At 46.4% G+C, this 165245-nt stretch carries 150 protein-coding genes, 1 other RNA gene and 1 pseudogene; 98 read left to right on the plus strand and 54 right to left on the minus strand.

Features of this window, described 5'->3' with window-relative positions; all coding sequences use genetic code 11:
- Positions 1-865: 865 nt before the first annotated feature.
- Positions 866-2089: a site-specific integrase gene (locus DXA74_RS01890; RefSeq protein WP_022459668.1), complete on the minus strand. Its 1224-nt coding sequence runs from the start codon at positions 2087-2089 to the stop codon at positions 866-868.
- Positions 2090-2554: 465 nt separating this feature from the next.
- On the opposite strand from DXA74_RS01890, the gene DXA74_RS01895 reads away from it, so the two are divergent.
- Genes DXA74_RS01895 through DXA74_RS01925 form a run of 7 tightly spaced genes read left to right on the plus strand, consistent with a single transcriptional unit; the run spans position 2555 to position 15251 of the window.
- A complete protein-coding gene (locus DXA74_RS01895) occupies positions 2555-6058 on the plus strand; it encodes a SusC/RagA family TonB-linked outer membrane protein (protein ID WP_118525140.1) in 3504 nt (1167 codons plus the stop codon).
- Positions 6059-6081: 23 nt separating this feature from the next.
- Complete coding sequence (locus DXA74_RS01900) at positions 6082-7602, plus strand: RagB/SusD family nutrient uptake outer membrane protein (protein WP_118525141.1); 1521 nt, start codon at positions 6082-6084, stop codon at positions 7600-7602.
- 37 nt (positions 7603-7639) lie between these two features.
- Entirely contained in the window at positions 7640-8488 is an 849-nt protein-coding gene (locus DXA74_RS01905) for a putative zinc-binding metallopeptidase (protein ID WP_118525142.1), read from the plus strand.
- 29 nt (positions 8489-8517) lie between these two features.
- Positions 8518-9870: a DUF4302 domain-containing protein gene (locus DXA74_RS01910; protein ID WP_118525143.1), complete on the plus strand. Its 1353-nt coding sequence runs from the start codon at positions 8518-8520 to the stop codon at positions 9868-9870.
- Between the two features lie 11 nt (positions 9871-9881).
- Positions 9882-11294, plus strand: a complete 1413-nt coding sequence (locus tag DXA74_RS01915) for a T9SS type A sorting domain-containing protein (RefSeq protein ID WP_118525144.1) — start codon at positions 9882-9884, stop codon at positions 11292-11294.
- 31 nt (positions 11295-11325) lie between these two features.
- A complete protein-coding gene (locus DXA74_RS01920; protein ID WP_118525145.1) occupies positions 11326-12801 on the plus strand; it encodes a T9SS type A sorting domain-containing protein in 1476 nt (491 codons plus the stop codon).
- Between the two features lie 32 nt (positions 12802-12833).
- Complete coding sequence (locus tag DXA74_RS01925) at positions 12834-15251, plus strand: leucine-rich repeat domain-containing protein (protein ID WP_118525146.1); 2418 nt, start codon at positions 12834-12836, stop codon at positions 15249-15251.
- Between the two features lie 407 nt (positions 15252-15658).
- On the opposite strand, the gene DXA74_RS01930 is transcribed toward DXA74_RS01925, so the two are convergent.
- A complete protein-coding gene (locus DXA74_RS01930) occupies positions 15659-16906 on the minus strand; it encodes a hypothetical protein (protein WP_118525147.1) in 1248 nt (415 codons plus the stop codon).
- 174 nt (positions 16907-17080) lie between these two features.
- Between DXA74_RS01930 and DXA74_RS01935 the strand changes: the two genes are divergently transcribed.
- The gene (locus tag DXA74_RS01935) at positions 17081-17917 is read left to right on the plus strand and encodes a hypothetical protein (protein ID WP_233550415.1); all 837 of its coding nucleotides are present in this window, start codon (positions 17081-17083) and stop codon (positions 17915-17917) included.
- On the opposite strand, the gene DXA74_RS01940 is transcribed toward DXA74_RS01935, so the two are convergent.
- The 6 genes from DXA74_RS01940 to DXA74_RS01965 are packed head-to-tail and all read right to left on the minus strand — an operon-like array spanning position 17914 to position 24321.
- Positions 17914-18723 (minus strand): MBL fold metallo-hydrolase, encoded by an 810-nt coding sequence (locus DXA74_RS01940; RefSeq protein WP_118525148.1) that lies wholly within the window; start codon positions 18721-18723, stop codon positions 17914-17916. The two genes, DXA74_RS01935 and DXA74_RS01940, sit on opposite strands and share 4 nt — an antisense overlap.
- Positions 18724-18734: 11 nt before the next feature.
- On the minus strand, positions 18735-20111 hold the full coding sequence (locus DXA74_RS01945; RefSeq protein WP_118525149.1) for a dipeptidase: 1377 nt from the start codon (positions 20109-20111) through the stop codon (positions 18735-18737).
- Positions 20112-20165: 54 nt separating this feature from the next.
- The gene (locus tag DXA74_RS01950; protein WP_118525150.1) at positions 20166-20768 is read right to left on the minus strand and encodes an aminotransferase class IV family protein; all 603 of its coding nucleotides are present in this window, start codon (positions 20766-20768) and stop codon (positions 20166-20168) included.
- Complete coding sequence (locus DXA74_RS01955) at positions 20752-21744, minus strand: aminodeoxychorismate synthase component I (RefSeq protein WP_118525151.1); 993 nt, start codon at positions 21742-21744, stop codon at positions 20752-20754. The genes DXA74_RS01950 and DXA74_RS01955 overlap by 17 nt, the downstream gene beginning before the upstream one ends.
- A 15-nt stretch (positions 21745-21759) precedes the next feature.
- Positions 21760-23889 (minus strand): DNA primase, encoded by a 2130-nt coding sequence (gene dnaG / locus DXA74_RS01960; RefSeq protein ID WP_118525152.1) that lies wholly within the window; start codon positions 23887-23889, stop codon positions 21760-21762.
- Positions 23890-23910: 21 nt separating this feature from the next.
- Positions 23911-24321 (minus strand): secondary thiamine-phosphate synthase enzyme YjbQ, encoded by a 411-nt coding sequence (locus tag DXA74_RS01965; RefSeq protein WP_118525153.1) that lies wholly within the window; start codon positions 24319-24321, stop codon positions 23911-23913.
- Between the two features lie 406 nt (positions 24322-24727).
- On the opposite strand from DXA74_RS01965, the gene DXA74_RS01970 reads away from it, so the two are divergent.
- On the plus strand, positions 24728-26737 hold the full coding sequence (locus DXA74_RS01970; RefSeq protein ID WP_118525154.1) for a hypothetical protein: 2010 nt from the start codon (positions 24728-24730) through the stop codon (positions 26735-26737).
- Here DXA74_RS01970 and DXA74_RS01975 read toward each other — a convergent pair.
- From DXA74_RS01975 to DXA74_RS01990, 3 genes are all read right to left on the minus strand, one after another.
- Complete coding sequence (locus tag DXA74_RS01975; protein ID WP_233550429.1) at positions 26730-27707, minus strand: M28 family metallopeptidase; 978 nt, start codon at positions 27705-27707, stop codon at positions 26730-26732. The genes DXA74_RS01970 and DXA74_RS01975 overlap by 8 nt on opposite strands.
- 662 nt (positions 27708-28369) lie before the next feature.
- Complete coding sequence (locus DXA74_RS01985; protein ID WP_118525157.1) at positions 28370-29407, minus strand: acyltransferase; 1038 nt, start codon at positions 29405-29407, stop codon at positions 28370-28372.
- A gap of 86 nt (positions 29408-29493) precedes the next feature.
- Complete coding sequence (locus tag DXA74_RS01990; protein ID WP_233550430.1) at positions 29494-30312, minus strand: mechanosensitive ion channel family protein; 819 nt, start codon at positions 30310-30312, stop codon at positions 29494-29496.
- Between the two features lie 227 nt (positions 30313-30539).
- Between DXA74_RS01990 and DXA74_RS01995 the strand changes: the two genes are divergently transcribed.
- Positions 30540-31808 carry a dicarboxylate/amino acid:cation symporter gene (locus tag DXA74_RS01995; RefSeq protein ID WP_118525273.1) on the plus strand — a complete coding sequence of 423 codons (1269 nt, stop codon included), beginning with the start codon at positions 30540-30542 and terminating at the stop codon, positions 31806-31808.
- Between the two features lie 49 nt (positions 31809-31857).
- On the opposite strand, the gene DXA74_RS02000 is transcribed toward DXA74_RS01995, so the two are convergent.
- The 3 genes from DXA74_RS02000 to DXA74_RS02010 are packed head-to-tail and all read right to left on the minus strand — an operon-like array spanning position 31858 to position 35663.
- On the minus strand, positions 31858-33888 hold the full coding sequence (locus DXA74_RS02000) for a glycoside hydrolase family 2 TIM barrel-domain containing protein (RefSeq protein ID WP_118525274.1): 2031 nt from the start codon (positions 33886-33888) through the stop codon (positions 31858-31860).
- A gap of 55 nt (positions 33889-33943) precedes the next feature.
- Positions 33944-35215 carry a Y-family DNA polymerase gene (locus DXA74_RS02005; protein ID WP_118525159.1) on the minus strand — a complete coding sequence of 424 codons (1272 nt, stop codon included), beginning with the start codon at positions 35213-35215 and terminating at the stop codon, positions 33944-33946.
- A complete protein-coding gene (locus DXA74_RS02010; protein WP_118525160.1) occupies positions 35193-35663 on the minus strand; it encodes a LexA family transcriptional regulator in 471 nt (156 codons plus the stop codon). Before DXA74_RS02010 ends, DXA74_RS02005 begins: the two co-directional genes overlap by 23 nt.
- Before the next feature lie 210 nt (positions 35664-35873).
- On the opposite strand from DXA74_RS02010, the gene DXA74_RS02015 reads away from it, so the two are divergent.
- From DXA74_RS02015 to DXA74_RS02060, 10 genes are all read left to right on the plus strand, one after another.
- Positions 35874-36485, plus strand: coding sequence for a lipopolysaccharide assembly protein LapB (locus tag DXA74_RS02015; protein WP_118525161.1), 612 nt, complete (start codon positions 35874-35876; stop codon positions 36483-36485).
- A 39-nt stretch (positions 36486-36524) separates the two neighbouring features.
- The gene (locus DXA74_RS02020; RefSeq protein ID WP_118525162.1) at positions 36525-38522 is read left to right on the plus strand and encodes an alpha-N-acetylglucosaminidase TIM-barrel domain-containing protein; all 1998 of its coding nucleotides are present in this window, start codon (positions 36525-36527) and stop codon (positions 38520-38522) included.
- Positions 38523-38826: 304 nt separating this feature from the next.
- A complete protein-coding gene (locus DXA74_RS02025; RefSeq protein WP_118525163.1) occupies positions 38827-39669 on the plus strand; it encodes a prephenate dehydratase in 843 nt (280 codons plus the stop codon).
- Positions 39650-40837 (plus strand): pyridoxal phosphate-dependent aminotransferase, encoded by a 1188-nt coding sequence (locus tag DXA74_RS02030; RefSeq protein ID WP_118525164.1) that lies wholly within the window; start codon positions 39650-39652, stop codon positions 40835-40837. The genes DXA74_RS02025 and DXA74_RS02030 overlap by 20 nt, the downstream gene beginning before the upstream one ends.
- Before the next feature lie 26 nt (positions 40838-40863).
- Positions 40864-41931: a bifunctional 3-deoxy-7-phosphoheptulonate synthase/chorismate mutase type II gene (locus tag DXA74_RS02035; RefSeq protein ID WP_118525165.1), complete on the plus strand. Its 1068-nt coding sequence runs from the start codon at positions 40864-40866 to the stop codon at positions 41929-41931.
- Between the two features lie 26 nt (positions 41932-41957).
- On the plus strand, positions 41958-42731 hold the full coding sequence (locus DXA74_RS02040; RefSeq protein ID WP_118525166.1) for a prephenate dehydrogenase/arogenate dehydrogenase family protein: 774 nt from the start codon (positions 41958-41960) through the stop codon (positions 42729-42731).
- Between the two features lie 357 nt (positions 42732-43088).
- Positions 43089-43655, plus strand: coding sequence for a bifunctional adenosylcobinamide kinase/adenosylcobinamide-phosphate guanylyltransferase (gene cobU, locus DXA74_RS02045; RefSeq protein ID WP_118525167.1), 567 nt, complete (start codon positions 43089-43091; stop codon positions 43653-43655).
- A gap of 2 nt (positions 43656-43657) precedes the next feature.
- Positions 43658-44704 carry a nicotinate-nucleotide--dimethylbenzimidazole phosphoribosyltransferase gene (gene cobT, locus DXA74_RS02050; protein WP_199666058.1) on the plus strand — a complete coding sequence of 349 codons (1047 nt, stop codon included), beginning with the start codon at positions 43658-43660 and terminating at the stop codon, positions 44702-44704.
- On the plus strand, positions 44704-45513 hold the full coding sequence (locus DXA74_RS02055) for an adenosylcobinamide-GDP ribazoletransferase (protein ID WP_370448480.1): 810 nt from the start codon (positions 44704-44706) through the stop codon (positions 45511-45513). Before cobT ends, DXA74_RS02055 begins: the two co-directional genes overlap by 1 nt.
- 13 nt (positions 45514-45526) lie before the next feature.
- A complete protein-coding gene (locus DXA74_RS02060; RefSeq protein ID WP_233550416.1) occupies positions 45527-46627 on the plus strand; it encodes a tetratricopeptide repeat protein in 1101 nt (366 codons plus the stop codon).
- A 16-nt stretch (positions 46628-46643) separates the two neighbouring features.
- Here DXA74_RS02060 and DXA74_RS02065 read toward each other — a convergent pair whose 3' ends face one another.
- From DXA74_RS02065 to DXA74_RS02080, 5 genes are all read right to left on the minus strand, one after another.
- On the minus strand, positions 46644-48524 hold the full coding sequence (locus tag DXA74_RS02065; RefSeq protein WP_118525169.1) for a DUF262 domain-containing protein: 1881 nt from the start codon (positions 48522-48524) through the stop codon (positions 46644-46646).
- A gap of 1 nt (position 48525) precedes the next feature.
- Positions 48526-49023 carry a hypothetical protein gene (locus DXA74_RS16520; protein ID WP_233550417.1) on the minus strand — a complete coding sequence of 166 codons (498 nt, stop codon included), beginning with the start codon at positions 49021-49023 and terminating at the stop codon, positions 48526-48528.
- A complete protein-coding gene (locus DXA74_RS16525) occupies positions 49017-49844 on the minus strand; it encodes a DUF262 domain-containing protein (RefSeq protein ID WP_233550418.1) in 828 nt (275 codons plus the stop codon). The genes DXA74_RS16520 and DXA74_RS16525 overlap by 7 nt, the downstream gene beginning before the upstream one ends.
- Positions 49845-50028: 184 nt before the next feature.
- The gene (locus tag DXA74_RS02075; RefSeq protein ID WP_118525170.1) at positions 50029-50559 is read right to left on the minus strand and encodes a nitroreductase family protein; all 531 of its coding nucleotides are present in this window, start codon (positions 50557-50559) and stop codon (positions 50029-50031) included.
- Between the two features lie 21 nt (positions 50560-50580).
- Positions 50581-52071 (minus strand): DUF3843 family protein, encoded by a 1491-nt coding sequence (locus tag DXA74_RS02080; RefSeq protein ID WP_118525171.1) that lies wholly within the window; start codon positions 52069-52071, stop codon positions 50581-50583.
- Between the two features lie 177 nt (positions 52072-52248).
- Between DXA74_RS02080 and DXA74_RS02085 the strand changes: the two genes are divergently transcribed.
- Both DXA74_RS02085 and DXA74_RS02090 read left to right on the plus strand, forming a co-directional pair.
- Entirely contained in the window at positions 52249-52644 is a 396-nt protein-coding gene (locus DXA74_RS02085; protein WP_118525172.1) for a DUF2721 domain-containing protein, read from the plus strand.
- Positions 52641-54836, plus strand: coding sequence for a DUF5686 family protein (locus DXA74_RS02090; RefSeq protein WP_233550419.1), 2196 nt, complete (start codon positions 52641-52643; stop codon positions 54834-54836). Before DXA74_RS02085 ends, DXA74_RS02090 begins: the two co-directional genes overlap by 4 nt.
- A gap of 220 nt (positions 54837-55056) precedes the next feature.
- Here the strand turns inward: DXA74_RS02090 and cydB are convergent, their stop codons facing one another.
- From cydB to DXA74_RS16255, 4 genes are read right to left on the minus strand one after another with little or no spacing between them, the layout of a single operon-like run.
- The gene (gene cydB / locus DXA74_RS02095) at positions 55057-56205 is read right to left on the minus strand and encodes a cytochrome d ubiquinol oxidase subunit II (RefSeq protein ID WP_118525278.1); all 1149 of its coding nucleotides are present in this window, start codon (positions 56203-56205) and stop codon (positions 55057-55059) included.
- Between the two features lie 10 nt (positions 56206-56215).
- Positions 56216-57778 carry a cytochrome ubiquinol oxidase subunit I gene (locus DXA74_RS02100; protein ID WP_118525173.1) on the minus strand — a complete coding sequence of 521 codons (1563 nt, stop codon included), beginning with the start codon at positions 57776-57778 and terminating at the stop codon, positions 56216-56218.
- Between the two features lie 37 nt (positions 57779-57815).
- The gene (locus DXA74_RS02105; protein ID WP_118525279.1) at positions 57816-58034 is read right to left on the minus strand and encodes a DUF4492 domain-containing protein; all 219 of its coding nucleotides are present in this window, start codon (positions 58032-58034) and stop codon (positions 57816-57818) included.
- Between the two features lie 59 nt (positions 58035-58093).
- Positions 58094-59287, minus strand: coding sequence for a DUF6359 domain-containing protein (locus tag DXA74_RS16255; RefSeq protein ID WP_158576002.1), 1194 nt, complete (start codon positions 59285-59287; stop codon positions 58094-58096).
- A gap of 385 nt (positions 59288-59672) precedes the next feature.
- Between DXA74_RS16255 and DXA74_RS02115 the strand changes: the two genes are divergently transcribed.
- The 17 genes from DXA74_RS02115 (at position 59673) to DXA74_RS02195 (ending at position 77204) form a co-directional block, all read left to right on the plus strand.
- A complete protein-coding gene (locus DXA74_RS02115) occupies positions 59673-60176 on the plus strand; it encodes a UpxY family transcription antiterminator (protein WP_118525175.1) in 504 nt (167 codons plus the stop codon).
- 81 nt (positions 60177-60257) lie between these two features.
- A complete protein-coding gene (rfbC, locus tag DXA74_RS02120; protein ID WP_118525176.1) occupies positions 60258-60830 on the plus strand; it encodes a dTDP-4-dehydrorhamnose 3,5-epimerase in 573 nt (190 codons plus the stop codon).
- 34 nt (positions 60831-60864) lie between these two features.
- Entirely contained in the window at positions 60865-61293 is a 429-nt protein-coding gene (locus tag DXA74_RS02125; protein WP_118525177.1) for a BT0820 family HAD-type phosphatase, read from the plus strand.
- A 36-nt stretch (positions 61294-61329) separates the two neighbouring features.
- Positions 61330-62127 carry a polysaccharide biosynthesis/export family protein gene (locus tag DXA74_RS02130; RefSeq protein WP_118525178.1) on the plus strand — a complete coding sequence of 266 codons (798 nt, stop codon included), beginning with the start codon at positions 61330-61332 and terminating at the stop codon, positions 62125-62127.
- Between the two features lie 26 nt (positions 62128-62153).
- Positions 62154-64628: a polysaccharide biosynthesis tyrosine autokinase gene (locus tag DXA74_RS02135; RefSeq protein ID WP_118525179.1), complete on the plus strand. Its 2475-nt coding sequence runs from the start codon at positions 62154-62156 to the stop codon at positions 64626-64628.
- Positions 64570-64878 carry a hypothetical protein gene (locus tag DXA74_RS02140; RefSeq protein ID WP_147400999.1) on the plus strand — a complete coding sequence of 103 codons (309 nt, stop codon included), beginning with the start codon at positions 64570-64572 and terminating at the stop codon, positions 64876-64878. The genes DXA74_RS02135 and DXA74_RS02140 overlap by 59 nt, the downstream gene beginning before the upstream one ends.
- Positions 64879-65312: 434 nt before the next feature.
- Positions 65313-66179: a polysaccharide pyruvyl transferase family protein gene (locus DXA74_RS02145; RefSeq protein WP_118525181.1), complete on the plus strand. Its 867-nt coding sequence runs from the start codon at positions 65313-65315 to the stop codon at positions 66177-66179.
- Positions 66169-67149, plus strand: coding sequence for a glycosyltransferase family 2 protein (locus DXA74_RS02150; RefSeq protein WP_118525182.1), 981 nt, complete (start codon positions 66169-66171; stop codon positions 67147-67149). Before DXA74_RS02145 ends, DXA74_RS02150 begins: the two co-directional genes overlap by 11 nt.
- A complete protein-coding gene (locus DXA74_RS02155; RefSeq protein WP_118525183.1) occupies positions 67137-68318 on the plus strand; it encodes an EpsG family protein in 1182 nt (393 codons plus the stop codon). Before DXA74_RS02150 ends, DXA74_RS02155 begins: the two co-directional genes overlap by 13 nt.
- 37 nt (positions 68319-68355) lie before the next feature.
- On the plus strand, positions 68356-69432 hold the full coding sequence (locus DXA74_RS02160; protein WP_118525184.1) for a glycosyltransferase family 4 protein: 1077 nt from the start codon (positions 68356-68358) through the stop codon (positions 69430-69432).
- Entirely contained in the window at positions 69413-70597 is a 1185-nt protein-coding gene (locus DXA74_RS02165) for a Coenzyme F420 hydrogenase/dehydrogenase, beta subunit C-terminal domain (protein WP_118525185.1), read from the plus strand. The genes DXA74_RS02160 and DXA74_RS02165 overlap by 20 nt, the downstream gene beginning before the upstream one ends.
- A gap of 3 nt (positions 70598-70600) precedes the next feature.
- Entirely contained in the window at positions 70601-71731 is a 1131-nt protein-coding gene (locus tag DXA74_RS02170; protein ID WP_118525186.1) for a polysaccharide pyruvyl transferase family protein, read from the plus strand.
- Positions 71728-72963: a glycosyltransferase family 4 protein gene (locus DXA74_RS02175; protein ID WP_118525187.1), complete on the plus strand. Its 1236-nt coding sequence runs from the start codon at positions 71728-71730 to the stop codon at positions 72961-72963. The genes DXA74_RS02170 and DXA74_RS02175 overlap by 4 nt, the downstream gene beginning before the upstream one ends.
- 2 nt (positions 72964-72965) lie before the next feature.
- Positions 72966-74042 (plus strand): glycosyltransferase family 4 protein, encoded by a 1077-nt coding sequence (locus DXA74_RS02180; RefSeq protein WP_118525188.1) that lies wholly within the window; start codon positions 72966-72968, stop codon positions 74040-74042.
- Positions 74043-74162: 120 nt separating this feature from the next.
- Positions 74163-75248, plus strand: coding sequence for a nucleotidyltransferase family protein (locus DXA74_RS02185; protein WP_118525189.1), 1086 nt, complete (start codon positions 74163-74165; stop codon positions 75246-75248).
- Between the two features lie 28 nt (positions 75249-75276).
- Positions 75277-76761, plus strand: coding sequence for a capsule assembly Wzi family protein (locus tag DXA74_RS02190; RefSeq protein ID WP_118525190.1), 1485 nt, complete (start codon positions 75277-75279; stop codon positions 76759-76761).
- Complete coding sequence (locus DXA74_RS02195; RefSeq protein WP_233550420.1) at positions 76749-77204, plus strand: lipocalin-like domain-containing protein; 456 nt, start codon at positions 76749-76751, stop codon at positions 77202-77204. The genes DXA74_RS02190 and DXA74_RS02195 overlap by 13 nt, the downstream gene beginning before the upstream one ends.
- A 132-nt stretch (positions 77205-77336) precedes the next feature.
- On the opposite strand, the gene DXA74_RS02200 is transcribed toward DXA74_RS02195, so the two are convergent.
- Complete coding sequence (locus DXA74_RS02200) at positions 77337-79031, minus strand: putative transporter (protein ID WP_118525191.1); 1695 nt, start codon at positions 79029-79031, stop codon at positions 77337-77339.
- Between the two features lie 231 nt (positions 79032-79262).
- Here DXA74_RS02200 and DXA74_RS02205 point away from each other — a divergent pair, with 231 nt between their 5' ends.
- Positions 79263-81353 carry a DNA topoisomerase 3 gene (locus DXA74_RS02205; RefSeq protein WP_118525192.1) on the plus strand — a complete coding sequence of 697 codons (2091 nt, stop codon included), beginning with the start codon at positions 79263-79265 and terminating at the stop codon, positions 81351-81353.
- Between the two features lie 26 nt (positions 81354-81379).
- Positions 81380-83422: an OmpA family protein gene (locus DXA74_RS02210; RefSeq protein ID WP_118525193.1), complete on the plus strand. Its 2043-nt coding sequence runs from the start codon at positions 81380-81382 to the stop codon at positions 83420-83422.
- Positions 83423-83646: 224 nt separating this feature from the next.
- Here DXA74_RS02210 and DXA74_RS02215 read toward each other — a convergent pair whose 3' ends face one another.
- Positions 83647-84612 (minus strand): type I phosphomannose isomerase catalytic subunit, encoded by a 966-nt coding sequence (locus DXA74_RS02215; RefSeq protein WP_118525194.1) that lies wholly within the window; start codon positions 84610-84612, stop codon positions 83647-83649.
- A gap of 222 nt (positions 84613-84834) precedes the next feature.
- On the opposite strand from DXA74_RS02215, the gene DXA74_RS02220 reads away from it, so the two are divergent.
- The 10 genes and pseudogenes from DXA74_RS02220 (at position 84835) to DXA74_RS02265 (ending at position 93480) form a co-directional block, all read left to right on the plus strand.
- A complete protein-coding gene (locus tag DXA74_RS02220) occupies positions 84835-86247 on the plus strand; it encodes an undecaprenyl-phosphate glucose phosphotransferase (protein WP_118525195.1) in 1413 nt (470 codons plus the stop codon).
- Between the two features lie 16 nt (positions 86248-86263).
- Entirely contained in the window at positions 86264-87148 is an 885-nt protein-coding gene (rfbA, locus tag DXA74_RS02225) for a glucose-1-phosphate thymidylyltransferase RfbA (RefSeq protein ID WP_118525196.1), read from the plus strand.
- 108 nt (positions 87149-87256) lie between these two features.
- Complete coding sequence (locus DXA74_RS02230; protein ID WP_118525197.1) at positions 87257-87886, plus strand: hypothetical protein; 630 nt, start codon at positions 87257-87259, stop codon at positions 87884-87886.
- Positions 87887-87922: 36 nt separating this feature from the next.
- Positions 87923-88195 (plus strand): hypothetical protein, encoded by a 273-nt coding sequence (locus tag DXA74_RS02235; RefSeq protein ID WP_118525198.1) that lies wholly within the window; start codon positions 87923-87925, stop codon positions 88193-88195.
- 5 nt (positions 88196-88200) lie between these two features.
- Positions 88201-88500 (plus strand): cell division protein ZapA, encoded by a 300-nt coding sequence (locus tag DXA74_RS02240; protein ID WP_118525199.1) that lies wholly within the window; start codon positions 88201-88203, stop codon positions 88498-88500.
- An 84-nt stretch (positions 88501-88584) separates the two neighbouring features.
- The gene (gene rny, locus DXA74_RS02245) at positions 88585-90120 is read left to right on the plus strand and encodes a ribonuclease Y (RefSeq protein ID WP_118525200.1); all 1536 of its coding nucleotides are present in this window, start codon (positions 88585-88587) and stop codon (positions 90118-90120) included.
- A gap of 85 nt (positions 90121-90205) precedes the next feature.
- Positions 90206-91324 carry a polysaccharide pyruvyl transferase family protein gene (locus tag DXA74_RS02250; protein WP_118525201.1) on the plus strand — a complete coding sequence of 373 codons (1119 nt, stop codon included), beginning with the start codon at positions 90206-90208 and terminating at the stop codon, positions 91322-91324.
- 19 nt (positions 91325-91343) lie between these two features.
- A complete protein-coding gene (locus DXA74_RS02255) occupies positions 91344-92258 on the plus strand; it encodes a glycosyltransferase family 2 protein (RefSeq protein WP_118525202.1) in 915 nt (304 codons plus the stop codon).
- 554 nt (positions 92259-92812) lie between these two features.
- Positions 92813-92893: pseudogene (locus DXA74_RS02260) on the plus strand.
- A gap of 83 nt (positions 92894-92976) precedes the next feature.
- The gene (locus DXA74_RS02265) at positions 92977-93480 is read left to right on the plus strand and encodes a hypothetical protein (RefSeq protein WP_147401000.1); all 504 of its coding nucleotides are present in this window, start codon (positions 92977-92979) and stop codon (positions 93478-93480) included.
- A gap of 60 nt (positions 93481-93540) precedes the next feature.
- Here DXA74_RS02265 and DXA74_RS02270 read toward each other — a convergent pair whose 3' ends face one another.
- Positions 93541-94203, minus strand: a complete 663-nt coding sequence (locus tag DXA74_RS02270; RefSeq protein WP_118525204.1) for a S24 family peptidase — start codon at positions 94201-94203, stop codon at positions 93541-93543.
- A 195-nt stretch (positions 94204-94398) separates the two neighbouring features.
- Positions 94399-94731: a hypothetical protein gene (locus tag DXA74_RS02275; RefSeq protein WP_147401001.1), complete on the minus strand. Its 333-nt coding sequence runs from the start codon at positions 94729-94731 to the stop codon at positions 94399-94401.
- An 86-nt stretch (positions 94732-94817) separates the two neighbouring features.
- On the opposite strand from DXA74_RS02275, the gene DXA74_RS02280 reads away from it, so the two are divergent.
- Genes DXA74_RS02280 through DXA74_RS02360 form a run of 17 tightly spaced genes read left to right on the plus strand, consistent with a single transcriptional unit; the run spans position 94818 to position 103330 of the window.
- Positions 94818-95036: a hypothetical protein gene (locus DXA74_RS02280; protein ID WP_147401002.1), complete on the plus strand. Its 219-nt coding sequence runs from the start codon at positions 94818-94820 to the stop codon at positions 95034-95036.
- A gap of 1 nt (position 95037) precedes the next feature.
- Positions 95038-95256 (plus strand): hypothetical protein, encoded by a 219-nt coding sequence (locus DXA74_RS02285; protein ID WP_147401003.1) that lies wholly within the window; start codon positions 95038-95040, stop codon positions 95254-95256.
- Positions 95257-95306: 50 nt separating this feature from the next.
- Positions 95307-97460 carry a hypothetical protein gene (locus DXA74_RS02290; protein WP_118525208.1) on the plus strand — a complete coding sequence of 718 codons (2154 nt, stop codon included), beginning with the start codon at positions 95307-95309 and terminating at the stop codon, positions 97458-97460.
- A gap of 29 nt (positions 97461-97489) precedes the next feature.
- Positions 97490-98413: an ATP-binding protein gene (locus tag DXA74_RS02295; RefSeq protein WP_118525209.1), complete on the plus strand. Its 924-nt coding sequence runs from the start codon at positions 97490-97492 to the stop codon at positions 98411-98413.
- Positions 98410-99099, plus strand: a complete 690-nt coding sequence (locus tag DXA74_RS02300; RefSeq protein WP_118525210.1) for a hypothetical protein — start codon at positions 98410-98412, stop codon at positions 99097-99099. The genes DXA74_RS02295 and DXA74_RS02300 overlap by 4 nt, the downstream gene beginning before the upstream one ends.
- The gene (locus DXA74_RS02305) at positions 99065-99508 is read left to right on the plus strand and encodes a hypothetical protein (protein WP_118525211.1); all 444 of its coding nucleotides are present in this window, start codon (positions 99065-99067) and stop codon (positions 99506-99508) included. Before DXA74_RS02300 ends, DXA74_RS02305 begins: the two co-directional genes overlap by 35 nt.
- A gap of 27 nt (positions 99509-99535) precedes the next feature.
- A complete protein-coding gene (locus DXA74_RS02310; protein WP_118525212.1) occupies positions 99536-99718 on the plus strand; it encodes a hypothetical protein in 183 nt (60 codons plus the stop codon).
- Complete coding sequence (locus tag DXA74_RS02315) at positions 99715-99945, plus strand: hypothetical protein (RefSeq protein WP_118525213.1); 231 nt, start codon at positions 99715-99717, stop codon at positions 99943-99945. The genes DXA74_RS02310 and DXA74_RS02315 overlap by 4 nt, the downstream gene beginning before the upstream one ends.
- Complete coding sequence (locus DXA74_RS02320) at positions 99935-100222, plus strand: hypothetical protein (RefSeq protein WP_118525214.1); 288 nt, start codon at positions 99935-99937, stop codon at positions 100220-100222. The genes DXA74_RS02315 and DXA74_RS02320 overlap by 11 nt, the downstream gene beginning before the upstream one ends.
- Positions 100223-100240: 18 nt before the next feature.
- Positions 100241-100900: a DUF3164 family protein gene (locus tag DXA74_RS02325; RefSeq protein WP_233550421.1), complete on the plus strand. Its 660-nt coding sequence runs from the start codon at positions 100241-100243 to the stop codon at positions 100898-100900.
- A 60-nt stretch (positions 100901-100960) separates the two neighbouring features.
- Positions 100961-101545, plus strand: coding sequence for a hypothetical protein (locus DXA74_RS02330; RefSeq protein ID WP_118525215.1), 585 nt, complete (start codon positions 100961-100963; stop codon positions 101543-101545).
- Position 101546: 1 nt separating this feature from the next.
- Positions 101547-101756, plus strand: a complete 210-nt coding sequence (locus tag DXA74_RS02335) for a hypothetical protein (protein ID WP_118525216.1) — start codon at positions 101547-101549, stop codon at positions 101754-101756.
- Positions 101757-101759: 3 nt separating this feature from the next.
- The gene (locus tag DXA74_RS02340; protein ID WP_118525217.1) at positions 101760-102221 is read left to right on the plus strand and encodes a DUF4494 domain-containing protein; all 462 of its coding nucleotides are present in this window, start codon (positions 101760-101762) and stop codon (positions 102219-102221) included.
- Position 102222: 1 nt separating this feature from the next.
- Positions 102223-102441: a hypothetical protein gene (locus DXA74_RS02345; protein ID WP_118525218.1), complete on the plus strand. Its 219-nt coding sequence runs from the start codon at positions 102223-102225 to the stop codon at positions 102439-102441.
- Complete coding sequence (locus tag DXA74_RS02350) at positions 102432-102902, plus strand: DUF4406 domain-containing protein (RefSeq protein ID WP_118525219.1); 471 nt, start codon at positions 102432-102434, stop codon at positions 102900-102902. The genes DXA74_RS02345 and DXA74_RS02350 overlap by 10 nt, the downstream gene beginning before the upstream one ends.
- On the plus strand, positions 102886-103122 hold the full coding sequence (locus tag DXA74_RS02355) for a hypothetical protein (RefSeq protein ID WP_118525220.1): 237 nt from the start codon (positions 102886-102888) through the stop codon (positions 103120-103122). The genes DXA74_RS02350 and DXA74_RS02355 overlap by 17 nt, the downstream gene beginning before the upstream one ends.
- A 1-nt stretch (position 103123) precedes the next feature.
- Positions 103124-103330, plus strand: a complete 207-nt coding sequence (locus DXA74_RS02360) for a hypothetical protein (RefSeq protein ID WP_118525221.1) — start codon at positions 103124-103126, stop codon at positions 103328-103330.
- A 70-nt stretch (positions 103331-103400) separates the two neighbouring features.
- Here the strand turns inward: DXA74_RS02360 and DXA74_RS02365 are convergent, their stop codons facing one another.
- Positions 103401-103604 carry a DUF4248 domain-containing protein gene (locus DXA74_RS02365; protein ID WP_118525222.1) on the minus strand — a complete coding sequence of 68 codons (204 nt, stop codon included), beginning with the start codon at positions 103602-103604 and terminating at the stop codon, positions 103401-103403.
- A 157-nt stretch (positions 103605-103761) separates the two neighbouring features.
- The gene (locus tag DXA74_RS02370; RefSeq protein WP_118525223.1) at positions 103762-104187 is read right to left on the minus strand and encodes an HU family DNA-binding protein; all 426 of its coding nucleotides are present in this window, start codon (positions 104185-104187) and stop codon (positions 103762-103764) included.
- 171 nt (positions 104188-104358) lie between these two features.
- Between DXA74_RS02370 and DXA74_RS02375 the strand changes: the two genes are divergently transcribed.
- The gene (locus DXA74_RS02375) at positions 104359-104580 is read left to right on the plus strand and encodes a hypothetical protein (RefSeq protein WP_118525224.1); all 222 of its coding nucleotides are present in this window, start codon (positions 104359-104361) and stop codon (positions 104578-104580) included.
- On the opposite strand, the gene DXA74_RS02380 is transcribed toward DXA74_RS02375, so the two are convergent.
- The 7 genes from DXA74_RS02380 to DXA74_RS02410 all read right to left on the minus strand — a co-directional run bounded on the left by DXA74_RS02380 (position 104543) and on the right by DXA74_RS02410 (position 110957).
- Complete coding sequence (locus tag DXA74_RS02380; RefSeq protein ID WP_118525225.1) at positions 104543-105010, minus strand: hypothetical protein; 468 nt, start codon at positions 105008-105010, stop codon at positions 104543-104545. The genes DXA74_RS02375 and DXA74_RS02380 overlap by 38 nt on opposite strands.
- Before the next feature lie 69 nt (positions 105011-105079).
- Positions 105080-105706 carry a phage virion morphogenesis protein gene (locus DXA74_RS02385; protein ID WP_118525226.1) on the minus strand — a complete coding sequence of 209 codons (627 nt, stop codon included), beginning with the start codon at positions 105704-105706 and terminating at the stop codon, positions 105080-105082.
- A 120-nt stretch (positions 105707-105826) separates the two neighbouring features.
- Positions 105827-107134, minus strand: coding sequence for a phage minor head protein (locus DXA74_RS02390; protein ID WP_233550422.1), 1308 nt, complete (start codon positions 107132-107134; stop codon positions 105827-105829).
- Positions 107135-107238: 104 nt separating this feature from the next.
- Positions 107239-108522 (minus strand): DUF935 family protein, encoded by a 1284-nt coding sequence (locus DXA74_RS02395; RefSeq protein ID WP_233550423.1) that lies wholly within the window; start codon positions 108520-108522, stop codon positions 107239-107241.
- A gap of 7 nt (positions 108523-108529) precedes the next feature.
- Positions 108530-108955, minus strand: coding sequence for a phage protein Gp36 family protein (locus tag DXA74_RS02400; protein ID WP_233550424.1), 426 nt, complete (start codon positions 108953-108955; stop codon positions 108530-108532).
- Positions 108949-110481 (minus strand): hypothetical protein, encoded by a 1533-nt coding sequence (locus DXA74_RS02405; protein ID WP_118525228.1) that lies wholly within the window; start codon positions 110479-110481, stop codon positions 108949-108951. The genes DXA74_RS02400 and DXA74_RS02405 overlap by 7 nt, the downstream gene beginning before the upstream one ends.
- Positions 110478-110957 carry a hypothetical protein gene (locus DXA74_RS02410; RefSeq protein ID WP_118525229.1) on the minus strand — a complete coding sequence of 160 codons (480 nt, stop codon included), beginning with the start codon at positions 110955-110957 and terminating at the stop codon, positions 110478-110480. Before DXA74_RS02410 ends, DXA74_RS02405 begins: the two co-directional genes overlap by 4 nt.
- Before the next feature lie 187 nt (positions 110958-111144).
- On the opposite strand from DXA74_RS02410, the gene DXA74_RS02415 reads away from it, so the two are divergent.
- From DXA74_RS02415 to DXA74_RS02485, 16 genes are all read left to right on the plus strand, one after another.
- Positions 111145-112110 carry a hypothetical protein gene (locus tag DXA74_RS02415; protein ID WP_118525230.1) on the plus strand — a complete coding sequence of 322 codons (966 nt, stop codon included), beginning with the start codon at positions 111145-111147 and terminating at the stop codon, positions 112108-112110.
- A gap of 38 nt (positions 112111-112148) precedes the next feature.
- A complete protein-coding gene (locus DXA74_RS02420; RefSeq protein WP_233550425.1) occupies positions 112149-113366 on the plus strand; it encodes a hypothetical protein in 1218 nt (405 codons plus the stop codon).
- A 21-nt stretch (positions 113367-113387) separates the two neighbouring features.
- Entirely contained in the window at positions 113388-113810 is a 423-nt protein-coding gene (locus tag DXA74_RS02425; protein WP_233550426.1) for a structural protein P5, read from the plus strand.
- 4 nt (positions 113811-113814) lie between these two features.
- Positions 113815-114261 carry a hypothetical protein gene (locus DXA74_RS02430; protein ID WP_147401004.1) on the plus strand — a complete coding sequence of 149 codons (447 nt, stop codon included), beginning with the start codon at positions 113815-113817 and terminating at the stop codon, positions 114259-114261.
- Positions 114239-114565 (plus strand): hypothetical protein, encoded by a 327-nt coding sequence (locus DXA74_RS02435; protein ID WP_118525232.1) that lies wholly within the window; start codon positions 114239-114241, stop codon positions 114563-114565. The genes DXA74_RS02430 and DXA74_RS02435 overlap by 23 nt, the downstream gene beginning before the upstream one ends.
- An 8-nt stretch (positions 114566-114573) precedes the next feature.
- The gene (locus DXA74_RS02440; protein ID WP_118525233.1) at positions 114574-115068 is read left to right on the plus strand and encodes a hypothetical protein; all 495 of its coding nucleotides are present in this window, start codon (positions 114574-114576) and stop codon (positions 115066-115068) included.
- 135 nt (positions 115069-115203) lie between these two features.
- Positions 115204-115605: a hypothetical protein gene (locus DXA74_RS02445; protein WP_147401005.1), complete on the plus strand. Its 402-nt coding sequence runs from the start codon at positions 115204-115206 to the stop codon at positions 115603-115605.
- Between the two features lie 131 nt (positions 115606-115736).
- Positions 115737-115883 (plus strand): hypothetical protein, encoded by a 147-nt coding sequence (locus DXA74_RS16260; RefSeq protein WP_158576004.1) that lies wholly within the window; start codon positions 115737-115739, stop codon positions 115881-115883.
- 39 nt (positions 115884-115922) lie between these two features.
- Positions 115923-119501 carry a hypothetical protein gene (locus tag DXA74_RS02450; RefSeq protein WP_118525235.1) on the plus strand — a complete coding sequence of 1193 codons (3579 nt, stop codon included), beginning with the start codon at positions 115923-115925 and terminating at the stop codon, positions 119499-119501.
- A 24-nt stretch (positions 119502-119525) separates the two neighbouring features.
- Complete coding sequence (locus DXA74_RS02455) at positions 119526-119969, plus strand: hypothetical protein (protein ID WP_118525236.1); 444 nt, start codon at positions 119526-119528, stop codon at positions 119967-119969.
- Between the two features lie 104 nt (positions 119970-120073).
- Complete coding sequence (locus DXA74_RS02460) at positions 120074-123103, plus strand: hypothetical protein (RefSeq protein ID WP_118525237.1); 3030 nt, start codon at positions 120074-120076, stop codon at positions 123101-123103.
- Positions 123104-123170: 67 nt separating this feature from the next.
- A complete protein-coding gene (locus tag DXA74_RS02465) occupies positions 123171-124238 on the plus strand; it encodes a hypothetical protein (RefSeq protein ID WP_147401006.1) in 1068 nt (355 codons plus the stop codon).
- Between the two features lie 6 nt (positions 124239-124244).
- Complete coding sequence (locus DXA74_RS02470) at positions 124245-127301, plus strand: carbohydrate binding domain-containing protein (RefSeq protein WP_118525239.1); 3057 nt, start codon at positions 124245-124247, stop codon at positions 127299-127301.
- 14 nt (positions 127302-127315) lie between these two features.
- On the plus strand, positions 127316-127609 hold the full coding sequence (locus DXA74_RS02475) for a hypothetical protein (RefSeq protein ID WP_118525240.1): 294 nt from the start codon (positions 127316-127318) through the stop codon (positions 127607-127609).
- A gap of 32 nt (positions 127610-127641) precedes the next feature.
- Positions 127642-127926 carry a hypothetical protein gene (locus DXA74_RS02480; protein WP_118525241.1) on the plus strand — a complete coding sequence of 95 codons (285 nt, stop codon included), beginning with the start codon at positions 127642-127644 and terminating at the stop codon, positions 127924-127926.
- On the plus strand, positions 127923-128162 hold the full coding sequence (locus DXA74_RS02485) for a hypothetical protein (RefSeq protein WP_118525242.1): 240 nt from the start codon (positions 127923-127925) through the stop codon (positions 128160-128162). The genes DXA74_RS02480 and DXA74_RS02485 overlap by 4 nt, the downstream gene beginning before the upstream one ends.
- Positions 128163-128507: 345 nt before the next feature.
- Here DXA74_RS02485 and DXA74_RS02490 read toward each other — a convergent pair whose 3' ends face one another.
- The 6 genes from DXA74_RS02490 to DXA74_RS02515 all read right to left on the minus strand — a co-directional run bounded on the left by DXA74_RS02490 (position 128508) and on the right by DXA74_RS02515 (position 136115).
- Positions 128508-129314, minus strand: coding sequence for a glycosyltransferase (locus DXA74_RS02490; RefSeq protein WP_118525243.1), 807 nt, complete (start codon positions 129312-129314; stop codon positions 128508-128510).
- Positions 129315-129326: 12 nt separating this feature from the next.
- Positions 129327-130412, minus strand: a complete 1086-nt coding sequence (locus DXA74_RS02495; RefSeq protein ID WP_118525244.1) for a glycosyltransferase family 4 protein — start codon at positions 130410-130412, stop codon at positions 129327-129329.
- Positions 130413-130519: 107 nt separating this feature from the next.
- The gene (locus tag DXA74_RS02500; RefSeq protein WP_118525245.1) at positions 130520-131446 is read right to left on the minus strand and encodes a glycosyltransferase; all 927 of its coding nucleotides are present in this window, start codon (positions 131444-131446) and stop codon (positions 130520-130522) included.
- A gap of 7 nt (positions 131447-131453) precedes the next feature.
- Positions 131454-132458, minus strand: coding sequence for an EpsG family protein (locus tag DXA74_RS02505; RefSeq protein ID WP_158576005.1), 1005 nt, complete (start codon positions 132456-132458; stop codon positions 131454-131456).
- 54 nt (positions 132459-132512) lie between these two features.
- Positions 132513-133562, minus strand: coding sequence for a chain-length determining protein (locus DXA74_RS02510; protein WP_158576006.1), 1050 nt, complete (start codon positions 133560-133562; stop codon positions 132513-132515).
- A 45-nt stretch (positions 133563-133607) separates the two neighbouring features.
- On the minus strand, positions 133608-136115 hold the full coding sequence (locus DXA74_RS02515) for an SLBB domain-containing protein (RefSeq protein WP_233550427.1): 2508 nt from the start codon (positions 136113-136115) through the stop codon (positions 133608-133610).
- 590 nt (positions 136116-136705) lie between these two features.
- On the opposite strand from DXA74_RS02515, the gene ssrA reads away from it, so the two are divergent.
- Positions 136706-137104, plus strand: a transfer-messenger RNA (tmRNA) gene (ssrA, locus tag DXA74_RS02520).
- 52 nt (positions 137105-137156) lie between these two features.
- Positions 137157-137762, plus strand: coding sequence for a DUF1349 domain-containing protein (locus DXA74_RS02525; protein WP_118525248.1), 606 nt, complete (start codon positions 137157-137159; stop codon positions 137760-137762).
- Positions 137763-137776: 14 nt separating this feature from the next.
- Here DXA74_RS02525 and DXA74_RS02530 read toward each other — a convergent pair whose 3' ends face one another.
- Positions 137777-138475 (minus strand): hypothetical protein, encoded by a 699-nt coding sequence (locus DXA74_RS02530; protein WP_118525249.1) that lies wholly within the window; start codon positions 138473-138475, stop codon positions 137777-137779.
- Between the two features lie 336 nt (positions 138476-138811).
- Between DXA74_RS02530 and DXA74_RS02535 the strand changes: the two genes are divergently transcribed.
- From DXA74_RS02535 to DXA74_RS02550, 4 genes are all read left to right on the plus strand, one after another.
- Positions 138812-141520: a TonB-dependent receptor gene (locus tag DXA74_RS02535; protein ID WP_118525250.1), complete on the plus strand. Its 2709-nt coding sequence runs from the start codon at positions 138812-138814 to the stop codon at positions 141518-141520.
- A 39-nt stretch (positions 141521-141559) separates the two neighbouring features.
- Complete coding sequence (locus DXA74_RS02540; RefSeq protein WP_118525251.1) at positions 141560-142774, plus strand: hypothetical protein; 1215 nt, start codon at positions 141560-141562, stop codon at positions 142772-142774.
- Positions 142775-142942: 168 nt separating this feature from the next.
- The gene (locus tag DXA74_RS02545) at positions 142943-144124 is read left to right on the plus strand and encodes a phosphoribosylaminoimidazolecarboxamide formyltransferase (protein WP_118525252.1); all 1182 of its coding nucleotides are present in this window, start codon (positions 142943-142945) and stop codon (positions 144122-144124) included.
- Positions 144125-144141: 17 nt separating this feature from the next.
- On the plus strand, positions 144142-144354 hold the full coding sequence (locus DXA74_RS02550; RefSeq protein ID WP_118525253.1) for a hypothetical protein: 213 nt from the start codon (positions 144142-144144) through the stop codon (positions 144352-144354).
- A 124-nt stretch (positions 144355-144478) separates the two neighbouring features.
- Here the strand turns inward: DXA74_RS02550 and pgeF are convergent, their stop codons facing one another.
- Genes pgeF through hpt form a run of 4 tightly spaced genes read right to left on the minus strand, consistent with a single transcriptional unit; the run spans position 144479 to position 147663 of the window.
- Positions 144479-145312, minus strand: coding sequence for a peptidoglycan editing factor PgeF (pgeF, locus tag DXA74_RS02555; RefSeq protein WP_233550428.1), 834 nt, complete (start codon positions 145310-145312; stop codon positions 144479-144481).
- Positions 145299-146474: a GTPase ObgE gene (gene obgE, locus DXA74_RS02560; RefSeq protein WP_118525254.1), complete on the minus strand. Its 1176-nt coding sequence runs from the start codon at positions 146472-146474 to the stop codon at positions 145299-145301. The genes pgeF and obgE overlap by 14 nt, the downstream gene beginning before the upstream one ends.
- A 46-nt stretch (positions 146475-146520) precedes the next feature.
- Complete coding sequence (locus tag DXA74_RS02565; protein ID WP_118525255.1) at positions 146521-147090, minus strand: adenylate kinase; 570 nt, start codon at positions 147088-147090, stop codon at positions 146521-146523.
- A 36-nt stretch (positions 147091-147126) separates the two neighbouring features.
- Positions 147127-147663, minus strand: coding sequence for a hypoxanthine phosphoribosyltransferase (gene hpt / locus DXA74_RS02570; protein WP_118525256.1), 537 nt, complete (start codon positions 147661-147663; stop codon positions 147127-147129).
- Positions 147664-147749: 86 nt separating this feature from the next.
- Between hpt and DXA74_RS02575 the strand changes: the two genes are divergently transcribed.
- Both DXA74_RS02575 and DXA74_RS02580 read left to right on the plus strand, forming a co-directional pair.
- Positions 147750-149273 (plus strand): NAD(P)H-hydrate dehydratase, encoded by a 1524-nt coding sequence (locus DXA74_RS02575; RefSeq protein ID WP_118525257.1) that lies wholly within the window; start codon positions 147750-147752, stop codon positions 149271-149273.
- 9 nt (positions 149274-149282) lie between these two features.
- Positions 149283-150359: a DUF4831 family protein gene (locus tag DXA74_RS02580; protein ID WP_118525258.1), complete on the plus strand. Its 1077-nt coding sequence runs from the start codon at positions 149283-149285 to the stop codon at positions 150357-150359.
- Between the two features lie 139 nt (positions 150360-150498).
- Here the strand turns inward: DXA74_RS02580 and DXA74_RS02585 are convergent, their stop codons facing one another.
- From DXA74_RS02585 to DXA74_RS02595, 3 genes are all read right to left on the minus strand, one after another.
- On the minus strand, positions 150499-151593 hold the full coding sequence (locus tag DXA74_RS02585; protein WP_147401007.1) for a hypothetical protein: 1095 nt from the start codon (positions 151591-151593) through the stop codon (positions 150499-150501).
- Between the two features lie 237 nt (positions 151594-151830).
- Positions 151831-152829, minus strand: a complete 999-nt coding sequence (locus DXA74_RS02590) for a class II fructose-bisphosphate aldolase (RefSeq protein ID WP_118525260.1) — start codon at positions 152827-152829, stop codon at positions 151831-151833.
- Between the two features lie 88 nt (positions 152830-152917).
- A complete protein-coding gene (locus DXA74_RS02595; protein WP_118525261.1) occupies positions 152918-153961 on the minus strand; it encodes an endonuclease/exonuclease/phosphatase family protein in 1044 nt (347 codons plus the stop codon).
- A 275-nt stretch (positions 153962-154236) separates the two neighbouring features.
- On the opposite strand from DXA74_RS02595, the gene DXA74_RS02600 reads away from it, so the two are divergent.
- The 5 genes from DXA74_RS02600 (at position 154237) to DXA74_RS02620 (ending at position 160924) form a co-directional block, all read left to right on the plus strand.
- Positions 154237-156792 carry a TonB-dependent receptor gene (locus tag DXA74_RS02600; RefSeq protein ID WP_118525262.1) on the plus strand — a complete coding sequence of 852 codons (2556 nt, stop codon included), beginning with the start codon at positions 154237-154239 and terminating at the stop codon, positions 156790-156792.
- 25 nt (positions 156793-156817) lie between these two features.
- Positions 156818-157630 carry a DUF5689 domain-containing protein gene (locus tag DXA74_RS02605; RefSeq protein ID WP_118525263.1) on the plus strand — a complete coding sequence of 271 codons (813 nt, stop codon included), beginning with the start codon at positions 156818-156820 and terminating at the stop codon, positions 157628-157630.
- A gap of 20 nt (positions 157631-157650) precedes the next feature.
- Positions 157651-159576, plus strand: a complete 1926-nt coding sequence (locus DXA74_RS02610) for a DUF6359 domain-containing protein (protein ID WP_118525264.1) — start codon at positions 157651-157653, stop codon at positions 159574-159576.
- Between the two features lie 88 nt (positions 159577-159664).
- Positions 159665-160546: a DNA/RNA non-specific endonuclease gene (locus DXA74_RS02615; RefSeq protein WP_118525265.1), complete on the plus strand. Its 882-nt coding sequence runs from the start codon at positions 159665-159667 to the stop codon at positions 160544-160546.
- A gap of 126 nt (positions 160547-160672) precedes the next feature.
- On the plus strand, positions 160673-160924 hold the full coding sequence (locus DXA74_RS02620) for a type B 50S ribosomal protein L31 (protein ID WP_118525266.1): 252 nt from the start codon (positions 160673-160675) through the stop codon (positions 160922-160924).
- 378 nt (positions 160925-161302) lie between these two features.
- Here DXA74_RS02620 and DXA74_RS02630 read toward each other — a convergent pair whose 3' ends face one another.
- The 4 genes from DXA74_RS02630 to truA all read right to left on the minus strand — a co-directional run bounded on the left by DXA74_RS02630 (position 161303) and on the right by truA (position 165168).
- Positions 161303-162472 carry a MalY/PatB family protein gene (locus DXA74_RS02630; protein ID WP_118525268.1) on the minus strand — a complete coding sequence of 390 codons (1170 nt, stop codon included), beginning with the start codon at positions 162470-162472 and terminating at the stop codon, positions 161303-161305.
- Between the two features lie 228 nt (positions 162473-162700).
- Complete coding sequence (locus DXA74_RS02635) at positions 162701-163351, minus strand: DUF3256 family protein (RefSeq protein ID WP_118525269.1); 651 nt, start codon at positions 163349-163351, stop codon at positions 162701-162703.
- A 115-nt stretch (positions 163352-163466) separates the two neighbouring features.
- Positions 163467-164399 (minus strand): EamA family transporter, encoded by a 933-nt coding sequence (locus DXA74_RS02640; protein WP_118525270.1) that lies wholly within the window; start codon positions 164397-164399, stop codon positions 163467-163469.
- The gene (truA, locus tag DXA74_RS02645) at positions 164389-165168 is read right to left on the minus strand and encodes a tRNA pseudouridine(38-40) synthase TruA (RefSeq protein WP_118525271.1); all 780 of its coding nucleotides are present in this window, start codon (positions 165166-165168) and stop codon (positions 164389-164391) included. The genes DXA74_RS02640 and truA overlap by 11 nt, the downstream gene beginning before the upstream one ends.
- Between the last annotated feature and the right edge of the window lie 77 nt (positions 165169-165245).

Consider the following 165245-nt stretch of genomic DNA (forward strand, 5'->3'; position numbering starts at 1 on the left):
CCCAAGTGGCTGGAGGCGCAAAGCCTCCAAGGAACGTTGCTGCAACCATTTCGGAGAATAGAGCGGTTGCCAATTAATCCACAAGCACATTTTACAGCGTACCAAGTGAGGGCATGTAAAACGTTGAATTGTTGAAGATAGGTGTTATCTTTATGAGAACCAACCACTTATACCCTCAACAAACTCTCAACAAATAGCTCTACACAACAAATTACTGGGCAAAAAAGAAAGAAAGGAATGGTGTTCATGGTTTTCTCTTTTCAACATTATCTTTCTTTTGTTGAGAGATTTGTTGAGAATATGTTGAGCCGTAAATGCCTGATGTTCAATACTTCTTTCATCATATTCAACAATTCAACAAAAATAAGGGGTGTTTTGTCCGTCATTTTTATGAACAGAACTCATCCCCCTACAAGTAAGAATGTCATGCTTATGCTTCAGTACTTATTCACGACAGTACGACAGCGCCAAGCCAACAAACAAGCAAGAGGACATTCAACTAAAGGCGGTTGTTCTTCTATTGAGTTGTAGGATAATGACACTACTTTTCTCTTTTGCCCCGTACAATCTCTTGAAGATGGTGGCACGAAACCGAGCGGCCCGTATGAGTTTATACGGAAGCAAAGGGCAACAATCATCGGAAAGCCATACAACGTTTGCCAAATGCCATTGGAAGTTTCCTGTTTCTGTTGGACTTCCGACACCGTCAATAAACCATCCTTGTATATTGACCTTATCACAGCATGGAGTTTCATGGCGGTGACATGAAGCATATCAACCAATTCACCCTCACTCATCCACAAGTCTTGCAAGTTGGACGGAATGGATAACATTCCATTTCCGTCCATGGTGATTACAGTCCTTTTCATGCCATTCCCCCCATTGTCGGCATATGCCCCTTGATTCGACTTTCAAAAGCTGATATGTCATGCTCCAATTTAGTACTTGTCACCTTTGCGTAAATTTGTGTTGTGGCGATGTCCGTATGTCCCAGTATCTTGCTTACACTCTCTATCGGCATACCGTAGTTTAAAGCCAAAACTGCGAACGAATGCCGGCTTACATGAAATGAAATTCGCTTCTTGATGCCACACATTTTTGCCACTTTCTTTATACGCTTGTTTACCATGTCAAGTGAGCCAATATTAAACAAGTGCATATCTTTTCTCAATGGCTTGTAACGTTCAATTATCTGTATGGCTGCATCTATCAGTTTAATTTTGAATGGTACGCCTGTCTTTTGACGCTGAGAAACTATCCATGGAGACCCACTTATAATGGCAACATTGTCCTCTGTAAGATTCTTGATGTCAACGAAAGAGATACCTGTCCAACAACCAAACATAAACAAGTCTCTCGCAAAAGCAAAGTTGGGATTTTCCAACTCTATTCCTGCAAATATGTCCAATTCTTCCTCTGTCAAGAACTCACGCTCCTTGTGGTCTGGGTCAACGTGGTACATGGCAAACGGATTTCTCTGTATCTTGCCGTTGTAGTGTGCTGCCGTGACGATATGCTTCAATGGTATGGAGTATATCCAAATGGTAGATTGCGTGAGTCCAATGACATTCTTCAAATACAGACAAAAATCACGGATGAACTCCTCGGTAAGCTCATTCATGGACATATCGCTGCGCTTGTACTGAAATTTGATGAACTCGGCAACGTACTTTCTTACCGTCAGATACTTGCGGTAGGTTCGGACAGCTCGGTCTTTTCCCACGCGTTGGGCAAAGGCTGCGTTCTCCTTGTCAAAAGCTCTGAGTAATGTCTCGTACTCCGTACCTATGCCTTGATATGCGTTTCTCACCATTTCAGCGGTAACGAACGCCTCACGGTCGGAAAGCCGTTGGTAATGCTTAGCGATTTGAGCCTTGATGTTATCAAGCGCAAAGTTCACCTCATTGGCTTCCTTGCTTCTGCCTTTGGCTCTGTTGCCCTTGGCATCCCATATCGCCTTGGTAACGCTCAGCTTGCAACTGAACTGTGCGATAGTTCCGTTGATTGTCACACGTCCCATGATAGGGACAATTCCGTTTCTCTCCTTGCTTCCGTTTACATAGAAGACTGTCTTGAATGTACTTCTCATAATTCCTTGCTTTTTGTTTTGTGCAAAATTAAATCATGAGAGTTGCATGGCAAATTCACAACCTGTGCAGAATTGAGAAGTAAAAACCGAAGCCGTTAAAAATGCTTATTAGAGCGTTTCTTTGAGGTAATGACTTGAAAGCGTTTCTACTTCTCAAATCCGCCATTTTCGCATTTCCTCACGAACGTCACTTAAAGCCAACAACTGCCACAACCACTTGAAACTCAAAACAAAAGCCCAAATCTGCTATATTTTGCTTTTTTAGTCATTCTTTTCTATAAAAACAAAGAAGTATTAAAAAAACATCTGCATTGGCATGTATTTATTACAATAAGCAAAAACTAGTAGATATAACTCGGTTTTACAGGCTCAACAAACCAACTGACATTTTAAAAATATTTACTCTTTAAGAATGCAGAAAACGATTTGGATTTAGTATTTTATTAATTATTACACAACAATAAGATGTTCAATAAAAGACTGAAAAAACTTCAAGAAGGATTTCTGGTCCTCTTCCTGCTGTCAAACAGCGGAACGCTATGGGCCAATGCCCTCAAAGCAGGCCCTTCCTCGCACAAGAACAGCGAGCATGCTATTCAGAGAAACAACGCAGTACAAACAGCTGGAGAAAATTCACAAACTACTGTTGAAGACAAAAACACATTGCCGGAAAGCGGCATGAGCTATGCAAATACCAATGCATCTAATACCATACAGAAGAATGCTTCTCAAAAAGATAACGACAAGAAGAATGTAACCGGAGTTGTTCTGGATGATTTCGGAGAACCGCTTCCCGGAGTTTCCATCCGCTGCAAGGAATTTCCGGATGTCATGACCATTACAGACATAAACGGTAAATTCAACCTGCAGATAACCAAGAAAGCCAAGACTCTTATTTTCAGTTTCATCGGTATGGAAACTCAGGAAAAAGCCATCACCAATGAGGCTATGAAAATCACCATGTCCGACAAGAAAGAACAGATGCAGGAGGTGGTTGTGACCGGATATCAGAAAATTGACCGCAAACTGTTTACCGGTTCTGCCAGCCGTGTATCCGGCGAAGATGCCAAGATAGACGGTGTGGGTGACGTAAGCCAGATGCTTCAGGGAAAAGCTGCCGGTGTGGCCGTACAGTCTGTATCCGGAACCTTTGGTGCCGCACCGAAAATCCGTGTCCGCGGAGCTTCGTCTATCTACGGTAACCAAAGCCCGCTCTGGGTAGTCGACGGTGTGGTTCTTGAAGATGTGGTAGAGGTTTCTGCCGACGATCTCTCTTCGGGAAATGCCGCCACCCTGATCAGCTCGGCTGTTGCCGGCCTGAACCCGGACGATATTGACAATTTCCAGATTCTGAAGGACGCATCAGCTACCGCCCTGTATGGTGCACGTGCCATGAACGGTGTGATTGTCGTCAATACCAAGAAGGGAAGAAAAGGACATTCGAGCCTGAGTTACACCGGTGAATTCACGGTGCGCACCCGCCCTTCATACAATCAGTTCAACATTATGAACTCCAAGGACCAGATGTCTGTCCTCCTCGAACTAGAAGACAAGGGCTGGTTCAACCACTCCAAGATGGCACGCACCAGCAATGGCGGTGTGTTCTATCTGATGAATGATTTGATTTATAAAGGAGAACTGGCCAATACACAGGCTGCCAAAATGGCTTACCTGCAACAGGCCGAAATGCGAAACACCAACTGGTTTAAGGTTCTTTTCCGTCCGACTATACAGAGCAACAACTCACTGAGCCTGTCATCAGGAACGGATAAAGGAAACTACTATGCTTCGCTCAGCTTTTTGGACGATCCGGGATGGACGGTATCCGATCGCGTACGCCGCTTCACTGCCAACATGAATGCCTCATATCAGATCAGCAAGTGGCTTACCCTAAATGTCAACACCAGCGGTTCGGTACGTAACCAGACTGCTCCGGGAACTCTGGACCGCACGGTGGATCCGGTAAACGGAGAATATTCACGCGACTTTGACATCAACCCGTTCAGCTACGCGCTCAATACAAGCCGTACCATGAGTCCGGACGAAACCTACATCATGAACTATGCTCCGTTCAATATTCTGGACGAATCGGCCAATAATTACATCGATCTGGACATGACGGATATGAAATATCAGATGGAACTGAACTACAAGCCGGTGAAAGGACTGGAGCTGAGCGCTATCGGAGCCTTCCGTTATGTAAAATCCACTCAGGAACACAAAATCATGGGTGAATCCAATCTGGCCATGGCCTACCGCGCTGCCGGAGATGCGACGATCCGCGAAAACAACAAGTTCCTGTACCGCGACCCGAACAATCCGGATGCCGTGCCGGAAGTTGTCATGCCTAAGGGTGGTTTCTACAATACCACAAACAATATTCTGAAAAGCTATTATGCCCGTTTCTCCGGAAACTATAACCGTCTGCTCTTTGAGGAGCATCCGTTCAACCTGATGGCCGGTTCTGAAATCAAGTATGCCGACCGCCAGTCTGGCTTTAACAACGGATACGGATATCAGTGGGACCGCGGAGGTACTCCGTTCGTTGACTACCGCATCATCCAGCAGCTGCTCCTCGGCGGAAACCAGTATTATGGCCTTTCTGAATACTACGACCGTTTTGTGGCCTTCTTTGCAACCGGTAGTTTCTCTTTCAAAGGACGCTACACCCTGAACCTGACCGGACGTATGGACGGTTCCAACCGTCTGGGAAGATCACGCGACGCCCGCTGGTTGCCTACCTGGAACATTTCCGGTTCCTGGAACATTCTGGAAGAGGAATTCCTGAGATACCAGAATACGCTGACTACCCTCTCCGTGCGCGCCACTTATGGTCTGACCGCCACTATGGGACCAGCCGACAACGCTTTAGCCGTATTCCGCAACAACACATCCTTCCGTGGTGATGACGGTTATCAGGAATCACAAATCTATATCGAGTCCTTGCAGAACTCGGAACTGACCTGGGAAAAGCAGTATGAAACAAACGTAGGTTTCGACATCGGCTTCCTCAGAAACCGAATCAGTCTGAGCTCCGATATCTACAGCCGAAAGGGATTCGACCTGATCGGTCTGATCAAGACCAGCGGTATGGGCGGACAGAAATGGAAATATGCCAACTATGCGAACATGAAGTCATGGGGTATCGAATTTACCTTGAATACCAAAAATATCGAGAGAAAGGATTTCTCATGGACCACTAATGTGACCTTTGCGTTCAACCGCAATGAAGTGACAAACCTGACTTCAACAAACAGCATCTTCTACCTGATGGCTGCCGAGGGTGCTCCTCTGCAGGGTTATCCGGTACGAAGCCTGTTCTCCTTGCAGTTCCAGGGACTGAACGAAGAGGGTATCCCGACATTCATCAACGAAAAGGGACAACTCACCAGCACGGAAATCAATTTCCAAAGCACAGACCATACGTATCTGAAATATGAAGGCTCTGTTGACCCGACCGTAACCGGAGGTATCGACAACCAGTTCAAATACAAGAGATGGGCCTTCAGCTTCTTCCTGACTTATCAGGGAGGAAATAAGGTGAGACTCGATCCGGACTTCTCAGCAACTTACGGAGACTATACAACCATGCCGAAGGAACTGAAGAACCGATGGATGAAACCGGGTGACGAGCAATATACCAATGTACCGGTAATCCCGTCATCCTATCAGTATGCCACCATCGACAATCTGGATATTGCCTATAATGCCTACAACTATTCGGATATCCGAGTGGCAAACGGCGGCTTCCTGAAACTGAAAGAAGTCAGTCTGAGCTATGACTTTGCTGGAAACTGGATGAAAAAGATTGGAATCAACAACCTCCAGCTCAAGATGGTTGCCTCTAACCTGTGGCTCATCTATGCCGACAAGAAGCTGAACGGACAGGATCCGGAATTCTTCCAAAGCGGTGGTGTGGCTCTGCCAATTCCAAGACAGGTTACCTTCTCTATCAGAACTAGTTTCTAAGAACAAAATTATTCAAGAACAAAATGAGAAAAATATATAAGTTTCAATATCTGTTAGCCCTTGCGGCAGGAGCACTGTTCAGTGCGTGTAACGACTTCCTGGATGTAGTACCCGACAACCGTACGACTTTGGACTCTCCGGAAGCCATTTCCGAACTGCTGGTTTCGGCTTACCCCAGCGGCAATTGCATCTTCTTTGCAGAATCCATGTCGGACAACGTGACCGACCGCGGCAATACTCTGGACCCTTATGTACAACCGGATTGGAACAGAGCCAATCAGCAGGCCTTCTTCTGGCAAGATATCGACATGACCTATCAGGACAGTCCGAACTACTTCTGGATGGCCAGCTATGAAGCTATTGCCGCTGCCAATCATGCTCTGGAAGCTATCGAGAAACTCGAGGCCGAAGGAACCGACTGCTCGGTTCAAAAGGGTGAAGCACTGGTGTGCCGTGCCTACAATCACTTCATGCTGGTCAATATATTCGCGCAGCACTACAATCCGACTACCGCTGCCACCGATTTGGGTGTTCCTTATGTCACCGAACCGGAAAAAGAAGTGTTCGGCCACTACGAGCGTATCTCTGTAAAGGAGACTTACGAAAAGATTCGCAAGGATCTGGAAGAAGGACTTCCGCTCATTTCCAACAAAGCCTATGGCGAAACTCCTAAATATCACTTTACCTACGAGGCAGCACAGGCTTTTGCCTGCCGCTTCTATCTGTATATCGGTGAATGGGAGAAAGCAATCAACGCAGCCAACGAGGCTTTGGGCGACAGTCCTTCGCTGAGAAACTGGAACACCTACAGCGCCATGACCTCGGCAAACAGAGAAAAAAACTATACATCGGTGCAGGAGAGTGCCAACATTCTGCTTTCATCCACCGTATCCCTCTTTGCAAGAGACCAGTCTTTCTATCGTTACGGTTTCTCTTCTGCGGTGAAAAGCGAGCTGTTCGGAAACACCAAGAATCTGGCCAAACAGGCTTGGGCCTACCGTACGGAAACTTACACCGTTTCCAGCGAAGCCATCACCATGATGAAGTGGAAAGCTTATCCGAAGTCTGACGGTGTCAACTCCAACTCGGCCGTGTACTATCTGATGGTACCTCTTTTCACAAACGACGAAGTGGTCTGCGACCGTATTGAAGCCTTGGCCATGGCCAACCGCTATGACGAAGCCTGCAAGGATATCGAACTGTTCCTGAGCAATAAGATCAAAGACTACAATGCTTCCCTGAACCCGATTACCAGAACCTCTGTAGAGGATTTCTATAAAAACTTTGCTCCTCTTCATCCGTTCTATGAAAGCGAGATGAGCGCCGCACAGATGGCCTTTGTAAACTGTGCCGTCGATCTCAGAAGAAGAGAACAGGTAATGGAAGGCGGAAGATGGTTCGACATCAAGAGATTCGACATCGAAGTAACCCATAAAGCTTATCAGACAGGTGCCGAGGATGTACTTGTCCGCCGCGATCTGCGACGCGCCGTACAGATTCCGGAAGAAGTTATTTCTTATGGAATAGAAGCTAATCCAAGATAATAATCCGTCATCATCTCATATTAAAGATTGAAAGACAATGAAAAATATTATAGCATTCATTTTGTGCCTGTCGTTTCTGACAGCCTGCGACAGTGAAGATCTGGGCACTTCGAACATCACAATCCCGGAATTTGACTATGATGCACTGAGCGAAACCGATAAGTATATCTATGACGAATACACCGTGCCGTTCAACGTAGAAGTTATCTACCGCTGGAATCAGGGAGATGCCTCACAAGGCGACATGATCAAGAATCTGGTGCCACCTAAAGAAAGTCAGGTGGTTCCATTCCTGAGTATGATCAAAAAGGTTTGGATTGATACTTACACCGCCGAGGTGGGTGCAAAGACACTCCGCTCCTACATTCCCAAGCAGATTCTGTTGGTGGGAAGCCCCAGTTATAACGACGACGGCAGCACCACTGAGGGTACAGCCGAAGGAGGACGCCAGATTGTGCTCTACTCTATTAATGAGTTTAATTTCCAGAAGGCACAGATCCAGTCCTACGCTCACGTGATGCATCATGAGTTTGCCCATATTCTGCATCAGAACATCGAGTTCGATCCGGAGTTCAAGAAGATCACTCCTGACTATACTTCTTCATGGGGAAATATGAACGACGAGATGGCACGCAACAAGGGATTCATTACAGCCTACGCCTCTTCCAAGGCTGAAGAAGATTTTGTGGAAATGGTTTCCATCATGCTGACCAATACTCCTGAAGACTGGAACGCGATGATTGAGAACGTCGACAACACAGAGGCCAAAGAAGCATTGCGCAAGAAGGAAAGCATCGTCAAGAGCTATATGAAGACCAATTGGGGCATTGATATGGTGAAATTCCAGAAATCAGTCGTTGCCGCCATTGACGCGGCAGCCCAGTAAATAATCCAAAGATCAAGAAGAACAGTAATATGAAGCATATTTTAAAAGTTGCTCTTCCGGTAACAGCTCTGGCTTTGCTTACCGGAAGCTGCAAGAACGAAATAGAAGATGTGTTTGATCTGAACGCAACCCAACGCATCGAAAAAATGATGGCCGAATGCGACCAGAAATTACAGGACTCCGATTTCGGATGGCGCTTTGATTATACTCCGTCAAACGGCTCAACCGTAAACTACGTCATGAAGTTCAAAGACGGATATGTATCCATGGAAAATGCCGAAGGAGCCACCTCCACTTCGACCTACAAAATCGTAAATGCCGAAGGACCGGTACTGTCTTTTGACACTTACTCCATTTTGCACGATCTGGCCGATCCTTCACAGGCTCCTCAGGGAACCGGCAAGGGAGGTGAATTTGAATTTATCATCTCTAAGGTCGGCGAAGACACCTTATATCTGAAAGGCCGCAAATCCGGTTCGATGTTTAAGATGGCACGTGCCCCGCAAGGTGAAATCCAGCACATCCGTCTGCAAAGCAATCTAGATGTCGATGCCGGAAAAGACATTTCGTTTTTCCATGCTCTGTGCGGAAGCAACAACAGTCAGGTAGGAATCTTCCTGGGAGCAGAAGGCAAGAGTCTGGAAGTGTTGAGCAGTGATGAGAAATTCCAGAACATTCCGGTAAGCTTCTCCGAAAACGGATTCACCTTTAGCACTCCGGTACAGGTAGGCGGACAGAGTGTCAGCAAAATGATCTGGGACAACAACAAGCAGGTGTTTACAACCGAAGACGGCCAGATAACCCTGAACGAGGTGGCAACCAGCCCGTTCAATGTGGGACAGACTGTGCAGAAACTGCTAAGCACTCCTTATCTGACCATGCAGGGCGCCAGTGCTTCAGCCACGCTGCAACTGGTTGAGTTTGCAAAGGACTTTCCGGAATGGAAGCGTATGGAGTTCTTTATGAATACCCAAGGTCAGGTAGAGACTCTGAAATATAAGGTAAACACCGACAACCAGGTTACAGAAATCAGTCGCGAACAGGAGACTCAGACACTGAACTCAATGAGCTGTATCGTGAACAATGAATACGGTCTGGCTGAATGGGGAAACTTCACCATCAAACGCAACGAACCGATTGACGCCGACCAGGTCATCTTCGTGGAAGGCATCCGAAACGGAACTCCGGCCAATACACTGAACAGAAATATCTTCTTCAAGAAGATCAAGGGAATCTTCTTTGATTCTGAAGGCGTATCCGTGGTTTACAGAAACGGAATGTATTACATTGTTTCTGCCTCAGACTCCAAGATGTGGCTGATTCTGAAAGAAGCTGCATTACCTGTTCCTGCCATTACAATTCCGAAATTAGTTACTCAATAAATAATCAAGAAATGAAAAAACAAATCTTTACCTTATGTGCTTTTTCCGGCCTATTGGCGGTATCAGCACAGGCACAGTGGAAAGCAGATGTAAAGGCGGTCGTTTCCGAACCGGCCAAAGTGGTTTCATCTGCCAAAGTTGCAACCCGCAACACTTCCGGCGTATCATACGCCTATCCTATTGGTCTGAAAAATATGGGTATGATCAGCAAGGACGACAATGCATGTTGCAATTTCCTTTCGTTCAACAAGAATATCAATGGTGACGCTTACATGTGGGCTCCGATTGGAGAGATTGTTTCTTACATCGACGCCTCTACCACAACAGCAACCGACTATCATTGGTTTATTCCGGGAAGCGAAACAACCGAAATGGAAACCCAGGACGCCGATGCTACTTACAGCACTCCGGGTATCTATGACTTCCCGACCATGACCATCAAGGATGAGAGCGGCGCAGAGCACACATACACTGCCGAAGGAAAAATCAAGGTGGGCGGTGTCGGAGAAATCTGTACTTCCAACATGCTGAATTTGGGTACGGACCCGGAAGATCCTTCAACCACATCCGTACTTGCAGCCCTGATGCTGAACGGAGGTGCAGGCGGTTATCTCGGCGGAACCAACAACATGAAACTGAAGGGTTACGGTAACCTGTTTATGATTGCCCATCCGGATGCCAGCCTGAACGCTGTGCGTGTTTATCTTCCGGACGTGCCCAGCAAGTTTGCCGAAGATGCCAAGCTGCTGATGCAGGTATGGTATCCGATGGACTTCGGAGACGGAGAAATGGTTCTCAACGGTCTGCCTCTGGAAGCAGTAAACCTGCCGATGAAAGACATCAAGCTGACTACCGACACCAAACTGAAGAAAGCTGCCGTTGCTGAATTCAAACTGACCACTCCGCTGACCATAAGCGACAAGCCGTTCTTCTTTGTAACCATTTCCGGTTTCAGTGAAGATCCGAATACAGAAGATTTCAGAATGCTGATTGACATCAAGCCTACCGAGATGGACGAGGCATCAGCCGGAAACCTGCTTGCCCACAACTCATTCTGTTACTTTGACTCAGGTACAGAAAGTACCAGTGGTTACAAGTGGCCGATCAATTACTTTGGAGGTCCAATCGGTGCGTCTTTCATGATCTGTCCGGTTATTGACACCAAAACCGGAGGTGCTTCCGGCATTGCCGACACAGAACTGAAGCCAAGCAAGGCTGCCTACAATCAGGGCGTATTGACCATGAGCTGCGCAGATGCCGACGAGGCTACTGTATATAATGTAGCCGGTAACATCATCTACCGCACTTCACTCAACGGAGCAGAGCAGACCGCCCAACTCCAGCTCTCAGAAGGAGTTTATCTGGTGCGCTATCTGAAAGCCGGAAAAGTTATTGGAGCCTCAAAGTTCCTGGCCAACAAATAAGTATTATTTAAACCTTTAAATATTGAAGCGTATGAAAAAGTTTACAAAAATCATGTCATTGGCTTGCTGTGCCTTGTTTGCCGGAGCCAGCTTGGCAAACGCAGAAGACTATGTTTGGAAGTATGTCAACACCGGTGATGCCACAACCTATGCCGTACGTAATGACGGTTCTCTGTGGGCCTGGGGATGGAACGAACTCGGACAGGCTGGAAACGGTATTAAGGAGCGCAGTGCCATGCCAACTCTGACCAACGGAGATTTGAAGTGGAAAAAGGTAGCCGGCGGTAAGGCTTATGCTTTCTTCCTGGCAGAGGACGGCTCTCTGTGGGCTGCCGGTAGCGCAGAAAGCGGTATCCAGGGAACCGGTGACGGAATCGGTCATAAAGTACTGACCCGCATCGGCACCGACAACAACTGGGTAGACGTTGCCTGCACCCGTTTCTGGGGATACACTGCTTTTGCCATCAAGTCAGACGGCACTCTGTGGGGATGGGGACAGAACACTTCTGCTCAATTGGGTATCGGTAATATCCAGACCCAGATTGTTCCCGTACAGATCGGTACCGACACAGACTGGAAGCAGGTTGCCGTTGGTTCTTCTTCTGTAATCGCCATCAAGAATGACGGCAGTCTTTGGGGCTGGGGCGGCAACATGAGAGGCGAAGTATTCGGTTACAAGGGTCGCCAGGCTACTCCGGTACGTTTGGGCAATGCCAACGACTGGAGCTATGTATGCATGATCGACTACCGCGCATACGGTGTCAAGAACGACGGTACCATGTGGGCATGGGGTGACAACAGCGCCAACCTGCTCGGTTTGAATACCGAAACAGACGAAGAAGGTGTGGTAACTGTTTCTCAGGTTACTGAGCCTACTCAGGTAACTGCCATCACCGGCAATGTCATCTCTATTTCAGGATGCGAAAACACCATGAGCGTATCAACCGGTACCGACGGTGTTATTGACAAGGTTTGGATGTTCGGTTCCAATACCGACGGCGCCCTGGGTGACGGCAAAGGTTTAGGAAACGGAAACACAGGAATTCCATTCATGACCACTCCGGTAAGCCCGTCTTTGAAATCAAGCCTGAAAATGGATTATGTAGCCAGCGGTCAGAACTACACCATGGTGGTTACTACCGATGGAGATATCTGGGGCTGGGGATGTAACCGCGGCGGACAGCTGGGTGACGAAACACTGTACGACCAGCTTCAGACTGCCTATAAACTGAAACCGACTCTGATTAACTGTCCGCAGGATGAAATCACTACTTCAATCAGTGACGCCGTTGCTCAGGACACTGAAATCAGCATCAACGGTTCTGTAGTATCTCTGCAGACTGAAGGCCGACTGACATCTGCCACTATCTACAACCTGCAAGGTGCTGCCGTGATGATTCTTTCAGCTTCTGAATCAAGCTGGAACATCTCTTCACTGCCTCAGGGCACTTACATTGCCAAATTTGTTGTTGACGGCAAGGTCTTCACCAGCAAGTTTGCCAAATAATCCGCAAACAGAACCTTTTAATACGGAATATTATGAAAGAAATATTCAAAGGGATCTTTTCTTTCGTACTCCTTACTTCTTGTGCACAGCTCGTCTGTGCACAAGATGCTTTGGAAGTATCCAGCGAAAACATCCCGTCATCACTGAAAACAGAGACCTCGCTCAAGCTAACCGGCGAATGGGATACCTATGCTTTCAGCCAACTAAAAAATGCTCTGGGCACGAACGTTTTTGGAGGAAGTAATACCAGTCTGACCAAACTGGACCTGAGCAGTACACAAATTGCCGAAAACACGTCGCTCTATGTTAGTGCCGGCTTCACAAGCAACGGAGCTTTTATGAACTGCAAGGCGCTGACAGAAGTTGTCATGCCAACCGCGGAAGAAGCCGCACAGTTTACTTCTTTTCAGGGAGCATTCCAGAACTGTGACAAACTGACTACGATTGATTTAAGCGGATGTACCAACGTCACCACTTTCAACAATGCTTTTTACGGCTGTGCTTCACTGACTCAGGCCGACTTGAAGAATAACGTTGCAGCAACCAAGACCAGTTCATGGAGTTCCGCCTTCGAAGGATGCAGCTCACTGGCTCAGGTCAGCCTACCGGCTGGATTCGCACCGACCAACAAGGTCTTTGCCAACTGTACGGCTCTGACCGAGATTGACTGGAGTGCCTGCAATGCAACAGAAACCGTTCCGACCTATTATGCCGGACTTTTTGAAGGCGTAGACGTTTCGGGCATCACCCTGAAACTGAATCACGCCCAGTACTTGCTGTTTCAGGGAGACGAGAACTGGAATCAGCTGAATCTGGTGGATCTCGCTCCGGAACCTTCTACAGAATATACCGTAGACGCTTCGGATATTCCATCCTCTCTGAAAAAAGCTACTGCCCTGATCCTGACCGGAGCATGGGACAGCGACAAATTCAATCTGCTTTCACTGGCATTGGGTAACAACGGCGGCATTCTGGCCACTCCGAACACCACCCTGCAAACTCTGGACATGAGCCAGATTACCGTGGCCGAAGACACTCCTCTCTATCGCAAGGGTCTCAAGGAATACGGAATCTTCAACAACTGCACGGCACTGACTCAAGTCATCATGCCGGCTGCTGCAGAAGCTGCGAAATTTACCGACCTGACACTGGCATTCAGCGGTTGCACCGCTCTGAAGAGCATTGACCTGAGCCAGTGCAGCGGCATCACCAGCCTATCAAAGGCCTTCTACAACTGCAGCGCCCTGACTTCCGTAAATCTGTCTTCATGCACGGCACTGACCACCAGCGACAATGCGTTTGAGAATTGTGAAGCCCTGACCTCTGTGGTTCTTCCGGCTTCCTTCCCGGTTGGAAAAAATACCTTTGCCTACTGCAATGCTCTGAAGGAAATAGACTGGACCAGCTTCAGCGCTACCGAAGTTCCGGCACTCAGCAAAACCTTCTTTATGGGTATTGATGACCTGAGCCTCATCAAGCTCTCTTTGAAATACGAAGCCTACAAGCTGTTCTCGGCCGATGAAGACTGGAGCGAATTGAATCTGTATAATACCGAGCCGGACAAGGTGACTGACTTTACTGTCGATGCTTCCGACATTCCTAGCAGCCTTTCCAAAGCGGTTACCCTGACCCTGACCGGTGAATGGGACAGCGACAAACTGAACCTGCTCTCTCTGGCACTGGGAAACAACGGCGGACTGTTTGAGGTATACAACAAGACACTGACCAAACTGGACATGAGCCAGATTACCGTGGCCGAAGGTACTCCTCTTTCCCGCCAAGGCATCAACAAAGAGTATGGTATCTTTAATAACTGTACTGCACTGACCGATGTCATTCTGCCGGCTGCCGAAGAATGTGCCCAATTCACTTCACTGAAAAAGGCATTCAAGGGATGCACCGCTTTGGCCAACATTGACCTGAGCCTGTTTACCGGAGCAACCGACATCGACGAGGCCTTCAAGAACACCGCCATCACCACTGCCGATCTGAGCGGATATGCCGCTGTGGGAACAACAGTCAGCGCCTTTGAAGGATGCAGCGCTCTCGAAAGCGTTATTCTTCCGGAGAACTTCAAGGCCGGAAATTATACTTTCGCCGACTGCACTGCTCTCAAAACCATCGACTTTACAGCCTACACAAATGCGGAAGAGGCTCCGGCATGCAGCAACAACACTTTCAGCGGAATTGACGATCTGAGCCTCATCACCCTGAAAGTGGGCCAGAATGCCTCTGTTTTCGAACAGCACAAAATCTGGTCACAGTTCTATCTGGACAGCGAAACCGCTACCGGTATCTCACAGACCGAAAGCCATGCGGCTCCTGTGAAGGTCTATACGGTTGACGGACAATATGTGGGAACTTATGTCATGAATGAACGCCTGATGTCAGAATTACCGAGACCGGGCATTTACATCATCCAGGGTAAGAAATACATCAAGACCCGTTAATATTTAAAGGTGTGCCAAAGATTCGGCACACCTTTTTTGTTTCCTTTTTTTACTCCGGGAAGAGTATCCGAAATTTCTTCGCAAACACCTTAAAAAATCATGCTGATGTTTTTCGAAAGACATCGGGACGAACGATTCGTTTCATCAGAATGATTTTTCCAAAGAACGCCGATATCAAGCCTGCATCATCTAAGGCATTGAAAACAAGCATTAAAACAGAATCTTTTCAAGGTCAGAAAGAAAACGGATTGCATGTATATCATTTTCAAAACACGAAAATCAGGAAAAACAAAAAGAATCCCATCCTGATGATCGCCCTTATATCAAGGTTTCACCAGATGGGATTCTTTTCATTATTTGAATTTACAAACTGTCTGCAAAAAGCATCGCAGAGACTTTTCTCAGTATCAGAACTGGAACAAGGCCACAGCCACGATGCGATGATTATCCACACGATGTGTATCTACCACCTTTCCCTTTTCATCGTTGCTGCCATACCATGCATTGCAATAAGAATATTCCAGACCGAACTTCCAGTTAGGCAGATTATAGGAAACCTCCGCAGTAGCCGTAGCCAACTGATCCAGGTTCAGTCCCGTACCGATCAGACCGCTCACCTTTTCTGTTGCTCCCAGATTCTTCAGATAACCGCCGAAGAGACCGCCGCGCCATTTCTTGCCGTACATCACATTTACCCAAGTGTGTGAAGTCTTCAGAGGAGTATATTCCTGCTCTCCGGTTACGGGATCGGTTGCCGTGATACCATAACCACCCACGGTGCTGGTCTGGGTGAGATTAGAGCCCAACACGGATTTGGCGGCCAGCAGGAAGCTTTCTTTCTGATATTTCACATGGGCCTCGTAAGAAAGTGACGTGATGCGTTCATGCACCCGATAGGTCTGCGCCCCTACCTTAGAGGTTGTACGCGGAGTCATGGACATCATCTCCATACCCACTCCAGCCTGCAACTGCGGAGTCTTGTAATCCAGTCCCAGATAGAACTCCGGAGTCAGACTGTTTTTCAGGAAGTCCTGACTCTTCGCGGTTGTCACGGTGCCCACCTCATTGTTGGCCGGTCCTACAGCCAGATACTGCGACTGCCAGATAGCGGCTGCGGTGAGCTGGAACTTCTTCTGATGGAGACGGTAGCGCGCCTGAGGAGCACGGCTGAACGGCTGATAAGGGGCTCCCATATTCAGGTTCATAATGTCCGGAGCCACATCACCGTAGAGCGGATGCCAGGTCTGACCGACCAACAAAGAAGAGTGTTTCTTGAAATCCAGATTGAAGTAAGCATGACGAACACGGATCATCGAATAGCTGGTACCCGAACCACGGAAGTCCACCTCCACTTTTGCCGACGGACGGATGCCGTGACCCAGTTCGGGTCCTTTTACGTCCACACCCAAACGGGTATATAAGGTATAGAAATTACCGTTCGGAGCGCCATTCAAGTCCTCGCCGTTCGGATCTTTTACCTCATCTTTCGGATACATATAAAAGAGTCCGTCCACGGTTTCGGAATTGGAGCGGGTGTTGTAAAACAAATCGGTGCGGATCTGTCCGTAAAACTTATAATCGAAATGCTTTTTCTGAGCACTGGCTGTGCCGGCTGCCAACAAAGCAAAAGCTAAAAATAAACCTGTCTTTTTCATACTCTCATTATTTAATATTGCGCAAATTTAAAGAAAAGAATGGAATAATCGAAAAAGAGCCCCGTTTATCCTGCCCGAATGACGGCGGAAAAGAGAAAAAGAGAAGAAAATTTGCTTTTTCCGTGATTTTAAACTATTTTCGTTATCAACCCCAATAGAAGAAAGGAGGACGATATGGCTACCGTGAATCTATATGAAAGGATTGCACCCGAAACCATCCGGCAACTTCAGGAGCAGGTGGCGCGCTTCAACGAGAACAGGAATGCGCGCAACGGTTATTATGCCATCAGCATTGCCACACCCTACCGCAAATACTACGGTTTGTGGCGCGTCTTTCCCGAAGGGCATCCGCCCGTATTTCTCCGCACCCTGTCCAACCAGTTTACCGAAGCCGTACAAAAAGCCATCGACCTGCTGGAATACAGCAAGGTGGCTCTCACGTGGCTGGACAATTCTTTCTTTATGCCTTATTACGGCAACACGTATGATATTCTTTCGTTCGGCAAGTATCACGGAAAGCATCTTGCCGAGGTGTATTATGTAGATCCCAACTATGTGCTCTGGCTGGCCAACAAGTTTGATCCCGAAAAGAAGCAGCTGAAACAGCTCGTGGAGCTGGCCAAGGACTTTGCCCTGATTCACAGTGAACTCACCCCGCCCCGCAAACGGGTCTATTCTTCTTCCAGCCGCTTTGTGGCCAAGGTGGGAGAAAAGCTGGAGCATCTCAGCGTAAAGATCGTTACCGCCCGCCTTCAGGTCAATACCTTTAAACCGGATTTCTATATCGACCAGTTCGTAACGGCCATAGATCAGGCCAATTGCCGATACAGTTTTGTGGTGAAAGCAACCCACCGGAGCCAGACTCCAAAAGCACTGAGCTGTTACAGTCTGAAGATGACTCCGGGTAAAACGGTTACTATCTTGTCTTGCAAGGTGCTGGAGCACTATGAAAGTCACGGCATCCAATACACCCGGCTGGGCTATCTGAAGTTTGATCCCAAGGAGTTTTAATCCAAGGAAACAGTCTCCAAATCATCGGGCACACAGACTTCTCCGTCGAAAACCTGTGCGGCCTCACGGGTATAGGCCTGTTTTCGTTCATCGAGCGTATGGTCTTCGGTGTGATAAAGCAGCAGGTGCTTCACATTCAGTGTCTGCGCCAGACAACCGGCATCGCGCGCCGTGCTGTGGTGCTTTTCATAAGGAGAAAATTCTTCGCGGTCGCGATACAGACAGAAGGCCTCGCAGAGCAACCAATCCACTCCTTCTACCGATGACCGGTTCAGTTCGTTGAAAGGCTCGTCACCCAGGCAGGCCAATGTAGTTCCGTCTGCAAATGTTGCCCGGAAACCGAACTGTTTTTCCTTGCGTGAATGGATATCAAAGCTCTGGAAACGAATGCCGCATTCGGTAAACCCGTCGCCGTCGGTCAGTTCGTGAAAGACAATGCCGCAGTCCAACTGTGCCTGAATCTTAGGCGGAAGGGTCAGCGAACAGATGGTTCTCAGTGTATGAATCACTTTGTCGTGCGTATAGATGCGCAGCGTTCCCGTATAGCGTTTCTGATTGATCATCTGAGCGATGGTACGGATAATCCACACCACGCCAAACAGATGGTCGGTATGGGTGTGCGTCACAAACAGCGCGTGAATGTCTTTACAACTCACGTTTACGGCATCCAGTTGGTTAAGTACCGTATTTCCACCCCCGCCGTCCACCAGAAAATACTCCGCTTCGTTGCGAATCAGAAAACAGGTGTTATAGCAATGCCGGGCAGCGGCATTTCCCGTGCCCAGCATAATCAGTTCCTTACTCATGGTCGTTCCGCTTATTTGCTTTCGTTGCGACATTCCTCAAAATGCAGATGGAAGCCCACCACGGCTTCGATACCCTTGCGGATCATATCCACCGACATGCTTTCATTCGGGGAGTGGATGGCATTGGTTTCCAGTCCGAAGCCCATCAGCACGGTCTTGATGCCCAGAATACGTTCAAAGTCGCTGATAATTGGAATACTTCCTCCACGACGCACCGCCAGCGGTTTCTTGCCGAAAGCTTCCTCAAAACCAAGTGCCGCAGCTTTATAAGCCGGCAGACTTACCGGACATACATAGCCTTCTCCTCCGTGCATCGGAGTTACCTTTACCTGCACGCATTCGGGAGCCAGACTCTCGAAATATTCTGTAAACAGGCGGCTGATCTCGTCATGCTGCTGATGGGGCACCAGACGGCAGGAGATCTTGGCATAGGCTTTCGACGGCAATACGGTTTTTGAACCCGTACCGGTATATCCGCCCCAGATGCCGCATACATCAAACGACGGGCGACAACTGTTGCGCTCCAGAGTGACATATCCTTCTTCACCGCGCAGGGCCTTCACGCCAATCGCATTCTTATAGACTTCTTCATCAAACGGAATGTGTGAAATCATATCTCGTTCTTCAGCAGAGAGTTCCTCCACCTTATCGTAGAAATGAGGAATGGTGATGCGTCCGTGCTCATCGGTCATCTTGCTGATCATTTCACAAAGCACGTTTATCGGGTTGGCCACCGCACCGCCAAAGTGTCCGGAGTGCAAATCGCGGTTGGGTCCGGTAACTTCCACTTCCCAATAAGCCAGTCCGCGAAGACCGGTAGTGAGCGAAGGCAAGTCCTCGCGCAGCATACTGGTATCCGACACCAGAATCACATCGGCCTGAAGCAGTTCCTTATGATCCTGCAAGAACTGGTTCAGACTGGGCGAGCCGATTTCCTCCTCACCCTCGAAAATGAATTTCATGTTGTGGCGCAACAGACCGTGGCGCACCAGATATTCAAAAGCCTTGACCTGAATCATGGCCTGTCCCTTATCGTCATCCGCTCCACGGGCCCAGATGCGTCCGTCACGGATTTCAGGTTCAAAAGGATTGCTCTTCCACAGTTCCAGAGGCTCGGCAGGCATCACGTCGTAATGGGCATAGACCAACACCGTGGGCAGTCCCTCACCTACTTTCTTTTCGGCATACACCATCGGATTACCGGCTGACGGCATCACACGGGCCTCATCGACACCAGCCTCCAGCAGCAAGGTTTTCCAACGCTCGGCACAAGCCCACATGTCGTCCTTGTGTTCGGGCAGGGCGCTGATACTCGGTATGCGGATCAGACTGAACAACTCCTCCAAAAAGCGGTTCTCATTCTCCTGGATATATTCTTTGATACTCATAGCTAAAATATTTATGGGTTTATGTTTTCTTTTTCTATCATGGGCTCCGGATGATTATTTCACCGGTTCCGTATGAATGGCCGACACAGGCAATTGTACTTCGCCGAAATCGAGCATGGCATTAAACAGGGTGATGGACTGATAGCCCGGCAAATCTTCCAGACGGATGGTGCGGGGCTTCAGCAAACCATTGCGCAACAAACGGCTGCGATGTGTGCCTTCCAGCAAAGGAATCTCGGGGGTGTGCCATTCACTTCCGTTCCATAAAGCCACATTGGCAATGGAAGTATCCGTCAAAACTCCGTCGTTGAACAGCAACACGTCATCGGCATCTCCCCGCCGGGCAAACAGAGCATCCAACACACTCCGGTCGGCATACTTATAATGATAATCCACTCCGGAAGTCTCCACGCACTGCAAGGAACGCACCATTCGCGGGTGATACGCAAAATACTCCACGCACTGAATCTCCCGGCCATAAGTCACCCGGCAACGCACACGCCCGGACATCTGTTCCGGATGCATATAATCAGCCAAGCGCAACGGCGGTTCCCCGGGCCAGAAATGCTCCCGAGTGGCATTCATCCGTTTTTCATGATCTTCCGGAAAACGGACCTCGCCATTCTCCAGACGAATCGTTTCAATGAATCGGCACATATATTTTCTGAATTACTTCCTGATATTCTTTATCGGGTTCGCTTTGGAAAGTGATTCCCCCTCCACTCTTATAGCAGAACGAACCGTCGGGCATCTGCTCCACAAAACGGATCATCACCGCACTGTCCAGATGCTCCCCATCGAAAATGCCCATCACACCCGTATAGAATCCGCGTTCGTAATGTTCGGCCGTACGGATAATCTCCACAGTCTTCTTTTTCGGCGCTCCGGTAATGGAACCTGCCGGAAGGAGTTCAAACAGCATGCTGCCCAACCGGTTTCGGTATTCCGGTGTCAGAGTGCCGACAATCTCACTGCTCATCTGCAACAACGGACCGCGATGGGTCGGGATTTCGTCGATATAGGCATATCGTTCCACCGTTACCTGCTCGGCCACACGACTCAGATCGTTACGGATCAGGTCGGTAATCGTGGCATGCTCGGCCCGCTCTTTCGGGTCGTTGCGTAAAAGTTCCCGGGCATTCGGCAAACGGGCGTCGAGTGTTCCTTTCATCGGAAAAGAACGGATCTTTCCTTCAGCCACCTGCACGAAGATCTCCGGCGAGAACACCACAAAACAGTCTTTCAGCCACAGGCGGTAAGGAGCACGTGCCGCACGGAAAATCTGTCGGAGCGACCAGTTTGTCCGCACCGGAGTGGCCACGGTCAGATTCGTCAGAAATGAGTTTCCGGCATGCAGTTGTTCAAAGACATAGTCAAAGGACTGCCGGTAAGTTTCGTATGTTTCGGGCTGCAGGTTCCATTCCAAAGGCGGCAGCGGAGCGGTATCCTTCTCCCTCCAGTTCGTCATGCCCCGGAAATCATATCCCAGCTCTTCCGGATCAATCTCATCGAGCGACAGTACCAGACATTCTGTTCCTTCAAAATCAATCAGAAACAGGAAGGGCTTTTTCTGCGCGCCCCACTCGTCCATCCGGCGCATGGCCTCACGACCGTCTATATATTGGTTTGTCATAAAAATAATCTTTGGTTACAGACTCGTAATCACCCGGTCACCGCGTTCCTTGGCCAACGTGCTTTCCACCTCTTTCACCTCCATATAGTGTTTCATCACTTTCATATACGCCTCCTTGTCTTTCAGAATCAGCGGATCGCGCAGGCGGTTCAGAATTCCTTTCAGTTCCTCGTCGATGATCGCTAACTTGAAATCGGTCATCAGATGACGAACCAGGTCAAAAAGACGGTCTTCGTCGGTGACCAGCTTCTGGTTCTTGGTATGATATTTGCTCAGCTGATACTTGTCACTCGTCAGCTGGAAAGCCAAGGTGCTCACCGCCTGATCGGGATGATTCAGGAAATAACGCTGCGCCGAGAAATCCGGTTCACGGAAATGTTCCAACGCCTCATCCAGAATGCGCTGATGCAAAGCCACCTGAAAATTCAGTTTGTCTTCCTGAAGGGCGTAGTAGATGAATTCCACCACGGTGAAGGGCACTTCCTGCCCCTGCTCGTCTTCCACATAGCAGACAATATACTCTCCATAGCGGATCAGCACCTGAACCAGCAGCAGTTCTTTCTGATAGAAGGCCATGTTATGACCGTTCTGTCCCTTCTGGATATAGGAAAGAAACTGAGTACTTTCCTCAGCCGATTGCTCCTCGGCTTTTGCTTCGGGCTGTGTCTCGACCGGAGTATCGGGTTGCGGGTTCTGAGGCATTGCCCCCTCAGCCGGTTCCACGGGTGCTCCCGCAGCAGATGCAGGCTCATCAGATGCTGTGCTATTCGAAACAACAGGTGCAGTCTGTTCGCGCCGTTCCTCATTCTGACGGCGTTTCTTCTGCTCGGTGCGGTACACGGACATCTGTTTGTTGATGGCCGAAACCAACACTTTTTCCTCCATTCCCAGCATGGCCGCCGTTTCGCGGGTGTAGAGTGTACGCATAATCTCGTCGGGAACCACGGCAATACTGCACACAATGCTGTGCACCAGTCGGGAGAGTTTTATCGGATCGCCCTGAGCTTCCTGCAAAAGCAAGTCGGTCTTGAATTTGATAAAGTCCACCTGATGCTCCTTCAGATAAGCCTGATATTCGGTAGCCGTACGATTACGCGCAAAGCTGTCCGGATCATCCCCATCGGGCAAAAGCAACACTTTCACGTTCATACCCTCGGCCAGCAGCATGTCGATACCTCGCTCGGAAGCCTTGATACCGGCCGCGTCACCGTCGTAGAGCACCGTGATGTTCTCCGTAAAACGGTGAATCATCTGAATCTGCTGCTGTGTCAGTGCCGTACCCGAAGAAGAAACCACATGCTCCACGCCCATCTGATGCATCGAAATCACATCGGTATATCCCTCAACCAGAAAGCAAAGGTCGTTCTTCACGATGGCCTGCTTGGCCTGAAAAAGACCGTAAAGCTCCTTTTTCTTGGAATAGATGGACGACTCGGGAGAGTTCTGATACTTCATGTTCACGCCCTTGGTGGCCTGATCGAGTACACGACCGCCAAAGCCCACCACCTTACCGCTCACCGTGTGAATCGGGAAGATGACGCGCCCCCAGAAACGGTCCTTCAGTCCGCCGTGTTCCTGTTTGATGCACAAACCGGTTTTGACCAGATATTCCTCCCGGAATCCCTTGGCCAAAGCTTCACGCGCCAACGCGTCTTTCTGCATCGGACTGAAGCCCAACTGAAAGCGTTTGATGATGTCGTCCCGGAAACCGCGCGAGCGGAAATATGCCATTCCAATGGCACGGCCGTCCACCGTGTCATACAACTGTTGCTCAAAATAGTCGCGGGCCCACTCATTCACCACAAACATACTCTCACGCTCGCTCTGGGCCAGTTTCTCCTGATCGGTCAGTTCGCGTTCCTGAATCTCGATGTGATATTTCCGGGCCAGATAGCGCAAGGCATCGGGATAGGACAACTGTTCGTGCTCCATGATGAAGTGCACGGCATTACCTCCCTTTCCGCAAGCAAAACACTTGCAGAGACCTTTTGCCGGCGACACCACAAACGAAGGGGTACGGTCGTCGTGAAACGGACACAACCCCTTATAGTTCACTCCGGCACGCCGCAGCGTCACAAAGTCGGAAACCACATCAACGATTTGAGCCGCATCCATGATGCGCTCCACCGTAGCTCTGTCAATCATATTTCTTTATCTCCGTTTGTTTTAAGACCAAATTGTAGCCACAATCTTCCGCGCTCCGCCGTGATTGCGGAACTCACACAGATAAATACCCTGCCAGGTGCCCAGATTCAGGCGGCCGTTGGTGATGGGTATGGAAAGCGATACCCCGGTCAGGCTCGATTTGGCATGACTGGGCATATCGTCCGGCCCTTCGTCCGTATGGATGTAATAAGGAGCATTCTCGGGCACCATCCGGTCGTAGATTCCGGCCAGATCGGTCCGCACACTCGGATCAAAGTTTTCATTGATAGTCAGCGCGCAGCTGGTGTGCTTGACAAACAGGTGCAACACACCCTGCCGGGGCAGAGCAGGCAAATGACTGAGCACTTCTTCCGTAACCAAATGAAAGCCACGGCGCTGAGGTCTTAAAGCAAATTCTATTTGTTCAATCATATTGAGTCTTGAAAATACTAGGTACAAACTTACGGATTTTCTGTGGAATTTCCTTGGAAAACAGTGATTAGAAACAGACAAAACAGAAACAAATCCGGATTTCAAGATACAATACAGCAAAAGGTCACTTCACGCAAACCGGTTATTTTGTCTATGATTCATAAAATTCCAGCCCGGTGACATTCTGGTGTACCGACCAGACTAAAGCAATATACAGTCACCTGAATCATGCAGGCTTTGCCAACCCGAATTTATCCCGGTGGGCAAAGCCTGTTTGCATATCTATAAGCGGAAAAAACTTACCACGACGCATACATCACACAAAAAAACAGAAAATCTGAAGGTTTTATCAAGAATGCTTTTAAATTTGCACCTTGTAAACCCTAAAATCATAAAATCAAACACTATGAAACTTTTCAATGTCCTATTGTTCTCCAGTCTGTTGCTCTCCGGAACAGAACTGGCTGCCGAAGAGAACACACGCTGGCAAATAGCCCCCGACAGCAGTATTGTATGGCAAGGAAACCAAGGTATTCCTCATCAGGATCATCTGGAAATGAGCGGAAAGACCGTTTCCGTCGTCCTGCGCTATGGAATAGACAGTCAGGGACAGTTCCAAATCAACAAAAGCATGGTATGGCCTTTGCTCCGCACCATCCCCAACAACACTCATGCCAGCCTGATGCGACGCTATGACTGGAACACGCTGGACTGCATCACCGTAAACGGACAAAGCCTTCTTTCGGGCGAGAAAGTGCAGGAAATCAAAATCAAAGGTAACCTGTCCGTCAAGAGCCAGGCACAAGGAAGAGGCGGACAGTGGGAAATCATCCGCGAATATTTCCCCTCGACCGAACACCCGGCTTTCATGGAGTCCTACAAAATCGTCAATCATGGAAAAGGGAATCTGACCATTGAGATTCCCCAAAACGAATTTACTGCAAAGACCAACCCGAAACAGGGAGTAAAGGGTGCCTATACCATTACGGGAAAGACGTATAACACAGGATGCCACACACTCTCTCCGGGAGATACCCTTTCTTTCGGAGCCTCGCTCTCGGCTTATGCAGGAACCGTGCCGGCACAACTTCTGCCTGTGGCCGAAGAAAAATCCAAGCGTGACTCTCTGGTGCGCCTTTGGATGAGCCGACAGCTCATTCTGGACACTCCCGACCCGGTGATCAACCAGATGTTTGCCTTCTCCAAAATCCGTGCCTGCGAAAGCATTTACGAAACCCAAGGCGGACCGATGCACGGTCCCGGTGGGGAATCCTACTATGCGGCCATCTGGGCCAACGACCAGGCCGAATATGTCAATCCTTATTTCCCGTTCGTGGGATATGACTACGGAAACGAGTCGGCCAGAAACGCTTTCCGGCACTTTGCCCGTTTCATGAACGAAGCCTGGAAACCGATTCCCAGCTCCATCATTGCCGAAGGACTGGACATCTGGAACGGTGCCGGCGACCGGGGAGATGCAGCCATGATTGCCTATGGAGCAGCCCGCTATGCGCTGGCTTTGGGCGACAGAAAAACAGCCGAAGAATTGTGGCCGCTCATCACCTGGTGCCTGGAATACTGCCAAAGGAATCTGAATGAAAAGGGCGTGGTGGCTTCGGACACGGACGAACTGGAAAACCGTTTCCCGTCGGGAGACGCCAACCTGTGCACTTCATCTTTATATTATGATGCCCTGCTCTCGGCATCTTATCTGGCCGAAGAACTCCAGAAAGGCAAGAAAACTGCTGCCACCTATCAAAAGCAGGCCAAAGAGCTGAGACAGCATATCGAGGAATATTTTGGGGCGACCGTAGAAGGCTTCAACACGTATGCCTATTATCAGGGCAACGATGTGCTCCGTTCCTGGATCTGCATCCCGCTGACGGTGGGCATCTATGAACGCGCTCAGGCCACCATCGACGCGCTGTTCTCTCCGCGCCTGTGGACCGAAAACGGACTGCTGACTCAGGCCGGAAGCAAGACTTTCTGGGACCGCTCCACCCTATATGCCTTGCGCGGCGTATACGCAGCCGGCGAAACCGAAAAGGCTACGGACTATCTGCACCGCTACTCTGCCGTGCGTCTTTTGGGAGAACATGTCCCCTATGCCATTGAGGCCTGGCCTGAAGGCGAACAAAGACATCTGTCTGCCGAAAGTGGACTGTATGGCCGCATCATCACCGAAGGTATTTTCGGCATCCGGCCCTGCGGTTTCAAGTCATTCAATCTGACTCCCCGCTTGCCTCAAAACTGGCAAAAGATGTCTCTGCGCCGTATCGGTGCTTTCCAGAGTACTTTCGATCTGGAAATCTCCCGACTTCCGAAAAACAAACTGAAAGTCAGAGTCATTCAAGAAGGAAAGGTCAAGGAATACACCATCAAGGAATCGGAAACCGTCAGAATCCGACTTACTTAAAAGGTACCTTTTCATTGGCCATTTTCCACATGTTCAGGAAAGAGGCCTTGGTAATGTTCACCACTTTGTCCCAATTGATTTTATCCGTGTGGTCGCCCGGCTGATGATAGTCCGGGTGACCGCCGGTATGATACCAGATGATGGGAATGTTGCGCAAAGCGAAAGAAGCATTGTCACTGCCACCCACCGGTTTGTCCCACGGACGGTAATCAGGAGCCAGTTTCAGGTCATATTTCCGCACATCTTCCTTAAGCCACTGACCGAATGCCGGACAGGCCTCCGTGTAAAAATAAGTCACCTGCTCCGGATGCGCCTCATCACTGTTACGGCCGATCATGTCAAAATTCAGATAACCCTTTACACAATCCATCTTCGGAAAACGGTCGGCAAAGGCCCGGGAACCCAGCAATCCTTTTTCCTCACCGTCCCAAAAGGCAAAAATCACGGTGCGCTCCGGCTTTTTTCCGGTAGCCAGAAAGGCACGGGCTATCTGCAACACAGCCGAAACACCGGAAGCATTGTCGTCCGCTCCATTGTAAATCCGGTCACCGGCCAGAAACGGATCGGTTCCCAGATGGTCGTAATGCGCGCCGACAATCACGATTTCATTGGGATTCTTGCCCTCAATCATGCCCAGCACATTGTTTAAAGACAAAAGCTGAAAGGCCGCTCCCGAACGGCGCATCGCAGCCACGGAATCGGGATGCACCTGCCAGCGCCCTCCTTTCTGCTGACGCTCCGGATGACAGGCCTCAAAAGGATGCAGATAGCTTCCGTCCAAAGGACGGATTCCCAAGGTCTGCAATTGCGCCACCAGATATTGTCCGGCAATGTGCCCTCCGGCCGTTCCGGCCTCGCGGCCCTGCAAATCATCACTGGCCAGAAAACCGACATGCGCCTGCGCCGTAGTCTGGTTTATGGTTTTCAATCCTTTCTCTTCGGGAGTTTCTGCATGCACGGCGGTTGCCATAGAAAGAAAGGCGCATGCCACAGCCCATCCGTATTTTTTTCCAATCATAGTATTTGTTTTTCTATATTTATGAAAAGTAATCATTTACCGTGCAAAGATAGCTGACAAATTGATATATCCGGACCGTGAGAATGCTTTTTTTCGGACAGGAATACAGAAACATTTCATTTTTGCAAGTCTCAGCGCGTGACCCAAACACAAAAAGAAAGAGGCAAAAAGGGAACCCAATCAAAAATCATTTTTTCGAAACATCTCAAGAGATAAATGCATCAAAAACAGCGGAAAACACAGCTATTTATCAGAAAGAAAAATCACCGATTTTTTCTCTAATAAGAGTGATTCCGGCAGTTCGGAAGCCACCATCCCTCCAATTACGGCCAGTAATCCCTGCCTCCACCCCCGATTTTCTTAAAAATCATCCCATCATTCCGGTTTTTCTTGTGTCCGGAACTCATTAAATTCATCAGCATCAAATCTGCAAAACATCGAAAACAAATAAAAAATCGGTCCGCTTCTTTTTTAAAAAGCAGACCGATTTCTCTAATATCGCTCTTTTAGAATCTTTTTTGCTCCCCAAAGGGAAAGGATGCAGTTACCGAAAATGAGGTTTTAAAAACAATATGATTCCCATATCCCCTTAAAGACTATTCTTTTGTCAGCTCCTAGTAAGCATATTTCAGCCATCCCCAACCTTTCTTTTCAGACAGGAACAAAAGCAGTCGGGAGAAAAGCAGACAGCAGCACAGCACCAAGGCATACTTCAGCAAAGGATGCACCGGCACAACATGTTTGTTGACCAGAACCAGCACAAAAACGAAAACAAAGTGTGAGAAATAAAACAGGGTGCTGTAGACGCGCAACCGGCGATAAGGCAACGGCCAGGTGCACTTTTTCTGAAGCAACCACACAAACAAAAGCAGAACCATAGGCTGCAACAGGAAATAAACATCCGTCTTGTCCAGTTGCAACTGTACGGAAGCATAAGCCGCCTGCACTCCGAACACCTCACAACAAACCAATAAAAACGCTACGGGCAGCAGGACACGCAACCGATCCGGCGTGAAAATCTCAAGCACTGTCTGCCGGGAACGGGCCACCCAGAAGCCGAGCACGCACGGCAGCAGGGCCGACATCCACGACAGTTCCATACTGCCTATCCAGCGGCAATAACCGTCCACTCCATGCTGCACGACCGATGGCAGAAAGGCGTAATAGTAGGAGGAGCCTACCGCCAGCAAATAAAAGAAAGCACCCAAAACCAACAAAACAGCGAAGCGCATCCGCCGGGCCAGCAACCAGGTCAGCAAGATGCACTGCATCAAGGCCATCAGAAACCAGGAGCCGCCGAAGGTGGAGCCAAACAGAAAGTTGCGCAACAGCATCAGCAGATTGTGGCCAAAAGGCGTTTCGGGCTCTATGAAGGCATGCAGACAAGTAATCGGAAACTCCACCACAAACCAAAAAAGATACAGAATCCCCATGCGCCGCAGATAGTGACTCAGTTCCTTCTTCCCCGGATTCTTGCTGAAAAAGAAGAACGAACTAGTGATAAAGAAAAAAGGAACGGCCATACGGGCAAACACATCAATGACTACCGTTTGTGTCAAGCCGCTGAAAGGCTGTGCATGAATGGCCACCACAAATATCGCCGCAACGAACTTGGCCAAATCAATGGAAGAATAATTTTGAGTACTTGTCATATCATCACACGTATTGTTTCAAAAACTCCCGTCTTTTGTGTCAGAGCGACAAAAGACGGGAGTCACAAATTCCGGATTCTCTGCCCTTATGCCTTGTGAAGCGTAAGCTGCGGGAACGGGAAATTAATATTCTGCTTGTTAAACTCGTTATAGATATTCTTTCTTACTTCGAAATTGACATCCCAATAATCGGCTGCGGCTACCCATACTCGGATGGTCACATCCACGCTGCTGGCCGACAGGGCATTCAGAGCCACCACCGGAGCCGGATCTTTCAGAATACGGGAATCGGCATCCAACAGACCGCGCACCACGCGCTCTACTTTGGCCAGATCCTCACCGTAATCCACACCGACTACCCACTCGATGCGGCGGGTTTCCTTACGGCTGTAATTGATAACCACTCCACTGCTCAAATTGCCATTCGGAATGTAAACGACCTTATTGTCTGCCATCGTCAGGATGGTGTGGAATATCTGAATTTCTGATACTGTGCCCGATACGCCCTGAGCTTCAATCCAATCGCCCACCTTATAAGGCTTGAACAGCAGTACAATCAGTCCACCGGCAAAGTTCTGCAAGTTTCCGGAAAGCGCCATACCGATAGCCACACCGGCTGATGCCAGCAAGGCGGCAAACGAAGTGGTATTTACTCCCAAAGCACCCACAACCGATACAATCAGCAACAGGGTGAGCAGAATGTTGACCAGACTCTTCAGGAAAGTCTTGATCGTCACGTCAATCTTGCGCTTTTCCAAAATCTGGGCAAAGAACTTGTTAAGCATCGAAATGAGGAAGCGCCCCACGATGAATACAATAATTGCCACCAGAATGTTTTTACCCGCTGATATGGACATATCGATCAACTTGTCCAAAATCATGTCGAATCTTCCCGATGAAACCATCTTTTCGGTTTCCTTCACTGCCTCGGCAGCCGCCGTAGCAGTCTCCAATAAATTAATCATAGTTTTTGTTTGAATTAGTTTAGATTGCAAATATAAAAAGAAAATTTGATAGTATTCCAAACATTTTTATAATGCACAAGACAAAAACCGAATATTTTTTTAAAGGTTTATCATTATCTTTGCACTCCGAATTCAGAATTGGAATCACTAAAAAGAATAAGAAACGCATGAAAAAAAGAAGATTTCCGCTTTATGTGCAGATTTTGTTAGGAATGTTACTGGGTATTCTGGCCGGCTTCGTAGCCGTAAGAACCGGGCACGGACAGTTCATTGACCATTGGGTACGCCCCTGGGGACAGATATTCATCAAGCTGCTGCAGGTGATTGCCATTCCGCTGGTGTTCTGTTCTCTGGTGAAGGGAGTGATCAGTCTGAAAGACATTGCGCATCTGTCACGTCTGGGAGGACGGGTGCTGCTGATTTATATCGGAACAACGGTTTTCGCCATCGTATTCGGTCTGTTCATGGCTTTGGTGGTCAGTCCGGGCAAGCTGTGCGACGCCAGTCATCTGTCGGGCATGGAGGGTTTTGTCCAGACAGCCGTAGAGTCGGCCCAGAAAGCTACAGAAGGTAAGGAGCGCGGCCCGCTGGCCTTTTTCGAAGATCTGGTTCCGGAAAACATCATCTCGGCAGCTTCCAGCAACCAGAACATGCTTCAGATTATCTTTTTTGCCATCCTCTTCGGAACGGCCCTGCTTGCCGTCCCTGCCGAAAAGACGCGCGCGGTGCGCTCCTTTATCGACGGACTGAATGAGGTGATGCTGAAGATGGTGGACTTTATCATTCTGGCCGCGCCGGTCGGTGTATTTGCCCTGATGGCCTCCATGGTGGTGAGCAATGCAGGCAATGCGTCGGTGTTCAGCGCTCTGGCCGTATATACGCTCACCGTGGCTGTGGCACTTCTCTGTATGATTTTCCTGTTCTATCCGGCTCTGATCTTTTTCTTCAGCAAGATGTCGCCCAAACGTTTTATCCGTGCCATGTATCCGGTACAGCTGTTGGGCTTCACCACCAGCTCCAGCTCGGCCACACTTCCTTTCAATATGGAAACTCTGGAAAAGAAACTGGGCATTTCGGAAAAGACCGTGTCCTTTGTGCTTCCCGTTGGCGCAACCATCAATATGGACGGAACGAGCTGTTATCAGGCCATTGCCGTGGTATTCATCGCTCAGGTGATGGGCATCCATCTGGACTGGGGCGATTTGCTTTCCATCGTGGCCCTGACTACCATCTCTTCCATCGGTACTCCGGGCATCCCGGGCGGAAGCTATGTCATCCTTACTATGGTGCTCAGCTCGGTAGGTATTCCTTCGGAAGGACTGGCGCTGATTTTAGGAGTGGACCGTCCGCTGGACATGCTCCGTACCTCGGTCAATGTAACCGGCGATGCCACAGTGTCTGTTTTGGTCGATACGCCCGATACGGACAAGGCCTGAAAACATTTCCCCCTATTTTTCATAGAAAAGTGAATGTGCCGCGGCACATTCACTTTTTCTGTATCACAACCATACTGTCTGTCAGCCGGTTTCTTTTCGATGTACTTTGCACCAGAATCCTGTTTTCTCCGGGTTGCAGTTTCACGGCTTTCCAGACAACGGTGGCATAAGCATCGGGCGAAGCCTTTCCCTGTGACTGACCGTTGACAAACAGTTCCACTTCCTTTTGATTGGTGAATACCAGGATATCCCGCTGCGATGCTGTACTCACACGGTTTCTTTTTCCGGCCAGATAAAGCATCGGCTCCGGATTCCAATTGGCTTTATAGAAATAATAGGCATCTTTTTTGGTCTTGCGGTCGAAGGTGACCAGGCCCTTGTCGTTAATACCGTCCCGATCTCCTTCATGACGGTGCGCCGCCCCGAAGTCAAACAGATTCCAAATAAAGCTACCCCAAACAAAAGGACGCTCCTGAATGATCTTCCAGTTGGCCATGTGATAATAGGTCTGCCAGTTCTCCGGATGCCAGTAACTGTTGGGCACGGTCTTCTTCAGACTGTCCTGCTGATGATATATGCTTGCTCCGGCTCCGTATTCGCTGATGGCAATGCGGCACTCGGGATGCTCACGATGTGTGCGGTCCAGAAAAGAAGCCAGGTTATCGGGACTGCCGCCATACCACCCGTCATAACGGTTCCAGGCAATACAATCGGTAATGAAATTCAGATCACCGCTTTGGTTGCTGGCCGCCGTAGTGGGGCGCGACGGGTCTTCCTGATGCGCCAGCCGGTTCAGACTCCGCACATAATCCACCGGATTATCACCGGACTCTTTCAGTTCATTGAACAATCCCCAAAAACAGATGGAAGGATGATTATAGTTCTGACGGATCAATTCCTTGAGTTGCTGTTCGCCATTTTCCCGAAAATCGGCCAGATCCACAAATCCTTTGTCCAGATATCCGCCGGGACCGACAAAAGGAATCTCGGCCCAGGTAACCAGTCCCCACCGGTCTGTCAGTTCATACATCAGTTCGGCCTGCTGATAATGGGCCAGACGCACGGCATTTGCTCCCATGTCCACCATAATCTCAACATCTTCTTCATGATGCTCGGCACGCAGGGCATTGCCTATTTCCGCCCGGTCCTGATGACGGCATACGCCCCGCAGTTTCAAAGGTGCTCCATTCAGAAAGAATCCTTTGTCCGGATCTACATGGAAAAAGCGCAGTCCCAAAGGCTGGATGACGCGGTCGAGCAAACAGTCTCCATCCCATAAGGTAATCTCGGCCTGATAAAGAAACGGATCTTTCCTTCCGTCCCACAGTCTGGGATTCTTCATCGAAAAGTCCAGTTGCGCCCGGCTATCCCGATCGGCTTCCAGCTGCAATTGCTGCTCTTTCCGGCAAACGGTCTTTCCTTCGGCCCTGATCTCGGCACGCACGGTCAACCGACGTGCTTCCCCACGATTGGACAGGCAGACTGCCGCCGACACCTCCGCCTGCTCCCGGCTTACCGCCTTTTGCGTGAGATACACTCCGGGAGATGCGTAATCCGTCAACGAAATGCAGGTCGACCCCGTAACCACAAGATGCACATCCCGATAAATCCCTCCATACATATTGAAATCCCCCACCAGAGGCATGACATCCAGACGCTCGGCATTGCTCACCCGCACCCACAACGTATTCTCTTTGCCGTAAGTAACGCAGTCGGTAATTTCAAACACAAAAGCACTGTAACCGCCTTTATGTTCTCCGAGGCATTTGCCATTCATAAATACGGTTGCCACACTGTTTACCCCCTCAAAGCGCAGAAAGAGGCGCTTGCCTTTCCATTCCGAAGCAATATACAGTTTGCGTTCATAGTTTCCGAGCCCTCTTTTATAATCCAACTTACCGGAAAGAGCATCGGGAGCATTCCAGGTGTGAGGCAAAGAAACCTGAATTTCCGTTCCCCGCTCTACCTGATGCGAAAAGCGGAATTTCCAACCGGAGTCCAACAGATAATCTTGACGCTGCCCGTGCAAGAGCACAGCCATACAGCACGAAAGTAAAAAAAGAAAAAATCTGGATTTCATATTCATTTCTGTTTTTATGGTATTAATTGTTTTCATCATAAGGTTTTATCAAGGCTCAAACATGTACTTCAATCACATCATCCAAACGGGTGGTATAGTTGCGCGAACGGTGTTGTGACTTCATAAAATGACGGTAACCGTCTCCCTGAACGGCAATCTTTATCTTGTCTTCTCCGTTCTTTTTCTTGATTTCTTCCACCGCACGGGCCAAAGCAGCCTGCCGCGCGCGGTCCACGGGATCGAACAATACAGGCTGCACCACCCCGTCATAACGCAAATCCCACACGGTCATTCCGGCTTTCTTATAATAATAGGTACGGTCGTCCGCCCATCCGGCACGCAGCAGTTCCAAGGCCACAGAAATCAATTCCTGCTGGTCGTTCGTCACTACCATCAGTCCCCGGCTCTGACAAATGGTGTGCTGCACGCCCTCATTCTGAAAGCGGCTTGTCGCGGCAAATACGGTAAGCCCTCCGCAACGGCCGCCTGCCTGCCGTAACTTCAGGCTGCATTCAGCAGCGAAATTGGCCACCGCCTCTTCCAGTTCTTCCAAACGGCACAATCCCCGGTCGGAAAAGCTCCGGCTGGTGCAGATACTTTTTTTGTGGTCCATGCTTTTTTCTTCGATACAGGAAAAGCCTTTCAGCTCTTTCCAGGTACGCACTCCCGTCGCCGTCATGACATGCTGCACCCAGGCTTCACTCTTTTGCGTCAGATCCCATGCCGTGCGCACTCCGGCCCGATGCAGTTTTTCCCGATGGCGCCGCCCTACTCCCCACACTTCCTCCACAGGAAGGAGATGCAGGGCACGTACCCGTTTCTCTTCGGTGTCTATCACACAGACATTATGATAAGCCGGATATTTCTTTCCGAAATGGCAGGCCACTTTTGCCAAAGTCTTGGTCGGAGCAACGCCCACCGTCACCGGAATGCCAGTACCACGCAAAAGGGTCATCCGAATCCGGCTGGCATATCCCGCCAGTTCCTCATCGGAAACAAGCCCGTCCAGATTCAGAAAAGCCTCATCGATGGAATATATCAACAAGTCCGATGAAAAGTCTGACAACAGAGTCATCACCCTGCGGCTCATATCGCCATACAAAGTGTAGTTGCTGCTGTAAACAGCCACCCGCTGCAGCTCCAGAAAGTTTTTGACTTGGAACAAAGGGGCGCCCATAGCAATGCCCAACTGTTTGGCCTCGTTACTGCGGGCAATGACACAACCGTCGTTATTGCTCAGCACCACTACCGGTCTGCCCTGCAAGGCCGGATTGAACACCCGCTCGCAGGAAACAAAGAAATTATTACAATCCACCAGTGCGAACATGCGTTCCTCCCTTCCGCCGCAACTGGCATTTTATATTATAACACACCACGCCCCAGATCATAAACGAGGTAGATTCATCGACATGAATGGGAGGATAGTTTTCATTCTCGGGCAGAAGCCAGGCTCCCTGCCCCTGTTCGTCTCTGCGAAAACGCTTCAAGGTAAACTCCCCATCCACAAAAGCCACGACAATATCCCCATCCGTAGCTTCCAGACTCTTGTCGATGACCAACAGATCGCCGTGATCAATGCCGGCATCGCGCATAGAATCGCCATGCACTCGGGCATAAAAAGTTGTAGCCGGATGCGGCACCAGCTCCTTGTTCAAGTCAATGGACTCGGTAAAAGTACCATGCACACTGCTCGGAAAACCGGCGTGCACCTGCTCTCCGGCACAGTCTACGGGCTGCTGGGTCGACACATCGGCCTGATATAATTTCAAAGACATATCTGCTTCTGAATTTATAAAGTTTCTTACACAACAAAGATAAAGCGATTCCGTCACACGGCAAAACCCGATAACACCTTTTAGCGTAGGCCACAGGATATTAAATCGCCGTTTTCCGCTTGTTTTTACGTAATCTTTCGTAAATTTGTGGAAGTATTTACCGATATCGGAAACCGGATATGTTCCGATAATTTCATTTAAATATAATATATGGAAAAAGATAATAAAACCGACAAGATGAGTGCTCCGGAAAACGGAATGTCTCTGGACTACAGTGAAGAACTGATTCAAAAGGATCTGGAAATGGCAGACCGCTACTGCCAGCAACAGGATTTTATGGCGGCCATAGCCTTGTTGACCCAGCTGCTGAAACAGCATCCCACAGCCGATGCCCTGCTTCGCAAAAGAGCCTCGATCTTTTTAGGTCTGGGACTGACGCAGGAAGCGGCCCAGGACCTGGATTCCCTGCAGGAAATGACTCTGGACGACCTGATCACCCGCATCAATCTTTATATCCAGAATCAGGAAACCTCCCAGGCATTTGAGGTGTTGCGGAAGCGCAATGAGGAGAATCCGAACAGTAAGGCGGAATATCTGCTCATCAGTCAGTTACACGCTTCACAAAAAGATTACAAGTCTGCTCTGGATATCCTGCAGAAAGGTATGGACCAGATACCGACATTCCCCGAAGCCTACAAGGAAAGAGGACGAATCCGCATGCTGCTCCATGATTCACAAGGGGCCATGGACGACCTGAAGAAGGCATTGGAACAAGACCCGGGTCTGCTGGATAATCTGAACGGCACACTGAGCAACCAATAAAACTTGCTTATCGAAATAACAAACATAAAACAAACACTCATGAAAAAAATATTGTCGCTGATATTATGGACCACCGCTCCGGGAATGTGCCTGGCCGGTCCGCTAGACCTTTTGGTGAAACGTATTGCCCCGGGAAAAGAGAAACATTTTCAGTTTGTTCTGGAACCCGGAAAAAACAAACGGAATTATTTTGAGGTTTCCACCTACAAGGAACGTATCCGCATCAAGGGAAACTCCTACATCAGTATGGCAAGCGGACTGGACTGGTATCTCAAGAACTACTGCGGTGTGTCTTATGCCAACTGCGACAGTATTCTACCCCTGCCGGATGTGCTGCCCAAGCCTCAAGAGCGCACTTACAAGGAAACCTATATGCAGATTGGCTATACCGGTTATGATGCCGGGCAACGCCTGTTCTGGAACTGGCAGGACTGGGAGAAAGAGATAGACCGCATGGCCCTCAGCGGCATCAATGTATGCCCCGTCTGGACCGGTACGGAAAGCGTGTGGAAGGAGTTTCTCTCCGACTGTAGCCTCGATGAGAAAGCGATATGCCAGTATCTGTTCGGTACGGATCAAGTGCCCGAGGGATGGCTCAAGGGGCAGGAAAACCTGCAAAAGAAGATTATCAGACGCATGCAGAATCTGGGCATCTCGCCTGTTTATCGGGCCTTTACGGGTACGGTTCCCCAGAGCATGACCGAAGGCAAGCCCAACATCATCACCGTGTCGGCCTATACGGCAGAGAATATCAGCCGGAAAGAAACCACAATCAGTGCCGATGATCCGCTGTTTGCCCAGTTGGCAAAAAAATGGTATGGCAGTTATGAAAAGGTCTACGGCACCGCACCGTTTTATTGGGGAAGCACCAGCGGACAGGATTTTCCGTCGGACATCCAGAAATGCCTGCAGAAAAGCAATCCTGAAGCCAACTGGATCATACCGGCCGACAGCTATGTGCAAAAGGGAATCAGCACACAAGGACTGGACCGCCCGAAAGCTCTTTTGCTGTATCCGGAAAGCCATGCGCTCTGGAAAACTCTGGGAGCCACCAAAGAAATTTCCTGGGTATGGGTCTGGAACGAAACGTCTGATGCTCCGGAAACAGCCCTCACCCTGCGTGAAGCCTTGAGCCAGCCGGAACAGGCCAGCAACAATCCGGAAACCGCTTCACAGATTCAGGGTGTCGGAACGCAGACCTCGTGCAGCCAGAACGCCCCGTTGTCTTATTTTCTGATAAGCAACAGAAGATGGCAACCGGAACTCATTTCCATTCGCGAAGAAACCGAACAATACCTGAAGTTACGCTATGCATACAGCGATTCCACAGCCGTAAGCGCTTGGATCCGCCTGTCAGAAGTGGAAAGAGGATATGACCCGGCTCAAAGTTTCCTGTGCCAAAAACCGGCCATGAATCTGCTGGAAGCATCTGCCGAAGACTCTTTGACAGAAGCTGGATACTGTAAGCAAATTTCAGAATCCCTGACCGATTTGCTGACCCTCAAAGAACACTGTGCCGAAAACGCTAACTATCACCGGGATCTGGTGCGCATCACCGCCCTGCTTCTGGAGAAGAAAAGCCAGCAGCTTTACCGGCAGATAGAGAACGATTTCCAGACACGGAATGCCGAGCAGATGGCGACGCACCAGCAGGAATTCCTGAATCTGATTCACCGGGCCGACTCGCTCCGCGCTTTCGTTCCCGATCTATGCTGGGAACACTGGATGGCACACGCCGACCAAAACCAAAAAGGCAAGGAAACGGGAGATATCCTGTGGTACAAATCCCTGCTCCGGAAACAAGAACAAGTCAGTGGAAAAGTGCCTGCCCTGAACGGAATCCTATCTGCATATTGCACCCCGCGCTGGGAACTGTTCTTCAATTGGATGAGCCGGAAACTGCAAGGCAGACAGATTGCCCCCCCGCAATATCAGGGTATGGACGATGCCTGGTATCAGCAGTCCGAGCGCCGTAAGCAGACCAGCGAAACGCCTCAGACATTATATCAAATTATCAGCAGTTGCCTCAATTTATAACTAAAAAGACATCGTTTCTATATAATAATGTAACAACTGACAGGAAACTAAAAAATTCGCAAAAAAAAAGTTCATTTTATTGGCGGTGTATGATTTTTTATATACTTTTGCGTTAAACAAAAACGAACGACTAAATGAAAGAGTTATTTAATACATATTTTTATTTCTTCTTTTACTTTTACTTTAGCAATAAAGTGAAGCGGGAGTTCGTATGTATAAGCCAATAAGAGAACAACAGAATATAAACACATGAATCCCGCTTGCGTGCAAGCGGGATTTTTTTTTAAAACAGAAAACAGGAGATATGAAACGAATAGCGATACAAGGTATCAAAGGATCTTATCACGACATTGCAGCACACAAATTCTTCGAAGGAGAAGACATTGAACTGATATGCTGTGCCACCTTCGAACAGGTTTTCGAAGAACTGCGTCACGACAGTTCTGTCATTGGCATGGCAGCCATCGAGAACACCATTGCGGGCAGCCTGCTGCACAATTACGAACTGCTGCGCGAAAGCGGTGCCACCATCGTGGGTGAACACAAGCAGCGCATCTCACACAGCATCATGTGTCTGCCCGAAGACAACTGGGAAGACATTCAGGAAGTGAACTCGCATCCGGTAGCCCTGATGCAGTGCCGCGATTTCCTGAACCACCATCCCAACATCAAGGTGGTCGAGGTGGAAGACACCGCCGGTGCCGCTGCTGCCATCAGCCAACAGCACAAACGCGGTCACGCCGCCATCTGTTCCAAATTCGCCGCTCCTCTCTACGGCATGAAGATTCTGGAGGAAGGCATCGAAACCAACAAACACAATTTTACTCGTTTCCTTGTATTCTGCAATCCGCAGCGGGCCAATCTGCTCCGCGACATCCGCAAAACCAACAAAGCCAGCATCGTCTTTACCCTGGCCCATGAGGAAGGTTCCCTCTCACAGGTTTTGTCCATTTTCTCTTTCTACAAACTGAACCTTACCAAAATACAGTCTCTGCCCATTATCGGCAAGGAATGGCAGTATATGTTCTACGTGGATCTGGCCTTTACCGACTATACCCGCTATTCACAAAGCATTGATGCCATAACCCCATTAACCCAAGAACTTAAAATATTAGGAGAATATATCGATGGAAAAGAATGTCTATAACACAAATATAAAACCGGCCGACCGTCTGGCCTCTGTCAACGAATATTATTTCTCTAGAAAGGGAAAAGAAGTAGCCCGCATGAATGCCGAGGGCATGAACATCATCAGCCTGGCGATAGGCAGCCCTGATATGCCGCCCTCACCGCAGACCATCGAAACCCTGTGCGAGCAGGCCCGCCGGGATGACGTACACGGATATCAGCCCACAGTGGGTATTCCGGAACTGCGCCGCGCCATGGCCAATTTCTATAAGAAATGGTATGATGTGGAACTGGACCCGCAAACCGAAATCCAGCCGCTCATCGGCTCCAAGGAAGGCATCCTGCATGTCACACTGGCTTTTGTCAATCCGGGCGATCAGGTGCTGGTTCCCAATCCGGGTTATCCCACCTATACTTCTCTGAGCCGCATTCTGGGTGCGGAGATTGTCAACTACGATCTGACTCCCGAGAACGGATGGCAACCGGATTTCGACGCTCTGGAGCGCATGGATCTGAGCCGTGTGAAACTGATGTGGACCAACTATCCCAACATGCCGACCGGCGCCAACGCCCAGATGGAAACCTATCAGAAACTGGTGGACTTTGCCCAGCGCCACAACATCATCGTGGTGAACGACAACCCCTACAGCTTCATTCTGAACCGCGAACACCGGAGTATCCTCCAGATACCGGGCGCCAAGAGCTGCTGCATCGAGTTCAACTCCATGAGCAAGAGCCACAACATGCCAGGCTGGCGCGTGGGTATGCTCTCCACCAACGCCGAGTTCATCCGCTGGATTCTGAAGGTAAAGAGCAATATCGACTCCGGAACTTTCCGTCCGTTGCAGCTGGCAGCCGCCAAGGCTTTGGAGAATGATGCCGAATGGCACGACGAAGCCAACGTGCAGGTATATGCCCGTCGCCGGGCACTGGCCGAAGAGATCATGCGCACGCTGAACTGCTCTTTCGATCCGAACCAGGTGGGCATGTTCCTCTGGGGACGCATTCCGGACAGTTATCAGGACGTGGAAGAACTCACCGAGAAGGTGCTTCACGAAGCGCGTGTCTTCATCACTCCGGGATTCATCTTCGGATCAAACGGAAAGCGCTACATCCGCATTTCTCTCTGTGCCAAGGAAGACAAGATTGCCGAAGCACTGGAGCGTATCAAAAAAGTATTCAAATAATCACAACAACATAAATATAAAATAGTATGGAACTGAACTTAAAACCATTGAATTTACCGGGCTCTGACAACAGACCCTTAGTGATAGCCGGACCTTGCAGTGCCGAAACCGAAGAGCAAGTCATGGAAACTGCCAAAGCATTGGCCAATAAAGGTATCAAGATATTCCGCGCGGGTGTATGGAAACCGCGTACCAAACCGGGAGGCTTCGAAGGTATGGGCGAAGAGGCTCTGCCTTGGTTGCAGCGCGTAAAACAGGAAACCGGTATGCTGATCGGTACCGAGGTGGCCACTCCCAAGCACGTGGAAGCTGCCCTGAATGCCGGACTGGATATGCTGTGGGTAGGCGCACGCACCTCAGCCAACCCGTTTGCCGTGCAGGAGCTGGCAGATTCTCTGAAAGGCGTGGACATTCCTGTGTTCGTGAAGAACCCGGTCAATCCGGACATTGAATTGTGGATCGGTGCTTTGGAGCGTATCAACGGAGCAGGAATCACCCGTCTGGCCGCCATCCACCGAGGCTTCTCCAGCATCGACCAGAAGCTGTACCGCAACGCCCCGATGTGGCACATTCCTATTGAGTTGCACCGTCGCTGCCCGAACCTGCCGATTATCTGCGATCCGAGCCATATCGGCGGTCGCCGCGATCTGATTGCTCCGTTGTCACAGCAGGCTATGGATATGGGATTCGAGGGCCTCATCGTAGAGAGCCACTGCAACCCGGACTGCGCCTGGAGCGATGCCAACCAGCAGGTAATGCCCGACGTGCTGAATTTCATTCTGGACCGTCTGGTGGTGCGTAACACCAAGGAAAGCACCGAAAGCCTGAACATCCTGCGCCAGCAGATTGACGAACTGGACAACCGTCTGATGGAGCTGCTCACCAAGCGTATGCGCATCAGCCGCGAGATTGCCGCCTACAAGAAAGAACACAGCATGGCGGTAGTGCAGACTGCCCGCTACAGCGAGATTCTGGACAAGCGTGCCGCTCAAGGTGTACTCTGCGGCATGGATGCCGACTTCATCAAGAGCATCTACGAGCATATCCACGAAGAGAGTGTACGTCAGCAGATGGAATTTATGAACAAACAGTAAAACAACACAAATAACTTGATCATACGATGAGAATTTTGGTTTTAGGTGCCGGTAAGATGGGCTCGTTTTTTGTAGATTTATTGAGTTTTGAGCATGAAACAGCGGTATATGAAGTAGACCCGAAACGATTGCGCTTCATGTATAACACCCAGCGTTTCACCTCGCTCGATGAGATCGATGCCTTCGATCCGGAACTGGTCATCAATGCCGTAACGTTGAAATACACGCTCGACGTGTTCCGTCAGGTGATTCCACACCTGTCCAAGGACTGCATCATCAGCGACATCTCTTCCGTGAAGACCGGATTCAAGAAATTCTATGAAGAAACCGGTATGCGCTATGTCAGCACCCACCCCATGTTCGGCCCCACATTTGCCAATCTGGGCGCTCTGAGTCAGGAAAATGCCATCATCATCAACGAAGGTGATTATATGGGACGAATTTTCTTCCGCGACTTATATAACCGTCTGGGACTGAACATCTGTGAGTATTCCTTCGAAGGGCACGATGAAACCATGGCCTACTCCCTGAGTATCCCTTTTGTTTCGACTTTTGTGTTTGCGGCAGTCATGAAGCATCAGGATGCTCCGGGTACCACCTTCAAGCGCCACCTGCAGATTGCCCGCGGCGTTTTGGGCGAAGACGACTGTCTGCTGCGCGAAATCCTGTATAATCCGCGCACCAAAGATCAGGTGGAGCAGATCCGTGAGGAACTCAAGGAGCTGATTGACATCATCACTTCGCACGACGAAGAGGCCATGAAGAACTACCTCACCAAGATTCGGGAAAACATCAAATAAAGAATATTTCTTTATGATTGTCCACTCCAAGGGCTGCATCCTTTTATCCGGGGATGCAGCCCTGTTTTTATGGCCTTACCTTCCCTAAGACTGCACATAACGGGAAAGACGGAAAAAAATCATCAGCATCATTTTGCAAAATCATCAAAATGATTTTTTCTTTTTATCAGAATGATTTTTTGCCTTCATTTAGTTTTTGGTTATTTTTGTATGAAGTTATTTTTTCGTCTGATACAAAAACATTATGTTACCGGCTCAAAACTAATGTGACTGGCTCAGGAACTAATGTGACTTCAAAACAGAAATTGCAATCAGCAATATATTAAAGGAAAAATCATCCTAGCAATATAATCCAACATGGCCAAAAGAATCATTCTGATTACCGGAGGCGAACGCTCCGGAAAAAGCTCCTACGCCGAACAGATGGCCCAGCAATACGACCCGAATCCGGTGTATCTGGCCACCGCACGTATCTGGGACGAGGAGTTCCGTCTGCGGGTCCGGATGCACCAGCAGCGACGGGGCGCACACTGGATAAACATAGAAGAACCGATGGAACTGTCGCGCCACCATCTTGCCGGTCATACGGTGCTGGTGGACTGTCTGACCCTATGGGCCACCAATTTTTTCTTTCGGGCTTCGACTGATGAAATAGATGAAGAAGTGGAAGATGCCCAGAAAGCCAGACAGGGACAGGAAACCGTAAAACAGGTTTTACAGGAACTGAAGGAAGAGTTCGACCGCCTGACTCAACAGGACGCCACCTTTCTGTTCGTCACCAACGAAATCGGCAGCGGAGGCATCTCCCCGAACCCGATACAGCGCCGGTTTACCGACCTATTGGGCTGGCTGAACCAATATGTGGCCCAAAAGGCCGACGAAGTGATCCTGATGGTCAGCGGCATCCCCGTTAAAATAAAATGAACATGAACACCTATTCTATTATTCCACCGGATTCCCGTTTGAAAGAACGGATACAGCAACAGATTGACAACCTGAACAAACCGTTAGGCGCTTTGGGGCGACTGGAAGAAATCGCCCTGCAAATCTGTCTGATCCAACAGACTTGTCACCCCACACTGCAACACCCTTGCCACGTGCTGTTTGCAGCCGACCACGGTATTGAACGCGAAGGCGTGAGTGCCTCTCCGCGGGAAATCACCTGGCAGCAGATGATTAACTTTACCCGAGGAGGCGGAGGAGTCAATATGTTCTGCCGTCAGCATGGTTTTGAACTGCATCTGGTGGACGTGGGCGTAGATTACGACCTGAGCGATTTTCCAAAAATCATCGACCGGAAAATAGCACGGGGCACACGCAACTTCCTGCACGAAGCGGCCATGAGTGAAGAAGAAATGGAACGCGCCTTGCAAACGGGCACAGAAATGACGGACCGCTGCCGGAAAAACGGCTGCAACATCATCTGCTTTGGCGAGATGGGTATCGGAAACACTTCTCCCTCAGCCATCTGGCTGCATCTGTTGGGAGAGCATCCGCTGGAGGAGTGTATCGGATGCGGCTCCGGCCTGAATCCGGAAGGAGTGTCTCATAAATATAAGGTATTAAGTGCTGCCGTAGACCGTTTCCGGCAAAAATATCCCGCTCCTACCCCGGAAGAAATCATCCGATATTTCGGAGGTTTTGAAATGGTTGCCACAGTAGGAGCCATGCTTCGTGCAGCAGAACTGGGTATGATCATTCTGGTGGACGGCTTTATCATGTCGGCCTGTATGCTGGCAGCCTGCCGCCTTTATCCGGCCACACGGGAATATGCCCTTTTCGGTCACGAAGGAGAAGAGCGCGGTCATCGTCTGCTGCTGGCCGACCTGCATGCCCACGGACTGCTGCAGCTGGGTTTCCGGCTTGGCGAAGGAACCGGCGCCCTTTGTGCCTATCCGATTATCGAGTCGGCAGTACGCATGATGAATGAAATGAATACATTTGACGAATCACACATCACCAAATATTTTTAATGATGACACAGCCGCAATCTACCGTTTCCGACCGGATATGGGCCGCCCTGATGTTCTTCACCCGACTGCCGTTTTGGAAGATCCGGAAAGACGTGCCTCAGGAGGCTTTTCGCCATGTCGTAGAATACTGGACGCTGAGCGGATGGCTCACGGGCGGCACTCTGGCTGCCTCCTACTGGTTAAGTGCCCGGATTTTTCCCACCGCCATAGCCCTGCTGATAGCCCTTGCCGCACGACTGCTGCTCACCGGAGCGCTTCATGAAGACGGACTGGCCGACTTCATGGACGGGTTTGGCGGCGGACACAGCCGGGAGCGCATTCTTGCCATTATGAAGGATTCGCACATCGGTACCTTCGGAGTGCTGGGACTTCTCCTCTATCTGGCCCTTCTCTATACCACCTGGCTGCATCTGCCGCCCCAATATCTGCCGTTTTATCTGTTTGCGGGCGATTTGTATGCCAAAGCATGCAGTTCCTTCATCATCTGCCGACTGCCATACGCACGGCGTTCGGAAGAGGCAAAAATCGGAACGACCTATGTCCGTCCGCACGGCCGGGGCATCCTGTCCTATCTGTTACGGCCTCTGGTTCAGCTCTTTCCGGTCTACCTGTGGAGCACTTTCTGTCCGCAGCAGTTACTGACAATATGGCCCTGGCTGACACCTCTGCTCTGTGTAGGGCTCCTGATCCGATACCTTCGCCAGCGGATTCAGGGATATACGGGCGACTGTTGCGGTGCGGTTTTTCTGCTCACCGAGCTGTCGTTTCATCTAACTCTTTTAGCATTTATTCATTCCACAGTCCTTTAACTTTTCACGCCACATGCATCATTCACTGACAATCAACAATAACGCTCCTTTTTCCTTTGAGGCCTTTCATCAGGCTTTGGGTATGGAACTGCAACTGGTCTTCACTTCCGATTTCAATCAGGCCACCTATTATTATTTCACGCAAAAAGATTCCGTAACCCTGTTCTGCCTGATCGACAACCGGCAGGGAGCGCTGGAGCTGTGCATGGATGCGTTGGCTTCATACAGTGACTACAGACTGTTTCCCTATCTGGCCGACACACTTCATCATTTCGTAAACGGCGGCCGACTGATGCTTTCCTCGGAAAACGGGGACTCTCAAACTGTATATGAACGCTACAATGAAGATTGGATGGAAGAAAGCATCGGCGAAGAAATTGCCCTGCTGAAATCGGTTCTTTCAGTTGCCCCACGCTATTACCTCACCATGCCCTGCCAGGAATATGAGTGCGTGACGCTGCCTCTCCTGCAATCGGTAGGCGTAACCCTCTACTCTTCCACCCCGCGCATCTATGGTTATGTGCAATATCTGTTACAACGCAGCCGGCTCCCTCAAGCCACGGAAGAGGAAATCCGTCAGGATCAGGCTCTCAATGAACAGGAACTGGAAGCTGACGTGCCGCAGCATCGCTCCATCGGGCGGGTAAAATCCTGGCAGACTGACGGTAGCGAAACCTGGGAAAGTTATGCCCAGGAGGATGTTGCTCTGTTGCTGCAAATCGGAAAAGAATACCAAAACGGAAAGTCTATCGACGGAGTGGTACTGAATGATCTGGGCACTCTCTATCAGGAGGGTATCGGTGTAGAAGCCGACGGCCCCACAGCCGCGTATTGGTTTCGCGAAGCCATCCGGCAGGGCGACCGTCTCTATGCCCCGAGTAATTTGGGCGATCTCTATCGCAAGGGGGCGCCCCACCTGCCCGCCTCGCTCCCTATGGCCTTCGATGCCTACCACCTTTCCATCGATCCTTATGCAGCCTATCGCATCGGTCAGGCTTACGAAGAAGGCTGGACCGGAAGTCCGGACTTGGAAAAGGCTATGGAATGGTATGAAAAAGCAGCTGCGCAGAAACATCATCTGGCGCTGAAAAGGCTGAACCGAAGAGAAAGATAAAAACAAAACTTGTATATTAATCCTGCATAGCACATGCATCTTTCAACAAGTTTATCATCTCGTCCTCATGCTCTTCACATTGATTCATGATCCAACTCTCATTAGAGTTATTTCGGATAATATCACCCATAATACGAAGTTTTAAGCTTCCTTTCTTGATCATCTTCTCATAAGATTGCATCTTTGACTTAGGTGAAAGATTGGAAAACTTTGAATTTACACTTCTGGAAATAATGCACAAGTTTCCAAACGTATCCTTATTATCCCAAGAATCAAATGAACCATCTGATGGATTTTGCGGATACCAATGCTCTACAGAATTACGGAATTCAAAATCAAAATCGCCATACTTGTTCTTATCACTTTTCCATAACAAATAATCCAAGAAGTTAAATACGATATGAGGGGTTTGAACACCTAGTTTATAATTGCCTCCATTCAAGAAATTCTCTAGTGTTGCTTGTGCTGCTATAGATACTGCTACATCTATCAGTTTAGGATTTTGATTATCATCATTATTAAACAGCCACAAAATGAGTTCCGTTATCCAGTGCATGACTTTAGGTGAAGTATATGACACACGGAGCGCGGATTGAATCATTAGGCATTCTTTATTTCGAGGAGCATATGTTCTCTCCCACTCATTACTATAATTTAATTTTGTATTAGAATAATATGCTTTCTTTTTGGAACCTTGACCTGAAGTAAACAATTCTTTCAGACTCCATTCGCCCTCATTATCTTCGCCAGTATACTCACGCTTAATAATGAATCTATCGAAAAGATATCGAGTTTGGAGTAAATGAATAATAAACATTTGAGCAAAAACCTCCTTATCGATAGAATTTCCGTTTATTTTTCCCTGATCGACTACGTTCTTAAAATCTGAAATCAGTTTTTTATCATCCAGCAGATCACCCAAAGGCTTTTCCAAAGAAACTTCATTTAATTCTACAAACACTCTGAGAGTATGAAGCAAAAAATAAGGAAAATCTATGATGCTGTCAAAACGAACGTGTATGTTATTGTCAAGCATGCCATCAATGTCATCTATCTTAAATTTACTACTTACAATTTCCGCAATAGTAGCACCTTTGTCTGATTCTTCTGTCACACAGAAACATTGCTGATAGTCTGCCCATTCGTCGGCAGGCCAATCATTCCACTCATTTCCAAAAATTTTCTCTCGATAAAAAGGTGAGAAATGCATCTGGACATAACCGGTCATATCACTACAGGCATTCCATATTTTTGAAAAGAACTCTTGTTCACCCCTATCGTTAAGACACCCCATAAGTTGAGCTTTCAGTATATCATGCTGTTCCAATTGCTCTCCACGGGTATTCATGATTTCAAAATAACGATTCAGGTCTGTATGTTCAGGTACTTCTATTCTATAGAGAATAACATGTCCTAAACAGGAAACAAAATTATCAATATTCAGTGTAGTATCTTTTTCGAACTTTTGACGGATTACCTTAATACCATTCAAAATAGACAATTCGATAGAATTTTCATCTTCAATCTGACCTGCCAATATTTTCTGGATATGAGAAAGTGTATAGTTTGAATTTGAACGACAGTCAAAAGAAAGAGTCTGCCCAACTTCTTCTTTCAAAGCTCCCACATAAACTAAATACTGCAACAGAAGAAATAAAGTAGTAAGACGTTGTTGCCCATCGACAACTTCATAAGTTTCAAACTTACCTTTTACTTTGGAAACAACAAGTGATCCGATATAATAATTCTCTGATGCATTAATATCATTAATATCATCTATCAACTGCTCAATTTCCTTATCTTCCCAAGCATAAGCACGTTGGTAGCGCGGAATAACGTAATGAGCATCCGTATTAAAGATGACTTGCTCGCCTAAAATTTTTAACTCTTCTACCATATTAAATATTGTATCCGTTTAATATACAAAGTTCATTATATAAATATTCCCAATTATCATTTGCAGCATGATTATCTGCTCTTAAATTAAGCCTCATACCTGAAATTTCAGTATGCCTACGAGCATAGGCTATCATGGATATTACAGGTTTAGCATTGCTGTATTTGCCATTGTCCCCTAAACCAATAGCATATCGGTTTATCGTATCAAAACCTAAATGAACCATGTCTATTCTAATCATCATTGCCCAAGTAAACAACTTTTTTACTGCCATTACATCAAAATTATGGAAACGATCATAATAGCATAATAAAGCGCAAAAAAACAAATTACGAGCATAATTAAGTCCTGTGGATGATGACTTACAAGCTTTATCAAATTCTACCACAGAATTAAAATCCTTACCATCGGTCAATATCTGCCTTATACTACTAAAATTCGGATTTGTTATAATTTCCTCTTTAATATTATGCAACATTTGCATATAATGATCTACCATTTCAAAAAATCACCTCCCGAGATGAAAGGCTCTGTAAGTAAAAAATAAGGCATAGCTTTGTTTGCCCGATGAGCGTATGTGTACCCAGTTTTCTCTTCAATACCCTTATAAATATCTATATCTGCTGTAGTAAAATTACCACTTTTCCGACATTTTGCCCAATTCCACAATGGAAACAAATAAAGATCAAACAATTCTCGAATAGCTTTTGGATTCTTTGATTCCCATTTTACTACCGCATGCTGCATCTCATATTTATCATGAATTTCTCTCAGATGGTAAGCTTTAAGTAAATCATGTGGATATAAAGCACGACCACGTGTATTTTGAGAATCAAACAATTGAAACGCTTCGCTGATTTTGTTTACAGTAATAACAACCACTTCCAAAATATTCTTCAAAGCATATTCAAAAAGTCTCTTTACCTCTTCATCAACAGAAGAAAACCATTCGCTTATTGTTTGATAATTATCATGAATATTCCTTTGGGTAACTTTGCTTGAAAATTTTGTATTCAACAATGTACAGGTAAAACCTGATTGCAAATACAGAGTCAATAAGAGCAACGATAGAATACGTTGTTGTCCATCCACAACTTCATATTCATCATTTTCATTCTTGTGAAGTATAATTGTGCCAATACGATATTTAAAATTTACATATCTTCTGCTTTCTTCTATACTCTTTTGTATATCAAGAATAAGATCAGTTATATTTTTGTCTGTCCATTTATACGGACGCTGATAATCTGGTATTATTAAGTTCGCAGCTAATAACCTATCAATAGACCATATCTGTGGAACGTTATTTTTCAAACTCATAGTAGTAAAAATTAAAATCAGAAATTCCCCTATCAATACATCAAATTTATCAACCCATTCCTTTGTACGAAAGAATAGTTTAATCTAAATCACAATACTCTGTCTAAATTATTGTAACCACATAGCCAAAAGAAAATCCCCAAACAATCAGACTTCTACCAGACTGTCGTTTGGGAATTTCTTTTTAGTATTTGTTCCATGAGCTCATTTCATCCAGTCTCTTTCGGGCTTTCGGACGTATTTCTCCGGCAGGATAGCCCAAGAGAATCAACAAGGGGATACGCCGATTGCCCACGTGCAGCAATTTATTCACTTCCTTTTCGTTGAACCAACCCAGAATGCAGGTTCCCAATCCCATAGAGGCAGCTTGCAGGCAAAAATGCTCGGTAGCGATGCCTACATCCAGCAAAGAATACTCCTTGTCCTTGATAACGCTTCCTATACGGGCCGTAAAGTTCATTTTTTCCATAACAACAGCCACAATGACCGGAGCCTCATCGGCAAACTTATTCATTCCCATACTGGCGGCAGCCCGTGCCACCTTGCCTTTCAGTTCGGGCTCGTCAATGACCACAAACTTCCACGGCTGTGAATTGCAAGCCGAAGGAGCCATCCGTGCGGCCTCCAGACAGCCTACAACCAGCTCCTTACTCACCGGAGTAGGCTCAAAGCGCCGGTCGCTTTGTCTTCTTTTTACTAAATCTAAAAAATCCATAGTATTTTGCTTTATATAAAGTTAGAAATCGGATCTGATTGTGCGCAACAGGAAATCCAGATTATCCTGCAAAAGCTGCTTGCCACGCTCTTCGCTGATTTCGGAATACAAGGCAGCGTCGGGCAACAGATTCTCCTGAACCAGGCAACGTACCATCTCGGGAGATGAGAAATGAGGGTCGAACAAAACCCTTACCGCATAGGCTCCCGCCTCGGCCGGCAGATAATAAGGATTATCCTTATGCTTGATGCAGCAGGCTCCTCCCGGCAACACCAAAAGACCGGTCTCGGGAGAAACAAATACCACAATATTCTTCTCCTCGTCGTGCTTCTCTCCGTCGTTCAGGATAGAGCTGGCCTGAGTTTCTTCTTTCAGATGTTCATCCATCCAGAGCTTCATCGTATTATAGTCTTCGAAGAACAGGAACGGACTCTGACCGTTCAGTTCCATCACTTTTTGGGTGATCTGTTCATTCTGTGTCCGGATTCTGAGTTTCTGCTCCTTGAATTTTGTAAATTTAGCATCTCCCGGAAGCCAGCTCACACCGCCATTCGGATACCACTTGCCCTTGTACTGAACAATCGATCCAAGCATCACCTTCTGACGGGATACCATCTTCGGATCTACCTGAAGCATGTCTGCCAGTTCCAGTTCAAAACGCTGTTGCTGCCAGTCTTCCAAAAGAAGTTTCTGCTCGTCACACTCCACAATCAGATAAGGCTGCAACTCCTTGGCTTCCATTTTCGAAACGGCCTCTTCCTCTTCCTTCATGCCCCACTGCTCCAACATACGGCTGATCCATACCTGAGGCTTCAAGGACAGAGGACCGGTCTTTTCATAGACACCCAGAAAAGATTCCACCATATATTCGATGACAGACAGAGGCTGCCCCTCGCCAACGATATGTTTTACAAAATTCAGCACCCGGCTGCGATGCTGGGCCGTGAAATAATAAAACAGATAAGACATGCAGCAGACCTGAACCATCAGGGTTTTCAGATTATAGAAATCCTTATACAGTACCGGCTTCTGCATGGCCTCAAGCAATTCGGAATTTATGGGCAGCTGCTCGAAATCTTCATCAAAGGTCAGAAAAAGCTCGTGGGCCAGTTTCTGCATGTAAGAGTTCTCGGGATTGACAATCATTCCGTTGTTTCTCTTTTGGAAAGTCATCCAAATCAGAAAGCATACATCGGCTTCGTTGACTTCATCAATATAGTAGTTGTCTTCACGGGTTTCGTAGAACGGCAGAAAACGGCCATACATACGCTGATGCTCCAGAACAAACGAACGCCATACTCCCAAACCGCTCACCACATCTTCCAGATAATAAGTCAGAGTGAGGGCAATCTCGGTCATGTCGTCGGGAGAAAGCTTGCGCTCAAAATCAGCCTTCCGGATTTTATCTCTTATCTTTCGGGCATACTTTACATAAAAGGCATCGGTTGGACAAAGCAGCGGAAGCAGATGCGCTTCGCGCCAGTATTCCATATTGATCAAATCTTTTCTCATCTTTCTGTTCTTTCCAAAATATCTAAATATATTATTTTCATTTTCAAAGATACAAAAAGAAACAGAACCTATATCTACCCGCTGAAAAAAATAATCAAAATCCTTCCCTCGGGATAGAACAGATATGCGGCTTTTTCCTAACTTTGCATAGAACACAAAATTTATTAGGAACACTCTATGGAAGAACTGAATCTGGCCACTCCGGCATTACTTTTCTCGGCCATCTCGCTGATTATGCTGGCCTATACCAACCGTTTCCTGTCGTACGCCCAACTGATACGTACTCTCAAGGAACAGTATATGAAGCAACATTCTGACGTGACTGCCGCACAGATCAGCAATCTGCGCAAACGTCTTTATCTGACCCGCAGCATGCAGATAACCGGTATCAGCAGCCTGTTGCTCTGTGTGGTGAGCATGTTTCTCATCTATGTGGGAATGCACCTGCTCTCCATTTATGTATTCGGAATGGCTCTTTTACTGCTTATCATTTCGCTGGGTCTTTCAGTATGGGAAATCCACATTTCGGTTCAGGCTCTTGACATTCACCTGAAGGATATGGAGAATTCATGAAATTCTTCTGGCTTCATATCACCGGAAAGAACATGATCAGACTGCTGCTTCTGGTTTTTCTGATCGTGTGCCCCTTCGTGTGCTATAGCCAGACACCCACCACCTCGATAGACTCGCTGCTCAAACAGCTTTACAGAGTGGCTCCCGTCTACAAGGACACCATTCAGGAATATAAAGCCAATATGTATGTACGCGCCCTTCTGAATATTGACAAGAAGAATCTGCTGTTCCGCTATCTACCTCAGGTGCTGCGCAGCGAAAAAGGCATCACGCAGTATATGCTGGAAACATACCGGGACATTCATTATACATATCCGTCCATCTATGACCAGAAGATCCGTTATATCAACGGCACACTGCGCGACCACAAAAACATACCGGGAGTGATCAACTACTTCAACATAAACATATACGAGCCTTATCTGGTCGGAGACGCGCTTCTGTCTCCGCTCGCTCCCAAAAGCACACGGCATTACAATTACCGCCTGGACTCTATCACGACGGACACTCTGAGCCGTTTCCTATATCACGTGTCTTTTATCCCCAAAAACAAAAGTTATCAACTGGTAAAGGGACAGATGGTCATCAACGACAGTTCATGGAGCGTGCGCCGCATTGTCTTTGAAGGACGCTCGGATCTGTTGCAGTTCAAATGCCACATAGACATGGGAAAACCGGGAACAAAAACAGAATATCTCCCGGAGAGCTATGACATAGAGGCATCGTATGCACTGGCCTGGAACAAACTGAGAGGAAGGTATCGAGCTCACCTGAACTATCGGGACATCACCACCGAAAAGAAAAAGAAACCGGACTACAACCTTTCGGCAAACTTTACACTCACCTGCGATCCTTCGGCCTACGAACGGAGCGAGCAGGCATTTGACAGCCTGCGTTCCATCCCCCTGGAATCTTACGAACAGGTAATCTACAAAGACTATCAGGAACGGCAGGCCAAAAAGGATACTGTCAAACAGAAAGAAAAAAGAAGCGACAAGGTATGGAAGTATCTGGGGAATATCTTCATTGAGGACTACCAATGGAATGCGGAACAATTCGGCTCCTTCCGTTGTACACCTTTTATGAACCCTCTGCTGTTCAGCTACAGCAAAGGCAACGGACTGGCCTACCGCCAGGATCTGCGTTACAGAAACCAGTTCCGGAACGCTCAGTCCATAGACTTCCGCGCCCGTCTGGGTTACAACTTCACCCGCAAGGAGTTCTACTGGCAACTGACTTCCAATTATAATTATGCCCCGATGCGCAATGGAAATCTGGAGTTCAGCGTAGGTAACGGAAACCGTATCTACAGCAGTGATGTGCTGGAAGACATTCAGAATATGGCGGATACGACCATCAATTTTGATTTTCTGAACCTGAATTACTTTACGGACCTGAACATTCAGGTAAAAAACAAAATAGAACTGTTCAATGGCTTTGACCTGATTACCGGTGTGACCATGCACCGGCGTACCCCGATCAAACCTCCTGTGTTTACTCCCGAAGGTGTTTTCCACATTCAGGGACAAAACAATGCCAGTAATGAGATTATCGGCATCATCCGTAAACAATATGTCAGCTTTGCCCCGAACATACGCATCGAATGGACACCGGGAATGTATTATTACATCAGTAACCGCAAAAAGATACGGTTGTCTTCACGCTACCCGACCTTCATTCTCGATTATGAACGCGGACTGAACAAGGTATTCGGAAGCACCGGTGTGTATGAACGAATAGAAGCGGAGATACAGCACACCGTACGTCTTGGAGTGCGTAGCAAACTGAGCTACCGGATTGGCGGCGGCGGATTTACCAACCAACGCGAAACTTATTTCGTGGATTTTGCCAACTTGCGTGACAACACGCTGCCCGAGGGGTGGACCGACGACATTGGAGGAAGATTTCAGAATCTGGACAGCCGGTGGTACAATGCTTCGAGCTATTACTTCCGGTTTAATACCGCTTTCGAGGCTCCTTTTATGCTGGTGAGCCATATCGGAAAATACACCGGACACATCCGTAACGAACGCATCTATCTGAATTTCCTGACCATGCGTAACCTGCCAGCCCATATAGAACTGGGTTATGGCATCAGCACCTTTATCTTCGACACCGGACTGTTCTTGTCCTATAATCAGTCGTCGGGATTCGGATTCGGATATAAATTTACCTTTGAACTTTTCAACTGATCCAATCAATCTGTATCTACAAAAACTAAGAAGTAACAATATGGGAAGAGGGTTTGTCAAAATGAAATTTGAGCACCCTAAAAGACTAAAGAAAGGGCCGCATCATTCTCAATACAGAGTTTGATACAGCCCTTTTTAATATTATAGTTATAATCTGCAACCTTGAGGAGTAGTCATTCTAGTTTTGCCCCACCCGTTTCAGTATCAAGTCATCAAATAATCAATAGGTATGCTCATCTTCCTGCATCTCCTGAGCATCAATCTTCTTGCGGTCGATACTTCTCCAGGCATAGAAAATATAAGCCAAGACAAACGGAATCAACAAAGATACCACAGACATGGTCTTCAAAGTAAATTCACTGGAGCAACTGTTTGACAAAGTCAAGGAACTCTGCAGATCCGTTACCGAAGGATAATAGGCCGTATGATTATATCCGGCCAGCAGAAGCAAGGCCAAGACGGCCAAGACCGTACCGGTACCGGTCCACCAGATACCTTTGCGGAAATCCGGCTTCAGCACACATCCGACAATACCTCCAAGCACTCCCGCTACTCCCAGCAGGAAAAGGACAGCCACCGCCGGAAGTGCCAGCAGATTATGCCAGTACTTGAACGGTTCCACGAAGACGACACCGCTCTGCGGATTGACAGCAAAACCTTCAGTCAGGAAAAGGCGGATGACAAAAGTCAGAAACAAAACCAAAAAGGGAACAGTATTGAAAAGCACCGCACGCCGTGCCTTACGGTTAATCCCCTCGTCAAGGATATTATTAATAAGGTATAAGGCACCCAGAACTCGGGAGAGGAAGACTACAGCCAGACCGAGAACAATATTCCACCCATTAGCCAGCGCATCCAGTCCGTGCCAGTTATTTCCCCAGACACTGATGACCGGCATACCTTGTGTCAGCAACTGCTCTTTATTAACCACAAAATCTGATCCGGTAAAGAAGGTCGCAACCGCACATCCCAAGAAGAAAGGACCGACAAAACCATTCAGTACCAAAAAGGCCCGGTAGGTGTTTCGTCCCAAAAGATTTCCATTCTTGCTCTGGTACTCATAACTGACAGCCTGCAAGACAAAACTGAACAGAATAATCATCCAAAGCCAATAAGCTCCTCCGAAACTAGTGCTGTAGAACAACGGAAACGAAGCAAAGAATGCTCCTCCGAAAGTAACCAGAGTGGTAAAGGTAAACTCCCATTTCCGCCCCGTAGAATTCACAATCATCTTGCGTTCCAGCTCATTCTGCCCCAAAGAAAAAATCAGAGCGTTTCCTCCCTGCACAAACAGCAGAAACACAAGTAATCCTCCCAGTAAAGAAACCAGGAACCACCAATATTCTTGATAAAATGCATAGTCCATCATATTCCATCCATTAAACAGATTCAACATCCTTTTCCGGTCCGGCTGCAATAGCTTTGATCATAATTCTGATTTCTGCAATCAGCAACACCGTAAACAATACTAAAAATATAAAGAAAGTGGTCTGGACAGAAGACGTTTCCAGACTGGAAATAGCCGCGTTCACAGGAAGCAGATCCTGAATGGCCCACGGCTGCCGGCCACATTCGGCCACCACCCAACCGGCTTGTGAAGCGAGATAAGCCAAAGGCACGGTGAGCATAGCGCCCCACTGTACCCAGCGCAAATCAGCCAAACGCTTGCGATACACCAAAAACAGAATACCGGCAAAGAACAGAATCAGATATACGCCCAATCCGACCATAACTCGGAAAGCATAAAAATTCAAAGTCACATTAGGAACCAAATCCTGCGGTTCATGAATGTAACCATATCCGAAATAAGGCATATTCTCCTTCAGCGTTGCCAACTCAAGCTCAGCACGCTGCATATCCTTATCAGCCTTAGCCTGACGATAGGCACCTAAAGCAGCAATCGCACGCTTTCCACGCTCCATCTTTTCCTGCGCAGACAATGCAATGCTGCCATCCGGAAGAGCATATCCTCCCTGCAACAGGTTATTGATTCCAGGCACATAAGAATCTTTATCCCGATAAGCCAATACAGACAACATATTCGGGATTTCAATTCCTGCCACCAAAGGCTTTTCCGGATTGATTTCACCGGACTCCGTACGGTTCAGGATACCAATGGCTACAAGTGATGCTCCTTTCTGGCCTTCATACAAAGCTTCCATGGCAGCCAGTTTCATGGGCTGATGCTGCGCCACGTGATAACCGGACTTGTCGCCGGTCCATGCAGTAAGCACTGTAGCCGCCAGTCCTACACAAGCTGCAATCTTCATACTTTCCAGAGCAAACCGCTTCTCCCGACGCTTCCAAAGATACCAGGCACTCACACCAACCACAAAGGCTGCGCCCAATACCCAACTCGAAATCACGGTATGGAAAAATTTGTTTACGGCTACCGGTGAAGTCGCTACGGCCCAGAAATCCACCATTTCATTGCGTACGGTATCCGGATTGAACTCCATACCCACCGGATACTGCATCCAGGCGTTGGCCACCAGAATCCACCAGGCCGAAATCGTTGCTCCCAGTCCGGTAAGCCAGGTTGAAGCCAAATGGAATCCCCGACTCACCTTATTCCAGCCAAAGAACATGACCGCAATGAAAGTCGCCTCCATAAAGAAGGCCAAAATTCCTTCTATAGCCAACGGTGCCCCAAAGATATCGCCCACAAACCACGAATAATTACTCCAGTTTGTGCCAAACTCAAATTCGAGAATCAATCCAGTGGCCACACCGATGGCAAAATTAATACCGAATAATTTCATCCAGAAGCGTGCTGTGCGCTTCCAGAAAACATCCCCCGATTTGTAATAGAGGGTTTCCATCACTCCCATAATCACCGCCAGTCCCAAAGTAAGCGGAACAAAAAGCCAGTGATAGATAGCGGTCAGAGCAAACTGCGCTCGAGACCAGTCAATCAAAGACAGTTCAATAGGTTCAGTCATATACACAAAATTTGCAGTTAGATAAATCAAGATTCTACTAAGGCGCCCTGCGTTCCATCAGTTCCTCGCCCACAAACCGGGCCTCATCGCCTTCTGTTGCATGTGTAGCCACAAAATCGGGAAAGAAAAACACGCGGAGCACCACAAACATAATAAATAGCTTTATCAGAATGATGGCCCATAAGACGCGTCCCAAAGTCATTTCCCGGAAACCGTCATAATAAAAAGACCACACTTTTAAAAAACATTTTTTTATATACATTACAATTCATGGTTGGTTCCAACTGCAAATATATACTTTTTTTCGAGAAACAACTATTTCAGCAGATATAAACAAACACTGCCTCCATTTTCCGCATAGTTGAGTTTAAAATTCATCCCTCCGGAATTATAACGTAACAAACCGTTACGGCTATCGACTGCCGAAAATTTTATTTTTACAGAGGTTTCCAGTTGTTTTTCGGTTTCATTGGCATGAATCAGGAAATCTGCGCAAAAGTGCTCATCCAAATCTTCTGACAATAAAGTGTACAAAGGTATCCAGGATATGGAATTTGCATCTCCCCGGACATCATAAGCCAGATAGCCTCCGGTCAGTTCATCACGCAACCGAAATCCATTTTCGCTCTGTTCCAACAAGAATATGGCGGGCATCTGTCTTTCTTGCGTATAAAAACAGTCATGCTCTCCCTCTGCGGGCAATACAGGCCTGTACTTCACAGTCTTACCATACTTCAAGGACAAACCGACAAAAGCCATACGTCCATATTCCGGCACTGTGCCCAGCATATAACGTGCTCCTACTGCAACAACGGATTTCTGATTTACCTGTTGTAAAGACACGTCATTTACGGAAATAAAATAAGTCTCTATGGGAGTCTCGGGATTCTCTGGCTCTTCCGGTTCATCGGGAAGATCGGGGTCTTCGGGGTCCTCCGGCTGCTGGGGCTCTTCTGGCTCTTCCGGTATCTGAGGTTCATCCGGTTCATCAGGAAAAGACTCGCTTTCCAACCATTTTGCACCATCAATACTCCGAACTCCGGTTACACTAAAATACGTCTTGACCAGACCATGCACTGCAATCCGTTTCCCTAGATTCTCCGGGCGATGAGCCAGGCTGATGCTCTGTTTCCATTTGTCTGTCTTCAGCTCAACCGGAACACAGCACTCATAATCCTGTTCCCACGGGTATTGGGCCAAAAGAATATTACTCTGCACTGCTCCCTCCGTCGTAAAGGCAGCATTCTTCATGGTCCGTTCCGTATAACCAACAATATAACCGGCCACCCAGCAAGAAAATCCCAGATATTCATCAGGCTTATTCAGAATATCAGCCACAGTTGCGGGAGCATACAAAGTACCTGCGCCGGTGGTATCCACCACCAGCGTATCCTCTAAAGCGGGCTCATCTTCCCCTGTTCCCTGTTCCGGGAAACTGACCCTCTCACAGGAGCCCAAAGTCAGTCCCACAAAAATGTAAAGAAAAATCGGTAAAATAATCTGTTTCATGCACACAAGGTATTCATATCTGCCCTTCTTTTGTCACCACAAAACGAAAAACAGACTCCCCGTGCACTTATTTACACAAATTGCAGATTATGCTTATTCTTCTGTAAAAGCACGGATTATTTTCCGGATATTCTTCGGCAAATTACTGTAGTAATACAAGCAATCAAATATCAAATGCAGAAATACCAGCAGAACAAAACAAGTCCAGCCGATCAGGAAATACTCCCACATAATTCCACTATTTTATAAACAATTCTACTTTAAAACATCAAAAATCCTATTTGCAAAAATACTTATTTTTAGCAAAAAGTTGCATCAAACATCGCATTAAATAGCCAAAAAGCCTATATTTGTAGTCGATATGTAAAACAAAGAGTTCTCTAACATGAAAAAATGGTATGCTCTCTATGTCAAAATGCACCATGAGAAGAAGCTGGCAAAACGCCTGAGCGAATGGGGCACCGAGCATTTTCTTCCGGTTCAAACCGTTATACGCCAATGGTCCGATCGTAAGAAAAAGCTCGAACAAGTGGTCATTCCCATGATGATTTTTGTACATGTAGAAGAAGCTGAGCGCATTGCATTACTACAGGACCCCTCCGCATTGAGTTATCTGACTCTACGCGGCACACGACATCCCGCAGTAATTCCGGACAAAGAGATGGAACGCTTCATTTTCATGTTCGACTTTTCGGATACGGCTATCAGTTTTTGTAAAGATTTACTTACACCAGGCGACCGGGTTCGCGTGGTCAAGGGACCATTGCAGGGCCTCGAAGGTGAACTGTTCCAGCAAAGCGGAAAACATGAGGTAGGAATCCGCATTCCTCAGCTGGGTTATGCCACTGTAGAAATTCCGATAGGCTACCTTTCGAAGATTGAGGAATAGGAATTCTTTTTAATTCTTTTTAATTGCCTTGCTCTGTTTTTTTGTCTACCTTTGCGACATTAATATAAAAACGAAAACGTGATGCAAATAATCAAGACCGAACTGGATGGCGTTTTTATTATTGAGCCAAAGATTTTTACGGACCCCAGAGGGTATTTCTTTGAATCTTTTTCCGAACGTGTATTCTGCGAAAATGTAAGAAAAGTTTCATTTGTTCAGGATAATGAAAGTAAAAGCAGTTATGGAGTATTGCGTGGTCTTCATTTCCAGAAGCCTCCTTTTACCCAAAGCAAACTTGTGCGCTGCATCAAAGGCTGTGTACTCGATGTAGCTGTTGATATCCGGAAGGGTTCTCCTACTTTCGGCAAGCATGTAGCCGTAGAACTTTCTGAAGAAAATCACCGGCAGCTCTTTGTACCTCGCGGATTTGCACATGGCTTCAGTGTATTAAGCCCCGAAGCCATTTTCCAATACAAATGCGACAATTACTATGCTCCCCAAAGCGAAGGAGCCATAGCATGGAACGACCCGGCGCTGGGCATTGACTGGAAACTGGATCCAGCCTCTATCATCCTGTCCGAGAAAGACAAGAAACATCCTACACTGGCAGAAGCGGAATGGCTTTTTGACTATCAGGAAGACCTTTATCAATAAACGAAAATCCAATCATTGATTTTAAGTGTAAAATATGATTATAGCAGTAGATTTTGACGGAACAATCGTAGAACACAAATACCCGGCTATCGGGCGCGAGATTCCGTTTGCCATCGAGACTTTAAAAAAATTACGTGACGACCGCCACAAGCTGATTCTGTGGAGTGTACGCGAAGGCAAACTCCTTCAGGAAGCGGTAGACTTTTGCCGGGAACGCGGTCTGGAGTTCTATGCCGTCAATAAAGATTATCCGGAAGAAGAACAGGAGCATAAGCACTATTCCCGCAAGCTCAAAGCCGACTTGTTTATAGACGACCGTAACTTAGGCGGACTTCCCGATTGGGGAACCATTTACGAAATGGTCAGCAAACGACTGTCTTATGAAGATCTGATGGACCGTTACGAAAACGAAGAGCCACAGGAAAAAAAGAAAGGACTGTTCGGTCGTCTGTTCGGCAAATAAGCTATCCAAAAATCAAAAATCCCACATCCCTATTTTATGAAAATCAAGAGATTTCTTTATGCTCTACTCGGCATTCTGATGTTTGCGTCCTGCACTTCCTACAAACAGGTACCTTACTTTCAGAATGCGGAGCAGATAAGCAATGCGGCACAGCATCTGCCCTTATATGATGCAAAAATTATGCCAAAAGACCTTTTGGCCATTACCGTAAACACTACAGATCCGCAGGTTTCAGCTCCCTTTAATCTGGCCATGCAGACTCCTATCAATGTAGCAAACAAGAATACCTATACAACAACCCAACCGACCATCCAACAATATCTGGTCAGCAACACCGGAGAAATCGATTTCCCGATTCTTGGCCGTTTGAAGGTGGGAGGACTGACCAAAGGAGAAGCAGAAGATTTGATTCGAGAAAAACTCTCCACATATCTGAAAGAAACTCCTATTGTCAATGTACGTATGAGCAACTATAAGATTTCCGTATTGGGAGAGGTTGCCCGGCCGGGAACCTTTACGGTCAGCAACGAGAAAGTCAATGTACTCGAGGCGTTGGCCATGGCGGGCGACATGACGGTTTACGGTATTCGAAACAACGTCAAGCTCATTCGCGAAGACTCCATCGGCCGCAAGGAAATTGTGGAGCTTAACCTGAATGATGCCAACCTGATTCTTTCGCCCTATTATTATTTGCGTCAGAATGACATCCTTTATGTCACTCCGAACAGTACAAAAGCCAAAAACTCAGAAATAGGAAGCAGCACTTCATTGTGGATTTCCGTAACTTCGACCATGGTATCCGTTGTCAGCTTGCTTTTCAATATCCTAAAATAAACAACTTCTAAATCCCCTGTATTTTTATGGCAGACGATTTTTTGATTGATGACAACCAGGACAAAAAAGAAGAAAAAGTAAATCTCTATGCCCTGGTATTTAAATATTTAATCTACTGGCCCTGGTTCCTGACCAGTATTATTCTGTTTTTGGTTTTGGGCTATTTATACATTCGTAAATCAACTCCCGTCTATCAGGTTAATGCTTCCGTATTAATCAAGGAAGACAATAAGCGTGGATTTTCTTCACAGAACCCACTGGCTTCCTTAAGCGGTATGGGTATGATTTCCATGACCAACAATTTTGACAACGAAATAGAGATACTCAATTCACGCACCCTCATGAAGAAGGTGGTGATTGCTCAAAACCTCTATATCAGCTATTTCGAACCACGCACTCTGTCCTATACCCGGGAGCTTTACAAAACAGCCCCGTTCAATATTTATATGACTCCCGAAGAAGCTGACAAACTGTCCGGAGGAATCACACTTAAATTCCAGCAAAAAGAAGCCGGAAAGTGGAAGGCAGACATAAAATATTGGAAAAACGAGGAAGAATGCAAGCAGGAAGCCACCATCAACAGCTTCCCACAAGTAATCAACACTCCGGTAGGTGTTATCACAGTAACCGAGAACCCCAACCTCAAGGACGCTTCCAAAGAGATGCTGGAGGAAATGCCCACAAGTTTTGTCAGCACCATTCAGTCGCCTACAGCTGTTGCCATCGGCTATCGCAAAAGTATTGCCATTGAAGCGACCTCAAAGACCACAACTATTGCGCAGCTGACCATGAAATCTACCAGTCGTGCCCGAGCCGTGGACTTCATCAACACTCTGGTAGCCATGTACAACAAGGATGCCAATGACGAAAAGAATGAGATTGCGGAAAAAACCGGTGAGTTTATTGACAAGCGCATCCAACTGATTGGCGAAGAGCTGGGCAATACAGAAAACGAGCTGGCTGATTTCAAGCAACGTTCCGGCCTGACCAACCTGTCCAGTGACGCTGAACTTGCCTTGAAGGAAAATTCAGAATACAACAAAGCGCGCGTCAACAATTCAACCCAGATCCGTCTGGTTGAGTTCCTGCGCGACTACATCGACAATCCACAGTTTGGCGAAGATGTCATCCCCAGCAACGTAGGTCTGGAAGACAAGACATTGACCAATGTCATCAACACCTATAATGCTCAGATTATTGAAAGAAAGCGACTGTTGCGCACTTCATCTGAAGAAAACCCGACGATTGCCAATCTGGATGTAAGCATCGAAGCCACCCGACGCAATGTGCGCACCACTGTGGCCAGTGTTCTCGAGGGCTTGATGATTACCAAAAACCAGTTAGACCTTCAGGCACGAAAGTTCGAGAACCGAATCAGCGATGCTCCTCAACAGGAAAAAGAACTGATCAGCATTTCGCGCCAACGGGAAATCAAGGCAACGCTTTACACCATTCTGTTACAGAAGCGTGAGGAAAACGCCATTACTCTGGCTTCTACAGCCAATAACAGCCGTATCGTTGAAGAAGCTCTGGCTGCAAACAGACCGGTCTCTCCCCGAAAAAAGATAATCATGCTTATTTCACTGATTGTCGGAATGGGACTTCCATTCGGTGTGATTTATCTGGTAGATTTACTGCAATATAAGATCGAAAACACAGATGACATCCGTAAGATTACTGATGTGCCGATCTTGGCAGAACTGCCAATCGGAGAAAAACCTGGCAGTGGTGGTGCTATTGTGGTACATGAAAATGCCAACGGTATTATGGAGGAAGCATTCCGTTCTCTGAGAACAAATCTGCTGTTCTTGCTCAAAAAAGATCAGAAAGTCATTATGTTCTCTTCTACCCAACCGGGAGAAGGAAAGTCTTTTGTTGCCGGAAATACAGCTGTCAGTCTGGCTCTCATGGGCAAAAAGGTCATTATTATCGGTATGGACATCCGTAAACCCGGTTTGAACAAGGTGTTCCACCTGTCACGCCGTGCTGATGGTATTACTTCTTATCTGAGCAATCCGGAAGAAGTAAACCTGTTCGACATGATCCAGCAATCAGATGTCACCCCAAATCTGGACATTCTGCCTGGCGGTCCAATCCCTCCGAACCCTACTGAGCTAGTGTCTGGTAATGTTTTGCCTCAGGCCATTGCCATGCTGAAAGACAAGTATGACTATATCATCATGGATACAGCTCCTATCGGCATGGTAACCGATAGTGCTCTAGTCGCTCAAAACGCTGATATCTGCGTCTATGTATGCCGTGCCGATGTTACTCCTAAAGCAGGATTTGAATTCATCAATACTCTTCGTGACTATGAACAATTCCCTCAGGTAGCCACAGTACTCAACGGTATCGATCTAAACCGTCGTAAGCATAGCTACGCCTACGGATACGGAAAGAAGTACGGATATGGATACGGAAAATCCGGATATGGATACGGGTATGGATATGAAGATGTCAATACCTCAAAAAAGAGAAAAAATCCGTTTAAGAAGAAATAAAAACGCTTTAATGGGACTGTCTCAGAAAGATGCAGTCCCATTTCTGTTGTATTCAATGAGTTTGCAAGCGGTGACGGCTCAAAAAATTCATCAGGAACATTTTGCAATTTCATCAGGAACATTTTGCAAAATCATTGAGAAGATTTTTTCGTCTATTAAAAATATTTCCCCGAAAGCATCAGCAGAAGATGTTTTTAAGATATTGACTATAGCTAATCATCAATATCGAAGAAGCATCATGAAATCTTAAAAAACGACTAAAAAATTCCATTTATCCTGATTTATACGTATCTTTGTAGTATAATGTTTATACTGAACTAAAATTCAACATTATTTCTATTTAAACAAGCAGCCTCACTTAATTGATTTCAAAAAAGCTAATAGGAATTTATTGCTTATCAATTATTTGAGGTATTTTTATTTATTAGCATTTATCTCATCCTATCTGTCATAAGAACTGTGACAGGTAGCGGCGAAGCCGTAATAAGATGAATATACCTCACATTCCCAAATTACTCATAATTTAATTGTTAGATAAGACAAGTTTTCATAATATTAAAATGCGCTATATTCTTGAGTGATAATCAAATCTCAGTCGTATACACAGTGATATACACTATGAAAATAAATAAGAAATTTTCTCAAAAAAATATATGCATTCAATTTTGCTAAGAAAAATTTAAAATGAAAAAAATCAAACTTTTATATTATAACGGAAAAAACTTTGGCGATGCCCTAAGCCCCTTTATTGTTTCTCAAATCACGCACAACAAGCATATTATACAAAAAAGCCGAAAGATTATATTCAAAAAGTATTATATCAAACACATCATCATCAATCTATTACAAGGAAATTTTAAATCAATAAAATCAATTCTTTTACCCAATGAAAAAAATCTAATAGCTATCGGTTCTGTACTTTCGTTAGGAAATAAATACTCAGACATTTGGGGAGCCGGATTCATGAATGAAAACGAACAATTTCATGGAGGAAATGTATATGCACTAAGAGGTAAATTTTCATACAATAAGATTAAAAAATTTGGTACCTTCCACTGTGAAGCATTTGGAGATCCGGGTATGCTTTTACCTCTATATATTAAACCTATCTCTCAAAAAAAATACAAACTAGGGATTATACCACATTTTAAAGAGACACAAGTGTTTCAAAAAGAATATCCCAATTATAAAATTATTGATCTGAACACGACGAATATAAAAGAAACTGTTGAAGAAATTACGCAATGTCATTACATCCTTTCTACATCACTCCACGGAATTATTGTAGCACATTCGTATGGAATTCCAGCTCTATGGATTAAAAAGGGAGAAATTGATACAGACGGTTTTAAGTTTAAAGATTATTTTTCATCTGTAGATATTGAAACCTATGAGGGAATTAAGGATTTTAATGACTACATAGTTAATGACAAATGGATGGAACTGTTTGAAAGACATAATCTGCAATCACTCCCGCAAAAAGACATTTCAATAATCCAAAAAGAATTACTAGAATGTTTTCCTAAAAAATATATTCAGAATGAAAAGTAAGTTTTCAATCATTGTACCAATATATAATAGCGAAAAATACTTAGAGAATTGTATCAAAAGTATATTAGTCCAAACTTATAGCAATTTCGAATTACTGCTTATCAATGATGGAAGTACTGACAATTCTAAAAAAATCTGTGAGACCTATAAAGAACTGGATTCCAGAATCAAAGTGTTTCATATAAACAATCAGGGCGTTTCTCATGCTAGAAATTATGGCATCCAATATGCTAATGGTGAATATATATGCTTTATTGATTCTGATGATACTATAAACAGAAGATGGTTGGAAAATTTCCATCAAGCCCCATCTGCCGATATGGTTATTCAAGGATGCAGAATTATTGAAAAAGACGTCTCAAAAAACATTATCTTAGAACCAAGCTACACAATCGGAAATGAAAGATTTGACGTTCTCTGCAAAATAGGTACATATTTAAACAACCCTTGGAGTAAATGCTACTCAACTGAAATTATAAAGAAAAATACCCTCAGATTTCCTGAGAAATGCAGTTTAAATGAGGACCTGATTTTCGTTCTTAATTTTCTAGAAAAATCAGAATCCTTATGTACCATAAAAGAATATGACTATAATTATAGAATTGACAACAGCCATCTAACCAAAAAATTTTATAATCCAACAGATATATTAGACTGGAAAAAGCAAGTGCAAAACAGTCTACTTAAACTTTGTCAAAATAACAAAGAGTGTGAATTATACCGCACTATGACCAGTAACGAATTTGCCATCTTCACATGGTATGTTATTCAATTTTATCATCAAACCCGATATTGCGATAGAAAGGAAATATATTCCTTTTTAAAAAGTGTATATCAATACATCAACCTTTGCAAATTAGAAAAAAACAGGTTTGTTTTTTTCTTGTTGCCATTTAGTTTTAGAGTTCTAGATATAGCCGTTTTTATTCTTAATAAATTTTACTTATTAAAAAAGTCATGTCGGAAATAAATTTAATCTATACAAGTTTAAAACTTCTTGAATTCGCTATATTCCTATTATTTGGTTATATAATATCTAAGTCACCCAAACATTACTGGAAATATGCGATTTTTCCTATTGCAGTTTTTGCTATAGTAGAAGGACTACGATTTGGTAGAGAAATTGATTATAATGAATATTACTTCAGATATATAAATATTGGTCAGAATTTTAATTCTGAAGATTACGAATTTATTTTTAAACTTATCTGTTATACCTGCTATAATATAGGCATTCCATACTACCTTTTTATTTTTTTCCAATCCGCATTTCTCATATTCTGTACGTTTCTGTTTATAAAACGCTACAAGCAAGCTATACAATATGTTTTACCACTGGTTCTTTTTGAATTATATGGTAATAACATGTTTATCCGTTGGTATCTGGCATTCAGCTTCTTTCTTTTGTTTCTCCATTATTACCTGGAAAGAAAAACATATAAAAGTCTATTTTTTATTGTAATAACCTGTCTCACTCATATAGGTTTTACTACCCTACTTCCGTTTATTGCATTGCACAAACTCCTATCTAAAAAAGGCATCCCGCCCAAAATATCAGTTCCATTATTTTTAGTAACACTATTTGTATCTAATTTATCATATCTAAATTTCATTGTAACCTTTAGTAATATTCTATTAAAATTAGGTTTAGGAAGTATTGATCCTCGACTCAATTTATATCTAAACTCTACCGAAGACATTATTTCTGGAAACTTTGGAAACATTGGTGTTATAAACTTGACAATAAGTAATAGTATCAGACTGGCAATAGCATATATCCCTGCCATGCTCTGGGGATTAAAATGTATGAAAAAATATCATGAAGGGATTTTTATTTATAATTTATTTGTGATCGGGGCAATAGTCAGTCCATTATTCCTTAAAGTAGAAATATTAAACCGACTATCAGGAGTATTAGTTTTCTTCTATTCAATCTGTGGAGGTATTCTATTCTTTCACGCATTCAAAAATATACAAAGATTACGTACTCCGATAAAAGCAATCATGTTAATAAGTTATTTATGCGCACTATGGCCAAATGTATCTATTGCTATCAGAGATAATCTACGAGACAATCAAATGCTGTTTATTTGGGATGCTCATGGAAGAAACTATCTGAACACATTTAGAAAAGAATAAAAATAACTCTTTTACAAAAGATTTGCCTTAATTAAATATGAAAATATTGCATATAACATATAGCATGGGATACGGTGGTATTGAAACCATGCTAATCAATATAGTCAATGAACAAATCAAAGAAAATCACGAAATCCATGTATTAACTATTAATGATATTGTTGATACAAAACTCGTAAAAAGACTCGATCCAAGAGTAAAATTCCACTGTATTAAGAGAAAAGTCAAATCGAAGAATATATTGGACATTCTCAAATTAAATAATTATATCCGAAAATATAATCCCGACATAATCCACACACATACTTCTACTATTATAAAATATATATTTCCTCCGTTCAGAAAGAAAGTATGTACCACACAACATGCAATGTGCCGCAATACAGACGCAAAGTATCTGGCAAAATCAACACATGTATTTGCAATCTCCAATGTTGTTAAAGAAAGTATCACTACCCAAATTAATAAACATGTTGATGTCGTATATAACGGCATACCAATAAATCAAATAGAGAGTAAAAAACACAAAGAGAAACCATCAACATTTAATATAGTACAAGTAAGCAGACTTTTTCATGATGTAAAAGGACAAGATATTATTATAATGGCAGCCCGGCATCTCAAAGAAAATGGATATACAAACTTTCATATTGATTTTATTGGTGACGGAGATTCAAAAGAGTATTTAGTTCAACTCGTTGAGAAATACCAATTATCTGACCTTATTAGCTTCCTCGGTTCAAAAAGCCAAGAATTTATTTTCAAAAATCTGTCTCAATACGATTTAGCCATACAAGCATCTAGAAGAGAGGGATTTGGCTTAACAGTAGCAGAAGCTATGTCAGCAAGAACTCCTGTACTTGTATCAGAACACCCTAGTTTGCTAGAAGTTATTGATCAAGGGCGGTATGGCTATTATTTTAAAAACTATGATCCTATCAACTGTGCACAACGCATCGAACATATCATAAACAATCCCAAAGAACGACTTGATATTGCAGAAGAAGGCTATCAGAGAGTTTGCCAACTATTTAATATTGAAACTACAGCTCAGAAGTATATCGAATACTATAATAAAATCATAGAGAAAACAGATGCTTCATATAAAAAATAATAGAGTCGTATTTGAATATTCCTATTGCCAACAATGTGGCTTATGCAAAGCAATATGTCCGAAACAAGCTATTTCTTTTGAGCGGAATAAAGAAGGCCTTAACATTGTTGAGATAAATCAGGATACATGTATAAAATGTAAATTATGCATCCGCCTCTGTCCAGCCAATTCTGATTCTGTTTCTCCAAATTATAAGGAAACAATAAAAAACAGAATATTTTATCTTGGATATCATAACAATAAACAAATAAGATATCATAGTTCATCCGGCGGAGTTACAAGAGCTATAGCTATAGAATGCTTACAAAAAAAACTTGTAGATGGCGTCTATACGTTAAGGAAAACAAGCGAATTCCCCTTTGCAGAAGGATATCTTTACACTCCTAATAATATACCTGAATACAATGAAATACCAAATTCAATATACCATTCTGTTCCTTTGAATGAAAATATAAAAAAAATTCAAGGAAAAAAAATACTCATTATTGGAACTAGCTGCCAAATAAAAAGCGCTTACAACTATTTAAAACGTAGAACAAAAGAATTATATTGCATCTGCATATTCTGTAAACAGCAGAAAACCATTAGATCCACTCAATTCATAGCCAAAATGCTTCGGACCTCTATTAGCATTGACTCTCAATTTTCTTTTCAATACAGAGGAAATGGATGGCCAGGTTCTGTCTTTATAAATCAAAAAAGTATTAACTATTCTACAGCATCTTCACTACCCTTCGGAAAAAGATTATGGTCTGTACCCGGATGTCATATTTGTGGAGACCCGTATGCCATAGACTACGCAGACTTAACATTAATGGATCCATGGAATATTCTCAAAGACGAAAAGGACGGATGTAATTTAATTGTTTGCCATTCTGAGAAAGGAAAAGAACTTTTAAAAGCAACCAGTTGCATTCATTTAAAAGAACAAACATTTAGCTCTGTAGAAAAAGGATTAAGTTTAAAAGATATAGAAAGGAAACAACTATTAATCCCTTTTTACCTCCACAAGCCATGCTCTATGCGAATAAAACTTGCCGGATATTTGGATTTAATGCAAAGATTCCTATTTACTTTTCTTCTTGAGAAGCTTCCAAGCATGCCAATTGTCTTTTATAAAATCATAAATAAAATACCAGATATTAGAAACCTAATACTTAAATGATTTATGAAAATATCCATTATAACCCGACATGCACCGTCAAACTATGGCTCCTTATTACAAGCCATTGCTACACAAAAGATTATCCAATCATTAGGGCATAAAGCCTCTATAATCAATTATATAAGAAAAGATGAATGCGGTCTGAAAGGAGTAACGACTCTATTAAAGTATAAAAAAGAGTGGGAGAATAATATATTCAAAAAAATACTTTATATACTGTTACGTTACCCAAGCGACAAATATGCAGAGATTAAATTTTCAAGAATGAGAAAAAGAAATCTTGATCTCACTCCCCGATTTTCTTCACATATAGAACTCAAAGAAGCATCTTTTATAAAAGAAACAGACGTTTTTTTGACGGGAAGCGATCAAGTTTGGGGACCTGTTGCCGATGGCAAGCCAGACTCCGCTTATTTTCTCAGTTTTACCCCTCATAATAGCTATAAGGTTTCGTATGCTGGAAGCTTTGGTAAGACCGAATTCAATGAATCAACATTAGCCCTATATAAAGAATGGCTAAAAGATTATAATCATATCACGATTCGGGAAGACAGCGCAGTAGATATTCTGAAAAAACTTGAATTACCCTGTTTCGGACAGGTATTAGATCCAACTTTACTAATAACAGCTGAAGAGTGGTCTCAGTTTATAACGCAACCAACCACACAAAAACCATATGTATTGGTTTATCAAATCCATAATAACCCAATCCTGGATCAATATGCCATAGCCTTTGCGAAAAAAGCAAATCTTCCTTTATACAGGATTTCTCCGTCATTACACCAAATCAAAAGAGGAGGAAAGTTTATATACTTACCTGAAATAGGAGATTTCATATCATACATCAAAAATGCCACTTATATTATCACCGATTCATTCCACGGAACTGCATTCTCAATAAATTTCAATAAAAACTTTATTGAAATACTACCTAATACAAAAACAGGAACGAGAAATCAAAGTATACTCAAGCTAACAAAGTTGGAAAAGCGAATCATCACTAATTACAATGATTTTTCTTTAATGAATCAGCCTATTGATTATTCCGAAGTCAATAAAATAATAAAACAAGAACGAGCTAAATCAACCAATATCCTAGAGCGTATAATCAACAACTATAAAAAAGAACAATGAGAATTCTTCTAATTGATGTTTATCATTACAATAAAGGAGGAGCAGAAACCGTCTGCTTTAATACTGGAGCCATGCTAGAGGAGCAAGGACACCAAGTTGTATATTTTACATTAAAATGGGATAATAATCTTCCATCAAAATATGAAAAATATTTTCCTGAGTCCAAAGAAACTCGCAAGGGAATTTTTCGTCAATTCATCAATTTAAGAAACTATTTTTATTATCCAGAAGCTGCAAAGAACATAGAAAAGCTAATTCAGGAAACGCATCCTGATATAGCACATATTCATTTAATGTGGGGACAAATTTCTCCATCTATATTCCCAGTGCTCAAAAAATATAATATTCCTATTGTTTTTACAATACATGATTATAGAATTGTATGTCCTGCATATTGCTTTAAAAATGGTTTTGGCAAGATTTGTGAAGCTTGCAATGGCAAAGATTTCTATAAATGTTTCACTCACAAATGTACCAAAGGAAGTTATTTTCTTAGTTTCTTCATGGCTGCAGAACAATATTTTAGAAATAAATTTTTCAATCCGTGCCAATATCTGAATGGCTTAATTTATGTCAGCCAATTTTCACAAGAAAAACATGAAAAATATATGCCAGGCTTAATGAATATTCCACATATTGTAATGCATAATTTTTCTTTAACACAGACAAAGAAAGTAGAAAACAAAAAGGAAAAATATCTACTATTCTTAGGAAGGCTGTCAGAAGAAAAAGGAATTATGACTCTCATAAAATCTTTTAAATACGGAATTTCTCTTCCAATTAAGATTGCAGGTACTGGTCCGCTGGAAAAAAATATCAAAGAATATATTTCAGAAAACCATATAAACAATATTGAGTTACTAGGCTACAAACAAGGAGAAGAATTAACAAAGCTAATCAAAGAGGCCTATTTTATAATCGTACCATCTGAATGTTATGAAAACAATCCTATGTCTATCATAGAAGCTTATTCATACGGTATTCCGGTTATTGGCAGTAAAATCGGTGGCATTCCCGAAATTATTAAAGAAAAAGAAACTGGATATACATTCCCAATGGGGAATTCAAAAGAATTGGCAAAACTTATTAAACAAATAGAAAGTCTATCAGATGAAGAATATCTTCATTTGTGTAAAAATTGTATTGCCTACGCAAAAGAAGATATGAGTAAAGAAAGTTATTATAAAAGACTTATCTCTTTTTATAAGAGAATCTTATCTCAAAAGAAGTAAGCATGAAAATTTGTGTTATAGGAACAAGAGGGTTTCCTAATATCCAAGGCGGAGTAGAAAAGCATTGCGAATTATTATACTCTCATATAGCAAAGATATCTACAGAGAATACAATCATTGTATTTAGAAGGAAAGCATATATTAATAGTAAGAACAAGACTCTAAATAAAAGAATAACATTTATTGATTTACCATCAACTAAAATAAAGGGCATCGAAGCTGTAATACATTCTTTTCTTGCAACGATTTATAGTTTATTTCTCAAACCTGAAATTGTTCATATCCATAATATTGGTCCTTCATTATTTGCTCCGATATTAAAAATCAGAAATATAAAAATAGTATTAACATATCATAGTGCAAACTATGAACACAACAAATGGGGATATCTTGCAAAAGCACTTTTACGCATAAGTGAAAAAATTGCTTTTGCCTGTGCTGACCATATTATTTTTGTAAATAAGGCACAAATGGAAAAATGTAAAAAACATATTAAACATAAATGTTATTACATACCCAACGGTGTAGTCAAGCCAATAAAAACAAATCAAAAAAATATTTTAGAGAGATTTGAGTTAGCAGAAAAAGAATATATTCTTTCTGTTGGAAGAATAACTCCAGAGAAAGGATTTGATATTCTTATCAAAGCTTATAAAGCATCAAAGACAAGATTTAAATTAGTCATTGTTGGAGACGTTGAAACCGAACAAGAATACAAAAATGAACTTTTAAAGTTAGCCCAAGACTCCAGTATCATTTTTACGGGCACAATGCTAAACAATGATTTGGCCCAACTATATCAAAATGCAGGATTTTATGTACTTCCATCCAGAAATGAAGGTTTTCCAATTGTATTATTAGAAGCAATGAGTTATGGATTAGATTTAATCGTAAGCGATATTCCAGCTACTCGCCAACTCTCATTAGATGAAGATTCTTATTATCCTACTAATAGTATCAACAAATTAACAGCATTAATTGAAGCAAAATCATTAGCTTGCAAACGAAAGGTATATGATCTAAAACTTTTTGACTGGCAAAATATTGCAAAACAGATATATCAAATATACAATAAATAAAAATCAGACTATTGCAATAAACGACAAAGTATCCCTTTTTTAAAGAACAACCATCGGAGAATTATTGTCACATAACAAACGATTTATATTCTAAATTTGTCAAAAATATATTACTCTATTATGAAAGAAAACTATTTTCTAGAACTTCTAAGATGTTCTGTAACTAATGAAGAATTTGCCTTTGTTCTTTCAACAGAAGAATGGAGTAAAATATATGATCTTGCAAAGCAACAAACACTCACTGGCATACTTCTGGAAGGTATAAAAAAATGTCCTAAAGAAAAATGTCCTCCTAAAACCATATTATTACAATGGTTTACCAAAGTTGAAAAGATAAAAAAAAGAAATCAGGAATTAAATCAGCTGGCATCTAAAATAACTATAAAGTTCCGCAATGACGGATTCAATACTGTAATACTCAAAGGACAAGGAAATGCATTATTCTATCCTAATCCATTATTACGTACTCCGGGAGACATTGATATCTGGCTTGATAAAAGTAGAAATGAAATTACGCAATATGTACGCAAATATTGTCCTAATGAAGAAATAGTTTACCACCATGCAGAATTCCCAGTAATGAAAGCATGTAATATTGAAGTACACTTCACTCCTTCATGGATGAACAATTATTTCAAAAACAAGAAACTTCAAAAACTTTTTCAAGAGTTTAAAGAAAAACAGTTCACACACGAAGTTTCTTTGCCTGATAGCAAAGAAAAAATCTGCATACCAACTATTGAATTCAACAGAATATATATACTTTTGCACATCTACAGGCATCTTTTTGACGAAGGGATTGGGCTCAGACAAATTTTGGATTATTACTATATCCTAAAACAAGAATGTTCAGAAGAAGAGAAAAAAAACAGTTATAAGTGGATCCAGAAACTTGGAATGCAACGTTTTTGCAGCGCCGTTATGTATATTATGCAGGAGGTATTCGGATTAGAAAACAAATATCTAATATGTCCCCCTTCGGTCAAAGAAGGTAAATTTCTGTTAGATGAAATCATGAGAGCTGGAAATTTTGGCAAATACGACGAACGAATTGTCCGAAAACAAAACGAATCTCATCTGCATAAATACATCAGAAAAATAAAACGTAATTTGAGATTTATAAAAAGCTATCCGGATGAAGTTCTTTGGAATCCCATGTTTCGTTTATGGCAATACTGCTGGAGAAAGAAAAACGGATATATGTAACGCAATTATCTTTACACTCTATTATTATATGAGATTTATAAAACTAATTCTATTAAGTTGCTGTATTGCGCAAGGTGTTACAGCAGAAACCCGCGACTCCCTCTCCTATCACATAGAGGCCACGGCCACAGCGGGAGGAGGTGATTATGCTCCCCTATGGTTCACAGCCAACCGCTATGGACTCTCCAGTGTAAACCCAAACAGTGCATGGTTGAGAGCCGGAGTGGAATATAATAAAAAGATGAACCACCACTGGAAAATGAAAGCAGGAGCCGATCTCGCCGGAGGATATAACCTGACTCAGAATATCATCGTACAGCAGGCTTATGTGGATATAGCCTGGAGATGCCTGCAACTGAGCATGGGAAGCAAGGAACGTAATCCGCTCGGCAAAGATCTCTACCTGAGCAGTGGTGCCATGGTGGAAGAAGGAAATGCACGTCCCGTCCCTCAGGTGCGGGCCGAAATAGAGGATTATGTTCCGGTTCCGGGTACAAAAAAATGGCTATCCTTCAAAGGACACTTTGCATACGGTGCCTTTACTGATGGCAATTGGCAGGAAGACTTTGCCCGCCCCCACTATAAGACTTACGTTAAGAACACATTGTATCACACCAAGTCGGCCATGTTCCGCATCGGAAATACAGAAAAACGCCCCTGGGAATTTGAAATCGGTCTGCTGGTTTCTTCTCAGTTCGGAGCAGACCAATATAAATGGAATAAGAAGACCAACAGTTGGGATATCTTCGACATGCCGGATGGTTTTAAGGACTACATCAACATGATCATCCCTACAGAAGGAGGAGAAAACACTCCGGGAGGAGATCAGGTGAATGTGGCGGGCAATTTTATCGGAAGCTGGAACACAGCCTTTACCTATTATTGGAAAGATTGGAAATTCAGAGTCTACTACGAACACATGTTCGAAGATGAATCGCAGATGTTCATGCAATACGGCCGCTGGAAGGACGGACATTTGGGACTGGAAGTGACTCTGCCTAAAAATCCTTGGGTCAGCAAGGTGCTTTGGGAAGGACTCGCAACCAAAGACCAAAGCGGTCCCATTCTTTACGATGGTTTCCTTGGGTCATTCGACTATCAGATCAGTGCAGCCGACAAATACTACAACAACTATTTTTATCAGGGATGGCAACATTGGGGTATGGGAATGGGTAATCCGCTGCTGCCAGGACCAATCTATAATAAGGATGGAAGCCTGATGTTCCGAAGTAACAGAACCAAAGCCAATCATCTGGCTTTCTGTGGTAACCCAACTGAAGAATGGAGTTATCGTGTAAAATTGTCGTATGCCAAGCATTGGGGCACCTATGAAAATCCGCTGGATGAGATAAAAAAACAGTTTTCGTCATATTATGAAGTGGGCTACCGCCCCAAACAGTTGAAAGGCTGGAATTTTAGCGCTACACTAGGCTGGGATCAAGGAGATTATCTGGGCAACAGTGTCGGTGGAATGATTACTATCAGAAAAGAAGGAGTATTATGGAAAAGATAACCAAGAAACTGGCAGCATGGAGCCTGCTGTTGGTCATGGTATGCATGACCTGGGGATGTGACAAAAAATGGCCGATAAACGGTAATCTGGATGGTTACTGGCAGTTGATGACCGTAGAAACCAAAGCTAACGGTACGAAAACTGATTGCCATAGAATGTATATGGGTATCCAGTTACACATGGTAGAACTAACGGACTTAGGAGGAAATGGATACAAGAGTTTCTTTGGAGAGTTCAGCTACGATGAGGATCAGGATATCGTCATAATCAAAAATCTAAAAGGAAAGAATGCGACGTCTGATGACGGACAATTGGCAGCAATCCCAGATCTGAATCCCTATGGCATTAATGCTCAGGAAACAGTATTTAAAGTGGTCAAAGCAGATGGTAAAGCATTGATCTTAGAATCAGATTATGCCCGACTAACTTTAAGAAGTTTTTAATCGGTAAAATCGTATAGAAAAACAGAAAAAACTAGTCCCGATTCGGTACGATTCGTTCAGATTCGTCTCCGAGTCGGGACTTATAGTATCTTGTTTAGCTTTTTTTCAACTAATCTAATTCCGCAGCAGGAATCACCCTGCCGAACAAAGTAACAAGATAATTACCTGCGCCGTAAGAATACGTAAAAACATAACCAGCGGATATACCGTAGAATAACCTACGGAAGGAGCATCACTGCTGGATGACTGGCTGGCAAAGGCCAAGGCTGGAGGGTCGGTAGTACTACCGGCAATCAGTCCCATTAAGATGAAATAGTTGATGTGATATTTATAACGGGCTATCAAACCGATCACCAAAATAGGAATTACCGTGATCAGGAAACCCATCCACACGTACATCAGGCCGTCACCTTCGACTACGGTATGCACAAAATTGGCACCGGCCTTAATACCCACACTGGCCAGGAACAATACCAATCCAACCTCACGCAGCATCAAACTGGCACTGTTGGTCACATAAGTAACCAGACGCAGCTTGTAACCGAACTTACCGATCAGAATAGCCACGATAAGCGGACCACCGGCCAGACCTAACTTAACCGGTGTCGGAATGCCGGGAACGGCAAAAGGAAGGCTTCCGAGAATGATACCCAAAAGAATACCTACGAAAATCGTGGCCATATTCGGATGATCCAGACGCTTGATAGAGTTACCCATCACATTGGCCACACGATCAACGGCATCTTCCGGACCTACTGCCACAATCTTGTCACCCACCTGAATACGCAGGTTTCGGTCGGCAAACAGATTCATACCAAAACGGGAAATACGGGTCACATTGACTCCGTAAACCGAACTGAAGTGCATCTCGCCAAATGTCTTTCCGTTCATGGAAGGCTGGGTAACCAGAATGCTCTTGGATACCATCGGCTTGTCCTGCATGTTCCAGTCTATATCCGTTACCTGAGGACCGATAAATGCCGAAATAGCCTCAGCATCGTCTTCGGCACATACCACATGGATGGAGTCTCCCAGATGGAGAACCGTTTTTCGGGTAGGAATGCTCACATGCCCTTCATGCAGCGCACGTGAACACACGAATTCCCGGCCCAGGAACTCGCGCACCTGTTTCAGATTCTTCTCGGCCAAAGCCGCATTGGTCACACGCAGAGTCATCTTGTGCGGCTTGACATGAGGATTTTCGGCGCGCTCGGCTTCAATGCGGGCTTCCTCCTTCTCCAAAGAAACTTTACACAAATAGCGCAAAGCGATTGTAGCTCCGATAATACCGATAACACCCAAAGGATAAGCACAGGCATATCCCGAAGCAATCTGAGGTATGGCATTTTCCGGAAAAATCTGATTCAAAGCCTCGGTAGCAGCACCCAATCCCGGAGTATTGGTCACCGCTCCACACAGCACACCCACCATCATAGGCAAGGAATGCGGATCGTTTGTGTCGCAGAACAGATAATAAAGCAGCAGCATGGTCACAATATTCAATGCCACAATGCCCACTGCCAGACAATTGAGTACGATTCCTCCTTTCTTGAAAGCTTCAAAGAATCCGGGGCCGACCTGTAAACCAATAAAATAGACAAACAGAATCAGACCGAAGTCCTGCATAAAGTTAAGAACGGAAAGATTTCCCGTAAAACCGAAATGCCCGGCCACAATGCCGGCAAACAGCACAAAGGTAACTCCCAAGGAGATACCGAAAACCTTGATTTTTCCCAAAAAGATTCCCGCAGCAATCACCACAGAATAGAGCAAAACGATGTGTGCTATGGAATCGGGATCGAATAATAAATTTTCAAACCAATTCATGATATTATTTTCTTGTTAAGTTCTGATTTGTGTCTTGTCAGTAAGCAAATGTAATCAAAAATAAAGAATAAGAAACATTTTTACGTATCTTTTTTTGCCTAAGCCGACTTTTTGCCCGAATGGTCAAATCCGGAAAGCTTTTTTTCGAGGATAAAAACTTTGTCCGGCAAGAGAATGACAAAAAAATACTATCTTTGCTACATTATTATATAATTAAAGAGAGATTCTGAAATGATTGTATGCATCGCAGAGAAACCCAGTGTGGCCAAAGACATAGCGCATGTGCTGGGAGCCAACAAGACCTGTAACGGATATATGGAAGGGAACGGATATCAGGTAACCTGGACGTTCGGTCATCTGTGCGAGCTGAAAGAGCCGCATGAATATTCTCCCCTGTGGAAGGCCTGGAGCCTTTCTGCCCTACCCATGATTCCGCCACGATTCGGTATCAAGCTGAAGGCTGACTCCGGTATTGAAAAACAGTTCAAAGTGATTGAGGAGCTCATGCAGCACGCTGACGAAATCATCAACTGTGGTGATGCCGGACAGGAAGGAGAACTGATTCAGCGCTGGGTGATGCAGAAGGCCGGAGCGCGCTGCCCCGTAAAAAGACTCTGGATTTCTTCACTGACCGAAGAGGCCATCAAGGAAGGATTCAGCCAACTGAAAGACCAGAAAGAATACCAGTCGCTCTACGAAGCGGGACTGAGTCGCGCCATCGGTGACTGGACCCTGGGTATGAATGCCACACGACTGTATACCCTGAAATACGGACAAGGGAAACAGGTGCTGAGCATCGGACGCGTACAGACTCCCACACTGGCCCTGATTGTCAAGCGGCAGCAGGAAATAGAAAACTTCACTCCCGAACCTTACTGGGTGCTGACCACGGTATATCGCGACACCACATTCACCGCTCTCATGGGACAGGATGAGGACGGAGAAGAGGAAGAGGAGAAGAAAAGCAAAGAAAACGACAAGAAGGATGCCGACATCAGCCGAAAGGGCTTTACCTCGCAGGAAGAAGGACGCGAAGCGTTGGAGAAAATCAAAGATGCTCCTTTTACCATCACGGCAGTAAACAAGAAAAACGGCACCGAGGCTCCTCCCCGTCTGTTTGACCTGACTTCCCTGCAGGTGGAGTGCAACAAAAAGTTTGCTTTCTCAGCCGACACCACTCTGCAAACCATACAGTCGCTTTACGAAAAGAAAATCACGACTTACCCGCGTGTAGATACCACCTTTCTGAGCGATGACATCTATCCGAAATGTAAGAACATTCTGAATGGAATAGCCGAACGCTATGGCGAACTGCTACAGCCCTTGCGGGGAGCGCAGCTGAAGAAAAGCAAAAAGGTGTTCGACTCCTCAAAGGTTACCGACCACCATGCCATCATCCCGACAGGAGTGAAACCCCAGAATCTTACTCCTGATGAAGAAAAGGTATTCGACCTCATAGCACGCCGCTTCATTGCCGCTTTCTATCCTGACTGTAAGTTCTCAACGACGACCGTGTTGGGCGAAACGGCCGGTATTCCGTTTAAGGCTACCGGAAAACTGATTGTGGTTTCGGGCTGGCGAGATGTCTATGCCGCCGAAAAGAAAAGCATGACCGGCAAGAACGAAGAAGAGCAGACCCTGCCTGACTTCCGGAAAGGGGAAAGCGGAACTCACATCCCGGATCTGGCCGAGAAATGGACACAGGCTCCCAAGCCCTATACCGAAGCGACCTTGCTGCGGGCCATGGAAACGGCCGGAAGACTGGTCGAGGACGAAAGTCTGCGCGATGCCCTGAAGGAAAACGGAATCGGTCGCCCGTCAACCCGCGCGGCCATCATAGAAACTCTGTTCAAGCGGCGCTACATCCGGAAGGAAAGGAAAAACCTGTATGCCACCCCCACCGGAGTGGAGCTGATCGGCCTCATCCATGAGGAACTGCTGAAAAGTGCCGAACTGACCGGTATCTGGGAGCGCAAGTTGCGCCAGATAGAAAAGAAGGAATATGAAGCCAAGACTTTTCTGGACGAACTGAAGCAAATGGTGTGTGACATTGTATATGCCGTGCTGGCGGACAACTCAAACCGACGGGTGGCTCTGACTCTGGAGGAAAAGAAAAAACCGGCAGAAAAGAAAACTGCCGAGAAAACCACCAGAAAGAAGGCTGCTTCCAAAAGCAAGAAGAAGGAAGCCGCTCCGCCCGCAACCGTGAAAGAAGGCGATATCTGTCCGCTGTGCGGAAAAGGCCATATCATCAAAGGCAAAACCGCCTTCGGATGTTCGGAATGGAAAAACGGATGCACCTTCAGACAATCATTTGAATAGGGTTTTCTGAAACACGAAAAACAATTATGAAAAAAATATTATGGACGGGAGCCGTTGCCCTGCTGCTCATCACCAGCGGATGCGGAGCCGACAAATTCGTCAAGAAAGGAGACCAGCATCTGGCCATCGGCGAATATTTCGAAGCTGCCGCACAATACCGCAAGGCATATATGCACACTCCTATCAAGGAAAGGGATAAAAGAGGAGAACGGGCCTTCAAGGCTGCCGAATGCTACCGCAAAATAAACTATACGGCCCGTGCCATCGGTTCGTATATGAATGCCGTGCGCTATCATTATCCAGACTCTACCACTTACCTGTATCTGGCACAGATGCAGCAGAAAAACGGAGATTACAAGAAAGCGACCGAAAACTATAAACTGTATCTGGAAAAAGACCCGGACAATGTTCTGGCCCGAAACGGACTGGAAGGATGCGTCATGGCTCCACGCTGGAAGGAGATTCCCACGGATTATTCCGTAAAGAAAGAACCGGTGCTCAACGGCAGACGCACGGACTATTCGCCTGTGCTGTATGGCGATGAGTGGGATCAGTTGTATATCACCACCACCCGGCCGCAAACCAAAGGTGATGAACTGAGCGGCATCACTGGCATCAAGAACAGCGACCTCTTTCTGGCAGAAAAGGACGAAAAGGGAAAATGGCTGCAACCCAAGGAATTCGAATCGGAAGTGAACAGCAATTACGATGAAGGCGCCTGCTGCTTTTCTCCCGACGGGAAGACCATGTATTTCACGCGCTGTACCTCCGATCCGGAATATCCGCGCTATGCACAAATATTCACGGCCAGCCGCAGTGATGCCACCTGGAGCAGTCCCCAGCCTTTGGAAATCACCAAAGACACCCTGTCTTCGTATGCTCATCCGGCTGTTTCTCCCGATGGAAACTGGCTGTACTTCGTATCCGACATGCCGGGCGGACTGGGTGGACTGGACTTGTGGCGCATCCGAATCACCAGCGACGGACTGGGAGGTGCCGAGAATCTGGGCGAACCCATCAATAGCCCGGGCGACGAAATGTTTCCGACTTTCCGCCCGAACGGCGAACTTTACTTTTCTTCAAACGGACACCCGGGCATGGGCGGTCTGGATCTGTTCTGTGCCAAACAGGACAGCACGGGAAAATGGAATGTGGAGAACCTGAAATATCCCATGAATTCGGCCGGAGACGATTTCGGCATGACTTTTGAGGGACTGCACAACCGGGGTTTCTTCAGCACCAACCGTAATGATGCCCGCGGATGGGACCACATCATGAGTTTCGAGAAACCCGACGTGATTCTGTCGGTCAAAGGATGGGTGTATGAAAAAGACGGTTACGAACTGCCGGACGGAATTGTCTATATGGTAGGAAACGACGGCACGAACCTGAAACTGAGCGTGCGGAGCGACGGTTCCTTCGTTCAGGAAATCAAGCCTCATGTGAAATACATCTTCTTGGGAACCTGCAACGGTTTCCTGAATCATAAGGAAGAACTGCAGGTGGATACCAGCAGGGTCAGCAAGGAATATGTGCTGCAATTTGCCCTGGCTTCCATAACGGCTCCGGTACTGGTGGAAAACGTGTTCTACGAATTCGACAAGGCCGACCTGACTCCGGAATCAACCGAATCACTGGACCGTCTGGTAAAACTGCTGGAAGAGAATCCGAATGTGACTATCGAGTTGAGTTCGCACTGTGACTACCGGGGCAATGACCAATATAACATGGGACTGTCACAACGCAGAGCGGAATCGGTAGTCAATTATCTGATTGCACACGGTATTGCCAAAGACCGTCTGTCGCCGGTGGGCTACGGCGAAAGCAAACCCAAGGTGATCAAAAAGAAACTTACGGAGAAATATCCGTTCCTGCATGAAAATGACACGCTGACCGAAAGCTTTATTCTGAAACTTCCGGAAGACCAGCAGGAAATCTGCAATGCCTTGAACCGACGGACCGAATTCAAGGTGCTCCGCACCACATACGGCCTGTTTGACGAAATGGGCAACCTGCTGAAGGAAGCTCTTACGGGAAAAGAGACGGAAAACCAACCCACAGAAGAATAGTACTCCAAATCATAAACGGGGGCTGCTTGGATCGTTCCAAGCAGCCCCCGTTTACGATAAAATTGTCCTGAAAATTCTTATTCTAAAACCGTCTTCCAGACTTCGATTACAAGACCTCCGAAAATCATGCTGATGAAATCAGAAAATCATTTTGATGAATTGAAAAAAACATCAGATACAAAATAAGGCCATGCCTTGAGCACAGCCTTAATCCCTCGTACAGGTTATACAAAACATTCTATAAGTTTCACTTCACCGTCAACCGGCTCTATCGTCAGACCGGGACAAGCCGCAGCGACCAGAATCGTGTGTCCTTCCTTCAAAAGCACCTCTTCATGCTCCGAACGGATCTTACAGTTTCCGTTCAGACAGATCAGAATCACAAACGAATCCAGCTCGGAATAGTCGCATACAATAGGCTCATTCAAATCATACAGGCTGGTACTGAAATAAACCGTATTCAGAAGCTCCATCGGTTCGTTCAGATGCACGTTAGGAGTAAAGGCATCCGTGCGGGCCGAATAATCAATGGCCTCACGCGCCTCGGCCAGATGCAACTGACGCGTATTTCCATTCTGGTCCTTCCGTCCATAATCATAGATGCGATAAGTGATATCGCTACTCTGCTGTATTTCACAGATAAAGCAACCGGCTCCAATGCTATGCACCCGACCGGCCGGCTGATAAAAGACATCCCCCTCATGCACATGATAACACTGCAACACTTCGGGCAGCGTACACTCTTCTACCCTCCGTTCATATTCTTCGGGAGTAAGCGGAAAAGAAAAACCGGAATACAGACGTGCTTCGGGAGTGGCTTTCACCACATACCACATTTCGCTCTTTCCGGAACAATGATGACGGGCCGCCGCCAAAGCATCACCAGGGTGCACCTGAACCGAAAGATCATCGCAGGCATCGATAAACTTGACCAACAAAGGAAAACGGCCTTCAAAACGAGTATAGTTTTCCTTACCCAACAAATCAGCCTTCAACACATCTACCAAGGCAGGTAAAGTATAACCGGTATATGGTCCCTGATCGACAACGCTTTCCGATCCGGGAATGGCAGACAACTCCCAACTCTCGCCGATACGGCGATTGTCGGCAGGCATCTGCTTATATCTTAATATGTCATATCCGCCCCAAATAGTGGGCTTCATAATCGGACTGAACGTAAATAAATGCATTTATTTTTTGATTGGTGAGGCTGCAAAATTAATAAAAAACAATAAAAGGTAAAGTAGAATATCCTTTTTTTCTGTTTTTATTTTGTAAAAAAAAAAATTATCAAGAGAAAATAGGACTTTTTACAAGGAGTTTTAAAGTCTTTTTCGTTGGGGTATATTATATTTTTCTCTACTTTTGTATTTTGTATAGATATTGAATGAAAGAAGATAAACGTTGTTATAATGAAGAATACAAATACATCAGAAACTCCCGCAGTCAATTTACTGATAGGAGCAATAGATATTTTAGTTGTATCACTAGCCATCTATACGACCTATTATCTGATAAAGGTCATTGACCCTTTATATGTTTTTTATTTCAAGCAGAAAACACTCATTGTTTTAGGAGTATTGTCTTATATTCCGGCATTTTTATATTTTCCTCCGCTACTCTACCAAAGAATCGTTCATGTAGACCGAATCGTAGAAAGAACATTTCATTTGATTTTACTTTACATCGTTCTATATGCTGCGGTACTTACCATTTTGAAAGGAGATCGTGTCCCCTACGGTTTTATCGGTTCACTGGCTTTGATCAGCTGGTTTCTGCTGTCCGTAGAACGACTGGGCTTGAGAAGCTTTATCAAAAGAACACGTAAAAAAGGAAAAAACCAGAAACAGATCATCTTTGTGGGATTACCCTGTCATTTTCAGAATTTCTATCAAGAGATTTCTGACCCCAATTATGGTTTCAAGATAAAAGGAATTTTCTACAACAATCCGGAAAGTCAGGAACTTACCATTCCGATTCCTTATCTGGGAACAACCGATCAGGTGACCGAATATCTGCAAAAAAAGCCCAATATCAAGGCGGTATACTGTGCCATACAGGAAGGAGACCAGAGTGATACGAAAAATATTCTGCGCTACTGTGAAAACAGCGTGGTCCGTTTCTATGCACTTCCGGTGTACATCAACCAGTTAAAGAAGAGTATGATTACCATACAGCAAGGCAGCAATATGTTGTTGACCTCGCGCAAAGAGCCGCTGAACAACATCAACAACGCATTGCTGAAGCGCGCCTTTGACCTGATCTGCTCCAGCCTGTTTCTGTTCACTCTGTTTCCGGTAATCTATGTCATTGTGGCCATCATCATCAAAAGACAAAGTCCGGGACCGGTAATCTTCAAACAGGAACGTAGCGGACTGAACGGAAAGGTTTTTACCTGCTATAAATTCCGGTCGATGCACGTAAACAAAGACGCAGACCTGGTGCAGGCCACCCTAAACGACCCGAGAAAATTCAAATTCGGCGACTTCATGAGAAAAACCAATATTGATGAGTTACCGCAGTTTATCAATGTATGGCTGGGAGACATGAGCATGGTAGGTCCCCGTCCGCACATGCTGAAACACACCGAACAATACTCACAACTCATCAAGGAATACATGGTGCGCCATTGGGTAAAACCCGGAATCACAGGCTGGGCACAGATTATGGGATTGCGCGGCGAAACCAAAGAACTGAAACAAATGGAAGATCGTGTGAAGGCAGACATCTGGTATGTGGAGAACTGGAATTTCTGGCTCGACGTGAAAATTATCTGGAAAACAGTCTGGAACATGATTACCCGCAATGAAAAAAACGCTTACTAAACAAAAATAAACGCCTATGAAAGGAATCGTATTGGCTGGAGGCTCCGGCACCAGATTATACCCTATTACCAAGGGAGTCAGCAAACAGCTGCTTCCTGTGTTCGACAAACCGATGATCTATTACCCTATTTCCGTACTGATGCTGGCCGGCATCCGGGAAATTCTGATTATTTCTACTCCCAACGATCTGCCGGGATTCAAACGCCTGCTGGGCGACGGCAGTGACTACGGAGTTCACTTTGAATATGCAGAGCAGCCTTCACCCGACGGTCTGGCACAGGCTTTTCTGATAGGCGAAGACTTTATCGGCAACGATGATGTGTGTCTGGTACTAGGAGACAATCTGTTCCACGGAGCCGGTTTTACAGGACTGCTGAAGGAAGCGGTACGCAATGTGGTAGAAGACCGCAAAGCCACCGTATTCGGTTATCGGGTCAACGATCCGGAACGCTACGGAGTGGCCGAATTTGATCAGGACGGAAACTGTCTGAGCATCGAGGAAAAACCTCAGAAACCGAAAAGCAACTATGCTGTTGTGGGACTGTATTTCTATCCGAACAAGGTGGTGGAGATTGCCAAAAACATCAAACCATCAGAGCGCGGCGAGTTGGAAATCACCTCTGTAAATCAGGAGTTTCTGAATCAGAAAGAGCTCAAGGTGCAGACTTTGGGACGTGGATTTGCCTGGCTGGATACCGGAACCCACGACAGCCTCAGCGAGGCCAGCACCTTTATCGAAGTTATCGAAAAGCGACAGGGCGTGAAAATAGCCTGCCTGGAAGGCATCGCTTATATAAACAACTGGATCAGCAAAGAACAGCTGATTCGTGTGGCCCAGCCCATGCTGAAAAACCAGTATGGCCAATATCTGATCAAACTGGCTGAAGAATATAACAAATAGAAAATACACCTTGAAGGTATTTTCTTTGAATTAAAGATTCACGATTAGTGCAAAGATTAAAAAAAAATCATATCTTTGCACTAATTTGTTTTATTAGAATCATCTGAAATGGGAATATTATCAAACTTATTTGGAAAAAAGAAGAACGACGATGAACAGGTACGTGTAGGCGGCATGGAGGATTTCATGACGCTGATCCGTGTGTATTACCAGGCAGTCATTGCCATGAATCTGGGTATTACCAACCTGGCATTCCTGCCGGACCTGCGTATTTTCAAACAGACACTGCATGTGCCGACCGTAAACAACAAACTGGGTATCGGCGAAAAGAACAAGTGCAAAAAGATGCTGATGGACATGTACGACATGAGCGACACTTTCTTCAAGGAGATTGACGCCAGCATCAAAAAGAACTGCCGCAACCAGAATGATATCAAAAACTATCTCATCATGTTCCAGGGATTCAGCCAGGACCTGATGATGCTTATCGGCAATCTGATGCAATGGAAATTCAGAATGCCTTCCATGTTTCACAAGGCCTTGAGAAACATGACGGCCAAAACCATTAACCAGATTCTGACCCGCAATGACTGGAAAGATGACGCTGTGAGAAGAACTTGCGTAAACATCCGCAAGTACGCAGCCACCTTGGGATATTCTGAAGCATGGATGACGGAATACGTATTCCGCATTGTCATGCTGGCCAAAAAAGAACCTAAAACAGCAAGCAACGACTAAAAAGCCACATTATTTCTGTAATATTATCACTTTTTTATGACTCCAGAAGAGGAAACCATCCTGAAAAGATTCGAAACCAGAACCCGGCAGCTCATCCTGCAATATCAGGAACTGAAACAGGAAAATGAGTTGCTGCGCCAACGGGTGGATACTCTGAACCGGGAGTTGGAAAATACAAAAAGAGATTACAGCAACCTGAAAGTGGCCCGAATGATCGATATCAGCGATCAGGACATGAAAGACGCCAAGGGACGATTGTCTAAACTGATCCGGGAAATAGACAAGTGCATTGCTCTACTCAAAATTTAAGGAACATGGAGAGCGAAAATCTTAAAATTACCATCAGATTGGGAAAAATGCTGTTTCCGATTACCGTAAAAAGACGGGAAGAGGAAATCTATAGAGCCGCCGAAAAACTGATTAACGAGCGGTTGAATTTCTATGCAGGTAAATACCAGCATCAGGGGGATGAAACTTATATGGCCATGGCTATACTGGACATCGCAGTGGCCCTGAAAAAGGATGAACAGAAGAAAGATGCATCTCCTTTAATGGAAAAGGTTACTACCCTGCTTCAGGAAATAGAAAGCAGTGGTCTGATTGACAAGAAGTAAAAACAGTCAGACGTGTCTCAGAGGTTGTCTTTTGCTCAAAAACAAGACACTACTATTATTATATTATATAAACTAAAAAAAATTATGGTAACAGCAATTATAGTATCATTAGCATGTCTCATTATAGGATGTGTGGGCGGGTATGCCATATTCCGCTACATTCTTACCGGAAATTATAAGGAGATGATCAATGAAGCGAAAAAAGAGGCTGAAGTGATCAAACAAAAGAAAATGCTGGAAGTAAAGGAGAAGTTCCTGAACAAAAAGGCTGAACTGGAGAAGGAAGTGCAGCAAAGAAACCAGCAGATCCAACAAAGCGAAAACAGACTGAAGCAAAGAGAAATCAGTCTGAACCAGCGACAGGATGACCTGAACCGCAAAAAGAATGAACTGGAAAATGAACGCAAAAGAATAGAAAGCCAGCAGCAGAAACTTATCCATAAGGAAGAAGAGCTGGAGCAGTTGCAGGAACAGGAGCGCATCAAACTGGAATCACTGAGCGGACTGAGCGCAGAAGAAGCCAAGGAAAGACTGGTGGAATCACTGAAAGAGGAAGCCAAGACTGATGCGGCAAGCTACATCAACGAGATTATGGACGAGGCCAAACTCACAGCCAACAAGGAGGCCAAACGTATCGTAATCCAGACCATACAGCGTGTGGCCACAGAAACAGCTATCGAAAACAGTGTAACCGTATTCCATATCGACAATGACGAGGTAAAGGGACGCATCATCGGACGCGAAGGTAGAAATATCCGCGCTCTGGAAGCTGCAACAGGAGTGGAAATCGTTGTGGACGATACTCCGGAAGCAATCGTTATCTCTGCATTTGATCCGGTGAGAAGAGAAATCTGCCGTCTGGCCTTGCATCAGCTGGTTGCTGACGGACGTATCCATCCGGCACGTATTGAAGAGGTTGTAGCCAAAGTAACCAAACAGGTGGAAGAGGAAATTATCGAGACCGGAAAACGTACGACCATCGACCTGGGAGTACACGGCTTGCATCCGGAACTGATCCGTATCATCGGTAAGATGAAATACCGTTCAAGCTATGGTCAGAACCTGTTGCAGCATGCACGCGAAACAGCTAACCTCTGTGCAGTGATGGCTGCCGAACTGGGACTGAATCCTAAAAAGGCAAAACGCGCCGGACTGTTGCACGATATCGGTAAGGTGCCTGATGAGGAACCGGAATTGCCACACGCTCTTTACGGTGCCAAACTGGCTGAAAAATATAAAGAGAAAGCAGATATCTGCAATGCCATCGGTGCCCACCATGATGAAATGGAGATGACTTCTCTGCTGGCTCCAATCGTACAGGTTTGTGATGCCATCAGCGGTGCCCGTCCGGGAGCACGCCGTGAAATCGTGGAAGCCTACATCAAACGTCTGAACGACCTGGAGAACATTGCCATGAGTTATCCGGGCGTAACCAAGACCTATGCCATTCAGGCCGGTAGAGAGTTGCGCGTAATTGTAGGTGCAGACAAGATTGACGACAAGCAGACCGAAAACCTGAGCACGGAAATCGCCAAGAAGATTCAAGATGAGATGACTTATCCGGGACAGGTAAAAATCACGGTTATCCGCGAAACACGCGCGGTCAGCTACGCAAAATAAAGAGTTTTTCAATGTCCCTGAATGCCTGGCATTTAGGGACATGTTTTTTATAAAGTTTCGTATCAAACAAATAACAGTCCAAAACATGCGCATCGGAATTGTCACACTACCATTATATACCAACTACGGGGGACTTTTGCAAGCTTATGCCCTACAGACCGTATTAAAAGAGATGGGACATACTCCTGTCACATTTACACAAGCCCCTCATCTTCCTGCCAATAAGTTTTTACTTCCGCTCAAATGGATCAAACGGGGAATATATAACTGCATTCAAAGTAAAAAGACCCCAATATTTTTGGAAATGGTCTTTCGAAAGACTTACCCGATTGTCAGTCAACATACCCAAAAATTCATTGACCGGAATATAACGACTCAACGCATCTCATCGTTCAAGGAGCTAAAAGAACAGGATTTTGATGCCCTTGTGGTGGGAAGTGACCAAATATGGCGTCCAATGTATTTCCACCATATTGAAGCCGCATTTCTCGATTTTGCATCTGGATGGAACATAAAAAAACTGTCGTATGCCGCTTCTTTCGGTACTGATACCTGGGAATACACGAAAAAACAAGAAACAACATGCAAGGAGCTGATCCGACAATTCAACCGGGTGTCCGTGCGGGAAACCTCCGGAATTACTCTGTGCAAAGAGTATTTGAATAAAGAAGCTACTTGTGTATTGGATCCAACATTATTGCTCACGCCACAGCAATATATATCCTTGTTCCAGAATCAGTCGGTACCACAAAGTCCGGGTAATCTGCTGGTCTACATTCTTGATGAATCGGAAGACAAAAAGAAAGTAATCAATCTATGCCAGCAAAACCAATACATTCCTTTCTATGTCAATTCAAAGGTTGATGATTTAAGTTGTTCGATTGAAGAGCGAATCCAACCTCCAGTAGAAGCCTGGCTACGCGGTTTCTTTGATGCCCAGATGGTCATTACAGACTCTTTTCATGCTTGTGTATTTGCCATCCTGTTCAACAAACCTTTCTTGGTTTATGGTAATAAAGGAAGAGGTATGAGCCGCTTTCACTCAATTCTGAGTCTCTTTGATCTGGAAGAACGACTAATTTCATCGCCAGATGAAGCAGAAAGCAGACTCTTCAAGGAAATTGACTGGAATCACGTAAATAGCAAATTAGAAGGATTGAGGAAAAACTCATTGGATTTCTTAAAAGAATGTTTAGCTGTATAACCTATTCTAAAAAGACACTATGCTTATATCTGTAGTTATCCCCCTATACAATAAAAAGAAAAGTATACTCCGTACTGTATCTTGCGTGCTGCAACAAACATACAAGGATTTCGAGATCATCCTGGTGGACGATGGTTCTACGGACGGCAGTTTGGAGTGTCTGGAGTCTATAACTGACCCAAGACTGAAACGGTACAGAAAAAAGAATACAGGAGTATCTGATACCAGAAACAAAGGAATGGAATGGGCATCAGGAGAAGTCATCGCTTTTCTGGACGGCGATGATCTTTGGGATCCGTTCTATCTGGAAAGATTACATGATATGGTGGCTTCCTATCCCGACTGCGGTCTGTATATGCAGGACAGCATGGACATACCCGCACAGGAGGCCAATCAGGCAAAAGGAACTGAAGAACATAAGGAAATCAAGAAATTCAATAATTGGGAACACTATTTCTATTATCGCAATTTCAAGACATCTGCCCTGGCCGTAAATAAAGCTAAAGCCATAGAATTGCAAGGCTTTGACCAGTCTCTTACGATTGGAGAAGATTTGGATTTCTGGTTCCGGCTTATCCTGTCTTATCCGGTTTGCTTCCTGGATGAGATTCATGTCTTTATCCTAAAATATGAAGAGGAATATCACAGCAGGTTTGTTCCTAAAGACTTCAGCAAACACTTTTCTTACAAACTGGTCTTTAAAAAGGATTTATACTTAAATTTAAAGGACAACAAGGATGTTCACTTTATCATGAACAAAATCATCTTCTATGCCTTGCTTGGATTTGATAAAGATAAAAACACGGAAGCAGTAAGAATTCTTTCAAAGAATTTATCTTTTGGGCGTTTGAACTGGAAAGATAAAATCAAATATATCTTGCATCAATGTACGGTGCACAGAACGAAATGTTCCATAGCTAAACGTGTTGCTTAACGATGTAAGGTGCTGAAACATAGAGCTATGCCCTTGAAATATGTGGCGCATTGGCACAAAAACAAAATGTTACATCAGACGACATTGATACTACATAATAAAGGCTTTATACGTGCATTTACATGGCTTGATGTTACATATTAAGCAAAAGACCCTGAAAACGGCTTAGAATCGCTTAAAATAAGGCATTCTAAGCCGTTTTTATTATCCAATTAAAGGCCGTTTAAATATCCTTTATCGCCTTTGATTCCGTAAGGTTGAAGTGTTAAAAAATAAAAGGAAAATACAACACCCATGAGGAATACCCATGCAACACCCATTCGCCGTTAAAAACAAATTGTTCCTAACACCCATGCAACACCCATTCAATTTGCGTTTATTTTTGCTTTGAGTTATGGCGTATAAGGTATAAAATATAGGCTTAAATAATGGTTTTGCGGTTGAGTTCTGGGGTATAATACACCTCGTTTTCATTGAGATTTATATTATATAGTTGATTATTAGGAGATTATGGTTGTTTTATGTATCTTTGTGAAGATTCACAGCCAAAAGGTGGCGATATAGCACAGTTGGTAGTGCAAACAGTATGGAAGACAACATCTGTTGTGTCTCTGGTTCGAGTCCAGATATCGCCCCAATCCTTTACTTGTTTTTATAGGTATTAGCTTCGTTATGAACGCTCCCGGTGAGAGTCCGGGAGCTTAATTTAAATTACTCTATGGGAATTATTCGTACTATTTTGAACAATTATAGGGATATCTACATATATGAACGAGCAATGCGCGAAATAGTGCTTGCTTTGGAAGGTTTTCCTATAAGCACAATTAAATTCGGTATAGAAAATTATGATGAAGCTCTTCGACTTGCAACCACATTAAGTAGAAAGGTTGTAGAACTTGAAAAAGAACTGGAGGAATTGCGCAAGGGAAATATTACTGATACGAAAAAGAGCACCCCCAATTATAAGGGCCCAAGTACTCCTGTTGCTGACTATATAAATTTTGCTACTTTAATCGCCAATAAAGAAGAAGAGAGAGCAAACCATATCAACCATATCAGTAAGCTGGTACGTGAGTTTGGCCAAGAAGCCGTTGCAGATAAAATCTCCTGGATGATGTCGGATATTTTGCGGGCATACCCTAAGTCAAAGAATATAGATACGGCTGTTGAGCTCTTAGGAGCTATAAGGCTTGAAATCATTAATGGAGTTTATTCAAAATAGGAGGATCGTTTCAAACGACCCTCCTATTTTAGTTTTTACTTATATAGTATTATTTTATTGTTATTCCAACCGTATTACTCCAATAACCAAAGCCACATGATAAATCCTGTTTATTGGTAATTCAAATGGCTCGTAGTGTTCATTATCCGATACGATAAGGACGTGTTCTTTGTCGGAGCCGGGTTTTACCCGTTTGATAAGCGGGCCCTGATCCGTATCCAATACATATACTTTATTCCATTGAAAAAAGAGATCGTCCATAGGCAAACGCTTGCAGGCCACAATGTCACCGCTGTTGTATCTGGGATACATGCTGCTGCCTTTAACGCTGATCAGGAATTCGGCTCCTTTGAATGTAGGAACGACAAAGCGCTCACATTCGGATTCCAGTACCGTTTGTTCGCCCGTGAAAGATCCAGCCATAGCACTGATGGGAATCAAAGGAATGCCCTCTGTGGGTGAATCTGAAGGATGAGCAACCGGTAAATTTTCCTGTTCAGTTTCTGTATGGAGCATGTTGCCTTTACCGGTTAAAAGCCAATTAATATTTAAGTCTTTATATTTTGCTAATATCTTAGCAATAATAACATCTGTAATCGTCGCTTTAAGTTTATCTGAATCCAAAAGCCCTCTTTTAATTTCTAAATCGCTATAAAACTGCGGTTTAGAAATGTTTTTGTATTCGATATATTGTAAAAGTCTTTCTTTTGTTGTCATTGTCATACCCGAAAAGTTTTAGATTTTACTAAAAAATTAGATTTTTATTTTTGATTGTTACTAAGATTTTAGTAGATTTGCAACATCTTTCTAAACCGAAAGATGCCAACGAAGATAAATAATAATCCTTAAAAACGCAAATTATGGGAAAAACCAATAAAAAAAGCCTTGAAAGGTCCCCCCTCCAAGGCAGTCAAGTAGTCATGATTCCACACGGAACGAAAAAGATTCAACTCCTGAATCAAATAATTGAAGAATACCGGCTTCGGCTTCTATCAACTTACCCAGATAAAAAACGGCCTCTGCCTGATGAATGCAAACATCTACGGTGTACACTAGGAACAGAGAAGCTGATTTTGTATTTCGGTGCGGATGCTCGAAATAATGGGTATAAGGCAACAGGAAGCGTTCAAGTGTTGCCTCAAAAGCAGGCGACAATGCCGGCAGAACTTCTTTCTCGCTATTGGCAAGTTTGAAGGTCACAATAAATTTTACACTTTGACTCATAATCTCAAAATAAAGTTTGTTTAGCATCGCTACAAATGTAGCAAAACCATTCCGGTTCGCGATGAATAGGAATGGAATTTTAACCGAGTAATAATGATAAAAACAATAATAAAATGGCAGAAATATTAATGGTGTACGGCGAACGCCGAAAGTTGGCCGAGAAATTCAACGTAAGCGAGGTAACAGTCCGTGACGCTTTGAAGTTCAAGACACGCAGCAACAAGGCCAACATGATCCGTAAAGCCGCCCTTGAAATGGGAGGTGTGTTGCAGGGAGCAAAGTCTTTGCGTGAAGGGTTGGGTAAAGAGAACAATGAACCAAAAGATGAATGATATGAAACGAATAAGTCCTGCGGTCCGCAAACTGCTGTTTCTTTTTGCGATACTCATTATCAGCTGCTTTCTGGAAGGTATGGCCAACTTTATTGTACTCATATTGCTTTGTCTGGCGTTGATTCCTGTGTCATGCAGTCTGGATAAAGAAGAACGGGAATACAATGAATGGATGGACGACATGATCCGGAAACAGGACGAAAGAAAGAATAAAGAATGACCGGTACACGGCCCAGAGCCGTGAGTGTGAAACGATAAAACATATTTATTATGGCTGTAATCTATAACAATCAGGTTTGTGTCTTCGCAAATGAATTGATTGCCTATAACAAAAAGAGCGGAGTTGGTACAGACAGCGGTTTTCTTCCGGAAGGAACGTACTATTCCAAGGTTACACGTGGTCTTATCATGATAGCCCGCCGAAGTACTCCCAAATCTTCTGCTCTTGTTTATTTCGATACAATGGAAGAATACATCAAACAGCAATACATCAAGATTTACGGTGATCCTCACGAAGCTTTTGACGCGCTCCCCAAACAAAGTCTGTTGGAACGCGAACTGGAGTATAACGAAGAAGCCTATTCCTTTTTTACGGAATATACCGACTGTGGAGGCAAGAAACTGAAACCCGAAAAGGCTTCGCTCTACACGCTTCAGGCCCGCATTCTGGAGGCGGTGCTTCGGCTTTGGCATGAAAACCGTATCCGTATAGGCTCCGGTCAGATGCGCGTCAATGTGTGGGATACACTGAGCCGTATGGTGAATGATCTGCTTGAGGTGCGGAACAGTCGCGGCGAGCAACGCTATCCGCACAAACTGCCCTCTACGGGAAAGACTCTCCAACGCAAGGCACTGCAATATGAACGTGAGGGGTATGAATCTCTGGTCAATAAGAATCATGGCAATATCTCGACGCGTAAACTGAAGGATGAGGAGTGTGAGGCTGTCATGCACAAGCTGCTAAGTCAGCATATGAATCTGAATAATGTTCAGATTATGGAGCAATACAACATGATCATAACTGAGATAAACCGATGCAATGCAGTAGATGGAAGCAAGAAGCCGTTGCCTCTGATCAAAAGTCCTGCTACGGTGGAGGCTTACCGCAAAGCAATGGAGTCTACGACACTGGGACACCGAAGAGGCGGAAACGCATGGAAAAACAAGTATGAAATGCAGATGAAACGCACCGCCCCGGAAACGGCCATGACCTATTGGACACTGGACGGATGGGATGTGGAACTGGTATACGAAAAGAAGGTTACGCGTGAAAAGGTTGTTGACGGGGAGATAAAACGCACGGTCAACACCACCTATTCCAACCGCAAATGTATGGTTGTGGTGCTCGACGCATGCTGCAAGTATCCGGTGGGCTATGCCATTGGCGACCATGAAAGCCCTGCGCTGATACGCCTGGCTTTACGGAATGCCGTAAAGCACGCCGCAGATCTGTTCGGAGCCCGATATAAGCCGATGCAGTTGCAAAGCGACAATTACCAGCGCAAAATCATGGTGCCTTTTTACGAAGGAATGACGCATGTGTATACACCCGCCGCTTTGGGAAATGCCAAGTCCAAAATCATAGAGCCTTATTTCAATCACATCAACAAGACTTATTGCCAGATGCTTCCCAACTGGAGCGGAGTGAATATCAACGCCAAACGCGACTCGCAACCGAACATTGAGATTCTGAACAAGAACCGCCGTCTGATTCCGTCTGAGGATGTTGTGCTACAACAGATACACAGTATTATGGCCAAAGAACGGGATTTGAAACGTGACGCTTATCTGAAAGCCTGGGCCAATACACCGGGAGATAGGAGGCTGCCGTTCGGGGATGAGGAATACCTGTATCTGATGGGAGATACGACCGGACGCACCAACCGTCTTACAGGGCAAGGATTGCTGATGGAACTGATGGGACAGCGGCTTAATTTCGAGTCCTTCAACCCGGATCTGCGCAATCACTATAATGAGGACTGGGTGGTGCACTACGATCCGGAAGATTTGTCACAAGTGCTTATCTGCAACGCGGAAGCTACAACCGGCCACCGGGTGAAAAAGGAAATCGGAACTCTGCGGTTCTGCATGCACCGTGACACCAGCGTGCCGATGGCACTTATAGATCAGGAAGACGAACATTTTGAGCACCGCCGGAAAGTCCGGGAGTTCAACCAATCGTTGGAACAACATTATATCGAGCGACAGAGTCAGGTAGACGAAACCTTGCAGAGTATGGTATCACGTTATCCTCAACTGAAAAGCAACACGCTGCTCGACCGTGCGCTGATTACCGATATTCACGGGCAGCATAAAGACCGACGTTCCGAAGCAAGGGACGATATTCAGGACGCGGTTGTCGTGGAAGAGGTTTCTGATGATGATTATGAATGGAACCCCACAGACATGAGATTTTCAAGATAGTTTAAACAACCTTTAAAACACATATAAATATGGATAAACAAGCTCTCAAACAGTATATCGAAAATTTGATCCTTCGTGGCAGTTCTGCCGCAGAACTGGCCCGCCGCTGTGGTATATCCGTGGCTTCCATGAGCCAGTTCCGTACTGGTAAATACGCCGCCAGTGATGATGTCATGGCCGAAAAAATTGCCACAGGCCTTTATTTCTTTGAGAATTCCCGTAATGTGGTAGACACGGTAACCAGTTACCGACAGGTAAAGACTGCCTTTGTAGCGGCCCGTAGCAAAAACAAATGGTATTGCATCAGCAGTCGTTCCGGAAGTGGCAAGACCCAAAGTCTGATTGACTTGTATAATGTATGTGGAGACAGTTCGGTGGTTTATCTGAAGTGCCGGAAATGGTCCAGCCACAAATTCCTGCTCAAACTGGCTACGGCCATGGGTGAGAATGTGAACCGGTATATGGATAATGACACTTTGCTCGATATATGTGCCGCTCACATGAACCTCATGGCAGACCGTCATCCGATTCTGCTTATTGATGATGCCGGAAAGCTGACTCATTCGGCCATGAACTGCCTGATACCGCTTTATGATGATACTTTAGGTCGTATGGGATGTCTGGTGGCCGGAACCGAAACCTTGGAGAGAAACATCAAACGCTATGTGGGTCGTATTGAAGGTTACGATGAGATAGACGGACGGTTCGGACGAAATTATATCACGTTGTTAGGAGCCACAAAGAAAGATGTCATATCCATTTGCATGGCGAACGGCATCACGGACAAAGAAACGGCAGAAGCAATCTGGGGCAAGCTTCCAAAAATAAAGAAGCAGCCTAATCCCGATGATCCCCGCTCTGTGTGGTTCTCTGATGATCTGCGCGAACTGGCAAGTATGATTGATGATGTGGTGATTCGTCAGGAACTCAGTAAAGGAGAGATGAAGGTATGAGGGCTTTAAGCATTGCCAATATCGAAGAGAGGAAATATAGCTTCATTCCTTTCTCCGCCCCGTTTCGGGAAGCCTTCGGAAACAAGGAAAAAGGCGGCAACTGGATTGTTTACGGCAAGTCCGGACATGGCAAGACACGTTTTGTGCTGCAATTGGCCAAGGAGTTTGACCGCATGGGATACCGGGTTCTGGTCGCATCGTTGGAAATGGGCTTCAGTGCAGAGTTCCAGAACGATCTGAAAGAAGCTGGTATCCGTTCGAAAATCCAGAAGATAATCTTTACGGACGCTCTGACTGTTCCGGATCTGAACGAACTTATGGAGAAGCAACGCAGTCCTGATGTCGTTATCGTGGATTCTTTGCAGTACTTCGTCAATCAGTACGATGCCACTGCTGAAGGCATTATCGCCTTGCGCAAGAAGTTCCGCAGCAAGATTTTCATTTATGTAAGCCATGTGGAAGGCAAGGAAGTGGAGGGAAAAACAGCCTATATCGTCAAACGTGATTGTTTTGTACGTATTCAGGTACAAGGCTTTCGCGCAATTTATATCGGCCGTGGAAAAGGCGGCCCTAAAGGATACTATACGATATGGGACAAAGGGGCCGAACGAATGTGGCTGGATACAGAAAAAACAAATAATCAGGATGAATATGAACAGGAAATTGACACTCCCGGCCACGAATGAGCAAAAGAAGCTTATTCACCGCCTTAAACGCCAGCTTTGTCTGGATGAAGATACGTATCGTAATCTGATCAGTCAGTATAGTGGCGGACGTACCGATACATCGGCCCTATTAAATAAAGATGAAGCAAGAAGACTTATCAGCAATCTGATTGATCCGGAAGGCAAGCATGTAAAAGACGAAAAGAGGAAATACAATTTAGTATGCCGTATTTACCGTACATCATGTGAAATTTCCGGATTGAACGCACCATACGATGTAGACGATCCGATTGAACGGCAAATGAATATCGCCAAACTGAATCGATGGTTACGCCAATATGGACGCTGCAAGAAGCCAATATCCCAACAGAGTTATGAAGAATTAAAGCAGACATACCGTCAGATTGTTGCAAGAGCTAACAAAGAGTAAAATAATAACCTATAAAAACATACCGATATGGAAGAAATCATTGAGAATCTGAAAAGCGTGCTGCTCGATGAGACACGCTATTGCTCGCACGAGGACCGGGCCTATATCATGGCCGAGCTCGCACAGTTTGCCGAAGGGGAAGCACAGCACGAACGTGCCATGGCGACCTTCGGCGAAAATGAAGACGAAGAGGAAGGAGGCGAAGCATGAAGCACTACATCCACAAAGTCACCATACACTACGGCGGCAAGGCTGCCAGTGCAAGCATCACCCCGAACAGGATCGTGAACAGCGACGAAGAGCTGGAGAAGCTGCGGAAGGAATACCAGCAGACTTATCATGCTCACAGCATCACCTTCACCGCCTCCCACTTTGACGGGAATTTAAACGAAGAACAAATTCAAGAACTTAAAAACATATTGAAAGATGACAAATAAGGAAGACAAGACGTATGTAGGCATCATCACCGTGACATGCACCGCTCCACAAGGTTACCGCCCACGAAAACACAGTTACAAAGTGGGATATGTGACCACTACAAATACCAAAAAGTCAAGGGAAGAAGCTGTAGCCTTGCAAGTGAATCAGTTTAAGGAAATGTTCGCCAAAGAAATGCCGGAAGTACCTCTGACTATCACAGGAAAAATCGAGATACAGGAAGTGGCCTATTTGTATGTGGCCAAACCAACAATAGGAAAAGTTTTAGATAAATAACCATTAAACATCAGAATTATGAAACCAAACGAAATCAATTTAGACAACCTGACACCGGAACAGATGGCACAACTTAAACAACGGATTGATGCTAAAGAAAAAGCAAACAAAGCGCGTATCCAGGCGGATCGTGAGGCCTACAGTGAACTGGTCGATGAAACGGTAAGAAGCATGGTCGAACGCCTGCAAAAACTCAGCAAAGAAATGGCAGCTGTCAAAGCCGGAGTGTTTGCCGCTTTTGACTCCATTATCCAAACCAAAGAGGAACTGTTTAAGGTTAAAATCAACCGCAAGAGCGACACCTTCAGCACTCGTGACGGACAGATGACCATCAGCCTCGGCTATAGAACTCTTGATGCCTATGACAATACGGTAGATGCCGGTATTGCCAAGGTAAAGGAATATCTGGCAACCCTTGCCAAAGATGACAACAGTGCCGCACTTGTTGAAACCGTCATGAGCCTGCTTGTTAAAAACCGCAAAGGCGAGCTCAAGGCAAGCCGTGTACTCGAGCTTCAGAAGTTGGCCGAAAAATCCGGTGATCCTGATTTTATGGAAGGTATCAGTATTATTAAAGATGCATACAAACCAGCGAAGAGTGGCCAGTTCATCACGGTAACCATTAAAAATGATGAAGGCAAGGACGAAAACCTGCCTCTGTCAATAGGTGCCATGTAATAGTAACCTGATCGGGTGGCTGACTGGATCAACTGCCCGATCAATTAACACTAATGATTTATGATAAAAGACGAAAAAAAACAGGCTGCGCAAGAATATGAAGATAGTCTGATATACTCTACAGTATCAGAACAGTGTGATGTCCAAAAGGCTTTTATTGCCGGAGCAAAATGGGAAAAAAACAGAGCATGGCATTACACTACAGATGAATTGCCGGAAATAAACAAGCATGTAGTAAATGGAGATTGGTTTGATTTTGTTGCTAAAGATGAAAATGATTTGAAACGTATAATGAAACAATACCCATTTAGCAGATGGGCGTATGTAGAGGATCTATTACCTGACGAGGAGGACAAAACTATGGGATATTATATCAAGAAGATCTATCACAAGCGCCCCGTTCCGGCCTACATCCTGAATTTTGTGATACCGTTTGGGGAATTTACCAAAAACATGAGCAAAACCGATGCGCAGATGTTGCTCCGAACTATCAAATATGAAATGTATGATTACCAATACAAGAGGCGAAACAAGATGGAACTGCTGAGCGTAACGCATAGCATCCAGATGACTGAAACAGAACTTACGGTTTACACCATCCACGGAACACCGGTTATAACCTTTAGAATTGAGAAATCAGAGTAATATGGCAGAAGAAATAGAAGGAACAGAAGAAAATCCGATTGTTGAAATAAATGCAACACTGGAGTACAGAGATGGTGTAGTCTATATTAAAAAGATAAATACCAACGAGATGCCCGCAAAACTCTTGTTTAAGATCATTGAAGCAATGACTACAAATATCAGAGAACATTATAGATGGAATTTTAAGATAGGAAAAAATAAGGAGGACTAAATCATGAAAGAATATTTTGAGTGTGTAGTGAAGTTTGAAAAGACTATGGAAAACGGAATGGTCAAGAAAGTGAGTGAGCCTTACATCGTCGATGCGTTGAGCTTTACCGAAGCAGAGAAACGCTTCCTGGAATACATCGAGCCGTTTATGTCTGGTGAGTATGAAGTCAAGGCCGTAAAACGAGCCAATTACAGCGAGATTGTGAGCGCAACGGATGAGGATGCCGATAAGTGGTTCAAGGCAAAGGTCGCCTTTATCACTTTAGATGAGAAAACAGGTGTCGAGAAGAAAAGCAGCCAGAACATGCTGGTGCAAGCCTCGGATCTGCGCGATGCCGTGAAACGATTTGATAAGCACATGGAAGGCACGCTCGCCGATTATGAGATTTCCGCAGTCGCGGAAACCGCCATCATGGATGTCTACCTTTATAAGGCTGAAGAAAAACAGGAATTTAAGGAGGAATAACATGGACCGCCCCATCGGATCAGAATTTGATATCGGTAATTATCGCTATCGTGTGGAAGCTGCCGGCGAACGTAAATGCCTTGACTGCGACCTCTATCATATCTGCCGTGACGGTATCGAGGGGCTGAACATAGCCGACAAATATGCCGGTAGTTGCAATGCCGATTATCGAAAGGATAAAAAAAATGTTGTATTTAAAGGAGTTTTAAAATGGATTTAAACAGAGATAAAATAGTCATTGACGGCACAACATATCTTGCCGTGCCTGATGATAAGGATAATACATGTGATTATTGCAGCTTGCGTGCCAAATGTTACAACAGAGACGGAATCCCTTGTGGACTGTATGCCGGAGGAGTGCATTTCGTCCGACAGCTGGATAAAAAGGTTTATCTTAGTCTGCCGATCAGCGGTAAAGATACCTATGAGATACGCCGTACACTGCGCAAAGGGTATGATTATCTGCGTGCCCAGGGATACCAGATTATCACCCCATACGATGCGTCACCCAACGCAAATGCCAGTTATGCCGAGCACATGGGCAAGGACATACAGGCACTACTGGAGTGCGATGTGGTGCTGATGATGCCCGGATGGGAGGATAGCAGAGGATGTCAGTGCGAAAAGGCAACGGCGGAGATCTACGGGAAAGAGATTGTCTATTATGCCGATACCGAGTAGCCCCATCTTTGGCCGTTATGCCATCCAGGCGAGTGACAGCTATGCGTACCAAATCCTGGAGCATTGGTGTGATCACGACAAGCCTTGTGAGCTGCATTTTCGCAAGCCCAACGGCAAAGGGATTACGGCTGTGATTGTAGATGTTAAGACAACAGCACAGGCTGACTGGCTGGAGAGTCTGATAAAACAATACAAGTTTAAACTTTTTAAATTACAATAGTATGAATGCAAGAGATCAAAAGAAAGTATGCGATTCGGGATTTATAGTTATCCGGGCAGAAGAGCGCAACGGAAAATCAATTATCAAGTGTAAAAATCTGGATCATCCGGATTCATGGGTAACATTACGGAGCGACTTTAAGTCAAAGGCGGAAAGGGACCGATATATGAAGGAACTGCTTGAACAGGACTTTTATTTGGAAGATTGACAAGCTACGGAATAAACAAAAAGAGGCAGCTCGCCGTGAGCCGCCTCTTTTTGTGTGTTATGGTGTCCGGTTATGGTTCTCCAAGAAATTCCGTGATTGCCTGATGCTGTAGGGGTGTCAGTGCCCGCTGGCCTTTCTGATAATGCAATTTTTCGAGCCGCTTTTGCAGTTCCGGGTTGAGTTTTACCCATCGCCGAAGCTGCGTAACGGCGCTTCTTTGCGTGGAACGAGGGAAATAAAGTTGTGCAAGGTCTGTGAGATAGATTGCGTTCATAGTCGTAAAAGTTGTTTGATTGGTTGGTAAATGCTGTTTGATGGTCCTGTTCCGGGGCCAAAAGGATAAAAAAGAAGCACCACGGCGGTCAGTTGAGACAACCGTGGTGCTTCTTTCGGACTACCGTGGTAAACGGATTGAGGTACCACGGTAGTTTTTAAGGCAGTTCATCTTCTTCTGGCTGGGCTCCCGCCTCAATGTTTCGGAATTTCAGGTTGCGCAGGTCGAGCGCGTTTTTCAATCCTGTGCCCGGGCAAAATCGTAGATTTACTTTTTTGATATCCGCGGCTTTTACTTCTTCGGGAGTTGCCTGTCCAAGAGCGTGGAAGGTCACGCGGAAAGATCCAAATTTACCTAGTGCCACTATGCGGCCAGATGCGATATGCTGCTGCATCTGCTTGATGAGTGCCTTGATGACTCCCTCCACCTCTACATCGGTCAGTGTGGTACTGTAACTGATTTCGTTGGCAAGTTCTTCGATTTCGACACGTTGTGCTGCTGCCGGACGGGGATAATACTTTGTGGTTTCCGGATTCTGAGAACCCGGTTTTTGGATGCCTAATACTTTATAGTCGATAGCCATAGTTGCTGTTTTAAGGGTTTGTACTCTGTATGTTTGTCGCGACAGGTGTAAAATTACACTTAAATCAGCTCAGACAGTCGTTTTTAATCGCATAACGGTTGCTTTTCAATCGTAAATGTACTATTTTTGTGCATATTAACCAACTGAATTTCTTGTTTTTTATTCTAACCTATGCAGAAAAGCGGCAACATTAAAGGCAATAGCTACGCACACCGTGTAGCTGATATTCTCCGGATCTACGATGAGCATGCCCGCAGCGGGCTGTCCAATCGGGAGATTCTGCGCCGTTATATCCGCCCTTTGTATCCCATCTGCGAAAAGACTTTCTACAACATCATCAACGCCTCGGCCCGCCTTACTCCTCCGGCCCGCCGTCTGTCAGAAGACAGGTAAAGTCGCTCACATCCTCCACCAGTTCCTCATGGTTGTGGTTGGTAGTGCTGCCCGTGCGCTGCATCATACTGACTGAACAGCGTCCGCTCACGGCACTGTAGCCTGCCAGATGCGCGTCGATGCGGTCCAGCAGATCGAAGCGCTGAAGGGATTCTTCCAGGAACACACTGCCCACAGTGGCGCTGCCATGCCAGGTGGTGACGATGTGCAGACGGATGTTCTGGTTGGACTGCTGCACCCCACCGCCCAAAGTGGTCCAGCTTGTGGGGCGCAGTTCGATAAACACGGCCGGAGTGTCGAAGGGAGTTTCCTGTTCGATAAACTCCACCTGTTCGTTCCACAGGTCAATGTGCCGCACCACAGACTCTCCGCTCTCGTCTTTGAGTTCAAGCAAATGGTTCATCAGTCCCAGATATAACATTTTTCTCATAATCGTTTCCTTCTTTTAAGTTTGTTTTAATAGTATTTGAATAGTGTTTGAATGCTGTATGAATACTGTTTAAACGGAGTCCGGACCGCTTGCGATATCGGCCACGTTGCTCTCGAAGATGGCACGCAGGGCCTTTTCCAGTTCGGGGTGCATGCCGATGAACTGGCGGCGGGGGATGATAATCTTGCTCCCCACGAGTTTCAAGGCCATGGCCAGATAAAAGGCGGCTTCTTCATTCAATGCCTGATTGCGTTTGTTATTACGTGGCGCTCCGTTCTTTTTCCGTTGAAGCCGGTTGCTCAGTCCGTCGGCGGCCTTTCCTCCGGTCACCGTCTGATAGCGCCACCAGAAGTAGCTTTTCATCTTGCGGGTCACGGTAATGGTGCCTCCCTCATTGTGTATGCGGGCATAGGGCACAGTGCTTTCGATCACCACACTCTGACGGTCGGTAACCTTGCCGGAAATACTTTGGCGTAGGGCACCGCTTCCGGCCAGCAGTCCGCGGCTTGTGTCATCGTTATGTTTTCGCCGGGCCCATTTCTGGTTAAAGAAGGCCTCCCGCTCAAAGTTCCGGTCAAACTGCTCGAGGGCTTCCACCTTGAAGTCCGACAGTGTAAGGCGGATCATCTTGTTGATACGTCTACGCAGTTCCTTTCTTACCTTGATATGTTCTTCCTGCTGCTTTTGTTTTTCCATTGTTTTTTTCTGTTTTTTCGGCAGATTGTTTGCATTGTAGTTTTTATTGTTTATATTTGTGGTGCGTAGCAATACGAAGGGACAGGGCCGAAAGACCGTGTACCGCCCCGAGGCTGGTTTTTACTGGCCTCTTTCTTTTAGTACCTCTCTTAATGACCTATCTCTGGCAATGTAAAAAAAGATACGCCCATTGCATTTTCTTCTGGCTTCTGTAATGGCTTCATAGAATTTGACATCTTGTGTCGGTAATTCAAAAACCACAGCTTCACCTCCTTGCTTTGACAGTGCCTTTTTCGCATATTTGACGATGTTTCCAGCACCACCTTCAATACATTTCAGATCAGTTTTAATTCCGTCTATAGTAATGTCGTAAGTTTGACCGGCAGGCCTGTTTACTCCTTGCAGGTATTCCACTTCATGCCCATTGTCGGCAATAACCTTGCACATGCGCATTTCCTTTTCAAACTTCTGTATTTCCTGCTTGCTTGCCTGTGCCTCTTTGATACGTTCTTTTTGGGTCACTACAAATCCATGATTGTCTGCTGAGATATATGTTCTTTCCCAATCTTCTTCCGAATATCTTTTTATTCTTTCAGAAGCATTTTCAATCATCCCTTTCATCACCTGGCATGCCCGGCACAACTCATTATCTGGAATGTTAGCGGCCAGCTCCATGTTTCCCGGTCGCTGGCGGCAAGTGGCGCAAGCCTTGCGTGTATAGGCATTGTAAGCCGGAAAACAGGTCATGCTCTTGCCGGGATTGAACAGGAACATTTCACGGTACTTGCCCGCCGTGGCCTCCATACCCAGTTTCATGGCTTCCTGTTCGTTGGATTCGGGGTATTTCCCTTTTCGCACCTGTACCACGGTACAGCGACAGTTCCAGTTATTCGGCGGGAAATATTCGTTCCAGAACTTGCTGGTGATGGGCAGTGTAATGCCATGCAGCATGCGGTGACTGCGGCGTACACGCTTGTCGCCTACAGTGCGGTACTGCAACAGGTAGCGGTCGCCGTCCTGCTCGAACTGCTTCCAGCGGGCTGCCATCAGGGAGGAAGCCTGTGCCAGATTGTACTCCGTGCGCAGATAGTTCACATTATAGGACTGGTGAATCCTTTGAACCTCGTTTAAGAACTGGTTAAACGGCTTGATCCGTCCGTCATCACCCACAAGCGACGGCAGGGCCTCGTTCAGTTCGTGAAAGGTCTTGATGCCGCTGAACACATAGTTCGAGTCTTTAAGACGCCGCACGCTGACTTCGTCCAGCGGCACTTCACGCAGCGAAACGTCTACGGCATGATCCAGCACATCGGCATGTTTGCGGATGAACTGCTGCACTTCTTCCTGTTTCAGATCCTCGGGTTGGAGGTCCTTCTGCCGCCACAGCCAGGCCATGAGCAAGGGAAAGGCCGATGCCAGATTCTCCATCAGGCGGTCCTTCTCCTCATCTTCCTCTTCCAGTCCATCTCCGTCGTCAGCCAGTTTCAGTGTTTCTGCATATCTTCGGTGTAGCCCCTTATAGGCATCGGGGCTCAGTCGAAAAAACCGCTTTCCTCCGGACGGGCCAGCCGTTGGCTTGCTTTGCCTTCCTTTTTCTCTGGCTTCGGTGCAGGAACCGGTGATACGGCTTGCCGGTCGGATTTCCGCCTGATGAGTGGCACATTGTATTTGTCGATAAAATATTGCGTGTCCACTTCGTAATGCTCGAGTATCAGACGTTCGTAGGCCACCTGCTGTTCGGGCGTGTAGTCCACGGATTCGTCCCACTCAAAATGATAGCCGGCCACAGGAAACCCGTGGCGCACCATACGGGGGATGAGCTGCCAGTTCACCAGATCACGCACCATGTCGGAATCCTTCTGGATCAGGTTCTCGAGCATCTTGCGGTGCACCTCGCTCTGACTCAGACTGGCGCCGTCTTCCATGGTCATCGTCACCGTAAGGATGCCTTTGGAAATTTCCGAGTTGCAGCGGTCAATGCGCTTGTCATACACATTGAAGGCATCCGCACGGCTGCTTTCTTTCAGATCCACCGTGGTGCCTTCGGGGAACAGGCCGTAAGAGGCGGCTCCCATGCCCCGAAGCATATTCTCGATGCGGTCGAACTCCTTGGGGTCGCGGCTGGTGGTTGTGGCCACACGAAGCGGCATGCCGAACACCTCGCCGAACATGTCCCAGAACGAACACATGTTCTTTTTCGGGATAGTCTGTTGGGCACATTTCAGATAAAGGCCCAGATCGTGTGTCCCTCCGGCCTCGATGCACCAGTCGGCCATCTCGCTGTTCCGGTAATCATAACCGGTCTGCCAGGTTTCGTTTTCATAAGTGGTGATGACTCCAAACTCAGGGATAACGTGCGTACGGGGCACCAGTTTTACATCTTTATAGGCCGGACGGCCGTTCACCTCTATCACGTCGCCCAGCTCTATGAGCGAATGACCATAATAGGTGCTTTCCAATACCAGGCGCATCAGTTCCTTGAACCAGGGAGATTCGAAAAGCTCCGTAATCTGACGGTTCTCCGCCCCCTGCGCATCGCACAGCTTGAAACTCTTGTTCAGCACAAAGCCCATGCGCTGCTGCACGCAGCCCGTAAGATGCAGATCGACTTCCACATCGGTGTAGAGATGCAGCAGACGGGTGCGGTTGGGACAATCCACATTGATGGCCATTTGCCATGCCCGTCGCCAGTCGGCCAGATCACGGCGGGTCAGGGCTTCGGTATATAACTGGAGCTTTATACTCATATCGCGCAGGCGACGCTGCTGGGCAGGACGCATGCGGTTGTAATATTCTATTTTCGGTCTTTTCTTCATAGCCTTTTTACCATATATAGTTGTTGGGGCGGTCGCTTCCGTAACGGATCATGTCGCCGGTGTTGTCTTCTTCACTCTCACTGTGCGCAGGCAGATTCATCACGACCTTGCCGCTCTGCACTTCCTTCAGATAGGCCACAGCCTTTTCGTATTGCTCCTTGCGCACTTCATAGCCCATCTTCTGGGGCAGGCTGAGCACCATGAAATACAGGGCCAGATCGGCCATCAGTCCCACCAGATCGTCATTGCGGGATTCGCCTTCGGCGGCAAAGGCCTGCTCCATGTCGTAACGGCCGCCCAGATAAGAGGTGATGCGTTCGGTGGCCCGCCGCTCGGCTCGCAACCGGTTGGCCTCGTTGGCCTGCTGGATGATCTTCAGCGCGTCGCTGCTCACCTGTATGTAGTCTTCTTCGGTTATAAACATAGTTACCATGAGTTTTTAGGAGGCCGGCGCACACCCAGACGGGGAGCAAACGAAGCCTCACGGGTTTGTTTCTGCAATTTATAGATAGCGCCTTCGCAGGCATCGGGAAAATCGTCGTGCGCACGGCTTCCCTGCTCGAAGGCCAGAGTCTGGTCGATGCCGGCGGTCAGGTCCGGGTCGTTTTTCAATTTCACGTTGTACCAGAAGAAGCTCCGCTCCCACAGTGGGCTGACAGCTTCCACACGGGCAAACTTGTCGGGTTTCTTCCGTTTGTCGGGCATGATGGGCAGCTGATATCCCCGTTCGTCGCCTTCACGCTGAAACTCGTCGAGAATGGTGTCCTGCATGAAATTGGCCTCCATGTAGATGCTTACGGCGACATCCTCGGGTAGCTGCTCATAGATATCATACAGCCAGCGTACCATCTCGCCCACACTGCACTGGCGGCAGAAGGCCCGCAGCAGATGCAGTTCCCGGTGGGAGGCGGTTTTCAGTCCGCGCCTGGGTCGGCCTATCATGGCTGCCGCCTTATAGTCGTTCTTTCCGGATGATTTCCAGGAAGGGTCGATATAAAGCACAATCTGTTCGTAATATTTCAGCTTCAGCATCCGTCGCCAGCGGATCCACCGTTGCTGAAAAACGGCTCCTTCGGTGATGGGGTTGTTCATGTATTCTTTCTGAAAGGAACGGTAGCCCATGAACTCTTCCTTGCTTCGCAGCTTTTCAATGGTATAGAGTTCCGGCCATGCCGGGCGTCCGTCTGCCGTGATGGCATTCACGCTGATGGTCTTCACGGTGCGCGTGTCGATGATCTGCTGCAACACGGAGTTGCGGCTGATGAGGTTGCCCACCATGATGAACCGCCCGTCCTTGCCGCCGAAACATCCGAACAGGGCTTCCTTCACCCATTTGGTCATTTCACGCACACGGGCCTCACTGCGGCACATCTCGTCGTCATCGAGGTCGTCCACCACAATGTAGTCGGGACGCATTTCCCGGAAACGGAGTCCACGGGGAGACTGGCCGCGGCCCCGGCTGAAAAAGGCGCATTGATCTTTGGTCACAAACTCACCTTCCTGCCACATGCCGCTGTTGTACTGTTCGCCGAAATCACGGATGATATGCCGGTTGTACTGAAGCTCTGCCTGAAGGTCGCCCAGCAGACCGTCGGCACTGTCCTCACTCTTGCCCACCAGTACCATCACATGCAGCTCGCCACGGAATTTGAGCCAAAGCGGAATGCCGATGTCCAGATGCACGGATTTGGCATGTCCGCGAGGCCATTTACACACCAGGCGCAGTTCCTTGTGCGCGGCAATGTATCGGGCCGCTTCACCATGAAACGGCGCATTGGGACATTCGCAGTAATGTTTCAGATAGCGCCCGCAGAAATAGTCATAGTCCCGAAGGGCACGGGCGATGTTGCGGTTCCGCTCGGCCGGAGTTTCCTCATGTTCCTTGGATGTGAGCTGCTCGAGGCGTTTGCAGTGTTCTTCCCACTGCCGCCAGGCTTCTTTCTTTTCCTGGGCGTTCATTGGCCGCCTCCTTCCTGAAACTGGTGGCTGATGTAGTCGCCATGAATGCGGTTGAACAGTCGCAGCGTTTCATTGGTCAGTTCGGGATATCTGTCCCGGTTGTTTACGGTGAATTGCTCCAGTTCGATCACGGTTTCCACCTTTACCACCGGGTTGTCCCGTTTGCCCAGCTTTTCCACGGCTGTGGCTGTCTTGATCAGCCGGTCGCAGAATCCGCTGTCCATCTCGGCCCCGTCGTCACGGGTCGCCTTGTCGAGCAGCGTGCCTAAAGCCGTCAGGGCTTTGTTGACCAGCTGCGGACGGGTGATGGTGCGGGCGGTACGCTCTTCTTTCCATCCGCCCTGATTGATCCAGCGCGACAGGGTCTGGCGGCAAACGTCCACTTTCTCCAGAATCTGCTCCTGAGTCTGTCCGCTCAGATAGAGTACCCGGGCCAGTTCCCGGTTCTTGCTCTGGTCTTTTCTTTCTTTTGCCATTTTTTGTCGTATTTATCAGTTATGTGTGTGTTTCTGCGACAAAGCTAATCGCAGCCCGGCGCATCCGGAAAAAAGTGTGTAATGGTTACATACTTTTGTGTAACGGTTACACACTTCTATGTAATGGTTACACACTTTTTTGCAGCAGGAATCCGCGTGTTGTATGTTTGCGGCAAAAAGATGCGATATGGCAACAAGCAAACGAATCAGAATAACCAACGAAACTCTGAACTGTTACGGTACCTGGATACGCACGGCCGGGGTGGAGCTGAAACAGTTTGAACGCAACCCGGTGCTGCTGTGGATGCACCAGCGCGGAACGGTCATCGGAATGATCCGGGACATACGGGTGGAAGGTGATGAAATCACCGGAGAACCATACTTTGACGAGGTGCGCGAGGAGAGCCGTCTGGCCAAACAGCAATGGGACAAAGGCACGCTGCGCATGGGGTCGCCCAACTTCGAGATTATCGAAACATCCGAAGATCCGGCCCTGATGAAACCGGGACAGACCCGGCCCACAGTGACGCGATGCCGTCTGGTGGAGTACAGCATGGTGGACATCGGCGGCAACGACGACAATATCCGTCTGAGCTTTGGCGGCAAGGAACTGTCGCACGGATCCGAAAACAGTATCCCCTTATTGAACAGGAAAACCAACCAACATCATACGAATATGAATGAACAACTGAAAACTGTGGCCCTGATGCTGGGGCTGGCGGAAAGCGCCACGCTGCATGATGTGCAGCAGAAAATCAATGTCGTGCTGGAGTATCAGAACGCTAACGAGAAGCTGAAGAAAGAGCGTGATGACCTGAAGAAGGAACTGGAAACCATGAAGCTGTCGGGTATTACCGCTCTGGTGGAAGATGCGGTGAAGACGGGCAAGATTGATGCCTCACGCAAGGATCATTTTATCACTTTGGGCAAATCCGTCGGCACGGAAAGCCTGCGCCTTACCTTCGATGCCATGCACGGATCGGTGAAACCGACCCAAATGCTGAACCGGCCGACCGGCCAGACTAACGGCAGCTGGACAAAACTGAGTGAGGTTCCGACCGACGAACTGAAGCTGATGCGCAAGGAAGACCCGCAGCAGTACCGCCGACTCTATAAGGCGGAATACGGCATCGACTGCCCCGAACTGAAGTAGGAGGCATACAACAAGTATTTAAACAACATTTAAACACAATGAAAACGATGAAAAAAGGACTTTTGAAATTGGTGAGCGGTACGCTCTTTAATGTGGTGATGAGTGTGGTCATCCTGTCAGCTTTGGGCGTGCCGGATGCCGGCCTGTGGGGGCTGGCCTGCGGCGTGGTCATCCCGATGCTGCTGGGCGCGTTCCAGCCCAAGGGCGCCGCTCTGGAAGGTGTCTATACGGAAGTATGGACCGGCGAGCTGGTTAAAAAGCTGCGCGGAGGTATGGATGACACCTGGCTCAACGGAGTGTCGGACTATTCGTCGGCCGTACAGAACGAGGTGGTACACCTGGTAGATGTGGGCGGTGATCCGGATGTGCTGATCAACAACACCACTTATCCGATCCAGGCCCAGGAACTGGAGGACGGCGATATCGCGCTCGGACTGGACAAATTCCAGACCAAAAAGACAACCGTGAGTGATGACGAACTTTTTGCCATCTCCTACGACAAGATGGGTAGCGTGATCGAGCGTCACGGCGATGCCATCACCATCGGTAAGTTCAAGAAAGCCGCTCATGCGCTGGCTCCGAACAGCAACACCGCGAAAACTCCGGTCATCCCTACTTCGGGTGAAATGGATAATGGCCGCAAGAAATGTACCCGACAGGACATCATTGCCCTGAAACGCGCTTTGGACAAAATGCAGGTTCCGGCTGTGGGACGACGCCTGGTGCTCTGCTCGGATCACGTGAACGACCTGCTGGGGGATGACCAGAAATTCCGTGACCAGTACTACAACTACACTACCGGAAAGATTGCCAATATGTACGGCTTTGAGGTGTATGAGTTCGAGAACTGTCCGTTCTTCACCAAAGAGGGCGTGAAGGTGGCCTTCAAGACCACTCCGTCGGAAACGGACCATCAGGTCTCATTCTGTTTCTATCCGAAGCGTGTGTTCCGCGCCCAGGGCAGCACGAAGATGTATTACCGCGATGCGGCCACCAACCCGGACACACAGGCCAACGAGGTGAACTTCCGTCACTACTACGTGGTGCTGCCTAAGAAAATGGAGGCACTCGGCGCAATTTACAGTTACGACGGCAGCACCGCACAGACATCGGATGCCGAGGTGACTCCGGAAAAGAACTGGGCGGATACCCGCAAGGAGGCTGCTAAAGCAAAAGCCATGACCTTGGAAGCCGGTACAAGTGAAGATCCGGAAGGACAGGATGATGTTCCGGGTGGTGAAGAATTGGAAGTTTAACCCAAATAAGGAGGAAACACCATGAGTAATGAACTGCCGCGCGGACTGCGCAACAACAATCCCGGAAATATCCGGGTCGTGAAAGGGCAGGTATGGCAGGGCGAGATCACCGGAAGCCGCAAGAAAGACAAATCCTTTTGTGAGTTTGTCACGATTGCCCACGGCTACCGTGCCCTGATCAAGCTCCTGCAGAACTACCGCCGCAAGAACGGACTGAACACCCTGCGCCAGATGATCCAGCGCTGGGCACCTCCCCACGAAAACAACACCACGGCCTATCTGCGCTTTGTGACGGGCAAAATGGGAGTTCCGGCAGACTGCGTGCCGGATGTGGGCAACCGGGACACCATGTGTGCCATGGCCGCCGCCATCAGCGAAATGGAAAACGGAATCCCGGCCCAGATGCCTGACGTGCTGGCCGGATGGGAAATGCTGAACGAATAAGCCTATGACGAGCGTAATGGATGTGTTGCAATGGCTGCTCCCCGCCGGTGTGCTATCCAATGTGGTGGTCTGGCTCATCAGCCGCAGCACATACCGCGCACGCAACCGAAAGGAACGGGAGGATATCTACAAACAGCTGTATGAGAATGTGAGCGGCACGCTCCTGGACATACAGCAGCAGTATGAACAACTACAACGAAAACATGAACAAAGCAACAAGAACCAGACCCGCATGGCGGGCATGCTGTCGCTACTGGTGGCGAGGGCTCGGTATTGCCGCTCTTGGCCTCAGTGCCCTTTGCGCAGCGAGCTGCAAAAGTACCACCAGGATGGTTACATCGACTCAAGTCCGCAAGGACAGCGTGACCATACAGGTCGTGGAGAGCGACAGCTTCGTGACGGTCCCGACCCGGACGACGAGTCTGGCAGTGGATGCCGCTCTCCTTCGTGAGCTGACCGGACTGCCCGAGGGCTTTGCCCTGACGGCAGACAGCGGCAGCCTGCACCTGCGGGTGGAAGCCGACGGCCGTGGCGGACTGAACGTCCGGGCCCGTGCGGACAGCATCCCGCAGCAGGTGGTGCGACGAAGGGAAACTCAGACCACAGTCAGCGGTGACTCCGTGCGCCAGCTCGACGAGGTAACCATACGGGCCCCAGCACGCACCGCCTGGCATGCAGGATGGAGCCTGGCGGCTCTGGCCCTGCCTTTAGCCCTCATTTATCTATTATACAAACGATTCTCAAACACTAAATAAACACAACTATGGCAGATACAAGCAATGGACTGATTTACGGTGTCGGTGAGGTGAAATTCGGCACACAATCTATCGGCTGGATTGACCAGAACGGTTTGCAGCCCGCCGGTAGTGAACCACAATATATGGAAGTCTATGCGGCACAGGTGCAGGACGGTCCGGTGGACAGCATCATGACCAATCCGGGCAGCGAGGCCTTTACCTTCAACCTGATCAAACTCAATGCCGAGGCACTGGTAGCCATTATCGGTGGAGAGAAAGGTTCTAAGGACGAATGGACACCACCGGCTGTGGTTTCCAAGGTGGACAAAATGGACATCAAGACCGTATCCGGACAGACCATCCGCATCCCTAAGGCTCGCCTGACCAAGGCGAACATGCAGAACGGCCTGAACATGAGCAACGTGCTGGCGTTCAAGTTCCGTGTGGACTTCATGAAGCCGGACGGTGATGGCGACCGCTACACGATTTATCCTCCGGGAGTAGATCCGGACTCTCCCTGACCCCCGCCAGGGGGACAGTAGCAGAAACAGATTCGGAACCTGAACCGGAGGCGGTAACGGCAGATCCGCCGGAACCGACACCGGACGAAACAGACCTAACCCATGAAACAGGAACTTGAAAAAATGGCCGCTGATGTGCTGCTCGGAGCAGGCATCAGTGTGCCGGTTAAAAGCATTTTTGGCTGGAAACGGCAGATCACCGTGCATGCTCCTACTTATGGGGATATGATTTATATCTCCCGAATGTACCGGGAAATGAATGTAACCCATGAGCAACTGTGCCGGATGACATTTGAAGAAAAGGCTGACCTGATCGCCCGACAGGGCAAGGCTGTAAGCCGGATGGTGGCCACCGGCATCGTCCGGCTTCCGTGTTTTCGGAGAGTGGCAGCGTGGTGGCTGCGCCATTTTGTCCATCCGGTAGCCCTCGAAGAAATCTGGATGGTGATGCTGAGCCTGATCCGTACCAGCCCTTTCGAGATTATTATTCCCTCGGCCGGAGCGATGAATCTCTTGGCCCCGACGGGAAGCCAATAAAGGAACGGGAGTTAAAGGGCGGCTATTACGAGCCCCCGCATAGCCCGTTCGGACTGATCGGACAGATAGCCCGGGACACGGGCTGGAGCGTCCGCCGCATCCTGCGCACGCCTTATCTCACCCTGATGCTGATGATGGCCGACACTCCGGAATACATCGACGAAAAGGAAGCCAAGCGCCGCTATATGCAACGGCTGATGACGGGCGGGCAAAACGGAAAAGAACAAAAAGGTGTGGACCCGCTCACCTTTTTTACCAAGATGGCACGCAAAGACTGACGCACACAACAACACAAACACGATTATCTATAAATCAATATGGAACCAATCAGACTGGAGATTTTTTTGGATGACAAGACCGCCGCCGGCATCGGCTCGGCCAGCAAGGGGCTGAAGGGTATGGAGCAGGTGGGCAATCTGGCCCTGCAATCGCTCCAGGCTCAAACGGATACCTTACGGGCCAAAATAGAGCAACTGAATGCCCAGGGTATAGATACCACAGCCGAACGTGCCCAGCTGGAGGAACTGAAGAAGTCTTCGGCCGCACTGACCGCCGAACTGGAGAAGCTGCGCAAGGCAAAGGTGCAGAACAACGAAACACCTACGGTAAAAGATGATCCGGCACCGAAACTCAACAACCTGCGCATGAGCTTCACGCAAATTGCCCGTGAATTGCCTTCGCTTACTATGGGACCACAGATGTTTTTTCTGGCGATTTCCAACAATATCCCCATGGTGCAGGATGCGTTGGCGCAGGCCCGCAAGGAGCATGACGCGCTCGTCGAATCCGGCAAAAAGGCTACACCGGTATGGCGTCAGGTGGTCAGCTCGCTGGTGTCCTGGCAGACAGCACTGGCTGTGGGTATCACGTTGCTGGTGATGTATGGCAAAGATATATGGGACTTTACCAAAAGCCTTTTTGGTGTCAAGGAAGCAGCTGTGGAAGCCATGCGTTCCAGTGACGAGTTCCGGGATTCAGTAGCAAACAGTTCGTCGGATGTCATTGCCAAGCTGATGGAACTGAGTGCGGAATATACCGCTTTAGGGCAAAATATTGATGCGCAGAACCAGTTTATAGCCAACAATCAGAGCCGTTTTGAAGAGCTGGGCCTGAGTATCTCCAATGTGCAGGAAGCTGAGAATGCCCTGATCGGCAATACGGACAAAGTGATTCAGGCCATGCTGGCACGGGCGCAGGCAGCTGCTACATCGGAAACGATGCAGGAAGAACTGAAGAAGGCTATGGAACTGCGACAGGAGTGGGAAGAAACGGATGCCAAAATGACCTACACAACCTATACCGGCATACCTTTTTTAGGCGGAAAATGGGAAACCATTACTACGGATAATCCCGAAAAAGACAAAGCCCGTAAGGCTTACGATGACCAGATAGCCCGTATCAAGGATTTAGTCAAATTCCAGCAAAGTCAGAAAAAACTGGCTGATGGAATACTGGAAAGTATCGGACTCGGAGGATCAGGTAAAAACGACCCGGAGGCGGGAAGCATTGCCGGGCTGGACGCGGAAATCCGTCTGAAAAAGAAGTTGCAGCAAGCCACCAAGACCAAAGAGGAGTATCAGAAAATACAGAAAGAAATTGATGCTCTGGAAGAAAAAAAGATTTCCATTACCGGAAGCTCACAGAAAAAGAAGACAATAAAACAACAGACAGAATATGATCCGACCGAAGACCGCCTGAAACTGATGCGTGAGAATCAGCAGAAGGTAATAGACCTGATGGCTGAGGGCAATGAAAAGAAACGGGCACAGCTGGCTCTGGATTACCAGAAACAGCTGGACGACATCAAAGAACTGGAAAAGAAACTTTCGGAGGCCTCGGGCGGCAAACTGAATGACAATGATCTGGAACAGATCCGTAAAGCCTATGGAATGGCCGACAACGAGTATTTGCAGGGCATGGCTGCCATCGACCAGGAAGAACAGGACGAAAAGCAGAAGCATCTGGATGAACTGCTGAAAAAGTATCAGGACTATGAAGCCAAGCGCAAAGCCTTGCAGGAACAGACGGATAAAGACATACGCGATTTACAGGAAAAGCGGAACGCGGACAATGCGAACGCCATAGACGCAGCCATAGAAGAAGCCCGTAAACAATTACGCGAAGGTCTGGAAGCCATCAACAGCGAAGAAGCCTCGCAGGCCAGCAAAGACTCTCCTTTTTTGCGTAACCTGTTCGGCGATTACTCCGAAATGGCCTATCAGGATCTGAAAAAACTCATCGACCAGGCCCGACACTTGCAGGACTATCTCAACGGAACCGGAAGCAAAGAAGGCATCACGTTTATTGCGCCTGACCAGCTGGCCGCCATCGAGCAAAGCCCCGATGATCTGGACCGCCTGCGCAAGGCCCTGAAACAACTGTTGCAGGAAGGCGAAAAGGGCGACAAGTGGACCCAACTGCTCCAGCGTTTTAAGAAAGGACTCGAGGATCTGAATGGGGCCAAGGATTACAAGAGCTATGCCGCCGGTATCAGCGAAATCTCTGCCGTGGCCGGAGAAGCCGCCGGATCACTAGCCGAAATGGCCGAAAATATGGGTGCCGCCGGAGCTGCACAGGCTTTAGGTAACCTGCAAACCGCCATGAGCTCCATATCCGCCATCGGTGAGGGCTTTGCCAAAGGTGGTATCCTGGGCGGCGTGATGGCCACCATCGGCGAAACGGCCAAACTCTTTGCCAAGGGTGCCGCCGAAGAACGCAAGCATCAGGAAGCCCTCGAGGCTCTTATGGAACAGCGACTGGCCCAGCAACGGGCTTATAACCTGCTGCTCATGGAGCAGAATCTGGAATACGAAAAAGCGGATACGGTGTTCGGCTCAGATCCTTATGGTAAGGCCGTGAACTCGCTAAAGGTCTATAAACAGGCAATATCTGATTTTAAGAAGGAATTGCAGGGTGACGGAAAGTCGGACAGTGTAAGCTGGTGGGAGCGAATTCTGGCACCGTATTACTCCGGGCTGCGCGAACAGATTGCCTATAAGGACCAGTATGCCGGACTGGCCGATGTGCAGATCAAGACAGGCAGCTATACCACCGGAAAATGGTTTTGGAAAAAGCAGCACGATAAATATGGCAGTGTGCTGGATGAATATCCGGAACTGCTGGATGCCCAGGGGAACTTTAACAAGGAGCTGGCACAGACTATCCTGGACACCCGGGAAATGAGCGACGAAAGCCGGGCGGCCCTGGAGAACTTTATCAATCTGGCGGAAAAACAGGAAGAAGCCCTGTCTGTGATGAAGGACTACCTGACGGACATTTTCGGCGAACTGGGCGGCAACCTGTCGGATGCCCTGACGGATGCTTTTCGAAATGGCTCTGACGCGGCACAGGAGTTTGAAAAGTCGGTAGTGTCCATGCTGGAGGGGCTGGCACAACAGATGGCCTATTCCGTGACACTGGCACCGCTCTTTGAGCAGGCATCGGAAAAAATGCTCGAGGTGATGAAGACGGAAGGCCTCACTCCGGAAGAGCAGTTTAAGCAATACACGGATATCATTGCCGACACTATGGATAAAGGACTGGCTGCCCAGAATGACTTTAACCGTCTGCTCGAAGCGGCCAAAAAGGCAGCTGCCGAAAAAGGTTTGGATCTGTTTTTGCCTGATCAGGATAGCAGCGGAAGCAGTCAGACGGCATCCGTCGGCGGATATGCCGCACTGACGCAGGAACAAGGAACAAAGCTGGAAGGCTTGTTTACCGGAGTGTACGACCGCATGGTGAGCATCCACAGCCTGATGGTGTCCCTGCAAAAGGATCGGCAGGCAGACAGTCGGCTGCTGGCACAGATCGCCGAAAACACGGCCTACTGCCGCTACCTGCTGAGCATCTACGAAATGATGGAGCGTATGGATCGCGAAGGCATTACCGTGCGCTAAGTTAACAACAATTCTGAAAAGATTATGAGCATGGATCTGACCGGACTGTGCAGCATAGGAGGCACAGATATTTACACGAATTACGGGGCTTTTCTGGCCGAGACATCGGCCGAGGCCCATACCAACATGGATGCCCTGCTGGCCATGCCGGCAGTAAAGGAATACACGGCTGTGGATTTCCGAGAACGCACGGGCGAGGATCTGCCGGACACGCTCGACGTGCAGCTGCAGGCCATTGACCGCACCTTGCAGTTCTGCATCCTGGCCGATACGGACAGCACGTTACTGACCCGTTACCGGGACTTCCTGAGCCGCCTGGTGTCCGGTTGGCTGGACTTCAGCATCAAGGATCTGCGGACTTATCGCATGTACTACAAAAGCGCGGATGCTCCGGAGTGGTACCGGGGTGACCCACGGATCAAAGGTGTTATCCTCAAAGTGACCTTTCGGGAACCAAAACCGCAATAATACCCGGTAGCCTTTTCGCATTGGCGTCCGGAAACCAAACAGGATTTAAACAGTATTCAGACGGTATTCAAACGCCGTTTTAAACAACATCAAAAAAGCAATTTATGGAACTGAACATATACAGCAAGGACGGATCTTTGAAACTGACGGTAAGCCCGTCGGACTCCTCAACCGTGACCGAAGAGGTGGGCGGAGAATGCAGTGTAAGCCTGAGCTTTGACACCTTTGAGTTCCGACCCATTGAGGTAAACGACTATATCGAAGTGGCGGGCGTCCGCTACAAAGCCCGCAGTACCTATCGGCCAAAAATGAAGAACAGACAGTCATACAGTTATTCCTTGCGTTTTTATGCTCCAATCCATGATGCACAGCAGGCTCTGATGAAAACAGAAACGGATGGCGGGCTGATCAGTGAGTTTTCGCTGTGGGGTGGTCCTCGAGAGCACTTGCAGAAGTGGGTGGACAACATGAACCGTCTGGCTGGATCGGAACTGTGGACTATCGGCTCGGTCATCACCGGCGAAAACAAGAATATAGACTACCGGAATGTGAACTGCTGGGATGCCGCTTTCGGCAGTAACGGTATTGCGAGCACTTACGAAACGGAAATGTGGGCGGACGGCTATGTCATCAACCTGTGCAAATGTGAGCGCGGCGAACGGGTCACTTTAGGTTATGGCAATGGGCTTACCAGTCTGACACCGGAAGACAACAGCGACAAGGTGCGCTTCTTCACCCGTTTGTTCTCGCTCGGTTCAACGCGTAACATCAACGTATCCACTTACGGATCATCACGTCTGCAACTGCCCTCACGGGCCACATTCGTAGACCACAACACGGACCGTTACGGTGTGTTTGAGGATAGTGAGGAAGATGCTTTCGCAGGCATCTTTCCGCAGTATATCGGCACGGTGACGGCCGTGCGCTCCGAATCCAAAACAGACGAAAACGGAAAGAAATTTACCGTGTACTACATCAAGGACAGCGGTATGACCTGGGAACCGCAGGCTCTGCCGGAACAGACCTTCATGCTCTCGTTTCAGACAGGAGATCTGCAAGGATATGGCGACGACACCAACAAGAGCTTCCAGGCGGAGTGGCACAAGGATACCAAAGAGTGGGAAATAATCAACATCTGGCTCGACGAAAATACACAGGTTCCGGGCGGCAATATCGTGCCAATCGTGGGCAACCAGTATTTTCCCTGGAACATGATCATGCCTCAGGAATACATTACCGAGGCAGAAAAACGCTATGAGACCGCTGTAAATGACTTTGTAGCCAACTATTCCGGCGAGCCGGTGGCTTACAGCGGTAGCACAGACTATATCCACTGCGCCAAACAGGCCATGCCGTTGCGCATCGGCCAGACCGTGCGACTGGAGTCGGATCTGTATTTTGAGGATGGTTTTCAGAACACCCGTATCACCAAGGTCGTACGCAAGCTTTGCCGTCTGACCGATGCAACCGTGACCTTTGCCGAACAGATCGGCACCGGCTGGAAAAAAAGCGTGGACAATCAGCTGTCATCCCTACACTACGAACTGCAACGCCAGGCGGAACAGGCCAGCATCGACGTGATCAAGACCACAGACACCAAAACACCGAGCGACAACAATGTCTTTTCCGCCCTGCGTTCATTGGCAACTTTTTTGCGTAAAGATAAGGCCGACAGCACCAGTCATCTGCTTACCTTGTTGGACGGAGCTGTGTTTGGTGCCAACAAGGCCGAGATAACAGCCGAAGGTGTGGCGCAAGTCGTATCATTGCTGGTTGGTAGCAAAGCAGAGATTACCGCCGAAGGCAAGGCCATCCTACAAAACCTGCTTGTCAAGGTGCAGGCTGAAATCAACAGGCTGCTGGTAACCGGAGGAGCGGAAGTGCAAAACGGACTGCTGGCCGATCTGATTACCGTGCAGGATGGACTGCTGAAAACCATAATCACGCCGACGGAAATACGTACAGCCACAGCCATCGCAACCAACGTGCAGACCGAAACCATCAACAACGACGGTGACAGTGCCGTGCTACATGGCAATAAGGCTGATTTCAAAGGCCCGGTCGGCAGTAAATCCTATGTCCCCGGACTGACCGGTTTTGGCTGGAATGTGGATGCCAAGGGAAATGCCTGGTTTAACGGAATAAATCTCCGCGAGTTTTTGGAAACGCCGGAACTGCGCTACAACCGGGTTACAGTCATCACCGACGAGCAATGGAGTGCGCCGGGCGGCGGTATCATCGAATCGGCCGATACAGAAGCCTTAATTCTGACCCTTAAACTGGAAGAAGGCGAAGCCGCTGCCCTTGAAGTGGATGACATCTGCAAAGGCATCTTCCATTCAGGAACCGGCTTCAGCACCTGTTTTTTCCGCATTACGGAGGTATTGGGCGAAAGCACCTTCCGCTACACACTGAGGCCGGGATATGAAATGCACCCGCTCACGGCCATGCACTTTGTGGCCTACGGAAACTTTACGAACCCGGACCGCCAGAAATCGGCCTACACCACCCGGGAATACACCCGATATCTGAAAGATGTAAACGACTGGGACATCACCGAACGCAACATCGTGATGATGATGGGTAATCTGGATGGCATGCGCCTGAACGGAATGGACATGAGCGGATACAGTGCCTTCCTGAGAAACATCTACATGACCGGCACCATCCGGCAGATCAGCGGCGACGGGGTGACGGAAACCCCTGTACCGGCATGGAAGGGGGAATGGAAAGCCGGAACATATTACAAGAACGATGAAGTGACGCACAACGGGTCCACATGGCTCTGTATTTCGGACGAACCGACCACCCAGGAACCGTCCATCGCGGCCACCGACTGGCTCCAGACGGTGAGCGAAGGCAAGGATGCCGTGGTAGTAAGCGTCTACAGCACCAACGGACTGTTTTTCCAAAACGGACAGGGCGAAACCGAACTGTATGCCGTGGTACGCCAGGGCGATGCAGACATCACGTCCTCTTTGCCAGCCGGTCGCTTCAGCTGGCAACGGACCAGCCGGAATACAGAAGCAGATGCCATCTGGAACAAAACGCACCAAGGAGTAGGATCGCGCATCCGGATCATTCCGGATGATGTGGAAGGACGGTCAAACTTTGACTGTATCGTAACAATCTGACCCAATATTAAAAGCTATTTAAACAGTATTCAGAAACTATTTATACACAATCTAAACAATTAACAAAATGGCAACAATTGCAAGAGGACAAATTACCATCGTCGATTTGAACGATGCGGTAGCGATTAACAGTATGCTGACCACTAACGTCGGCTTAACTCAGCTTTATAACAAAGACACTAAAGTGTACGCTCCGGATTGGAGTACCGGATCATTCCTGGTCATCACTCCGGAAGTGTTTGTGGCAGGAACCACCAGCAGCGTGATCAGTCGTGTTACCAGCCCAAAGTGGACGGTGAACGGAAAACCGGTATCAGAAGTGGGCGGAACCGCAGCTGCATCTGCTCCATACGCTTTGACCATCAAGCAGAACATGACGGCAGCCACCAGTTACAATGTGCAGTTCGAAGGAACTTACACCGATCCGGAAAGCGGACTGACCACACCAGTAAAAGCGGTTATCACTCTGAACAAGGTAGAAACCGGTACCGCATCCCCAGTTCTGACCGTGCAGCAGCCACAGGGTATGGACTTTATCAACGATACTCCGGAATCTTTACAAGCTGTGGCTTATTTCTTGCGCGGCGGCCAGGAGGATACGACGAATGTCACTTATAAATGGGAAAAACAGGAATCCAGTGGTTCATGGACGACGATCACGAATGCCGGCGGTTTCTCCGGGGCAACAACCAAGACCTTGACACTGACCAAAGATGCGGTCCTGAACTTCCTGAATGTGCGCGTAACTATTACTGACACTGATTCTGGTAGCGCTACACATAATAAAACATTCACTGCATATGCTTCCTTCCGTGATGCGTCAGATCCTATACAGGTGCATATTTCCAGTAGTACCGGAGACAAGATTGTCAATGGACAGGGCAACACCGAACTGACCGCAGAACTGTGGCGTGCAGGTGTTGAAATCGACAAGGAAGGCACCGGATATACCTATACCTGGTACAAACATGACAAGACTGGAACCGCAGATGAAGACTGGAACACCACCGGCAGCAAGACAGGCAAGAAGCTCACTGTTCCGGCAACAGACATCGACCAGAAGGCAACTTTTGTTTGTGATGTAAGCAAGGGTACTGCCGCAGCTGCCAGCACCATGAAATCAAGCGAAAAATAAAAGAATATGGAAATTATAGCGAGAGGACAAATCACAATCTGGAACTACAAGGATGGGGACGACGCTTACAGCGTTATCCTCAACCACGACACACATGCGGTTGCTTGCGATCCGTCCGGCAATGCCCTGGGCGGTGAGCTGGGTCCTTCGGGGAAGGCTGTGTTTGCCCTCTCCGCTTACCGTGGGGCAACAAAGCTCACCATGCGCTATTCCAGCGCCGCATCAACGGCCGGTATATGTGCCTGGAAGTTCGGCACGATATCCGGGTGTACCGCCGCCCAGATGTCAGGAAGCAATGAGAAGTTCTATATCAATACCATGAGCGCCGACAGCGCGTATGTGGAGATTGTTTGCTCTGTGGATGGCAAGGCTTCCATTACCAAAAGAGTGGCGGTTGTCAAACAGAAAAAAGGCGATACCGGAGATCCGGGCAAACCAGGCGACGACGGAAAGCAAGGCTGTATGCTCCGTCCGCGCGGAACATGGACCGCCCAGACGCAGTATGTCTACAACGATCAGTATCGGGACGTTGTTATTTATAACAGTTCGGTATATATCGTAAAGGCCACACATACCTCGGCCGTATCTTTTGAATCTTCCAAATGGGAGCCGTTCAATGAGTTCATCAATGTGGCCACCTCGGTTCTGCTGGCCAACAAGGGCTATATCGACGTACTGGGAGCCGCCCGCCTGTTTGTAGGCGACACAAACAAATCTACCGGCTGGGAAATGACCAACGGCTATATTAAGCATACCAAAAGCGGGCTTACGCTGACGGCTGACGGTAAACTCTATGATCCGGATGGTCTGCACCTGTCTGTAGGGGGAAAGACCGTACAGGCTATTGTAGACGGTGCGGTGGATGGTATTCAGGTGAGTGGCAGAAACATTGTGAAAAACTCCGACTTTTCCCAAGGGACTACCGGTTGGAATCTGAACCAAACGACTGCACAAGTCAAAACAGACTCAGTTTACGGCACGTATCTTGAATTCAAACATGCGGGCGTTGGAGATATTGCAGGCAATCGAATTAGCCAAGCCCCTTTTTATACTGGGCTATGGCATGAGGTGGGCAAGAAATATTCCTTGTCCTTTTACGCTAAAGCAGCTAAAGCGGTAACCATCAAAGCCGGAGAAGCGTATAATTTGAACAGTTTCGCGGTGACAACGGCGTGGAAGCGATATACGGTGACATACGTGGCGAAGAATGCCGGTAGCCTGACCATTAACATCGCCGAAGCCAACGTGCTGCTAAGCCTGACCCAGATCAAACTGGAAGAGAGTACAAAGGCCACCGATTGGTCGCCATCACCTGAAGATGTCAAAGCCAAAATTGAGAAGAATTCCTCAGATATAGCGCAATTGCCCGATCAGATCACCTTAACGGTCAGGAAAGAAATATCCGGCGGCGGGCTAAACTACATCACCAATACCCAAAGTGCCATTGTAGTGACCGGGGAAAACAAAGCAAACCAGGTGATTCTTAATGACTGGATCATTAACCGTGCCTTGTCGGGGAAAAAATACGGAGCAGCCTTTAAAGTAAAGTTCGATGGATGTGTATTCACTTCCTCGTCCAGAATATGCTTGCAGACGTCCAATGTTGGTGGGTGGGCGTACAATGGCCTTACCGCTTCCACAGTTGTCTCGGCAAATAAGGAATATGTGATCTACCGGAACACCAATACAGCTCCGACACTTACTGGTGATGGGCCGGCGCAAATCCGTATAGATTATGTGTCGGGAGGCAAAATCACCATATCCGAGATAAGAGCTTATGACGTGCCGGATGACGGTCTTACAGATCCAATGCCTTGGTATCCGTCCAAATGGGACAATGAAGTGTTATCCAGCGAAATCAAACAGACCGCCGAAAGCATTGGCCTTAAAATCAACCAATCAATAGGGGGAGAGAATCTGATTGATAATTCGTCATTTCAAAATGACATCAAAGGATGGTACACCAATGGGGCAAGTGGGACATATACAGCTTCGGTAGTCAATGATTCTGCGGCCGGGAAGTGCTTACAGCTATGGTTCTCTGCCAATTATTGCGGTTTGTTCCGAGGCTTGTCGGATCAGGGGAAAGCGTATGTATGCGAAGGAGCAACTTTCACGGTCAGTTTTGACCTGTATAAAAAAGCATCCGTGCCCTCACAGATTGCCGTGGGGTTCGAAGACGGTGGAGTTAGCGCATCCAACACGATCAATATATCCAGTCATCCACTCAATAGCTGGAAAAGAATCAGTGTAACACAGACACTGAAAACCAATAAAGCGTCTATTATCATATACGGACTGGGCACAGGGGGAGCCACCGTATATATCCGGAACCTCAAAGTGGAGCGGGGAAGCCTGGCCACACCTTGGAGTGCGTCTGAGAACGAAAGGCTGTTGGATACCGGCATTGATATTCTCAACCGCAAGATGATATTCACCGCTGACAATACATTGATTCAGGATAACACTGGAAAGCAGATTGCCATGTTCACGACAAAGGACGGCAAGCCGTTGCTGGCTGCCGAGAATATAGATGTGGATAATCTAACGGTAAACTTCTTACAAACAAGAGGCGTTAAGCCTCCTGTAAGTCTGTATGTAAATGGAGACGATGCAACGATTAACTTTTGGGGACTTGAAACTGTTGGGTCAAATCCGTATAGAATGGATGCAAGAATGGGAGGCATTAATGATGTGTATGGCAAGGGTATACTTGGGGCATATTGGAAGATTATCGGATATAGAAAGAATAGTGGAAGCGGTATGAACAAACTATATGCTCTTTTTGGCAATGAAGAAATTGTAATGATAGACAAAGCCAACAATTGCCGTTGTAGAGTTTCACCAAAAGTTATAAAAATCGAACATGTTGATGCGTATGGAAAAGTTGACCGGTCGTTCGCATTTGGTTCTTTTGGTTCCGAAGTATATAAAAATGGAAAATATTACAGAGGATATAATGGAGCGGTTGGTGGAGGACAAGTTGTGGACGGAATTATATGTGAAAACAACCCTATATCCTTACCATACGAAGAGATAAATGAGTTAGATTATATTAATTAAAAACAAAAACAACTATGAACGAATTAAAGACAATCAGAAGCGCAAGTATCGTTGATGCAAGAACAGAAACCGAGAATGCGACTTATAGCGTGCGTTATCAGTATGACGAATATGATGGAAAAAAGAGCTTACAAGCCATTCATGTAGAAATTTCCGAAAGACAAGAAGGAAACCTTGTGAATGTAGGCAGTATGGACTACAACAGTGATCAAATTTCGATGTCAGGTTTCCCGTATTCAGACAAGACGAGTACTTACATAGATGAATTTACAGCGATTGTAGAGGAGATCAAGAAACTAATGATATAATCAAATTATAATAACCATAAAACAAAAATAGTATGAAAGAATTAATCAAGAAGAACTATGTAACATTGGTAACCTCTGGTTATGTTTGTTCATTACTGACATTTGTGGCAATGCTCCAAGAGAATGATCTGAGCAATGCCGGTAAAATCGGAATCGTCAGCATAGGCGCTATTGCCATGCTGGTACTGACGCTGGCTATATCGTTGGTGGTGGACGGAAAAGTATGCTGGCAGAGCCTTGTCGCCTGTCTGGTGGGATGCGCAACGGTATATGCTGCTGTTGCTCTGGGAGTACTATTTAACATTTTATCGGTATGAGAAAAGTATGGGATTGGCTCAAACAGAGTAACCACTACAAACACCTTGTTGGTGGTATGGCTATCGGATTGATGGCCGACGATTGGTATTGTGCAACTTTGTCCGGTGTGGGCATTGCTTCAGCCCTAGAATATAAGGATCGGGCGCATGGCGGTGCCTGGGATTGGATTGATTGGGGGCTTACCTTGATTGGGGTTCTTGTTGGGTATGGAGTTAAAAAAGCCCCCAGCCTGTAATTAAGACGCCAATCATTAATTAACACACGCAACGAGTACGTGACTGGGGGCTTAAGACCTCCATCATACTCGTTGTTTTTATATTGTTAAATAATGATTGGCAATGCAAATATAATAATTATAGAGCATTTAAGCAAAGTTTAAATGACATTTATATAAATCACTATTTTAGTGCAAAATAAAAATACACAAATCGTTTTGAGTTAATGAAAACAAATACATTTTAAATCAAAACATTTTGTTTTGCCAATACATCACAAATCGTTTTGCGGTTTGTAAATGCCACCTTTATTCATAAAAACAACAGCATCCAGTCTTTCTTTTGACAGACTGGATGCTGTTGTTTTATCGTCTCATACATTTCTTATAAATCAAGAAACGAACATTAGTCGGAACAAGACGCACGATACTTCTCACGGAGATATTGTAAACCAAATCAAACAAACTCAAAAATCCAAGCTTGTAAAAGCCCCATTGAGAAAGTACATCCGAAATAGCATATTTCATACCGCCACGTCTCTTTATCGTGGCACGAGAGAAGCGGAAATAAAGCAAACTCTCCTGAATATTGTAGAATTTACAGCCATGTAAAATCATTTTAATCCATAAACGATAGTCTTCGGGAAAGCCTTCATACCCACCGACCCCCAGAACAACATGCTTTCGATACATAACTGCGGGATGATTTACAGGACAACGATGTCTGGCGTACTGAATAATTTCCTCATGCTTCTCGGGCACTTTTTTCACGGCCAACAGACATTGAGGACTTGATTCGAATTCCTCAATCCAAGAACTGCAAATATCCAAATACGGATATTTGGAGAACACCTCCATCTGTTTGGCAAAACGATTCGGTTTGGCAATATCGTCAGTATCCATACGAGCCACCAAATCAAAGCTACATGCTTTCAAACCTTCGTTCAAGGCATGTCCTAATCCCTGATTACAAGGAAGCTCTACTATTTTTATCAAATTCTCATAAGCACTCAAATACGTATCAATGACTTGCTCCAAGGCGTCTGTCAAGGGGCCATCCTTAACCAACACAATCTCTGCTGGCATTAAAGTTTGATGAACAATGCTTGATAAGGCCTGATCTAAATACTCGGCATGTTCACCAGAATATACTGATAATAATACAGAAAACATGAAACCTAAAATTTAATCCAACAAAGAATTATATATCTTCTCATAACCACGATAAAAACATTCCGGAGAAAAATATTGCTCATAACGCTCATATAAGCAATCGCCTTTTTCCGGATGATCTTTCAAATAAAGAATGGCCTTGCGCAAAGACTCCTCATTCTCCAATGTAAAGAATACCGTTTCTTTCTCCGTCAGCAACTCGCGGAAAATCGGAATATCCGAGCATAAAAGGCGCTTGTGATATTGTGCCGCTTCCAAAATGGTCAATCCAAAACCTTCACTACGACTTGGCATGGCAAAGAGATCATAATACGGTAGAAAACGATAAGCATCCTCCTGATAACCTAAAAACAGTACCCGATCAGTCACCCCCATCTCAACACATAAATTCTCAAGACCTATCTTTTCTTTACCTTCTCCTACCACAAGCAGTTTACAAAATGGTAAACCCGGAAGTACTTTTATTAATTGGTCGATGCCTTTTCTTTTCGTTAAGATAGCATTTGCTCCAATCAGAAAACTATCTCCTTTAAAGGCTATGATTTGTTCGCGAAGTGCTTGTGGCAGCACTTTCGTCTGATCCAATGATCGGGTGTTATAAACATAAGCTAACTTAGACTCCGGCAAAAAGGAACGGTAATATCCTAAAGCATCCTGGCTCAAGGTTACAATCTTATCATGGCGCTTCAAAGACCAAAGCCACACTCGTCCGAATACCTGCGCCACAACCTTATTATATTCATAAGCCAAATCACGGAGAATATAGTTATGCATTGTAGAAACCAGCTTTGCCTTGCAAGAAAGAGGCTTATGGTAAAAAGCATATATATCCGGACGTATCCCATGAGTATGCACAATGTCATAACGATTAAAATCTATCGTTTGGGAAAAAGAAAGATACTCCGTCTCACAAGGAAAAGAAAGTTCTCCCCCTTCATCCATATAATACACCTTGCAATGATGATTATGAAGTAATAATTGTCTTACCAATTCCAGAACAACAAGAACCGGCCCCCTATTTACTCTTTTTGGTATTATAAAGGCAATATCCATTCTCTTATCTCTTAATATTAAATCAAAGGTACAAATTATTTTCATGGTAAGATAAATATACAGACAAGATTTTCTGAAAAAGCCTTTATTGTTTGCCTTTATCCTACTTTACTTTAGATTTTGACCTAAAGTCATAACTTTGTACCTTGCATTTAATGATTCATGTAAGGTCTGACCAACATCTTAAGCAGTAACAGATATCTGCGGTTGTATAATCTGAAGTGATGCTTCCACACACGCCATAATCTGCGGAATGGTGCACAATGCTCCAATCCGAAGAAGATCTCCAGTACTCTCAATTTTGAATCCGGAATCTGATTCCGGTAGTGTGAATAAAAACTTTTTATGGCTTCGTAATGAGAAGAATCCAATATCGGACTTTTCTTACTGATAAATGCACTTGTCTTTTCGCGGAAATTACCATCCACAGCATCGGTAACCGTAGCAGAATGTCTCCGATACAACATCAGATAACGGTCAACAAACGTAAACTCACCAAAAGTAAGGGCTACTAAGGTAAACAAATGATCGTGCATGGCAATTTTCTGAGGACGGTCCAAACAGATTTCACGCATTTTTCGGTTGAACAAGATGGCACATCCCTGTATGCCACCGTTCAGAAACAACGCATCCTTTAATGTTTCCGGAGGAGTAAGCACGGAACGTCCCTGAATAACTCCCCGGTCACAATGATACATATAGCCGTTACCATAAACAGCCTGCACGCGAGAATTGTCGCGGCAACGGATAGCATCATAAAGCACTTGCAGTTTGTCTTCCAGCCAAATATCATCTTGATCACAACAAATGGTATAATCGGCCGTAGAAAAACGCAGTAAATGCATGAAATTCTCAGAAGCGCTATGCAGCAGGACATCATCCTTAATCCAGGTTATTCGAGAATCTTCGCGCACAAAACGCTCCAACAATGCAGGCGTTTCATCCTTGGAACCATCGTCATGAATCCATAAATGCCAGTTCTGGAAGGTTTGATTCTGCAAAGACTGAATCTGAGGAATCAGATAACGCCCCCCGTTATAGGTCGCAAGCAAAATATCTATGATAGCCGGACTTTCCATAAGTTTTTCAAATAAAATTAATCAACTGATTATACCATAAGTTTAAGGACAACAATCCCAACGCAAAGATAACAAGCAACAAACGCCCAAAAGCTAAAGGACGTATGGTTTTCAGAAGCATCGGGAAAAGAATAATCTCTACGACACCATAAAGTTCGCAGATACGTCCGGCCACAATCGGCAAACTTGCCAATCCTACATAAGAAGCCAGAGAACAGCAATACACCTTGAGCAGTAAGGTTGCATTGGGATAATGCTTCACCAGTCGGGAATATTTCAACAGAAAATAAAAAAACAGAAGGACACGAAACAAGAAAATGACATTGAAGACATTGATCTCATCTCCCATAATTCCCATATCACGCATTCGCTCATAATCATCCAGTTTGTTCTGCATGTATGGAATTGGCAACGATACAATCAAATCAATATGCGCGAAATACAGTGCATAAACAAAAACGATAATTCCTCCCAAGAAGAAACGTCCTTTCAGCGTGAGCGGCTTGTTTGAGAAAAACAGAGGCAACAGATAGGCCACGGCCGAATAATGAAAGAATATGGCCAACAAGACGAAAAAAAAATATTTCAACCGTTTGTTGTCACCAAGATACACCAAGCCTACGAACCACAGTCCGATGGATACGGCTACACGAATCTGAGTATAATCCTGAATGAGGAAATAATGTGCAAACCAGAGTAGCAACGACAACAGTATGTAAGGCGAAAGGCGAAACACCCCATAAATATGTACCGGAATCGCCAAGAGTGCATAGATCACAAAAAGCCAACGGACATCTTCAAACAGCACATGCACCAACTGCACAATCCAAACAAAGGACAACTCGATAAACTCAGCACGCACATTCTCATACAAATAGGCATACGTACGCGAATCAGCGTCCGCTCCGATTGGACGTAAAGCGGCAAACAAACAGAGTACCAATGCCGCTGCCACAAAAAAGCCGCGTGTATAGATATCCTTTTTGTCTTCGAAGAAAACAAAAAAAGACAAAACCAGGGCTATTAAGTAAAAAGAAGCTAGCAGCAACATATTTAAATGGTCACACTATTTTTTAAAGATAATATAACAGGTTGTTCCCAAGAAAGTCAGGAAACAGAACATGATGACAATCAACGAACGCTTGGGGCCGGCAGGCAAAACCGGTACGGTGGCATTCTGAATCACCGTAAAGGCCGGTGTGCGTTCCAACACTTTAGACCGGGCCAGCTCCACCTGCTGTACCAACTGATTGTAGATATTATACGAAGTCTGCGTGGCATTCTTCAGTTCATCCATTTGTGATTTATAAATCTGAAGGACGACACCTCTGTTGGCATCGGCATAGGCCGTATACTTATCCAGATTACGTTTATAAGTACGTTCAGCCTCATCGCGCAACTGCTCCATACGCACCAAATCATTGCAAGCCTTCTTTGTACGGTATTCCGTAATGAAATCCTGCAATCGCATCCGCACCGTATCAACCAGCAGAGCTGATACCAGAGGGTCCTGATCGGTAGCAACCAGGGTAATCACATTTGTTTTCTTATCCACTGCGCACTCAAACTTACCGGCTATCATTTTGGTCATAATCATATCCGATTTGGACAGATAGAACGGATCTGGAGTCAGCGCATTTCCATCCTCAGATTCCGGACTTTTGAACAGATTCTTAATGCTGTTCATTCCCATTGTCCACCAAGGCTCCTTCTGCTCGTTCTGCATATATTCCTTCAAAGAGCCACGATAAGTGGAATCTTTAGTAATGATCTGCACGTCGAACAAAGACACCAGGAAATCAGTCGAAGCAATCAAATCCGGATAGAGAGTAGGCACAAGAGCATCCTCTCCTCCCATACTTCCCAGATTGATGCCGGCCAATGAAGCCAGGCCGCCTAAATTACCCAGACTGCTACCTCCGTTGGAATACTCCGGTGCCAACAACACTTTTGTTTCATAATAGCGGGGCAAGCTGAGCGCATAAATCACCGCTACGACAAAGGCAATTCCCAGATTGATGAGATATAATTTACGAAAACGCCACATGAGCTTGAACAAAGCGTCGAACTTCAATTCACCATGCAGGAGTTTAAAGCTATTTGAATTTTCCTTCATATTCTTTTTCTTTGAATTCATTAAGAAGTAAACTCTTCCTTACTTTTATTTAACCAAAGTAGAAATCATCGTACCCAGAGCGGCTGCAGTGGTTCCAATGCTCAGGATCTCTCCAAGAGATACCGCACGCTTTCTTTCTTCTTTCGTCGGCACAACAATCTCACATCCCGGCTGAATATCCTTTGCCTTGCGTACACGAGTCACCGTACCGTTCATATTCACGGCAAACACTTTCTTACGACGTGCCTTGACACTGAATCCTCCCGCCTGGTTGATATAATAGTCCAATCCTTTTCCCGGCATGTAAGCCACGGAATTAGGATACATCACTTCTCCGTTGATTGTTACCGTATTTGAATACTGAGGGATAATCAGTCGGTCGCCATCCTGCAAAACCAGATCCCACTCATTGCTACCCTCATTTTCAATCGCTTTGTCCAGATTAATACCCACGTAACGGATATTATTCAAATCAAATTTCTTGATTTCGGCAGAGTCCTTTGAAACGATAAACTTCTTCAAAGACTGCTGCTTCATACGTTCAGCCTCTGTCAAGGTGCGAATCAGTCGTGCTCCCTTCGGATAAGCCTCCGAAGTCAGTCCGCCCGCCATCTTAATCAAGTCACTCAAACGCTCTCCCTTAGTTGTCAGCGTATAAGTTCCGGCAAAGGCCACCTCACCTTCAATGGTGATGTGCTTCTGCTCCACATAGCCTGGGCTCTTTCTCACGAAGACTTCGTCAAACGGCTGCAACTTGAATCCAGGCTCCCCGTCAATGACAAATCCGTCTTTCAGTTCGAAGGTGAAAGTCTCTGCCACAACAGATGATGGGTTTTTCGCTTTGGCATTACGAATACGACGAGACACATCCACCTTGACCGTAGAAGCGGCATCCTTCAATCCACCGGCCTGCAGCACCAGATCCTCGATACAAGTATTCTCGGCATAATTATAGATACCCGGATAATATACCTCTCCAAAAATAGAAAGTGTGCGCTCATCCTGGCTTTCCTTCAGACTCGGAATATATAATACATCTTCATTCTTCAGAGTAATATCCGGCTGTTCGTGGGCCATAATCTCCTTGATCGGAACAGGGATTACTTCCAAGGTCCGGTCAGCCTTACGGCGATGCATGACAGCACGGGCTGTGAAAGCATCCTCAGAAAGTCCGCCGGCCTGCTCTACCAATTGGCGCACTGTAGCCACATTTCCACCCACCTGATACATTCCGGGACGGAACACGGCGCCTTTGATCTCTACCATATTGGCATAACGGTCCAATACGGAATCCACAAAAATCGAGTCACCATCGGCAACCTTAAAGGTACCCATCTGGAACTCATCAATACTGAACACTTCCTTACGTCCAGAATTGCTTCGGATCAGTCGCACCTGATCCTGATAGGCATCGCCGGCAAATCCTCCGGAATACTTCAACAGAGTAGCCACACTTTCCGTAGGACGCATTTCATAATACATCGGACGTTTTACCTTTCCGGCTACCTGTACCAAAGCTTCATACGGCCCTACAACGATGACATCATTGGAAGCCAGACGAATACTTCCGGACAGTTTTCCATTCAGAATATAGTCATAGAGGTCGACGGTAGAAACCAGACGGTTGTTCCGATACACCTTGATATTTCTCAATGTACCGATATCATTGGCACCACCGGCCATGTATAAGGCGTGAAACACAGTTGCAAAAGCCGAAAGTGTATAGGTACCCGGCATGTTAACCTCTCCCATCACATTCACCGTAATACTCTTTGTCTGGCCTACGGTCAAGGTCACGCGTGATCCGGCAAAATAGCGTCCCAACAGACGTTGTGCCTGAGCATTAGCCTGTGCCAGAGTCAATCCGCCCACCTGAATCGGGCCGTATCCTTCCAGATGTACCGTTCCTTCGGGAGAAACCTCTCCGTTAAAAGAAACCTGTGAGGCTCCGGAAACATCAATAAATACCATATCCCCAGCTCCCAACTGATAGTCATCCGGAGCCGGAATATTCATATCCGTTTCAAAAGTCAGTTCTTTCTTATTGAAGATGTCATGACCGAAAATTTTCTTTTTATTGGTTTCTTCTTTCGGATTCATGATATCATTGAACATGGCCGAAGAGTCGGGCAGCACAAAGCCCAGCCCGTTAAGATACTGGCTCTGCTGTCTCTCCAGATACTGCTGTTTCTGAAAAGCCGACATGGTTGAAAAGTCAATCTGCTGCTCTTCTCCCTTACGCATGGAGTTTCCTTTCAGCGTATTTTTTGTATTGCCGTTATTCGTTCTTAAACGCGAAGCACCTGTTAAATCCTGAGCTCCCATGACACTTCCGTCATTCTGCTTGGAATATTTGGTTTTAAGTCTCTGAATCTGATCTAAAGACACACCCTGTTTCATCAGGTTAGAAATGATTTCACTCTGTGGTGTTCCTTTTTGATTTTCTTCCAGGACATACTGCATCACCTGCTCATCCGACATGGTACTTTGAGCAGAAACCATTTGTGCCAAACCACAAAAGAGAAAAAATGCAACCAAAATTTTCTTTATCATAATGCTTCAATTTTTTTCCGTTTATATATTATTAAGATGGCGGTTGATTGAACAAATTTCAAAATCATCAACAATGAGCCATGCACGCAATAGATCTTCATCAAGATATTCCACGACAGAGGCAATTCATCCCGAGAGTCTCCATACAAGGGCCGAACAACATTCGGATACGGTCCGAATATTCAAAAGATAAAATGCTCCTGACTACCTGGATGTTTCAGTTTAAAAACGGTCTGTCACGGCTCCCCCCAAGCAAAAGCAAAGCACAAGAAAAACAGCGAGCAGTAGAATGAATCCAAGAAACGATGCCACGATGTCAAACAGACGTTTGACACTCCGCTCCCATAAGTTCATTCCATCCTCCATGTTCGCCATATTTTTATAATGGCTCAAACGCCATTCTTCCTTACTTTCCCTGCAAAAGATTCTATTGTCTAAATGTTTGCAAAATAAACATATTTTTCCGGTAGAAACAAATATAGGCCACATTATTAGGCATTTTACAGACTTCCGTCTATTTTTAAGTTAAATTCTTTGCGGAATCGAAACTTCTATATAACTTTGCAGAAAGTTTATTCAGAAAAGATCTTGGGGTTGACACGGATTTGACAGCAGGATGGAATGGCGTGTAAGCACGCAGAGGGTCGGTGATTGCCTCTATAATCTCAGTTACCAGAAATTTATCTGGCGAAAACAACTACGCTCTCGCTGCGTAATCGAAGTACAGTAGATTACCTTTATTTCGGCACCAGGTGCTGAAACGAGACATCACTCAGAAGCTGTTGCTCCGAAGCATTCTGATCCAGTGGTGCAGCTAAATCGGGGATAGTTCCGTATGGCCTCGCATAGGGGATGAAATTTTAGAGGATAAGGCAAAAGTGGGTGGCCCGGGTCTTGCTTTTGCTCGAAAACCGAAGGCCGGGATAAGCGTGTAGAAAGCATGTGATTTCCCTGTTTGGACGAGGGTTCGATTCCCTCCAGCTCCACAAAAGATTTTAAAAGCCGCTGAAATTCAGCGGCTTTTCTTTTTTAATACTATCTATGAAACTAGACATCAATAAATTCAAATGGACACGCAAGCCTCAGAGCTATGCAGTCCATGAAGAGGTCATCGAAGTGGTCACAAAACCTCAAACCGATCTCTGGCAGCGTACCTATTACCATTTTCAAAACGACAATGCCCCTGTCTTTCAGATGGAAACAGAAGAGAAATTTTTCAGTTTCACCGTAAAAACAGACTTTTCCGAGAGCCACCACCGCTTTGACCAATGCGGCATCGTGATGTACCTTGACAGCGAGAATTGGCTGAAAGGAAGTGTAGAATATGAAAATGAAACCTTCCAACACTTGGGCAGCGTCGTCACAAATTGCGGATATTCCGACTGGGCCACAACAGCCATCGACGCAAAAATAAAAACGATGTGGTATCGCCTTTCACGACGACAAGACGACTTCTGCATCGAGTGTTCACAGGACGGAGAACATTTCACTCAAATGCGTATCTGCCACATGCATCATGGTGACGGAAAAATACAATTCGGCATTTACGCCTGCTCACCAGAAAACTCATCGTTCAAAGCGATATTCAGCAATCTGACCCTGAGCGAATGTGTCTGGAAAGCCCATGACGGACAGCAACCGGACTGAAATAACTTTCAGTCCTAAAACTCATAAGCCGCCCCGAGCGTAAACAGATGCATCAGCTTTTTATTTTGCAGATTCAGTTCTTTTCCCTCTATCTGAAGCCGGCGCATACCGCCATACAGGTCGTAGTCTGAGAGAGTATATCCCAAAGAGATGTGGAAATTGCGGTCCACATGATAGTTGAGCTGCACGCGTGCCGAATAATAGACCGGCCGCGCGCCGCTTCCCTTCACAGTGCCGACTTTTACCGGCGACCCGACAAACTGGTCTACATTTGGAATATAATTTACGGTATAAGACGGATTCATAGGAAAAGGCACGACAATACCCGGATACAGGGATATGCTGAATCCGCTCTCGCGGTCTGAACCCAAAGAAAAAACCGGCGTGGACAGACGCATCTTGGGACGAAAGCTGAACGGATACCAGGGACGGTCCTCATCCAACAGCCAACGGTATCTTCCGTCGGCAGAAACGCCTTGATGGTTGTCTGTACCGAGCATTCCGGTATAGGCCAAACCGGCACCGATCCCCCAATAACGGCAGGGATTGTAAAAAAACTCCGGCTCCAGCTCCCAGCCATAGCTGTTGTTCACTCCAGCGTGCAGAGCAACTTCAAACTTCGGCGGCCTTGAGGTCTGAGCCTTAAGCCCGGTCAGCCCCATCAGGCAGCATAATCCTAAAATCAGTTTCTGAACATTCATCATCATTTTCATCCGTTCACTTTTTTATCTTATAATACTTATTCTGTTTTTAAAACGCAAAAAGGTTTAAAAACCCCTATCCTTTTTCTCTGAAAAAATCATCAGCATGAATTTTTCATTTCATCAAAATGAAAATTGCATTTGTTCTCAATGAATATAAAATGCTGTCGGCATGCCCCTCCTGTTTACAGTTCTGTTTCTGAAATGATACATCAGATTCGCAATATGATGAACATAAAATTTCAATCCTTTTACATATCTTTATTTATTAAAATCTTTATCTAATTGTAAAAATATCGTAAGAACTTGCATCTAGTTTTGCAGCGGAAAACAAAAGGAAACTAGAGCATGAACCAAAGAAACAGATTAAGATTTTGCGCCGCTCTGCTGGCAGCCTCATCCATGCAGCAGGCATTTGCCGGTGACATTTTGGGAACGGTTATCGATACGGATCTGAACGAACCGCTTTATGGTGCCGTCATTAAAATATTGAACTCGAAAACCGGAGCGGTAGCTGATCTCGACGGAAACTTCAACATTAAGAATCTCAAAAAAGGAAAGTATATCTTGGAAGTTTCCTACTTGTCCTTCCTGACCAAACATGTTGAAATAGAAGTTCCCGCAAAAGGAACCGTGAAGATTCAGGTGGACATGAAACCGGATGACAAGTCACTCGATGAGGTTATGGTCACCGCACGCAAGAACCTGGAACTGGAGCGCATGTTGCTGGCTGAAAGAAAACAGTCGAACATTGCCATTGAGAATCTGGGCGCCGGAGAAATGAGCGTCAAGGGTATCTCGAACGTGCAGGAAGGTGTCAAGCGCATTTCGGGCATTTCCATTGCCGATGCCGGACAGCTGGTGGTGCGCGGACTGGGTGACCGTTATAGTATCACGACCCTGAACGGAATGCCGATTGCTTCGCCCAATCCGGACAACAAGCTGATTCCGCTCGATCTGTTCCCGTCTTCCACGGTGCAGAACATCACGGTGAGCAAGGTATACAGTCCTTCTACCTTTGCCGACTACTCGGGAGCTCATGTCAATATCAGCACCAAGGAAAACAAGACGGACGACTTCCTTTCACTCTCCTTCAACACGGGAGGAACTCTGGGTAGTGTCTTCAACGATTTCTATCAGATGGACCGCCAGGGCACGCTCTTCACGTCGGGCAAGATTGACCGGAATGCTCTTGACTTGCCGTTGCAGGATTATGACAGTTACGCACAGACGCACGACATCTTCCCTACCTCCTTCCAAACCCGTAAAAGAAAGGCTCTGCCCAATCTGGGCGGTAATGTGGGATGGGGAAAGACCTTCAACCTGAATCAGGGCGACCTGGATCTGATGGCCTCTCTGGGTGTCAGTTCGGATTACAAGAACATTTACGATGCATACAACAAATCGTATGATGCTACGGGAGTGCTTAAAAGCGAATACACCTACGACAAATACACACAGGAAAACAAGTTGTCGGGACTCTTCAACGCCAACTACCGGTTCAGACGCTTTGACTTTATCCGCGGAACGTTCTTCTATGCCCGCAATGCTTCGGACAGCTACATGAACAGAAACGTGCTCGACGAGGAGAAGCATCATCTGCTGAGCAGCAACCAGACAACACATATCTATAATCTGCAGGACTATCAGCTGGCAGGACACCACGAATTCGGAAGTCATTGGAAAGCGGACTGGAGCGGATCGTACAATATCTCCAAGAGTGACGAGCCGGACCGCCGTCAGGTGATGTACGAGATTCAGGACGACGAATCGCTGAAACTCTTTACGCTGAACCAGCAGGAAATCATGCGCTACTACGGGGAACTGAATGAGGATGAATGGGTGGGCGACCTGAAAGTGGCCTATCACTTCAACAAGAACGACAAAATCAGAATGGGAGCTGCCCTCAAAGACAAGAAGAGAGACTTCACGGGCGTGGATTTCTTTTATAATGTAGACAAAATCAACGAGCAGTTTGCTCCCTTCGACAATATCTACGACACGGACGGATATCTGAACTTTGAGCAGGTGCAGCAGGGTAACATCACGATAAACCGCCGTAAGGTGCCCAGCAACAGTTACCGTGCCGGAAACCGTATTGCCGCGGGATTCATTGATGCCGACTTTCTGCTGTGGGACAAGCTGTCGCTGAATGCGGGTGTCCGTTTCGAAAACAGTCACCAGTGGGTGGAATACTATGAGGATGGAGACAACAGAGCCAAAACCCGGAATCTGGACTGCAACGACTTCTTCCCGGCACTGAACCTGAAATATGACTTGAACAAGGCTCATGCCATCCGACTGTCAGCATCACGCACCATCACGCGTCCGCAGTTTGTAGAAATGGCTCCGTTCAAATATCAGGAGTCTTACGGATCGGCCAACCTGCGCGGTAACGCCGACCTGACCAACGGTTATAACTACAACTTTGACTTGCGTTATGAATGGTTCCGCCCGAACAGCAACGACATGATTGCCATTACGGGATACTACAAATATCTGGAAACTCCGATCGAAAGAACCCAATGGGTGTCCGGCGGTGCGCGTGAGTACTCTTTCCAGAACGCCACAGACGGTCTGGCTGCCGGAATTGAGGTGGAGGTACGGAAAGAAATCATCAAAGACCTGAGCACTTCGGTCAATGCATCTTACATGTATACCAATGTGCAGCTTCCCAGCGGAATGGTCTACACCAACACCGAACGACAACTGCAAGGTGCCTCTCCCTATATCGTCAATGCCGACCTGAGCTATACGCCTTCTTTCGGCAAAGACCGCAAACTGTCGGTAGCCCTGCTCTACAATCTTCAGGGCAAGCGCATCCAGGCAGTAGGTATCCAAAAGCAGGGCGATGTGTATCAGGAAACCTTGCACACCCTGAATCTGAATCTGGGCTATCAGTTCAACAAACGGCTCAGTGCCAAAGTGCAGGTCAAGAATCTGCTGAACTCCGACTTTGTGCTCTCGCAGGAACTGCCTGTCGCCAACAAGACAGTGGAGGTTGAGCGCTACGAAGACGGTATCGATCTGGACCTGAGTGTATCTTACAAATTCTAGAAAACAAAACAATAACAACCACTTTTAAAAAAAGAAACAATGAAAAAGAACATTTTTAAGTTTGCGACTTTAAGCATGGCTCTTTGCGCTTCTGTAGCCTGTGTATCTTGTTCTGAAAATGAAGAAAACGGTGACAACAATCTTCCATCCGGTAACAACGAAGTTCTGGTGGGTAATGAGCTGAACGGAATCACCGATAAGGATGTAACCCTGAAACAGGGACAGACCTACAAACTGACCGGTAAGCTGCAGATTCAGGCTCCGGGTAAACTGACTATCGAACCGGGAGTGAAAATCATTTCTGCCTATACAGACAATATCTCTTATATCCTTATCGAGCAGGGTGCTCAGATCTATGCCGTAGGTACAGCCGAGCAGCCTATCGTGATGACAGCCGAAAGAGCTCAGGCCGGTTCCTGGGGTGGTCTGCACATCTGCGGAAAGGCTTCGATCAACGTAGAGGGCGGACAGGGTAAATCTGAAATCGGTAATGCCGTTTATGGCGGAAGCTATGATCAGGACAACTCCGGTAAACTGAAATACATCCGCATGGAATACACCGGACAGTCTCTGTCTTCTGACACAGAATCAAACGGTATTACTTTCTACGGTGTAGGTAGCGGCACTGAGGCTTCTTACCTTCAGATTTGCGACGGTAACGACGACGGTATCGAGTTCTTCGGCGGTACGGTAAACGTGGATCACGCCATCGTGGAAAACTGCGGTGATGACTCTTTCGACTGGACCGAAGGCTGGCGTGGTCAGGGCAGCAACTGGATTGCCTACCAGGCCGAAGGTGCCGACTGTGACTGCCTGATCGAGGCAGACAACAACGGCGACAACATGATCGCTTCTCCTTTCTCTCAGCCGGTATTGAAAAACCTGACTCTGATCGGCAACAAGGATACCGGTGCCAAGGCTGCCGGTGTGAAACTGAGAGCAGGAACTCACGCAGTTATCGAGAATGCAGTTATCACAGGAAAGACCAACGACCTGTGGGTGGAAACCAGCGAAACTGGTAAATATCTGATGAACAATCCTGCAAGCCTCAAGAACATCGGCATTACTTCTGCCAGCGTATTGGTGAAACAGGTTGAAGGCGACGAGAACAATCCTTACACCAACGATATGTTCCTGAGCAGCGGCAACCAGACCGGACAGAACTTCACCTTCACAAACAAATATGTAGGTACTTTCGACGGCAAGGGCGCACTGGATGCTTCTGACCTGTGGACAGCCGGATGGACCAAATAAGCAAAAACATTCCTTGATAGAGGACCCCGCCGCCATGCATGGACTTCCTGCATGGCGGTTTTATTCGTTAATAAAGATATTTCTTTGTTGCTCCGTTTTCTCTTCTCTGCATTTTGTAGTATCTTTGCCTTATCGTTTTTGCAAACAATCACCAAAATATTTTATAACATGAAAGAATTGGCATTGAAGTACGGATGCAATCCGAATCAGAAACCTTCGCGCATCTACATGACCGAAGGTGAGTTACCAATCGAAGTCCTGAACGGCCGTCCGGGATATATCAACTTTCTGGATGCTCTGAACAGCTGGCAGCTGGTCAAGGAGTTGAAAGAAGCAACCGGCATGCCTGCTGCGGCATCTTTCAAACATGTTTCTCCTGCCGGAGCTGCCTTGGGCCTCCCGCTGAGCGACACCCTCAAGAAAGTCTACTTTGTGGACGATGTGAAGATTCCGCTCTCTCCTATTGCCTGTGCTTATGCCCGAGCACGCGGCGCCGACCGTATGTCAAGCTACGGTGACTTCATCGCGCTGAGCGACACTTGCGACGCGGCTACAGCTACCCTGATCAAAAGAGAAGTTTCTGACGGCGTCATCGCTCCTGACTTCACCGAAGAGGCTATGGAAATCTTGCGCGCCAAGAGAAACGGTACTTACAACGTCATCAAAATTGACCCGAACTATACTCCGGCTCCTATCGAAACCAAGCAGGTTTTCGGAATCACCTTCGAGCAGGGACGCAACGAAGTGAAGCTCAACGATCCGAGCCTCTTCGAGAATATCCCGACCGTAAACAAGAATTTCCCGGAAGAAGCAAAACGTGACCTGATCATCGCTCTGATTACCTTGAAATACACTCAGAGTAACTCTGTTTGTTATGTGAAGGACGGTCAGGCTATCGGTATCGGTGCCGGACAGCAGAGCCGTATCCACTGTACTCGTCTGGCCGGTAACAAGGCTGACATCTGGTGGTTGCGCCAGCACCCGAAGGTAATGAACCTGCCGTTCGTTGAGAAGATCCGCCGCGCAGACCGCGACAACACCATCGACATCTACATCAGCGATGATTATATGGATGTATTGGCTGACGGAGAATGGCAGAAGTTCTTCACCGAAAAACCGGAACCACTCACCCGCGAGGAAAAGGCTGCATGGATTGCACAGAACACGAATGTGGCTTTGGGTTCGGATGCTTTCTTCCCATTCGGCGACAACATCGAGCGCGCTCACAAGAGCGGAGTATGCTATGTGGCTCAGGCCGGAGGTAGCGTACGCGATGACCATGTGATCGAAACTTGCGACAAATATGGTATTGCCATGGCATTTACCGGTGTACGTCTGTTCCATCATTAATCTGTCCGTCTGTCTTTATGGCTAAGTTTGGAGGAGATGACATCGACCAGGTCATTACCGGAGGAATCGTCTTCAAAGGGGGCGGAAACAAAAAGAAAGGCCCTCAGGAAGAGAAGGTAAAGACCAAGGCTAAAAAGAAAGCCTATATCACCGGTGCACACGGTTCGGGTGCCGCCAAAATGAAGGCGGACATCAGACGCCGACGCGCCAACCGGCACAAAGGGAACTGATTCTTATCAGGTTTATTGAACGACCCTTCTATAAAAAAGTCATACCGGTTCTGTAGTTTCTCAGGAAACTCGGAACCGGTATGATTGTTTTGATACAAAAAAATCTCCTCTTGGGGAGGAGACTTTATTGCTTTAACAAAATTCCATTGTAGATTCTTCCGGAATTGATGCCCAGACGCCGGGCAGAAAAGAATTCATCGGCATGCTGATAAGTACAGATACCTGCCAGATGAATGTGTTCCGGCAACACGCCCCGCGATTCCAGTTGCAGGCGGTTGGCCTCCCACAGGTCTATAAACCAGCTTTGCTCTGCTGTATTCCGGATAGAAGGCTTCTGCACTGCCAGGCGGTCCATCGGGAAACCGGCCGAAACAAAGGTTTCATACACTTCATTACCCACTTCAAACGCATCACCGGAAATACCGGGACCGATAGCGACACGCAGATCGGCAGCTGAAGTCTGAAAGGTGCGGAACATTTCCGAAAGTGTTTCCACAACAATACGTCCCACCGTACCTCGCCATCCGGCATGCACGGCTGCAATAACCTCATGCACCGGATCATAAAGAAGCACCGGAATGCAGTCGGCAGTGGAAACACCGATGCAGACACCCCGTTGGGCTGTAATCAGTCCGTCCACTCCCTCAAGCACGGCTGCGCGCTGCAAGGGCGAAAGGTTCATCACAGCCTCATCAATCACCTTCACACGGGTGCTATGGGTCTGATGGGGCAATACAAGGCACGACGGTTCTATATGGAGATAGTCACAAAGAAGCTGCCGGTTTGTCGAAACATGCAGCGTGTTGTCTCCGCAATAGCCGTTGACATTGAACGATGCATAGTTGCCTTCACTGACTCCTCCGGCTCTCCGGGAACTGAAGGCAATGACCTCCTCTCCCAAATCATAATGCAAAAGGTCCGGAGTCATTGCTGCGGTGTTCTGATCATTTCTGCTCATCCCAATCCTCTTCTTCGTATTCAAAGTCATCAAGGTCCTCGATATCCGCATCATCGATAAACTCAAAATCTTCGTCCTCACCCATAGCCTTCAGCTCGTTGCGCAGGAAGTTCACATCCTTGTTCTTGTGCACAATGTTCTGCTGGTCGGTAATGGCCTGCAACTTGTTGCTTTCGCTGTTCAGCTCTGTCCACAACAGGTCTTTCAGTTTGGCAATACCCATGCCGGTTACTGACGAAATAAAGACATGAGGCACATCGGGCAGATTCTCCGAGAGCATTTCCATCAGTTCCTCATCCAACAGGTCGCTCTTCGTGATGGCCAGCACACGCTGTTTGTCCATCAGCTCGGGGTTGAAGGTAGCCACCTCGTTGAGCAGAATCTCATATTCTTTCTTGATGTCGTCCGTATCACCGGGTACCATGAAAAGCAACAGGGAGTTACGCTCGATATGACGCAGGAAGCGCAAGCCCAATCCCTTTCCTTCGCTGGCTCCTTCGATGATTCCGGGGATATCGGCCATCACAAACGACTGGTTGTCACGATAGGAAACAATACCCAGGCTCGGCTCCAGAGTGGTAAACGGATAGTTGGCAATTTTAGGACGTGCAGAAGAAACGGCACTCAGCAAAGTGGACTTACCGGCATTTGGAAAGCCTACAAGTCCCACATCGGCCAACAGTTTCAACTCAAGGATCACCATCATCTCGCGCATCGGCTCGCCCGGCTGCGCGTAACGCGGTGCCTGATTGGTAGCCGTACGGAAGTTCCAGTTACCCAGACCTCCACGACCGCCCTTGAGCAGCATGACCACCTGACCGTGCTCGGTTACATCGCAAATGTACTCACCCGTGTCGGCATTATAGACCACCGTTCCACAAGGCACATCAATATACTTGTCTTCGCCATCCTTTCCGGTGGAACGGCATTTGGAGCCGTTACCTCCATGTCCGGCAAAGACATGACGCTCATAGCGAAGGTGCAATAAAGTCCAATAGTTTCTGTTACCACGTAAATAGACATGGCCACCCCGTCCTCCGTCGCCTCCGTCTGGGCCGCCATTAGGGACATATTTGGCTCGGTGCATGTGCATGGAGCCTCTTCCGCCCTTTCCGGAACGGCAATAAATTTTTACGTAGTCTACAAAATTCGATTCAGCCATATCTATTTACTTCATTAATAATATGTGTGGTTTTTAAATTACTTGATTATGCACGGTCGATAGCAGCACAGATATCTGCAAAGATAGTGTCCAGCTCACCGGTACCCTTGATGTGAGTGTACTTACCGTCGTTCTTGTACCAGTCGATCAGCGGAGAAGTCTGGTTGTGGTAAACAGTCAGACGCTTCTTGATAGTCTCCTCGTTGTCGTCAGCACGTCCTGAAATCTGTCCGCGCTTGATCAGACGGTCCATCAGCTCTTCTTCTGGAACTTCCAGATCGAGCATTACGCTTACCTCTGTTCCGCGCTCTGCCAACATAGCTTTCAGTGCCTCAGCCTGCGGGATAGTACGTGGGAAACCGTCGAAGATAACGCCTTCAACTGCTCCGAAGCTGTCATAAACGCTTGCCAGGATGTCGATCATCAATGAATCCGGTATCAACTGTCCGTTGTCGATGTATGACTTGGCAGTCTTACCCAGCTCGGTACCGTTCTTGATCTCTCCGCGCAAAACATCACCGGTAGAGATGTGTTTGAAACCATACTTAGCCACAATCTTGTCGCTCTGAGTTCCTTTACCAGATCCCGGAGCACCGAAAATTACAATATTCTTCATTTCTTTATTTAGTTAATAAAATAGGATTTTCTGTGATTATTCCACCACGGTGTAAATGTCACGGGTGTTGCGTCCGAATCCATCGTAGTCCAGTCCATAGCCCACAATGAAGTCGTTGGGAATCTCCAGACAAGTATAGCGGATGTCCAAAGAAACCTTCAGATTATCAGGCTTAACCAGCAGAGCACAGATATCGATTGACTTAGGTTCGTGCTGCTTGAGCTGGTCAAGCAAGTGTACCATAGTCAGACCTGAATCAATGATGTCCTCGATAATGATTACCGGACGGCCCTTCAGGTCTACATTCAGACCGATCAGGTCCTTTACGGCACCGGTTGAAGACACACCGGCATAGGATGCCAGTTTGACGAAAGTGATTTCTGAAGGCAGATTGATTTCGCGCATCAGGTCGGCCGCAAATATAAACGAACCGTTGAGAACTGCAAGAAACACAGGGGCCTGGCCCTCATAATCACGGTTTATTTCGGATGCTACTCGTTTCACCTGCTGCAAAATATTTGCCTCATTTATAGAAACTGTGAAAGTTTTATCTTTAATTTGAATGGTCTGCATGGCTATTTTTAGTAAATTTGTTGCAAAGATACAAAAATTCCGCAAGCCAAAAACTTGCTAACCGCTATTTTAGTTATATTTGCATTATGAAATTACTTACAGGAGCACAATTTAAAGAACTCGATCAGTACACCATAGAACATGAACCGATCAGTGCCATCGACCTGATGGAAAGGGCTGCAAAGGCCATTGCAGAGGAGGTATCCAAACGTTGGAACCTGCAAACTCACTTCTACGTTTTTGCCGGACCGGGCAACAACGGCGGAGACGCTCTTGCCGTGGCTCGACTGCTTGCCGAGAAAGGATACAGAGCTACCGTTTACCTGTTCAACATCAATCAGAAACTCAGCGAAGAATGTGCCTTCAACAAAGAGTGTCTGGCAGAATACAGCAACATCAAGTTCCACGAGGTGCGCGACCAGTTTTCGTTCCCGACCATTGAGCCCAAGACGGATGTCATCATTGACGGCCTTTTCGGTACCGGACTGAACAAACCGCTCAACGGCGGCTTTGCCTCACTGGCACAAAGCATCAACAAAACCAATGTGCCGGTAGTCAGCATCGACATCCCATCGGGACTGATGTGTGAGGACAATACCTACAACGATATGAGCACAGTGGTACGCGCCACCCTCACCCTCACTTTGCAACTGCCTAAAATGGCTTTCCTCTTCCCCGAAAACCAACCGTATGTGGGGGAACTGAAAGTGCTCGACATACAGCTCGACATGAGATATATGGAGCAGGCTCCGACAAACATGTACCTGCTCGAAAGCAACACGGCACGCAAACTGCTCAAAACCAGAAACGCGTTTGTGCATAAAGGCAATATGGGACACGCCCTGATCGTTGCCGGCAGTTTCGGCATGGCAGGGGCTTCTATCTTCTGTGCCAAAGCCTGCATGAAGGCCGGAGCCGGAAAAGTTACGATCCACACTCCGAAAATGAATAATGACATTCTGCAGATTGCCGTGCCGGAAGCGATTCTCAGCCACGATTTCGACGACGACATCATTACCGGAGCCATAGAAACCAGCAGTTTCAACGCTATGGCCATAGGCCCTGGAATCGGTAAAAACGAAACAACAGCCATCGCCATGCGCGACTTTATGCTGCAACAGTCATTACCGATGATTCTGGATGCCGACGCACTGAATATTCTGGGTAATCATAAGGAGTGGATTCAGGACATCCCGAAGTTCTCTATCCTCACCCCGCATCCAAAAGAACTGACCAACCTGATAGGAAGATGCCAGGACAGCTACGAACAGCTGACCAAAGCTCGTGATCTGGCCATCAAGCAGCAACTTTATATCGTCATCAAAGGCCACTACAGCATCATCTGTCTGCCTAACGGCATTGTGCTGTTCAATATGTCCGGCAACGCGGGCATGGCTACTGCCGGAAGCGGCGATGTGCTCTCAGGTATTCTGGCAGGACTGCTGGCACAGGGATATTCCAACGAGGCAGCCGTTTTGTTGGGAGTGCATCTGCACGGACTGGCAGGCGACTTTGCAGCTGCCGATCTGGAAGAAGAATGTGTTACGGCCAGCGATCTGATCACCTATCTGCCTAAAGCATTTAAAGAATTAAGAAAGAAACAAGCATAATAGAGAGGTATGAAGAAAAAACTATTGTTGTATAGTCTGGCCCTGCTCCCTCTTTGCGGAAGTGCCCAGACTGAAGTGACACCTTACATGCCGGGGGTAACGGTAGAAGGAGTTACCTATTGTCTTCCGAAAACTGCACTCCGGTTTACGGTTGTGGCGGAAAAGGAAGTCTACACTCCGGGAGAATATGCCAAATATGCCGACCGGTATCTGCGTCTGAAGGATGTGGATTTCGAAGGTTATACCCGATGGACCATCAAAAGCATCAAAGTAGAACCTTACGGAGTACCGGACAAAAATAAGATTTACAGTATCGCACTGAAGAAACGCACGGTTGCTCCTCTGGTAAAGCTGACCAAAGACGGCATCCTGCTGGCAATCAATACAGACAAGGAAGCAGAAACGCTGCCGGAACTTCCCAAAGCGCAACCTGCCGAAAAACTGCTGAATCCGCGTAACTTTATGAATCAGGAGATTCTGGCTGCGGGAAGCAGTGCCAAAATCGCGGAACTGACCGCTCAGGAGATTTATGACATACGCGACAGCAGAAACGCCCTGATTCGTGGTGAAGCCGACAATACTCCTAAAGACGGTGCCCAGTTGAAACTGATGCTGGACCAACTGAACAAGCAGGAGGAAGCCTTGAGCCAGCTGTTTGTGGGATACAAACAAAAAAGCACCGAGGTATTTTCATTCACGACCACTCCGGAGCAGGAAATGGAACATGCCGTGCTGTTCCGCTTTTCTGAGAAACTTGGTGTAGTCAGCAACGAGGATCTGGCCGGAGAACCGATTTATATCGACTTGAAATCGGCTCAGGAAATCCCGACATCAGTGGAGGATGAAAAGACAGCCAAAAAGAAAGCCAAAATGGAAGAAGGAGTCACTTATAATGTTCCGGCACGTGCTTTCCTGAAAATATACAACCCAAGCAAAGTATTCTGTGAGGAAGAAGTGTCTATGGGACAGTTTGGCAATACGGAAATTCTGAGCAATGCTCTGTTTGATAAAAAGACAACCACACAGGTTCTTTTCTATCAGAACAATGGCGGTATAGAAAAACTCACGGCTCAGGAACCGGAATAAAAATATTTTCACTTCTATAAAAGATAAACAGCAGAGAAATTACAGTACAGTTCTAAAGCTGACTGAAATTCTCTGCTGTTTGTCTTTATTTATAATTACCTATATTTCTATAACATAAAAATCAAAACCTCGACTTCAATTAAAAGCGGAATGACAAAAAGACACGCATTCCCTTAGTTCTCCACTTCATATTCTGGGACTCGTAATCACCCAATTCCTCATTATATACTTCCTGAGAAAAAGTGCTGCTTCCCCAGCGTGCTTCCAATCCAAAACCTATAACCTTATAAGAAAGAGTTACACCAGAATTAAAGAAAGAAGCATAAGAACTATAATAAGAAAGCTCATCATCCAATAAAATAGAGAAAGTAGGCGAATAATGGAAATAAGCCTGAATCATAAGATCACCTATAGGGTTTACCCAAATAGATGGACCAAACTGCATGCCTGCCTCAATTTTATATTGTGAATCGGTATTTCCCTCTTCGTCATCATCGTAGATATCTTCTATAAAACCAGGAATTCTATTTCCCACTTTATATATTTCCGAAGAATTTCCATAAACTCCGTCTGTAATCGAACTGCTACCATCTTCGTCTATTCGATCGCTGTATGGAATAGAATACTGGGCCATATTCAAGTCTAAATAGCTCCAATTTAAAGCAAAACGAATCATATTTGCCAATGGTTTCTTGTGAAGATAGTAAGTACGACCAAAAGTAACACCAAATGCATAATCCGGCTGCAACTCGGTACGATACAAATCACTATTCATTTTCTGCAAAGAATAAGACAGATTAAACCAAGAAGTACGTGCCCAACGTTTCATATCCACAAACTCTTGCTGCTTATGCTCCTGCAGAGCCATCAAACTGTCTACATATCCAATTAAGACTTCTCGCTCTGCCATCAATGCCTGAATACGTGCATTCAATGAATCATTGGTAAGCTGCAAGGCATACAATTCAGAAGACTGCAAGGCATTAACTTCCAGCAAGGAATCCACCAGTGTTCCAGAATTAGTCACTTGTTCCTTTATTTTCACATAATCAGAATTCAGTTTCTGCTGCAATGATTTTACAGAATCCAAAGCATGAGTCAAGCTTTCTATGGAATCAAGCAGAACGACCTCCTCAGTCTGTAAAGCAGCGCTCTGCATCATTTGAGCATGAGTTGTAATATGTTCACTGCTACAGAACAATAGAACTAAAAAAAGAATCAGTTTATTTTTCATAATTTCACTTTTTTAAATTTACGGCAAAGGTAATAATTTTTCCACATTCAAAGTAAATAAAAGCAACATTTCTTAAAATATTTTCTAAACAGAGATAAATCGGAAATGTATTAAGGCAGCTATCCGAACATAAATTATCTTTATTTCTTATCCTCAAAACATCTACACACAATAAAAAAGGAGCCATGCCCTAAGGCACAGCTCCCTATCTTAAAAAACTAAAATGCAATCGGATGATTACAACTTGTTGTCAGATCCCAATACGTTGATGATCTTGTGCTTGTACAACTTCTCCATGTTGTCACGAGCAGGACCCAAGTACTTACGAGGATCGAACTCAGCTGGCTTCTCTGCGAATACCTGACGGATAGCAGCAGTCATAGCCAAACGAGAGTCAGAGTCGATATTGATCTTGCAAACTGCAGACTTAGCAGCCTTACGCAACTCCTCTTCTGGAATACCGATAGCAGCCTTCAAAGCACCACCGAACTTGTTGATAGTCTCAACTTCTTCCTGAGGAACTGAAGAAGAACCGTGCAGTACGATTGGGAATCCAGGAAGTTTCTCCATAACAGCGTCCAAAACGTCGAATGCCAATGGAGGAGGAACCAAACGGCCAGTCTTAGGATCTACAGTACACTGCTCTGGAGTGAACTTGTAAGCACCGTGAGAAGTACCGATTGAGATAGCCAAAGAATCGCAACCTGTACGAGTAGCGAAGTCGATAACTTCTTCTGGGTTAGTATAAGTGTGGTGGTCTGAAGAAACTTCATCCTCAACGCCAGCCAATACACCCAGCTCGCCTTCTACAGTTACATCGAACTGATGAGCGTAGTCAACAACCTTCTTAGTCAAAGCAACGTTCTCTTCGTATGGCAAGTGAGAACCGTCGATCATTACTGAAGAGAAACCAGAGTCGATACAGCTCTTGCAGGTTTCGAAAGTATCTCCGTGATCGAGGTGCAATACAATCTGAGGATTCTCGCAGCCCAACTCCTTAGCGTACTCAACGGCACCCTGAGCCATGTAACGCAACAAAGTAGCGTTAGCATACTGACGAGCACCCTTAGATACCTGAAGGATAACCGGAGACTTAGTCTCTACAGCAGCCTTAATGATAGCCTGCATCTGCTCCATGTTGTTGAAGTTGAATGCTGGGATTGCGTAACCACCTTTAATGGCCTTAGCAAACATGTCTTTGGTATTAACCAAACCTAAATCTTTGTAATTTACCATGTCTTTATAAATTTAAAAACGTAATGTATCTTTCTCAGGGCAAAGATAGCGAAAATTCTGCAACCGGACACTGAAAAAATCAGTTTTTTTACTTTTTCTCTTTCAAGAGATAGATCACCACCGGCAAATGGTCGCTATAACCGTTCAGCCAAACACCGCTGGCCGTGGTTCTCTTGATGTTTCCTTTATATTTTCCTTCGGTCTGGAACAGATAATCGCGCATAAAGATCTCATTCTTGAAAAACTTCAAGGTAGAAAAGTCGCGCTCACCTTTTTTATTAAGCAAATTCGGCGAAACGACAATCTGGTCAAACAGATTCCACTTGCCGTCATAGAGCAGGGTACCCTGTCCCTTATCGGTCAGAATGCTCCACCAAGGGTTAAACATGTCGTCACGTCCCACCTTTTCAATTTCTTTCTTTGCCGAAAGTTCCTTAGCCATACTGGCATTGAACGGATCGTCGTTCATATCGCCCATCACGATCACCTTCATCTGTGGATTCGAAGCCAGAATACTGTCCTTTAAAACCTTCACCTGTTTTCCCGCCAGTTCACGATGATAGGAACCGGCAAAACGGCTGGGCCAGTGACAAACAATAAAGGTGATGGAATCACCGGCCAGTGTACCCTGTACGGTCAGGAAGCCACGGGTCTTATAAGTGGTGTCCACCGGTTCAAACACATAAGGCTTCAGAAAACTCTTTGCCGGAGTGAACAACTGCGGGTTATAAAGCAGGGCGCAATCCACACCGCGGGTGTCGGGACCTTCGATATGTACAAAACGCATTCCTTTCTTCTGCAAAGCCGGCTGGTTCACCAGATCGGTCAGTGCACGGGCATTCTCCACCTCAGATACTCCGATGACGGCAGCTCCCACATTGGGCAAACGGTCTGTTCCCAACTCCGACAATACCGTAGACATATTTTTGAGCTTCGAAAAATATTTCAAACCGTTCCAGCGTCCTGTTCCCTGCGGCAGGTACTCATAGTCATTTTTTCCTTCATCATGAATGGTATCGAACAAATTTTCCAAATTATAAAACCCAACGGCATACATGGAGTATTTTTTCTCCTGTGCAAAAGCAGACAACAGCATGCCACAACCCAAAACAAAGAACCAAAATCTCTTCATAAAATCTCTTATTTTACATTTCACTTTAAAATTCAGTCTACAAATATGCAATATTTTTATGAGTTTTTCCAACTAAAATGAATTCCACTTATGATTTAATGCCTAAGAATTCAAAAACTTTAATCATTCATTATACAATTCGACACTCGCATGTAACAGGATTCAGATAAGGAAATTAAAATTAAGCCTTTTAAAATTAAAAAAGATAGAAGAAAATAGGTACTTTGAGATTATCACCTATCTTTGTGGAAAAATCATATAAATAGCTTTAATTTATGAACAAGAGACTTGCTTTAATAGCGTCTGCATGTTGTTTTTCCACTTATCTTCTTGCCCAGCAAAAAGATACGGTTGCTATTGCCGAGACCATAGCAAAAATGGAAAACGCGGACTTTACATTCACCGAATCGCAACTGGACGAAGACAATGACAACGGGCGCACTGTGAATTCCATATTGGGAGTCAACAACGACCTTTATCTCTCTAATGTCGGATATCTGTTCAGTCCGATGCGTTTCCGGTATCGCAGCTATAACAACCAGCAGAGTGAGACATATATCAACGGGGTTCAGATGAACGATGCCGAGCGCGGTCAGTTCAGTTACAGTTCCATCGGTGGACTGAATGATGCTACCCGCAACCGTGAAGGCTCTCCGTTCTTCAACATGAATAACTTCGGCTTCTCGGCCTTAGGAGGTTCTACGGATATCAATGTCAGAGCAAGCCAATATAGCCCGGGCAACAAGATTACCCTTTCGGGCTGTAACCGTAATTATGTGGCACGCGGTGCCTACACTTTCTCAACCGGTCTGATGAACAACGGATGGGCGGTAACCGGTTCTTTGGCTTACCGCTGGGCCAACGAAGGATTTATCGAAGGAACATTCTATAATTCTTTGGGATACTTTCTGGCCGTGCAGAAGGTCTTCAACGACCGTCACAGCCTGAATCTGAGCACCTGGGGCTCACCGACTGAAAGAGCTCAGCAGGGTGCCTCTACCGAGGAAGCTTACTGGTTGGCCAACAGTCACTACTACAACCCGAACTGGGGTTACCAGAATGGCGAGAAGAGAAATGCTCGCGTGGTAAATTCCTATGAGCCGACCGCAATCCTTACCTGGGATTTCAACATCAATGACAATACCAAGTTGAGCACCTCGTTCATGGGTAAGTACAGCATGTACGGCAATACAGCTCTGGGTTGGTCGGGCAATGCCTCAGACCCTCGTCCGGACTATTACAAGAAGCTCCCGAGCGGACAGATTACCGGTAATGTATTCAACCAGCCGCTCAGCGACGAGGATGTGCAAATTTGGAAAGACGCTTACGAGTATTGGACCAGCGACAAGGCACACCGCCAGATTGACTGGGATGCCATGTATTTTGCCAATGCACAGCAAAAGGCTCTGGGAGGAGAAGCACTTTACTATGTAGAGGAAAGACACAATGACCAGATGGCATTCAATCTGAACTCAACCTTGAAGCACTCATTCCAGAAAAACGGAGCCATCTCTGCCGGCTTCAATGTGGGAACCACAAAAGGTATGCACTACAAAACCATGAGCGATCTGCTGGGTGCCGACTATATGACCGATATCGACAAGTTCTCTGTACGCGATTACGGCTACAACTCTCCACTGATCCAAAACGATCTGGACAATCCGAACCGCATTATTAAGGAAGGCGACATCTTCGGCTATAATTATAATGTATACGTAAATCGTGCCAACGTATGGAGTAACTACCAGCTCACCAAAGGCATCACGACCCTGTTTGCCGCCTTCCGTCTGGGTGGAAGCACCATCGAGCGCGACGGTCTGATGCGTAACGGTCGTGCCGCCAACAAGTCAAAAGGCAGCAGCGGAGTGGCCAAGTTCCTGGAATCAGGCGGTAAGATCGGACTGACCTTCAAGCCCAACGGCAAGCATACCATCAATATCGGACTGGGATACGAAGAGAATGCTCCTACGGCATACAACGCCTTCATTGCACCGCGTCTGAAGAATGACTTCGTGGACAATCTGACCAACGAGGAAATGTATTCGGCCGAAGCCAGCTATGCGCTGACCTTGCCGCGCTTCACGATGAAGGTGAGCGGTTACTACACCCGCTTCAATGATCTGGTGGAAATGGATGCCTTCTACAACGATCAGGAATCCCGATTCACTTATCTGTCCATGAGCGGTATTCAGAAGGAATACATGGGTGTGGAACTGGCTGCCAGCGTGAAGATCACTTCAAACCTGAGTTTGAACGCCATCGGTACCTTCAGCAATGCGGAATACATCAACAATCCGAATGCGACCCTGACTTACGAAAACGAAAGCGAATCTACCTCGGACATGGTTTATGCCAAGGGTATGAAAGACAGCGGCACCCCGCTCTCTGCCTATAGCCTGGGACTGGATTACAGCGTAAACGGATGGTTCTTCAATGTAAACGGAAACTACTACCACCGCGGTTTCATCGACTTCTCTACTTACCGCCGTTTGGGCAGCATCCTGAACAAGAATGCTTCATCGGGCACTGTAGATGAAAACGGTAATCCGGTAGGCGTGCAGGTTCCGGAACAGGAGGAGTTCAAGGGTGGTTTCATGCTCGACGCTTCTATCGGCAAATACATCCGTCTGAAGAAAGGCCGCAGCCTGAGCCTCAACCTGAGTGTGAACAACATTCTGAACAACACCAATATGAAAACCGGAGGATATGAGCAGAGCCGTGATGACAGCTATGATGACGGCCGCGAACGTCCATACCAGTTCTCAAAACACTCTAAATATTATTATGCACAGGGAGTCAATGCATTCATGAACATTGGATTCCGTTTTTAAAAACTAACAACAAGAGAGGTATCATATGAAAAAGATAGCATTATTCATGGTTGCCCTGGTGGCTGTAATCCTGACCGGCTGTATGGACCAGCACGATGTACCGAATGTGGAGGTTTACGGAAATCCCAGTGTACCGGAAGCCAATACCACCATTGCCAACCTGAAAAAACAGTTCAAGAGCATTACCGCCAGCAGCGGAGTGCAGCAGATTGAAGACAGCATCGTCATCAGCGGTGTCATCGTGGCGGATGATGAATCCGGAAACGTTTACAAACAGATTTATCTGCGCGACACCACAGCGGCAATCGTAATCGGTATCAACACCACCGGTATCTATTCCAAACTTCCTGTGGGACAAAGAATCGTAGTAAACTGCAAGGGACTCTATATCGGAGGCTACGGTGCCATGGCCCAGTTGGGAACTCTGTATCAGGGCAAAATCGGACGTATGTCTGAAAACGTATGGAAAGAGCACATGCGCACCGAAGGAAAACCTTCTTTGAGCTACAAGGAGCTGGTGCCGGACACCATTGATGCCAGCTGGTTGAGCTCGGCCAACAAAGACGATGCTCCGTTCTTTGTATACATTCAGGACGCAACCATTGAAGAGGCCGACGGAAATACCGTATACGCTCCCGAAGAACTGGGTGACGGCGGAAACGGTGTGAACCGTACCCTGAAAATCGGTAATACCACCATCCCGTTCCGAATCAGCACATACGCCAACTTTGCAAACGATTACATGCCGAACAGACCGTTTAACATGTGTGGTCTGCTCACCCGTTACAACAACGACTGGCAAATAACCGTAAGAACTTCTAGAGATATTGAAAGATAAAAAACTAATAGAGATATATTATGAAAATTAAGAAGATTATCAGTTCACTGTTCCTGGCTTCCATGGCATTGTTCACATTCAATGCCTGTAGCGATGTTCCTGCTCCTTATGACATTCCGGGAACCGGAGGCAACACCAGTATTTACGGCGAAGGAACCATGCAGAATCCTTATACCGTAAAAGGAGCCATGCTTAACCAAAACGGAAAATTGGGTTGGGTAAAGGCATATATCGTAGGTTACATCCCATCGGGAGGTGACGTCAGCTCAACCATTTCCGATGTGGTATTCGGTGCCGAAGGCGCAGGAGAAACCAACATGGTGGTATCTGTCGGTCCTGATGACAAAAACATCAATAACTGCCTGGCCGTGCAGTTGCCGTCCGGTGCAATCAGAGACTCTCTGAACCTGAAAGGACATCCGCAGAACCTGTATCAGGAAGTAATGCTTCTGGGTACTATGGAGAAGTATTTCGGCGGTTCCGGTATCAAGAACGTGCAGGCTTATATCATGAATGGCGATACCATCGGTGATATTCCGGCAGAAGAGGTTGAAGCTATCTTCAGCGAAACATTTGCTTCTAACCAGGGTGAGTTCACCGTGAAGAATGTGAATGTACCGGCTGAAATGGGTGCTGAGGTATGGACTTGGGATTCTTACAAATACATGAAGGCCACTTCATTTGTGAACTATACAGACTATGCAGCCGAAAGCTGGTTGATCTCTCCGGAAATCGATTTGAGCAACGCTACCAATGCAACGCTGACTTTCGAATATGTGGCACGCTACTTCACAAACCTGCCAGAGAACATCACTTTGTGGATTACCGAAAGCAGTGCTGAGAACTGGCAGCAACTGACCATTCCGAACCACGTATTGCAGGATGCATGGACTCCGTTTGCCAAGTCTGGCGACATCGACTTGAATGCTTACAAGGGCAAGAAGGTGAAAATCGGATTCAAGTATGCTTGTACAGAAAAGGCCGGAACTTATGAGTTGAAGAATATTTCTATCGAGGACCGTGTAGCCGGTGAAACTCCGGAAGAACCGGTGAACCCGGGCGACAACGAAAGCAGCAAGGAGAATCCGTTCACCGTAGCCACTGCTATCTCCAAGTATAATTCCAGCAAACCGTTGGCAGATACTTGGGTGAAGGGTTATGTTGTAGGCTATGTAAACGGTATGAGCATCGACGGTTCTATCCTGAATGACCTGAGCGGTATTACAGATGACAACAAGACCAACCTGTTGATTTCTGACAACAAGAACGAAACCGACTACAAGAACTGTCTGGTACTGCAATTGCCAAGCGGTGATGTACGCAATTCCTTGAACCTGAAAGATAATCCGGAAAATCTGGGCAAAGAACTGATCGTCAAGGGTTCTTTGGAGAAATACTTCGGAACTGCCGGACTGAAATCTATCACCGAGTATGTGCTCGACGGTCAGGGTTCTGGCGGTACAGAAGAACCGGGCGGTGACGCTATTCTGGAAGAATCTTTCAACAATACATTCGGCAGCTTCACTCCGGTAAGCGTGAGCGGTGCTCAGGAATGGAAGGCCGACAGTTACGGCTATGTAAAAATGTCAGCTTACTCAGGCGGCAAATCTCTGGAGAATGAAGACTGGTTGGTTTCTCCGGCAGTTGATTTGAGCAAGGAACGCACCCTGACTTTCGACCATGCTATGGGTCCTAAGAACCAGGATTTGAGCAACGCTGCCGACCAGTACACCGTTTGGGTGTCTACAGACTACAGTGGTGATGTTACAACAGCTACCTGGACTCAGGTAAACATTACCTACCCTGCCACTTCCGGTTGGGACTTCGAAACCGTAACCACCAAACTGCCGGCTGTAGGTGCCAAAGCATATATTGCATTCAAATACAAGAATGCGGATAATGCCAACACCATCACTTGGGAAATCAAGAATCTGAGCGTTAAATAACCTCTTAATTGATAATACTACGAAGAATTGTCATTCTGGGATTTACCTCCTGGAATGACAATTCTTTGTTTAAAATCCACAACAAAGAATGTTCCTTAAAAAGATTCATACCTTTATATTTATTCTGGCCACCATACTGGTGTCTTCCTGCTCCAGCGACAATGAGGGCAGCAGCAGTTCGCAGAACTCCAACGGCAATCCGCTGGTAATCCAGAATGCCGGAAACCTGGAAATCCCCCGCATTGACGACAATGCCGGAAAAATCATCTCACATTATGCTTCGGGCATCCTGAACTATACCGTAGACTGGCATGCCGACAAAAAGCACTCCCGCTGGGTGGCTTTCACTTTCACTCCAGAAAACTCCAAACAGAACTGGAACCGGAATAACTGGAACAACACGGAATGGAAGGGTGATCCTTTTCAGCCCGATCCGGCCCTGTCTGCCGGAGAGCGTACCGAACTGAGCGACTTTAGAGGCAGCGGATACGACCGCGGACACCTTTGTGCCTCGGCCGACCGCCTGAACAGCAAAGATTGCAACGAACAGACGTTCTACCTCTCCAATATGAGTCCACAGATCGGACGTTTCAACCAGCAGGACTGGGTAGATCTGGAAGGCCTCGTGCAGAACTGGGGACGCAGCAACACGTTCCGCGACACACTTTATGTAGTCAAGGGAGGAACCATCCGCGACGACCAGATTCTGCGCTACACCAAGAGCGGCATGCCCGTTCCGAAATACTATTTCATGGCGCTGATGTGTAAAAAGTCCGGCACCTACAAAGCCATCGGTTTCTGGGTGGAACACAAGTCCTACGGAGGCAATCCAGATGTCAGTTCGTGGGCGGTCAGCATCGACGAACTGGAGGAAAAAACCGGTATCGATTTCTTCTGTAATCTGCCGGACCGAATTGAAAATCCGATAGAAAAGGCATTCAGTCTGGAAAGTTGGCCCGGATTAAATTAATTTGCTACATTTTTTGGCGGATAAATTTGGTAAATATAAAGAAAACAAGTAATTTTGCACCTCGTAAACAGACCATTACACATTATAGTTACCAGCTATATGTTTAATTGATAAAAATTTTAAATTATGAAGAAAGATATCCATCCAGAAAATTACCGTCCTGTTGTATTCAAAGACATGAGTAACGGTGACATGTTCCTTTCACGTTCTACTTGCAAGACTACTGACACTGTAGAATTCGAAGGCGAAACTTACCCAGTAGTAAAGCTTGAAATCTCTAACACTTCTCACCCGTTCTACACTGGTAAGAGCAAGTTGGTTGATACCGCTGGTCGCGTTGATAAGTTCATGAGCCGCTACGCTAAGACTCGTAAATAATATCAGGACTCAAGATATTCAGAAAAGAGTTGCTTCGCAAACATGTGAAGCAACTCTTTTTGTTTTCTGCAACCCGGAGTTTCTTCCCGCACTTCTTTTAAAATGATTGGGATGAATTCTGAAAATCATCGAAATCAAATTTCCGATTCATCAGGATGTTTTTTTTAACGCTCTCACTCCGGCTCTTGACATGCCGTATTTCTTTCGCAGAAAAAGCATGGCACCGTTCATTTGCCAGAGCCGCAACAAAGCCGGGAAAACGGCCGTAAGGCCGCAAGATGCTGCTTCTGCAAACAAAAAAATATCCGCTTGAGTCTGAGCGATTCCGGATAACATCCGGGCAGACCCAAGCGGACAATTTATATTTGTGGTTGCGACTTATTTCTTGAACTCCTGATAATATTTCAGGAAACGGTTCAGACCTTCTTCCAGAGTAACACGCGGACAGGCCAGATTCCAACGCAGGAATCCGTCACCCTCGGTGCCGTACATTGTTCCGGCATTCAGCCACAGACAGTATTTTGACTTCAGGTCGTCGTTCATCTCCTCTGAAGTCTTGTTCAGCACACGGCAGTCCAACCAAGCCAGATAAGTACCTTCCAGAGGCACGAGATACAAGTCCGGCATGTTGGTCTCCACAAAGTTCTTCATGAAGAGATAGTTCTCATGGATGTACACATTCAGTTCATCCAACCAGTCTTCACTCTCGTTATAGGCAGCAATCAGAGCTTCCACGGCAAAGCAGTTCAGGCTTTCGATGTCCATGCCCTGCAGCACCCCGTTCACCTTGTCGCGCAACTCCGGATTCGGAGCAAAGATATTGGCCACCTGGAAACCAGCCAGATTAAATGCCTTGCTTGGTGAAGCGCAGATCACCGAGTTCATGCGCAACTCTTCAGAAAGAGAAGCAAACGGCGTGTAGGTGAATCCCGGAGCCACCAGCTCGCAATGAATTTCGTCAGAAATGATATATACATGATGACGCAGACAGATCTCGCCCATACGAAGCAGTTCTTCGCGTGTCCATACGCGTCCGGCCGGATTGTGAGGGTTGCAGATAATCATCAGCTTCACCGTAGGATCGGCAGCCTTCTTTTCGAGGTCCTCCCAATCTATGGAATAACGACCGTTTTCATAGTGCAGCGGATTAGTAACCAAACGGCGGTTATTGCCTTCGATACAGCTAAAGAAATGATTGTATACCGGCGGCTGAATCAACACTCCGTCTCCCGGCTGGGTCAGGGCTGTAACCACTGCTGCCAGAGCCGGTACGACTCCAATGGTATAGAGAATCCATTCGCGCTCAATACGGACCTGATGACGGCGGTCGAACCAATGGATGATGGCATCATAAAACGCATCCGGAATATGGGCATAGCCAAACACACCCTGCTCCAGACGACGGCTCACGGCTTCTTTGATCTTCGGTGCCAAACGGAAATCCATATCGGCAATCCACATAGGCAGCATATCTGCACAACAGTCAGTATCCCATTTGATGGAATTTGTTCCACGACGCGGAATCACTTCGTCAAAATTGTATTTCATCTGTTCTTCTTTTTAAGTTTTGATGATACAATATTACAAAAAATATACGTAAAAAAAGAGGCATTTCTCTTATTTTTACGTATATCTAAAAAAGAAAAATCTGCACCGAAAAACAAAATGAAAGCGTTCATCGGAGAGCGTATTCACCAAAAATATTTTTAGGACATTTTTCGAAAAAAGTGTTCCGGAAAGCCCGCTTCGGAATGGCAGAATGGCAAAGGAAAAAGATTATTCCTTGTCTGCCGGAAGCACAAACTGTTTGCGGTTCCACTCATATACCAGCGGCTGAATCTGCCGGCTTACCTTAACGGAATCTTCCTTTTCCAGCTGCACAGGCTGAAGCCGGAAAGTCAGGCTTTCATCGCTGTCGGAGAAAGAAGCCGTTGTCAGTCGTAAATCCATCTTTTGCTTCAGGGCTGCCAGAGTATCTGCTTCGGCCGGAGTCATGGAAGCAGACTGTTTCCAGAAAGCATCAAAAGCAGGAGCTTTGAGATAGCGCTCCAAAGGAAGCTTCTTCCAGTCCAGCGTATAAAGGGACACCAAGCTGCTCTTGGCCGGCGCGCTGAATGTTTTCGACAAGGCAATATATTCCAAGGAATCGGCTCCGCTCAGCAGCTTCATCTCCACTTCCGTAGAAGCGGTCAGCTGCAACTTCAGATAATTGTCCGTAAGCTTCTGCAGCACAGAAAAGCCGTCCAGACGGTTTCTGACCTTGGCTTCCTGCCCGTTTTCAATAAAATCTATGCAGTCCAGACGATTATACTCGGTCAGCAGATTCAACACGCTGTCTGGCATGTGTGCAAACACATCCCGCATTTTCTGCGCCTGTACCGGTAACAAAGCGCCGCATACGAACAGGAATAAAAAAAATCTTTTCATGATCCTATCTAATCGTTATAATAATAAATGTTGCTATCTTGGTTAATCTGATGCAAACTTAATGATTTTTTTCGGGGAACGGAACACCGCTCTCCGGCTTATAACATCTATTCACTTATCGCGAGCCCCAATAGAGGAACAGCATGCCGAGCAGTACCAGCAGCAAATCGAAGGCTTTGCTCCGTAAATTCTTTTCACGGAAAACCATGGCTCCAAACAGGAACGAAACAAGCACGCTTCCTCTGCGGATCATAGATACAATGGAAATCATCGCTCCTTCCATACTCAGAGCATAGAAATACACAAAGTCGGCCGCACAAAGAAAAATGGAAATCAGCAGAATGCACCAGTCCCAACGGAAGGGAGTGGTCTGTTTCCGTTTCGGGAACCACAGCAGCAGAAGCATTATGCCCATCAGGATGCACTGATAGATGTTATAATAGCTCTGAACAACCATACGGTCCAGTCCGACACCTCCTGCCTCGGGAGCAGCCATCAGGAATTTATCATACAGTCCGCTCGCAGCTCCCAACAAGGCAGCCAGAGCAATGAAGAACACCCAACGGTTGTGCGTAAAGTCTATTCCTTCGCGTTTGCCGCTACGGCCCAACAGAAAGAGCGAAAGCATGGCCAGCAAAACACCGATCCACTGATATACGTTGAGCACCTCGCCATAAATCAGCATCGCTCCCAACAGCACCAGCACCGGACGGGTGGCGTTAATCGGACCCACCAAGGTAATCGGCAAATGTTTGATGCCAAAATAACCGAATATCCACGAAGACAATACAATCAGAGATTTCAGCAGAATGTATTTCTGTACGTCCCAACCGGCAGTAGGAATATAAAACAGCGAATCACCCTGTAAGGCTCCACTGCGTGACAAAAGTATCAGAGGCAGAAAAATGAGACTGCAAAACAGGGTGTTCAGAAACAACACTGGAACTACGGCATTGTTGCGCAACGATTTCTTTTTGAACACATCGTAAAATCCCAAAAGGGCGGCCGAAGTAAAGGCGCCCATCAGCCATACTGCATTATTTTCCATCCTGCTCTCCTTCCTTATCTAATTGAAACAAACTTTCCGGATAGGACACATCCACCAGAAACAAGGCATTGCCGGGCATGGATTCACCGGCACGGCAACGGTCTTTCCCTTCAATCACCTGACGGAAACCATGCTCATCCATTTTTCCGCGCCCAACCTCAACCAGTGTTCCGACTACGGCACGCACCATATTACGCAGGAATCGGTCTGCCTGAATCTCGAAACGCCAGGCACCGTCCGGCATCTGCTGCCATTCTGCTTTCATAATCTTGCAGTTGTTTGTCTTTGTGTCGGTATGAGTCTTGCTGAAGCTTGTAAAATCCGTGTACTCAAAAAGGATCTTGGCCGCACGGTTCATCTTTTCAAAATCCAATGCCTGATACAGGCGACAGGAATAATGCCGCAGAAACGGATTCTTTCCCAGATGCACAAAATAGTGATATGTACGCGCCGTAGCATCGAAACGTGCATGTGCATCGGGACGTACTTGCCGGATGCGGTGAATGCCGATATCCGGAGGAAGCAGACGGTTCAGTTTATCAGCCAAACGCTGTGCATCCAGCTCCGTGTCAAAATCAAAATGTGCCGTCATCATCGAAGCATGCACACCGGTATCTGTTCTTCCGGCTCCTACCACAGAAATCTCTTTTCGCAAAATCGTGGATAAAGCCTTCTGTAAGGTTTCCTGTACACTGCTTCCGTTCGGTTGGATCTGCCAGCCGTGATAGGCTGTGCCGTCATACGCCAAATCAATAAAGTATCTGTTCATCGTTTTCCGTTATCTGTTTTTTTATGCAAAGATACAAAAAAAAGAATCCCTCCGGAGATTGCTCTCTGAAGGGATTC

Source organism: Bacteroides sp. OF04-15BH (assembly GCF_003477995.1).
GTDB lineage: Bacteria > Bacteroidota > Bacteroidia > Bacteroidales > Bacteroidaceae > Paraprevotella.

Excerpts from the sequence above, each read along its gene's own strand:
- DXA74_RS02540 (WP_118525251.1), top strand. The coding sequence starts at position 141,560 with ATGAAAAAGAACATTTTTAAGTTTGCGACTTTAAGCATGGCTCTTTGC.
- truA (WP_118525271.1), bottom strand. The coding sequence starts at position 165,168 with ATGAACAGATACTTTATTGATTTGGCGTATGACGGCACAGCCTATCAC.
- DXA74_RS01995 (WP_118525273.1), top strand. The coding sequence starts at position 30,540 with ATGAAAAAAAGAAGATTTCCGCTTTATGTGCAGATTTTGTTAGGAATG.
- DXA74_RS02185 (WP_118525189.1), top strand. The coding sequence starts at position 74,163 with ATGAAAGAAAACTATTTTCTAGAACTTCTAAGATGTTCTGTAACTAAT.
- DXA74_RS01940 (WP_118525148.1), bottom strand. The coding sequence starts at position 18,723 with ATGAGTAAGGAACTGATTATGCTGGGCACGGGAAATGCCGCTGCCCGG.
- DXA74_RS02055 (WP_370448480.1), top strand. The coding sequence starts at position 44,704 with ATGATGACACAGCCGCAATCTACCGTTTCCGACCGGATATGGGCCGCC.
- DXA74_RS02025 (WP_118525163.1), top strand. The coding sequence starts at position 38,827 with ATGAAACGAATAGCGATACAAGGTATCAAAGGATCTTATCACGACATT.
- DXA74_RS02195 (WP_233550420.1), top strand. The coding sequence starts at position 76,749 with ATGGAAAAGATAACCAAGAAACTGGCAGCATGGAGCCTGCTGTTGGTC.
- DXA74_RS01985 (WP_118525157.1), bottom strand. The coding sequence starts at position 29,407 with ATGACAAGTACTCAAAATTATTCTTCCATTGATTTGGCCAAGTTCGTT.
- DXA74_RS02265 (WP_147401000.1), top strand. The coding sequence starts at position 92,977 with ATGGGAATTATTCGTACTATTTTGAACAATTATAGGGATATCTACATA.
- DXA74_RS01970 (WP_118525154.1), top strand. The coding sequence starts at position 24,728 with ATGAAACTTTTCAATGTCCTATTGTTCTCCAGTCTGTTGCTCTCCGGA.
- rny (WP_118525200.1), top strand. The coding sequence starts at position 88,585 with ATGGTAACAGCAATTATAGTATCATTAGCATGTCTCATTATAGGATGT.
- DXA74_RS02385 (WP_118525226.1), bottom strand. The coding sequence starts at position 105,706 with ATGGAAAAACAAAAGCAGCAGGAAGAACATATCAAGGTAAGAAAGGAA.
- DXA74_RS02440 (WP_118525233.1), top strand. The coding sequence starts at position 114,574 with ATGGCAGATACAAGCAATGGACTGATTTACGGTGTCGGTGAGGTGAAA.
- DXA74_RS01910 (WP_118525143.1), top strand. The coding sequence starts at position 8,518 with ATGAAGCATATTTTAAAAGTTGCTCTTCCGGTAACAGCTCTGGCTTTG.
- DXA74_RS02485 (WP_118525242.1), top strand. The coding sequence starts at position 127,923 with ATGAGAAAAGTATGGGATTGGCTCAAACAGAGTAACCACTACAAACAC.
- DXA74_RS02300 (WP_118525210.1), top strand. The coding sequence starts at position 98,410 with ATGAGGGCTTTAAGCATTGCCAATATCGAAGAGAGGAAATATAGCTTC.
- DXA74_RS16520 (WP_233550417.1), bottom strand. The coding sequence starts at position 49,023 with ATGGTAGATCATTATATGCAAATGTTGCATAATATTAAAGAGGAAATT.
- DXA74_RS02080 (WP_118525171.1), bottom strand. The coding sequence starts at position 52,071 with ATGAGAAAAGATTTGATCAATATGGAATACTGGCGCGAAGCGCATCTG.
- DXA74_RS02295 (WP_118525209.1), top strand. The coding sequence starts at position 97,490 with ATGGATAAACAAGCTCTCAAACAGTATATCGAAAATTTGATCCTTCGT.
- DXA74_RS01925 (WP_118525146.1), top strand. The coding sequence starts at position 12,834 with ATGAAAGAAATATTCAAAGGGATCTTTTCTTTCGTACTCCTTACTTCT.
- DXA74_RS02090 (WP_233550419.1), top strand. The coding sequence starts at position 52,641 with ATGAAATTCTTCTGGCTTCATATCACCGGAAAGAACATGATCAGACTG.
- DXA74_RS02460 (WP_118525237.1), top strand. The coding sequence starts at position 120,074 with ATGGAACTGAACATATACAGCAAGGACGGATCTTTGAAACTGACGGTA.
- DXA74_RS02170 (WP_118525186.1), top strand. The coding sequence starts at position 70,601 with ATGAAAATATCCATTATAACCCGACATGCACCGTCAAACTATGGCTCC.
- DXA74_RS02405 (WP_118525228.1), bottom strand. The coding sequence starts at position 110,481 with ATGAACGCCCAGGAAAAGAAAGAAGCCTGGCGGCAGTGGGAAGAACAC.
- DXA74_RS01895 (WP_118525140.1), top strand. The coding sequence starts at position 2,555 with ATGTTCAATAAAAGACTGAAAAAACTTCAAGAAGGATTTCTGGTCCTC.
- DXA74_RS02465 (WP_147401006.1), top strand. The coding sequence starts at position 123,171 with ATGGCAACAATTGCAAGAGGACAAATTACCATCGTCGATTTGAACGAT.
- DXA74_RS02475 (WP_118525240.1), top strand. The coding sequence starts at position 127,316 with ATGAACGAATTAAAGACAATCAGAAGCGCAAGTATCGTTGATGCAAGA.
- DXA74_RS02015 (WP_118525161.1), top strand. The coding sequence starts at position 35,874 with ATGGAAAAAGATAATAAAACCGACAAGATGAGTGCTCCGGAAAACGGA.
- DXA74_RS02240 (WP_118525199.1), top strand. The coding sequence starts at position 88,201 with ATGGAGAGCGAAAATCTTAAAATTACCATCAGATTGGGAAAAATGCTG.
- DXA74_RS02395 (WP_233550423.1), bottom strand. The coding sequence starts at position 108,522 with ATGAAGAAAAGACCGAAAATAGAATATTACAACCGCATGCGTCCTGCC.
- DXA74_RS01955 (WP_118525151.1), bottom strand. The coding sequence starts at position 21,744 with ATGACAAACCAATATATAGACGGTCGTGAGGCCATGCGCCGGATGGAC.
- DXA74_RS02210 (WP_118525193.1), top strand. The coding sequence starts at position 81,380 with ATGAAAAAAATATTATGGACGGGAGCCGTTGCCCTGCTGCTCATCACC.
- DXA74_RS02575 (WP_118525257.1), top strand. The coding sequence starts at position 147,750 with ATGAAATTACTTACAGGAGCACAATTTAAAGAACTCGATCAGTACACC.
- DXA74_RS02495 (WP_118525244.1), bottom strand. The coding sequence starts at position 130,412 with ATGAAAATAATTTGTACCTTTGATTTAATATTAAGAGATAAGAGAATG.
- rfbA (WP_118525196.1), top strand. The coding sequence starts at position 86,264 with ATGAAAGGAATCGTATTGGCTGGAGGCTCCGGCACCAGATTATACCCT.
- DXA74_RS01920 (WP_118525145.1), top strand. The coding sequence starts at position 11,326 with ATGAAAAAGTTTACAAAAATCATGTCATTGGCTTGCTGTGCCTTGTTT.
- DXA74_RS01905 (WP_118525142.1), top strand. The coding sequence starts at position 7,640 with ATGAAAAATATTATAGCATTCATTTTGTGCCTGTCGTTTCTGACAGCC.
- DXA74_RS02390 (WP_233550422.1), bottom strand. The coding sequence starts at position 107,134 with ATGGAGAATCTGGCATCGGCCTTTCCCTTGCTCATGGCCTGGCTGTGG.
- DXA74_RS02630 (WP_118525268.1), bottom strand. The coding sequence starts at position 162,472 with ATGAAATACAATTTTGACGAAGTGATTCCGCGTCGTGGAACAAATTCC.
- DXA74_RS02535 (WP_118525250.1), top strand. The coding sequence starts at position 138,812 with ATGAACCAAAGAAACAGATTAAGATTTTGCGCCGCTCTGCTGGCAGCC.
- DXA74_RS02075 (WP_118525170.1), bottom strand. The coding sequence starts at position 50,559 with ATGGATTTTTTAGATTTAGTAAAAAGAAGACAAAGCGACCGGCGCTTT.
- pgeF (WP_233550428.1), bottom strand. The coding sequence starts at position 145,312 with ATGAGCAGAAATGATCAGAACACCGCAGCAATGACTCCGGACCTTTTG.
- DXA74_RS02160 (WP_118525184.1), top strand. The coding sequence starts at position 68,356 with ATGAAAATATTGCATATAACATATAGCATGGGATACGGTGGTATTGAA.
- DXA74_RS02380 (WP_118525225.1), bottom strand. The coding sequence starts at position 105,010 with ATGAGAAAAATGTTATATCTGGGACTGATGAACCATTTGCTTGAACTC.
- DXA74_RS02190 (WP_118525190.1), top strand. The coding sequence starts at position 75,277 with ATGAGATTTATAAAACTAATTCTATTAAGTTGCTGTATTGCGCAAGGT.
- DXA74_RS02250 (WP_118525201.1), top strand. The coding sequence starts at position 90,206 with ATGCGCATCGGAATTGTCACACTACCATTATATACCAACTACGGGGGA.
- DXA74_RS02005 (WP_118525159.1), bottom strand. The coding sequence starts at position 35,215 with ATGTTCGCACTGGTGGATTGTAATAATTTCTTTGTTTCCTGCGAGCGG.
- DXA74_RS02220 (WP_118525195.1), top strand. The coding sequence starts at position 84,835 with ATGAAGAATACAAATACATCAGAAACTCCCGCAGTCAATTTACTGATA.
- DXA74_RS02590 (WP_118525260.1), bottom strand. The coding sequence starts at position 152,829 with ATGGTAAATTACAAAGATTTAGGTTTGGTTAATACCAAAGACATGTTT.
- hpt (WP_118525256.1), bottom strand. The coding sequence starts at position 147,663 with ATGCAGACCATTCAAATTAAAGATAAAACTTTCACAGTTTCTATAAAT.
- DXA74_RS02600 (WP_118525262.1), top strand. The coding sequence starts at position 154,237 with ATGAACAAGAGACTTGCTTTAATAGCGTCTGCATGTTGTTTTTCCACT.
- DXA74_RS02410 (WP_118525229.1), bottom strand. The coding sequence starts at position 110,957 with ATGGCAAAAGAAAGAAAAGACCAGAGCAAGAACCGGGAACTGGCCCGG.
- DXA74_RS02450 (WP_118525235.1), top strand. The coding sequence starts at position 115,923 with ATGGAACCAATCAGACTGGAGATTTTTTTGGATGACAAGACCGCCGCC.
- DXA74_RS01930 (WP_118525147.1), bottom strand. The coding sequence starts at position 16,906 with ATGAAAAAGACAGGTTTATTTTTAGCTTTTGCTTTGTTGGCAGCCGGC.
- DXA74_RS02515 (WP_233550427.1), bottom strand. The coding sequence starts at position 136,115 with ATGATAAAGAAAATTTTGGTTGCATTTTTTCTCTTTTGTGGTTTGGCA.
- DXA74_RS02530 (WP_118525249.1), bottom strand. The coding sequence starts at position 138,475 with ATGAAAATGATGATGAATGTTCAGAAACTGATTTTAGGATTATGCTGC.
- DXA74_RS16255 (WP_158576002.1), bottom strand. The coding sequence starts at position 59,287 with ATGAAACAGATTATTTTACCGATTTTTCTTTACATTTTTGTGGGACTG.
- DXA74_RS02615 (WP_118525265.1), top strand. The coding sequence starts at position 159,665 with ATGTTCCTTAAAAAGATTCATACCTTTATATTTATTCTGGCCACCATA.
- DXA74_RS02360 (WP_118525221.1), top strand. The coding sequence starts at position 103,124 with ATGAATGCAAGAGATCAAAAGAAAGTATGCGATTCGGGATTTATAGTT.
- cobT (WP_199666058.1), top strand. The coding sequence starts at position 43,658 with ATGAACACCTATTCTATTATTCCACCGGATTCCCGTTTGAAAGAACGG.
- DXA74_RS02580 (WP_118525258.1), top strand. The coding sequence starts at position 149,283 with ATGAAGAAAAAACTATTGTTGTATAGTCTGGCCCTGCTCCCTCTTTGC.
- DXA74_RS02545 (WP_118525252.1), top strand. The coding sequence starts at position 142,943 with ATGAAAGAATTGGCATTGAAGTACGGATGCAATCCGAATCAGAAACCT.
- DXA74_RS02325 (WP_233550421.1), top strand. The coding sequence starts at position 100,241 with ATGAAACCAAACGAAATCAATTTAGACAACCTGACACCGGAACAGATG.
- DXA74_RS02315 (WP_118525213.1), top strand. The coding sequence starts at position 99,715 with ATGAAGCACTACATCCACAAAGTCACCATACACTACGGCGGCAAGGCT.
- DXA74_RS02035 (WP_118525165.1), top strand. The coding sequence starts at position 40,864 with ATGGAACTGAACTTAAAACCATTGAATTTACCGGGCTCTGACAACAGA.
- DXA74_RS02310 (WP_118525212.1), top strand. The coding sequence starts at position 99,536 with ATGGAAGAAATCATTGAGAATCTGAAAAGCGTGCTGCTCGATGAGACA.
- DXA74_RS02470 (WP_118525239.1), top strand. The coding sequence starts at position 124,245 with ATGGAAATTATAGCGAGAGGACAAATCACAATCTGGAACTACAAGGAT.
- DXA74_RS02280 (WP_147401002.1), top strand. The coding sequence starts at position 94,818 with ATGGCAGAAATATTAATGGTGTACGGCGAACGCCGAAAGTTGGCCGAG.
- DXA74_RS02270 (WP_118525204.1), bottom strand. The coding sequence starts at position 94,203 with ATGACAATGACAACAAAAGAAAGACTTTTACAATATATCGAATACAAA.
- DXA74_RS02255 (WP_118525202.1), top strand. The coding sequence starts at position 91,344 with ATGCTTATATCTGTAGTTATCCCCCTATACAATAAAAAGAAAAGTATA.
- DXA74_RS02605 (WP_118525263.1), top strand. The coding sequence starts at position 156,818 with ATGAAAAAGATAGCATTATTCATGGTTGCCCTGGTGGCTGTAATCCTG.
- DXA74_RS02370 (WP_118525223.1), bottom strand. The coding sequence starts at position 104,187 with ATGGCTATCGACTATAAAGTATTAGGCATCCAAAAACCGGGTTCTCAG.
- DXA74_RS02175 (WP_118525187.1), top strand. The coding sequence starts at position 71,728 with ATGAGAATTCTTCTAATTGATGTTTATCATTACAATAAAGGAGGAGCA.
- DXA74_RS02065 (WP_118525169.1), bottom strand. The coding sequence starts at position 48,524 with ATGGTAGAAGAGTTAAAAATTTTAGGCGAGCAAGTCATCTTTAATACG.
- DXA74_RS02165 (WP_118525185.1), top strand. The coding sequence starts at position 69,413 with ATGCTTCATATAAAAAATAATAGAGTCGTATTTGAATATTCCTATTGC.
- DXA74_RS02215 (WP_118525194.1), bottom strand. The coding sequence starts at position 84,612 with ATGCATTTATTTACGTTCAGTCCGATTATGAAGCCCACTATTTGGGGC.
- DXA74_RS02635 (WP_118525269.1), bottom strand. The coding sequence starts at position 163,351 with ATGAAAAGATTTTTTTTATTCCTGTTCGTATGCGGCGCTTTGTTACCG.
- DXA74_RS02135 (WP_118525179.1), top strand. The coding sequence starts at position 62,154 with ATGGCAGACGATTTTTTGATTGATGACAACCAGGACAAAAAAGAAGAA.
- DXA74_RS02455 (WP_118525236.1), top strand. The coding sequence starts at position 119,526 with ATGAGCATGGATCTGACCGGACTGTGCAGCATAGGAGGCACAGATATT.
- DXA74_RS02510 (WP_158576006.1), bottom strand. The coding sequence starts at position 133,562 with ATGAAGGAAAATTCAAATAGCTTTAAACTCCTGCATGGTGAATTGAAG.
- DXA74_RS02100 (WP_118525173.1), bottom strand. The coding sequence starts at position 57,778 with ATGACTGAACCTATTGAACTGTCTTTGATTGACTGGTCTCGAGCGCAG.
- DXA74_RS01900 (WP_118525141.1), top strand. The coding sequence starts at position 6,082 with ATGAGAAAAATATATAAGTTTCAATATCTGTTAGCCCTTGCGGCAGGA.
- DXA74_RS02130 (WP_118525178.1), top strand. The coding sequence starts at position 61,330 with ATGAAAATCAAGAGATTTCTTTATGCTCTACTCGGCATTCTGATGTTT.
- DXA74_RS02525 (WP_118525248.1), top strand. The coding sequence starts at position 137,157 with ATGAAACTAGACATCAATAAATTCAAATGGACACGCAAGCCTCAGAGC.
- DXA74_RS02490 (WP_118525243.1), bottom strand. The coding sequence starts at position 129,314 with ATGTTTTCTGTATTATTATCAGTATATTCTGGTGAACATGCCGAGTAT.
- DXA74_RS02595 (WP_118525261.1), bottom strand. The coding sequence starts at position 153,961 with ATGAAGAGATTTTGGTTCTTTGTTTTGGGTTGTGGCATGCTGTTGTCT.
- DXA74_RS02585 (WP_147401007.1), bottom strand. The coding sequence starts at position 151,593 with ATGAAAAATAAACTGATTCTTTTTTTAGTTCTATTGTTCTGTAGCAGT.
- DXA74_RS02620 (WP_118525266.1), top strand. The coding sequence starts at position 160,673 with ATGAAGAAAGATATCCATCCAGAAAATTACCGTCCTGTTGTATTCAAA.
- DXA74_RS02125 (WP_118525177.1), top strand. The coding sequence starts at position 60,865 with ATGATTATAGCAGTAGATTTTGACGGAACAATCGTAGAACACAAATAC.
- DXA74_RS02115 (WP_118525175.1), top strand. The coding sequence starts at position 59,673 with ATGAAAAAATGGTATGCTCTCTATGTCAAAATGCACCATGAGAAGAAG.
- DXA74_RS02200 (WP_118525191.1), bottom strand. The coding sequence starts at position 79,031 with ATGAATTGGTTTGAAAATTTATTATTCGATCCCGATTCCATAGCACAC.
- DXA74_RS02480 (WP_118525241.1), top strand. The coding sequence starts at position 127,642 with ATGAAAGAATTAATCAAGAAGAACTATGTAACATTGGTAACCTCTGGT.
- DXA74_RS02340 (WP_118525217.1), top strand. The coding sequence starts at position 101,760 with ATGAAAGAATATTTTGAGTGTGTAGTGAAGTTTGAAAAGACTATGGAA.
- DXA74_RS02060 (WP_233550416.1), top strand. The coding sequence starts at position 45,527 with ATGCATCATTCACTGACAATCAACAATAACGCTCCTTTTTCCTTTGAG.
- DXA74_RS02610 (WP_118525264.1), top strand. The coding sequence starts at position 157,651 with ATGAAAATTAAGAAGATTATCAGTTCACTGTTCCTGGCTTCCATGGCA.
- DXA74_RS02400 (WP_233550424.1), bottom strand. The coding sequence starts at position 108,955 with ATGGTAACTATGTTTATAACCGAAGAAGACTACATACAGGTGAGCAGC.
- DXA74_RS02285 (WP_147401003.1), top strand. The coding sequence starts at position 95,038 with ATGAAACGAATAAGTCCTGCGGTCCGCAAACTGCTGTTTCTTTTTGCG.
- DXA74_RS01965 (WP_118525153.1), bottom strand. The coding sequence starts at position 24,321 with ATGATTGAACAAATAGAATTTGCTTTAAGACCTCAGCGCCGTGGCTTT.
- DXA74_RS02230 (WP_118525197.1), top strand. The coding sequence starts at position 87,257 with ATGGGAATATTATCAAACTTATTTGGAAAAAAGAAGAACGACGATGAA.
- DXA74_RS02140 (WP_147400999.1), top strand. The coding sequence starts at position 64,570 with ATGGATATGAAGATGTCAATACCTCAAAAAAGAGAAAAAATCCGTTTA.
- DXA74_RS02020 (WP_118525162.1), top strand. The coding sequence starts at position 36,525 with ATGAAAAAAATATTGTCGCTGATATTATGGACCACCGCTCCGGGAATG.
- DXA74_RS16260 (WP_158576004.1), top strand. The coding sequence starts at position 115,737 with ATGATGGCCGACACTCCGGAATACATCGACGAAAAGGAAGCCAAGCGC.
- DXA74_RS02275 (WP_147401001.1), bottom strand. The coding sequence starts at position 94,731 with ATGCTAAACAAACTTTATTTTGAGATTATGAGTCAAAGTGTAAAATTT.
- DXA74_RS01935 (WP_233550415.1), top strand. The coding sequence starts at position 17,081 with ATGGCTACCGTGAATCTATATGAAAGGATTGCACCCGAAACCATCCGG.
- DXA74_RS02640 (WP_118525270.1), bottom strand. The coding sequence starts at position 164,399 with ATGGAAAATAATGCAGTATGGCTGATGGGCGCCTTTACTTCGGCCGCC.
- DXA74_RS02150 (WP_118525182.1), top strand. The coding sequence starts at position 66,169 with ATGAAAAGTAAGTTTTCAATCATTGTACCAATATATAATAGCGAAAAA.
- DXA74_RS02040 (WP_118525166.1), top strand. The coding sequence starts at position 41,958 with ATGAGAATTTTGGTTTTAGGTGCCGGTAAGATGGGCTCGTTTTTTGTA.
- DXA74_RS01975 (WP_233550429.1), bottom strand. The coding sequence starts at position 27,707 with ATGGCAACCGCCGTGCATGCAGAAACTCCCGAAGAGAAAGGATTGAAA.
- DXA74_RS02565 (WP_118525255.1), bottom strand. The coding sequence starts at position 147,090 with ATGAAGAATATTGTAATTTTCGGTGCTCCGGGATCTGGTAAAGGAACT.
- DXA74_RS02000 (WP_118525274.1), bottom strand. The coding sequence starts at position 33,888 with ATGAAATCCAGATTTTTTCTTTTTTTACTTTCGTGCTGTATGGCTGTG.
- cydB (WP_118525278.1), bottom strand. The coding sequence starts at position 56,205 with ATGATGGACTATGCATTTTATCAAGAATATTGGTGGTTCCTGGTTTCT.
- DXA74_RS02375 (WP_118525224.1), top strand. The coding sequence starts at position 104,359 with ATGCAGAAAAGCGGCAACATTAAAGGCAATAGCTACGCACACCGTGTA.
- DXA74_RS02305 (WP_118525211.1), top strand. The coding sequence starts at position 99,065 with ATGAACAGGAAATTGACACTCCCGGCCACGAATGAGCAAAAGAAGCTT.
- DXA74_RS02010 (WP_118525160.1), bottom strand. The coding sequence starts at position 35,663 with ATGTCTTTGAAATTATATCAGGCCGATGTGTCGACCCAGCAGCCCGTA.
- DXA74_RS02155 (WP_118525183.1), top strand. The coding sequence starts at position 67,137 with ATGTCGGAAATAAATTTAATCTATACAAGTTTAAAACTTCTTGAATTC.
- DXA74_RS02550 (WP_118525253.1), top strand. The coding sequence starts at position 144,142 with ATGGCTAAGTTTGGAGGAGATGACATCGACCAGGTCATTACCGGAGGA.
- DXA74_RS02355 (WP_118525220.1), top strand. The coding sequence starts at position 102,886 with ATGCCGATACCGAGTAGCCCCATCTTTGGCCGTTATGCCATCCAGGCG.
- DXA74_RS16525 (WP_233550418.1), bottom strand. The coding sequence starts at position 49,844 with ATGAGTTTGAAAAATAACGTTCCACAGATATGGTCTATTGATAGGTTA.
- cobU (WP_118525167.1), top strand. The coding sequence starts at position 43,089 with ATGGCCAAAAGAATCATTCTGATTACCGGAGGCGAACGCTCCGGAAAA.
- DXA74_RS02500 (WP_118525245.1), bottom strand. The coding sequence starts at position 131,446 with ATGGAAAGTCCGGCTATCATAGATATTTTGCTTGCGACCTATAACGGG.
- rfbC (WP_118525176.1), top strand. The coding sequence starts at position 60,258 with ATGCAAATAATCAAGACCGAACTGGATGGCGTTTTTATTATTGAGCCA.
- DXA74_RS02350 (WP_118525219.1), top strand. The coding sequence starts at position 102,432 with ATGGATTTAAACAGAGATAAAATAGTCATTGACGGCACAACATATCTT.
- DXA74_RS02420 (WP_233550425.1), top strand. The coding sequence starts at position 112,149 with ATGAAAACGATGAAAAAAGGACTTTTGAAATTGGTGAGCGGTACGCTC.
- DXA74_RS02330 (WP_118525215.1), top strand. The coding sequence starts at position 100,961 with ATGATAAAAGACGAAAAAAAACAGGCTGCGCAAGAATATGAAGATAGT.
- DXA74_RS02320 (WP_118525214.1), top strand. The coding sequence starts at position 99,935 with ATGACAAATAAGGAAGACAAGACGTATGTAGGCATCATCACCGTGACA.
- DXA74_RS01990 (WP_233550430.1), bottom strand. The coding sequence starts at position 30,312 with ATGGTTTCATCGGGAAGATTCGACATGATTTTGGACAAGTTGATCGAT.
- DXA74_RS02365 (WP_118525222.1), bottom strand. The coding sequence starts at position 103,604 with ATGAACGCAATCTATCTCACAGACCTTGCACAACTTTATTTCCCTCGT.
- dnaG (WP_118525152.1), bottom strand. The coding sequence starts at position 23,889 with ATGATTGACAGAGCTACGGTGGAGCGCATCATGGATGCGGCTCAAATC.
- DXA74_RS01890 (WP_022459668.1), bottom strand. The coding sequence starts at position 2,089 with ATGAGAAGTACATTCAAGACAGTCTTCTATGTAAACGGAAGCAAGGAG.
- DXA74_RS02430 (WP_147401004.1), top strand. The coding sequence starts at position 113,815 with ATGACGAGCGTAATGGATGTGTTGCAATGGCTGCTCCCCGCCGGTGTG.
- DXA74_RS02145 (WP_118525181.1), top strand. The coding sequence starts at position 65,313 with ATGAAAAAAATCAAACTTTTATATTATAACGGAAAAAACTTTGGCGAT.
- DXA74_RS02290 (WP_118525208.1), top strand. The coding sequence starts at position 95,307 with ATGGCTGTAATCTATAACAATCAGGTTTGTGTCTTCGCAAATGAATTG.
- DXA74_RS02030 (WP_118525164.1), top strand. The coding sequence starts at position 39,650 with ATGGAAAAGAATGTCTATAACACAAATATAAAACCGGCCGACCGTCTG.
- DXA74_RS02205 (WP_118525192.1), top strand. The coding sequence starts at position 79,263 with ATGATTGTATGCATCGCAGAGAAACCCAGTGTGGCCAAAGACATAGCG.
- DXA74_RS02345 (WP_118525218.1), top strand. The coding sequence starts at position 102,223 with ATGGACCGCCCCATCGGATCAGAATTTGATATCGGTAATTATCGCTAT.
- DXA74_RS02235 (WP_118525198.1), top strand. The coding sequence starts at position 87,923 with ATGACTCCAGAAGAGGAAACCATCCTGAAAAGATTCGAAACCAGAACC.
- obgE (WP_118525254.1), bottom strand. The coding sequence starts at position 146,474 with ATGGCTGAATCGAATTTTGTAGACTACGTAAAAATTTATTGCCGTTCC.
- DXA74_RS01945 (WP_118525149.1), bottom strand. The coding sequence starts at position 20,111 with ATGAGTATCAAAGAATATATCCAGGAGAATGAGAACCGCTTTTTGGAG.
- DXA74_RS02180 (WP_118525188.1), top strand. The coding sequence starts at position 72,966 with ATGAAAATTTGTGTTATAGGAACAAGAGGGTTTCCTAATATCCAAGGC.
- DXA74_RS02335 (WP_118525216.1), top strand. The coding sequence starts at position 101,547 with ATGGCAGAAGAAATAGAAGGAACAGAAGAAAATCCGATTGTTGAAATA.
- DXA74_RS02085 (WP_118525172.1), top strand. The coding sequence starts at position 52,249 with ATGGAAGAACTGAATCTGGCCACTCCGGCATTACTTTTCTCGGCCATC.
- DXA74_RS01915 (WP_118525144.1), top strand. The coding sequence starts at position 9,882 with ATGAAAAAACAAATCTTTACCTTATGTGCTTTTTCCGGCCTATTGGCG.
- DXA74_RS02415 (WP_118525230.1), top strand. The coding sequence starts at position 111,145 with ATGGCAACAAGCAAACGAATCAGAATAACCAACGAAACTCTGAACTGT.
- DXA74_RS02425 (WP_233550426.1), top strand. The coding sequence starts at position 113,388 with ATGAGTAATGAACTGCCGCGCGGACTGCGCAACAACAATCCCGGAAAT.
- DXA74_RS01950 (WP_118525150.1), bottom strand. The coding sequence starts at position 20,768 with ATGTGCCGATTCATTGAAACGATTCGTCTGGAGAATGGCGAGGTCCGT.